The organism is Klebsiella pneumoniae (genome assembly GCF_000742135.1).
Lineage (GTDB): Bacteria > Pseudomonadota > Gammaproteobacteria > Enterobacterales > Enterobacteriaceae > Klebsiella > Klebsiella pneumoniae.
Genome location: NZ_KN046818.1, coordinates 717,304 through 945,923 on the forward strand (window position 1 = coordinate 717,304; position 228,620 = coordinate 945,923).

Annotated in this window: 226 protein-coding genes, 5 tRNA genes, 3 rRNA genes and 2 pseudogenes (2 of these 236 only partly in view); 119 read left to right on the forward strand and 117 right to left on the reverse strand. The window is 56.4% G+C overall.

Annotated elements, in window-relative coordinates:
• The 13 genes from rseP to tilS form a co-directional block, all read left to right on the forward strand.
• Window positions 1-966, forward strand: partial view of a sigma E protease regulator RseP gene (rseP, locus tag DR88_RS21625; RefSeq protein WP_004177358.1) — the 3' portion only. The gene continues 387 nt to the left of window position 1, outside the view; the window shows 966 of its 1,353 coding nt (coding positions 388-1,353); its start codon lies off the left edge, out of view; its stop codon occupies window positions 964-966.
• 31 nt (window positions 967-997) lie between these two features.
• Window positions 998-3,427 carry an outer membrane protein assembly factor BamA gene (bamA, locus tag DR88_RS21620; RefSeq protein WP_004145860.1) on the forward strand — a complete coding sequence of 810 codons (2,430 nt, stop codon included), beginning with the start codon at window positions 998-1,000 and terminating at the stop codon, window positions 3,425-3,427.
• Window positions 3,428-3,548: 121 nt separating this feature from the next.
• Window positions 3,549-4,034 carry a molecular chaperone Skp gene (gene skp, locus DR88_RS21615; RefSeq protein ID WP_004178645.1) on the forward strand — a complete coding sequence of 162 codons (486 nt, stop codon included), beginning with the start codon at window positions 3,549-3,551 and terminating at the stop codon, window positions 4,032-4,034.
• Window positions 4,035-4,037: 3 nt separating this feature from the next.
• On the forward strand, window positions 4,038-5,063 hold the full coding sequence (lpxD, locus tag DR88_RS21610) for a UDP-3-O-(3-hydroxymyristoyl)glucosamine N-acyltransferase (RefSeq protein ID WP_004147159.1): 1,026 nt from the start codon (window positions 4,038-4,040) through the stop codon (window positions 5,061-5,063).
• 105 nt (window positions 5,064-5,168) lie between these two features.
• The gene (gene fabZ / locus DR88_RS21605; protein ID WP_004145858.1) at window positions 5,169-5,624 is read left to right on the forward strand and encodes a 3-hydroxyacyl-ACP dehydratase FabZ; all 456 of its coding nucleotides are present in this window, start codon (window positions 5,169-5,171) and stop codon (window positions 5,622-5,624) included.
• 3 nt (window positions 5,625-5,627) lie between these two features.
• Window positions 5,628-6,416, forward strand: a complete 789-nt coding sequence (gene lpxA, locus DR88_RS21600) for an acyl-ACP--UDP-N-acetylglucosamine O-acyltransferase (RefSeq protein WP_004178647.1) — start codon at window positions 5,628-5,630, stop codon at window positions 6,414-6,416.
• Window positions 6,416-7,567, forward strand: coding sequence for a lipid-A-disaccharide synthase (lpxB, locus tag DR88_RS21595; protein ID WP_002889374.1), 1,152 nt, complete (start codon window positions 6,416-6,418; stop codon window positions 7,565-7,567). Before lpxA ends, lpxB begins: the two co-directional genes overlap by 1 nt.
• Window positions 7,564-8,163, forward strand: a complete 600-nt coding sequence (rnhB, locus tag DR88_RS21590) for a ribonuclease HII (RefSeq protein WP_002889376.1) — start codon at window positions 7,564-7,566, stop codon at window positions 8,161-8,163. The genes lpxB and rnhB overlap by 4 nt, the downstream gene beginning before the upstream one ends.
• Window positions 8,164-8,180: 17 nt before the next feature.
• Window positions 8,181-11,663, forward strand: coding sequence for a DNA polymerase III subunit alpha (dnaE, locus tag DR88_RS21585; RefSeq protein WP_004177353.1), 3,483 nt, complete (start codon window positions 8,181-8,183; stop codon window positions 11,661-11,663).
• Window positions 11,664-11,675: 12 nt separating this feature from the next.
• Window positions 11,676-12,635, forward strand: a complete 960-nt coding sequence (accA, locus tag DR88_RS21580; protein WP_004145855.1) for an acetyl-CoA carboxylase carboxyl transferase subunit alpha — start codon at window positions 11,676-11,678, stop codon at window positions 12,633-12,635.
• A gap of 113 nt (window positions 12,636-12,748) precedes the next feature.
• On the forward strand, window positions 12,749-14,902 hold the full coding sequence (locus tag DR88_RS21575) for a lysine decarboxylase LdcC (protein WP_032444008.1): 2,154 nt from the start codon (window positions 12,749-12,751) through the stop codon (window positions 14,900-14,902).
• A 46-nt stretch (window positions 14,903-14,948) separates the two neighbouring features.
• The gene (locus tag DR88_RS21570) at window positions 14,949-15,338 is read left to right on the forward strand and encodes a VOC family protein (RefSeq protein WP_002889387.1); all 390 of its coding nucleotides are present in this window, start codon (window positions 14,949-14,951) and stop codon (window positions 15,336-15,338) included.
• 53 nt (window positions 15,339-15,391) lie between these two features.
• The gene (gene tilS, locus DR88_RS21565) at window positions 15,392-16,705 is read left to right on the forward strand and encodes a tRNA lysidine(34) synthetase TilS (RefSeq protein ID WP_004147166.1); all 1,314 of its coding nucleotides are present in this window, start codon (window positions 15,392-15,394) and stop codon (window positions 16,703-16,705) included.
• A gap of 13 nt (window positions 16,706-16,718) precedes the next feature.
• On the opposite strand, the gene rof is transcribed toward tilS, so the two are convergent.
• Window positions 16,719-16,979: a Rho-binding antiterminator gene (rof, locus tag DR88_RS21560; RefSeq protein WP_002889424.1), complete on the reverse strand. Its 261-nt coding sequence runs from the start codon at window positions 16,977-16,979 to the stop codon at window positions 16,719-16,721.
• Window positions 16,966-17,166: a YaeP family protein gene (locus DR88_RS21555; RefSeq protein WP_002889429.1), complete on the reverse strand. Its 201-nt coding sequence runs from the start codon at window positions 17,164-17,166 to the stop codon at window positions 16,966-16,968. Before DR88_RS21555 ends, rof begins: the two co-directional genes overlap by 14 nt.
• A gap of 196 nt (window positions 17,167-17,362) precedes the next feature.
• Between DR88_RS21555 and DR88_RS21550 the strand changes: the two genes are divergently transcribed.
• The 3 genes from DR88_RS21550 to nlpE are packed head-to-tail and all read left to right on the forward strand — an operon-like array spanning window position 17,363 to window position 19,059.
• Window positions 17,363-17,908, forward strand: a complete 546-nt coding sequence (locus tag DR88_RS21550) for a YaeQ family protein (RefSeq protein WP_002889431.1) — start codon at window positions 17,363-17,365, stop codon at window positions 17,906-17,908.
• Window positions 17,905-18,318: an alternative ribosome rescue aminoacyl-tRNA hydrolase ArfB gene (gene arfB / locus DR88_RS21545; RefSeq protein ID WP_002889433.1), complete on the forward strand. Its 414-nt coding sequence runs from the start codon at window positions 17,905-17,907 to the stop codon at window positions 18,316-18,318. The genes DR88_RS21550 and arfB overlap by 4 nt, the downstream gene beginning before the upstream one ends.
• Window positions 18,319-18,360: 42 nt before the next feature.
• Entirely contained in the window at window positions 18,361-19,059 is a 699-nt protein-coding gene (nlpE, locus tag DR88_RS21540; protein WP_002889435.1) for an envelope stress response activation lipoprotein NlpE, read from the forward strand.
• Window positions 19,060-19,190: 131 nt separating this feature from the next.
• On the opposite strand, the gene DR88_RS21535 is transcribed toward nlpE, so the two are convergent.
• From DR88_RS21535 to metN, 7 genes are all read right to left on the reverse strand, one after another.
• Window positions 19,191-20,033 carry a YaeF family permuted papain-like enzyme gene (locus DR88_RS21535; protein ID WP_004212714.1) on the reverse strand — a complete coding sequence of 281 codons (843 nt, stop codon included), beginning with the start codon at window positions 20,031-20,033 and terminating at the stop codon, window positions 19,191-19,193.
• Between the two features lie 59 nt (window positions 20,034-20,092).
• Complete coding sequence (gene proS / locus DR88_RS21530; protein WP_004147169.1) at window positions 20,093-21,811, reverse strand: proline--tRNA ligase; 1,719 nt, start codon at window positions 21,809-21,811, stop codon at window positions 20,093-20,095.
• 112 nt (window positions 21,812-21,923) lie between these two features.
• A complete protein-coding gene (gene tsaA, locus DR88_RS21525; RefSeq protein ID WP_032443791.1) occupies window positions 21,924-22,631 on the reverse strand; it encodes a tRNA (N6-threonylcarbamoyladenosine(37)-N6)-methyltransferase TrmO in 708 nt (235 codons plus the stop codon).
• Entirely contained in the window at window positions 22,628-23,035 is a 408-nt protein-coding gene (gene rcsF / locus DR88_RS21520; protein ID WP_002889443.1) for an envelope stress sensor lipoprotein RcsF, read from the reverse strand. The genes tsaA and rcsF overlap by 4 nt, the downstream gene beginning before the upstream one ends.
• A gap of 107 nt (window positions 23,036-23,142) precedes the next feature.
• Window positions 23,143-23,958, reverse strand: a complete 816-nt coding sequence (metQ, locus tag DR88_RS21515; RefSeq protein WP_002889445.1) for a methionine ABC transporter substrate-binding lipoprotein MetQ — start codon at window positions 23,956-23,958, stop codon at window positions 23,143-23,145.
• 43 nt (window positions 23,959-24,001) lie between these two features.
• Window positions 24,002-24,655, reverse strand: coding sequence for a methionine ABC transporter permease MetI (locus DR88_RS21510; protein ID WP_002889448.1), 654 nt, complete (start codon window positions 24,653-24,655; stop codon window positions 24,002-24,004).
• Entirely contained in the window at window positions 24,648-25,679 is a 1,032-nt protein-coding gene (gene metN, locus DR88_RS21505) for a methionine ABC transporter ATP-binding protein MetN (RefSeq protein WP_002889450.1), read from the reverse strand. Before metN ends, DR88_RS21510 begins: the two co-directional genes overlap by 8 nt.
• 188 nt (window positions 25,680-25,867) lie before the next feature.
• Between metN and gmhB the strand changes: the two genes are divergently transcribed.
• The 8 genes from gmhB (at window position 25,868) to dkgB (ending at window position 32,985) form a co-directional block, all read left to right on the forward strand.
• Complete coding sequence (gene gmhB / locus DR88_RS21500) at window positions 25,868-26,434, forward strand: D-glycero-beta-D-manno-heptose 1,7-bisphosphate 7-phosphatase (RefSeq protein WP_002889452.1); 567 nt, start codon at window positions 25,868-25,870, stop codon at window positions 26,432-26,434.
• A gap of 368 nt (window positions 26,435-26,802) precedes the next feature.
• Window positions 26,803-28,342 (forward strand): 16S ribosomal RNA (locus DR88_RS21495).
• 69 nt (window positions 28,343-28,411) lie between these two features.
• Window positions 28,412-28,488 (forward strand) — tRNA-Ile (locus tag DR88_RS21490).
• A 36-nt stretch (window positions 28,489-28,524) separates the two neighbouring features.
• Window positions 28,525-28,600, forward strand: a tRNA-Ala gene (locus DR88_RS21485).
• Between the two features lie 169 nt (window positions 28,601-28,769).
• A 23S ribosomal RNA gene (locus DR88_RS21480) occupies window positions 28,770-31,671 on the forward strand.
• A gap of 96 nt (window positions 31,672-31,767) precedes the next feature.
• Window positions 31,768-31,883: ribosomal RNA gene (gene rrf / locus DR88_RS21475) — 5S ribosomal RNA — on the forward strand.
• The 16S, 23S and 5S rRNA genes sit together here with 3 tRNA genes alongside, the layout of an rRNA operon.
• Window positions 31,884-31,940: 57 nt before the next feature.
• A tRNA-Asp gene (locus DR88_RS21470) sits at window positions 31,941-32,017 on the forward strand.
• Between the two features lie 164 nt (window positions 32,018-32,181).
• The gene (gene dkgB, locus DR88_RS21465; protein WP_002889598.1) at window positions 32,182-32,985 is read left to right on the forward strand and encodes a 2,5-didehydrogluconate reductase DkgB; all 804 of its coding nucleotides are present in this window, start codon (window positions 32,182-32,184) and stop codon (window positions 32,983-32,985) included.
• A gap of 45 nt (window positions 32,986-33,030) precedes the next feature.
• On the opposite strand, the gene yafC is transcribed toward dkgB, so the two are convergent.
• Window positions 33,031-33,936, reverse strand: coding sequence for a DNA-binding transcriptional regulator YafC (gene yafC, locus DR88_RS21460; RefSeq protein WP_025861719.1), 906 nt, complete (start codon window positions 33,934-33,936; stop codon window positions 33,031-33,033).
• 104 nt (window positions 33,937-34,040) lie between these two features.
• Between yafC and DR88_RS21455 the strand changes: the two genes are divergently transcribed.
• The 3 genes from DR88_RS21455 (at window position 34,041) to DR88_RS21445 (ending at window position 36,993) form a co-directional block, all read left to right on the forward strand.
• Window positions 34,041-35,231, forward strand: coding sequence for an MFS transporter (locus tag DR88_RS21455; RefSeq protein ID WP_004147174.1), 1,191 nt, complete (start codon window positions 34,041-34,043; stop codon window positions 35,229-35,231).
• 102 nt (window positions 35,232-35,333) lie between these two features.
• A complete protein-coding gene (locus DR88_RS21450; protein WP_002889629.1) occupies window positions 35,334-36,131 on the forward strand; it encodes an endonuclease/exonuclease/phosphatase family protein in 798 nt (265 codons plus the stop codon).
• A 91-nt stretch (window positions 36,132-36,222) separates the two neighbouring features.
• Complete coding sequence (locus DR88_RS21445; RefSeq protein WP_032443792.1) at window positions 36,223-36,993, forward strand: class I SAM-dependent methyltransferase; 771 nt, start codon at window positions 36,223-36,225, stop codon at window positions 36,991-36,993.
• A gap of 57 nt (window positions 36,994-37,050) precedes the next feature.
• Here the strand turns inward: DR88_RS21445 and mltD are convergent, their stop codons facing one another.
• Both mltD and gloB read right to left on the reverse strand, forming a co-directional pair.
• A complete protein-coding gene (gene mltD, locus DR88_RS0125135; protein ID WP_002889632.1) occupies window positions 37,051-38,418 on the reverse strand; it encodes a murein transglycosylase D in 1,368 nt (455 codons plus the stop codon).
• 71 nt (window positions 38,419-38,489) lie between these two features.
• Window positions 38,490-39,245: a hydroxyacylglutathione hydrolase gene (gene gloB, locus DR88_RS21440; protein ID WP_025861716.1), complete on the reverse strand. Its 756-nt coding sequence runs from the start codon at window positions 39,243-39,245 to the stop codon at window positions 38,490-38,492.
• A gap of 32 nt (window positions 39,246-39,277) precedes the next feature.
• Between gloB and DR88_RS21435 the strand changes: the two genes are divergently transcribed.
• A complete protein-coding gene (locus DR88_RS21435; RefSeq protein ID WP_002889685.1) occupies window positions 39,278-40,000 on the forward strand; it encodes a class I SAM-dependent methyltransferase in 723 nt (240 codons plus the stop codon).
• Here DR88_RS21435 and rnhA read toward each other — a convergent pair.
• Window positions 39,997-40,464, reverse strand: coding sequence for a ribonuclease HI (gene rnhA, locus DR88_RS21430; protein WP_002889686.1), 468 nt, complete (start codon window positions 40,462-40,464; stop codon window positions 39,997-39,999). The genes DR88_RS21435 and rnhA overlap by 4 nt on opposite strands.
• A 64-nt stretch (window positions 40,465-40,528) precedes the next feature.
• On the opposite strand from rnhA, the gene dnaQ reads away from it, so the two are divergent.
• Together dnaQ and DR88_RS21420 are read left to right on the forward strand one after the other, a co-directional pair.
• Complete coding sequence (gene dnaQ, locus DR88_RS21425) at window positions 40,529-41,260, forward strand: DNA polymerase III subunit epsilon (RefSeq protein ID WP_004152034.1); 732 nt, start codon at window positions 40,529-40,531, stop codon at window positions 41,258-41,260.
• Between the two features lie 133 nt (window positions 41,261-41,393).
• A tRNA-Asp gene (locus tag DR88_RS21420) sits at window positions 41,394-41,470 on the forward strand.
• Between the two features lie 59 nt (window positions 41,471-41,529).
• On the opposite strand, the gene DR88_RS21415 is transcribed toward DR88_RS21420, so the two are convergent.
• Window positions 41,530-42,411 (reverse strand): LysR family transcriptional regulator, encoded by an 882-nt coding sequence (locus DR88_RS21415; protein ID WP_004145830.1) that lies wholly within the window; start codon window positions 42,409-42,411, stop codon window positions 41,530-41,532.
• A 103-nt stretch (window positions 42,412-42,514) separates the two neighbouring features.
• Here DR88_RS21415 and eamB point away from each other — a divergent pair, with 103 nt between their 5' ends.
• A complete protein-coding gene (eamB, locus tag DR88_RS21410; RefSeq protein WP_004177339.1) occupies window positions 42,515-43,105 on the forward strand; it encodes a cysteine/O-acetylserine transporter in 591 nt (196 codons plus the stop codon).
• 30 nt (window positions 43,106-43,135) lie between these two features.
• Here the strand turns inward: eamB and DR88_RS21405 are convergent, their stop codons facing one another.
• Window positions 43,136-43,906 carry an amidohydrolase gene (locus tag DR88_RS21405; protein ID WP_025861714.1) on the reverse strand — a complete coding sequence of 257 codons (771 nt, stop codon included), beginning with the start codon at window positions 43,904-43,906 and terminating at the stop codon, window positions 43,136-43,138.
• Window positions 43,907-44,084: 178 nt separating this feature from the next.
• Window positions 44,085-46,529, reverse strand: coding sequence for an acyl-CoA dehydrogenase FadE (gene fadE / locus DR88_RS21400; protein WP_025861712.1), 2,445 nt, complete (start codon window positions 46,527-46,529; stop codon window positions 44,085-44,087).
• A gap of 239 nt (window positions 46,530-46,768) precedes the next feature.
• Here fadE and lpcA point away from each other — a divergent pair, with 239 nt between their 5' ends.
• Together lpcA and DR88_RS21390 are read left to right on the forward strand one after the other, a co-directional pair.
• A complete protein-coding gene (gene lpcA, locus DR88_RS21395) occupies window positions 46,769-47,350 on the forward strand; it encodes a D-sedoheptulose 7-phosphate isomerase (protein WP_004145825.1) in 582 nt (193 codons plus the stop codon).
• 74 nt (window positions 47,351-47,424) lie between these two features.
• Window positions 47,425-48,192, forward strand: a complete 768-nt coding sequence (locus tag DR88_RS21390) for a class II glutamine amidotransferase (RefSeq protein ID WP_002889696.1) — start codon at window positions 47,425-47,427, stop codon at window positions 48,190-48,192.
• On the opposite strand, the gene dpaA is transcribed toward DR88_RS21390, so the two are convergent.
• On the reverse strand, window positions 48,163-48,903 hold the full coding sequence (dpaA, locus tag DR88_RS21385) for a peptidoglycan meso-diaminopimelic acid protein amidase (RefSeq protein WP_002889699.1): 741 nt from the start codon (window positions 48,901-48,903) through the stop codon (window positions 48,163-48,165). The genes DR88_RS21390 and dpaA overlap by 30 nt on opposite strands.
• A 411-nt stretch (window positions 48,904-49,314) precedes the next feature.
• Here dpaA and DR88_RS21380 point away from each other — a divergent pair, with 411 nt between their 5' ends.
• The 7 genes from DR88_RS21380 to nqrM are packed head-to-tail and all read left to right on the forward strand — an operon-like array spanning window position 49,315 to window position 55,375.
• Entirely contained in the window at window positions 49,315-50,658 is a 1,344-nt protein-coding gene (locus tag DR88_RS21380) for a Na(+)-translocating NADH-quinone reductase subunit A (RefSeq protein ID WP_002889702.1), read from the forward strand.
• Between the two features lie 3 nt (window positions 50,659-50,661).
• Window positions 50,662-51,900, forward strand: coding sequence for an NADH:ubiquinone reductase (Na(+)-transporting) subunit B (locus tag DR88_RS21375; RefSeq protein ID WP_004147186.1), 1,239 nt, complete (start codon window positions 50,662-50,664; stop codon window positions 51,898-51,900).
• Window positions 51,893-52,687, forward strand: coding sequence for a Na(+)-translocating NADH-quinone reductase subunit C (locus DR88_RS21370; RefSeq protein WP_004177336.1), 795 nt, complete (start codon window positions 51,893-51,895; stop codon window positions 52,685-52,687). Before DR88_RS21375 ends, DR88_RS21370 begins: the two co-directional genes overlap by 8 nt.
• On the forward strand, window positions 52,680-53,318 hold the full coding sequence (locus tag DR88_RS21365) for an NADH:ubiquinone reductase (Na(+)-transporting) subunit D (RefSeq protein WP_002889716.1): 639 nt from the start codon (window positions 52,680-52,682) through the stop codon (window positions 53,316-53,318). The genes DR88_RS21370 and DR88_RS21365 overlap by 8 nt, the downstream gene beginning before the upstream one ends.
• Before the next feature lie 6 nt (window positions 53,319-53,324).
• Window positions 53,325-53,921 (forward strand): NADH:ubiquinone reductase (Na(+)-transporting) subunit E, encoded by a 597-nt coding sequence (gene nqrE / locus DR88_RS21360; protein ID WP_004177335.1) that lies wholly within the window; start codon window positions 53,325-53,327, stop codon window positions 53,919-53,921.
• 12 nt (window positions 53,922-53,933) lie between these two features.
• Window positions 53,934-55,157 carry an NADH:ubiquinone reductase (Na(+)-transporting) subunit F gene (gene nqrF, locus DR88_RS21355; protein WP_002889720.1) on the forward strand — a complete coding sequence of 408 codons (1,224 nt, stop codon included), beginning with the start codon at window positions 53,934-53,936 and terminating at the stop codon, window positions 55,155-55,157.
• Window positions 55,158-55,159: 2 nt separating this feature from the next.
• Window positions 55,160-55,375 carry a (Na+)-NQR maturation NqrM gene (gene nqrM, locus DR88_RS21350; protein WP_002889722.1) on the forward strand — a complete coding sequence of 72 codons (216 nt, stop codon included), beginning with the start codon at window positions 55,160-55,162 and terminating at the stop codon, window positions 55,373-55,375.
• Window positions 55,376-55,507: 132 nt separating this feature from the next.
• Here nqrM and DR88_RS21345 read toward each other — a convergent pair whose 3' ends face one another.
• Window positions 55,508-56,368: a glycerophosphodiester phosphodiesterase family protein gene (locus DR88_RS21345; protein WP_002889724.1), complete on the reverse strand. Its 861-nt coding sequence runs from the start codon at window positions 56,366-56,368 to the stop codon at window positions 55,508-55,510.
• 159 nt (window positions 56,369-56,527) lie between these two features.
• Between DR88_RS21345 and dinB the strand changes: the two genes are divergently transcribed.
• Entirely contained in the window at window positions 56,528-57,583 is a 1,056-nt protein-coding gene (dinB, locus tag DR88_RS21340; protein ID WP_025861710.1) for a DNA polymerase IV, read from the forward strand.
• A 2-nt stretch (window positions 57,584-57,585) separates the two neighbouring features.
• On the forward strand, window positions 57,586-58,038 hold the full coding sequence (locus tag DR88_RS21335; protein ID WP_025861709.1) for a GNAT family N-acetyltransferase: 453 nt from the start codon (window positions 57,586-57,588) through the stop codon (window positions 58,036-58,038).
• 42 nt (window positions 58,039-58,080) lie between these two features.
• Here the strand turns inward: DR88_RS21335 and pepD are convergent, their stop codons facing one another.
• Complete coding sequence (pepD, locus tag DR88_RS21330) at window positions 58,081-59,538, reverse strand: cytosol nonspecific dipeptidase (RefSeq protein ID WP_004152033.1); 1,458 nt, start codon at window positions 59,536-59,538, stop codon at window positions 58,081-58,083.
• A gap of 257 nt (window positions 59,539-59,795) precedes the next feature.
• Between pepD and gpt the strand changes: the two genes are divergently transcribed.
• The 3 genes from gpt to crl all read left to right on the forward strand — a co-directional run bounded on the left by gpt (window position 59,796) and on the right by crl (window position 62,060).
• Window positions 59,796-60,254, forward strand: coding sequence for a xanthine phosphoribosyltransferase (gene gpt / locus DR88_RS21325; protein ID WP_025861708.1), 459 nt, complete (start codon window positions 59,796-59,798; stop codon window positions 60,252-60,254).
• A 105-nt stretch (window positions 60,255-60,359) separates the two neighbouring features.
• On the forward strand, window positions 60,360-61,604 hold the full coding sequence (gene frsA / locus DR88_RS21320; RefSeq protein ID WP_025861706.1) for an esterase FrsA: 1,245 nt from the start codon (window positions 60,360-60,362) through the stop codon (window positions 61,602-61,604).
• Window positions 61,605-61,661: 57 nt separating this feature from the next.
• Window positions 61,662-62,060 carry a sigma factor-binding protein Crl gene (gene crl / locus DR88_RS21315; protein WP_002889793.1) on the forward strand — a complete coding sequence of 133 codons (399 nt, stop codon included), beginning with the start codon at window positions 61,662-61,664 and terminating at the stop codon, window positions 62,058-62,060.
• A gap of 85 nt (window positions 62,061-62,145) precedes the next feature.
• Here the strand turns inward: crl and csiR are convergent, their stop codons facing one another.
• From csiR to glaH, 6 genes are all read right to left on the reverse strand, one after another.
• The gene (csiR, locus tag DR88_RS21310) at window positions 62,146-62,838 is read right to left on the reverse strand and encodes a DNA-binding transcriptional regulator CsiR (protein WP_004213891.1); all 693 of its coding nucleotides are present in this window, start codon (window positions 62,836-62,838) and stop codon (window positions 62,146-62,148) included.
• A gap of 45 nt (window positions 62,839-62,883) precedes the next feature.
• Complete coding sequence (gene gabP / locus DR88_RS21305; protein ID WP_002889795.1) at window positions 62,884-64,284, reverse strand: GABA permease; 1,401 nt, start codon at window positions 64,282-64,284, stop codon at window positions 62,884-62,886.
• Between the two features lie 135 nt (window positions 64,285-64,419).
• Window positions 64,420-65,703, reverse strand: coding sequence for a 4-aminobutyrate--2-oxoglutarate transaminase (gabT, locus tag DR88_RS21300; protein WP_004147193.1), 1,284 nt, complete (start codon window positions 65,701-65,703; stop codon window positions 64,420-64,422).
• A gap of 12 nt (window positions 65,704-65,715) precedes the next feature.
• Complete coding sequence (gabD, locus tag DR88_RS21295; protein ID WP_004147194.1) at window positions 65,716-67,164, reverse strand: NADP-dependent succinate-semialdehyde dehydrogenase; 1,449 nt, start codon at window positions 67,162-67,164, stop codon at window positions 65,716-65,718.
• A 24-nt stretch (window positions 67,165-67,188) separates the two neighbouring features.
• Entirely contained in the window at window positions 67,189-68,457 is a 1,269-nt protein-coding gene (gene lhgD, locus DR88_RS21290) for an L-2-hydroxyglutarate dehydrogenase (protein WP_002889846.1), read from the reverse strand.
• 27 nt (window positions 68,458-68,484) lie between these two features.
• Window positions 68,485-69,462, reverse strand: a complete 978-nt coding sequence (glaH, locus tag DR88_RS21285) for a glutarate dioxygenase GlaH (RefSeq protein ID WP_002889847.1) — start codon at window positions 69,460-69,462, stop codon at window positions 68,485-68,487.
• Window positions 69,463-69,922: 460 nt separating this feature from the next.
• Between glaH and DR88_RS21280 the strand changes: the two genes are divergently transcribed.
• On the forward strand, window positions 69,923-70,180 hold the full coding sequence (locus DR88_RS21280; RefSeq protein ID WP_002889848.1) for a YjhX family toxin: 258 nt from the start codon (window positions 69,923-69,925) through the stop codon (window positions 70,178-70,180).
• Between the two features lie 57 nt (window positions 70,181-70,237).
• Window positions 70,238-70,987 (forward strand): SAM-dependent methyltransferase, encoded by a 750-nt coding sequence (locus DR88_RS21275; protein WP_032443793.1) that lies wholly within the window; start codon window positions 70,238-70,240, stop codon window positions 70,985-70,987.
• Between the two features lie 40 nt (window positions 70,988-71,027).
• Here DR88_RS21275 and DR88_RS21270 read toward each other — a convergent pair whose 3' ends face one another.
• From DR88_RS21270 to DR88_RS21215, 12 genes are all read right to left on the reverse strand, one after another.
• The gene (locus DR88_RS21270; protein ID WP_004213882.1) at window positions 71,028-71,666 is read right to left on the reverse strand and encodes a glutathione S-transferase family protein; all 639 of its coding nucleotides are present in this window, start codon (window positions 71,664-71,666) and stop codon (window positions 71,028-71,030) included.
• A 217-nt stretch (window positions 71,667-71,883) separates the two neighbouring features.
• The gene (locus tag DR88_RS21265; protein ID WP_025861703.1) at window positions 71,884-73,146 is read right to left on the reverse strand and encodes a PTS galactitol transporter subunit IIC; all 1,263 of its coding nucleotides are present in this window, start codon (window positions 73,144-73,146) and stop codon (window positions 71,884-71,886) included.
• Window positions 73,147-73,234: 88 nt separating this feature from the next.
• The gene (locus DR88_RS21260; protein ID WP_004147200.1) at window positions 73,235-74,230 is read right to left on the reverse strand and encodes a 2-hydroxyacid dehydrogenase; all 996 of its coding nucleotides are present in this window, start codon (window positions 74,228-74,230) and stop codon (window positions 73,235-73,237) included.
• A 16-nt stretch (window positions 74,231-74,246) separates the two neighbouring features.
• Window positions 74,247-75,008, reverse strand: a complete 762-nt coding sequence (locus DR88_RS21255; protein ID WP_004177323.1) for an SDR family NAD(P)-dependent oxidoreductase — start codon at window positions 75,006-75,008, stop codon at window positions 74,247-74,249.
• Between the two features lie 11 nt (window positions 75,009-75,019).
• A complete protein-coding gene (locus DR88_RS21250; RefSeq protein ID WP_025861700.1) occupies window positions 75,020-76,558 on the reverse strand; it encodes an FGGY-family carbohydrate kinase in 1,539 nt (512 codons plus the stop codon).
• A 20-nt stretch (window positions 76,559-76,578) separates the two neighbouring features.
• Window positions 76,579-77,130 carry a glycerol-3-phosphate responsive antiterminator gene (locus DR88_RS21245; protein WP_002889866.1) on the reverse strand — a complete coding sequence of 184 codons (552 nt, stop codon included), beginning with the start codon at window positions 77,128-77,130 and terminating at the stop codon, window positions 76,579-76,581.
• A 14-nt stretch (window positions 77,131-77,144) separates the two neighbouring features.
• Window positions 77,145-77,936: a class I fructose-bisphosphate aldolase gene (locus DR88_RS21240; protein WP_002889868.1), complete on the reverse strand. Its 792-nt coding sequence runs from the start codon at window positions 77,934-77,936 to the stop codon at window positions 77,145-77,147.
• A 515-nt stretch (window positions 77,937-78,451) separates the two neighbouring features.
• The gene (locus DR88_RS21235; RefSeq protein WP_002889874.1) at window positions 78,452-78,703 is read right to left on the reverse strand and encodes a zinc ribbon domain-containing protein; all 252 of its coding nucleotides are present in this window, start codon (window positions 78,701-78,703) and stop codon (window positions 78,452-78,454) included.
• Between the two features lie 176 nt (window positions 78,704-78,879).
• Window positions 78,880-80,277: a dihydrolipoyl dehydrogenase gene (gene lpdA, locus DR88_RS21230; protein WP_004147204.1), complete on the reverse strand. Its 1,398-nt coding sequence runs from the start codon at window positions 80,275-80,277 to the stop codon at window positions 78,880-78,882.
• A complete protein-coding gene (locus tag DR88_RS21225; RefSeq protein WP_004147205.1) occupies window positions 80,267-81,802 on the reverse strand; it encodes a dihydrolipoamide acetyltransferase family protein in 1,536 nt (511 codons plus the stop codon). Before DR88_RS21225 ends, lpdA begins: the two co-directional genes overlap by 11 nt.
• Window positions 81,803-81,805: 3 nt before the next feature.
• On the reverse strand, window positions 81,806-82,825 hold the full coding sequence (locus DR88_RS21220) for an alpha-ketoacid dehydrogenase subunit beta (RefSeq protein ID WP_002889881.1): 1,020 nt from the start codon (window positions 82,823-82,825) through the stop codon (window positions 81,806-81,808).
• An 11-nt stretch (window positions 82,826-82,836) separates the two neighbouring features.
• On the reverse strand, window positions 82,837-83,796 hold the full coding sequence (locus DR88_RS21215) for a thiamine pyrophosphate-dependent dehydrogenase E1 component subunit alpha (RefSeq protein WP_002889884.1): 960 nt from the start codon (window positions 83,794-83,796) through the stop codon (window positions 82,837-82,839).
• A 253-nt stretch (window positions 83,797-84,049) separates the two neighbouring features.
• On the opposite strand from DR88_RS21215, the gene DR88_RS21210 reads away from it, so the two are divergent.
• Window positions 84,050-86,815, forward strand: coding sequence for a winged helix-turn-helix domain-containing protein (locus DR88_RS21210; protein WP_004147206.1), 2,766 nt, complete (start codon window positions 84,050-84,052; stop codon window positions 86,813-86,815).
• Between the two features lie 473 nt (window positions 86,816-87,288).
• Here the strand turns inward: DR88_RS21210 and DR88_RS29625 are convergent, their stop codons facing one another.
• The 5 genes from DR88_RS29625 to DR88_RS21205 form a co-directional block, all read right to left on the reverse strand.
• Entirely contained in the window at window positions 87,289-87,573 is a 285-nt protein-coding gene (locus DR88_RS29625) for a hypothetical protein (protein ID WP_004147208.1), read from the reverse strand.
• A gap of 18 nt (window positions 87,574-87,591) precedes the next feature.
• A complete protein-coding gene (locus DR88_RS0125145) occupies window positions 87,592-87,912 on the reverse strand; it encodes a hypothetical protein (RefSeq protein WP_128972055.1) in 321 nt (106 codons plus the stop codon).
• Window positions 87,913-88,329: 417 nt separating this feature from the next.
• Complete coding sequence (locus DR88_RS29630) at window positions 88,330-88,851, reverse strand: hypothetical protein (RefSeq protein ID WP_004147210.1); 522 nt, start codon at window positions 88,849-88,851, stop codon at window positions 88,330-88,332.
• Window positions 88,852-88,957: 106 nt separating this feature from the next.
• The gene (locus DR88_RS27655) at window positions 88,958-89,332 is read right to left on the reverse strand and encodes a FidL-like protein (protein ID WP_179208155.1); all 375 of its coding nucleotides are present in this window, start codon (window positions 89,330-89,332) and stop codon (window positions 88,958-88,960) included.
• Window positions 89,333-89,445: 113 nt separating this feature from the next.
• Complete coding sequence (locus tag DR88_RS21205; protein ID WP_023302523.1) at window positions 89,446-90,243, reverse strand: winged helix-turn-helix domain-containing protein; 798 nt, start codon at window positions 90,241-90,243, stop codon at window positions 89,446-89,448.
• Between the two features lie 437 nt (window positions 90,244-90,680).
• Between DR88_RS21205 and DR88_RS21200 the strand changes: the two genes are divergently transcribed.
• The 10 genes from DR88_RS21200 (at window position 90,681) to DR88_RS27660 (ending at window position 99,769) form a co-directional block, all read left to right on the forward strand.
• Window positions 90,681-91,217 (forward strand): fimbrial protein, encoded by a 537-nt coding sequence (locus tag DR88_RS21200; RefSeq protein WP_004213865.1) that lies wholly within the window; start codon window positions 90,681-90,683, stop codon window positions 91,215-91,217.
• 99 nt (window positions 91,218-91,316) lie between these two features.
• Window positions 91,317-91,559 (forward strand): hypothetical protein, encoded by a 243-nt coding sequence (locus tag DR88_RS29255; protein WP_050511139.1) that lies wholly within the window; start codon window positions 91,317-91,319, stop codon window positions 91,557-91,559.
• Between the two features lie 9 nt (window positions 91,560-91,568).
• The gene (locus DR88_RS29635; RefSeq protein WP_128972056.1) at window positions 91,569-91,853 is read left to right on the forward strand and encodes a fimbrial protein; all 285 of its coding nucleotides are present in this window, start codon (window positions 91,569-91,571) and stop codon (window positions 91,851-91,853) included.
• A 65-nt stretch (window positions 91,854-91,918) separates the two neighbouring features.
• Window positions 91,919-94,477 carry an outer membrane usher protein gene (locus DR88_RS21195; RefSeq protein WP_004147219.1) on the forward strand — a complete coding sequence of 853 codons (2,559 nt, stop codon included), beginning with the start codon at window positions 91,919-91,921 and terminating at the stop codon, window positions 94,475-94,477.
• An 85-nt stretch (window positions 94,478-94,562) separates the two neighbouring features.
• Entirely contained in the window at window positions 94,563-95,345 is a 783-nt protein-coding gene (locus DR88_RS21190) for a fimbria/pilus periplasmic chaperone (RefSeq protein WP_004147220.1), read from the forward strand.
• Between the two features lie 51 nt (window positions 95,346-95,396).
• The gene (locus DR88_RS21185) at window positions 95,397-96,065 is read left to right on the forward strand and encodes a fimbrial protein (RefSeq protein WP_023279258.1); all 669 of its coding nucleotides are present in this window, start codon (window positions 95,397-95,399) and stop codon (window positions 96,063-96,065) included.
• 10 nt (window positions 96,066-96,075) lie between these two features.
• Window positions 96,076-96,573 (forward strand): fimbrial protein, encoded by a 498-nt coding sequence (locus DR88_RS21180; RefSeq protein ID WP_023279257.1) that lies wholly within the window; start codon window positions 96,076-96,078, stop codon window positions 96,571-96,573.
• 346 nt (window positions 96,574-96,919) lie between these two features.
• Entirely contained in the window at window positions 96,920-97,717 is a 798-nt protein-coding gene (locus DR88_RS29640; protein WP_123677157.1) for a hypothetical protein, read from the forward strand.
• A 362-nt stretch (window positions 97,718-98,079) separates the two neighbouring features.
• A complete protein-coding gene (locus tag DR88_RS21175; protein ID WP_004147225.1) occupies window positions 98,080-98,979 on the forward strand; it encodes a DUF6685 family protein in 900 nt (299 codons plus the stop codon).
• Between the two features lie 241 nt (window positions 98,980-99,220).
• The gene (locus DR88_RS27660) at window positions 99,221-99,769 is read left to right on the forward strand and encodes a response regulator transcription factor (RefSeq protein WP_004147227.1); all 549 of its coding nucleotides are present in this window, start codon (window positions 99,221-99,223) and stop codon (window positions 99,767-99,769) included.
• 517 nt (window positions 99,770-100,286) lie between these two features.
• Here the strand turns inward: DR88_RS27660 and DR88_RS30340 are convergent.
• Window positions 100,287-100,433 (reverse strand): hypothetical protein, encoded by a 147-nt coding sequence (locus tag DR88_RS30340; protein WP_153244818.1) that lies wholly within the window; start codon window positions 100,431-100,433, stop codon window positions 100,287-100,289.
• 397 nt (window positions 100,434-100,830) lie between these two features.
• Window positions 100,831-101,037 (reverse strand): annotated as a pseudogene (locus DR88_RS27670) (tyrosine-type recombinase/integrase); the annotation flags it as partial.
• Window positions 101,038-101,091: 54 nt separating this feature from the next.
• Between DR88_RS27670 and DR88_RS27675 the strand changes: the two are divergent.
• A protein-coding gene (locus DR88_RS27675; protein ID WP_227539920.1) for an IS1 family transposase occupies window positions 101,092-101,789 on the forward strand; the annotation gives its coding sequence in 2 pieces (ribosomal slippage) (window positions 101,092-101,341 and window positions 101,341-101,789; 699 coding nt in all).
• Here the strand turns inward: DR88_RS27675 and DR88_RS29645 are convergent.
• The 6 genes from DR88_RS29645 to DR88_RS21150 all read right to left on the reverse strand — a co-directional run bounded on the left by DR88_RS29645 (window position 101,724) and on the right by DR88_RS21150 (window position 106,029).
• Window positions 101,724-102,266 carry a major capsid protein gene (locus DR88_RS29645; protein ID WP_072031931.1) on the reverse strand — a complete coding sequence of 181 codons (543 nt, stop codon included), beginning with the start codon at window positions 102,264-102,266 and terminating at the stop codon, window positions 101,724-101,726. The genes DR88_RS27675 and DR88_RS29645 overlap by 66 nt on opposite strands.
• A gap of 23 nt (window positions 102,267-102,289) precedes the next feature.
• Complete coding sequence (locus tag DR88_RS21170) at window positions 102,290-102,640, reverse strand: hypothetical protein (protein ID WP_025862187.1); 351 nt, start codon at window positions 102,638-102,640, stop codon at window positions 102,290-102,292.
• 636 nt (window positions 102,641-103,276) lie between these two features.
• On the reverse strand, window positions 103,277-103,615 hold the full coding sequence (locus tag DR88_RS21165) for a hypothetical protein (protein WP_023283257.1): 339 nt from the start codon (window positions 103,613-103,615) through the stop codon (window positions 103,277-103,279).
• Window positions 103,616-103,718: 103 nt separating this feature from the next.
• Complete coding sequence (locus DR88_RS21160; protein WP_025862186.1) at window positions 103,719-104,237, reverse strand: hypothetical protein; 519 nt, start codon at window positions 104,235-104,237, stop codon at window positions 103,719-103,721.
• 15 nt (window positions 104,238-104,252) lie between these two features.
• Complete coding sequence (locus DR88_RS21155; protein ID WP_004147236.1) at window positions 104,253-105,338, reverse strand: hypothetical protein; 1,086 nt, start codon at window positions 105,336-105,338, stop codon at window positions 104,253-104,255.
• Window positions 105,339-105,618: 280 nt separating this feature from the next.
• The gene (locus DR88_RS21150; RefSeq protein WP_004147238.1) at window positions 105,619-106,029 is read right to left on the reverse strand and encodes a hypothetical protein; all 411 of its coding nucleotides are present in this window, start codon (window positions 106,027-106,029) and stop codon (window positions 105,619-105,621) included.
• An 824-nt stretch (window positions 106,030-106,853) separates the two neighbouring features.
• Between DR88_RS21150 and DR88_RS21145 the strand changes: the two genes are divergently transcribed.
• Complete coding sequence (locus tag DR88_RS21145; RefSeq protein WP_025862184.1) at window positions 106,854-107,225, forward strand: hypothetical protein; 372 nt, start codon at window positions 106,854-106,856, stop codon at window positions 107,223-107,225.
• Between the two features lie 438 nt (window positions 107,226-107,663).
• Here DR88_RS21145 and DR88_RS21140 read toward each other — a convergent pair whose 3' ends face one another.
• From DR88_RS21140 to proB, 8 genes are all read right to left on the reverse strand, one after another.
• A complete protein-coding gene (locus tag DR88_RS21140) occupies window positions 107,664-108,215 on the reverse strand; it encodes a recombinase family protein (RefSeq protein ID WP_017901344.1) in 552 nt (183 codons plus the stop codon).
• 549 nt (window positions 108,216-108,764) lie between these two features.
• Window positions 108,765-109,079, reverse strand: coding sequence for a hypothetical protein (locus DR88_RS29650; RefSeq protein ID WP_004147244.1), 315 nt, complete (start codon window positions 109,077-109,079; stop codon window positions 108,765-108,767).
• Between the two features lie 68 nt (window positions 109,080-109,147).
• Window positions 109,148-109,594, reverse strand: coding sequence for a hypothetical protein (locus tag DR88_RS31390; RefSeq protein ID WP_227499847.1), 447 nt, complete (start codon window positions 109,592-109,594; stop codon window positions 109,148-109,150).
• A gap of 886 nt (window positions 109,595-110,480) precedes the next feature.
• On the reverse strand, window positions 110,481-110,741 hold the full coding sequence (locus DR88_RS21125) for a hypothetical protein (RefSeq protein ID WP_025862181.1): 261 nt from the start codon (window positions 110,739-110,741) through the stop codon (window positions 110,481-110,483).
• A gap of 9 nt (window positions 110,742-110,750) precedes the next feature.
• Complete coding sequence (locus tag DR88_RS21120) at window positions 110,751-111,077, reverse strand: hypothetical protein (RefSeq protein WP_025862180.1); 327 nt, start codon at window positions 111,075-111,077, stop codon at window positions 110,751-110,753.
• Between the two features lie 605 nt (window positions 111,078-111,682).
• Window positions 111,683-111,755: transfer RNA gene (locus DR88_RS21115), tRNA-Thr, on the reverse strand.
• A 113-nt stretch (window positions 111,756-111,868) separates the two neighbouring features.
• Window positions 111,869-113,122, reverse strand: a complete 1,254-nt coding sequence (gene proA / locus DR88_RS21110) for a glutamate-5-semialdehyde dehydrogenase (protein ID WP_004147253.1) — start codon at window positions 113,120-113,122, stop codon at window positions 111,869-111,871.
• 10 nt (window positions 113,123-113,132) lie between these two features.
• Window positions 113,133-114,236, reverse strand: coding sequence for a glutamate 5-kinase (proB, locus tag DR88_RS21105; protein ID WP_004144574.1), 1,104 nt, complete (start codon window positions 114,234-114,236; stop codon window positions 113,133-113,135).
• Between the two features lie 289 nt (window positions 114,237-114,525).
• Here proB and phoE point away from each other — a divergent pair, with 289 nt between their 5' ends.
• Entirely contained in the window at window positions 114,526-115,578 is a 1,053-nt protein-coding gene (phoE, locus tag DR88_RS21100; protein ID WP_004144576.1) for a phosphoporin PhoE, read from the forward strand.
• A 44-nt stretch (window positions 115,579-115,622) separates the two neighbouring features.
• Here phoE and DR88_RS21095 read toward each other — a convergent pair whose 3' ends face one another.
• Window positions 115,623-116,189 carry a C40 family peptidase gene (locus DR88_RS21095; protein WP_004191825.1) on the reverse strand — a complete coding sequence of 189 codons (567 nt, stop codon included), beginning with the start codon at window positions 116,187-116,189 and terminating at the stop codon, window positions 115,623-115,625.
• A 412-nt stretch (window positions 116,190-116,601) separates the two neighbouring features.
• On the opposite strand from DR88_RS21095, the gene DR88_RS21090 reads away from it, so the two are divergent.
• Window positions 116,602-117,471, forward strand: coding sequence for a DMT family transporter (locus tag DR88_RS21090; protein WP_032443794.1), 870 nt, complete (start codon window positions 116,602-116,604; stop codon window positions 117,469-117,471).
• Window positions 117,472-117,566: 95 nt separating this feature from the next.
• Complete coding sequence (locus DR88_RS21085; protein WP_023158096.1) at window positions 117,567-118,232, forward strand: HAD family hydrolase; 666 nt, start codon at window positions 117,567-117,569, stop codon at window positions 118,230-118,232.
• A gap of 360 nt (window positions 118,233-118,592) precedes the next feature.
• Here the strand turns inward: DR88_RS21085 and DR88_RS0125185 are convergent, their stop codons facing one another.
• The 5 genes from DR88_RS0125185 to phnC all read right to left on the reverse strand — a co-directional run bounded on the left by DR88_RS0125185 (window position 118,593) and on the right by phnC (window position 122,482).
• Window positions 118,593-118,763 (reverse strand): LysR family transcriptional regulator, encoded by a 171-nt coding sequence (locus tag DR88_RS0125185; RefSeq protein WP_085386411.1) that lies wholly within the window; start codon window positions 118,761-118,763, stop codon window positions 118,593-118,595.
• Between the two features lie 95 nt (window positions 118,764-118,858).
• Entirely contained in the window at window positions 118,859-119,743 is an 885-nt protein-coding gene (gene phnE, locus DR88_RS21080; RefSeq protein WP_025861893.1) for a phosphonate ABC transporter, permease protein PhnE, read from the reverse strand.
• Entirely contained in the window at window positions 119,740-120,612 is an 873-nt protein-coding gene (gene phnE / locus DR88_RS21075) for a phosphonate ABC transporter, permease protein PhnE (protein WP_002890001.1), read from the reverse strand. The genes phnE (DR88_RS21080) and phnE (DR88_RS21075) overlap by 4 nt, the downstream gene beginning before the upstream one ends.
• Window positions 120,613-120,678: 66 nt before the next feature.
• Window positions 120,679-121,617, reverse strand: coding sequence for a phosphonate ABC transporter substrate-binding protein (gene phnD, locus DR88_RS21070; protein ID WP_002890002.1), 939 nt, complete (start codon window positions 121,615-121,617; stop codon window positions 120,679-120,681).
• A 22-nt stretch (window positions 121,618-121,639) separates the two neighbouring features.
• Complete coding sequence (gene phnC / locus DR88_RS21065; protein WP_004177295.1) at window positions 121,640-122,482, reverse strand: phosphonate ABC transporter ATP-binding protein; 843 nt, start codon at window positions 122,480-122,482, stop codon at window positions 121,640-121,642.
• A gap of 848 nt (window positions 122,483-123,330) precedes the next feature.
• Between phnC and ecpR the strand changes: the two genes are divergently transcribed.
• The 6 genes from ecpR to DR88_RS21035 all read left to right on the forward strand — a co-directional run bounded on the left by ecpR (window position 123,331) and on the right by DR88_RS21035 (window position 130,125).
• Window positions 123,331-123,873: an ECP biosynthesis operon DNA-binding transcriptional regulator EcpR gene (ecpR, locus tag DR88_RS21060; protein ID WP_004144585.1), complete on the forward strand. Its 543-nt coding sequence runs from the start codon at window positions 123,331-123,333 to the stop codon at window positions 123,871-123,873.
• A gap of 74 nt (window positions 123,874-123,947) precedes the next feature.
• On the forward strand, window positions 123,948-124,535 hold the full coding sequence (gene ecpA / locus DR88_RS21055) for a common pilus major fimbrillin subunit EcpA (RefSeq protein ID WP_002890053.1): 588 nt from the start codon (window positions 123,948-123,950) through the stop codon (window positions 124,533-124,535).
• A 58-nt stretch (window positions 124,536-124,593) separates the two neighbouring features.
• A complete protein-coding gene (locus DR88_RS21050) occupies window positions 124,594-125,262 on the forward strand; it encodes a fimbrial chaperone EcpB (protein ID WP_004144586.1) in 669 nt (222 codons plus the stop codon).
• 25 nt (window positions 125,263-125,287) lie between these two features.
• Window positions 125,288-127,813, forward strand: a complete 2,526-nt coding sequence (locus tag DR88_RS21045) for a fimbrial biogenesis outer membrane usher protein (RefSeq protein WP_004147261.1) — start codon at window positions 125,288-125,290, stop codon at window positions 127,811-127,813.
• Complete coding sequence (gene ecpD / locus DR88_RS21040; RefSeq protein ID WP_002890060.1) at window positions 127,803-129,446, forward strand: fimbrial adhesin EcpD; 1,644 nt, start codon at window positions 127,803-127,805, stop codon at window positions 129,444-129,446. The genes DR88_RS21045 and ecpD overlap by 11 nt, the downstream gene beginning before the upstream one ends.
• Window positions 129,415-130,125: a fimbrial biogenesis chaperone gene (locus tag DR88_RS21035; RefSeq protein ID WP_002890061.1), complete on the forward strand. Its 711-nt coding sequence runs from the start codon at window positions 129,415-129,417 to the stop codon at window positions 130,123-130,125. The genes ecpD and DR88_RS21035 overlap by 32 nt, the downstream gene beginning before the upstream one ends.
• 3 nt (window positions 130,126-130,128) lie before the next feature.
• Here the strand turns inward: DR88_RS21035 and DR88_RS21030 are convergent, their stop codons facing one another.
• Genes DR88_RS21030 through DR88_RS21015 form a run of 4 tightly spaced genes read right to left on the reverse strand, consistent with a single transcriptional unit; the run spans window position 130,129 to window position 133,186 of the window.
• A complete protein-coding gene (locus DR88_RS21030) occupies window positions 130,129-130,818 on the reverse strand; it encodes an amino acid ABC transporter permease (protein WP_004178714.1) in 690 nt (229 codons plus the stop codon).
• The gene (locus DR88_RS21025) at window positions 130,808-131,560 is read right to left on the reverse strand and encodes an amino acid ABC transporter permease (RefSeq protein WP_004178715.1); all 753 of its coding nucleotides are present in this window, start codon (window positions 131,558-131,560) and stop codon (window positions 130,808-130,810) included. The genes DR88_RS21030 and DR88_RS21025 overlap by 11 nt, the downstream gene beginning before the upstream one ends.
• Window positions 131,557-132,375: an amino acid ABC transporter ATP-binding protein gene (locus DR88_RS21020; RefSeq protein WP_011977712.1), complete on the reverse strand. Its 819-nt coding sequence runs from the start codon at window positions 132,373-132,375 to the stop codon at window positions 131,557-131,559. The genes DR88_RS21025 and DR88_RS21020 overlap by 4 nt, the downstream gene beginning before the upstream one ends.
• Window position 132,376: 1 nt before the next feature.
• Complete coding sequence (locus DR88_RS21015) at window positions 132,377-133,186, reverse strand: ABC transporter substrate-binding protein (protein WP_002890106.1); 810 nt, start codon at window positions 133,184-133,186, stop codon at window positions 132,377-132,379.
• 334 nt (window positions 133,187-133,520) lie between these two features.
• Between DR88_RS21015 and DR88_RS29665 the strand changes: the two genes are divergently transcribed.
• Window positions 133,521-133,691 carry a hypothetical protein gene (locus DR88_RS29665; protein ID WP_002890108.1) on the forward strand — a complete coding sequence of 57 codons (171 nt, stop codon included), beginning with the start codon at window positions 133,521-133,523 and terminating at the stop codon, window positions 133,689-133,691.
• Between the two features lie 116 nt (window positions 133,692-133,807).
• Here the strand turns inward: DR88_RS29665 and DR88_RS21005 are convergent, their stop codons facing one another.
• The 5 genes from DR88_RS21005 to DR88_RS20985 are packed head-to-tail and all read right to left on the reverse strand — an operon-like array spanning window position 133,808 to window position 138,339.
• On the reverse strand, window positions 133,808-134,503 hold the full coding sequence (locus tag DR88_RS21005) for an ABC transporter ATP-binding protein (RefSeq protein WP_002890126.1): 696 nt from the start codon (window positions 134,501-134,503) through the stop codon (window positions 133,808-133,810).
• Window positions 134,496-135,278 carry an ABC transporter ATP-binding protein gene (locus DR88_RS21000; protein ID WP_025861892.1) on the reverse strand — a complete coding sequence of 261 codons (783 nt, stop codon included), beginning with the start codon at window positions 135,276-135,278 and terminating at the stop codon, window positions 134,496-134,498. Before DR88_RS21000 ends, DR88_RS21005 begins: the two co-directional genes overlap by 8 nt.
• Entirely contained in the window at window positions 135,265-136,314 is a 1,050-nt protein-coding gene (locus DR88_RS20995) for a branched-chain amino acid ABC transporter permease (RefSeq protein ID WP_004144594.1), read from the reverse strand. The genes DR88_RS21000 and DR88_RS20995 overlap by 14 nt, the downstream gene beginning before the upstream one ends.
• Complete coding sequence (locus DR88_RS20990; RefSeq protein ID WP_025861891.1) at window positions 136,314-137,213, reverse strand: branched-chain amino acid ABC transporter permease; 900 nt, start codon at window positions 137,211-137,213, stop codon at window positions 136,314-136,316. The genes DR88_RS20995 and DR88_RS20990 overlap by 1 nt, the downstream gene beginning before the upstream one ends.
• Window positions 137,214-137,232: 19 nt before the next feature.
• On the reverse strand, window positions 137,233-138,339 hold the full coding sequence (locus tag DR88_RS20985; protein ID WP_004147267.1) for an ABC transporter substrate-binding protein: 1,107 nt from the start codon (window positions 138,337-138,339) through the stop codon (window positions 137,233-137,235).
• Here DR88_RS20985 and DR88_RS30345 point away from each other — a divergent pair.
• Window positions 138,332-138,475 (forward strand): hypothetical protein, encoded by a 144-nt coding sequence (locus tag DR88_RS30345; protein ID WP_004144596.1) that lies wholly within the window; start codon window positions 138,332-138,334, stop codon window positions 138,473-138,475. The genes DR88_RS20985 and DR88_RS30345 overlap by 8 nt on opposite strands.
• A 439-nt stretch (window positions 138,476-138,914) precedes the next feature.
• Here DR88_RS30345 and eutC read toward each other — a convergent pair whose 3' ends face one another.
• From eutC to eat, 3 genes are read right to left on the reverse strand one after another with little or no spacing between them, the layout of a single operon-like run.
• Window positions 138,915-139,691 carry an ethanolamine ammonia-lyase subunit EutC gene (gene eutC, locus DR88_RS20980; protein ID WP_004147268.1) on the reverse strand — a complete coding sequence of 259 codons (777 nt, stop codon included), beginning with the start codon at window positions 139,689-139,691 and terminating at the stop codon, window positions 138,915-138,917.
• Entirely contained in the window at window positions 139,688-141,076 is a 1,389-nt protein-coding gene (locus tag DR88_RS20975; RefSeq protein ID WP_004147269.1) for an ethanolamine ammonia-lyase subunit EutB, read from the reverse strand. The genes eutC and DR88_RS20975 overlap by 4 nt, the downstream gene beginning before the upstream one ends.
• Before the next feature lie 9 nt (window positions 141,077-141,085).
• A complete protein-coding gene (gene eat, locus DR88_RS20970) occupies window positions 141,086-142,465 on the reverse strand; it encodes an ethanolamine permease (protein WP_025861890.1) in 1,380 nt (459 codons plus the stop codon).
• 62 nt (window positions 142,466-142,527) lie between these two features.
• Between eat and DR88_RS30350 the strand changes: the two genes are divergently transcribed.
• From DR88_RS30350 to tauD, 7 genes are all read left to right on the forward strand, one after another.
• Window positions 142,528-142,656 (forward strand): hypothetical protein, encoded by a 129-nt coding sequence (locus DR88_RS30350; protein ID WP_004217023.1) that lies wholly within the window; start codon window positions 142,528-142,530, stop codon window positions 142,654-142,656.
• Between the two features lie 82 nt (window positions 142,657-142,738).
• Window positions 142,739-144,148 (forward strand): S-methylmethionine permease, encoded by a 1,410-nt coding sequence (gene mmuP, locus DR88_RS20965; protein WP_004147272.1) that lies wholly within the window; start codon window positions 142,739-142,741, stop codon window positions 144,146-144,148.
• Complete coding sequence (gene mmuM, locus DR88_RS20960; RefSeq protein WP_004147274.1) at window positions 144,135-145,067, forward strand: homocysteine S-methyltransferase; 933 nt, start codon at window positions 144,135-144,137, stop codon at window positions 145,065-145,067. The genes mmuP and mmuM overlap by 14 nt, the downstream gene beginning before the upstream one ends.
• 239 nt (window positions 145,068-145,306) lie before the next feature.
• On the forward strand, window positions 145,307-146,269 hold the full coding sequence (tauA, locus tag DR88_RS20955) for a taurine ABC transporter substrate-binding protein (protein WP_002890192.1): 963 nt from the start codon (window positions 145,307-145,309) through the stop codon (window positions 146,267-146,269).
• 11 nt (window positions 146,270-146,280) lie between these two features.
• Window positions 146,281-147,048, forward strand: coding sequence for a taurine ABC transporter ATP-binding subunit (gene tauB / locus DR88_RS20950; RefSeq protein WP_023282220.1), 768 nt, complete (start codon window positions 146,281-146,283; stop codon window positions 147,046-147,048).
• Complete coding sequence (tauC, locus tag DR88_RS20945; RefSeq protein WP_004215304.1) at window positions 147,045-147,872, forward strand: taurine ABC transporter permease TauC; 828 nt, start codon at window positions 147,045-147,047, stop codon at window positions 147,870-147,872. Before tauB ends, tauC begins: the two co-directional genes overlap by 4 nt.
• Complete coding sequence (tauD, locus tag DR88_RS20940) at window positions 147,869-148,720, forward strand: taurine dioxygenase (protein ID WP_004147277.1); 852 nt, start codon at window positions 147,869-147,871, stop codon at window positions 148,718-148,720. Before tauC ends, tauD begins: the two co-directional genes overlap by 4 nt.
• A gap of 46 nt (window positions 148,721-148,766) precedes the next feature.
• Here the strand turns inward: tauD and olsF are convergent, their stop codons facing one another.
• The 3 genes from olsF to ampH form a co-directional block, all read right to left on the reverse strand.
• Window positions 148,767-150,485 (reverse strand): bifunctional ornithine lipid synthase OlsF, encoded by a 1,719-nt coding sequence (olsF, locus tag DR88_RS20935; RefSeq protein ID WP_004147278.1) that lies wholly within the window; start codon window positions 150,483-150,485, stop codon window positions 148,767-148,769.
• Between the two features lie 452 nt (window positions 150,486-150,937).
• Window positions 150,938-151,912 (reverse strand): porphobilinogen synthase, encoded by a 975-nt coding sequence (gene hemB, locus DR88_RS20930; RefSeq protein ID WP_002890201.1) that lies wholly within the window; start codon window positions 151,910-151,912, stop codon window positions 150,938-150,940.
• 106 nt (window positions 151,913-152,018) lie between these two features.
• Window positions 152,019-153,179 carry a D-alanyl-D-alanine-carboxypeptidase/endopeptidase AmpH gene (gene ampH, locus DR88_RS20925; RefSeq protein ID WP_004147279.1) on the reverse strand — a complete coding sequence of 387 codons (1,161 nt, stop codon included), beginning with the start codon at window positions 153,177-153,179 and terminating at the stop codon, window positions 152,019-152,021.
• Between the two features lie 219 nt (window positions 153,180-153,398).
• Between ampH and DR88_RS20920 the strand changes: the two genes are divergently transcribed.
• From DR88_RS20920 to DR88_RS20910, 3 genes are all read left to right on the forward strand, one after another.
• Window positions 153,399-153,911, forward strand: a complete 513-nt coding sequence (locus DR88_RS20920) for an isochorismatase family protein (RefSeq protein ID WP_073980544.1) — start codon at window positions 153,399-153,401, stop codon at window positions 153,909-153,911.
• A 117-nt stretch (window positions 153,912-154,028) separates the two neighbouring features.
• The gene (gene sbmA / locus DR88_RS20915; RefSeq protein ID WP_002890204.1) at window positions 154,029-155,249 is read left to right on the forward strand and encodes a peptide antibiotic transporter SbmA; all 1,221 of its coding nucleotides are present in this window, start codon (window positions 154,029-154,031) and stop codon (window positions 155,247-155,249) included.
• Between the two features lie 18 nt (window positions 155,250-155,267).
• On the forward strand, window positions 155,268-156,374 hold the full coding sequence (locus DR88_RS20910) for a DUF1615 domain-containing protein (RefSeq protein ID WP_002890207.1): 1,107 nt from the start codon (window positions 155,268-155,270) through the stop codon (window positions 156,372-156,374).
• Here DR88_RS20910 and DR88_RS20905 read toward each other — a convergent pair.
• The gene (locus DR88_RS20905) at window positions 156,371-156,673 is read right to left on the reverse strand and encodes a YaiY family protein (RefSeq protein WP_002890210.1); all 303 of its coding nucleotides are present in this window, start codon (window positions 156,671-156,673) and stop codon (window positions 156,371-156,373) included. The two genes, DR88_RS20910 and DR88_RS20905, sit on opposite strands and share 4 nt — an antisense overlap.
• A gap of 252 nt (window positions 156,674-156,925) precedes the next feature.
• Between DR88_RS20905 and DR88_RS20900 the strand changes: the two genes are divergently transcribed.
• Complete coding sequence (locus DR88_RS20900) at window positions 156,926-157,129, forward strand: DUF2754 family protein (RefSeq protein ID WP_002890215.1); 204 nt, start codon at window positions 156,926-156,928, stop codon at window positions 157,127-157,129.
• A 32-nt stretch (window positions 157,130-157,161) separates the two neighbouring features.
• Here the strand turns inward: DR88_RS20900 and ddlA are convergent, their stop codons facing one another.
• Window positions 157,162-158,259: a D-alanine--D-alanine ligase gene (ddlA, locus tag DR88_RS20895; protein ID WP_004151348.1), complete on the reverse strand. Its 1,098-nt coding sequence runs from the start codon at window positions 158,257-158,259 to the stop codon at window positions 157,162-157,164.
• A gap of 99 nt (window positions 158,260-158,358) precedes the next feature.
• On the opposite strand from ddlA, the gene DR88_RS20890 reads away from it, so the two are divergent.
• From DR88_RS20890 to DR88_RS20870, 5 genes are all read left to right on the forward strand, one after another.
• Window positions 158,359-159,042, forward strand: a complete 684-nt coding sequence (locus DR88_RS20890) for an extensin-like domain-containing protein (RefSeq protein WP_004151347.1) — start codon at window positions 158,359-158,361, stop codon at window positions 159,040-159,042.
• 169 nt (window positions 159,043-159,211) lie between these two features.
• The gene (locus DR88_RS20885) at window positions 159,212-160,411 is read left to right on the forward strand and encodes a multidrug efflux MFS transporter (protein ID WP_002890219.1); all 1,200 of its coding nucleotides are present in this window, start codon (window positions 159,212-159,214) and stop codon (window positions 160,409-160,411) included.
• A gap of 299 nt (window positions 160,412-160,710) precedes the next feature.
• Window positions 160,711-160,971 (forward strand): anti-adapter protein IraP, encoded by a 261-nt coding sequence (iraP, locus tag DR88_RS20880; protein ID WP_002890221.1) that lies wholly within the window; start codon window positions 160,711-160,713, stop codon window positions 160,969-160,971.
• Window positions 160,972-161,060: 89 nt separating this feature from the next.
• The gene (gene phoA, locus DR88_RS20875; protein ID WP_004147286.1) at window positions 161,061-162,491 is read left to right on the forward strand and encodes an alkaline phosphatase; all 1,431 of its coding nucleotides are present in this window, start codon (window positions 161,061-161,063) and stop codon (window positions 162,489-162,491) included.
• A 91-nt stretch (window positions 162,492-162,582) separates the two neighbouring features.
• Window positions 162,583-162,900 carry a PsiF family protein gene (locus tag DR88_RS20870; RefSeq protein WP_002890225.1) on the forward strand — a complete coding sequence of 106 codons (318 nt, stop codon included), beginning with the start codon at window positions 162,583-162,585 and terminating at the stop codon, window positions 162,898-162,900.
• A gap of 67 nt (window positions 162,901-162,967) precedes the next feature.
• Here DR88_RS20870 and proC read toward each other — a convergent pair whose 3' ends face one another.
• Window positions 162,968-163,777, reverse strand: a complete 810-nt coding sequence (gene proC, locus DR88_RS20865) for a pyrroline-5-carboxylate reductase (RefSeq protein ID WP_023341086.1) — start codon at window positions 163,775-163,777, stop codon at window positions 162,968-162,970.
• 116 nt (window positions 163,778-163,893) lie between these two features.
• On the opposite strand from proC, the gene DR88_RS20860 reads away from it, so the two are divergent.
• Entirely contained in the window at window positions 163,894-164,352 is a 459-nt protein-coding gene (locus tag DR88_RS20860) for a YaiI/YqxD family protein (protein ID WP_002890230.1), read from the forward strand.
• Here the strand turns inward: DR88_RS20860 and DR88_RS20855 are convergent.
• Window positions 164,349-165,059: a DUF2076 domain-containing protein gene (locus DR88_RS20855; RefSeq protein WP_002890273.1), complete on the reverse strand. Its 711-nt coding sequence runs from the start codon at window positions 165,057-165,059 to the stop codon at window positions 164,349-164,351. The genes DR88_RS20860 and DR88_RS20855 overlap by 4 nt on opposite strands.
• A 328-nt stretch (window positions 165,060-165,387) precedes the next feature.
• On the opposite strand from DR88_RS20855, the gene aroL reads away from it, so the two are divergent.
• The 4 genes from aroL (at window position 165,388) to ppnP (ending at window position 167,477) form a co-directional block, all read left to right on the forward strand.
• A complete protein-coding gene (aroL, locus tag DR88_RS20850; protein WP_002890276.1) occupies window positions 165,388-165,921 on the forward strand; it encodes a shikimate kinase AroL in 534 nt (177 codons plus the stop codon).
• A gap of 71 nt (window positions 165,922-165,992) precedes the next feature.
• Window positions 165,993-166,184, forward strand: a complete 192-nt coding sequence (locus tag DR88_RS20845) for a YaiA family protein (protein ID WP_002890278.1) — start codon at window positions 165,993-165,995, stop codon at window positions 166,182-166,184.
• Between the two features lie 250 nt (window positions 166,185-166,434).
• The gene (locus tag DR88_RS20840) at window positions 166,435-167,115 is read left to right on the forward strand and encodes an AroM family protein (RefSeq protein ID WP_004144619.1); all 681 of its coding nucleotides are present in this window, start codon (window positions 166,435-166,437) and stop codon (window positions 167,113-167,115) included.
• Window positions 167,116-167,192: 77 nt separating this feature from the next.
• Window positions 167,193-167,477, forward strand: coding sequence for a pyrimidine/purine nucleoside phosphorylase (ppnP, locus tag DR88_RS20835; protein WP_002890284.1), 285 nt, complete (start codon window positions 167,193-167,195; stop codon window positions 167,475-167,477).
• 71 nt (window positions 167,478-167,548) lie between these two features.
• On the opposite strand, the gene rdgC is transcribed toward ppnP, so the two are convergent.
• Window positions 167,549-168,460 carry a recombination-associated protein RdgC gene (gene rdgC, locus DR88_RS20830; RefSeq protein ID WP_002890285.1) on the reverse strand — a complete coding sequence of 304 codons (912 nt, stop codon included), beginning with the start codon at window positions 168,458-168,460 and terminating at the stop codon, window positions 167,549-167,551.
• Between the two features lie 91 nt (window positions 168,461-168,551).
• Between rdgC and mak the strand changes: the two genes are divergently transcribed.
• Window positions 168,552-169,466, forward strand: a complete 915-nt coding sequence (mak, locus tag DR88_RS20825) for a fructokinase (RefSeq protein WP_025861888.1) — start codon at window positions 168,552-168,554, stop codon at window positions 169,464-169,466.
• Window positions 169,467-169,539: 73 nt separating this feature from the next.
• Here mak and sbcC read toward each other — a convergent pair whose 3' ends face one another.
• A complete protein-coding gene (gene sbcC, locus DR88_RS20820) occupies window positions 169,540-172,677 on the reverse strand; it encodes an exonuclease subunit SbcC (RefSeq protein WP_004147288.1) in 3,138 nt (1,045 codons plus the stop codon).
• Complete coding sequence (sbcD, locus tag DR88_RS20815; RefSeq protein WP_004147290.1) at window positions 172,674-173,879, reverse strand: exonuclease subunit SbcD; 1,206 nt, start codon at window positions 173,877-173,879, stop codon at window positions 172,674-172,676. Before sbcD ends, sbcC begins: the two co-directional genes overlap by 4 nt.
• 182 nt (window positions 173,880-174,061) lie before the next feature.
• Between sbcD and phoB the strand changes: the two genes are divergently transcribed.
• The 5 genes from phoB to malZ all read left to right on the forward strand — a co-directional run bounded on the left by phoB (window position 174,062) and on the right by malZ (window position 181,230).
• Entirely contained in the window at window positions 174,062-174,751 is a 690-nt protein-coding gene (phoB, locus tag DR88_RS20810; protein ID WP_002890343.1) for a phosphate response regulator transcription factor PhoB, read from the forward strand.
• Window positions 174,752-174,772: 21 nt separating this feature from the next.
• Window positions 174,773-176,068 carry a phosphate regulon sensor histidine kinase PhoR gene (gene phoR / locus DR88_RS20805; RefSeq protein ID WP_002890344.1) on the forward strand — a complete coding sequence of 432 codons (1,296 nt, stop codon included), beginning with the start codon at window positions 174,773-174,775 and terminating at the stop codon, window positions 176,066-176,068.
• 413 nt (window positions 176,069-176,481) lie between these two features.
• On the forward strand, window positions 176,482-177,801 hold the full coding sequence (brnQ, locus tag DR88_RS20800) for a branched-chain amino acid transporter carrier protein BrnQ (protein ID WP_004144627.1): 1,320 nt from the start codon (window positions 176,482-176,484) through the stop codon (window positions 177,799-177,801).
• An 86-nt stretch (window positions 177,802-177,887) separates the two neighbouring features.
• Complete coding sequence (gene proY / locus DR88_RS20795) at window positions 177,888-179,261, forward strand: proline-specific permease ProY (protein ID WP_002890348.1); 1,374 nt, start codon at window positions 177,888-177,890, stop codon at window positions 179,259-179,261.
• Window positions 179,262-179,412: 151 nt separating this feature from the next.
• The gene (gene malZ / locus DR88_RS20790) at window positions 179,413-181,230 is read left to right on the forward strand and encodes a maltodextrin glucosidase (RefSeq protein ID WP_004147293.1); all 1,818 of its coding nucleotides are present in this window, start codon (window positions 179,413-179,415) and stop codon (window positions 181,228-181,230) included.
• Here the strand turns inward: malZ and DR88_RS20785 are convergent.
• Complete coding sequence (locus tag DR88_RS20785; RefSeq protein ID WP_025861966.1) at window positions 181,227-182,129, reverse strand: LysR substrate-binding domain-containing protein; 903 nt, start codon at window positions 182,127-182,129, stop codon at window positions 181,227-181,229. The two genes, malZ and DR88_RS20785, sit on opposite strands and share 4 nt — an antisense overlap.
• A gap of 266 nt (window positions 182,130-182,395) precedes the next feature.
• On the opposite strand from DR88_RS20785, the gene DR88_RS20780 reads away from it, so the two are divergent.
• The 3 genes from DR88_RS20780 to DR88_RS20770 all read left to right on the forward strand — a co-directional run bounded on the left by DR88_RS20780 (window position 182,396) and on the right by DR88_RS20770 (window position 185,662).
• Window positions 182,396-183,037 (forward strand): hydrolase, encoded by a 642-nt coding sequence (locus DR88_RS20780; protein ID WP_002890357.1) that lies wholly within the window; start codon window positions 182,396-182,398, stop codon window positions 183,035-183,037.
• A gap of 186 nt (window positions 183,038-183,223) precedes the next feature.
• Window positions 183,224-183,769: an antibiotic biosynthesis monooxygenase gene (locus DR88_RS20775; protein ID WP_002890365.1), complete on the forward strand. Its 546-nt coding sequence runs from the start codon at window positions 183,224-183,226 to the stop codon at window positions 183,767-183,769.
• A 24-nt stretch (window positions 183,770-183,793) separates the two neighbouring features.
• Complete coding sequence (locus tag DR88_RS20770; protein WP_004183158.1) at window positions 183,794-185,662, forward strand: amidohydrolase; 1,869 nt, start codon at window positions 183,794-183,796, stop codon at window positions 185,660-185,662.
• Window positions 185,663-185,720: 58 nt separating this feature from the next.
• On the opposite strand, the gene fba is transcribed toward DR88_RS20770, so the two are convergent.
• The 5 genes from fba to DR88_RS20745 form a co-directional block, all read right to left on the reverse strand.
• Window positions 185,721-186,575, reverse strand: coding sequence for a class II fructose-1,6-bisphosphate aldolase (fba, locus tag DR88_RS20765; protein ID WP_004218830.1), 855 nt, complete (start codon window positions 186,573-186,575; stop codon window positions 185,721-185,723).
• Between the two features lie 35 nt (window positions 186,576-186,610).
• On the reverse strand, window positions 186,611-187,573 hold the full coding sequence (locus DR88_RS20760; protein ID WP_002890372.1) for a carbohydrate kinase family protein: 963 nt from the start codon (window positions 187,571-187,573) through the stop codon (window positions 186,611-186,613).
• A gap of 65 nt (window positions 187,574-187,638) precedes the next feature.
• Complete coding sequence (gene ulaA, locus DR88_RS20755) at window positions 187,639-189,030, reverse strand: PTS ascorbate transporter subunit IIC (protein WP_004147298.1); 1,392 nt, start codon at window positions 189,028-189,030, stop codon at window positions 187,639-187,641.
• A 20-nt stretch (window positions 189,031-189,050) separates the two neighbouring features.
• Window positions 189,051-189,338 (reverse strand): PTS sugar transporter subunit IIB, encoded by a 288-nt coding sequence (locus tag DR88_RS20750; protein WP_002890376.1) that lies wholly within the window; start codon window positions 189,336-189,338, stop codon window positions 189,051-189,053.
• Between the two features lie 5 nt (window positions 189,339-189,343).
• Window positions 189,344-189,787: a PTS sugar transporter subunit IIA gene (locus DR88_RS20745; protein ID WP_032443795.1), complete on the reverse strand. Its 444-nt coding sequence runs from the start codon at window positions 189,785-189,787 to the stop codon at window positions 189,344-189,346.
• A gap of 55 nt (window positions 189,788-189,842) precedes the next feature.
• Between DR88_RS20745 and DR88_RS30355 the strand changes: the two genes are divergently transcribed.
• Window positions 189,843-190,010, forward strand: a complete 168-nt coding sequence (locus DR88_RS30355; protein WP_004147304.1) for a hypothetical protein — start codon at window positions 189,843-189,845, stop codon at window positions 190,008-190,010.
• A gap of 123 nt (window positions 190,011-190,133) precedes the next feature.
• On the opposite strand, the gene DR88_RS20740 is transcribed toward DR88_RS30355, so the two are convergent.
• Together DR88_RS20740 and acpH are read right to left on the reverse strand one after the other, a co-directional pair.
• Window positions 190,134-190,736, reverse strand: a complete 603-nt coding sequence (locus DR88_RS20740) for a peroxiredoxin (RefSeq protein ID WP_002890386.1) — start codon at window positions 190,734-190,736, stop codon at window positions 190,134-190,136.
• A 127-nt stretch (window positions 190,737-190,863) separates the two neighbouring features.
• Window positions 190,864-191,445: an ACP phosphodiesterase gene (gene acpH, locus DR88_RS20735; protein ID WP_004178734.1), complete on the reverse strand. Its 582-nt coding sequence runs from the start codon at window positions 191,443-191,445 to the stop codon at window positions 190,864-190,866.
• Between the two features lie 74 nt (window positions 191,446-191,519).
• On the opposite strand from acpH, the gene DR88_RS30360 reads away from it, so the two are divergent.
• The 8 genes from DR88_RS30360 (at window position 191,520) to DR88_RS20700 (ending at window position 198,433) form a co-directional block, all read left to right on the forward strand.
• A complete protein-coding gene (locus DR88_RS30360; RefSeq protein ID WP_004218831.1) occupies window positions 191,520-191,636 on the forward strand; it encodes a hypothetical protein in 117 nt (38 codons plus the stop codon).
• Between the two features lie 64 nt (window positions 191,637-191,700).
• A complete protein-coding gene (gene queA, locus DR88_RS20730; RefSeq protein ID WP_002890390.1) occupies window positions 191,701-192,765 on the forward strand; it encodes a tRNA preQ1(34) S-adenosylmethionine ribosyltransferase-isomerase QueA in 1,065 nt (354 codons plus the stop codon).
• A gap of 108 nt (window positions 192,766-192,873) precedes the next feature.
• Window positions 192,874-194,001: a tRNA guanosine(34) transglycosylase Tgt gene (tgt, locus tag DR88_RS20725; protein WP_002890395.1), complete on the forward strand. Its 1,128-nt coding sequence runs from the start codon at window positions 192,874-192,876 to the stop codon at window positions 193,999-194,001.
• Between the two features lie 22 nt (window positions 194,002-194,023).
• Window positions 194,024-194,356, forward strand: coding sequence for a preprotein translocase subunit YajC (gene yajC, locus DR88_RS20720; RefSeq protein ID WP_002890398.1), 333 nt, complete (start codon window positions 194,024-194,026; stop codon window positions 194,354-194,356).
• A 26-nt stretch (window positions 194,357-194,382) separates the two neighbouring features.
• Window positions 194,383-196,230, forward strand: coding sequence for a protein translocase subunit SecD (gene secD / locus DR88_RS20715; RefSeq protein WP_002890400.1), 1,848 nt, complete (start codon window positions 194,383-194,385; stop codon window positions 196,228-196,230).
• A 10-nt stretch (window positions 196,231-196,240) separates the two neighbouring features.
• A complete protein-coding gene (gene secF / locus DR88_RS20710; RefSeq protein ID WP_002890403.1) occupies window positions 196,241-197,212 on the forward strand; it encodes a protein translocase subunit SecF in 972 nt (323 codons plus the stop codon).
• Window positions 197,213-197,348: 136 nt separating this feature from the next.
• The gene (locus tag DR88_RS20705; protein ID WP_002890404.1) at window positions 197,349-197,714 is read left to right on the forward strand and encodes a VOC family protein; all 366 of its coding nucleotides are present in this window, start codon (window positions 197,349-197,351) and stop codon (window positions 197,712-197,714) included.
• A 23-nt stretch (window positions 197,715-197,737) separates the two neighbouring features.
• Entirely contained in the window at window positions 197,738-198,433 is a 696-nt protein-coding gene (locus DR88_RS20700; protein ID WP_025861965.1) for a helix-turn-helix transcriptional regulator, read from the forward strand.
• A 54-nt stretch (window positions 198,434-198,487) separates the two neighbouring features.
• Here the strand turns inward: DR88_RS20700 and DR88_RS20695 are convergent, their stop codons facing one another.
• Window positions 198,488-199,372, reverse strand: a complete 885-nt coding sequence (locus DR88_RS20695; RefSeq protein ID WP_002890412.1) for a nucleoside-specific channel-forming protein Tsx — start codon at window positions 199,370-199,372, stop codon at window positions 198,488-198,490.
• A 298-nt stretch (window positions 199,373-199,670) separates the two neighbouring features.
• Window positions 199,671-200,210, reverse strand: coding sequence for a SadB/YajI family lipoprotein (locus tag DR88_RS20690; protein WP_002890414.1), 540 nt, complete (start codon window positions 200,208-200,210; stop codon window positions 199,671-199,673).
• 147 nt (window positions 200,211-200,357) lie between these two features.
• Between DR88_RS20690 and nrdR the strand changes: the two genes are divergently transcribed.
• The 6 genes from nrdR (at window position 200,358) to pgpA (ending at window position 204,450) form a co-directional block, all read left to right on the forward strand.
• A complete protein-coding gene (nrdR, locus tag DR88_RS20685; RefSeq protein WP_002890417.1) occupies window positions 200,358-200,807 on the forward strand; it encodes a transcriptional regulator NrdR in 450 nt (149 codons plus the stop codon).
• Between the two features lie 3 nt (window positions 200,808-200,810).
• Window positions 200,811-201,914 carry a bifunctional diaminohydroxyphosphoribosylaminopyrimidine deaminase/5-amino-6-(5-phosphoribosylamino)uracil reductase RibD gene (gene ribD / locus DR88_RS20680; protein ID WP_032443796.1) on the forward strand — a complete coding sequence of 368 codons (1,104 nt, stop codon included), beginning with the start codon at window positions 200,811-200,813 and terminating at the stop codon, window positions 201,912-201,914.
• 87 nt (window positions 201,915-202,001) lie between these two features.
• Window positions 202,002-202,472: a 6,7-dimethyl-8-ribityllumazine synthase gene (ribH, locus tag DR88_RS20675; RefSeq protein WP_001021161.1), complete on the forward strand. Its 471-nt coding sequence runs from the start codon at window positions 202,002-202,004 to the stop codon at window positions 202,470-202,472.
• A gap of 19 nt (window positions 202,473-202,491) precedes the next feature.
• Window positions 202,492-202,911: a transcription antitermination factor NusB gene (gene nusB, locus DR88_RS20670; protein ID WP_002891356.1), complete on the forward strand. Its 420-nt coding sequence runs from the start codon at window positions 202,492-202,494 to the stop codon at window positions 202,909-202,911.
• A 71-nt stretch (window positions 202,912-202,982) separates the two neighbouring features.
• Window positions 202,983-203,954, forward strand: a complete 972-nt coding sequence (gene thiL, locus DR88_RS20665; RefSeq protein ID WP_004147312.1) for a thiamine-phosphate kinase — start codon at window positions 202,983-202,985, stop codon at window positions 203,952-203,954.
• Entirely contained in the window at window positions 203,947-204,450 is a 504-nt protein-coding gene (gene pgpA, locus DR88_RS20660; RefSeq protein WP_004178738.1) for a phosphatidylglycerophosphatase A, read from the forward strand. Before thiL ends, pgpA begins: the two co-directional genes overlap by 8 nt.
• Before the next feature lie 45 nt (window positions 204,451-204,495).
• Here the strand turns inward: pgpA and DR88_RS20655 are convergent, their stop codons facing one another.
• Genes DR88_RS20655 through xseB form a run of 4 tightly spaced genes read right to left on the reverse strand, consistent with a single transcriptional unit; the run spans window position 204,496 to window position 208,554 of the window.
• Complete coding sequence (locus tag DR88_RS20655; RefSeq protein WP_004147313.1) at window positions 204,496-205,470, reverse strand: aldo/keto reductase; 975 nt, start codon at window positions 205,468-205,470, stop codon at window positions 204,496-204,498.
• A 60-nt stretch (window positions 205,471-205,530) separates the two neighbouring features.
• Window positions 205,531-207,393 carry a 1-deoxy-D-xylulose-5-phosphate synthase gene (gene dxs, locus DR88_RS20650; RefSeq protein ID WP_004147314.1) on the reverse strand — a complete coding sequence of 621 codons (1,863 nt, stop codon included), beginning with the start codon at window positions 207,391-207,393 and terminating at the stop codon, window positions 205,531-205,533.
• 18 nt (window positions 207,394-207,411) lie between these two features.
• Window positions 207,412-208,311, reverse strand: coding sequence for a (2E,6E)-farnesyl diphosphate synthase (ispA, locus tag DR88_RS20645; protein WP_004144656.1), 900 nt, complete (start codon window positions 208,309-208,311; stop codon window positions 207,412-207,414).
• On the reverse strand, window positions 208,312-208,554 hold the full coding sequence (xseB, locus tag DR88_RS20640) for an exodeoxyribonuclease VII small subunit (protein ID WP_002891398.1): 243 nt from the start codon (window positions 208,552-208,554) through the stop codon (window positions 208,312-208,314).
• A 181-nt stretch (window positions 208,555-208,735) separates the two neighbouring features.
• On the opposite strand from xseB, the gene thiI reads away from it, so the two are divergent.
• Window positions 208,736-210,184, forward strand: coding sequence for a tRNA uracil 4-sulfurtransferase ThiI (gene thiI, locus DR88_RS20635; protein ID WP_004144657.1), 1,449 nt, complete (start codon window positions 208,736-208,738; stop codon window positions 210,182-210,184).
• A 66-nt stretch (window positions 210,185-210,250) separates the two neighbouring features.
• Here the strand turns inward: thiI and DR88_RS20630 are convergent, their stop codons facing one another.
• Genes DR88_RS20630 through panE form a run of 3 tightly spaced genes read right to left on the reverse strand, consistent with a single transcriptional unit; the run spans window position 210,251 to window position 212,245 of the window.
• The gene (locus tag DR88_RS20630) at window positions 210,251-210,727 is read right to left on the reverse strand and encodes an SRPBCC family protein (protein ID WP_025861964.1); all 477 of its coding nucleotides are present in this window, start codon (window positions 210,725-210,727) and stop codon (window positions 210,251-210,253) included.
• Between the two features lie 50 nt (window positions 210,728-210,777).
• Window positions 210,778-211,371 (reverse strand): protein deglycase YajL, encoded by a 594-nt coding sequence (yajL, locus tag DR88_RS20625; RefSeq protein ID WP_002891460.1) that lies wholly within the window; start codon window positions 211,369-211,371, stop codon window positions 210,778-210,780.
• On the reverse strand, window positions 211,334-212,245 hold the full coding sequence (gene panE / locus DR88_RS20620; RefSeq protein WP_002891462.1) for a 2-dehydropantoate 2-reductase: 912 nt from the start codon (window positions 212,243-212,245) through the stop codon (window positions 211,334-211,336). Before panE ends, yajL begins: the two co-directional genes overlap by 38 nt.
• 191 nt (window positions 212,246-212,436) lie before the next feature.
• Here panE and DR88_RS20615 point away from each other — a divergent pair, with 191 nt between their 5' ends.
• Window positions 212,437-212,928: a YajQ family cyclic di-GMP-binding protein gene (locus DR88_RS20615; RefSeq protein WP_002891465.1), complete on the forward strand. Its 492-nt coding sequence runs from the start codon at window positions 212,437-212,439 to the stop codon at window positions 212,926-212,928.
• A gap of 43 nt (window positions 212,929-212,971) precedes the next feature.
• Here the strand turns inward: DR88_RS20615 and DR88_RS20610 are convergent, their stop codons facing one another.
• The 8 genes and pseudogenes from DR88_RS20610 to DR88_RS20575 form a co-directional block, all read right to left on the reverse strand.
• A complete protein-coding gene (locus DR88_RS20610; RefSeq protein ID WP_004144660.1) occupies window positions 212,972-214,336 on the reverse strand; it encodes an MFS transporter in 1,365 nt (454 codons plus the stop codon).
• 159 nt (window positions 214,337-214,495) lie between these two features.
• Window positions 214,496-215,674, reverse strand: a complete 1,179-nt coding sequence (locus DR88_RS20605) for a Gfo/Idh/MocA family protein (RefSeq protein WP_004191717.1) — start codon at window positions 215,672-215,674, stop codon at window positions 214,496-214,498.
• 330 nt (window positions 215,675-216,004) lie between these two features.
• Window positions 216,005-217,369 carry an MFS transporter gene (locus tag DR88_RS20600; RefSeq protein WP_002891473.1) on the reverse strand — a complete coding sequence of 455 codons (1,365 nt, stop codon included), beginning with the start codon at window positions 217,367-217,369 and terminating at the stop codon, window positions 216,005-216,007.
• A 10-nt stretch (window positions 217,370-217,379) separates the two neighbouring features.
• Window positions 217,380-218,198, reverse strand: coding sequence for a sugar phosphate isomerase/epimerase family protein (locus DR88_RS20595; RefSeq protein ID WP_023302237.1), 819 nt, complete (start codon window positions 218,196-218,198; stop codon window positions 217,380-217,382).
• A 57-nt stretch (window positions 218,199-218,255) separates the two neighbouring features.
• Window positions 218,256-219,952, reverse strand: a pseudogene (locus DR88_RS20590) (FAD-dependent oxidoreductase).
• Between the two features lie 10 nt (window positions 219,953-219,962).
• Window positions 219,963-220,283, reverse strand: coding sequence for an NIPSNAP family protein (locus DR88_RS20585; RefSeq protein WP_002891541.1), 321 nt, complete (start codon window positions 220,281-220,283; stop codon window positions 219,963-219,965).
• A 13-nt stretch (window positions 220,284-220,296) separates the two neighbouring features.
• Complete coding sequence (locus DR88_RS20580) at window positions 220,297-221,973, reverse strand: FAD-dependent oxidoreductase (RefSeq protein ID WP_032443797.1); 1,677 nt, start codon at window positions 221,971-221,973, stop codon at window positions 220,297-220,299.
• The gene (locus DR88_RS20575) at window positions 221,970-222,791 is read right to left on the reverse strand and encodes a shikimate dehydrogenase family protein (RefSeq protein ID WP_025861683.1); all 822 of its coding nucleotides are present in this window, start codon (window positions 222,789-222,791) and stop codon (window positions 221,970-221,972) included. Before DR88_RS20575 ends, DR88_RS20580 begins: the two co-directional genes overlap by 4 nt.
• Window positions 222,792-222,943: 152 nt before the next feature.
• Between DR88_RS20575 and DR88_RS20570 the strand changes: the two genes are divergently transcribed.
• On the forward strand, window positions 222,944-223,702 hold the full coding sequence (locus DR88_RS20570; RefSeq protein WP_002891624.1) for an IclR family transcriptional regulator domain-containing protein: 759 nt from the start codon (window positions 222,944-222,946) through the stop codon (window positions 223,700-223,702).
• 39 nt (window positions 223,703-223,741) lie between these two features.
• Here the strand turns inward: DR88_RS20570 and DR88_RS20565 are convergent, their stop codons facing one another.
• The 6 genes from DR88_RS20565 to cyoA all read right to left on the reverse strand — a co-directional run.
• The gene (locus tag DR88_RS20565; protein WP_004178748.1) at window positions 223,742-224,074 is read right to left on the reverse strand and encodes a hypothetical protein; all 333 of its coding nucleotides are present in this window, start codon (window positions 224,072-224,074) and stop codon (window positions 223,742-223,744) included.
• Between the two features lie 248 nt (window positions 224,075-224,322).
• Window positions 224,323-225,210, reverse strand: a complete 888-nt coding sequence (gene cyoE / locus DR88_RS20560) for a heme o synthase (RefSeq protein ID WP_002891629.1) — start codon at window positions 225,208-225,210, stop codon at window positions 224,323-224,325.
• A gap of 11 nt (window positions 225,211-225,221) precedes the next feature.
• A complete protein-coding gene (locus tag DR88_RS20555; RefSeq protein ID WP_002891634.1) occupies window positions 225,222-225,551 on the reverse strand; it encodes a cytochrome o ubiquinol oxidase subunit IV in 330 nt (109 codons plus the stop codon).
• Complete coding sequence (locus DR88_RS20550; protein ID WP_002891635.1) at window positions 225,551-226,162, reverse strand: cytochrome o ubiquinol oxidase subunit III; 612 nt, start codon at window positions 226,160-226,162, stop codon at window positions 225,551-225,553. Before DR88_RS20550 ends, DR88_RS20555 begins: the two co-directional genes overlap by 1 nt.
• Entirely contained in the window at window positions 226,152-228,143 is a 1,992-nt protein-coding gene (gene cyoB / locus DR88_RS20545) for a cytochrome o ubiquinol oxidase subunit I (RefSeq protein ID WP_002891638.1), read from the reverse strand. Before cyoB ends, DR88_RS20550 begins: the two co-directional genes overlap by 11 nt.
• A 19-nt stretch (window positions 228,144-228,162) precedes the next feature.
• Window positions 228,163-228,620, reverse strand: partial view of a cytochrome o ubiquinol oxidase subunit II gene (cyoA, locus tag DR88_RS20540; protein WP_002891641.1) — the end only. It continues 487 nt past the right edge of the window; 458 of the gene's 945 nt are visible here — the last part of the coding sequence; the start codon falls outside the window, past its right edge; the stop codon is at window positions 228,163-228,165.

Below are 228,620 nucleotides of genomic sequence, written 5' to 3' on the forward strand. Positions count from 1 at the left end.
GTGGTGGGTGAAATAACGCCCAATTCGGTTGCCGCGCAAGCACAAATTGCAAAAGGAACGGAACTTAAAGCGATAGATGGTATCGAAACGCCTGATTGGGATGCGGTGCGTCTGCAGCTGGTGGCCAAAATCGGCAACCCGCAAACAATAGTTACCGTCGCCCCTTTCGGGACCAATCAGCGCCAGGATAAAATCGTCGATCTGCGGCATTGGTCGTTTGAGCCAGACAAGCAAGATCCCGTGACCTCGCTGGGGATCCAGCCGCGCAGCGCGCAGATTGATACGGTGCTGGCTGAGGTTCAGGCGGGATCGGCAGCCCAGAAAGCGGGTTTGCAAGCGGGCGACCGGATCGTTAAAGTCGATGGTCAACCGTTAACGCAGTGGATGACGTTTGTTAATCTGGTGCGCGATAATCCGGGCAAAGCGCTGGCGCTGGAGATTGAACGGCAGGGGAGTGCGCTGCCGTTAACCCTGACGCCGGATGCGAAAACGGTGAAAGGTAAGGCGGAAGGGTTCGCAGGGGTGGTGCCAAAGGTCATCCCGCTGCCTGAAGAATACAAGACAGTACGTCAGTACGGACCGTTTGCCGCCATCGCTGAAGCCACGGATAAAACCTGGCAGCTGATGTCGCTGACGGTCAGGATGCTGGGTAAATTGATAACCGGTGATGTCAAACTGAACAACCTCAGTGGGCCGATCTCTATCGCTCAGGGGGCTGGAATGTCAGCGGAGTTTGGGTTGATTTATTATCTGATGTTCCTGGCGCTGATTAGCGTGAACCTCGGAATCATCAACCTGTTCCCTCTACCCGTACTGGATGGGGGACATCTGCTGTTTTTAGCGATTGAAAAGCTGAAGGGCGGGCCGGTATCCGAGCGAGTTCAAGACTTTAGTTATCGCATTGGCTCAATACTGCTGGTGCTGTTAATGGGGCTTGCACTTTTCAATGATTTCTCTCGGTTATAAGAGAGTTTGTTAGGAAGAACGCATAATAACGATGGCGATGAAAAAGTTGCTCATAGCGTCGCTGCTGTTTAGCAGCGCGACTGTATACGGTGCTGAAGGGTTCGTGGTGAAGGACATTCATTTCGAAGGCTTGCAGCGTGTCGCTGTTGGTGCGGCCCTCCTCAGTATGCCAGTGCGTCCTGGCGATACGGTGACCGACGATGATATCAGTAACACTATTCGCGCGCTGTTTGCCACTGGCAACTTCGAGGACGTCCGCGTCCTGCGCGATGGTGATACCCTGCTGGTGCAGGTGAAAGAGCGTCCGACGATCGCCAGCATCACCTTCTCCGGCAACAAGTCGGTGAAAGATGACATGCTCAAGCAGAACCTTGAGGCCTCAGGCGTTCGGGTGGGCGAGTCGCTTGACCGCACGACCATCGCGGATATCGAGAAGGGTCTTGAAGACTTCTACTACAGCGTCGGTAAATACAGCGCCAGCGTCAAAGCAGTCGTTACGCCGCTGCCGCGTAACCGTGTCGATTTGAAGCTGGTCTTCCAGGAAGGCGTCTCCGCAAAAATTCAACAGATCAACATCGTCGGCAACCATGCGTTTTCGACCGATGAGCTGATCTCCCACTTCCAGCTGCGCGATGAGGTGCCGTGGTGGAACGTGGTCGGCGACCGTAAATACCAGAAGCAGAAGCTAGCGGGCGACCTTGAAACCCTGCGCAGCTACTACCTGGATCGCGGCTATGCCCGTTTCAACATCGATTCTACCCAGGTCAGCCTGACGCCGGATAAGAAAGGGATCTACATCACCGTCAACATCACCGAAGGCGATCAGTACAAGTTTTCCGGAGTGCAGGTGACGGGCAACCTCGCTGGCCATTCCGCGGAAATCGAAGCGCTGACTAAAGTTGAGCCAGGCGAACTGTACAACGGCGCGAAAGTGACCAAGATGGAAAACGACATCAAGAAACTGTTGGGTCGTTATGGTTACGCCTATCCGCGCGTGCAGTCGCAGCCGGAGATCAACGACAGCGATAAAACCGTTAAGCTGCACGTTAACGTCGACGCAGGCAACCGTTATTACGTGCGTAAAATTCGCTTCGAAGGCAACGACACCTCTAAAGATGCCGTACTGCGCCGCGAAATGCGCCAGATGGAAGGCGCATGGCTGGGGAGCGACCTCGTCGATCAGGGTAAAGACCGTCTCAACCGTTTAGGTTTCTTTGAAACGGTGGATACTGATACCCAGCGCGTGCCGGGCAGCCCGGACCAGGTCGACGTTGTCTACAAGGTGAAAGAGCGTAACACCGGTAGCTTCAACTTCGGTATCGGCTACGGTACCGAGAGCGGCGTCAGCTTCCAGGCGGGCGTTCAGCAGGATAACTGGTTAGGTACTGGCTATGCTGTCGGTATCAACGGTACCAAAAACGACTACCAGACCTATACCGAGCTGTCGGTGACCAACCCGTACTTCACCGTAGACGGTGTAAGCCTCGGCGGTCGTGTCTTCTATAATGACTTTGATGCGAACGATGCGGATCTGTCTGACTATACCAACAAAAGCTATGGTACAGACATTACGCTGGGCTTCCCGGTCAACGAATACAACACGCTGCGCGCCGGCGTCGGTTATGTGCATAACTCCCTGTCCAATATGCAGCCGCAGGTGGCAATGTGGCGTTACCTTAACTCGATGGGCCAGTATCCGGACAACACCAACGACCGGAACTCGTTCAGTGCGAATGACTTCACCTTCAACTACGGTTGGACCTATAACAAGCTTGACCGCGGCTTCTTCCCAACGGAAGGTTCGCGCGTCAACCTGAACGGTAAGGTGACCATTCCGGGCTCAGACAACGAGTACTACAAAGCGACGCTGGATACCGCGACCTACGTGCCGATCGACAACGATCATCAGTGGGTAGTACTGGGTCGTACGCGCTTTGGTTATGGCGATGGTATTGGCGGCAAAGAGATGCCGTTCTATGAGAACTTCTATGCCGGTGGTTCCAGCACCGTGCGTGGCTTCCAGTCGAACACCATTGGTCCGAAGGCGGTGTACTTCCCGGCAAGCAGTCGTCATGATGATGACGATAGTTACGATAATGAATGTAAGAGCACCGAATCCGCACCGTGTAAATCCGATGATGCGGTGGGCGGTAACGCGATGGCGGTGGCCAGCCTTGAGCTGATTACCCCGACGCCGTTTATTAGTGACAAATATGCGAACTCGGTCCGTACTTCCGTCTTCTGGGATATGGGTACCGTATGGGATACTCACTGGGATTCGAGCGCGTACGCTGGTTATCCGGATTACAGCGATCCGAGCAACATCCGTATGTCTGCGGGTATTGCCGTGCAGTGGATGTCGCCGTTGGGGCCGTTGGTCTTCTCCTACGCCCAACCGTTCAAAAAGTACGATGGAGACAAAGCCGAACAGTTCCAGTTTAACATTGGTAAAACCTGGTAATTGTTGGCGGCAACGGAATGCAAGTGCAGTATAGCGCTGACTGTAGGCGATAACGCGTTTATCGCCTCGCCACGCAAATAACGGTACCCCTGGGTACTCATGGGATGGTAAGGAGTTTATTGTGAAAAAGTGGTTATTAGCTGCAGGTCTGGGTTTGGCAATGGTAACTTCCGCTCAGGCGGCAGATAAAATTGCCCTGGTGAACATGAACAGCCTGTTCCAACAGGTTGCCCAGAAAACTGGCGTTTCCAACACGCTGGAAAACGAGTTCAAAGGCCGCGCTAGCGAACTGCAGCGTATGGAAGGCGACCTGCAATCCAAAATGCAGCGTCTGCAGTCCATGAAGCCGGGCGCCGAACGTACCAAACTGGAAAAAGACGTGATGGCTCAGCGCCAGACCTTCTCCCAGAAAGCGCAGGCGTTTGAACAGGATCGCGCACGTCGTTCCAACGAAGAGCGTGGCAAACTGGTTACCCGTATCCAGACTGCCGTACAGAGCGTAGCGAAAGATCAGAGCATCGATCTGGTGGTTGACGCGAATGCCGTTGCATATAACAGCAGCGATGTAAAAGACATCACCGCTGATGTGCTGAAACAGGTTAAATAAGTAATGCCTTCAATTCGACTGGCTGATCTCGCGCAGCAGTTGGATGCAGAATTACACGGTGATGGCGATATCGTCATCACCGGCGTTGCGTCCATGCAGAGCGCGAAAACGGGCCAAATCACTTTCATGGTCAACCCTAAGTACCGTGAGCACCTGGCCGCTTGCCAGGCTTCTGCCGTTGTGATGACGCAGGATGATTTACCTTTTGCCCATAGCGCCGCGCTGGTAGTGCGTAACCCCTACCTGACCTACGCGCGCATGGCTCAAATTCTTGATACCACGCCGCAGCCGGCTGAGGATATCGCGCCGAGCGCGGTCATCGATCCGTCGGCGAAGCTGGGTAGCAACGTTGCCATCGGCGCCAACGCGGTTATCGAATCCGGCGTAGTGCTGGGCGATAACGTAGTTATCGGCGCAGGCTGCTTCGTTGGGAAAAATACGAAAATAGGCGCCGGCTCGCGTTTGTGGGCTAATGTGACCGTTTACCATGAGATTGAGATCGGCGAGAATTGCCTGATTCAGTCCAGCACGGTGATTGGCGCGGATGGCTTCGGCTACGCTAACGATCGCGGTAACTGGGTAAAGATCCCGCAGCTGGGTCGCGTCATTATTGGCGATCGCGTGGAGATTGGCGCCTGCACAACGATTGACCGTGGTGCGCTGGACGATACCGTGATTGGCAACGGGGTTATCATTGATAACCAGTGCCAGATTGCGCATAACGTGGTGATTGGCGACAATACCGCGGTCGCTGGCGGCGTTATCATGGCGGGCAGCCTGAAAATTGGCCGCTACTGCATGATTGGCGGCGCCAGCGTGATTAACGGCCATATGGAAATCTGCGATAAGGTCACCGTCACGGGGATGGGGATGGTGATGCGTCCTATCAGCGAACCTGGCGTATATTCCTCCGGTATTCCGCTGCAGCCGAACAAGGCGTGGCGTAAAACCGCTGCGCTGGTGATGAATATTGACGAGATGAGCAAGCGCCTGAAAGCGATTGAGCGCAAGGTTAATCAACAAGACTAATTCATCATTTGGTCACATGACATTTCCGGCCTGTTGCATTCGCTAAAAGATTGCCGCAGGCCGTGTTATTATTGCCTTTTAGTACATTTAGACAGGAAGAGTATTTTGACTACTGACACTCATACTCTGCACATTGAAGAGATTCTGGAACTTCTGCCTCACCGTTACCCGTTCCTGCTGGTAGACCGCGTGCTGGATTTTGAAGAAGGTCGTTTTCTGCGCGCAGTAAAAAATGTTTCTGTAAACGAGCCGTTTTTCCAGGGGCACTTCCCTGGTAAGCCGATTTTGCCGGGCGTCCTGATTCTGGAAGCAATGGCGCAAGCCACCGGGATTCTGGCGTTCAAAAGCGTCGGAAAACTGGAACCAGGCGAGCTGTACTACTTCGCGGGTATCGATGAAGCACGCTTCAAACGCCCGGTAGTACCAGGCGATCAGATGATTATGGAAGTCACTTTCGAGAAAACCCGCCGCGGCCTGACCCGTTTCAAAGGCGTTGCGCTGGTTGACGGTAAAGTGGTTTGCGAAGCGACGATGATGTGTGCGCGTAGCCGGGAGGCCTGATACGTGATTGATAAAACCGCTTTTGTTCATCCTACCGCCATTGTAGAAGAAGGCGCCGTGATTGGCGCTAACGTCCACATTGGTCCGTTTTGTATTGTTGGCGCTAACGTCGAAATCGGCGAAGGCACCGTGCTGAAGTCTCACGTTGTCGTTAACGGCCACACCAAAATCGGCCGTGACAATGAGATCTATCAGTTCGCTTCCATCGGCGAAGTTAACCAGGATCTGAAATATGCTGGCGAACCGACCCGGGTGGAAATTGGCGATCGCAACCGCATTCGCGAAAGCGTCACCATTCATCGCGGCACAGTACAGGGCGGTGGATTAACAAAGGTGGGCAACGATAACCTGCTGATGATCAACGCCCACGTGGCGCACGATTGTACGCTTGGCGATCGCTGCATTCTGGCCAATAACGCGACGCTCGCGGGCCATGTTTCGCTGGATGATTATGTCATTATCGGCGGCATGACGGCGGTGCATCAGTTCTGCGTCATTGGCTCACACGTTATGGTTGGCGGCTGCTCCGGCGTGGCGCAGGACGTTCCGCCGTTCGTAATTGCCCAGGGCAACCATGCGACGCCGTTCGGCGTTAACATCGAAGGGCTGAAACGCCGCGGCTTCAGCCGGGAAGCAATCACCGCGATCCGCAACGCGTATAAACTGCTGTACCGCAGCGGCAAAACGCTGGAAGAAGCCAAGCCGGAAATCGCCGAACTGGCTGCTCAGCATCCTGAGGTTCAGCCGTTTGTCGATTTCTTCGCTCGTTCTACCCGCGGCTTGATTCGTTAATGGCTGAACAGCGTCCCCTGACGATTGCCCTGGTCGCCGGAGAAACCTCCGGCGATATTCTAGGCGCTGGTCTCATCCGCGCGCTTAAAGCACGCATCCCGAATGCGCGCTTTGTCGGCGTGGCGGGGCCGCTAATGCAGGCGGAAGGGTGCGAAGCCTGGTATGAAATGGAAGAGCTGGCGGTGATGGGCATTGTTGAAGTGCTCGGTCGCCTGCGTCGCTTACTCCATATTCGCGCCGATTTGACCCGCCGCTTCGGCGAGCTGCGTCCCGATGTCTTCGTCGGCATCGACGCCCCTGACTTTAATATCACCCTCGAAGGAAATCTGAAAAAGCAGGGCATCAAAACCATTCACTACGTCAGCCCGTCGGTCTGGGCCTGGCGACAAAAACGCGTTTTCAAAATCGGCAGATCCACCGATCTGGTGCTGGCCTTTCTGCCTTTCGAAAAAGCGTTTTATGACAAATTTAACGTCCCCTGCCGCTTTATTGGCCATACCATGGCGGATGCGATGCCGCTGGATCCTGACAAAGGCGCTGCGCGCGACCGGTTAGGGATCCCGCACAGCGTGCGCTGCCTCGCTCTGCTACCCGGCAGCCGCGGCGCGGAAGTCGAAATGCTTAGCGCCGACTTCCTGAAAACCGCGCAGCTTCTGCGCGCCACCTATCCCGATCTGCAGGTGGTGGTGCCGCTGGTTAATGCTAAACGGCGGGAGCAGTTTGAGCGTATTAAAGCTGAGACGGCGCCGGATATGATCGTGCATATGCTGGATGGTCAGGCGCGCGATGCGATGATCGCCAGCGACGCCGCGCTGCTGGCCTCCGGGACGGCAGCGCTGGAGTGTATGCTGGCGAAATGCCCGATGGTGGTTGGCTACCGGATGAAGCCGTTCACCTTCTGGCTGGCGAAGCGGTTGGTAAAAACCGACTATGTCTCGTTACCGAACCTGCTGGCCGGTCGCGAACTGGTTAAAGAGCTGCTGCAGGATGAGTGCGAGCCCCAGGCGCTGGCAGCCGCTCTGCAGCCGCTGCTGGCCGATGGCAAAACCAGCCATGAGATGCATGAGACGTTCCGCGCCCTGCATCAGCAGATCCGCTGCAACGCCGATGAGCAGGCGGCGGACGCCGTACTGGAGTTAGCAAAACAATGATGGAGTTCGTCTATCCGCATACCCATCTGGTTGCCGGCGTCGATGAGGTCGGGCGTGGCCCCCTGGTTGGCGCGGTGGTGACCGCGGCGGTGATCCTCGATCCGGCGAAGCCGATTGTGGGTCTGAATGATTCCAAAAAACTCAGCGAGAAGCGTCGTCTGGCGCTGTTCGATGAGATTAAAGAGAAAGCGCTGTGCTGGAGCCTGGGGCGCGCCGAGCCGCACGAAATCGACGAGCTGAATATTCTGCATGCCACTATGCTGGCGATGCAGCGCGCCGTCGCCGGCCTGAGCATTGTTCCTGAGTTTGTCCTGATCGATGGCAACCGCTGTCCGTCGCTACCGATGCCCTCCCAGGCGGTGGTGAAAGGCGACAGCCGGGTGGCAGAAATCAGCGCAGCGTCTATTCTGGCAAAAGTCACTCGTGACGCCGAAATGGCCACGCTGGACCTCGCATTTCCCCACTACGGATTTGCCCAGCATAAAGGCTATCCCACCGCTGTTCACCTGCAGAAGCTGCAGGAACACGGCGCAACAGAGCATCACCGGCGCAGTTTTGGCCCGGTGAAGCGTGCCCTGGGCCTGGCGTCCAACTAAGTCACCGGGATCTAAAGATGGCTGAACCACGTTTCGTACACCTGCGGGTGCACAGCGACTATTCCATGATCGATGGGCTGGCAAAGACCGGGCCGCTGGTGAAGAAGGCGGCCTCGCTTGGCATGCCAGCGCTGGCGATCACCGATTTCACCAACCTCTGCGGACTGGTGAAGTTCTACGGGACGGGACACGGCGCGGGGATTAAGCCGATCGTCGGCGCCGACTTTCACGTGCAGTGCGACCTGCTCGGCGACGAATTTACCGAGCTGACCGTGCTGGCGGCGAACAACACCGGCTACCAGAACCTGACCCTGTTGATTTCCCGCGCCTATCAGCGCGGCTACGGCGCCCTGGGGCCGTGGATCGATCGCGACTGGCTGGTGGAACATCAGGAAGGGCTGATTCTGCTCTCCGGCGGCCGGAAAGGTGACGTCGGCGTCAGCCTGATCCGCGGCAATATGCCGCTGGTTGAACAGTGCGTCGCCTTCTACGAAGAGCATTTCCCGGACCGCTATTTTCTGGAGCTGATCCGTACCGGTCGACAGGATGAAGAGGCCTATCTCCACGCCGCCGTGGCGCTGGCGGAAGCGCGCGGCCTGCCGGTGGTGGCGACCAACGATGTCCGCTTTCTCGACACCAGCGATTTCGACGCCCATGAAATCCGCGTCGCGATCCACGACGGCTTTACGCTCGACGACCCGAAACGGCCGCGCAACTACTCGCCGCAGCAATATATGCGCAGCGAGGAAGAGATGTGCGAGCTGTTCGCCGATATTCCGGAAGCGCTGGCGAACAGCGTTGAAATTGCCAAGCGCTGCAACGTCACCGTGCGGCTTGGCGAATATTTCCTGCCGCAGTTCCCGACCGGCGATATGACCACGGAAGATTTCCTGGTCATGAAATCGAAAGAGGGTCTGGAAGAGCGGCTGGAATTCCTCTTCCCGGATCCTGCCGTCCGTGCTGAAAAGCGCCCGGAGTATGACCAGCGTCTGGATATTGAACTCCAGGTTATCAACCAGATGGGGTTCCCGGGCTACTTCCTGATTGTGATGGAGTTTATCCAGTGGTCGAAGGATAACGGCGTGCCGGTTGGCCCGGGACGCGGTTCCGGCGCCGGTTCGCTGGTGGCCTATGCGCTGAAGATCACCGATCTTGACCCGCTGGAGTTCGACCTGCTGTTCGAACGTTTCCTTAACCCGGAACGTGTCTCGATGCCCGACTTCGACGTCGACTTCTGCATGGAGAAACGCGACCAGGTTATCGAGCACGTGGCGGATATGTACGGCCGCGACGCGGTATCGCAGATCATCACCTTCGGTACCATGGCGGCGAAAGCGGTCATCCGCGATGTCGGTCGCGTGCTGGGTCACCCGTACGGATTTGTCGATCGTATCTCCAAGCTGGTGCCGCCCGATCCGGGCATGACGCTGGCGAAAGCCTTCGAGGCCGAGCCGCAGCTGCCGGAGATCTACGAGGCGGACGAGGAAGTGAAAGCGCTGATCGACATGGCGCGTAAGCTGGAAGGGGTGACGCGAAACGCCGGTAAACATGCCGGTGGGGTAGTTATCGCTCCAACCAAAATCACCGATTTCGCGCCACTGTATTGCGATGAGCAGGGGCTGCATCCGGTTACCCAGTTTGATAAGAACGACGTGGAATACGCCGGGCTGGTGAAATTCGACTTCCTCGGTCTGCGTACGCTCACTATCATTAACTGGGCGCTGGAGATGATCAACAAGCGCCGTGAGAAGAACGGCGAAGGGCCGCTGGATATCGCCGCCATCCCGCTGGATGACAAGAAAAGCTTCGACATGCTGCAGCGCTCGGAAACCACCGCGGTCTTCCAGCTTGAATCGCGCGGCATGAAAGATCTGATTAAACGCCTGCAGCCGGACTGCTTCGAAGATATGATCGCGCTGGTGGCTCTGTTCCGCCCGGGCCCGCTGCAGTCGGGGATGGTAGATAACTTTATCGACCGTAAGCATGGCCGCGAGGAGATCTCTTATCCGGACGTGCAGTGGCAGCATGAAAGCCTGAAACCGGTGCTGGAGCCAACCTACGGCATCATCCTGTATCAGGAACAGGTCATGCAGATTGCCCAGGTGCTGTCCGGATATACCCTCGGCGGCGCGGACATGCTGCGTCGTGCGATGGGTAAGAAAAAGCCGGAGGAGATGGCCAAGCAGCGTTCTATCTTTGAGGATGGGGCGAAGAAAAACGGCATTGACGGCGAACTGGCGATGAAAATCTTCGACCTGGTGGAGAAATTCGCCGGTTACGGATTTAACAAATCGCACTCCGCCGCCTACGCGTTGGTCTCCTACCAGACGCTGTGGCTTAAGGCGCACTACCCGGCCGAGTTTATGGCGGCGGTGATGACCGCCGATATGGACAACACCGAGAAAGTGGTTGGCCTGGTGGATGAGTGCTGGCGAATGGGGCTAAAAATCCTGCCCCCGGATATTAACTCCGGCCTGTACCATTTCCACGTCAACGACGATGGCGAGATCGTCTACGGCATTGGCGCCATCAAGGGCGTCGGCGAAGGACCGATCGAAGCGATTATTGAGGCGCGCAACAATGGCGGCTATTTCCGCGAGCTGTTCGACCTCTGCGCGCGAACCGATATTAAAAAGCTCAACCGTCGGGTGCTGGAAAAGCTGATTATGTCCGGGGCGTTCGATCGTCTCGGCCCACATCGCGCGGCGCTGATGAATTCGCTGGGCGATGCGTTGAAAGCCGCTGACCAGCACGCGAAAGCCGAGGCCATCGGCCAGGCTGATATGTTCGGCGTGCTGGCGGAAGAGCCCGAGCAAATTGAGCAATCCTACGCCAGCTGCCAGCCATGGCCTGAGCAGGTGGTGCTGGATGGTGAAAGGGAGACCCTGGGGCTATACCTCACCGGACACCCGATTAACCAGTATCTGAAGGAGATTGAGCGCTACGTCGGCGGCGTGAGGCTCAAAGACATGCATCCGACCGAACGTGGGAAAGTCACCACGGCGGCGGGGCTGGTGATTGCGGCGCGGGTAATGGTCACCAAGCGCGGCAATCGTATCGGCATCTGTACCCTGGATGACCGTTCCGGGCGGCTGGAAGTGATGTTATTCACCGACGCGCTGGATAAATATCAGCAGTTGCTGGAAAAAGACCGCATACTTATCGTCAGCGGACAGGTCAGCTTTGATGACTTTAGCGGGGGGCTTAAAATGACCGCCCGTGAAGTCATGGACATTGACGAAGCCCGGGAAAAATATGCTCGCGGGCTTGCTATCTCGCTGACGGACAGGCAAATTGATGACCAGCTTTTAAACCGACTCCGTCAGTCTCTGGAACCCCACCGTTCGGGAACCATTCCAGTGCACCTCTACTATCAGAGGGCGGATGCACGCGCGCGGTTGCGTTTCGGCGCAACATGGCGCGTCTCTCCGAGCGATCGTTTACTTAACGATCTGCGGGGCCTTATCGGCTCGGAGCAGGTGGAACTGGAGTTTGACTAATACAGGAATACTATGAGTCTGAATTTCCTAGATTTTGAACAGCCGATTGCAGAGCTGGAAGCGAAAATCGATTCCCTGACTGCGGTAAGCCGTCAGGATGAGAAACTGGATATTAACATCGACGAAGAAGTGCATCGTCTGCGTGAGAAAAGCGTAGAGCTGACGCGCAAAATCTTCGCCGATCTCGGTGCATGGCAGGTTGCGCAACTGGCGCGCCACCCGCGCCGTCCTTACACCCTGGATTATGTCCGCCTGGCGTTCGACGAATTTGACGAACTGGCCGGTGACCGCGCCTTCGCTGACGATAAAGCGATTGTCGGCGGTATCGCGCGTCTTGACGGTCGTCCGGTGATGATCATCGGCCACCAGAAAGGTCGTGAAACCAAAGAGAAAATTCGCCGCAACTTTGGGATGCCGGCGCCGGAAGGCTACCGCAAAGCGCTACGCCTGATGGAGATGGCTGAGCGGTTTAAAATGCCGATCATCACCTTTATCGACACCCCGGGCGCCTACCCGGGCGTCGGCGCGGAAGAGCGTGGCCAGTCGGAAGCGATCGCCCGCAACCTGCGTGAGATGTCGCGTCTGAGCGTGCCGGTTATCTGCACCGTAATCGGTGAAGGCGGCTCCGGCGGCGCGCTGGCGATCGGCGTGGGCGACAAGGTCAACATGCTCCAGTACAGCACCTATTCGGTCATTTCGCCGGAAGGCTGCGCCTCCATTCTGTGGAAGAGCGCGGATAAAGCGCCGCTGGCTGCGGAAGCAATGGGCATTATCGCCCCGCGTCTGAAAGAGCTGAAGCTGATCGATTCTATCGTTCCGGAACCGCTGGGCGGCGCTCACCGCAACCCGGAAGCGATGGCGGCAAGCCTGAAGGCGCAGCTGCTGGCAGACCTGGCAGACCTCGATCTGCTCAGCGAAGAAGAGCTGCTGAACCGCCGTTATCAGCGTCTGATGAGCTACGGTTACGCTTAACTTTTTCGTCAGGACTTAACACTAAGGGCCGGATTTTCCGGCCCTTTTTTTATGTGCGATGCGCCCGGGGGATTGCTATGATGCTTGACTTAGGTGAATACCAGGAGGAAAGCGTGAATATCATCGCCATCATGGGGCCTCACGGCGTCTACCACAAAGACGAGCCGATCAAAGAACTGGAAGCGGCGCTGCAGCGCCAGGGCTTCCAGACCATCTGGCCGCAAAACAGCGCCGACCTGCTGCAGTTTATCGAGCACAACCCGCGCATCTGCGGGGTGATCTTCGACTGGGATGAATACAGCGTCGATCTGTGCAGCGATATCAATCAGCTCAATGAATACCTTCCTCTGTACGCCTTTATTAACGCCCACTCGACGATGGATGTCAGCAGTCAGGATTTGCGCATGACGCTGTGGTTCTTCGAATATGCGCTGGGACTCTCCGAAGAGATCGCCACCCGCATTGGGCAGTACACCCGCGAGTACCTGGAGAATATCACTCCGCCGTTTACCCGCGCGCTGTTCAACTATGTCCAGGAGGGAAAATATACCTTCTGTACGCCGGGTCATATGGGCGGCAGCGCCTATCAGAAAAGCCCGGTGGGCTGCCTGTTCTATGATTTTTTTGGCGGGAATACGCTGAAGGCGGATGTCTCGATTTCGGTCACCGAGCTGGGCTCCCTGCTGGATCATACCGGCCCGCACCTGGAGGCGGAGGAGTATATCGCGCGCGCCTTTGGCGCCGAGCAAAGCTATATGGTGACCAACGGCACCTCGACGTCCAATAAAATTGTCGGCATGTACTCGGCGCCCGCCGGCAGCACCCTGCTGATTGACCGTAACTGTCACAAATCGCTGGCCCACCTGCTGATGATGAGCGATGTGGTTCCCCTGTGGCTGAAGCCGACCCGCAACGCGCTGGGGATCCTCGGCGGTATCCCCCGGCGCGAATTTACCCGCGACAGCATTCAGCAGAAAGTGCGCGACACGGGCGGGGCGCAGTGGCCCGTGCATGCGGTGATCACCAACTCCACCTACGATGGTCTGCTCTATAACACCACCTGGCTTAAGGAGACGCTCGATGTCCCGTCGATCCATTTCGATTCCGCCTGGGTGCCCTATACCCATTTCCATCCGATATATCAGGGGAAAAGCGGTATGAGCGGGGAGCGGATCCCCGGGAAAGTCATCTTCGAGACGCAGTCGACGCATAAGATGCTGGCCGCGCTGTCGCAGGCCTCGCTGATCCACATTAAAGGCAACTATGATGAAGAGACCTTTAACGAAGCCTTTATGATGCATACCTCTACGTCGCCGAGCTACCCCATCGTCGCGTCGATTGAGACCGCGGCGGCGGTGCTGCGCGGCAACTCCGGTAAACGTCTGATCCAGCGCTCCATTGAGCGGGCGCTGGACTTCCGCAAAGAGGTGCAGCGACTGCGCGAGGAGTCGGACGGCTGGTTCTTTGATATCTGGCAGCCGGAAGCCGTGGATAAAGCCGAGTGCTGGCCGGTAGCGCCGGGCGAGGACTGGCACGGTTTCAAAGATGCCGATGCGGATCATATGTATCTCGATCCGGTGAAGGTCACCATTCTGACGCCGGGCATGGACGAGCAGGGGAATATGGATGAAGAAGGGATCCCGGCGGCGCTGGTGGCGAAGTTCCTCGACGAGCGGGGCGTGGTGGTAGAGAAAACAGGCCCCTACAATCTGCTGTTCCTGTTCAGTATCGGCATCGATAAAACCCGGGCGATGGGGCTGCTGCGCGGCCTGACCGAGTTTAAACGCGCCTACGATCTCAATCTGCGGGTGAAAAATATGCTGCCGGATCTGTACGCCGAAGATCCCGACTTCTACCGCAACATGCGGATCCAGGATCTGGCGCAGGGGATCCACCGCTTGATCCGTCAGCATCAGCTGCCGCAGCTGATGCTCAGCGCCTTTGACGTCCTGCCGGAAATGAAAATGACGCCGCATCACGCCTGGCAGCGCCAGATCAAGGGGGAGGTGGAAACTATTGAACTGGAGAACCTGGTGGGGCGGATTTCGGCCAACATGATCCTCCCTTATCCGCCGGGGGTTCCGCTGCTGATGCCGGGAGAGATGATCACCGAGGAAAGCCGGGCGGTGCTCGATTTTCTGCTGATGCTTTGCTCTATCGGTCGTCATTACCCGGGCTTTGAGACCGATATTCACGGCGCCAAGCGCGATGAGGACGGTGTGTATCGGGTACGAGTCTTAAAAAATGACGAAAGGCTTGCGCGTTAACGGCGCGCACGAGTAACGTGGCTGGCTTAACAGAAGGAGTTTAACCATGCTGGGTTTGAAACGGGTTCACCATATTGCCATCATTGCGACCGACTACGCCCGCAGTAAAGCGTTCTATTGCGATATTCTGGGGTTTACGCTGCAAAGTGAGTTTTATCGCGCCGAGCGCGATTCCTGGAAAGGCGATCTGGCGCTCAACGGCGAGTATGTGATTGAGTTGTTCTCGTTCCCGTTTCCGCCAGCCCGCCCCAGTCGTCCGGAAGCCTGCGGGCTGCGTCATCTGGCCTTTAGCGTGGATGATATCGACGCCGCGGTAGCCCATCTCACCGCGCATGGCGTGGAGTGCGAAGCGATTCGTGTCGATCCCTTTACCGGTAAACGCTTTACCTTCTTTAGCGATCCGGACGACCTGCCGCTGGAAATATATCAGCAGTAAATCTTGCCAGCGCGGCCCTGGCCCGGTAACGTGCCGGGCCATCACTTCTCGGTATGTTCGTGGATATGACGGCTGATATTGCGCATACGCTTCATCCCCATCGCCAGCTGCTGGTGGCCTTCAGCGGCGGTCTGGACTCGACGGTTCTTCTGCATCAGCTGGTGCTGCTGCGGGAACAGGATCCCTCGCTGACGCTGCGGGCGGTGCATGTTCACCACGGCCTTAGCGCGCACGCAGACGACTGGGTGGCGCATTGTCGGCAGATTTGCCAGCAGTGGCAGGTGCCGCTGGTGGTGCATCACGTGACGTTAGCCCGGGGAGGGCTGGGCGTCGAGGCCCACGCTCGTGCGGCGCGCTATCAGGCCTTTCAGGATACGCTCAATGCCGGCGAGGTGTTAGTGACCGCCCAGCACCAGGACGATCAGTGCGAAACCCTGCTGCTGGCGTTAAAACGCGGCAGCGGTCCTACCGGCCTGTCGGCGATGGCGCCATCCTCTGCCTTTGCCGGCAGTCGACTACTGCGTCCTCTCCTCAATGAAACCCGCGAATCACTACGCCAGTGGGCGCTCGCCCATCAGCTGTCGTGGATCGAAGATGAGAGTAATCAGGATGATACCTATGACCGCAATTTCCTGCGCCTGCGGGTGATCCCGGTGTTGCGCGAGCGTTGGCCGCACTTTAGCGAGGCCGTCGCCCGCAGCGCCAGCCTGTGCGCCGAGCAGGAACAACTGCTGGACGAGATGTTGGCGGCGGAGCTGGCGTCGCTGGTGGCCGAAGATGGCTCGCTGGCTATCGCGCCGCTGGCGTCGATGAGTCCGCCGCGCCGAGCGGCGCTGCTGCGTCGCTGGCTCGCCGGGCAGCAGGCGCCGATGCCCGCCCGCGAGGTGCCTGAGCGCCTCTGGCACGAGGTGGCGCTGGCGCGGGAAGATGCCAGCCCCTGTCTGCGGCTGGGGGAATTTACCGTCCGCCGTTTTCAACAGCGTTTGTACTGGGTGAAGTATCTTCCCGGTCAGACGGACAGCGTTCAGCGCTGGCCCGACTGGCGCCAGCCGCTGCGGCTGGCGGACGGTCTCGGCGAGCTGACGCTGCAGCCCGGCGGCAGGCTGCGCCCGCCGTCGGCGGATGAGCCGGTCACCGTCCGCTTTCGCGCCAGCGGCCACCTGCATATTGTCGGGCGCCATGGCGGACGCAAGCTTAAGAAGCTCTGGCAGGAGCTGGGCGTTGCTCCGTGGCGACGAGACACCACGCCGCTGCTGTTTTACGGCGAAACGCCGATTGCCGCAGCGGACGATCTGTTTGTGACCACAGAAGGTGAAGTGAAGGACGGGGAAGGGGTCAGGCTGATGTGGAGGAAAACGGGCGATTAAGCCCGTTTTTGATTCAGGATTCGCTCACCACCACGGTGCCGATTTCCGGGTGACTGAAGCTGGCGATTTTATCCAGGCGCAGCTCGCGGACGTTGCCGGCGAGTTCGACCACCAGATACTCGATATTTTTTCGCGAGATAAGATCGCTGGCCTTTGCCTGCAGCTGTTCGCCATCCTTCAGCGCCAGCGTCAGCACCAGGTGATGCTGGCAGGCCAGCTCCAGGTTGTCGTAATCATCGCAGTTAATGGGTTGATAAGTATCATTCATTGACATAATCGCTCACCAGTAAGTTTGCTGCCGCATAAGCGGCCTTTTCCCTGACTGACTCCGAAAGGGCCTCATCCGCCGCAATCTCATTCAATACTTTCAACACGCAACCCAGCGCATCCGGGATATACCCTAAGTCTCCGCTGGCTATTTCCGCATACCGCTTGCGTATTAACTCACAATAGTGGTCCACATGCCCTCCTGTCAGCGTTCTGACTCAACCGTGGGATGCAAGTTTAAGCCTACGAAGATAAACTCTGTTTAGCAAGGGAACTATATCATAGTCATTTAAGCAATTTCAGCAGGATGAAACAGGTTGCTGCGATTGACGACAGCCTTTTGCCGCCAGTTTCGCTACAATGTACGCCATTCTTTTCAGGAGTTTATTCATGGCGCTGAAAGCGACAATATATAAAGCTGCGGTAAATGTAGCCGATCTGGATCGCAACCAGTTTCTGGATGCTAACCTGACGCTGGCTCAGCATCCGTCAGAAACCCAGGAGCGCATGATGCTGCGCCTGCTGGCATGGATCAAATATGCCGATGAACGGCTACAGTTTACCCGCGGTCTGTCGTCGGACGACGAGCCGGAGCTGTGGCTGCTTAACGATCATCTCGGGGTCGATCTGTGGATCGAACTGGGTCTGCCGGATGAGCGGCGGATTAAGAAAGCCTGCTCACGGGCGCAGGCGGTGGCGCTGTTTGCTTATAATAGCCGGGCAGCTGAAATCTGGTGGCAGCAGAATCAGAGCAAGCTTGCGGCGTACCCGAAGCTGACCATCTGGTATCTTGATGATGCGCAACTGGCACTGCTTAGCGCCTTTGCCGACCGTACCATGACGCTGCAGGCCACTCTGCAGGAGGGCAGTATCTGGTTATCCGACGCTCGGAATAATCTGGAAATTCAGCTTACCGCCTGGCAAGCGTCGGCATGATTACTATTAGCCGCAGCGTAGCCCTCGCCGACGACGAGATCGTCTTGTCAGGCATTCGCGCCCAGGGAGCAGGGGGGCAGCATGTGAACAAAGCGTCGACGGCGATCCATCTGCGCTTTGATATTAAAGCTTCAAGCCTGCCGGAGTTTTACAAAGAGCGCCTGCTCGCCGCCAGCCACCACTTAATTTCTGCTGACGGTGTGGTTATCATTAAGGCTCAGGAATACCGCAGCCAGGAGATGAACCGTGAAGCGGCGATCGCCCGGCTGGTGGCCCTTATTAAAGAATTAACCGCAGTGCAAAAAAGTCGCCGGGAGACGCGACCGACTCGGGCATCGAAAGAGCGACGCCTTGCTTCCAAGGCACAGAAGTCCTCAGTCAAGGCGCTGCGTGGGAAAGTTCGCCAGTGAAGGCGTCGGCGAACGGGTGAAATGGATGATAAGGAAAGCAAAGTGAAGAAAATCGTATTCTCCGTGATAGCGGCCTGTTCGCTGTTCGCGCTGTTTGGTTGTAACCATCGCGCCGAGACTGACACGGTCCAGCCAGCGGCGATGGAAGAGCTCAAGCCGATGCAGCAAAGCTGGCGAGGCGTGCTGCCTTGCGCGGATTGCGAAGGTATCGACACCTCGCTGTTCCTGGAAAAAGACGGGACCTGGGTGATGAATGAGCACTACCAGGGCGCCCGTCGTGAGCCGTCATCCTTTGCCTCGTACGGCACCTGGGCACGTACCGCGGATAAGCTGGTGCTGACCAACAGCAAGGGCGAGAAATCTTACTTTCGCGCGAAAGGCGACAAGCTGGAGATGCTCGACCGCAACGGAAGCCCCATTCAGTCTCCTCTCAACTATACCCTGGAGCCAGTGAAGGCCAGCCTGCCGACGACGCCGATGGCGATGCGCGGCATGTATTTCTATATGGCCGATGCGGCAACCTTTACCGATTGTGCGACCGGTAAACGCGTCGCGGTGGCGAACAATGCCCAGCTTGAGCGGGATTATGCCGCCGCGCGCGGGACCGATACTCGCCCGGTACTGCTGGTGGTAGAAGGGCACTTTACTCTCGAAGCGAACCCGGATACCGGCGAGATGATGAAAACGCTGATGACGGATCAAGCCGGCAAATTTATTCCCGGTAAAGACTGCAGCCATTGATTGTCAGGCCCCTGTCCGGGTAACGGGCAGGGGATGATCCCGCGCAGTACCACCTACTTCCTCCTGTTATTAGCCCTGTCACATCAAGAGTGAGCGTGGATCTGGCTGGCGGAAAAGCGTCAATCGTTTCTTTACTCCGCACCGTCCTTCGGTTTGTTCAGCCCCACCAGCTTACCGGCCTGAAGATAAACTCCCAGTTTCAAATGCCCGACATACTGGAGCTGCGTTTCGGGTTTAAACGTGGCGACGTCTCCTTCCCGCATGTGCAGCAGATCGGAAGGACTGATCCACGCCGCCTGCGCGAGCGTCAGCGGATGCCCGGCTCGGACAAAGGCCTCGCTGACAAACTCCGAGCAAAACCACGCTTTCTTGTCGCCGCTTGCCGCATCGCCCAGCTGCGCTTTAGCCAGGCCACTGACGCACTGCTGGCGAAAGTCTCGTGAGAAGGGGTTGAGCGAGCAGAGCGGTTTGGTGACCATATAAGGGATAAACTGAATAATGCCGCGATAGTTATACCCGCTGTCTTTGACCTGCCAGGCAAAACTTTTCATCGCCGTCGCCTGGTCCGGCGTCAGGTCAGGCACCCTGAGAGCAAAGAGTTTATCGCTGTGCGCCAGCGCCTGCTGAAGGGTAATCACTTGTACGCCGGCGCCGGTGGCTTCCGCAACCTGACCTTCGCCAACATACAGCGCGACGTGGCTTACGGAAGAGGCGCTGAATGCGCGGATCCCAAGCGATGTGACGCCCAGGCTGGAGGAGAACAGCAGGTCGCCGGAGCGCAGGTCGCTTTCGGCGATTTCGCGCAGTCCGCTGCCGGCAATCGAGCTTTGACGCTGGAGGGTAACAGCCCAGGATGATGAATGGTCATCGGCAGCAGATGTGGAAGGCGAGCTGCGGCCGACGTCCAGGGTACAGGCGGTAAGCAGGAGCAGGGCAAAAGTAAGCAGTCCGCTGCGGAGGAGATGTGCAGTCATTGGTACTGTCCTTGTAAAAAAAAAGGCCCTGACATCCGTTCAGGGCCTTGAGGTGGGTGTTAGCCTTTTATCGCTTTAACCAGATATTCCACAATATCTCCGGTCTTAATCAGCTGCTTCTCACCGTTGCGACGATACTTGTATTCGATATCATCGTTGTCGAGGTTACGATCGCCCAGCACGATGGTGTGCGGGATACCGATCAGCTCCATATCGGCGAACATCACGCCCGGACGCTCTTTACGATCGTCCATCAGCACTTCAATACCCTGGGCGCTCAGCTCGGCGTACAGTTTCTCCGCCAGCTCCTGCACACGGTAAGACTTGTGCATGTTCATCGGCAGGATCGCCACCTGGAACGGCGCAATCGCATCCGGCCAGACGATACCGCGATCGTCAAAGTTCTGCTCAATCGCCGCCGCTACCACGCGAGTCACCCCGATACCATAGCAGCCCATGGTCAGGATCTGGTTACGGCCATCTTCGCCCTGGACCGCGGCTTTCATCGCCTCGGAGTACTTCCTCCCCAGCTGGAAGATATGACCCACTTCGATACCGCGCTTAATAAGCAGGGTACCTTTACCGTCCGGGCTCGGGTCGCCGGCGACGACATTACGGATGTCGGCCACTTCCGGCGTCGCGACATCGCGGTCCCAGTTGATGCCGAAGTAGTGTTTGCCATCGATGTTGGCGCCAGCGGCGAAATCGCTCATCACCGCTACAGTACGGTCGATAATCACCGGAACCGGCATGTTCACCGGGCCCAGGGAGCCCGGACCGGCGTTCACCAGGGCGCGGATCTCTTCTTCGGTGGCGAAGGTCAGCGGGCTGGCGACCTGCGGCAGTTTTTCCGCTTTCACTTCGTTCAGCTCGTGATCGCCGCGCACCAGCAGGGCAACCAGCGGGGAAGCGCTATCTTCAACCGCTTTCACCAGCAGAGTTTTCACGGTTTTTTCGATCGGCAGGTTGAACTGCTCCACCAGCTCGGCGATGGTTTTGGCGTTCGGCGTATCGACCAGGGTCATTTCCTGGGTGGCGGCTGCGCGCGGCTCTTTCGGCGCAACGGCTTCCGCAAACTCGATGTTTGCCGCGTAGTCGGAGCTGTCGGAGAAGATCACATCGTCTTCGCCGCTCTGCGCCAGCACCTGGAATTCATGAGAGGCGTTGCCGCCGATAGAACCGGTGTCAGCCTGTACCGCGCGGAAATCCAGCCCCATACGGCTGAAGATTTTGCTGTAAGCGGCATACATCGCGTCGTAGGTTTCCTGCAGCGATTCCTGCGAAGTATGGAAAGAGTAGGCATCTTTCATCAGGAATTCACGGGAGCGCATCACCCCGAAACGCGGGCGTACTTCGTCGCGGAATTTGGTCTGGATCTGATAGAAGTTCAGCGGCAGCTGTTTATAGGAGTTCAGCTCGTTGCGGATCAGATCGGTAATGACCTCTTCGTGCGTTGGGCCGAGGACGAACGGACGATCGCCGCGATCGGCAATGCGCAACAGTTCCGGGCCGTACTGCTCCCAGCGCCCGCTCTCCTGCCACAGTTCAGATGGCTGAACGACCGGCATTAACACCTCGATCGCACCGGCGTTGTTCATTTCTTCACGCACGATGTTTTCGACTTTTTTCAGGACGCGCACGCCGGTCGGCAGCCAGGTGTATAACCCGGAGGCCAGCTTGCGGATCATCCCGGCGCGCAGCATCAGCTGATGGCTGATTACCTCGGCGTCGGCAGGTGTCTCCTTCAGAGTGGAGAGCAGATATTGGCTAGTACGCATGTTGTAACGGTTCCAGTTAAACGAGCGGAACAGGCTGGTTGCCCAGCCTGAAACAAAAAAAGTGGTTTAGTTTACCAGTGTGGCAAAGATGCCAAAAGAGAGGAAAATAAAATTAGCGCGCTTCGAGGGCAAAGACTTCAAAACCGGAGGCAGTCACCCGCCAGCGGACGTTGAAATCCAGCAGCCAGACGGCATACGTTTTTCCCGCTTGTTCCTCTTTTCGGTAGGCCGGACGCGGATCCTGCGCCAGCACCTCGCGGATAAACGCTTTGATATGTGGGTAGCGTTTTTCCAGCGTGAGTAACTGTGCGTCTATTTCCGGCGTAAAGCTGACGTTCATACCCGCCAGCGGCGCCTGCTGTGCATAGCTGGCGCTGGCGTCCGGCAGGGCTTCGGCGAAAGGAAGATACGGTTTGATATCAACCACCGGCGTCCCGTCGACAAGATCGAGGCTGCCGAGTTCCAGTATTACCTGATCTTTCTGACAGCGAATGCCCTTGAGCTCAACGAGCGACATGCCGATGGGATTAGGGCGAAACGTTGAACGGGTGGCGAAGACGCCCATCCGCGCATTGCCGCCCAGTCGGGGAGGTCGCACCGTCGGACGCCAACCGCCTTCCATTGTCTGATGAAACACAAACAGGATCCACAGATGGCTGAAGCTCTCCAGGCCACGCACGGCGTCGGCCTGGTTATAGGGCGCGACCAGATGGAGTTCTCCGCCGCCGTGTTTCACCAGGCCTGGCTGGCGAGGAACGGCAAACTTCTCTTTATACGGCGAACGGATGACGCCTATTTGCGCGAACTGAAATGAGCTCATTGCGCCGAGACGTTAAGCGCTGAACCCAGGCAAACGGCCTGACGGTAGCAGCCTGGCGTACCGCTGGTCACTTCGCAGCGGTGAAGCAGGACGGCATTGGCTTTCATACGCGCGGCATTAATTTGCAGGCGCTTGCGCGCGGTGGGGATATTCGGCGGAGAATCCTGATTCGAAGCCTGGCAGGACTCGCCAGATACTTCACCCAGATCGCGGAACGGTTTACCAACCAGCTCTGACGCATCGGTGTAAATACGTACTGGGGCCGGGCGGGTGGCGCGCGGTTTGCTCGGCTCAGATTTAACCGGCGGGGTTGCAGTGCTTTGAGCAGGCTCAACGGGAGATCTGCTTAGCATGGAACAACCGCTTAACATGAGTGCTAACAAACAGATCGGTAAAGCACGCATAGTATTTCCTCAATGAATAAAAAACAGGGCGTTATTGAATCAGGTGCTTGCATAAATGACAAGACGGGCGTGAAGCCCGTCCTGAATGATATTACGGTGAGAAAAGATTACCAGCCTTTCACGGCACCGCCGTTAAAGATCTTGTTCGCTGCTTCGTAAACTTCATCGCTCTGGTAAGCCTGAACGAATTTTTTCACATTCTCAGCATCTTTATTGTCTTCACGCGCCACAATCAGGTTCACGTAAGGAGACTCTTTACCTTCAACAAAGATGCCGTCTTTCGCCGGGGTCAGGCCAATCTGGCTGGCGTAAGTGGTGTTGATAACGGCCAGCGCAATCTGCGCATCGTCCAGGGAACGCGGCAGCTGCGGCGCCTCCAGTTCAACAATCTTCAGGTTTTTCGGGTTCTCGACGATGTCCAGCGAGGTCGGCAGCAGGCCCACGCCGTCTTTCAGTTTAATCAGACCTACCTGCTGCAGCAGCAGCAGGGAACGACCGAGGTTAGTCGGATCGTTAGGGACGGCGATCTGTGAGCCCGGCTGCAGTTCGTCCAGCGATTTGATTTTCTTCGAATAACCCGCGATCGGGTAGACGAAGGTGTTACCGACAGCCACCAGCTTATAGCCGCGGTCTTTAATCTGCTGATCGAGATACGGTTTATGCTGGAAGGCGTTCACGTCGATATCGCCTTTGCTCAGCGCTTCGTTCGGCAGAACGTAATCGTTGAAGGTCACCAGTTCTACGTCAAGGCCATACTTCTCTTTTGCTACTTTCTGCGCAACTTCAGCGACCTGCTGTTCCGCCCCGACGATAACGCCGACTTTAATATGATTCGGATCTTTTTCATCCTGACCGCAACCCACCAGCGCCAGAGAACCGATTAACGCGCCAACTGCCGCAAAAGTTTTGAAATTAAAGGCCATGTTATTTCCTTCCTGTAAGAATGAGTGTTGTCTGCCAATAACGTTATTTGTGAGTCACAGCCCGGACGATGCGATCGCCAGAGAATTGAATTAAATAAACCAGAACAACCAGCAATACCAGTACGGTATTCATCACGGTGGCGTTATATCCAATATAGCCATACTGATAACCAATCTGACCCAGGCCACCGGCGCCCACCGCGCCGCCCATTGCGGAATAACCCACCAGCGTGATGAGCGTGATGGTGGCGGCATTGACCAGACCCGGCAGTGCTTCAGGTAACAGGACTTTGCGCACGATCTGCAGCGGCGTGGCGCCCATTGCGCGGGAGGCTTCAATAAGGCCGGTGGGGATCTCCAGCAGGGCGTTCTCCACCATGCGGGCGATAAACGGCGCGGCGCCAACTGTTAATGGCACAATCGCTGCCTGCAGGCCGATAGAGGTACCGACGATCACGCGGGTAAACGGAATCATCCAGACCAGCAGGATAATGAACGGGATGGAGCGGAAAATATTCACCAGCGCCGACAGCGTACGGTACAGTTTGGCATTGGCGACGATTTGCCCCGGACGGGTAACGTACAGCAGCACGCCCACCGGCAGGCCGAGGACAAAACCGAAGAAGCCAGAGACAAAAGTCATTGCCAGCGTTTCCCATACGCCGCGCAACAGCAGCCACATCATTGCCTCAGACATAACCCAATACCTCTACTTTTACATGATGTTCCTGCAGCCAGGCGATGGCCGCCTGAGTGTCTTCCTGTGTACCGTGCATTTCGGTGAGCATGATGCCGAACTTCACCCCGCCGGCATAATCCATCTGCGCGCTGATAATGTTGTTATTCACATTGAAGCGACGCGCGGTTTCAGAGAGCAGCGGCGCATCGACGGAGTGGCCGGTAAATTCCATGCGCAGCATCGGTACGCTATCCGCTGTGGCGGTAGGTTTCAGGCGCGCCTGATAGTCATCCGGAATATCGAGGTGCAGAGTGGACTGAATAAACTGCTGAGCCAGCGGCGTCTTCGGATGGGAGAAGACTTCGCTCACAGTGTCCTGCTCGATCAGTTGACCATTACTAATGACCGCCACGCAGTCGCAGATACGTTTAACCACGTCCATTTCATGGGTGATCAACAGAATGGTCAGCCCCAGACGACGGTTAATGTCTTTCAGCAGTTCGAGAATGGAACGGGTAGTGGCCGGATCCAGGGCGCTGGTGGCTTCATCGCACAGCAATACTTTAGGATTGCTGGCCAGCGCGCGGGCAATCGCCACGCGCTGTTTCTGGCCGCCGGAGAGGTTGGCCGGGTAGCTGTCGTGCTTATCACCCAGGCCGACAAGATCCAGCAGCTCCGTGACACGGCGTTTGATTTCAGCCTGCGGCGTGTTATCCAGCTCCAGGGGTAATGCCACGTTGCCGAAAACGGTCCGCGAGGCCAACAGGTTAAAATGCTGGAAAATCATGCCAATTTGACGGCGAGCGCGGGTTAGCTCTTTCTCCGACAGGGCAGTCAGTTCCTGGCCGTCAACCTGTACGCTGCCTTCGGTCGGGCGCTCCAGCAGGTTCACGCAGCGAATCAGCGTACTTTTACCGGCGCCGGAGGCACCGATGACGCCGTAAATCTGTCCGGCAGGGACATGCAGGCTGACGTTATTCAGCGCCTGAATGCTGCGATTCCCCTGCTGGAATACTTTGGTGATATTGGAAAGTTTAATCATCAGTTATTTATTATCGTTTAGCCGTTTGCCGTGGCATTTTCTTCTGCCGTATCCAGGCGATGCCTGGCAATGAAATGGATGTTAAGGCATCCAGACGTCTAAATCAATCTGACTCTTTATAATGAGCACTTTCTTGCATGCGGAAACATGCGATACTAGCGGCACTAGTCTTTTTCAGGAGCAAACCGGTGGCAAAGTCAGTACCCGCAATTTTTCTCGACCGTGACGGCACTATTAATGTCGATCATGGCTACGTCCACGAAATCGACAATTTTGAATTTATCGATGGCGTCATTGACGCGATGCGCGAACTAAAAGAGATGGGCTACGCGCTGGTGCTGGTCACTAACCAGTCCGGTATTGCCCGCGGTAAATTTACCGAAGCCCAGTTTGAAACGCTGACCGAATGGATGGACTGGTCTCTGGCAGACCGCGGCGTCGACCTCGACGGTATCTACTATTGCCCGCATCACCCGCAGGGTGCGGTTGAGGAGTACCGTCAGACCTGTGATTGTCGTAAACCGCATCCGGGGATGCTGATTTCCGCCCGCGATTATCTGCATATCGATATGGCTGCTTCTTATATGGTAGGGGACAAACTGGAAGATATGCAGGCGGCAGCGGCTGCGGATGTCGGGACTAAAGTACTGGTGCGCACCGGTAAGCCCCTGACTGAAGAAGCGGAAAAAGCGGCGGATTGGGTGCTAAATAGCCTGGCAGAGCTGCCGGCGGCGATTAAAAAGCAGCAAAAATAAGCGTTGCGTTTAAAAGATGAGCGGTTGAAATAAAATTGTATTTTTCCGCTTGTCATTCCCGGAGAGCTCCCTATAATGCGCCTCCATCGACACGGCGGATGTGAATCACTTCACACAAACAGCCAGTTCGGTTGCAGAGAAAAATCCTGAAAAACGGGTTGACTCTGAAAGAGGAAAGCGTAATATACGCCACCTCGCGACAGAGCGCTAAAGCGTGTCGCAACTGCTCTTTAACAATTTATCAGACAATCTGTGTGGGCACTCAAAGTGACATGGATTCTTAACGTCCTCGGACGAAAAATGAATACCAAGTCTCAAGAGTGAACACGTAATTCATTACGAAGTTTAATTCTTTGAGCATCAAACTTAAATTGAAGAGTTTGATCATGGCTCAGATTGAACGCTGGCGGCAGGCCTAACACATGCAAGTCGAGCGGTAGCACAGAGAGCTTGCTCTCGGGTGACGAGCGGCGGACGGGTGAGTAATGTCTGGGAAACTGCCTGATGGAGGGGGATAACTACTGGAAACGGTAGCTAATACCGCATAATGTCGCAAGACCAAAGTGGGGGACCTTCGGGCCTCATGCCATCAGATGTGCCCAGATGGGATTAGCTAGTAGGTGGGGTAACGGCTCACCTAGGCGACGATCCCTAGCTGGTCTGAGAGGATGACCAGCCACACTGGAACTGAGACACGGTCCAGACTCCTACGGGAGGCAGCAGTGGGGAATATTGCACAATGGGCGCAAGCCTGATGCAGCCATGCCGCGTGTGTGAAGAAGGCCTTCGGGTTGTAAAGCACTTTCAGCGGGGAGGAAGGCGATGAGGTTAATAACCTCATCGATTGACGTTACCCGCAGAAGAAGCACCGGCTAACTCCGTGCCAGCAGCCGCGGTAATACGGAGGGTGCAAGCGTTAATCGGAATTACTGGGCGTAAAGCGCACGCAGGCGGTCTGTCAAGTCGGATGTGAAATCCCCGGGCTCAACCTGGGAACTGCATTCGAAACTGGCAGGCTAGAGTCTTGTAGAGGGGGGTAGAATTCCAGGTGTAGCGGTGAAATGCGTAGAGATCTGGAGGAATACCGGTGGCGAAGGCGGCCCCCTGGACAAAGACTGACGCTCAGGTGCGAAAGCGTGGGGAGCAAACAGGATTAGATACCCTGGTAGTCCACGCCGTAAACGATGTCGATTTGGAGGTTGTGCCCTTGAGGCGTGGCTTCCGGAGCTAACGCGTTAAATCGACCGCCTGGGGAGTACGGCCGCAAGGTTAAAACTCAAATGAATTGACGGGGGCCCGCACAAGCGGTGGAGCATGTGGTTTAATTCGATGCAACGCGAAGAACCTTACCTGGTCTTGACATCCACAGAACTTTCCAGAGATGGATTGGTGCCTTCGGGAACTGTGAGACAGGTGCTGCATGGCTGTCGTCAGCTCGTGTTGTGAAATGTTGGGTTAAGTCCCGCAACGAGCGCAACCCTTATCCTTTGTTGCCAGCGGTTAGGCCGGGAACTCAAAGGAGACTGCCAGTGATAAACTGGAGGAAGGTGGGGATGACGTCAAGTCATCATGGCCCTTACGACCAGGGCTACACACGTGCTACAATGGCATATACAAAGAGAAGCGACCTCGCGAGAGCAAGCGGACCTCATAAAGTATGTCGTAGTCCGGATTGGAGTCTGCAACTCGACTCCATGAAGTCGGAATCGCTAGTAATCGTAGATCAGAATGCTACGGTGAATACGTTCCCGGGCCTTGTACACACCGCCCGTCACACCATGGGAGTGGGTTGCAAAAGAAGTAGGTAGCTTAACCTTCGGGAGGGCGCTTACCACTTTGTGATTCATGACTGGGGTGAAGTCGTAACAAGGTAACCGTAGGGGAACCTGCGGTTGGATCACCTCCTTACCTTAAAGAACCTGCCTTTGCAGTGCTCACACAGATTGTCTGATGAAAAACAGCAGTAAAAACCTCTACAGGCTTGTAGCTCAGGTGGTTAGAGCGCACCCCTGATAAGGGTGAGGTCGGTGGTTCAAGTCCACTCAGGCCTACCAAATTTGCGAAGCAAATTTGAAGAGGTTGCAAACGATGGGGCTATAGCTCAGCTGGGAGAGCGCCTGCTTTGCACGCAGGAGGTCTGCGGTTCGATCCCGCATAGCTCCACCATCTTTACTGCGAACACAAGAAAACTTCAGAGTGAACCTGAAAAGGTGCACTGCGAAGTTTTGCTCTTTAAAAATCTGGATCAAGCTGAAAATTGAAACGACACACTGTTTAAGTGTGTTCGAGTCTCTCAAATTTTCGCAATCAGAAGTGAAACATCTTCGGGTTGTGAGGTTAAGCGACTAAGCGTACACGGTGGATGCCCTGGCAGTCAGAGGCGATGAAGGACGTGCTAATCTGCGAAAAGCGTCGGTAAGGTGATATGAACCGTTATAACCGGCGATGTCCGAATGGGGAAACCCAGTGCAATTCGTTGCACTATCGTTAACTGAATACATAGGTTAACGAGGCGAACCGGGGGAACTGAAACATCTAAGTACCCCGAGGAAAAGAAATCAACCGAGATTCCCCCAGTAGCGGCGAGCGAACGGGGAGCAGCCCAGAGTCTGAATCAGCTTGTGTGTTAGTGGAACGGTCTGGAAAGTCCGACGGTACAGGGTGATAGTCCCGTACACCAAAATGCACAGGCTGTGAACTCGAAGAGTAGGGCGGGACACGTGGTATCCTGTCTGAATATGGGGGGACCATCCTCCAAGGCTAAATACTCCTGACTGACCGATAGTGAACCAGTACCGTGAGGGAAAGGCGAAAAGAACCCCGGCGAGGGGAGTGAAAAAGAACCTGAAACCGTGTACGTACAAGCAGTGGGAGCACCTTCGGGTGTGACTGCGTACCTTTTGTATAATGGGTCAGCGACTTATATTCTGTAGCAAGGTTAACCGTATAGGGGAGCCGCAGGGAAACCGAGTCTTAACTGGGCGTTAAGTTGCAGGGTATAGACCCGAAACCCGGTGATCTAGCCATGGGCAGGTTGAAGGTTGGGTAACACTAACTGGAGGACCGAACCGACTAATGTTGAAAAATTAGCGGATGACTTGTGGCTGGGGGTGAAAGGCCAATCAAACCGGGAGATAGCTGGTTCTCCCCGAAAGCTATTTAGGTAGCGCCTCGTGAACTCATCTTCGGGGGTAGAGCACTGTTTCGGCTAGGGGGTCATCCCGACTTACCAACCCGATGCAAACTACGAATACCGAAGAATGTTATCACGGGAGACACACGGCGGGTGCTAACGTCCGTCGTGAAGAGGGAAACAACCCAGACCGCCAGCTAAGGTCCCAAAGTCATGGTTAAGTGGGAAACGATGTGGGAAGGCACAGACAGCCAGGATGTTGGCTTAGAAGCAGCCATCATTTAAAGAAAGCGTAATAGCTCACTGGTCGAGTCGGCCTGCGCGGAAGATGTAACGGGGCTAAACCATGCACCGAAGCTGCGGCAGCGACACTATGTGTTGTTGGGTAGGGGAGCGTTCTGTAAGCCTGCGAAGGTGTGCTGTGAGGCATGCTGGAGGTATCAGAAGTGCGAATGCTGACATAAGTAACGATAAAGCGGGTGAAAAGCCCGCTCGCCGGAAGACCAAGGGTTCCTGTCCAACGTTAATCGGGGCAGGGTGAGTCGACCCCTAAGGCGAGGCCGAAAGGCGTAGTCGATGGGAAACAGGTTAATATTCCTGTACTTGGTGTTACTGCGAAGGGGGGACGGAGAAGGCTATGTTAGCCGGGCGACGGTTGTCCCGGTTTAAGCATGTAGGCTGGTTGTCCAGGCAAATCCGGATAATCAAGGCTGAGGTGTGATGACGAGGCACTACGGTGCTGAAGTAACAAATGCCCTGCTTCCAGGAAAAGCCTCTAAGCATCAGGTAACATCAAATCGTACCCCAAACCGACACAGGTGGTCAGGTAGAGAATACCAAGGCGCTTGAGAGAACTCGGGTGAAGGAACTAGGCAAAATGGTGCCGTAACTTCGGGAGAAGGCACGCTGGTGTGTAGGTGAAGCCCCTGCGGGTGGAGCTGAGACCAGTCGAAGATACCAGCTGGCTGCAACTGTTTATTAAAAACACAGCACTGTGCAAACACGAAAGTGGACGTATACGGTGTGACGCCTGCCCGGTGCCGGAAGGTTAATTGATGGGGTTATCCGTAAGGAGAAGCTCTTGATCGAAGCCCCGGTAAACGGCGGCCGTAACTATAACGGTCCTAAGGTAGCGAAATTCCTTGTCGGGTAAGTTCCGACCTGCACGAATGGCGTAATGATGGCCAGGCTGTCTCCACCCGAGACTCAGTGAAATTGAACTCGCTGTGAAGATGCAGTGTACCCGCGGCAAGACGGAAAGACCCCGTGAACCTTTACTATAGCTTGACACTGAACATTGAGCCTTGATGTGTAGGATAGGTGGGAGGCTTTGAAGCGTGGACGCCAGTCTGCGTGGAGCCAACCTTGAAATACCACCCTTTAATGTTTGATGTTCTAACGTTGGCCCCTTACCGGGGTTGCGGACAGTGTCTGGTGGGTAGTTTGACTGGGGCGGTCTCCTCCCAAAGCGTAACGGAGGAGCACGAAGGTTAGCTAATCCTGGTCGGACATCAGGAGGTTAGTGCAATGGCATAAGCTAGCTTGACTGCGAGCGTGACGGCGCGAGCAGGTGCGAAAGCAGGTCATAGTGATCCGGTGGTTCTGAATGGAAGGGCCATCGCTCAACGGATAAAAGGTACTCCGGGGATAACAGGCTGATACCGCCCAAGAGTTCATATCGACGGCGGTGTTTGGCACCTCGATGTCGGCTCATCACATCCTGGGGCTGAAGTAGGTCCCAAGGGTATGGCTGTTCGCCATTTAAAGTGGTACGCGAGCTGGGTTTAGAACGTCGTGAGACAGTTCGGTCCCTATCTGCCGTGGGCGCTGGAGAATTGAGGGGGGCTGCTCCTAGTACGAGAGGACCGGAGTGGACGCATCACTGGTGTTCGGGTTGTCATGCCAATGGCACTGCCCGGTAGCTAAATGCGGAAGAGATAAGTGCTGAAAGCATCTAAGCACGAAACTTGCCCCGAGATGAGTTCTCCCTGAGACTTTAAGTCTCCTGAAGGAACGTTGAAGACGACGACGTTGATAGGCCGGGTGTGTAAGCGCAGCGATGCGTTGAGCTAACCGGTACTAATGAACCGTGAGGCTTAACCTTACAACGCCGAAGATGTTTTGGCGATTTGAGAGAATTTTCAGCTCTGATACAGATTAATCGATACGTCGGTGAGACGTGTTGATAAAACAGAATTTGCCTGGCGGCACTAGCGCGGTGGTCCCACCTGACCCCATGCCGAACTCAGAAGTGAAACGCCGTAGCGCCGATGGTAGTGTGGGGTCTCCCCATGTGAGAGTAGGGAACTGCCAGGCATCAAATTGCAGTAAGCCGGGGTGACAACCGGTGGTAATAAAGCGAAGAAATTCGGTGGAGCGGTAGTTCAGTCGGTTAGAATACCTGCCTGTCACGCAGGGGGTCGCGGGTTCGAGTCCCGTCCGTTCCGCCACTTATTAAGAGCCCTGAGCATTTGCTCAGGGCTTTTTTGTTTGATCTGTTCTCTATTATTGCTAATTCAGCAAAAATCCTCTGCATTAATCGCTCTTTTTCCCCTCCACACCATCAGCCATAATTTCATCCGTTAACCGAAATGAATAAATAACGAGGAAAATCATGGCAATCCCTGCATTTGGTCTTGGCACCTTCCGTCTGAAAGATGATGTTGTTATCGCATCCGTAAAAACCGCGCTGGAGCTGGGCTATCGTGCTATCGACACCGCGCAAATCTATGACAATGAAGCCGCGGTGGGTCAGGCTATCGCCGAAAGCGGCGTGCCGCGTGATGAGCTGTTCATCACTACCAAAATCTGGATCGAGAACCTGAGCAAAGACAAACTCATCGCCAGCCTGCAAGAAAGTCTGCAGAAGCTGCGCACGGACTATGTTGACCTGACGCTCATCCACTGGCCGGCACCGAACGATGCGGTTGCCGTTGAAGAGTTTATGGCAGCCTTGATGGAAGCGAAGAAGCTGGGTCTGACCCGTCAGATTGGTATCTCCAACTTCACTATTCCACTGATGGAGCGCGCGATTGCCGCCGTTGGCGCTGAAAACATTGCGACCAACCAGATTGAACTCTCGCCGTATCTGCAAAACCGTAAAGTCGTCGACTGGGCACGTGAGCACGGCATCCACATCACCTCTTACATGACGCTGGCTTATGGTAAGGCGCTGAAAGATGAAGTGATTGCCCGTATCGCGGCGAAACATAATGCGACTCCGGCGCAGGTTATCCTGGCATGGGCGATGGGCGAGGGGTACGCGGTGATCCCGTCCTCGACGAAGCGTGATAACCTGGCCAGCAACCTGAAGGCGCTGGATCTGCAGTTGGATGATGAAGATCGACAGGCGATCGCTGCGCTGGATTGCAACGATCGGCTGGTGAGCCCGGAAGGTCTGGCGCCGCAGTGGGATTAATCACTCGCTACCGGTATGCCGTTCGCCCTGCCGCCCGAGAAGGTATTACGACAGCTCCTTCGGGAGCTGTTTTACGTGGTCGCTCAGAAAATCAATAAATGCCCTGATGCGAGTGCTGACCGCCCGGTCGCTGTAATAGACGGCACTGAAAGGCATTTCCACCGGTAAGCGCTTATCGGCCAGTAGCTCGACAAACTCTCCGCTGGCAATCTCTTTATCCACCATGTAATCCGACAGGCAGGCAATACCGTTGCCGGTCAGGCACAGCTGCTTGAGCGTTTCGCCGCTATTGGATGACACCGCCGCTTCGATCTCTAACAGCTGGCCATCGCAACAGGAGACCGGCCAGGTATTCAGCGATACCGGCTCGGTGAAGCCGAGGCAGTGATGCTGTTTCAGATCGGATGGATGCTGCGGCATACCGTAGCGCGCGACATAGTCGGGCGAGGCGACGATCTTACGATAGCTGGTAAACAGCGGTCGGGCGCGCAGGCTGGAATCCGTTAAGGTCCCGGCCCGAATGGCCACATCCACTTTCCGTTCAATCAGATTGATAAAGGTCTCAGACGAGACGAGCGACAGCGTCATTTCCGGGTAGCGTTCGCGAAATGACTTCACCAGCGGCATGAGAAAATGCAGCATCACCGGCGTCGCGGCATCTACCCGCAGCAGGCCCCGCGGCGTCGTGCGCGTCTCCAGCAGATCGTTCTCTGCCGCCGCCATTTCCTGCAAGACCACCTGCATCCGGCGAAAATAGCGCTCGCCTTCTTCTGTCAGGCTGAGCTGGCGGGTGGTCCGATTGAGCAGGCTTACGCCTAGCTTTGATTCCAGCTTTTTGACCGCCCGGCTGACGGCGGAGTTGGCCTGTCCGAGCTGCTCGGCCGCCCGGCTGAAACTCCCGCTTTCCACCACCGCCACAAAGATGGCGATCTCCTCTGATGTGGCTCTCATTATTGCACCTATAGCAAAATTCTATTGATACTTTGATAGTTTTTGTTATTTATACAACCCTTCATACTACGTGTCATCTTAATCCTGATGCTACGGAGTAAATTATGCCACTGGCGCTATTTGCCTTAACCATCGGTGCCTTCGCAATTGGCACCACTGAATTTGTGATTGTCGGCCTGGTCCCGACGATTGCCCAGCAACTCTCTATCTCCCTGCCTTCGGCGGGACTGCTGGTCTCTATCTACGCGCTGGGCGTGGCGATCGGCGCCCCGGTACTGACGGCGTTGACCGGGCGTATGCCGCGTAAACAGCTGCTGCTGGCGTTGATGGTCCTGTTTACGGCGGGTAATGTGCTGGCCTGGCAGGCCCCGGGCTATGAAACGCTGATCCTGGCGCGACTGCTGACCGGCCTGGCACACGGCGTGTTCTTCTCTATTGGCTCGACAATTGCTACCAGCCTGGTGGCAAAAGAGAAAGCGGCCTCGGCCATTGCCATTATGTTCGGCGGCCTGACGGTCGCGCTGGTAACCGGGGTACCGTTCGGGACTTTCATCGGCCAGCATTTTGGCTGGCGGGAAACCTTCCTCGCGGTATCGATTCTGGGCGTCATTGCCCTTATCAGCAGCCTGATTCTGGTACCGAATAATATTCCGGGCCGCGCCAGCGCCAGCCTGCGCGATCAGATGAAAGTATTAACTCATCCTCGCCTGCTGATGATCTACGCCATTACCGCGCTGGGCTACGGCGGCGTGTTTACCGCCTTTACCTTCCTTGCGCCGATGATGCAGGAGCTGGCCGGTTTCAGCCCGTCAGCGGTGAGCTGGATCCTGCTGGGCTATGGTGTCTCGGTCGCTATCGGTAATGTGTGGGGGGGCAAACTGGCCGATAAGCATGGCGCCGTCTCCGCGCTGAAGTTTATCTTCGCCGCGCTGGTGGTGCTGCTGCTGGTCTTCCAGTTGACCGCCAGCGTTCACTATGCCGCGCTGGCAACGGTACTGGTGATGGGCATCTTCGCCTTCGGCAACGTGCCGGGTCTGCAGGTCTATGTGGTGCAAAAAGCCGAACAGTACACGCCTGGCGCCGTCGACGTCGCTTCCGGCCTGAATATTGCCGCCTTTAACGTCGGCATCGCGCTGGGGTCCATCGTCGGCGGACAGACGGTCGAGCGGTACGGTCTGGCGCAGACGCCGTGGATTGGCGCGATGATTGTGCTGGTCGCTTTGCTGTTGGTGGTCCTGAGCGGACGTTTAGATAAATTGCCACGCCGTTCGGCAGCGCTTTCTCCCGAAGGCTAAGGGTTTCTCGCAATTTGCATTGAAAGTGTATGGGAAAATCCCTATAACAGAATAACCAGTCGTCGTCGGGCTGGTTTCTGTTATCGAGGATTAATGCCCAAATTGCGAAAGAACACCTACGCCATGCGCTATGTCGCCGGACAACCTGCGGAGAGAATATTGCCTCCGGGGGCGTTTGCGGGCGTGAGTCCGGTTTATCCCGCCGGTACGCCATTAAGCAGCGATGAGAAGATCCGCGTGCTGGTATGGAATATCTTCAAGCAGCAGCGCGCAGAGTGGCAGTCGGTCCTCAAAAATTTCGGCAAAGATGCGCATTTGGTCCTGTTGCAGGAGGCGCAAACCACCCCAGAACTGGTCCGGTTCGCGACTTCAAACTATCTGGCCGCCGATCAGGTGCCGGCGCTGGTATTGCCGCAGCATCCTTCCGGCGTAATGACGCTGGCCTCCGCGCACCCCATCTATTGCTGTCCGCTGCGCGAGCGCGAGCCTATTTTGCGATTGCCGAAATCGGCGTTAGTGACCGTTTATCCGCTGCCGGATGCGCGGTTGTTGATGGTAGTCAATATCCATGCCGTCAACTTTAGCCTTGGCGTCGACGTCTACAGCAAACAGCTGCTGCCAATTGGCGATCAGATCGCCCATCACAGCGGGCCGGTGATCATGGCCGGCGACTTCAATGCCTGGAGCCGGCCGCGGATGAATGCGCTGTACCGCTTTGCGCGTGAGATGTCGTTACGCGAAGTTCGTTTCTCAGACGATCAGCGCCGCCGCGCGTTTGGTCGTCCCCTCGATTTTGTGTTCTACCGTGGGTTAAGCGTGCACGATGCTTCCGTGCTGGTGACCCGCGCCTCCGACCACAACCCGCTACTAGTCGAATTCAGTCCCGGCAAGCCTGATTAATTTAAGGTTGGTCAGGCCTGCCATGGGGCAGGCCTGCGCATGCATGGTGCTGCCTTTTATTACTCAAAAAAAACCGTAAGGACAAGACAACATGACAACACGCTCTCACCATGACAACGTCGAAAAGCAGTTCGGCTCCCAGGCCAGCGCCTATCTGACCAGCGCTGTACACGCCTCTGGTCGCGATCTGCAGCGGCTGGCGGAACGGCTGGCTGATTTTCCTCAGGCGAAAGTGCTGGATATGGGCTGCGGGGCAGGGCACGCCAGCTTTACCGCGGCGGGACAGGTTGCCGAGGTGACCGCCTATGATTTATCGAGCCAGATGCTGGAGGTCGTTGCCGCCGCGGCAAAGGAGAAAGGTTTTAGCAATATCGTGACCCAGCAGGGGTACGCCGAAACGCTGCCGTTCGCTGATGCCAGCTTTGATGTGGTGATTAGCCGCTACTCCGCTCACCACTGGCATAACGTTGGCCAGGCGCTGCGTGAGGTGAAACGTGTTCTCAAGCCGGGCGGGGTGATTATCGTGATGGACGTGATGTCGCCTGGTCATCCGGTACGTGATGTCTGGCTGCAGACGGTGGAAGCCCTGCGCGACACCTCGCATGTGCGTAATTATTCCAGCGGCGAGTGGTTGACGCTGGCGACTGAAGCGGGGCTGGTGGTTAACCAGTTGTTGACCGATCGCCTGCCGCTGGAGTTCAGTTCATGGGTGGCGCGGATGCGTACTCCTGAGCCGCTGGTGGAGGCGATTCGCTTATATCAGCAGAGCGCTTCGGCGGAGGTCAAAGCGTACTTCGAGTTACAGGAGGACGGATCGTTTACCAGCGATACCATTCTGTTCGAAGCGCATAAAGCGGTTTAATTTAGGCAATAAAAAAGGCACCGGGGAAGTCGGTGCCTTTTTGTCGAACCAGAGGTATCAGGACTCTGGTCGATCGCTGTTTTTCACAAACAACGTTAGCTGATCGCCTGGGCGCAGGTTGTCGGTATCGCTGTTCCAGCGCATCACGTCGCGAATATTAACGCCGTGACGTTTGGCGATGCTCGACAGCGAATCGCCTTTACGAACGCGATAGGTGATGCTATCGCTGTTGTTCGCCAGACGCTGGGCGCTGCTGCCTGCGCCAATAACCAGATTCTGCCCAACCTTTAATCCAGAGCCGCGCAGGTTATTCCACTGCTGCAGATCGCGGGTCGTCACACCAAGACGGGAAGCTATCCCGGAAATGGTGTCGCCGGAACGCACCTTATAGCTACGGCTGGTCAGCGGCGTATTGTCCGCGAGCTGCGTCGGCTGCACGGCGGCAATGTCGCCAGAGGCCAGCGATTCACGCAGCTGTGCGGCGTGCTTCTGCGGCACCATGACGTACTTTGGCCCGCTCGCGCCCAGCGTTGACCCTTTTACGCCCGCATTGAACGTCTTCAGCTTGCTGACCGGCATACCGGCCATGTCCGCGAGCTGAGAAATATCAACCGGACTGTCGAGGCGAACGCGCGCCAGCGCACGGCTTTCATCAGCCGTAGGCAGCTTTACGCCGTAACGTTTGCTGTTTTTGAGAATGTCGCTCAATGCCAGCATTTTCGGGACGTAGATTTTCGTTTCATGCGGCAGAGACAGCGACCAGAAATCGGTGGGTTTGCCACGCGAACGGTTCGCTTTTACTGCCTTCATGACCCGGCCTTCGCCGCTGTTATAGGCTGCGACCGTTAACAACCAGTCGCCGTCGAACATTTTGTTCAGACGTTGCATCATGTCCAGCGCCGCGGTAGTAGACGCGACGACATCACGACGCGCATCGTAACTGCGGGTCTGTTTTAAACCATAATTGCGCCCTGTGCTCGGAATGATCTGCCAAATGCCTGCGGCATTGGCGCCAGACGTCGCGTGTGGGTCAAAAGCGCTCTCCACTATGGGTAGTAATACCAGTTCCATTGGCATGTTACGTTTCTTAACCTGCCCGGCTATCCAGTACATATACGGCTCTGCCCGTAAAGTTACATCGTGGAGATAGCTCTTATTTCTTAAGTACTTCTGTTTCTGTTCGCGAATCCGGGGATTATCCGGTATTCCCATCTTTAGCTCGTCGCCTATGGAAGTCCACAGATCCTGGTCTTGCGCGTAGAAGGTTCCATCATCTAACCAGCGCGCTTGACTTGTGAACTTGCCTGCTTCCCCTTGACCAGCCGCAGAAAGGCTCTGTGCTCGCTGTTCGACGGTGCCATCGTGCTTAGACGCCTGGCACCCCACCAGCAGGACAGAGGCGAGTAATATCGCTCGTGCCTTCATGTGTGTGTCAATAGTTGCTTAAAAGACGACCAAGGATAACGGCGAAGTTGGCCGATGACAAGAATTAAATATCAGAAGTCATCTTTCTTTGACCTTAACCATGCAAATCGCGCCACAGAGTGTTGCAAATTTGTTTCTTTGTTAATTTTGTCAATTAAATCAATATCATTTACGCGTAAAAATAAATTTATACGCCGCTCATTTTTCAGAGTTACGGGTAGTGTTTTTTGTTTTTTTGCACGTAACTCATTAACTTTATGATAGTAATCGTTTATGTCCCTATCATCTGGCAGGATACTCAATGCAAACTTCATATTCGCTAACGTATATTCATGTGCGCAACATATGAGGGTTTCTTCAGGAAGGGCGTTAATTTTCATAAATGATTGATACATCTGCTCTGCTGTACCTTCGAACAGCCTTCCGCAGCCGCCGGAAAACATCGTATCGCCACAGAACAGATAAGGTTCGCTGTAGTAACAGATATGTCCTAATGTGTGACCTGGCGTAGAGAAAATGGAAAAATCGTGCCCGAGAATTGACAGCCGATCGCCATCGCCTACCACCTGAGTGACGCCTTTATCCTGGGTTTCCGCCGGCCCGTAAACCACTATAGAAGGGAATTTTTCACGTAATTGTTTTACGCCGCCGACGTGATCCTGATGATGATGGGTCAATAAAATAGCCTCGAGCTGCCACTGGTTTTCCTCGATGGCCGCCAGAACCGGCGCGGCTTCGCCTGGATCTACGATGATGCAGCGGCCGTTATTCTCACTGAGAACCCAGATGTAGTTGTCCTGAAACGCGGGAATACTGATAAGATTCATAAATTACCTCTAAAGCGTAGCGGAAGGTGGCAATGAAGCCGGCAAGGATACCTCACACAGTGACAGCGCCTGAGCATTGGTCCAGTATGCCGTGGGGCGAATACTATCGCGAAACGCTGGAGCAGCAGATGAAACCGTGGCTGGCTAAATTATATGGCTTTCATCTGCTTAAGATTGGCAATCTGAGCGCGGAAATCAATACCGAAGCTTGCGCCATCTCGCACCAGGTGAATGTCTCGCTGGCGGGAAATCCAATGCAGGTCCGGGCTGACCCGCTGCATTTACCCTTTGCCGAAAAGTCCGTTGACGCCTGCCTGCTGGCGCACACCCTGCCGTGGTGTAGCGATCCGCATCGTCTGCTGCGGGAAGCCGATCGTGTACTGATCGATGATGGCTGGATGATCCTGACCGGGTTTAATCCGGTCAGCCTGATGGGGTTGCGTAAGCTGGTGCCGGTCCTGCGCAAAGGAACGCCTTATAATAGCCGTATGTTTACGCTGATGCGCCAGCTGGACTGGCTGGCGCTGCTCAACTTTGAAGTGCTGCACTATGGACGTTACCAGGTTTTGCCCTGGTCGCGCCATGGCGGCAAATTGTTGAGCACCCATCTGCCGGCGCTGGGCTGTTTGCAATTGATTGTCGCCCGCAAACGGACCATTCCGCTGACGCTCAATCCGATGAAATCCGGCAAAGCGAAAACTCAGCTGCGGCCGGCGGTGGGCGCCACCCGGCAGTGGCGCAAAGGGCAGAATTAACTCTCAGGCAGGTAGCCGACATCGTCCAGTGTGGGGTGGGAGGCCGCCGCGCGCGCCAGCTCGTCGCAGCGTTCATTTTCAGGATGGCCGGCATGGCCCTTTACCCATTCCCATTTAATTTTATGCTGGCCAAGCGCGGCGTCCAGCCGCTGCCAGAGGTCGACATTTTTCACCGGCTTTTTCTCTGCCGTTTTCCAGCCGCGCTTTTTCCAGTTGTGGATCCACTGGGTGATCCCCTGACGAACATACTGGCTGTCAGTGCTGAGCACTACTTCGCAATGCTCTTTTAACGCTTCCAGGGCAACAATTGCCGCCATCAGTTCCATGCGGTTATTGGTGGTCAGACGGTAGCCAGCGCTGAAGGTTTTTTCGTGCTGGCGGTAGCGCATGATGGCGCCGTAGCCGCCAGGTCCTGGATTACCCAGGCAAGAGCCGTCGGTGAAAATTTCTACCTGTTTGAGCATCTCTGGTAGACTTCCTGTAATTGAAATCGATTTGTAAACGATAAGTCTGACATAAATGACCGCTATGAGCACTGCAATTACGCGCCAGATTGTTCTCGATACCGAAACCACCGGTATGAACCAGATCGGGGCACACTACGAAGGACACAAGATCATTGAGATCGGCGCCGTGGAGGTGATCAACCGCCGCCTGACCGGTAACAATTTTCACGTCTATCTGAAGCCCGATCGGCTGGTGGATCCTGAAGCATTCGGCGTACACGGGATCGCCGATGAGTTCCTGCTGGATAAACCTACCTTTGCCGACGTGGCTGATGAGTTTATGGATTACATCCGCGGCGCGGAGCTGGTGATCCATAACGCCTCGTTCGATATCGGCTTTATGGATTATGAATTCAGTAAGCTAAACCGCGGCATCGGAAAAACCGAGACCTTTTGTAAAATCACCGACAGTTTGGCGCTGGCGCGGAAAATGTTTCCAGGCAAGCGCAACAGCCTCGATGCGCTATGTTCGCGTTACGAAATAGACAACAGCAAGCGTACGCTGCACGGGGCGTTGCTCGATGCCCAGATCCTTGCCGATGTCTATTTGATGATGACCGGCGGCCAGACTTCGATGGCGTTCTCTATGGAAGGCGAAAGCCAGCAGCAGGCGGGAGAGATGGGAATTCAGCGCGTCGTCCGCGCCGGCAGTCAGTTACGCGTGGTTTATGCCTCAGATGAAGAACTGGCGAACCATGAATCCCGCCTCGACCTGGTACAAAAGAAAGGCGGAAGCTGCCTGTGGCGTGCCTGATAGCCACTAAAATGAATTAAAAATAGGCGGTTGGGTGATTTTTGCAGCAAACGATTCAAAATGGTAGAAAAAGCGTTGACGGGGTAGAGGGGAATCCGTAATATTCGCCTCGTTCCCAACGGAACAACAACGCGGAGCGGTAGTTCAGTCGGTTAGAATACCTGCCTGTCACGCAGGGGGTCGCGGGTTCGAGTCCCGTCCGTTCCGCCACTATTCAGAAAGCCTGAGTCAGCAATGATTCAGGCTTTCGTCGTTTTCGTCGCCGAATTTCAGCGCGCCTCTTGTTCCTCCTGCATGCACTGCATAAATACCCGCATCGCCGGACTGATAGCCTTCCCGGCATGGTGGGCGCAGAGCGCATGGATCGTCAATGGCGTCTCGCTGAATGGCAGCTCAACCAGCGTCCCGCGCTTGAGCTCGTCCTCCACCGCAAAGCGTGGCAGAAAACTCACTCCCAGATTTCCCGCCACGCACTGCTTGATACTCTCAATACTCCACAGCTCAATGGTGTTCTCCAGAGTAATTTCGCGCTGGCGCAGGGTGCTTTCAAAAATCTGCCGGAACACGCACTGGGGTTCGTTGATGATAAAGCTCAGCGGGATATGCTGCCGCGGGCGCATGAAGTCTACCGGCGCCTGCTCGACCGATGCGACCAGCGTCAGCGACTGCTGGCCAAGCTCCATTATCGTGAGCGCGTCATCGTTACCCACCCGGTAAAACACCCCCAAATCGACCTCGTCGGCAAGCAACGCATCGCGGATGCTGTAGCAGTTGAGCGACTGCAGCGACAGGCGCACTTTCGGAGCGCGTTGCTTAAAACGCTGCAGCACCCGCGGCATTTTATACGCCAGCAGCGTTTCGCCAGTGGCGACGCGAAGTTCGCCGCCGGGCTCATCGTCCTGGCGTGCCGCCTGACGTATCGAGGCCATCACTTTAGTCAGGTCGTAGACATGCGGCAGGACCTTCTTACCGGCGGCGGTGAGACACATCCGCCGGCCGATTTTCTCAAACAGCGGGATGGCAAGCTCCTGCTCCAGCTGCTGGATATGAAAAGTCACGGTGGACTGAGTGCAGCATAGTTTCTGCGCCGCGCGCAGAAAGGAGCCTTCTTCGACAACAGTTTTGAAGGTGATGAAGCGTCGCAGATCCATATTTCCTCTTTGTATCGATATTATCGAAGCGAGAATGAAAAAATATTCATTTTTTTAAATTATCAGCTTCGGGTAGTGTCTGCCAGACAAGAGGAGAAAACCCGTGACACCTACCCTGATTAGCGCCTTTTTAACTTACACTTTGATCACCGCCCTGACACCCGGGCCCAACAATATCCTGGCGCTGAGCAGCGTCACCTCCCATGGTCTACGCCGCAGCCTGCGGGTGCTGGCCGGGATGAGCGTCGGGTTTATTATCACTATGTTGATTTGCGCGGCTTTAACCTTTTCGCTGGTTGAACTCGACTCACGCTTTACCCTGGTATTGGGATGGATTGGCGCGGCGTACATCCTGTGGCTGGCCTGGCAGATTGCCAAAAGCAAACCGGCGACAGGGACGCCGAGTGCAGAACCGGTAGGCTTTTGGGCAAGTCTGGGGCTACAGTTCGTCAACGTTAAAATTATTCTGTATGGCATCACCGCGCTTTCTACCTTTGTTCTGCCCGTTACTCGCGAGCCTGTTTGGCTTATCAGCGTGAGTCTGCTGCTGGCGGCGATTGGCGCGCTGGGAAATCTGTGCTGGGCGCTGGCGGGGCATCTGTTTCAACGCCTGTTTTTGCTGTACGGGCGGCAACTGAACTGGATGCTGGCTGCGTTATTGGTCTACTGTGCTGTGCGGATCGTGGTGGAATAAAAAGGGAGCGCAGCGGCTCCCGAAGGGTGATTAGCCGATCGTGAAAGGATCGGCATCGCGCCAGGCGGGGAATTTTTCACGATATTCCTGAAGGGCGCTCAGCGACAGCTCGGCATCAAGACGAGTGGCCTGATGCGGATCGGCGGTGGCGATAATCTCCCCCTGGGGATTGATAATCCGACTATCGCCGCGGTAATGATGGCCGTTGCCGTCAGTGCCAACCCGGTTACAGCCGGCGACATAGGCCTGGTTTTCAATCGCGCGGGCGATCAGCAGCGACTGCCAGTGCAGCGAGCGCGGCGCCGGCCAGTTGGCGACATACAGCGCCAAATCATAGTCGTTCTGATTACGCGACCATACCGGAAAGCGCAGGTCGTAACAGACCAGCGGCAGGATCCGCCATCCACGCCATTCAAAGACCACGCGCTGGTTTCCGGCCTCATAGTGATGATGTTCATCGGCCATACGGAACAGGTGCCGTTTATCATAATGGTGCACCGTACCGTCAGGCTCGACCAGCAGGAAGCGGTTAACAGCGCCGTGTTCAGTTTGCAGCGCAGCGCTGCCGGCAATCAGCGCCTGGGATTGCGCGGCCCGGGCATGCATCCACTCCACCACGTCGGCCTCGGGTAAAGACTGTTTTGCCGCTTCCATGGCAAAGCCGGTGGTAAACATCTCTGGTAAAACAATCACATCGCGCCCGGTGATTCCTTCCAGTTGGCGATCAAAATGGCGCAGGTTGGCAGGGCCGTCCATCCAGATCAGCGGTTGTTGCAACAGCGAAATTTTCAGGCCAGGCACAATGGTCAACTCCATTCTCATGAGGGGGTTAGGTTAACTGTAACACCATATCAGCCGCGCGGCGGTCCGCGGAATATTTTGTTAAAAAAATGCTACTGATGGAAACGAAAGGGGAGGAGAGGGCGAAAAAAAGGCGGGGAAAGTTCCCCGCCCGGCGTGTGATGTGGTAGTGGTTTTATTATGCAGCTTCAACTTTACGAACTTTTTCCGGCAGCTTTACCGGCTTTGTCGCCAGCTCCTCTGGCGCAAAGTCGTCGACGTTAATGCTGCGCAGACGGCTATGCTCTGCACGGGTAAGAATGGCGGCCTCATCCTGACTGATTAATCCTTTGGCCAGCGCGTTGTGGGCCAGCTCATCCAGACGGGTGAACGGCAGATTTTTACCCAACTCTTTGCAGATCCGCTGGTGGATAGGATCGGCCGCCATCACTTCCAGCAGGGCCTCTTCCAGCAGGCCTACCGGGTTATGCTCGCTCGGCGTCAGATACTGACCGCGACCGATGCGGGAGCGCGTGGCGCTGGGCACCTGCAGAATTTTGGCGACCTGGTGGTCCAGCCTATCCGACTGCGCATGATGATGACGGCCGGTCGGGAAGATGACCAGGCGCATTACGCCTGCCACCAGACGGTTCGGGAAATTGTCCAACAGATCGTCAATGGCTTGCTCGGCCTGGTGCAGCGCGTCCTGTACCCCCCAGTGAACCAGCGGCAGATCGGCTTCATTGCGTCCTTCATCGTCATAGCGTTTCAGCACCGCCGAGGCCAGGTACAGCTGGCTTAACACATCCCCCAGACGGGCGGAGATACGTTCGCGTCGCTTGAGGCTGCCGCCGAGCACCGCCATTGAGACGTCTGACAGCAGTGCCAGGTTGGCGCTCAGACGATTCATTTGCTGATAGTAGCGACGGGTGGCGTCACGGGTCGGCGCGCTGCTGGTGCGCCCGCCGGTCAGGCCCAGCCAGAAACTCCGCACTTTATTACTGCCGACATGGCCGATGTGTTTGAACAGCAGCTTGTCATAGGCGTTCAGGTCATTATTCTGCGCGGCGGCCATCTCCTCCAGTACGTACGGATGGCAGCGAATCGCCCCCTGACCGAAGATCATCATGCTGCGGGTCAAAATGTTTGCGCCTTCCACGGTGATGGCGATAGGCGCGCCCTGATAGGCCCGGGCGAGGAAGTTGCCTTCGCCCAGCATAATGCCTTTCCCGCCGGTAATATCCATCGCGTCGATAATGGAGCGCTGGCCGCGGTGGGTGCAGTGATATTTCACGATAGCGGACAGCACTGCAGGTTTCTCGCCGAGCATGATGCCGTAGGTGATCAGCGACGCCGCAGCGTCCATCACATAGGCGTTACCGGCGATACGCGCCAGCGCCTCTTCAATCCCTTCCATTTTGCCGATGGAGATTTTGAACTGGCGGCGAATATGGGCGTAAGCGCCAGTCGCCATGGCAACGGATTTCAGACCACCGGTGGCGTTGGACGGCAGAGTAATACCGCGGCCGACCGATAGACATTCAACCAGCATGCGCCAGCCCTGACCGGCCATGCTTGGGCCGCCGATGATGTAATCGATAGGCACGAAGATATCTTTGCCGCGGGTTGGACCGTTCTGGAACGGCACGTTCAGCGGGAAGTGGCGACGGCCGATTTCCACGCCCGGGGTGGAGGTGGGGATCAGCGCGCAGGTGATACCCAGCTCTTCTTCTCCGCCCAGCAAACGATCCGGGTCAGAGAGTTTGAAAGCCAGCCCCAGCACGGTGGCGATAGGCGCCAGCGTGATATAACGTTTGTTCCAGGTCAGGCGCATCCCCAGCACCTGTTGACCCTGCCAGTCGCCCATGCACACCACGCCGGTATCCGGGATGGCGCCGGCGTCAGAGCCCGCTTCCGGGCTGGTGAGAGCGAAGCAAGGGATTTCCAGGCCGCGTGCCAGACGCGGCAGATAATGATTCCTCTGTTCTTCGGTACCGTAATGCTGCAGCAGTTCGCCCGGGCCCAGCGAGTTCGGGACGCCGACGGTGATCGCCAGGATGCCGGAGACGCCAGAGAGTTTCTGCAGTACTCGTGCCTGAGCGTAAGCGGAAAACTCAAGTCCGCCATACTCTTTCTTAATGATCATCGCGAAGAAGCGGTGCTCTTTCAGATAGGCCCACAGCTCCGGCGGCAGATCGGCCATTTCGTGGGTGATGGCGAAGTCGTTAGCCATCCGGCAGGCTTCTTCAACTGGGCCGTCGAGGAAAGCTTGCTCTTCGGCGGTCAGCCGCGGCTGCGGATAGTTATGTAACTTTTGCCAGTCAGGATTGCCGCGAAACAGATCGCCTTCCCACCAGGTGGTGCCGGCGTCGATGGCTTCTTTTTCCGTGCGCGACATCGGCGGCATCACCTTGCGGAATGTGCGAAACGCCGGTGCGGAAATCATGGATTTACGCATAGGCGCAAAGTTAAACGGCAACAGTATGATCGCCAGCGGCAGCAGCAGCCAGATATTCCACACTCCGGCCGCGCCGAGCGCCGCGGTCCAGGCGAGCAAAATCACGCTGCTGAGCAGCAGGCTGACCCGGTGATAGAAGAGCGCGCCGAGTAAAACGACGGTTGCAACAATACTCAAAATCATCATAGAGAAATGCTCCCTGAGCTTGTAGGAGGTCTGACCACTTGTGATGTATTGGTTGTAGTGCATGCGTTTTTATTTAGCAATGTGTTTACAAAATAATTACAACCTTGCTCACATTGTTGTATGCAAAAGCGGCACATAAAATCAAAAGAGCGAGGGATAACGCTGCCTGCTGCTTCTCGCTTCGACGGCTATCCGGTACACTGCCGGGGTTATTCCACTCATACTGAAGGATTATCCTCATGTACCAGGATCTTATTCGTAACGAACTGAACGAAGCCGCGGAAACGCTGGCTAACTTTCTGCAGGACGAAGCCAATATCCATGCTATCCAGCGTGCCGCTGTCCTGCTGGCGGATAGCTTTAAGGCGGGTGGGAAAGTGCTGTCCTGCGGTAACGGCGGTTCCCATTGCGATGCGATGCATTTTGCGGAAGAGCTGACCGGACGTTATCGCGAAAACCGCCCGGGTTACCCGGCCATCGCGATCTCCGACGTCAGCCACCTCTCCTGCGTGAGCAATGATTTTGGCTATGAGTATGTGTTCTCCCGCTACGTTGAATCCGTTGGCCGCGCAGGCGATGTGCTGCTCGGTATCTCCACGTCTGGCAACTCCGGCAACGTGATTAAGGCCATTGAGGCCGCGCGGGCGCAGGGGATGAAAGTGATCACCCTGACCGGTAAAGACGGCGGTAAAATGGCCGGTAGCGCTGATGTTGAAATTCGCGTGCCGCACTTTGGCTACGCCGACCGCATCCAGGAGATCCATATCAAAGTGATCCACATTCTGATTATGCTGATCGAAAAAGAGATGGCGAAAGGCTAACAGGCAGGTGAGTGTGTACTGTTGACGGTGGCCTCGCTCCGGCGCCGTCGTGATTTGTGAGGGTGAGGTGATCTATGTGCGAACTGCTCGGGATGAGCGCCAATGTGCCAACCGATATCTGTTTTAGCTTTACCGGGCTGGTGCAGCGCGGCGGCGGGACGGGGCCGCATAAAGACGGCTGGGGCATCACCTTCTATGAAGGTAAAGGCTGTCGCACATTCAAGGATCCCCAGCCGAGCTTTCAGTCGCCGATCGCGAAACTGGTTCAGGATTACCCCATTAAGTCCTGTTCCGTCGTCGCCCATATTCGTCAGGCCAACCGCGGGAGGGTGGCCCTGGAGAACACCCATCCCTTCACCCGCGAACTGTGGGGGCGCAACTGGACCTATGCGCACAATGGGCAGCTAAAAGGCTATAAGTCTCTGAAAACCGGTAATTTTCATCCGGTAGGTGAAACCGACAGTGAAAAAGCGTTTTGCTGGCTGCTGCACCGTTTAACCGAGCGCTATCCGCGCACGCCGGGCAATATGCTGGGCGTTTTCAAGTATATCGCCACCCTCGCGGGTGAACTACGTGAGAAAGGGGTGTTCAACATGCTGCTGTCGGACGGGCGCTACGTAATGGCGTTCTGCTCGACCAATCTGCACTGGATCACCCGGCGAGCGCCGTTCGGCGTGGCAAAACTGCTGGACCAGGATGTGGAGATCGACTTTCAACGCGAGACCACACCCAACGATGTGGTCACGGTTATCGCCACGCAGCCGCTGACGGCCAATGAAACCTGGCATAAGATCATGCCAGGCGAGTGGGCGTTATTTTGTCTCGGGGAGCGTGTAGTTTGAGGCCAGCTGCGGCTGGACAACCTCGTGGCTGAGCGGCTTGCTCACCACATAGCGGCCGTCGGTCACTGATACGACCGGCGGTTTGTGGGTCTGCTGGAAATAGTCATAGCCAGGCTTGAGCTGTTTCCAGAAATCCGCGTAGTAGGAGTATTTGTGGCGTTCCATGTTGGCGTTGGTCATGCGGAACGGATAGATACTCACCTGCACGCTTGGCTGGCCGAAGACTAAGGCGCCGGTCACGAACTGGAAGATCTCATCGATACCGCTGTCGGTCATGGCGTAGCAGCCGACTGAGACGCAGTCGCCGTGGATCATCAGGTATTTCCCTTCATAACCATGGGCGCGATCGTAGGCGTTCGGGAAGCCGATGTTAATCGCTTTATAGAAGCGGCTGTCGGGTTTGAGCTGGCTGCGGGTGACGTTATAGAACCCTTCCGGACTCTTGAAATCGCCCTGGCGCTGTTTCGGACCGAGGCCACCGGAGTAGTTGCAGATCCGGTAGCTGTCGAGGAGCTGGTAGGTCTCACCCATTTTGACGTAAAGGTCGAGCATGCGCTCTTCTTTAAAGATCTCAATGTAAACCGGTGAACCCATTAATTGCTGCTTATATTCTTTGCTTACCGGCGTTGTCGGGCTGTTGCTGCTGAGCAGCCCGGCAAATGACACGCACGGCAACAGAAGCATCGCAATAAATAATGCGATTTTGCGCATACTGCTTGTTCCTTGATAAAACAAAATAGCCACATTGCCAGGACGGCAAGAGAGACCCGAAATCAGAGTTTTCTGGATTTAGAGCGCTCACATTAGCATCACGGCATTTTTTCGCAAGGGCGACGTGGCGGCGTTTACAAATCAGCCTCACTTTATACCCTGCCAGCGACGAAAACACAGTGAGAACTTTGCGCAATAGCTCGCATTTTATAAGCACTTATCGCCCCTTGCGCTACAGCCGCCGCTCACGAAATGTTACACTTGCGCCGGTTCATCATCAGAGTAAGAAAGGATGCTTCTCTTCCGTCCTGAGCGCTACTGGCGCCGTTTCGCCCTTTCTTCTCTGCCATTCTGTCAATAAGCTGGCCCTGACCTGCGTCGGGGTTGAGGTTACGGATACCTGCTAACGATATGATTAAAATCACGAAAGGGCTGGATTTGCCCATAGCTGGCATGCCATTACAGCAGATTTCTCCCGCGCCAGCGGTGAAGCGCGTCGCGCTACTCGGCGAAGAGTACGTTGGCATGCGCCCCGCGATGGCGGTTAAAGAAGGCGATCGGGTCAAAAAAGGTCAGATCCTGTTCGAAGATAAAAAGATCCCTGGCGTCTGCTTTACCGCCCCGGCGAGCGGGATCGTCAGCGCGATCCACCGCGGCGAACGGCGCGTGTTGCAGTCGGTGGTGATTGATATCGAGGGCAATGACGCGGTGGCGTTTACCCGTTACGCCGCGGACGCGCTGGCCGAACTGCCGCGCGACACCGTACAGCAGCAGCTGCTGGCGTCGGGCCAATGGACGGCGCTGCGTACCCGGCCGTTCAGCAAAACGCCGCTCCCGGGGAGCACGCCCGCCGCTATCTTTGTTAACGCCATGGACACCAATCCGCTGGCGGCGGAGCCGCAGCCGATTATTCTGGCCGAACGTGCCGCCTTCGACGCCGGTCTTACCGTGCTCACGCGCTTGACCGACGGGAAAGTGCACGTCTGCCAGCCCAGCGGCGGCAAGCTGGGCGGTCATCCTCTCGGCCAGGTTTGTTTCAATCAGTTCAGTGGGCCGCACCCGGCGGGGCTGCCGGGAACGCATATTCACTTTCTGGAGCCGGTGAGCCTGAATAAGCAGGTCTGGCACCTCAATTATCAGGACGCGATCGCCATTGGTAAGCTTTTCCTCGACGGGGAGCTCTACTGCGAACGGATAATTGCGCTCGGCGGCCCGCAGGTAACATCTCCGCGGCTGGTCAAAACGACGCTCGGCGCCAGCCTGGAGGATCTGCTGGCAGGTGAGTTGCAGGAGGGGGAAAACAGGGTCATTTCCGGCTCGGTGCTTAGCGGCGCCCGCGCCCATGGCCCTCACGCTTTCCTGGGGCGCTTCCATCTGCAGGTGAGCGTGGTCAAAGAAGGGCGGGAAAAAGAGCTCTTCGGCTGGGTGATGCCGGGCAAAGAGAAATTCTCGATTACCCGCACCACGCTGGGCCATTTCTTCAAGCGCAAGCGCTTTCATTTTTCCACCGATACCAACGGCGGCGAGCGGGCGATGGTGCCGATCGGCAACTACGAGCGGGTGATGCCTCTGGATATCCTGCCGACCATACTGCTGCGCGATCTGCTGGCCGGAGACACCGACAGCGCTCAGGCGCTGGGCTGTCTGGAGCTGGATGAAGAAGATCTGGCGCTGTGCACCTATGTTTGCCCTGGAAAGTATGAATATGGCCCGGCGCTGCGCAGCGTGTTAACCCGGATTGAGCAGGAAGGATAAGAGATGGGCTTAAAGCACCTGATTGAGAAACTTGAGCCGCATTTCACGCATGGCGGCAAGCTGGAAAAATATTACCCGCTGTATGAGGCGGCGGCGACCATCTTCTACACGCCGGGCCAGGTAACCCGCGGCGCGGCGCACGTACGCGACGCCATCGACCTGAAGCGGATGATGATCCTCGTGTGGTTTGCCGTATTCCCGGCGATGTTCTGGGGCATGTACAACGTTGGGCTGCAGACCATTCCGGCGCTGCACAAGCTATACGGCGCCGAACAGCTGCAGCAGGCGATCGCCAACAACTGGCACTACAGCGTCGCCCAGTGGTTAGGGGTGAGCTTCAGTGCCGACGCCGGCTGGCTGAGCATGATGACCCTGGGCGCGGTATTTTTCCTGCCGATCTATATCACCGTTTTTATCGTCGGTGGCTTCTGGGAAGTGCTGTTCGCGATTGTGCGCAAGCATGAGATTAACGAAGGTTTTTTCGTTACCTCTATTCTCTTCGCGCTGATTGTGCCGCCCACGCTGCCGCTGTGGCAGGCGGCGCTGGGGATCTCCTTCGGCGTGGTGATCGCCAAAGAGATTTTCGGCGGCACCGGGCGCAACTTCCTCAACCCGGCGCTGGCGGGGCGCGCGTTCCTGTTCTTCGCCTATCCGGCGCAGATTTCCGGCGATCTCGTATGGACCGCGGCGGACGGTTTCTCCGGCGCCACGCCGCTCTCCCAGTGGGCCAGCGGCGGCGGTGAAGCGCTGGTGAACGTGGCGACTGGCGTGCCGGTGAGCTGGATGGACGCCTTCCTCGGCAATATTCCCGGCTCAATTGGCGAAGTGTCAACGCTGATGATCTTCATCGGCGGGGCGATCATCCTCTTTGGCCGCGTCGCGTCCTGGCGCATCGTCGCCGGGGTAATGATCGGCATGATCGCCACCGCCACCCTGTTTAACGTTATCGGCTCCGACACCAACCCGATGTTCGCTATGCCATGGTACTGGCATCTGGTGCTCGGCGGTTTCGCCTTCGGGATGATGTTTATGGCGACGGACCCGGTATCCGCCTCGTTTACCGATAAAGGGAAATGGAGTTACGGCGTGCTGATCGGCGTGATGTGCGTGCTGATCCGCGTGGTGAACCCGGCTTATCCGGAAGGGATGATGCTGGCGATCCTCTTCGCCAACCTCTTCGCACCGCTGTTCGATTATCTGGTGGTGCAGGCCAATATTAAGCGGAGGAAGTCGCGTGGCTGAGAAGAAAAGTAACGATAGCATCGGCAAAACGCTGCTGGTGGTGCTGGTGCTTTGTCTGGTCTGCTCCATCGTGGTGGCGGGCTCGGCCGTGGGGCTGAAATCCCGCCAGCAGGCGCAGCGGGCGTTGGATAAGCAGCGCAATATCCTGGCAGTGTCAGGGCTGATGCACCCCGGTATGGATGCGGATGCGGTAGCGGACACCTTCGCGGCGCGCATTACCCCGCGACTGGTGAATCTGGCCACCGGCGAACTGCTGGAGAAAGACCCGGGTAAATTTAATCAGGCTCAGGCGCTGAAGGATCCGCAGCAGAGTATGGCCCTGGATGCCAGTCAGGATCCGGCTGGTATAAAGCGACGCAGTAATCTGGCGGAAATTTACCTGGTGCGCGACGCGCAGCAGAAGATTGAGCAGGTGGTGCTGCCCATTTATGGCAACGGCCTGTGGTCGATGATGTATGCCTTTGTGGCGCTGGACGTCGATGGCCGCACGGTAAAAGGCATTACTTACTACGATCAGGGCGAAACGCCGGGGCTGGGCGGCGAGGTGGAAAACCCCAACTGGCGCCAGCAGTTTGTCGGCAAGCAGGTGCTGGATGACAACGGCATGCCGGCGCTGAAGGTGGTGAAAGGCGGCGCGCGCGCAGGCGATCTCCACGCGGTTGACGGTTTATCCGGCGCCACGCTGACGTCCAATGGCGTACAGCATAGCTTTGATTTCTGGATGGGCGAACTGGGCTTTGGTCCGTTCCTGAAAAAGGTTCGTGAGGGAGAGCTGAATAATGGCTGAACAGAGCGATATGAAAGAGGTGAAGCGCGTGCTGGTGGGGCCGCTCATCGCCAATAACCCCATCGCCCTGCAGGTGCTGGGCGTCTGCTCCGCACTGGCGGTAACCACCAAACTGGAAACCGCCTTCGTGATGACCATTGCGGTGACCCTGGTGACGGCGTTCTCCAGCATGTTTATCTCGATGATCCGCCACCATATTCCCAATAGCGTGCGCATCATCGTGCAGATGGCGATCATCGCCTCGCTGGTGATCGTGGTGGATCAGCTGCTGCGGGCTTTCGCCTATGAGACCTCCAAACAGCTGTCGGTATTCGTCGGGCTTATCATCACCAACTGCATCGTGATGGGCCGCGCCGAAGCCTACGCCATGAAGTCGCCGCCGCTGGCGAGCTTTATGGATGGTATTGGCAACGGTCTCGGCTATGGCGCGATCCTGATTATCGTCGGCTTCCTGCGCGAGCTTATCGGTAGCGGCAAGCTGTTCGGTATCACGGTGCTGGAGACGGTGCAGAACGGCGGCTGGTATCAGCCGAACGGCCTGTTCCTGCTGGCGCCGAGCGCGTTCTTCATTATCGGTTTGCTGATCTGGGCCCTGCGTAGCTGGAAGCCTGAGCAGCAGGAAAAGGAGTAATCGGTGATGGCTCATTACATCAGCCTGTTTGTCCGCGCGGTGTTCGTTGAGAACATGGCGCTGGCCTTCTTCCTCGGGATGTGCACCTTTCTTGCGGTGTCGAAAAAGGTCTCCACCGCCTTCGGCCTCGGCGTCGCGGTGACGGTAGTGCTGGGGCTTGCCGTGCCAATCAATAACCTGGTCTATAACCTGGTGCTGCGCGACGGCGCGCTGGTTGAGGGGGTGGATCTCAGCTTTCTTAACTTCATCACCTTTATCGGAGTGATCGCCGCGCTGGTGCAGATCCTCGAGATGATCCTCGATAAGTATTTTCCGGCACTGTACAACGCGCTGGGCATCTTCCTGCCGCTGATTGCGGTTAACTGTGCGATTTTCGGCGGCGTGTCGTTCATGGTGCAGCGCGATTACAACTTCCCGGAGTCCATCGTCTACGGCTTCGGCTCCGGCATTGGCTGGATGCTGGCGATCGTGGCGATGGCGGGGATCCGCGAAAAAATGAAGTACGCCAACGTGCCCGCCGGTTTGCGCGGGTTAGGGATCACCTTTATCACCACCGGACTAATGGCGCTGGGCTTTATGTCCTTCTCCGGCGTGCAGCTATAAGGGCGAATAAGTATGGAAATTATTCTTGGCGTCGTGATGTTCACGCTGATTGTGCTGGTGCTGTCGGGGCTTATCCTGGCAGCGCGCTCAAAGCTGGTGAACGCGGGCGACGTGGTTATTGAGATCAATAACGAAGCGGATAAACAGATCCGCACCCCGGCGGGTGACAAACTGCTGAACACGCTGTCCAGCAACGGGATCTTCGTCTCCTCCGCCTGCGGCGGCGGCGGCTCCTGCGGCCAGTGTCGGGTAACTGTTAAAGAGGGCGGCGGGGATATCCTGCCGACCGAGCTTTCGCATATTACCAAGCGGGATGCCAAAGCCGGTTGCCGTCTGGCCTGTCAGGTGGCGGTGAAGCAGAACATGAAGATTGAACTGCCGGAAGAGATTTTCGGCGTCAAAAAATGGGAGTGTGAAGTTATCTCTAACGATAACAAAGCCACTTTCATTAAAGAGCTCAAGCTGCGGATCCCGGAGGGGGAGGTGGTGCCGTTTCGCGCCGGGGGCTATATTCAGATTGAATGCCCGCCGCATAAAGTGGCCTATGCAGATTTTGATGTTCCCGATGAATACCGTTCAGACTGGGATAAGTTCAACCTGTTTCGCTATGTCTCTGAGGTGAAAGAGCCGACCCTGCGCGCCTACTCAATGGCTAACTATCCGGAAGAGAAGGGCATCATTATGCTCAACGTGCGCATCGCGACGCCGCCGCCGAAGGTCCCGGATGCGCCGCCGGGGATCATGTCATCCTATATCTGGTCGCTGAAGCCGGGCGATAAGGTGACGATTTCCGGGCCGTTTGGCGAGTTCTTTGCTAAAGAAACCGACGCCGAGATGGTGTTTATCGGCGGCGGCGCCGGGATGGCGCCGATGCGTTCGCATATTTTCGACCAGCTCAAGCGCCTGCACAGCACGCGCAAAATCAGCTTCTGGTACGGCGCCCGTTCGCTGCGCGAAATGTTCTACGATGAGGAGTTTGAACAACTGGCGCGCGACAATCCAAACTTTACCTTCCACGTCGCGCTCTCCGATCCGCTGCCGGAAGATAACTGGACCGGGCATACCGGCTTTATCCATAACGTTCTATACGAGAACTATCTACGCGATCACCCGGCGCCGGAAGACTGCGAGTTCTACATGTGTGGGCCGCCGGTAATGAACGCCGCGGTAATTAAGATGCTCAAAGATCTGGGCGTCGAGGACGAGAATATTCTCCTCGACGACTTTGGAGGCTGACGATGCTGACGGTATTTATCGCGACCTTTGTGATTTTTGCGCTGGTGATCCTCGGCATGTCGCTGGGCTACCTGGTGAAGCGCAAGAGCATCCAGGGCAGCTGCGGTGGGATCTCCGCGCTGGGGCTGGAGAAAGTCTGCGATTGTCCGGAACCGTGCGACGCGCGTAAAAAGCGCCTCGCCCGCGAGGCGCAGCGTCAGCAGCGGCGTATTTTGTAATGCCCGGCGGCGCTGCGCTTGCCGGGTCAGCTGCTTCGGTTTTGTAGGCCGGGTAAGGCGCCAGCCGCCACCCGGCAACAACATGCCAGCAATGTGAGGCCGCTTTCGCGGCCTTTTTAGCCGTTGACTCCCTTACTGCCAGCTTTTCGCCTGCGCCGGAGAATCCACCATCACCCCGTCGGCGCCCAGTTCTATCGCCGTGCGGTAGTCTTCCGCACTGTTGATGCCGAAGAAGATAATGTGCGCTTTATCCTGCGAGCGGAAGCAATCCATTGCCTCTTTATCCCAGGTGAGCGTCGCCGGGGAGATCCCTTCGCCAAGGGTGAATTTCTCCACCACCTCGACTTTGCGCTTCAGCTCCAGTCCATACCACTGCTCACCATCGCGTTGACTCGCTGGCTGGCACTGATGGCTGAGCGAAATATTGGCAAGCCTGGTGCGGGTTTCACTGCGAGTGACAAAGCGAGGGATGGCTGGCGGCAGGGCGGCGATATAGCGGTCTTCGGTGGAATAGACCCGCACGCGATCGAGGCTATCGGTGGTTTTTAACACTTCAAGCAGGCGCTGGCCCATCACGGTCGGATCGGCATCCGGAGATTTGATATCAATATAGAAAAATGTGTGCGGCCATTGCTGTAAAACGCTTTGCAAGGTCGGAATGGTGGCCTGCTTACCGCGCCACGGGTGGCTGTCATCCCCCCATTTCCAGCCGGCGTCGACTTTCGCCAGCTCGGCGGCGGTCAAACTGGAAACTTTGCCCTCGCTATTGGTCAATGCGGAAAGATCGCTTGACCGGTAGAGCACCGGTACGCCGTCGCGGCTTAACTGCACCGTGACCCAGATGGCTTCGGCGTTATTCTCCAGCGCCAGCTTAATGGCCGGCAGGGTATTTTCCGGCGCATCGCCGGTGCCGCCGCGGTGGGCTATCAGCTGTGGAGCGGCCCAGGCGCCAGCGGTGGCCAGCAGGCAAAGTGCGGTAAGTATTTTCTTCATGATTACATCTTCCTGGTTTATCTTTTAACCCAATGAAAATAAACATAATTTATTGCAGTTTTATGTTTTAACCGCTTTTTTAGCCGATGAAATAAAAAAAGCATAAAATTCGCATCTGATTTTGCTATGCTGTATGGGTATACAGTGTTGAGTCTGACGATGCGTAAAATTATCCATGTCGATATGGACTGTTTCTTTGCGGCGGTGGAGATGCGCGACAACCCAGCGTTGCGCGATATTCCCCTCGCGATAGGCGGCAGTCGGGTACAACGTGGCGTGATTAGTACCGCGAACTATCCTGCGCGTAAGTTTGGCGTGCGCAGCGCCATGCCGACGGCGACGGCGCTCAAGCTGTGCCCGCATCTCACGCTGCTTCCCGGCCGCTTCGATGCCTACAAAGAAGCCTCGAACCATATCCGCGAAATTTTCTCCCGCTATACCTCGCGCATTGAGCCGCTGTCGCTGGATGAAGCCTATCTTGACGTCAGCGACAGCGAGCATTGTCACGGGTCAGCCACCCTGATAGCCCAGGTGATCCGCCAGACCATCGAACGGGAGCTGCGCCTCACCGCCTCGGCGGGGGTGGCGCCGGTGAAGTTTCTCGCTAAAATCGCTTCAGATATGAATAAACCCAACGGCCAGTTCGTTATCGCCCCCCATCAGGTGGCAGAGTTTGTGCGGGCGCTGCCGCTGGCGAAAATACCCGGCGTCGGGAAGGTATCGGCAGCGAAGCTGGAAAATATGGGCCTGCGAACCTGTGGCGATGTGCAGAACAGCGATCTGGCCATGCTGCTTAAGCGCTTCGGTAAATTCGGGCGTATTCTGTGGGAGCGCAGCCACGGGATTGATGAGCGGGAAATTCATAACGATCGGCAGCGTAAATCGGTGGGCGTGGAGCGCACCTTAGCGGAAGATATCCATGAATGGCCTGAGTGCGAAGCGATTATCGAAAACCTCTATCCCGAGCTGGAGAGGCGACTGGCGAAGGTCAAACCTGACCTGCTGATCGCCCGTCAGGGCATTAAACTGAAATTCAATGATTTCCAGCTGACCACCCAGGAGCACGTCTGGCCGCGGCTGAACAAAGAGGATCTGATCGCCACCGCGCACAAAGCCTGGGATGAGCGCCGCGGCGGACGGGGCGTGCGCCTGGTTGGGCTCCACGTGACGTTGCTCGATCCGCAGCTGGAAAGGCAGCTTTTATTAGGGATTTAGCCATGCATATTCGTGCTTACCGCGACAGCGATTTGCCACTGCTCTGCCAGATCTTTCTGCGCGCGGTGCGGGAAACCGCTAGTCGGGACTATACCCCGGGGCAGATCGCGGCCTGGGCGCAGGTGGATGAGACGCGCTGGCGACAAAAGCTGGCCGACTCAATCGGCCTGGTGGCCGTGGTCAACAGCCAGCCGGTTGGCTTTATCACCGCCATCGGGACGCATATCGATTTGCTGTTCGTCTCGCCGGATCGTGCCCGCCAGGGTATCGGCGGCGCGCTTATCGAGGCGCTCTGCGCTCAGTATCCAGCGCAAATCCTGACGGTGGACGCCAGCATTACCGCAAAGCCCTGTTTTACGGCCCATGGTTTTAAGGTGGTGTCTGAGCAGCGGGTGGCGGCGCGCGGGGAGTGGTTTATTAATTACCGGATGGAAAAACGCGTGGCGCTAAGGTGATGCGGGGTAAAACCGGCGGCGGGCCGCCGCCGGTTGTGGGGCTTATTTAGCCGGAATGGCTTTCAGCAGCTCGGTCAGCAGCGTCCAGTACTGACCGACGCTCTCGATATGGACCTGCTCATCCGGGGAGTGCGGACCGGTAATGGTTGGCCCGATGGAGACCATGTCCATCTCCGGATACGGTTTTTTGAACAGACCGCATTCCAGACCGGCGTGAATGATCTGGATGTTCGGCGTCTTGTTGAACAGACGCTGGTAAGTCTCGCGCACCAGGTGCATCACCGGCGAATTGGCGTCCGGTTGCCAGCCAGGGTAAGCGCCTTTGGCTTCGGTTTTCGCCCCCGCCAGCTTACCCAGAGAATCCAGCATGCTGACCACGTAGTCTTTGCCGCTGTCGATCAGCGAGCGGATCAGGCAGTGGATCTGTACGTTGTCATCGGTCATGGTGACGACGCCGACGTTCAGCGAAGTTTCCACTACGCCTTTCGCCACGTCAGAGTTGCGGATAACCCCGTTCGGCGTGGCGTTCAGCAGACGGATGAAAGTGTCGCGGGAAGCCTGAGTCAGCGCCGCTTTGTCGTTATCGACCGCTTCCACGAGCACCACCAGGTTCTTCTCTTTGGCCTCCAGCTCGTTTTTCAGCAGCGCCTGGTAAGTATTTACCAGCGCTTTCAGCGCATCGGCTTTATCCGCGGCGACGGCGACAGTAGCGTAAGCTTCACGCGGGATGGCGTTGCGCAACGTGCCGCCGTTGAAATCGACCAGACGCAGATCCAGCTCATCGGCGTGGCCGGCGAGGAAGCGCGACAGCAGCTTGTTGGCGTTACCCAGACCAAGGTGAATATCACCGCCGGAGTGGCCGCCTTTCAGCCCTTTTAAGGTGACTTTAAAGCTCTGGAACCCGGCGGGAATCGCTTCGCGGGTCAGCGCCAGGTTAGAGGTGAAATCGATCCCGCCGGCGCAACCCATGTAGATTTCGCCTTCTTCTTCGGAGTCGGTGTTGATCAGGATATCGGCCTGTAGCCAGTTAGCCTGCAGACCGAACGCGCCGTCCATGCCGGCTTCTTCGGTCATGGTCAGCAGCACTTCCAGCGGGCCGTGAGCGACGCTATCATCGGCCAGTACCGCCAGTGCGGACGCCATTCCGATACCGTTGTCCGCGCCCAGCGTGGTGCCGCGCGCTTTCACCCATTCGCCGTCAATGTACGGCTGGATCGGATCTTTAACGAAGTCGTGGACGGTGTCGTTATTTTTCTGCGGCACCATATCGAGGTGCGCCTGCAGCGCTACCGGCTTACGGTTTTCCATACCGGCAGTCGCGCCTTTACGAATCAGAATGTTGCCAACCTGGTCGCGTTCCGCATGTAAGCCTTTTTCTTTTGCCCAACCCATAATGTGCTCGGCGAGCTGTTCTTCGTGATAGGACGGGTGCGGGATGGAGCAAATCTTGGCAAAAATATCCCAAAGCGGCTGCGGGGATAGTTGAGACAGTTCAGACACGGTAAGTCTCCTTACAGACTCCTGCATACAGCGGTTGCAGGACGAGGGTTAGCGTTAAAATACACAACAAGCCCGGGCTTGCGCGATGGGGTTGAGAATACCACTTTCCACCGCCTCAGGTAGTGTAAACAACGCAAAAAGCGTTGCGCAAACCGCTTAACACTGGTTTTTAGTGCGTCAGATCTCTATAATCTCGCGCAACCATTTTCCCCCTCGAACATTATTTAAGCCGTATTACACAGGCTGGGACACTTCACATGAGCGAAAAATACGTCGTCACCTGGGACATGTTGCAGATTCACGCCCGCAAACTGGCCAGCCGTCTGCTGCCGGTTGAGCAATGGAAAGGCATTATTGCCGTTAGCCGCGGCGGACTGGTACCGGGAGCCTTACTGGCGCGTGAACTGGGCATTCGTCATGTTGATACCGTATGCATCTCCAGCTACGACCATGATAACCAGCGCGAGCTGAAAGTGCTGAAACGTGCGGAAGGCGATGGCGAAGGCTTTATCGTCATCGACGATCTGGTGGATACCGGCGGTACCGCCGTGGCGATCCGCGAAATGTATCCCAAAGCGCACTTTGTCACCATTTTCGCCAAGCCGGCAGGCCGCCCGCTGGTGGACGATTTCGTTGTGGATATTCCGCAGGATACCTGGATTGAACAGCCGTGGGATATGGGCGTGGTGTTTGTACCGCCTATCGCAGGTCGTTAATTCTTCAGGACAGTGCTATTTACCACGCCCGGCTTGCCGGGCGTGGTTTTTTTTATCCTTTAGCAGGTTACAATATCCGGAGTGGCACTACGACGGAGACTGCACATGTCACAGGCTAACCTCAGCGAAACGCTGTTTAAACCTCGCTTCAAACATCCCGAAACTTCTACGCTGGTGCGTCGGTTTTCTGCCGGAAAACCCCAGGCGATGCAGTCGGCGCTGAGCGGCAATCACGTCGATCACTGGTACCGTCTGATCAACCGTTTGATGTGGATCTGGCGCGGCGTAACTCCGCAGGAGATCCTCGATGTGCAAGCGCGCATTGTGATGAGCGAGGCCGAACGAACCGATCCTGAGCTGTTCGATACCGTCATCGGCTATCGCGGCGGCAACTGGATCTTCGAGTGGGCGAAAGAAGCCATGCAGTGGCAGCAAAAGGCCGGGCAGGAAGCCGATCCTTTGCTGAGCGGCCGCCACTGGCTGCATGCCTCGAACCTGTATAGCATTGCCGCTTATCCGCATATTAAAGGCGATGAGCTGGCGGAACAGGCGCAGGCTTTAGCCAACCGGGCGTATGAAGAAGCCGCCCAGCGGCTGCCGGGCTCGCTGCGCGAGCTGGAGTTCACCATCCCTGGCGGCTCGCCGATAACCGGCTTTTTGCATATGCCGAAAGGCGAGGGGCCGTTTCCGACGGTGCTGATGTGCGGGGGGCTGGACTCGCTGCAGACCGATTATTACAACCTGTATGAGAACTACTTCTCACCGCTCGGCATTGCCATGCTGACCATTGATATGCCCTCCATCGGCTTCTCGTCAAAATGGACGCTAAATCAGGACACCAGCCTGCTGCATCAGCACGCGCTGCGCCATCTGGAAAATGTACCGTGGGTCGATCATACCCGGGTCGCCGCTTTCGGCTTCCGCTTTGGCGCCAATATCGCGGTGCGTCTGGGCTATCTGGAGCCGCAGCGGCTGAAGGCTGTAGCCTGTCTGGGCCCGGTCGTTCATGGTCTGCTGGTGGATCCCCTGCATCAGGGGCGCGTGCCGGAGATGTATCTTGACGTGCTGGCTTCGCGGCTGGGCATGCATGACGCCTCCGATGAAGCGCTACGCGTGGAGCTCAACCGCTATTCGTTAAAAACCCAGGGACTGCTGGGGCGCCGTTGCCCGACGCCGATGCTCTCCGGCTTCTGGAAGGACGATCCGTTCAGCCCCGAAGAGGAGTCGCGGTTAATCACCTCGTCATCTGCCGATGGCAAACTGCTGGAGATCCCGTTTAACCCGGTGTATCGCAATTTTGATCACGCATTACGACAGATCGCCCGCTGGATCAATCATAGATTTGGTTAATTTATTGCTAAATTCTATTGGTTTGGTAAAACAGTTGCATCACTAAAGGAGATCGCAATGACGTTACCGAGTGGACACCTGAAAAGTAAGTTGATCAAGAAATTCACGGCGCTGGGGCCTTACATTCGCGAAGAGCAGTGCCATGACAACCGTTTCTTTTTCGATTGCCTGGCAGTTTGCGTCAATGTTAAGCCCGCACCGGAGAAGCGTGAATTCTGGGGCTGGTGGATGGAAATGGAAGCACAAGAGTCACGTTTCACCTACAGCTACCAGTTTGGCCTGTTCAATAAAGAAGGTTCATGGCAGGCGGTCGACATTGACGACCCGGAAGTGAGCGACAGGCTGGAAAAAACGCTGCGCGAGTTTCACGAGCGCGCAGCAGCGCTGCTGACCACCTTTAATCTGAAGCTGGAACCGGCCGACGATTTCAGCGAGCCGGTTCGCCTGCGAGCCTGATTGATCTACGGATACGATTTCTCCACGCCCGTGCGGCGTGGAGATGCGTGCCGCCGTACCCGTAATTTCCACCCCTCCATCTGACTCACCCTGCCTGCGGCGACAGCTTGCCAGCCATCGCCTGCTGAATAATCGGGATCGGAGTCAGTAAGTGCTCGCGCATCAGCGCGCTGGCCTGTTCGGCGTCGCGCGCCAGAATAGCGTCCACCAGGGTCTGATGCTGGACATGCTTATCTTCCAGCATCTCCACCGACAGCACGGTGGTGCGCAGCCAGATGAAGCGGTAGCGCGCCGCCAGATCGAACAGCCGTTCGCGCATCTGCAGCAGATACTGCGAACCGCAGCCGGCGACGATGGCGGTGTGAAACGCCTGATGGCGCTGGTCCCATTCATCGAGTAGGTGCTCACTCGCTTCGCACGATTCCAGCTTGTTGAGCAGATGGGCGCGGGCCAGCAGCTCGGCTTCCCACTCGTCGCCGCCGCGCTCAATGGCGAGACGCACCAGCATGGCCTCCATGTTGGCGCGCGCGTCGAAGATATCGAGAAGCTCCTGTTCCGACATGGGCGCCACCCGATAGCCTTTCTGATTGACCACCGTCACCAGCCGCTCGGCCACCAGTTGCGAAAGCGCTTCGCGCAGCGGACCGACCCCCAGGCCATAGCGTGACGTCAGCAGGCTCATCCGCAGCTTCTCATCGGGGTGGTAAACCCCGCGGATGATGTCGTTTTTTAACCAACGGTACCCGTCAATGGCCGTCGCCTGGGGAATGGCGGTCATGTTCTTACTCCTGAATACTCTTCCCGGCGGGCGCCGGGAACAGGGTTAACGCGTATTTTGCAGCGGCAGTTTTTGCCACAATACCAGCTTTTTCCAGCGTGACATAATCGGTACCGTACAAATAATTCCCAGAGCTAACAGGCCGGTAGAGATCACCTCCAGCTGCTGCGCCGGACGAAACAGCATCACCACCAGCACGAAGGTGATAAAGGCGATCACCAGCCAGGTCAGGTACGGATAGAGCCACATTCTGAGACGGATCTCGCCGCCTTGCGCCTGAAGGATTTTGCGCATCCGCAGTTGTGAAACGGCGATCACCAGATAGACCAGCAGGGCGATGGCGCCAGAGCTGTCGATGAGAAATTTAAACACCTTGGCGGGGGCATAGTAGTTCACCACTACGGTGAGGAACGCCGCGCCGGTAGAGAGCAGCACCGCCACGTATGGCGTTTTGCTGCGGTTGGTCCGGCCCATAATGGCCGGCGCATCGCCACGACGGCTCAGGGAGTAGAGCATCCGCGAGGCGGTATACAGCGCCGAGTTCAGACAGCTGGTGACCGACAGGAGGATCACGCCGTCCATAATCAGCTTGGCATAGGGAATATGCAGCAGCTCGAGCACCGAGCGGTAGGAGCCGATGCTCTTCAGCCCCGGCATATTCCATGGGATGAGGGCGACGACGATAAAGATCGAGCACAGATAAAAAATAGAGATACGCCAGATCACCGAGTTGGTGGCGCGCACGATATGTTTATCCGGGGTATCCGATTCGGCGGCGGCAATGGTGACGATCTCCGCGCCCATAAACGAGAACATGGTGATCAGCATCGCGCTCAGCACCGCGCCGAAGCCGTTAGGCATAAAGCCGCCGTGATCCCACAGCCGCGAAATGCCGCTCACTTCGGCATAGGGATAAAAGCCGGTAATGGCGACCGCGCCCAGTACGATAAACGCCAGAATAGCGATCACTTTGCACAGCGCCAGCCAGAACTCGAATTCGCCGTAGTTCTTGACGCTCAGCAGGTTACTGCCGGTGAGGGCGAGAGTGATGACCAGGGAGAACAACCACACCGGGACGCCCGGCACCCACGAATGCAGAATAATCGCCGCGATATTGGCTTCCAGCGGAATAACCAGGACCCAGAACCACCAGTACAGCCAGCCGATGGTATACCCCGCCCAGCGGCCGATGGCTTTATCGGCGTAGGTGGAAAAGGAGCCGGTATCCGGCGTGGCGACCGCCATTTCGGCCAGCATACGCATAATCATCACCACCAGCAGCCCGGCAAACAGATAGGCCAGCAGCACCGCCGGGCCTGCCTCGGCAATGGCGACGCTGGATCCGACAAATAAACTCGCGCCGATCACCCCGGCGATAGATAACATCGTGACGTGGCGCGACTTCAGCCCCGCCCCTAAATCCTGTGATTGCGACAGTTGCCCCATCATTTACCCTCTCGAAGTGTGTCACCTGGGAGAGCGCCCCGACGTTCCCGCGCCGGGGCACGCGTATTATTGTTGTTTTGCAGGTCTCGTCTTCATTCCCTTACGAACGTACTTCGCTTCCGCATGTGTTCTGTTCTATGCCTGTTTCGCCTCGCTAAAGCAGTCGGCGATGATCTTGAGCCCCTGCTCGATCTGCGCCTCTTCGATGGTCAGCGGCACCAGGATGCGCAGCACGTTGTAGTACGGCCCGCAGGAGAGCAGGATCAGGCCTTTGTCGCGGGCGCGGGCGACGATATCCGCCGTCAGCCTGGCGTTCGGCCTGCTGCGGTCGCCCTCTTCAAACAGCTCAATGGCGATCATCGCCCCCAGACCGCGCACGTCGCCGATCTCCGGATGATCTTCAGCGATCGCCAGCAGGCCCTGGCGCAGGGTGTCGCCGAGCTGGTTGGCTTTTTCCAGCAGATTCTCCTGCTCGAAAATCTGTAATACCGCCAGGGCGGCGGCGCAGGCGATGGGGTTGCCGGCGTAGGTGCCGCCCAGTCCGCCGGGGGCGATGGCGTCCATCACCTCCGCGCGGCCGGTGACGCCCGCCAGCGGGAAACCGCCGGCGATGGATTTGGCGAAGGTGGTGATATCCGCCGCGACGCCCATCTGCTCCATGGCGAACAGGGTACCGGTGCGGCCCGCGCCGCTCTGGACCTCATCGGCGATGAGCATAATGCCGTGCTCGTCGCACAGGGCGCGCAGGCGCTGCATAAAGGCCGGGGAGGCGGCATAGAACCCGCCTTCACCCTGCACCGGCTCAATAATGATGGCGGCGATATCTTCCGGCGCGGCATCGTTTTTGAAGATGCGATGGATGCTGGCGATCGCCTCGTCATCACTGACGCCGTGCAGCGCGCACGGGTAGAGGGCGCGATAGACATGGCCCGGCATTAAGCCCATACCGGCGGAGTAAGGATTCACTTTGCCGGTCAGCGACAGGGTGTAATGGGTGCGGCCGTGATAGGCGCCGGTGAAGGCGATAGCGCCGCTGCGCCCGGTTGCCGCGCGGGCGATCTTCACCGCGTTCTCCACCGCTTCCGACCCGGTGGTGACCAGCAGGGTTTTCTTGGCGAAATCACCGGGCACCTTTTGATTCATCTTTTCGCACAGCGCCAGATAAGGCTCATAGGCCAGCACCTGGAAGCAGGTATGCGACAGCTTTTTCAGCTGGTCTTCGACGGCGGCGACAACCTGCGGATGCAGGTGGCCGGTATTGAGCACCGCGATACCGCCGGCAAAATCGAGATATTCCCGGCCTTCCACGTCCCACACCCGGCAGTTCTCCGCGCGTTCGGCGAAGATAGGGTGGATCTGGCCGACGCCGCGCGGGACCGCGTCGCTGCGACGCGCCATCATTGCTTTATTGCTGTTCATCCGTCGCTCCTGTTAAAGGCCAATGCACATATATTTGATTTCTAAGTAATCTTCGATGCCGTACTTCGACCCTTCGCGGCCGAGGCCGGAGGCCTTAACGCCGCCGAACGGCGCGACTTCGGTGGAGATAATGCCGGTATTGATGCCGATGATGCCGTACTCCAGCGCTTCGCCGACGCGGAAGACGCGGCTCAGATCGCGGGCGTAGAAATAGGCGGCGAGACCGAACTCGGTATCGTTGGCCTGGGCAATGACGTCGGCTTCATCTTTAAAGCGGAACAGCGGCGCCAGCGGGCCGAAGGTCTCCTCTTTCGCCACTTTGGCGCTGTCGGGAACGTTGACCAGGATGGTCGGCTGGAAGAAGTTGCCGCCCAGGGCGTGCGGTTTGCCGCCGGTGACCACCTTCGCGCCTTTGGCGATGGCATCGGCAATGTGTTCTTCAACTTTGGCCACGGCTTTCTCGTCGATCAGCGGGCCGGTGGTGACGCCGTCCTGCAGGCCGTCGCCAATGCGCAGTTTTTCCACCGCCTGCTGCAGCTTCTCGGCGAAACGGTCATACACCCCGTCCTGGACGTACAGGCGGTTGGCGCAGACGCAGGTCTGCCCGGCGTTGCGGAACTTCGACGCCAGCGCCCCCTCGACGGCTTTATCGAGGTCGGCATCGTCAAAGACGATAAACGGCGCGTTGCCGCCCAGCTCCAGGGAGACTTTTTTGATGTCTTTCGCGCACTGCTCCATCAGCTGGCGGCCAATCTCGGTAGAGCCGGTAAAGGAGAGCTTGCGCACCAGCGGGTTGCTGGTCAGTTCGCCGCCGACCGCGCCGGCGGAGCCGGTGACCACGTTGAATACTCCGGCGGGGATCCCGGCGCGATTCGCCAGTTCGGCCAGCGCCAGCGCGGAAAACGGCGTCTGGCTGGCCGGTTTCAGGACCATGGTGCAGCCGGCGGCCAGAGCCGGGCCCGCTTTGCGGGTGATCATCGCCGCCGGGAAGATCCACGGCGTGATGGCGGCGGTAACGCCGATGGGCTGCTTAATCACCAGCAGGCGCTTGTCGGCCTGGTGGCCCGGAATGGTGTCGCCGTAGATGCGCTTACCTTCTTCGGCGAACCACTCAATAAAGGAGGCGGCGTAGCTGATTTCGCCTTTGGCTTCCGCCAGCGGTTTTCCCTGCTCGAGGGTCATCAGGCGAGCGAGATCGTCCTGGTTCTCCATCATAAGATCGAACCAGCGGCGCAGAATGTTCGCCCGCTCTTTGGCGGTCAGGGCGCGCCAGGCGGGTAGGGCGCGATTGGCGGCTTCAATCGCTTCGCGGGTTTCATCGGCGCCCATTTTCGGCACGCTGCCGAGCTGCTCGCCGTTGGCCGGGTTGGTGACCGCAATCACGTCGCCGTTGGGCGCATCGCGCCACTGGCCATCGATCAGCGACTGCTGGCGAAACAGTGTCATATCGTTGAGTTGCATAATTGCTTCCTGTGTTCAGGGGGGTTAACGGGTAAAAGCGGCGTGTAGTGTCTCCACGCTACGTGCCGCACGCAGCGTGCGTCCGGGATTGCTCTGGCTGGCCAGCAGGCTCTGCACCTTGCTGACGATATGCGCGCCGATCGGGATAGCGGAGGTGGCCGCTGGCGATGGCGCATTGCAGGTATGTATCGAACGCGCGGTGGTAACGAAGAGAAAATCGTCGATCAGCTTGCCCTGCGGGGACACGGCCTGCGCCCGCACGCCGGCCGGCCACGGGCGTAAATCGCTCAGCGTCAGGCTCGGGCAGTATTTTTGCACCAGCCGCAGATAGCCGCTTCTGCACAGCGAATTCTTCATTTCGCCCAGTCCGGAGCGCAGGTTGTTTTGCAGTACCCGGCGGATGCCGGGCGAGGTGAGGATCTCCAGGGTATCGGCCAGCGAGATATCGCGCTTGCGGTAGCCTTCGCGCTTCAGAGCCAGCACGGCGTTGGGGCCGACGGTGACGCTGCCGTCGATCATGCGGGTCAGGTGGACGCCGAGGAACGGCATCGCCGGATCGGGGATCGGATAGATCAAATGGTTGACGATCTGGTTGTGCTGCGGCGCCAGCTGGAAATACTCGCCGCGGAACGGACAAATGATAAACCCGGGGTCGACGCCGAGCATTTTTACCAGCCGATCGGCCATCAAGCCCGAACAGGCGATCAGCGTCGAGGCCTCATATTCTCCGCCCTGGCGGGTGCGGATCACCACGCCGCTGGCATGTTCTTTCAGGGCGCTGACTTCGGCGTTGTAGACAATCGTTCCGCCTTTCGCTTCGAAGTTCTTCGCCATTGCCGCCGCCACTTCGCGGTAGCTAACGATGCCGCTGGAAGGGACGAAGATCCCGCCGAGCCCGGTAATGTTCGGTTCGCGCTCGCGTAGCTCCCCGGCGCTTAGCCACTCGCGCTGCAGGCCGTTGGCGGCGGTGCGATCCCACAGGGCGCGCATCCGCTCCATCTCCAGCGGTGAGGTGGCGACCAGCATTTTGCCGCAGACGTCATAGCGGATGCCGTTCTGCTCGCAAAAGGCCTTGGTGGCGCGGTTGCCGGCGAGGCAAAACTGCGCCTTGAGGCTGCCGGGCGTGTAATACACCCCGGCGTGGATCACGCCGCTGTTGTGGCCGGTCTGATGGCAGGCCGGGCCGGCCTCTTTTTCCAGCAGCGCAATGCGGGCGTCCGGGTAAATCTCAATTAACTGCATGGCGGTCGACATGCCGATGATGCCGCCGCCGATAATCACGAAATCATACATCCGCTCAATTCCTTCGCCTGAAAACCCTTATTGATGAGTCTGGTAATGATTTGTGGAATACGCAAAGTAGCCGCGCTGGCGCATCAGCTCGCGGCGCAGGTCCGGGTGCGGCGTAAAGCGGTCGCGGCCGTGCAGCCAGAACAGGTTGTTAATGAGCAGAAATTTGCCCACCGGCACCGGTATGGAAAGGATGTTTTTGCTGGTCTCCAGCGCGTCGGAGAGGCGGCTCAGCCAGGTGCCTTCTTCGAAATCTTTCGGCTGGACGAACTGGTCGATATAGCGCATTACCGGGCGGCCCAGCGAATCGACGTCGAACACTGGGTGGAAAACATCCTTGCTGACGTTTTTGCTCGGCGGCGCGGCCCAGCGCATCGGGCGGCGGGCGAGCGGGTCGCGGAAGAATTCGTCGAGATGCTCCCAGTCGTCGAGATGCAGCAGCAGGGAATTGCCGCCCTGCATGTTCTGCTCGTCGATCTTCATCATTAATACGTAGTCGGTTTGCTCTTCGACGTAGGTGCCGTCGTTGTGCAGCTCCATCACCCGGTGCGGCTGGCGCAGGTAGCTGTCTGAGTTATCGACATTTTTCACCACGAAGCGGGCGTAATACTGACCGCTCATGGCGTCGAAGTTGGAACGACCAATCAGGTGGGCGACGGCGGTGGCCAGCTTGACCATCTCCTCGGCCTGGCTGACGTGATCGATCCCTTCGCCGTTGATAAGCAGCGCGCCTTCCGCGCGATCGAGCAATGTTTTGATCAGCAACGGCTGCAGCTGATTGCCACACAGATCGTCGAGGATTTTGCCGACCTGGAAGCGTAAGAAAGATTTGTACTCCAGCGCCTGCACCGGCCACTGCGCGACCTGCTGCAGGAACTGCGTGGTCGTTTCGGCGGAAAAGGTGAGCTCCAGCAGGCGCGGCGACTGGGCGGAAGGGGTGAAAGAAAAGCCAGGGTATTGCTGGGCTACCGGCGCGGGTGTCGGTTTTACTGCGGTCAGGGCGTTCATCAGGATCGTTCCTCGCTGTAAGGTCAGGGTGATGTTCATTTCGTAGCCATAAATTAAAAATATCTACATTTTTATAAAATGCGTACGAAATGGCTTTTTTGTTTCCATTTTGTGATCTGACAACAATTATTTAACAATGCGGAAGGGGGATAAGGTGGTGGTGAAAGTGGCGGAACAGAGCGGGTGGCGTATAGCGCAAAATGGGGATAAGGCCGAGAGAAATCGTAATACCGGTCACAGTTTTTAATCTGCACAATATCCTTACCAGATGAAGGTGTTAATATTCAGCCGGTAAATACCTTTCAATGCTCACTGAGGCTTCGATGCTGGAGAATGTCATTATCAGATAATCAGTTTCCCGACCTGCCCAGGCCGGACTGATTATCGCTGCGCTTAAACCTTACGCACACACCTGCGGGTGTAGGCATGTTTTCGCACATGATAATGAACAGGTTTCAGTATGAATTTATCCCGTCAGGAACAACGGACCTTACACGTTCTCGCCAAAGGTGGCCGTATTGCGCACGTCCGCGATACCTCCGGCCGCATTACCGCCGTTGAATGTTACACCCGCGAAGGGCTGTTGCTGAGCGACTGCACCCTTGCGGTCTTCAAAAAGCTCAAAACTAAAAAGCTGATTAAGTCGGTGAACGGCCAGCCGTACCGGATCAACACGACCGGTTTGAATAACGTTCGCGCGCAAGCGGACAACCGCTGAAATAGCGACCCGAGCAGGGTCGCTGCCCGGGCGTATGGCTCTCAAGGAGAAAACCTCATGATCGATATCCCTCGCATTTTTACCATCAGTGAAAGCGAGCACCGTATCCATAACCCTTTTACCCCGGAAAAGTACGCCACGCTGGGACGGGCGCTGCGAATGGCGCCGGGCACCACCATTCTTGACCTCGGCAGCGGCTCCGGCGAGATGCTCTGTAGCTGGGCGCGCGATCATCAGATAGTCGGCACCGGCGTAGACATGAGCCTGCTGTTCAGTCAGCAGGCGGCCGCCCGGGCAGAGGAGCTCGGGGTAAGCGACCGGGTAACCTTTGTGCACCAGGATGCCAGCGGATATGTCGCCAGCCAGCCGTGCGATGTTGCCGCCTGCGTGGGGGCCACGTGGATCGGCGGCGGAGTGGCCGGCACGATTGCGCTACTGAAGCAGAGCCTTACCCCAGGCGGCATGCTGCTTATCGGCGAGCCATGGTGGCGCAAACGTCCGGCCACGGCAGAAGAGGCGGTTGCCTGCGGCGCGCAGTCACCCGATGACTTCCTGACGCTACCGGCGCTGGTCGCCCACTTTGGCGAACTGGGCTATGACGTGGTGGAGATGGTGCTGGCCGACCAGGAGGGCTGGGATCGTTATGAAGCGGCGAAATGGCTGACAATGCGCCGCTGGCTGGAGGCCAATCCGCACGATGACTTCGCACCGGAGGTTCGCCAGCAGTTGACCACCGCGCCGCTGCACCACGTCACCTGGACCCGGGAATATCTCGGCTGGGGCGTGTTTGTTCTGATGGCGCGTTAACCGGCATGTCGGTAGCGTCAGGAGGCGCTACCGACCACCTTCAGACCTTCAGTTCGTCGTAGCTGACCATGACGTGCTGGCGAAAGGCGGGCCGTGCGGTTAGCCGTGCATAATACGCCGCAAGATGGGGGAGGGGACGACGGGTGATATCGATGGCAAAGTAGCGGTACAGCACATGACCAAACTGGATGTCGGCCAGGGTGAACGTATCGCCCACCAGATAGCGACTGCCGGCGAGACGTGCCTCGGCAATCGCCAGCTTTTGCTCCAGGGCCGTCACCGCCGCGGCGATGGCCTGCGGATCCCGCTCGGCGGCAGGCGTGCGCACCACGCGCCAGAACACCGGCGCCGTAAAGCCGAGGGCGATATTCTGCTTTGACCACTCGGCCCAGCGATCAACCTCAGTACGAGCCAGCAGGTCGCCCGGCCAGAAGGCGTCATTGGCGTAGCGACTGGCTAAATAGCGAAGGATCGCGCCCGTTTCCCACAGCGGCGGATTATCGCCATCCTGCAGCACTGGCACCGTGCGATTGGGATTGAGCTGATAAAACGCCTCGCCGTCGGTACCACCATAGCGATGCCCCACGTCGAACCGGAGATAGTCCAGCCCAAGCTCGCCAACACACCACATCAGCGCCTGCACGTTAGAGGAGGTTTTTCGGCCCCAGATGGTCAGCATTGAGTTCTCCAGAGAACAGGGAAAGAAGGAGCATAGCAGGTTGGGTTGAAAACGTGAGGGGGTACAAAAGAAATGAGCCACCTCGCCGCGCAGGGGGCGGACGCGCTGGTCAGATGTTCAAACCAGGGGCGTAGCTGAGCCAGCTATTCAGTGCACAGTATAAGAGGAAGAAGCAGAGGGCAGCAGTTTGCCCTCTGTTTACTTGAGTGGTCTTGTACTAAGGTGTGGCGCTAAAAAACTCGCCAAATTTGACGGCCAGCCAGCCGACAGGCGTCGTGGCGCCGCCGACGATATTGGTGATCTCGGCCATCCCTTCCGGCACCGGAATATGCGAGTTCACCGCCGCCTTAGTGTATTCTTGCGAAATGTCCGTCCCGACATACAGGATGCAGGTCACGATCAGGGTTCCGGTTATGAACATGCGGAACATATTTCGTTTACAGAACGGCGTGACCATTGCCAGCAGGAACATTAAGGAAGCCAGATCGACAAAGGGCAGTACGCGGTTGCCGGGCAGAATGATAGACAGCACCACAGCCATAGGGATTAACAGCAGACCGGTCGCCAGTACCGAAGGTTCACCGATCAGTAACGCCGTATCCATCCCGATGTAAAAATCGCGCCCCGGGAATTTAGCCTTCAGTTTTGCTTCAGCGGCATCACGGACAATCAACAATCCCTGCACCAGAATTTCAATCATTTTAGGCAGCAGCAGCATGGCGGCTGAAACCTTAATGGCCAGTGAAACGGCCGCGGAAACGTCATATCCCGCCAGGAAGGCCAACAGCAGTCCCAGTACGAACCCCAGGGTAAGAGGCTCGCCAAAAACGCCGAATTTTTTATTAATACTTTCCGGATCGAAATTGATTTTATTGATAAGCGGGGTCTTTTCAATGATGTAATTACAGGCAATGCCAAACGGCACGTAAGCTATACAGGTAAGATGGGGGAATGATATCCCTTTAAGATTATAGTTTTTTTGTAAATACGGCGCCGTTAAATCTGCCGCCAATAGCGTCAACACAAAAATAGCGAATGTAATACCGACCGAAAGCCAGTAATTTCCCGTTCCGGCATAGACCACAGACCCCATGATCAGGAAAATCCAGTAGTTAAAAATATCGATATTCACCGTTTTGGTTAATTTCAACAGAAGCATGGCCAGGTTGATGACGATAAAGCCCACCACGACGGGCAGCATCAGCGGCGAACCCCAGCCAATGGTCGATGCGGTAGGCCAACCGGTATCAACGACCGTTAACTGCAGGCCGATACGCTCAACCATCGCCTGCGATGCCGGGCCCAGGTTTGTCAGCAGCAGGCCAATCACCAGCCCCACCCCTTCAAAACCAATGCCTACCAGCATCCCTGCTTTAAATGCCGTACCGATTTTAACGCCAAAGCAAAGCGCGATAATAAAGAATATTACTGGCATCATTACTGATGCCCCCAGACTAATAATGCTGTTGATAATATCCATAATGATTCCTTAAAAGGCGGGCGAATTGGGCACGAGTAAACCCGTGCCCATTGGGCCCTGTTAATACCTTTAATGGTTCTTTTAATATTTAACTGAGTTTCTTTAAAAGGATCTCAGCGAAGAGTTTGGGCGAATTACTGAATGCGTCAATGGTACTCCCGGCAATATGCGGCGTAATGGTCACGTTATTCAGAGTATAGAATGCACTGTCGTCTGGAAGCGGCTCGTCATCAAAGGTATCAAGCGCGGCGCCCATGATTTTCCCGGATCTGAGCGCATCAATCATCTCTTTTTCATTGATTAACCCGGAGCGTGCTGTGTTAACAATGATGGCACTGCGCTTCATCAGCGCGAAATGGTGTGCGTTAATCAGATTTTCGGTTTCCGGCGTCAGGCGAGCATGTAACGAGATAACGTCGGCGCGTTGTACCAGTTCGTCCAGAGAATCGACTTTCTCATAACGTTCATGGCCTGCAACGTACTTATCGTAAAAGATAATCTCCGTGCCAAAGCCGCTGAGAAATCCCGCGACCAGTTGGGCAATATGACCGAGGCCAACCAGCCCCACGACTTTTCCGCCAAGCTCCGGGATCGCCTGATGGTTCGGACTGTCTTTACGCCAGTATTTGTCACGCAGGGCATCGTGTGAACGGGCGATATTGCGCATTTCCGCCAGGATCATGCCGACCGTGAATTCGGCGACGCTGCGAGCGTTACGCCCCGGGGTGTTCATCACCTCAACGCCCCGGGCGTTCGCCACCTGAAGATTCACGTTTTCCACGCCCCCGCGGAGCACGCCTACATATTTCAGCTTTGGTAGTTTATCGAACACCGCAGTATTGACGGGGGCAAACTGAGTGATCAGGATGTCAATATCATCCATTCCCTGAAGCAGCGCTTCCGGTAAGGCCACGGCTTCTGCTCCTTCCTGTTCAACCCGCAGATTATCTTCCTGAAGTTTCTCAACGGAGCCATGTGACCACTCGCGTACTTCTACTTCAATCCCGTTATCCCTGAGCGCTTTCAGTCCTGATTCCATCATCGCTGCATTGATAAACAGATCGGCAATTGCCAGACATTTCATAATGATTCTCCCTAGATTAACGCATCAACATACCGCCGGTAACGTCCAGAGTTGCTCCCGTCATATAGCTGGTCTTAGGAGAAACCATGAAGACTCCGATGTCGGCAATTTCTTGCGGCTGGGCCACGCGGCCCACCGGAATACGACTGACGTAATAGTCAGGGTTTTGCTCAATGTTCTTACGGATCATCGCAGTATCCATGATCCCGACGGCGATATTGTTCACATTGATTTTTTGTTTGGCGACTTCCCGCGCCAGAGAGATAGCAAAGGCGACCAGGCCGGCCTTACTTGCCGCGTAGTGCGCATGTCCCGTCGTGGAGCCGTGGAACGCGGCCTGCGAGGTAATATTCAGAATGCTGCCCATCTGGTCATGCTGCAGGCAGTGATTTACAAACAGCTGGCTGAGATGGAAGATGGCTTTCAGATTGACATTCATCACCAGATCCCAGTCCTGCGGGCTGATCTCGGTGACGTAGCCGCTCAGCCAGATCCCGGCGTTATTCACCAGAATGTCGGCTTTACCCAGTCTGTCGATACAGGTGGCAAACAGATTTTCCCGGCTCTGTTCGTCAGAGAGATCGGTTTTGACCGCGATGATCTCTACGTTCGCGCTGGCCTTCACCGTTTCGATCAGCCGTTCGGGATGCTCTTCCTCACGCATATAGGTAAAGCAGATATTGACGCCTTCTTTGGCGAGAGAAAGAACAAACTCTCTCCCCAGGCCGGTTGCGCCGCCTGTCACGATGGCCGTACGATTCGTTAAATTCAGATCCATTTTTTCCTCACTTAGTGCGCGATGTAGTTGCTGCAGCTTTTCCACGGCGACTGCATTTCTGATAACAGGTTTTTATAAAGCAGGTATTTGGTCTGGTAGACCCGGTGGTTTTCCGGATTAGGGGAGACGGTGCGTGAGACATGGACCATGTCGTTTGAGGCAGAAAATACCTCCGCAAACCAGCCCACCATAACGGCGGCGGTCATCGCGGTACCCAGGGTCCCGTGCTCTTTGACGTCAACGATTTCCAGCGTGGCCTGGAAGATATCGGCGAATATCTGCAGCCAGACCGGGGAGTTCGTGACGCCGCCAGCAATACGAATAGTGCGGCTTAGCTTCGGGTTAATATTGCGTAAGCGCTCGGTGTGGTAGAGATGGCTGAAGGCCACGCCCTCATAAATCGCCCGCAGAAAATGGGCTTTTTTATGGAAGCTGTTGACACCGATAAAGCCGGCCGAGGCGTCGGGAATGGTGTTAGAGCCAAACACGAACGGAAAGAACAACAGGTGGCTTTCATCCGGCGTCGTTGACGAAACCAGCTTATTACACAGGTCATAGACCGACGATCCTTGTTCGGCGGAGGTTTTCCGATCGCTCTCCATAAAGTTGTTAATAAACCACTCCAGGTTGCTCGCGGAGGTGGGGCTGGCCTCGGTGATGAGCCATTTACCTTCAATGGGATAAATGGAGGTCATAAACAGATCTTTATCAATAACCGGGTGGTCGGTAACGTATTCGTTTATGCTCCAGGTGCCGGTGACGATCGCCATCTTATCGAGACTGTTAATCCCCGAGGCAATGGAAGAGGCCGAGATATCAAACACCCCGCCAGAAACCGGCGTACCTGCGCATAAACCGGTCAGACGGGCCACGTCGTCAGTGATTTTTCCGCAGCATTCTGTTGAGCGTTTGATGGGGGGCAATTTGTCCCGCAGTTCATCAAGTCCCCACCATGCCAGTAGTTCATCGTCATACTTGCAGTCACGTACGTTGATCAGGTTGGTCCCTGAGATATCGGTCAGCTCAAGAAAAGCCTCTCCGGTCAGGTAAAAACGGATCAGGTCCTTGACCATAAAAATATAACGCGCTTTTTGCAGCGTCTCGGGCTCGAAATCCTTCAGCCATGCCAGCAGGGCGACAGGTTGTCCGGCCCAGATGGACTGCATCGTTTTTGGCAAAATGTCGGTAAGGAATTCTGGTGAGCGTTGCCATCTCTCAACGTACTCTTTTGCCCGGCTATCGGTGGATATAATGCCGTTACGCACCGGGTGACCTTCTTCGTCGACCAGATACAGACCGTTACCATGACCGGTGACGGCCACTCCTTTTATCTGGCTGGCGTCGATACCTGATTGCTCAATCGCTTTTTTAATCACTTCGACATTCGCGGCCCACAGCTCATCGATACTGCGCTCTGTGTGGAATTCCCGGGGTGTCAGCATCTGCGTGGATTTTGAGGCGATGGCGAGCACCTGTCCTTTACGGTCATAGATGGCTGCCTTGGTGACGGTTCCACCATTGTCGATGCCCATGACGTATTCATCTTTCATTCGCGTGGACTCCTTATTGGTTACCATAAGCCGGGCTCGCTGGTGGTTATCCCTTTAAATCCGGCATGGAATATTTTATCTACAAGGTATTTGCGCTTAACAAAGCCTCCGGCGATGAATACCACATCAAAGCCTTTCAAATTTCGGCTAATCAACTCCAGACACTGGCAGGCATATTCAGCAGGTAAGATTTCAATTGCGTCCGGTGGACTGTGTTTAACAATATCGAGCGACTGATCAAGCGATCGCGAATCGATAAGTAAAACCCGATATACGGTCAGCAATCCCTCTTTTTTGGCGTAGCGTAGCGCGGAGAGATTGGAAGAAATAACACCATCAACCTTGTAATAATTTTTCAGCAGATTGATCCCCGCCTGATCCGGTTTAAAGCCGCCCAGTAATTCAAGGTGAACGAGGACCTTCTTACCGCTTTGATGGCATTTGCCAATCAGCGACTGCAGATTGCCGATATTCGCTTCGGATAGCAGCACATATTCTGACTGGCAGGATAATGCTTTCTCAAAGTATTTATACTTCCTGATGGAAGGGATGATGGTGTTATTTGAAATCATATTAATTTCCGATGTTATTTAGCCATGTAGAGGCTGTATGCATCTTCCGCTGTTGCGTTTTCATGGATGATGGCATTCAGACCTGCTACCACTTTCGCCGGCTGCGGATCCTGGGTAATGTTTCGTCCCACAGCCACGCCTTTCGCACCCATCTGCATACAGTGCTGAACAAATTTGAAGTAACCGTCGATGCCGGTTTTTGGCCCTCCTAAGGCAAGCACCGGCACGCCAGCAGCTTCAACGATCAGTCGGTCCTCTGGTGAACCGGTAAAACGCGTTTTGATGACGTCCGCGCCCAGCTCCACCGCTGCGCGGGCCGATGCAGCGATGATGGCCGGATTGTTAGAGTCATCGCTGGTGACGGGATAACCATACGGGAGCGATTCGACAATCAGCGGTACATTCCAGCGATCCGCTGCCTGTGCGAGTTGCATCGCCATAATGTGGGTTTTTTCTTCATTGAAGGCGCCGGGGAAGGTCATGCAGACCACGCCCTCGGCAGCGACTTTAAGCGCATCTTCGACGGAAAAAACGGGGGTAGTATCGGGAACGGTATTGTCAAAGATACTGACCGTGCTGTCGACGCGTAACACAACGGGAACGCTGTTCAATGCTTCCCGATAATTCTTCAACATGCCGTACGTGACGAGCGCGCAATCCAGGCCGTGTTCCACCAGAGCAGGGAGCTGATTTATCGTATTATCAATACCATTTGTTTTCGTGGAAAAATAGTAGCCATCCAGCGCTAAGGTCACGGATTTACCGTCTTTTGCGAATATTCTTGAGAGACGACGTTCTTTAGACATTTATTTACTCCTGAGATAAAAAAACAAAAAAAAAGCCCTCAGAGACTCGCGTCTCTGAGGGCTTTCTGTTCACATACCCTTTTGATAATGGTTCAGGGATCCAAAGCATTATCAATGCAATTTTTTAGCAAAGTGAGAAAGGTTTAACTTTTGTTTAAATTAAATCTGTTCTCTTGCGTGATTAAATAACTAACACACGCGATAACTTATTGTCCAGTTGGTATCGTTGAAATGAGAGATTCATCACATCAATATGTTGTATTACCTGAGAAGTTCTGGGTTAAATACAGAAACCGACCCCTTAAAAACCAGGCAATAACGCATCCGGACAAGGGGAGAACGCCAGGCGTTTATTTCATCCGCATGAAGAACGCATCCATGCATGCTCCAGCCTGCAGGTCGTCATCCCCAAACGCGTATTTATTCCTGTCCGGATGGCGTACAAAAACGCTATAGCAATGTTGTCGGCATGGCGGTCTGTCCCCGGGATGATTTCCTCCTGCCGCCCGGGCAAATTACTCGTCCGCTTTGTGCGCCCAGGCAGGCATCGCCGTCAGGTAACGTTTTGCCCGTTTCCGTGATTCCGCTACGCCCACCTTTTGCCAGGCGTCGAGAAAAGCCGCCAGACCGGATACGGCCTCTTCCCAGGATTTCAGATTACCGTCGCTGTCGCTGCAATACGCGCAATATTTATCGCTGGCCCCTTGCGCATCGGGTGCGGACATCGGCATTCCGCAGGCCTGGCAAAACCTTTCGTGCTGTGTCATAGAGCGCTCCTCCTGTCGTTTGGTTGTCTACTAAACATACAGAATTTACGCATGGCGCTTAGCGTTTCAGATCAATAGATCCTGTCGTAACCGTTGTTGGGGATCTTCTGCCGGGGAGTGCGGGAGGGATAACGGGAACTTACTCCGTATCGCACAGCTATCGCCTCCCTTATTTTTTATTGATGCAACGGTTGGTCGCAGGCCGCGAGGATTGATTCATGCATCGCTTCGGAAAGTGTCGGATGCGCAAAGATCATCGACAGGAGACTTTCGTCTGTGGCCTCCAGGTGACGGGCGATGCCAAAGCCCTGGATCTGTTCCGTGACCTGTGCGCCAACCATATGCGCGCCCAGCAACTCGCCGGTTTCAGCATCGAAAATCGTCTTCACAAAACCCTCTGTCTCGCCGCTGGCCAGCGCCTTACCATTGCTCTGATAAGAGAACTTACCGATCCTGACGGGCCGTCCCCTGGCCAGGGCCGTCGATTCCGTCAGGCCCAGACTGGCAACCTGGGGCCGGGCATAAGTGCAACCAGGCACATAGTCGCGATCGAGAGGGTGGGCGCCTTCGACACCGGCCAGTGTCTCAACGCAGATCACGCCTTCGTGGCTGGCCTTGTGCGCCAGGCACGGCGGGCCGGCTACATCGCCGATGGCATAAAGCCCGAATACGTTAGTGCGACAAGCCGCGTCCGTCTTGATAAAACCGCGGTCTAACTCGACGCCCAGTGCTTCCAGCCCCAGATCTTCAATATTCGGCTGTACGCCAACCGCCAGCAGCACACGTTCGACATCCTGAGAATATTCGCCGCCGGTGTTGTTTAGTGTGCAGCGCACCCCGATATCGGTGAGCTGTACTTGCGTCACCAGGGTCTGGGTATGGATCTGAATACCGCGTTTTTCGAATGACTTACGCACTGCTGCAGACACCTCGGCATCTTCCACTGGCAAAATCTGCGACGCTAGCTCGACCAGCGTCACTTTACAGCCCAGATCGTTATAAAGGCTGGCGAACTCGACGCCAATCGCCCCTGAACCGATGATTAAGAGCGACTTGGGTAAAAGCTTAGGCCGCAGCGCCTCGAAATAGGTCCAGATATGTTCGCCATCTGGCGCTATGCCTGGCAATGCGCGTGGTCGGGCGCCGGTTGCCAGGATCACGTGATCGGCCCGGTAATCGCGCGCCTCCCCTCGGGCATCCTCGACCGTGATTTGCCCCTTGCCGCGCAGCCGCGCGGTGCCATCAATCACCCTCACGCCATTTTTCTTCAACAGGTACGCAACCCCAGCGGTGAGCTGTTGCGATACGGTACGGCTAAACTGCACCAGTTTCTGCAGATCGACGTTCACCTCGCCCACGCTGATGCCCAGCTGACTGGCATGGGTGATAGTGTGCGCAACCTCAGCGCCATGCAGCAGCGCCTTGGTTGGAATGCATCCCCAGTTCAGGCAGATGCCGCCCAGATGTTGTTTTTCCACTAATACGGTACGAAGCCCTAGCTGGCCGGCACGGATGGCGGCAACGTATCCCCCAGGACCCCCGCCGATGATCAGCACATCGTATTTATCGTGCATAGCTCGTCTCCTGGATAAACATCAAGGTCGGGGTTTCAATCAGTCGCTTGAGTTCCCGGAGAAAAGCCGCACCTGCCGCGCCATCGATGACCCGGTGATCGCAGGATAGCGATACCGTCATTTGCTGGCGCGCGACGATTTGCCCGTCGCGTACTACCGCCCGGACCTCGCCGGCGCCAATGGCGAGGATTGCGCTTTGCGGTGGATTGATGATGGCGTCAAACTGCCGGATGCCGAGCATCCCCAGATTTGACAGGCTAAAGGTCCCGCCCTGGAACTCTTCCGGCTTCAGCGTGCCCGCTTTGGCTCTGGTCACCAGCGAGTGAATTTCGTTCGATATGTCGCTGATCGATTTCCGGTTCGCCGAGCGAACAATAGGGGTAATTAGCCCGGCAGGCAGCGCAACGGCCACCGAAATGTCGGCATCCGTAAAGCGGCGGATACTTTGTGCCGCTTCATCAAACTGGATATTGACGTCAGGCACGGCCACCAGCGCCAGGGCGCAGGCCTTCACCAGCAGGTCATTCACCGAAATCTTGACGCCGGGTACTTCGCGGTTAATGTCCTGACGTAACGCTAACAGTCGCTCCAGATCGAGATCGACGCTCAAACGGAAATGGGGAGACTGTTGCTTGGACGTTTGCAGGCGAGAAGCGATAGCCCGCCGCATACCGGACATCGGGATGCTCTCAAAGGGGGCCGGGGCACTCTCCTGCACAGGACTGGTCTGCGGGTGCTCGTCGAGTAACAACGCCGCGGCCAGCACATCATCGCGACTTACCCGACCGCGTGAACCGCTGCTTCGGCAGTCATGCAAGTTGATACCCAGTTTGCCGGCCAGGCGGCGCGCCAGCGGGGTGGCCGATACCTGGCTGTCATCGGCATGCGAGCGGGGCGCTTTGCTACGACGAACGGGGGGCGTCGGAGAGGCCAGGCGACCGCCGGCGGCAACGATCGCGCTTTCCAGATCAGAAACAGAGATACGATCCCCGCGCCCGCTGCCGCGGACTTTTTTCAGGTCGACACCCCAGCGGGCAGACAGTCGTAACGCATGGGGCGTGGCATTAACCTGAGTCACATCGGTCACACCTTGCAGACTGACGGGGATGACGGTCTGCCCAACAGGGGGCTCGGGGCTGTTGGATGGCGGCGAAACAACGGAAGCTGGCTTAGCGCCTGCCTGTGCCGCTACGTCCGGCGCGGCAGCCTCCGGGCCTGGGGCTGCGGGTTTCGCCGTCGCCAGGCGGGCAACAAATTCGTCCAGTTCAGCATCGCTGACCGACGCGTCAGCCGCCAGGGCCAGCACGGCGCCTACCTGAAGCGTCTCACCCTCGCGGGCGAGCATCCGACGTAACGTACCGGCAAAGGGGGCCTCCAGCACATTGACGATTTTACTGGTTTCAATCTCACAGATTTCCTGCCCTCTGGTGAAATCGTCACCCTCCTGGATTGCCCATCGAGCGAGCAAGCCTTCCTCCATGGAAAGCCCCCACTTTGGCATTTCAAGCGTCTTGATTTCGCTCATAGGTTAATCCTCCAGCACTTGACGGACGGCGGCTTCGATACGTTCAACGCCAGGGATCCAGAGTTTTTCGAGAGCAGGGGAGAACGGGACCGGCGTGTGTGGCGGCGTCACCAGCAGAACGGGCGCTTTGAGGAAATGGAATGCCTGGGACGCAATCAGCGCCGCGACATCATGAGCAAAACCGAAGCGTGCAGCGGATTCGTCGACAATCACGACCCGCCCCGTGGACGCCACCGATTCCAGAATACCTTCCTCATCCAGCGGCGAAATGGTTCGCGGGTCGACCACCTCGACCGAGATCCCCTCTCTGGCCAGTTTGTCCGCCACCTGGTTTGCTTTATGTACCATTGCCGACAACGCAATGATGGTGACGTCCTCCCCTTCGCGAGTGTAGTTGGCTACACCTAGCGGGATGGTATAGATCTCGTCCGGTACCTCGCCCTTGAGGTCGTACAGCATTTTATGCTCGCAGAATACCACCGGGTCGTCGTCGCGAATGGACTGGATTAACAGACCCTTGACGTCATAAGGCGTCGAGGGCACCACCACCTTCAGTCCAGGCGTGGTGGCAAAGATATTATAGGGTGACTGTGAATGCTGGGCTGCGGCAGAAAACCCCGCGCCGATCATCCCTCGCATCACCAGCGGAGCTCTGGCTTTGCCACCAAACATGTAGCGGAACTTAGCCGCCTGGTTGTACAGTGCATCGTGGCTCACGCCAAAAAAATCCATGAACATCAATTCCGCGACCGGCCGCAAACCCGTCGCTGCGGCGCCGGCCGCCATACCGATGATGGCCGACTCGGTAATGGGCGTGTCGATCACCCGATCGGAGCCGAACTGCGTCCACAGCCCTTTAGTGACACCCAGCACACCGCCAAAGGCTTCTATTTTAGCCTCTTCGGGCGCATTTCCGCCATGACCGCCACGCAAGTCTTCACCGATGAGCACCACGCGTTCATCGCGTTCCATTTCCTGAGCCAGGGCTTCCTTGACCGCTTCACGATAGGTTTTTATTGTCATGGTTATCACCCTCAGTATGAGACGTACACGTCTGTCAGCAGGTCTTCCGGAGCCGGGTAGGCAGCGGCGCGGGCCTTCAATACGGCATCGTTGACCAGGGCTTCTACTTCCTCGTCAATCGCCGCCAGTTCTTCCTGGGTGATATGTTGCTTGACCTTAGCGGTGAAAATCTTCAGCGGATCATGTTGTTCACGCAGGCGTTGCACTTCACCTTCCGCGCGGTATAGCGCGGGATCGCCCTCAAAATGACCATGCCAGCGGAAGGCTTTGGCCTCAATGACGCTTGGGCCACCGCCTTCTCGCGCACGCTTGACCGCCTCTGAGGTTGCCTCATAAACGGCAAAGAAATCGGTGCCATCGACGGTCACTGCCGGCAGGCCGAAGCCAGCGGCGCGCCGGGCGATATCACGCCCACCCACGGCGTAGTCATGGCCGGTCCCTTCGCCGTAACCGTTATTCTCGAAAATAAAGACGGCTGGAAGCTGGAGCACGACGGCCATATTGATGGCCTCAAAGACCAGGCCCTGATTAGAACCACCATCGCCCGTAAAAGAGACACCGACGTTGCCGGTTTTTAGCGTCTTTGCCGTTAGCGCGGCGCCGATGGCCAGGGGAGGGGCTCCCCCAACGATAGCGTTCGCCCCCAGCATTCCTTTCGACAGATCGGCAATGTGCATCGACCCGCCCTTACCGCGACATAACCCGCTGTCCTTACCGAATATTTCGGCCATCATGCCGTGAATGTCGCAACCTTTAGCAATACAGTGGCCATGTCCACGGTGTGTTGAACCAATAAAATCTGCGCTCGTTAAATTTTCGCAGACCCCCACCGCGATGGCCTCCTCACCGGTGTAAAGGTGAATGAAGCCCGGAATATCACCGCTGGTATTTTCCTGATGCAACCGCTCTTCAAATGTTCTGATCTCCCGCATCTTGCGGTAAGCCTGCAATAACGCCTGTTTGCTGAGCATCGTTTAATTCTCCTCAATAAAGGTCACCCAGGCGGGGCCAACAGACAGGGCGGATAACCCTGGCCACACCCATGCAATGAATCTACGAGCGGTTAAAGGGAGTGCGAAGCCACCTTCATGGGGGGGGTAGGTGGGGGTTTTCATGCTTGAGGTCAAACTTTCTAAATTTTGTGTAGCAATAAAGTTTGGCTGCCCCATGTCATCCCGGGGGCTGGCGTACAATTGAAAAAAACAAAGCGAGTAGACACCACGGATGAAGCCATTGGATTTAGAAGGTCGCCAATCACCCTCACTGGTCTCCGGGCCATTGCGGCTGACGCGAGGCTTGCCGCTAATCCTGACCAAATTCGTCCCGCCTCGCTCCTCAATACAATTGCTGGAGCGCCCCCGGCTGCTTCAGCTTCTCAGTCCCGTTCAGCAGTGCCGGCTGGGCGTCGTCTGCGCCGGCGCTGGATTTGGCAAAACCACGCTGTTGGCGCAATGGCATCAGCAGATGGTCGCCCAGGGCGAACGTATCGCTTGGCTGAGCCTCGATGAGGATGATGATGACGTATGGCAGTTTATTCCTTATCTGCTGCAAGCATTGCGTCCACTCTATGCTGACTGGGACGCCGATTTCTGGCGTGACATGGAAGAGCAGAAGCTCTCCAGCTCCGAGCAACTGCTGGCCGGGCTCATTAACCAGCTACACTACTGCCCGCATGACGTGTACCTGATTATCGACGACTTCCACGTGATTAACGATCGTGGGGTCTATGAAGCGCTGGGGTATTTAATCAAGCATGCGCCTGCCGCCTTGCATCTGATCATTGGCAGCCGTTTCCACCCGAATCTTGCGCTGAGCCAGCTGCAGGCCCAGGACCAACTGGTGGAGATCTATGATCGAGACCTGCAATTCACGCTCGAAGAAACAAAACACTATTTTAGCCGCACGGTTGCGCTACCCCTCAGCAACCATCATGCACAGCGGCTACAGTCCGTGACAGAGGGCTGGATCGCGGGCATGAAGATCGCTTCATTGTCGGCAGAATTACAGAATGATCCCGAGCATCTGTTGCGTAATATGCATGGAGGAACACGATCCATTGCCCGCTATCTGAAAGAGGTGGTACTGGATCCGCTGCCGGAAGAGGTTCTCGATTTCCTGGTGAAAACGTCCTTCCTCAGTCGGTTAAATGCCGAACTATGCAATGCAGTGACTGGACGTGATGATAGTAAAGCGATGCTGGCATGGATTGAGCGACACAACCTTTTTTTGTCAGCCCTTGACGAACAAGGCTACTGGTTTCGCTACCATCCTCTGTTGCAGGAAAATCTTCGGACCATGCTGCAGCAGAACAACGATATTGACCGCAAACAGCTGCATGAATTAGCCAGTCATTGGTTCGTCGAACAGAAGCTGTGGTCTGAGGCGGTACGCCATGCGCTCAGCGCAGGCAAGCCGGTGCATAGCCCCGTGCAGGACGGCGCAAGCGCTCAGTCACTGGCGGAAGAAGGGGATATCGATACTCTGATCTCATGGATGCATCATTTACCGCCCAGCACCGATCCGTCGCGCATTGACCTGCAAATTAACCTGGCCTGGGCACTGGCGCATTATTTCCACTTTGATGAGTCGAGGCAGCTGCTTGATAACCTCGATCAGATGGTACTTCATCATCGTGAGGATTTAACCCGCAGCACCTGGTGTAAATTGCGCGTTGTGCGGGCAATTTGCGAAGCCTTTGCGGAAAACATCCCGGAGAGTCTGGCTATAGTTCAGCCGTTGCTGGCCGAAGTGCCCTGCGGCGACACCTGGGTTGATGGTCTGATATGCAATATTCTCAGCTATTGCCATGTTGTTAACCAGCGCTATCACGACGCGCTGGAGGTTCAACAGCATATGCCCTCTCCGGAAAGTCCTTTAGATAATCTGTTTGTTTCGGTTTATCGCGCGTTTATTATTGCCCAGTGCCATCTTTGTCAGGGCGATCTGGGAAAAGCCGGGTGGTATGCAGAGAAAACGTTGCGCCAGGCTGAATGTTATACCGGTACCCAGTCGACCAGTGGCGCGACGCTGGCGCCGCTGCTGGCGGAGATAGCCTATGAATGTCAGAGGGGTGACTCGCCCGAGCATCTGTTAGCCGACCGGCTCGAATTCATCGACCGATTCAGTCCACCCGACGCGCTGAGTCGTTGCTATACCTATCTCGCGCGTCAGGCCTTAGATAACGATATGCCCTATGAGGCCGAGCGATTGCTGGAGCATGCGCAGCGTCTTGCGGTGTCTCGCGGCTGGCAACGGCTCCAGGCCATGTTGTTAGCCGAGCAGGTGAGGGTGCGACTGCAGCGCGGCAATTTCACCGGCGCAGAGCAACTGCAGCGACAGCTTGAACAAATGGCCGCCAGCTTCAGAATGGATGCCGAACATCCCTGCCAACGCGCCATCGTTATGTCTGCATCCCTTAGCCGCAGCCGGCTTCTTCTCGCCAGAGGCCAGGCACCGCAAGCCTGCGTTTTACTGGCTGAGATGGTCTCCGATCAGGAAAGCCGGGGGGACAGGTTAACCGCAGCGCGTCTGCGTACGCTCTGGTCATTGGCCTTGTGGAACAGTGGCAAAACTGCCGCTGCGCGCACGACATTTCAGCCAGTCGTGCAGCTGGCTGAACAACAGCATCTCACGGGCCTCTTTCTTGACGCTGGCGATACCTTGCAACCTTTGCTTGCCGGTATGAATGAAACCTCTTCGGCTTGCAAAGAGAAAGGGGGAGTGCATGAACCCTGGGCCGACAAGCGCGCGCCTGCAGACGGAACACCGTTTAATAGTGGAAGCCCCGATATTCCTGGCGAGCTCAGCGAGCGTGAGTTTCAGATATTACAGCTAATTGCTGAAGGTCAGATGAACAAAGAAATCGCTCGCTCCCTCGCTATTTCTGCCGAGACGGTCAAATGGCATATCAAAAACATCTACGCGAAGCTTAAAGTGAATAGTCGCACTCAAGCGATGAGCAGGGCGCTGGAGATGAAATTACTGGATTAACGGTTTGAAGAGGGAGGGCTGGATATAAAATATTATTAAGATGGCATTGCTCATTGCCGCTTACGTTACGGTGCTATGAGCCATGGATAATCGAGATACTTCTGAGCCCGCGGGAGCTTTTATCACTGACCGTGATGGTAGTTTTGATGCCTTGGCTCAGCGATAAGAGCATGGAATTTAAGTGCATCGGTCTCCGGGGAAAGCAACCCTGGTGTAAACCCAGAGAGGCTTTTAAAGAAGTGTTTTCTGTAACGTTTTGATTGAGGTGGTGCGATAATAGGAACAATACGTAACACCTAACATATTGAATTAAATAAAAATACATGTTATATGCTTTATAGATATCCCCAAAAGTATCCCCAAAGTTATTTTCAATTAGATTTATAAATAAAGTGTGTGACGTATTAAATGGTTGTTGCCCTCATACTTGGCAAAAAGGCTCACGTCAGTGAGCCTCCTTACCTAACATAATGTCAAACCTTTACTTGGTACTGCTTTAGCTTTTCAATAAACTGCTCCACTTCTGCATATGTAAGTTCTGTTAACTCATTTTTGCAAATACGGACAGCATCATCAAATCTAGAAGTCAAAGTTAACCATATAGCTTTAAATCGTATAAAACTTCCATATGTTTGAGATTTTGGTGAGTCTGTTCTTTCAAGAATATCTAGAGCATATTCAAGCTTATCAATTCTTCTATACTGAATTGCTAAGTCACAGAGTGTCAGAACGGGATATTTAATATCCGGGAAATCCACAATTCCTTTCTCTATGAGTTAAAAAGCCTCTTCAACTTTATTCTCAAATTGTGCAAGAGCTTTCGCCTTAGCTGAGCAATACATCTCTTGAGCACGTTGAGCCTGATTCGAATGCAACCGTTCAAGAATTTCCTCTACCAAACCGGGCTCAATATTAGCATCATCTTTGTAAAACAGGCAATTCAAGTAATTATTAGCATTGATCGGATTATTTTTCTGTCTTTCATAAACTTCTTTTGCTAATCCTAAAGCAAGCTCATGCTCGTCATTTTGTAAATACAACAAAACCAATTCACCTTTTGAACGATAATCACTTGGCCTTTGGCGTAATACTCGCATATAACTCTCAATTGCTTTTGGACGCTGTCGCGTGATCCTGTAATAAAAACCATGTAAGAACGAATATTCAGGCTCGGAGACATCCCTAACCGCATTAAAAAACTCTCTATCATGTAGTCTAGCGAGTGATTGACACTTCATGAATAATATATGATTGATAACACTCGAATGCATGTATTGGGAATTCGAAAGTATCTGATCAGCCAATCGTACAGCTTCTTTATAATTCGCAGAGCCGCCTTTTTCGTATAAAGATCTTATTGTCTTTACAAAATATGACGGAACTAATACTCTATTATCAACGTCCTTTCCAGCCTTGATTGCTTCTTGGATCGAGAAAATATAGTCTGATATATCTCTATTATCATCGGTATATTTATCTATGAATTTCTTGATATGTTCACTTAGGATAGTATCTTATTCGCTTGTAGTGCCAAACTTACTTCTTGAAATATAGTCCTGTATTACTTGATTTACTCTAATATAGTCATTATTAACACCTAATTGATCGCAAACAGACATACTTATAAAGCCTTGCGTGATTGGGTAAAACTCATCTTCACTTACCAATGAAAATAAAAATTCATAGCTTATAAATTCAAACTTAGAAAGGAAGTAAAGAAATTCGAGTTTTTTCTGATCATTAGAAAAGCTTTCAACTATAACTTTTGCTTTATCATCAGCATATTCCCTTATTAAGTGAGAATCTTTTCTTACAGCATAAAGACCTAAATCTGAAATGATATCAACCGCAAATAAAACTTGCTCAGGATATCCAGATAAAAGATCAGAGAAAAAACGTAAATCTTCTGAAGATAAATCTAAGCCCTTATACGTAGCATATCTCTTGAGCAACCCCCTTCTTTCTTGCACATTTAGTTCAGGAATTTCTTCAAAATAATACTGCGGCGGTAAGTCTGGCTGGTATCTTAACCACAAGAAAACACACCGCAAGGGCTAAATCTGCGCATTCAGATCGACAGCATGCAGCTCCTGAATGACTAAACGGATACTTCCTCGGTCTAGCATTATTGATGATGAGTTATCATTCGGGCATAGTACAAATAAAAATTGGTTTATCTAATCCATTAAAAAACAAAGCGTTTTTCCTTAAATGTGTTATTTCCATATAGAACATAATTCCGGGCACTTCTGGCAATACGTAATTTTGCCAAAGTATGTCAGGAACGTTATCTTTTGGATGTCGCTTTTCACATGTTATCACTGTTGCACTATAATCTTTTAGAGGTGATGGTTTTTGAGGAATAAAAATCCTCCTGTATATGCTGTAACTTTTATCTTTATCTTGCAGGGTACCTTTCACTATAACTTCACTGTTTTCTTTATGAAATGCAACAACATTTATATTTATGTTGAATTCAATCCTGTCGCCATTTTTTTTTGCAACGTCAGCACTCAAATGGGTACTGCAGCGAAATGGATCCCAGGCGTTATTATCTATTGAAAATAAGAACAGACAGACAGAAATGACGATAAGTATGAACACAAAAAAAATTACTCGGCGCATATATTTTAATCAATCCGTTTATAATTTTGACAGGCTTTATAGTTCATCTCGGAATTTTTTGTACAAACTACCATAAAAGAAGTCTTTCGTAATCCATTGGCAGAAAGTGACTCCATAAAGAAGATGTCACGATTTTCCTTAGTGCAATCTATCTCTATATCAGAGAGCATTATTCGCGCATGAGAAAACAATTCCGGGTCCGGATAGTCATCTCCCAACGCATAAATCTTGCATTTATTCATTGTGCCTAATGGTTTTGGTTCTTCATTTCTCTCGCGGGCTAATATAGTTATTATAGTAATTATTAAAAGCAAGATAAAAATGAGCGCCAGAATTGGTTTCAACACACGATGCAGTTCCTTTTTGCCGTATGATCCCGCAGGCTTTTTTATCATTTTTTTCTGGACTACTGAGTCTTCCGTAATATCATTTCTTCCAAAGCCGTCAGTTGATGTATCTAGCTCTTTGTTTTTAGTTTCAGGATGAATTTCAGCCTCCATTTTAAAACCAACCCTCGGCACCGTGATCAAAATATCTTTATTTATCCCAAGTGCTTCGAAAGCTTTTCTTAATTCACTAATATGGTTGCTTAAGGTTGCACTAGAGGGAGAGAATCCGTAATCCTCCCAGACGTGCTTGATGAGCGTCTCTCGTGGCATCTCATTTTTATTGTTTTTTATGAGTTCGATTAACAAACGAGTGGCTGGCTTGGATAACTCAATCGTAAGTTGGTCCTTATTTCTAAGTTTTAATAATCTACTGTCCGGATCGAAAGTGATAGTAAAATTTATTATGTATTTCATAAGGATACTCTCTCTTTTTTGGAGCAGGAGCTGAATCCAAACCAAAAAAATAAGGTTCATCTTAGGTTAAGGGTTGTAAAATTTATTGGATAAGAAACTACCCGTCAACTGGTTTTTAGCAGTTTTTTTTCTGACGTGAATTTAGTCGAAAATTAGTGAGAGTATTTATTTAATCATTTACGAACATTAAGTTTTTTAATCTAATAAAATGTTTTTTATTGTGTTTTTTTTTGGTGATTTTATCTAATTTTGGCCAATTAAATAGATTATTAAGCTATTTTGTTTTTTTTGGGTTACCATGTTGTGCAGTTGCCGGAAGTCATAACATTGCAAGCAGGAAGATGCATTTTCACCATCCTCTCGCTGTATGTTTGGCATCGAAATAATGGCAGCTTCACCAATATGTGGGACAGACCTTTATTAAGGAAAAAGTGAAAATGAAACTGAATAAAATTGTGATGGCATTAGTTTTGGCATTTAGTACTGTCTCTGGCGCACAGGCAGCAGACCAGGGTCATGGTAAAGTTACCTTTACAGGCTCTATTATTGATGCTCCTTGTTCTATTACTCCACAATCTATTGATCAAACTGTGGATTTAGGGCAGATCTCAAAGGAAGCTTTACTCAGTGGAGGGAAATCTACTCCTCGTAATTTCTCCATTGGCCTGGAAAACTGTTCTTTCGGCTCACCTGCAACTAAAAATAAGGTTCAGGTTACCTTTACGGGTATGGAGTCTGCAGCTAAGAATGGTCTTCTGGGGATTACCGGAACTGCTAAAGGTGCCAGTGTTGCCATTACTCAGGCAGATGGTCAAATCATCAAGCTGGGGGTACCAACTAAAGAGCAGGTATTACAGGACGGTAATAACACGTTAAGTTTTGCTGCTTACTTACAAGGCGATGGTGACTCAACTAACGTTGTTACTGAGGGAGAATTTCAGGCAGTAACTGATTTCACACTGGCCTATAACTAAAATATATTTTGTGTAAATATTAATCTTCTATGTGCATGTAAATGCATGCGATAAATCGCATGCATTTTTAGAAGGATATACAAAATATGGAGTGTATTTATGGGGCTGTTCAACGCTACTTTAGTAATGGTTTCTTACCTGTTTATCTCCTTTTTTGGGGTTGTCCTGGCAAAAGAAAACTCTTTTATATTGGGACGGGTAAACATGCAAGGAGCCATTATTGACACTGCATGCACTATTAGTTTTGGAAATCAAAAGCAAACCATTGACATGGGTATGTTATCCTTGTCTGAACTTGTTCATCATGGAACAAGCCGCAGCTGGTTTTTCTCAATTAAATAAACTAACTGTATGTCTGGATATAATAAAACTGATAGCTTAAAAAAATTCAATGTTACTTTTGATGGTGAGCGTGATGGAAAATCATTTGGTATTAAAGGTGATGCCACTGGCGTGGCACTCCAAATTATCGATACTCATGGGCGTGTAATAGAGCCAGGGAAGTCTATGCCATTAATAGATTCCAGTCCAGAATATAATCAATTGGATTATGCCATCAGATTGATTACTGATAGGCAGACATTAAAATCTGGAATTTTCTGGTCTCACATTAAATTTAGACTTGATTATTTCTAGTTAATTTCCTGACAGGCTTATTTTGCCTCGTGCTATAGTTCTATTTATACTGGAAAGGTAATGGCATGGTGTTTTGTTCTCTTGGAAAAATTGCGAATGTACATTCGTTAGGATTATTTATTTTTGTTTCATTAAGTCCTTTAGTTATGAAGGCTTATGCAACAGATAATATTCAATTTAACACAGATGTATTGGATGTTCGCGACCGAAAGAACATTGATTTGAGCCAATTTTCGCGAAGTGGTTACATCATGCCTGGAACCTACGACATGGTTGTTCATATCAATAAGAATACTCTACCGGAGCAAGAAATTCCCTTTTATGAGCCGGATGATGACCCAAATGGCAGTCGCGCCTGCATAAATCCCAAACTGGTTGAACAACTTGGACTGAAACCCGGGGTACTGAAAGACCTTGCTTGGTGGCATAAGGGGGGATGCCTGGACAAGAGAAGTGTGAAGGGAATGGAAATACGAGGCGATCTTCCAACGACCTCTCTTTACCTGAGTATACCGCAGGCATATTTGGAATACACCGACGAGAACTGGGACCCTCCGTCACGGTGGGATGAAGGCGTTGCGGGCTTGTTGCTGGATTACAATCTCAACGCCAGCAGTCAACACCAGCAGAGTGAGGGCAGCAATACCCAAGCTCTCAGTGGTAATGGAACAGCGGGAGGAAATCTAGGTAGTTGGCGTTTTCGAGCCGACTGGCAGGCCAATTTAGATCATAGCAACGGTTCGGAACAGTCGACACAAAAACAGTTCGACTTGAGTCGTTACTACGCTTACCGGGCAATACCGGGTTTGCACTCAAAGTTGACACTGGGAGAAAACTACCTTGACTCGGGAATGTTTGACAGTTTTCGCTTTACCGGTGTGAGTTTGATTTCAGATGACAATATGCTGCCACCTAACTTGCGTGGTTATGCTCCGGAAGTTACGGGAATAGCGAAGACTAATGCAAAGGTTATTATCAGTCAGCAGGGGAGAGTGCTTTACGAGACCTCAGTGGCCTCGGGGCCGTTCCGCATTCAGGATATTAACGAAGCTGTGAGCGGTGAACTGAACGTCCGGGTGGAAGAGCAGGACGGTGGTGTGCAGGAGTTTGTAGTCAATACTGCGAATATCCCATACCTGACGCGGCCAGGCTCGGTGCGATTCAAATTAACTATGGGAAAACCATCAGATTGGCAACATCATTTACGCGATCCGATGTTCGGTACCGGCGAATTATCCTGGGGGATCAGTAACGGTTGGTCTTTGTATGGTGGAATTCTGAGGGGCGGGGATTATAACGCTCTATCACTGGGCATCGGACGTGATCTTATGTTCCTGGGAGCGCTGTCATTTGACGCAACACATTCGCGTGTTCGTCTGCCCTGGGAAGATCTTACGCTCAATGGGGATTCTTATCGACTGAGTTATTCGAAAAACTTCGACGAGTACGATAGCCAGGTAACTTTTGCAGGTTACCGCTTTTCAGAACAAGACTTCATGACCATGAGTGAGTATCTGGACGCACGATCTTATGGTACACGCAGCAATGGCAATGGCAAAGAGATGTACACCGTCAACTTAAACAAACATTTTCGCAAATTGGAACTCAGTAGCTATATCAACTTTAGCCGAGAAACCTATTGGGACCGGCCAACTACAGACCGCTATAACATTACCTTATCACATTATTTTGATTTAGGACGGTTCCGTGGTGTGAGTATATCGTTATCGGCTTATCGCAATCAGTACAATGGAACCGAAGATAATGGGGCTTACGTATCCATGTCAATTCCGTGGAGTGATAGTTCGACGGTTAGCTACAACGCGATGGTCAGCCATAACGACAATACCCATCGGGTTGGATATTACGACCGTGTTGACGAACACAACAACTATCAATTGAGTGCAGGGAACTCCAGCAGAGGAGTGAGCGTGAGCGGTTATTACAGCCATGAAGGTGACATGGCACGCATGAGTGCCAATGCCAGCTACCAGGATGGTCGTTACAGTGCCATCGGTTTAACAATGCAGGGCGGACTCACTCTCACTTCCGAAGGCGGTGCAATGCACCGCTCTGGAATGATGGGGGGGACGAGGATGCTAATTGATACTGAAGGTGTTCCGGACGTACCGGTCCGTGGCTATGGCAGTACCAGCCGTACCAATGCCTGGGGCAAGGCGGTAATTAGTGACGTTAACAGCTATTACCGAAACAAGGCAAGCATTGATTTGAACCAGTTGGGTGACAACATTGAAGCCACTGTGTCGGTGGTACAGGCTACGCTGACTGAAGGGGCGATTGGTTACAGAAAATTTGATGTAATTTCTGGCGCTAAAGCGATGGCAGCTATAAAGCTGGCTGATGGCAGTGAACCACCGTTCGGTGCGACTGTTATAAATAAGCGAAAGCAGGAGACGGGTATCGTCAATGAAAGTGGAAACGTTTATTTAAGCGGTATTAATGCCGGAGAAACCATGGTGGTGCATTGGGGAGGCTCAGCACAGTGTGAAGTGAGGATGCCTGCACTTCTGCAACCAGATATGTTGATGAATACATTGCGACTACTGTGTAAGCCGCTTGATGGGGGCATACCTGGCGCCGACGATATTAAGCCGGCTGCGTGATAACAACCATGCGTCGCGAAGTGGCGAGAGCTGCTTAAGATCTTAACTAACAATATTCACAGGCCTCCGTTATGGGGAAGAAATAATGCAGAACAATTTACGGAACACGATAATTACTTCTCACAGCAGCACCTTCTCGAGGGCATTGTTTACCATCGCCCTTTTCGGAGGGATGATAGTCCAGAATACGCAAGCGGCCATTGCGCTGGACCGCACTCGAGTGATTTTTGACGGCAGCCAGAAGTCGGTGAGCTTGAACATCAGCAACCAGAACAAACAGTTACCGTATTTAGCACAGGGCTGGATTGAAGATGAGCAGGGCAATAAAATCCAGAGTCCGCTAACAGTACTTCCTCCGGTGCAACGCATCGAACCGGGTAAGCCGAGCCAGGTAAAAATCCAGGGAATGCCAGCGACAAAAAACCTGCCGCAGGACCGTGAGACAGTCTATTACTTCAACCTGCGAGAAATCCCGCCAAAGAGTAACAAGCCGAATACGCTACAAATTGCGTTGCAAACGCGCATCAAGCTGTTCTACCGCCCAGCAGCTATTGCGATGGTCAAAAACGCACCGCCACCGCAGGAGCAACTGACCTTGCGTAAGGAAAACGACAAGTATGTAGTCATCAATCCGACAGCGTATTACATAACTTTGGTAGATGCTGCCACTAAAAAAGACGGTTTGGGTATCAAAAACTTCGAGCCTGTGATGGTGCCGCCAAAGAGCAGCTTACCTCTACGGGTGAGCGTGGCGGAGATGGGTAATAGTCCTGTGCTGACCTACGTTAATGATTATGGTGGTCGACCACAACTGAATTTCAGTTGTACTGGCAACTTATGTGCGGTGAAGGCAGTGACGAAAGCATGACAAAGTGAAAGTTAGCAGAACAGGTGTCATTTATGGGAAGAGGGGCAATATATGGTCATGACCTACAAGGTTGGCATAAGCCAACGGAAGATATGCGGAGGGGTTGAACTGAAGTATTACTGCATATTTGTTAGGGGAGTGCTGATGATCCCGATGATACTGGGAGCAATGGTGTTTTTACTGTCACCAGTATATGCCCTGGGACAGGGAAAAGGGGATGTTGAAGGCTCCAGCGGTACACTATTTGTACATGGGGCGTTGACAGAAAGCGCCTGTCGACTCGAGATGGCAAGCGCGCATCAGGATGTCCTGCTGGGCGAGATTGGAACAGGTCGCTTGCAGAAGATAGGCTCCCGTGGAGAACCTGTCTGGATTGAATTGCATCTGGAAGATTGTCTGCGCAGTCCGGTCATTGGTCGCGATAAACGTACAGGCGCTCTCACCTGGTCAGAAGATCAACCAGCAGTAACGGTGAGTTTCCGAGCAATGCGTGATGTCGATAACCCACAACTGGTGAAGGTGGAGGGAGTCTCTGGATTGGGTCTACGGCTTGTAGATGCGCAGGGAGAAGATGTTCGTCTGGGAAGCAAAGGGAAACCGCTTTTCCTGAGGCCAGAACAAAACACCCTGAGTTATGCCGTTATACCGGAACGGACATTAGCCAATCTTAACTCAGGCAGTTATATGGCGGTAGTGGATTTTAATCTGAGTTATGAGTGAGGTTGGGTTAATGCGAGTGATAACGATACGACGTTTGGTTGTTTTTGCGTTGTGTAACATATTGAGTGGATTGTCGACTCAGGCAACTGGAGTTCCTAACTCCGCTTTTCTGGTGAAGGTCAATATCGTGAGTCCTCCCTGCATCATCAACAACAACGAGGATATTATCGTTTCGTTTGGAGAAATGATGGCCACTCGTGTTGATGGAAATCACTACCGTGTGCCGGTGAATTATACGCTGGACTGCAAAAATACTTCTTCCCGCGCAATGAAGTTGCAGATGCAGGGTTCCAGTACGAGCTTTGACGGTACATTGCTCGGAACCGATAATCCGGCGCTGGGCATTAAAATACTCAACGACGCGACTCCATTATCTGTCAATACCTGGATGAATTTCACGTACCCCGACAAACCCGAACTTTGGGCTGTCCCAGTGAAACATAGTGGGGTAACTCTCTCGACGGGAGAATTCTTTGCGGTTGCCACATTGAAAATAGATTACCAGTAATATGAGCATAACATAAGTAGAACGATAAAGTTCCAGCTGCTGTCCTGCGGCCTGGCAGGGACTAAGAAGATGGCATAGGCCATGGATGATAATGGAGACGCGACCTTTCTCTGCATTCATATAGTATCGCAGCCGTATACCATCAGTGATATCGATAGAATAGACATTAACTTTGATGAACGAGTAAATGTTAACAAGGTGGAAAGAACAAACTATCGAAAATATCAGGAAGTGGTTCTCGAGCATTATTGATGCATAAGAAAACATTGGCTGTCCTTGCAGGTATTTTGGCCAAGATATGTCATGGATGAGTAAAATCAGATTTTTACGAAGAAGGGGCACAGAAATGAAGTGGATGACTAAGTATATATTCAGAGGCTGGGGAGCAGTTCTAACGTGGGGAATAGCTTGTGGTGCGAGTGCTGAACTTCCGGCATGGTTGAGTACAAGTGATATACCAACATTGGCTGAACCGATGAATGTGTCACCACCAAACGATATTGGACTAACGCGTACGACTCTTGATGTCTTTACCTGCAGTGCCGGGAATATGAGTGCAAATATAATAAGAACCCTATGGCGAGGTACAGTAAAGTATTTGTACCCGAAAAATGGCCCTGCTGCTATCTTAAGCTCGTTGCATATATTAACGAGTCCCATGTCGCCGATGCAGAGACCGTATTCCGAAAATTACTGCAACGGAAGAAGAGACGGGGTTTATGTCGGCATCTGGATAAGCATCGGAGATACTAATCCTACTAAGGTCGGGACCACCTACTGGGCTGAGCAAGTGCAAGCAGAACCTGTTCAGTGCTGGATTACGGCATCAAATGTTGATTTAGGGGACTTTCAACCGGGGACACAGTCACCTGCTATTGCTATCCCAACTACCCTGGTATGCGATGGAGATGCAGATTTATCTGTCACAATACAGTCACTAGAAGGTAAAGAAATACTAACCTTCAGCCCAGGGGTTACCGGACTGATGACTGTGGGACGTTCTTCTGTTTCGAATACCACTAAATTATCTGTCAAGCGGTATGTATCAGTAGATCCCTTGGCATCGGTGCGGTTGACCGTACTCCCTGGGGCAAAACCCGGTGCTTACGAAGCCTATGGCGTGATATATGTTACGGTGCAATAAATATGAGAACAGGAAAGGCGGATTCACCTTGAGGTTCTGGTTGTGCAGGAAATAAATATATACATCACTGTCTAGCTATGTGAAATTATGTATCCGAACAACTAAAAATATCTACCAGTGCATTTTAAAGGTTAATTACCATCGAAACTACAAATATTTTAGATGGTTATTAAAATGCTCTGCATAAATTTAAATACACAAAAGTTAGTCAACTATTGCTTAAACGAGAAAAACCTAAAATGACACTGTATTTATTAATTAACTCGCTGAGTTGGCATTGATTTTGATAAATCGCACAACCCTCCAAAGATTGAGTTGCCAGATAGAAAATCAGTAGTTAGCCTAAAAAAAGAATAAACTGAATGGATAAAATGGATATCATACCTAACCGACCTATATGGAAAAAAATCATTCACTCCATACATGATGGTTTTTGGGACTCCCTTGGCTATCCGGCTACATTAAGTCGGCGAGTCCATTATGGCGTTTTGAAAGCTAAAAGGCCACATATACAGAATACAATATGGCTACGTTCGGTCATTAAATGGCAAACATGGCTCAATTACGAAGAAAATCATATATGCTATCTGCATCCTGGTCATAATGGTGATTACGATTTGCTCCATCGCCATATACCTCAGCTGGATGGTCTGGTCAGTAATACCGTAATAAAAAATTATCGGTGCGACATTTCCAGTGTCGGGGGGCTAAGTTCGTCTAATAACTCTGATATAAATATTGCCACACTAGATGATTTCGCGTTGGAATTTAGCCGGGAATTAGCTACACCGATTAGTGTCGACCAACTCAGGAAAAACCTTGACCATCATAGATTACGACTATATAAAATGTTTTTCAGCCAATATTCCTGGATGCCAGGTCGCCTGTACTGGAACAATATTGATGGCATTCAACACTTTACTGCCGTCAGGTATTTGTCGATTCAGTTAGGGGTTCCTGTTCAACTGAAAGGTGAACTGAATTCTTTTAATTTAAATTTAAAGAAAGTACAGCAACTGACAGATGTGTGGGATTTATATTTGTTGCCCGATAAAGAGGTGTACGGAATATTACTAGACTGTTTGTTGAGAGTGAAAATTCCCCTCGGTATATCAAATGCTCCAGATTGGGAAAACGGGGAAAACACAAAATATCGGATTATCTGGCTAGAACGGGATAAAATCATTCCAGCGCGTGTATCACGTTTTTTGACACAGGCTGGATTTGCTTCAGTTAATCAGTATTTATTACAGCAAAAATAAAATGAATTGTACAAAGTAACTGGCCTCAAAGGCGTACGTATCTCTTTATCACACTAACTTCGGGTTCAGACGGAAATTAAAAAAACAACCTTTAGACATATATGCAAATGATTGATGATTTTCAGAGTAATTACGCATGGAGAAAACCCAGTCGTGAATCTTTCTTCCCTTAGAAAGATTCCTTACAAAATAATTTACAAACTAATCATTTTAATAAACACGTAACAGGATAGCCTGAAAAATGTTTTACATAGCCACTAATAATCATTATCTTTTTGTTGGTTTGGATTCTTTACTGAAGCCCTATAAAAGCAAAAAAATTCGCACAATTAAACGCAATAATCCAAAACATCTAAATTTTAGTGCAGGTGATACTATTTTTTTCGATGATAGTATTGATGTTGTTTGTTTATTGGAAGGTATGGTAGTGAATAACTTATCATTAAATATAATTTGCATGCATTCTTGTGAGTCGCCTGCTAATTTTATTATAAACCCTATAGAAATTTTAAGTAAAGATTTCACATCAATGAATATTAAAAAATTTACATTTTTAATAAATGAAAAAAATTGCGGATATTTTAAAAAGGTGGTCCTTTCCCCTCGGGAGGTATGTGTTTTAAATTTATCAATAAAAGGAACCAGCGTGAAAAACATTGCCAAAAGATTAGGCTTGCAAATAAAAACTGTATATGCTCACAGGAGTAATGCTTGTAATAAACTTGGGGTGGATAAGGCTTGTAATTTATTTCATTGCAGGCTTTTAATTAAGATGATTTATTTGGAATAAATAGTTGAGCCAAATGAATAGAAACATAACAGGAAACGTCTTACACAATAAAGCCGGATAAAGATAGATGTGGCGCTCATAGATAAAAAGCAGAGGGCATCAAGTGTAAGCATCTCGATAAAGCGGACCATTCACCTTTAGTGATTTTCTAACATACTGATTATGTCCCTTGAGGAGTTCATCATACGTAAAGATCTATTCACCTAGTACCAGAGACAGTCCAATAATTTATTTGATAAGGAGCTCGATGTGATGCCTGACGAGAAAAAAAACGGTTAAACCAGAAAATCCTGGTCCCGTCCCGACGCATCAATATGACCAATCAGAATGTCCGAAGCACGCCGGTAACCTTCGGTTTAAGCTGTACCGTGATCAGGCATGTAATTCAAACATGCGTTATTCTGTCAGTCGCTGTCGCTTGCTAATATCTCCGGTTCTGACGTTTTTTTTTAAATAGCTTTTTCTGTACCGATGATCTGTTAATAAATCCCGTCCTGCCATTTATTTCCCGGCCGGTTCAGATTCTGTTCTTCATTCGCCGCTGCACCGAGAGCCAAGTGAGTTCTTCCAGATCGCCTGGAACAATCCCTTCAGGATTGGTGTAGATGACGCTGGCATTCGCGGTCAGCCACCAGGAGCCTGAGACCAGAATACGTTCAGCCACCGTCAGACCGTCCCAGGTGACAATCAGCCAAGTATTTACACCATAATCTTCAGGAGGGCGGAGCCAGAGCTGTTGATGGCCGAGAGCGATCAGTGCCCATTAATACGGATCAGTTTGGATATGGGGAATTTTAAGCTTGTTTTGAACGTAGCGTCCTTACAGGGTGAGCGTCACCGCTTTGCGGCTCCGATGGTTCCATTTGGGGAAAATTTGTGCCTCTTGTTCACGATCGTCCGCTTTGTGCTAAGCAGACAATTCATTAAATTGCGCATTGACAATTTTCAGGCCTTGTTATGCCTAAACATGATCAAAAATCCTGCGTTACGTGAAAAAACGCTGCAACATATAGCTACAGCATTTCTTTTAGTCTTTTTTGGGGCGGTATTTATACGCTAACTTAATTGTTACTCTCGCAACTATCCACGTAATCCCCATACCACTGCATCATCTCTTTCCTCCCTTCCAGATACAACGCATGGTTATACGTCCCACGAATCGCGTTCTTGTCCACGTGCGCAAGTTGGGTCTCAATCCACGCAGCATTAAATCCTTCCTCATGTAAGATTGTGCTCATGGTGTGACGGAAACCATGCCCCGTTACCTGGTAATGCTGCCAACTTACTGATTTAGTGTATGATGGTGATTTTAAGGTGCTTGCGTGGCTTCCATTTCCATCAGATGTCCCACTTGTTCAGCTACCGAAGGCGTCGTGCGTAACGGTAAAAGCACTGCCGGACATCAGCGCTATCTCTGCTCTCACTGCCGTAAAACATGGCAACTACAGTTCACTTACACCGCCTCTCAGCCCGGTACGCACCAGAAAATCATTGATATGGCCATGAATGGCGTCGGATGTCGCGCCAGTGCACGCATTATGGGCGTTGGCCTCAACACGGTTTTACGTCACTTAAAAAACTCAGGCCGCAGTCGGTAACCTCGCGCATACAACCGGGCAGTGATGTGATTGTCTGCGCTGAAATGGACGAACAGTGGGGCTACGTCGGTGCTAAATCACGTCAGCGCTGGCTGTTTTACGCGTATGACAGGATACGGAGGACGGTTGTGGCGCACGTCTTCGGTGAACGCACTCTGGCCACACTGGAGCGTCTTCTGAGCCTGCTGTCGGCCTTTGAGGTCGTGGTATGGATGACGGATGGCTGGCCGCTGTATGAATCACGCCTGAAGGGAAAGCTGCACGTTATCAGCAAGCGTTACACTCAGCGCATTGAGCGACATAACCTGAATCTGAGACAACATCTGGCAAGGCTGGGACGGAAGTCACTGTCGTTCTCAAAATCGGTGGAGCTGCATGATAAAGTCATCGGGCATTATCTGAACATAAAACACTATCAGTAAGTTGGAGTCATTACCAGACCAATCAATCTCATTTTGCTGAGTTCCCCAAGCATTAACTTTATTGAAGATCAGCGCCTGCCAGTAAGCATATTCGCGAGAGCGTTCGAATTTAGCACGCATCTGAAGAAACTTGTTGGCCTCAATCTCATCAAGAGACTGCTCCATTGTGGAACCGGGACGACGGTAACCTTTGAGATCTGCCGAAGTCACACGGTCAGTCACACCCGCCCAAGGCAACTCGTAGAGATATGATCCTGCTGTCGGCTTTTCGATAGTCCCCCACTCCGAACTGAAACGCATCAACGGAGCGTCCACACCAATAGATGCCTCTTGGATACGATCCATACTAACTTTGTGGGAATCTGCGATCTGACGGTCTGCAAATACATTAAGGTGAGTCAGCAGTAAATTGCTCTGTGGAACCTGATCGCGGAAAACTTTACTGTAGTTAACGTAATCAAATGATTTAATAGCCATTTTTGAAATCCTTTTCTTGTCAGTTATTCTGCGATGACAACATCATCAGAGGTCAGGCGAATGTTTCCGTTAGCGGTCAATGCTGCTAGTGCGGCATTTGTCGCTGTGCCCATTACGGCGCGGATTGCTTCTGGGTATACGTAAACCAGGCGATCAGCCACGATTACAGGGACGTCAGAACCTGCATCTGCGTAAGAAAGGCACAGGATTGCATCAGTCCCGGAGGTGTACAGCGCCCCGGCAGAGGTCACTACGGAACCTGGTTCCACAGCCTGTGCTAGTGTCGCGAATACATGGCACTTACGGTCAAAGTTGGCAGTTGCCGAATTCTTCACCACGTTGTTATACGTTTTTGGATAGTCATCCAGTTTCATTGTGTTGTATCTCCATACAGGTTATCGCCAATGCTGGCGCTTATTATTTCGCTGGCAAATTTGCCATTGAGGGGTGAAAAGAAAGCCGCTGATAGCGACCGTCTTCACTTCATGTTCCATGCAGAAAAAAGAGCCGGAGGCAGGAAAGCGCCTGCCCCGGTTACTGGTCATCGGAGAGATGAAATTCACCGTTTACGGATTAGCAACATGCGTTGCTAATCGCTTCACGATGGTGTTTTCTGATGGAGAGATTAGGAAGGAGGGAGCGCCAGCGGCGGGAGACCTCTGAAATCTTCGCCGTGCGCTCGATGCCAGTTAACATCATAGCGAGATGCCCGGAGGAGAGCCGGGATGGCTAATCCCGTCGAGGTGATACCACGGCAGTATTATTTTTTGTTTCAGTCGGGGTTTGTTGTCCGGCTGAACGAATAAGCGGCGGGCTGGTGCAAAGGGGCTCGTGCAAAGCATCTGAAAACCATCCCGCCGAAAGGTGACACGTAACAATTGGCAGTAGTACGCGACTCTTTCGAATCTATTAATCACATTATTTTATTATTTTATCATTAAACCGTTAAATTCGCCATCAATTTAATTGACATCTTGGTTTATTTGTGATTAAAAAATAAAAGGTTATATCTAACCAGCACGTAGCGGTGATGATTCGATAATATGTGAATAGCGGTCTGGGTCTGAGGCTACAACCTCGCGGCATTTAACGCGAGCACGTTCGAGAGTGCCCTCATCTATAATGTGAGGTGTAAACGTTCCGTCATCAACCGGGGCGGATTTGAGCAATTCTAACTCGGTAGCGGGTTTGCCTTCGGCAAATCTCTCGCGGAGATATTCAGGATGCTGATCCAGAAAGTCATCGGTGACGCTCTTCAGATTATCCCGTGCCTTTTGAAGTTCATATTGCTCAACGCTTAGGCCATGCATCGCGGCAAACAGAGCATTTCGAATGCTGTTCAGTGTCATTTTTATATTTCCTGTAGAGATTCAGACCGTTACGTAGCCATAGGAAAACAGCTACCGATAACGGCAGGTTGGATAAAATTTCGAATAGATTCAAGCCGTGCTATCAGGCAGTAGTTGCCTGCGCCACATTGACTCGTTGGACCGGATTGATCTGGATAGCCTTATATCTGCTGCCAGCCTTTCTTTTGCAGACGCGTTGGTATTCGATTAGTAAGGGGTCGCCTTCAGGGGGGAACCGCTGCTCAATAGCGGATTCAGCAACGCCATTCTGCCGGAGGGACATCACCACGGTATATAGATGTAGTCCTCCTAGCGCATCACAGATATCAGCGAGTGATTCACCCTGATGAAACATCGTTAGGGCTAGTTTTGCATCTTGAAAGGAGTTTCTGTTCGCAAAACGACGGCAGCGGGGATTGTAGCTGTTATCGTACAGTTCCTGGACCTTTTCCAGCGGGAGCCTACAGACCAGAGCCACCTTGCCCGGAGGCATTCCGGCTATCAGGAGGCATTTGCATTTTTTGATTACGTCGCTATCTCGTGCGCGATTTTTGAAAAGTCGAGTTAGATCGGGGAGTTGTTCTTCTTGGTCAGCTTGGCGGCTGTTGGCGAGTTCACACAATTATTCCTCCAAATGTTAAACCGGTTGGTTATCATCCCAGGTTTGGGCTGGCTGTGCATTAGCACCTTGTTTTGCTGCGGCTATTCTTTGTGCCTGCTGCTGTTTGTAATAAGCATCTGCACTAGATGGGGTATCGTTAGCGGCAGACCTTGAGCCTTTGTATCCATCGCTCTGGATGGTCTTCACATGACTGTTGATAAGGTCCATTATTGCGCCGGGTGTGGTTTTGCCCCACTTCGCGCCGTAATCGTCAAATCCTTTAGGATCACCTCCATGCTGCCAATGTTGAAGTTCTTCAAGAGTGGCCTTCTGAGGCTGGTTCTGTCGTTCCTGGCTGGGAGCATTCACCGTCAGCACCGGAGGTGTCTCGCATTGGCGAGAGTGCTCCGCACCGTTTACCGCATCATTATCGGAAACATCATCATGCTGGTCGCTATGATTGTCAGGTACGCCGTCCGGTTCTCCAGCAGCAGGCGAGGCAGTCTCAGGGCCATCAGTAGCGGGTTGCAGGTCCTCTTCATCATTACTCTCCTCAATGATTGATTCGATAGGCCACCCGAGCGCGGCTAATTTCTCAGTCGCGATCTGAAAGGCAAATTGCATCACTTCTTCATCAGAGAGATCACGATTTGCGATGGTTTTTGCCATCGCCTTGATCCCACGGTTAACTGCATGGGAATCAACTTTTCCAGACTTCTTCAGCAAGGAATTGAGCTGTGATTTTCTCAACGGCTTATCTTGCGGTGTCACTGGCGCGTCAGTCATGCGGGACACGATGACATCAATAGACGTACAGGTGTATGTATTACGCCACCCATCCTTAAAGGTCTCTTTACCTACTTCCAGAAGGCCCAGAGCTTGCAGTTTGTCGATCCTCTCCTGTGCCACTGAGTCGGCGCGGCCCATCGACTTAGCAATTGTTTTAATGCTCTGGTAACACTTCTTACCCTGCGCCTCGAAGGTGTAAAAGTGATTGAACCACTTGAGATCGGTATCAGTTACACGCATCACTGCCCCGGCAGGTGTTATAATGTTTTTGATACCTTTTAACGGGCTGGCGGTTTGGTCGAAGTTGGTCTTAGTTTCTACTTTCTCGGACATTGTTCTCTCCTTCAATGGGATTCTTCATATTGGTTCGGATGCGTTCGGCCTCTGCATCCACGAGTCTGTTAATGAACGTTGCAACAGGTGTCCCGGTTCGGCGGCATTCGTGCATAATTGCGTCCATCGTTGAATTGCTAAATGTCAGTTTCATCTCAAGTTCCCTCCGAATGCATAAAAGTTATCGCTCCTGCTATCGCGGATGGCGATCAGGAGTAAGAAGCCGTGTTTGCGGCGATTTCGTTAAATGGCTAGTGCCAGCGGGTGTTAAAAACGAGGGTTAGCGGTGTTTCTCAGGATCAACACCATGCTTCTTAAGATCTTCGCGAGCCTCGGTGAGAATAAGCGATAATACCTGTTTCTCATGCAGGGCAATTCCCACGCGATCACGGTACAGGCAGATATACCCATTGATGACATCTGAGAAGATATCACTTACCTCTTCCCCTGCGGCTATACGGGGATTTACAGGCTTGAGAATGGTTTTTATTGCTTGGCGGTAACGAGCGTTACGCTTCTGCTCCAATTTGTACTGACGGAGCATTTCAAGGGCTTTCTTGGTGTTTCGCTTATTCGTACCAACACGGTTTTGGAAGCTATAAAGCGCAGAGGTAGTGGTGATGTTATGGACTAAGGCGTTAAAGATTTCTTCGGCAGTTGCGACTCTAAAGTCGATGGCGGCTGTTCTCAAATGTTCTCCTATATTCAGGTCAATGTATATTCACTCAGTATGTATATATTAACAGTTAAAACTATCTTTGTCAATCTTTGTTTTTGTGTTTACTGATAAGTCAAGAATATTTTTGTAAATACTGGGTTCGAAGTGGTCTTTTACAACAAATCAATTCTCATTGTCAAGGTGTTTATTCGCATAGCGCTTCCAGATGCTCCAGATTCAACGCAGCAAGTGAAGAGGTTAGTTCACCAGCAACAAGACAGCGACGCTCAGAACGCGATACAGAGCGTTACAGACAGGTTTTTTGCGGGTGAATCAGAGGTTCATCTCTTTGCAGTCTTTGAGGGGGGACCGACGCCCCCAGGGGGAGTGTACGTCGCGTTGAAAGCTCCTCTGCGCCATGCTCGATTCACATTTGACTGACGCGCCTCGCGGCTTGTCTTCCACACATATCTGAAGTGGCTGACCAGCCATTGCAGAGCGTAGCGATACAGAAGCATCACTCCTTAACACCAAAGATTGAACGCATGTTCAACCAGTCGTTGACCTTATGGTTTAGGTCTTGACCTTAAAGATCTCGTTAAAGATTTCGTTAAAGATATAGTAGGGATGTAGTTGTTACTGGTTATAACCGGTATTCCCCCTCCTGTTATAACCGGTATACCCTCTCGGTAATAACCGGTATACCCTCTCGGTGATAACCGGTAAACCCTCTCCCCTCTGATAGAAGACACCTAGAGGGCATGTATCCAATACGCGGTGACGGAAAATAACCATTTGCTGGTACTTCCTGCCGTAACTGAGTAACCTCGTTCCGTCAGCGAACAAAAGGATGCAACATGGAAATCGTCCAAGGTAAAGGCAGCTTTAACGAGATGGCGACCGGAATTCTGGTGAAACTTTTCGCGGCTTACCCTTTCCATTCAGAATTTGACTATTCGGACTGGGGCTGGAAGCCCAGAGGAGACAGAACTCAGATTGACCTGTTGTGCTACACGCTCCAGGCGCTCACCGATATGGGTTATATCGAAATAATCTCTTCAACCGATATGGACAGCGCCGCCAAGTTAACACCTCGTGGTTTGAATTTACTTCAACAGCAGGCACCTGGTGCAGGCGATGTAGTTATTAACGTTCTCAAAGGAGCAGCAGGTGAGACCCGGACAGCGCTCATTGGTGCGATCATCAGTTGGATTTTTGGCGGGAGATAATAGAGTTTAATTCGAATTAAATGCGGTTAATTAGATGAAAACTCGTTCTGTTATCACTGACTCGCCTGTGGGATTTGGTGATCGTTATATCGAGATGTGCGCAACACATCCAGCACAGACGCGGCTTCGTTAAATCTGTCACCCAGTCGGGTGTTAAACCAGTTTACCGATCCGCCCTTCCATACTGAAAAAATAAATTTTCTTCTCAAAATCAATAAAATCCAGTCGCTTCTGGACTCTTTGAGCCGCCTGCATAACGCTGTGGGAGGTCGTGGATTATCGGTCGGTCAGTTCACAGTTGTGTAGATATAACGCCGCTACGGGCTTCTGGTGAAACGTAGGAGGGATTGGTGGTGGTGCTCGCGCTGGTGTGGATTTCAGGCAATAAAAAACCCCGCTAAGTGGCGAGGTCAGAGAGACAAGGGGCGTAAAGTTAAATCATTTCAGACGATAGAAAGTAGCCTTGCTGATACCCAACTCCTTTTGAATATCCTTTGGTGGTAAACCGGAGCTAATTAGCTCCTGAACCTGTTCTGGCGTCACTTTGTTAGGTCTACCGCAGTGAACCCCCTCAGACTGAGCACGTTTAATGCCAGCGGTTCTACGCTCTGCGATCAAATCCTTTTCCAGTGAAGCCAGTCCAGCCATCATGGTTAACATCAATTTACCCACAGGTGTTGATAGGTCGAAGCCTTCACGCAAGCTGATAACCTTCACACCTTTAGCCCGTAAAGTCTCAACCGTGGATAATACGTCGATAGTGTTACGGCCTAAGCGGTCTATACCAACCACAATTAAGGTATCACCTTCACGAATGTAAGCCAGAAGGTCACCGAACCCTTTACGCTCTGCCGCCTTCACACTACCGCTTGTGGCTTCATCGCAGTACCACTTGCTAACCTGGTAACCTGCATCAGCAATCTGCTGCTTCTGGTTCTCTACTGTCTGCTCGTTGGTAGACACACGCACATATCCGATGATTGATGTCATGGTAATTTCCCTGTCTCAAAAGTAAGTCTCATTAATATAACTGTCTCAAAACCTAAAATCAAACTTTTAAGACATCATCAGGGCGCATTCTTCTGTTAAGTAAAATAGTCTCAAAAGGAAGTCCTTTTAAGACTGCATAGTAAAGGTTATGCAGCCAGCCTAATGAACCAGGATACCGGGGACCGGACCGACCTTGCCCAAGATATTTGGTAAAGATCCTTGCTTTTTATGAGGGGCTGTGATTTTCCGTCAGACAAATCTGACGGTGTGCCACAGATATTTTTCGGCAGAACATCAGAAGAGGGGGGTGCTTGTTTACATTTTTCTCGTGGGGGGGACAGGTGGGTTTCAGGATGCGGCGTGAGCCACACGCCGAAACCTACACTTCATCAAGGTTTCAGCAATCACAGGAGCGCAACTATATACACTCCTGAAGTGAATCAAAATAAAACCCACATTACTTTAGTGGTAACACTTTTGTGATGCGAGAGTCGATCTCTACCGCCAATGTGTTTCGAAGAAAAACTAAGCAGACATTGCCATCTTCACCTATTTGATTATCAAACGATTCTGGTCATCAAAAGGTGCGATATAGACTAAATTAAACATGTCCCCATTAGATGTCCTAACAGTCAGTTTTTCCCAATCAACAATCGCATGATCTGGAAGGTTGGGAGTAATCCATGCGCTTTGATATGTTCGATTGCCTTTTAATGTAAAATTACCTTTAGCGGTTAATTCTTGAGCAGGTCCTGCAAGAGGATTCAACTCATACCACCATACCCCTCCATCATTTCTTAAATGTCCATATAGTGGGTTTCCATCAGCATCTTGAATTTGATAAAAATCCTTTAAATCACTCATGTTTCTAACCTACCCCTATTTTTTATTGTCGACGGCAGTAATACCACTGGTCCATTATGATAAATTCTTTACTTAAGCTCAGTTGAGGTGGATGTAACGAGATGTTCCCAAGGTAAATCCTCATTGACAGGCACCCCGGACAGTGTTCTTGCGTATGACTCAGCCTCGGCATAACTCCCGAAATTTTGGCTGGCGAGACATTCTGAGGCATACGACATAACTACGCTCCACCCTGCATCTCTTTCATAAATAGAGATAATCTTTCCGTCACTTTTCTTCATCTCTTGCATTACTCGTCCCATGACTCCCCCAGTTGAATGTTTTTTGATTAGTATATGGAATGTACCATTCATATTATCAATCAAATTCTTTCGAAAGCCAGATTTTAGATAATAGCAGCCATTTAGCGCCGTGATGGGACACCATAAAAGCGCTGTAGGCGCATCATTGGGGGAGGCAGGAACACCAATCGAGACGATCAGTAAGATGCTGAACCACAGCAGCCCAGCAGTCACTATGACGTATCTTGATATTACCCAGGACGAAGTGAACCAGACCTATCAGATGGTGATCTAGGTTCCTCACAGATAATGCGAGACAATTGTTAACTATATGTTGCATATCTCCGCAACACAGGACTGAGGTCAGCCCCTCCGCTTATGGTGATTGCGCGGCATGAAGCCGCTTAGTTAGTACAACCGATGAAGAAATCAGCATTCGATCAAATTTACATATTTTTTTCAATCTTGTTGAAATCTTCTCCAGGCCTTATGCGACGTGGGCTTGCGAATTATTACCCTTCCGCAACCTCAATTTAACGTCAAAATCAACCCTTGTACTCAAAAGATTCCTTAATAAAATATTGCTTATGTAGTAGGTAGTCATGAGCATGCCACTACATGTAGTACCCTTGCCTAAATTGCAGGCATAAAAAACCGGGTCCATTTTCACAAACCCGGTCTCTGAAGCATGACCGCCATGAGTTTGCAGACTCATAACGATTGTTAGCCTCATCATCATTTTTGACGACTTGATTGTGCCTGGCTTGGTTGGTCATGTAAACCCTGAAGTTAATGTTGATAAAGGACAAATACATGCCAATTTGCAAACAAGCACACCGTTATAACTCTATTTTCATCAGCTTACCTCATGATCAAGGTGGCGAGGGCCGCCACAAATGTTGTGGATGCGCTTACGATCAGGGGTATCGCGCTGGTCTAGCTCGTACAGGTCAACCTTGGGTTGATTTGGCGGCTCTTCCTGATAGTCAGGCAGGGACTGTGCGTCATAAAAGCCCACAGGCTGCTTTTGCTGAAGGGTATCGTAACGGTGTGAATGATTCTTACCGCAATGTAGGTTAAGAATCGCAATCCAATAAGGGGGCATCCCGCCCCCTTAAAGCTATACATCCCACGGATTTGTTTTCATTTTCCTCATTGGGTACGCTTGACCATTCACGGTGAAGGTGAGTTTCTCAGTATCGATCACTCCCTCAACCTCTTTGTAATCGAATGGGAATTTCACTTTATTATCGTTAATTTTGTACAAGCCGCCTGGGATGTTGGGGCCATGGTTGACCTGCAAATAATCGCCCTTGATTGTCCAACGTCCTTCTACCTGGTATCCAATCGCGCTACCGTGTTCATTAAAGTAAATGCTCATGATGATTCCTTATTCTTTGAACTCGATTTCTTGATCATCAAGTTCCCCATCCCGAGATAGTTTGATTGAGAAACGTTTGAACGTTTTAAAAAATTCTTCAAGAGTTATCGCTACTCTTTCTCTACGTAAGCCGTGTTGGTCATCAGTTACATACGCCTCGACATCAAAGAATCGCTCTGCTGAGTAGAAGGAAATACCTTTAACTATCTCACCTTCTTTCAGAATCCCTTTAGCTCTCAGGAAGTCACTGAAGCTGTCTTGATCAGCCCTGTCCGCTGCAACAGTGCCTTTGTAGTCGTTATATTGAGTACTGGCTTTAAAATGTTCTTTTGTCATAATTTTTATCCTTTGCTGTGTGTAATCAAAGGTAGCGTAGCGCAGATTTTGGACAATACAAGCCATAAAGCCCCGTTGGTGATACAGCAACAAGCGGAGCGTAGCGACGTCATCAGATTGTCAGAGGGATCACACCTTATCAGGATGCTCGTGTACCTTTCGGAGCGTGAGCGAGACGCTGATAGAGCTTGCATGTGGTGTGCAAGTACCAATATCACCATAAACCTGTTTATCCCTCAGTGAGGGGCATCGGGCTTAAATGCGTGTGGTCTATCTGTTTCGGGATGGTTTAGAGACGTTGGCAGCGTCATTAGCTTCGAGTTGATAGCGGTTCGTGTAGACTGTTATCCGGTTCGATAATAAGCAGGTTACAACCCTGCGATAAAAATTATCGAATGAACCAATGGTTCACCGAGCATCGGCCCCGTTCACGCTTTATACCTGTTCGAGCTATACAACTACAGGCCGCTACGTGCTAACATCCCTGAATAGCCACTGTTAACCATAGCGGCAACTGTTGGTCATAGAATCCCTTAAAAGAAGATCGTAACTTGAGAGAGAAACACTCTTTAAGTGGTTGTTTTTAATGGATTTTGTTGTGTGAGTGCCGATAATAGGAGTCGAACCTACGACCTTCGCATTACGAATGCGCTGCTCTACCAACTGAGCTATATCGGCCCTGCAAGAGGTGTTCACGAGCGTGAATCACGAGGCAAAAGGTTAGAACTTAGCGGGCGATGCGTCAATAGCCAGTGGAATCAACTGCCTATTTTTGCATCGCCCGTTCTCATTTACGCACGAATGGTATCGTCGCCGAAACCAATCCACTTATAGGTGGTTAACGCTTCCAGCCCCATCGGGCCGCGGGCGTGCAGCTTCTGGGTGCTGACCGCCACTTCCGCGCCGAGGCCGAACTGGCCGCCGTCGGTGAAGCGCGTGGAGGCGTTCACATATACCGCGGAAGAGTCCACTTCATTGATAAAGCGGTTGGCGTTACGCAGGGTGCGGGTCAGGATGGCGTCGGAGTGCTGGGTGCCATGTTCGCGGATATGGGCGATAGCCTCGTCCATATCAGCCACCACTTTGACGTTTAGATCCAGCGACAGATACTCGTCGTCATACTGCTCCGCTTTCACCGGCTCGACCTTCGCTGGGCCGTTTTGCAGCGCGGGGAGGGCGGAAGGGGCGGCGTGCAGGGTGACGCCGCTCTCGGCCATCTGCTTGCTCAACGCCGGCAGGAAGGTATCGGCGATGTTGCGGTGCACCAGCAGCGTTTCCACGGTATTGCAGGTGCTCGGCCGCTGGGTCTTGGCGTTGACGATGATCTTCAGCGCGGGGGCGATCTCGGCGGTTTCATCCACGAAGATATGGCACACGCCAATCCCACCGGTGATCACCGGGATCGTTGACTGCTCACGGCACAGCTTGTGCAGGCCCGCGCCGCCGCGAGGGATCAGCATATCGATGTATTTATCCATCTTCAGCATTTCGCCCACCAGCGCGCGATCCGGGCTCTCGATAGCCTGTACCGCGGCGGCCGGCAGACCGCACTCCTGCAGCGCCTGCTGGATCACCTTCACCGTGGCGGCGTTGGTGCGCCAGGTCTCTTTCCCGCCGCGCAGGATCGCCGCGTTGCCGGTTTTCAGACACAGGGAGGCGACGTCGACCGTCACGTTAGGACGCGCTTCATAAATCACGCCAATCACCCCCAGCGGGACGCGGCGACGTTCAATACGCAGACCGCTGTCCAGCAGCCCGCCGTCGATCACCTGGCCGACCGGATCGGCCAGATTGCACACCTGGCGCACATCGCTGGCGATGCCGCTCAGACGCGCCGGGGTCAGCGCGAGGCGATCGAGCATCGCTTCACTCAGGCCATTGGCGCGAGCTTCGGCTAAATCTTCCGCGTTGGCGCGCAGAATATCGTCGGTCTGCGCTTCCAGATAATCGGCGATCTTTTCCAGTACCTGATTCTTTTCCCGGCTGGAGAGTAACGCCAGCTGCCAGGAGGCCGCTTTGGCGGCAATGCCCATTTGTTCCAGCATTTTCAGCTCCTTAACGGATGATCATATCATCGCGGTGGACGGCCACCGGGCCGTATTCATAGCCCAGAATGGCATCGATTTGCTGCGAGTGCTGGCCGGCGATAAGGCGCAGCGCATCGCTGTTGTAGCGGCTGACGCCGTGAGCGATGTCGCGTCCTTCGCTATTGCGGATGCGGATCACTTCGCCGCGGGAGAAGTTGCCGCTGACGATTTTGATCCCTTTTGGCAATAGCGAGCTGCCTCTTTCGAGGATCGCCTGGGTCGCGCCCGCATCGACGGTGATTTCCCCCGCCGGCGGCGCGCCGAAGATCCAGCGCTTACGGTTCTCCAGCGGAGACTCCTGGGCGTGGAAGCAGGTACCTACCGGCAGGCCTGCCATGGCATGGCCGATAACGTCCGGACGGTTCCCGGCGGCGATGATGGTATCAATCCCCGCCCGGCAGGCGACGTCCGCGGCCTGCAGCTTGGTGCCCATGCCGCCGGTGCCGAGTCCGGAGACGCTATCGCCGGCGATGGCGCGCAGCGCGTCGTCGATGCCGTAAACGTCTTTAATCAGCTCCGCCTGCGGGTTGCTGCGCGGGTCGGCGGTGAACAGGCCTGGCTGGTCGGTTAACAGCAGCAGCTTATCCGCCCCGGCGAGGATCGCGGCCAGCGCGGAGAGATTGTCGTTATCGCCCACTTTGATTTCCGCGGTGGCGACGGCGTCGTTTTCGTTAATGACCGGGACGATGCTGTTATCCAGCAGCGCGCGCAGAGTGTCGCGGGCGTTGAGGAACCGTTCTCTGTCTTCCATGTCGGCGCGGGTCAGCAGCATCTGGCCAACGTGAATGCCATAGATAGAAAACAGCTGTTCCCACAGCTGGATCAGACGGCTTTGTCCCACCGCCGCCAGCAGCTGCTTGGAGGCGATGGTGGCGGGCAGTTCCGGGTAACCAAGGTGCTCGCGCCCGGCGGCAATGGCCCCGGAGGTCACGATGACAATACGGTGTCCCATGGCGTGCAACTGTGCGCACTGGCGCACAAGCTCGACGATATGGGCGCGGTTCAGGCGACGGGACCCGCCTGTTAAAACACTGGTGCCCAGTTTTACCACCAGCGTCTGGCTTTCACTCATGATTCTCTGCCGTTCAAAAGGAATATCGATATCGAGCTGATGTTGTAGCAGGAGTCGGCCCGCTTGCCAACACCCGGGGCGGCGGGCGCGCCATTTTATTGCGCGGGATCGGGCATTCTGGAGAGGGAATGTGACAAAAATATGTCAGATACATTTAAATACCCTTTTTTATAAAAAGTTCCATCTTGTCATAAATATTTAATATCCCGGCGTTAAAAAACCTCCAGTTTTTGATGGGCGAGCGCCCGCAATTGAATAGCGCGTATAAATAAATCACCAGGACTGAATAATGAAAAAGAGTACTCTGGCATTAATGATGATGGGCTTTGTGGCTTCAACAGCGACGCAGGCAGCGGAAGTTTATAATAAGAACGCGAACAAGCTGGATGTGTACGGCAAGATCAAAGCCATGCACTATTTCAGCGACTATGACAGCAAGGATGGCGATCAGACCTACGTGCGTTTCGGTATTAAAGGCGAAACGCAGATTAACGACGACCTGACCGGCTATGGCCGTTGGGAATCTGAATTCTCCGGTAACAAAACCGAGAGCGACTCCAGTCAGAAAACCCGTCTGGCGTTCGCCGGCGTGAAGCTGAAGAACTACGGCTCCTTCGATTACGGTCGTAACCTTGGCGCCCTGTACGACGTGGAAGCCTGGACCGATATGTTCCCGGAATTCGGCGGCGATTCCTCTGCCCAGACCGATAACTTTATGACCAAGCGCGCCAGCGGCCTGGCGACCTACCGCAACACCGACTTCTTCGGTCTGGTGGATGGCCTGGATCTGACCCTGCAGTACCAGGGTAAAAACGAAGGCCGTGAAGCGAAGAAACAGAACGGCGACGGCGTCGGCACCTCGTTAAGCTATGATTTCGGCGGCAGCGACTTCGCCGTCAGCGCGGCCTACACCAGCTCCGACCGTACCAACGATCAGAACCTGCTGGCCCGCGGCCAGGGTTCGAAAGCGGAAGCCTGGGCGACCGGCCTGAAATATGACGCCAACAATATCTACCTGGCGACCATGTACTCTGAAACCCGCAAGATGACCCCGATCAGCGGCGGCTTTGCCAACAAAGCGCAGAACTTTGAAGCGGTGGCGCAGTATCAGTTCGACTTCGGTCTGCGTCCGTCCCTCGGCTATGTGCTGTCGAAAGGGAAGGATATCGAAGGGGTGGGGAGTGAAGATCTGGTTAACTACATCGACGTGGGCCTGACCTACTACTTCAACAAAAACATGAACGCCTTCGTGGATTACAAAATCAACCAGCTGAAAAGCGATAACAAACTCGGCATCAACGATGACGACATCGTCGCGCTGGGTATGACCTACCAGTTCTGATTAACCGCAGAACCACCCGCCGCAGCCCTGGCTGCGGCTTTTTTTTAGCGGCGATTCTTCGCCAAATGCAGGGTGTCGCTGTTCATGGTGATCTGCGCGTTATACTCCTTCGGCAGACGACGCGCCTGATAGAACGCTGATTCCCAGTAAGGGTTGTCCAGCGAAGAGCGCATCACGCCCTGGCTGCTCGAGGCGTGAAGGAAATTATGATCGGTATCGTAAAAGCCAACGTGCATCCCGGCCCGGGTGCGGAAGAACACCAGATCGCCGGGACGTAAATCCCGCTTATTGACCCGCACGCCCATGTGCAGCAGCTCGCGGGTGGTGATCCGCTCCATTGGCAGGTTAAAGCGATCCTTCAGCGTGCGCCAGACGAAACCCGAGCAGTCGACGCCGCTTTGTTCAGTACCGCCCCATTCATAGGGGGTTCCCTGCCAGGTGTGCATCTGATCATGCAGGGCCGCCACCACAGGGATCAGATCGTCCGATCCGCTATCAATGGTCATATCCGCATGAGATTTTGTGTTCTTTGCCTGTTTCGGTGAGGAGGAGCATCCTGCCAACAACAAAAAAGGAATTAAAAAGAGAGCATGCGTCAGTTTTGGCTTCATATCGTTATTTTCGAAGTAGCAAGCAGACTGCTTTGTTTTATAGCCGATTAAAAACCACGGCTGAATAAGCCGAGGCCGCCTTTACGTTTATTTACGATTAAAAATAAACAACCTCGGGATGGATCAGCCATAAAGGGCAGTTGTCACTTCGCAACGGTCTGTGCCAGGATGCTGACAGGAACATTTCACGAGGCATTCCATGACGCATTACGCCATCTCTAGCGAGACTTTGCCCGGCGCCGCTTTCGACGCGGGGTGGATGACGTCTGCGCCTCATCATCGCTTCGCCACGCTCTGCCCACCGCCTCCCCCTCCAGACCGGGTAGTTTTCGGCGCTTAACGCCGTCTTTAGCAGGCGCTTACCTGCCGGTATGACGCTTGTTACCTTGTGTTTGACGTTCTGGAGCATGCTATGCACGTTCGCTATTCTCTGCTCGCCTCGCAGGCGACAACGGCCCTTTTTGTGCTGCTGTGGGGCAGCGCGGCCATCTTCACCCGCTGGGGACTGGATAACGCCTCGCCGATGGCGCTGCTGGTCTTTCGTTTTCTGGTTGCCCTAGTCGCGCTGACGCCGCTGGCTATCGTCCGTCGGCGCTGGCTGCCCGCGCCGGGCACCCGCCTGCAGACAGCTGTCACCGGTCTGATGCTGATTGGCGGCTATTCGGTCTGTTACTTCGAGGCGATGGCCAACGGCGTGACGCCGGGACTTATCGCCACCATCATGGGGATCCAGCCCATCCTTACGCTTTGCGTGGTGGAGCGCCGCCTGCAGGGGCGGCGGCTGTCAGGACTGCTGCTTGCCCTGGCGGGGCTGGTGCTATTGGTGTGGCGCAGCCTGGCGGCCTCGCCGATGGCGACGGTGGGGATCCTGTTTGCGCTGGCGGCGCTGCTGCTGATGACCTTTGGCGCGCTGTGGCAAAAGCGCAGCCGTCAGGCGCCGGCGGATGTCCTGCCGCTGCAGTATGCCGTTAGTCTGGGGCTGTGCCTGCTGATTGCCCCGATCAGCGGCTTCCAGTTTACCGTTAACGCCGGGTTGATTATTCCGGTGCTGTTTCTCGGGCTGCTGATTTCGGTGGTCGCCCAGCTACTGCTGTACCGTCTGCTGAGCGCGGGAAATATCGTCAATGTCACCAGCCTTTTTTATCTGGTGCCAGCGATCACGGCGCTGCTGGATTATCTGCTGCTGGGCAACCGGCTGCCGGCGGCGGCGATGATCGGTATGATGGCGATCGTCGGCGGGATCGTGCTGGTGTTCCGCACCGCGAAGGTCCGCGCCGGCTGATGGCGAGCCGGGCGCTGCGGCGTCCGGTTCATTTTCCTGTCATCTTTTTTACGCATGCTCCCGGCAGCTTATTTTGACCAGTAAGGGAAAGTACCATGGGCAACACGCTGACGATTTTTGATCTCGATAACACCCTGATACAGGGCGATAGCAGTACGGTCTGGAGCCAGTTTATGGTTCGCGAAGGGCTGGCGACGCAGAAGGGGTATCTTGCCCGCGAGGCGCGGCTAATGGCGGATTATGACCGGGGAGAGATGAATATCGCCGATTATGTGGCCCTGATCCAGGCGCCGCTGGCCGGAATACCGAAGTCGGTCGTTGACGCGCTGGTGGCCCGCTGCGTGCGCGAGGCGATCCTGCCCCGGGTCTATCCGCAGGCGTGGGAGCTCATTCGTCGTCTGCGGGCCGAGGGAGAGCAGATGCTGATTATCTCCGCCTCGGTTAGCCTGCTGGTGCAGGCGGTGGCCGCCGCGCTGGAGATCGATCAGGCGCTGGGTATTGACGTGGCGATGGTCGACGGCGGCTACAGCGGTGAAATCACCGGGATCCCCAGCTATCAGCAGGGGAAGGTGGCGCGTCTGGCGCAGTGGCGCGAGGCGCATCCGCAGTATGACGGCGAGGTGACGTTCTATACCGATTCCATTAACGATCTGCCGCTGTGCCTGCATGCGGATCGCGTGCGGCTGGTCAATCCCTGTCCGCAGCTGCAGGCGGCCGGTGCCGGATACGGCTGGCCGGTGCTGAGCTGGCGGCTGGAATAGCGGAGCGGATAAATTTTTCTACAGGCCTGCGGGTTCAGTCGTCCCAGGCCGGATAAGCCCTGTAGGCCGGGTAAGGCGCAGCCGCCACCCGGCAAAATAACGGCGCAACCGGAAATGTCCCTGCCCGCGCTGCGCTTAGCAGGGCTACAGCTTCTATGTTACTTCCGGGCCGATTGCGCTCCCGGTTAATTGTCTGCGTTATGGCAGTCATGGTGCAGGGAGCGCACAGGGGGCGGCCAGTCGCCGCCGCCCCCTGTACCCCCGGGCTCCGGCCAGCAACATCGCCGCTGCGCGGTCCCTTCGACTTATCCCTGCAGGCTTCGGGTCGGGCCGAGGCAGCGTCCCTGCAAAACACGGCCCTCAGCCCGCATCCATGCGGGCTGCCCCGGCCTTCCGGGAACGTCTCAGCGATGTTGAGGCCGCCAGCACCGGCAGTTTCAGCAGCCCCTGCGCCAGCGGTGATTTGGGGTTGTAGGCCGGGTAAGGCGCAGCCGCCACCCGGCATAAACGCAGCTCCGTGCCTGATGCCATCGCCCGGCGGCGCCGTTGCTTGCCGGGCCTGGAGACAGTCGGAGCCGGACGAGTAGGCCGGATAAGGCGAAGCCGCCATCCGGCGCAAAGGCGCGCTAGCGTCCGCCCTGATACAGCGGCACCGCGGCGCCGCCGATATAGCGACGGCGCAGCCAGGCGGAAAGGGTGTCCATGATCATTACCACCGCCACCAGCAGCAGGGTGATAAACATCACCACATCCCAGTTCCACAGACGCATATTCTCGGCATAGATAAGCCCGATACCGCCGGCGCCGACGAAGCCCAGCACCGCCGCGGAGCGGGTGTTGGATTCAATCTGATACAGGCTAAGCGCGAGGAAGGTCGGGAACGACTGGGTAAAAATGCCAAAGCGATGCTTTTGCAGGCCATTCGCGCCCACGGCGGTCAGCCCGCGCCCGGGAGATCGGTCCACGGCTTCGTGTCCTTCCGCGTACAGCCGTCCCAGCAGGCCGGTGTCCTGCATGATGATCGCCAGCACCCCTGCCAGCGGCCCGAGGCCGACCGCACGCACGAAAATCAGCCCCCAGATAGCCATGTCGATCCCGCGCAGTACATCAAACAGGCGGCGCATCAGCAGGGCGAGGGTCCCCAGCACCACGCCGCGCATGATGTTGCGGGCGGCGAAGAAGGAGAGCAGCAGCGCCAGCACCGTGGCGGTCAGCGTCCCGGCGAAGACGATGGCCAGGGTGACGCCGATTTGCGTAAAGTAATAGCCGAACGGCCAGTTCCAGAAGTCGTGCCAGACGAACATCCGCGCCAGGTAGCGGCCAATCTGCTGCAGGCCGGTGGTCAGCTGTTCGCCGCTGACGCCGAACTGCAGAAAAAACCAGACGTAATAGAGCAGGCAGGCTAGCGCCACCAGCCCGACGTAGAGCAGGTAGCGCCCCTGGACCTGATAGAGCTGCTTATGCTGCCGCCGGCTGGCGGCGAGATCCGGTTGCATGTGCCAGACGCTCATTTCTTACCCTCCAGTACCCACAGGCGCAGACGACCGGACAGCATGTCCAGCGCCGACACCACCAGAATGATCAGCAGCAGGGTGATGCTCACCTGATCGTAGCGGTCGAGCTTGATGTTGGTCATCAGCTCCTGGCCGATGCCGCCCGCGCCCACCAGCCCGAGAATGGTCGACGAGCGGAAGTTGATTTCAAGCCGCATAAAGCCATAGGAGAGAAACAGCGGTTTCACTTGCGGCCAGAGGGCGAAGCGAATTTTCTGCAGCGGGGACGCGCCGCAGGCCGCCAGGCCGCGTACCGGTTTGTTTTGCGCGCTTTCCACCGCCTCGTAGAACAGTTTGGTCAGGCTGCCGACGGTATGCAGCATCAGCGCCAGAAAGCCCGGGATCGCGCCGATGCCGAACGCCATCACAAAGATCACCGCCCACGCCAGCTCGGGCATGGTGCGCAAAAAGGCTACCAGCACGCGAATGGCAAAGCGCACCGGCGCCGGGGACCAGGCGTTATTGGCGGCAAGAAACGCGAAAACCGTGGCGATGGCGACCGCCACCAGGGTTGAGGCCAGCGCCAGCTGCAGGGTTTCCCAGATCAGCGGCAGCTGGATCGGCAGGCGATAGCCCCACCAGGCCAGCGACCCTTTGGTCTGCACATCGGCGAACAGGTTGCCGGCGCTAAGGGGCGGAATGGTCTCTGCCATATAGTCAAAGAAGTGGGGCAGCGAGTGCCAGATAGTCAGCAGATTAAATTCCGCGGCGCTGCCGGCGGCAAAATAGAGCGCCAGCAGCAGCAGCGACCAGCAGACGGCATCGCGCTTTTGCCGCGAGCGTACCTGCTGGTAATAGCGTTCAAATTCGGTGTGGGTTGTCTTCATGCGTCGGGGATCTTCAACGTAGCGCCGCCGCTTACCCTGGGGCAAGCAGGCGGCGTTGAGGCAGGATTAACGCGCGCTCACCAGCTCGCGTTTCATATCAATAATCTGCTGGAAGTCAGCAACGCTGCCCGGGCCGATGTGCTGAGTACCGCCCATCGCTTTGATAAAGCAGGCGTGATCCTCGGTGTCCAGCTTTTTCACTGCCGCCACGACCTTCGCCTTAAAGTCCGCCGGCAGCGCATTGCTCACCAGGATCGGGCCGTTCGGGATCAGCGGCGATTGCCAGATAATGCGGATCTGCTTCATCAGATCCGGATGATCCATGCGAATCAGGCGGTTGAACGCGCCGGTAGTGTAGCCGGTGTTGTAATCGCCAACCATCGAGGCCCACGTGACCGCGCCCGCGAACTGGCCATTCAGCACGCCGAGGATGTCCTGCTCATGGCCGCCGGAGAAGGTGACGCTGGAGAAGGTGTTGTTGTATTTGTTGTCGGCGTTACCGCCAAATTTTTCTTTAAACGCATGGTTAGGGATCAGATACCCGGAAGTGGAATCCGGATCGGCGAAGCCGAAGGCTTTGCCTTTTAAATCGTCCAGCGTTTTGTAGGGGGAGTCGGCTTTGACGATCACCACTGAGTGATAGCCGCGAGACTGATCTTTGTCGTCCACGGCGATGCCGACGATATCCACCGCTTTCGGATTATTGAGATAAACCGAGGCGTAGGAGGAGGGGGACATGCTCAGCACCACGTCGACTTTGCCCCCCAGCAGGCCCTGGATCACCCCGGAATAGTCGGAAGAGTTGCGCAGTTTGGTATCCACGTTCAGCTCTTTATCGAGGAAGGCCTTCACGCACTGGTTATCGCCGATTTGCTGAGTGGCGTTCTGGCCGCCGAGAATGCCCAGATTGAGCTCTTTCGGCTGCGCCGCCGCTGCCTGCCATGCCATCATCATGCCCGCGACCATTGCGGATAAACGAACTGCGCCAGTCATATATTTTTTCATTATGTTGCCCGTGTGAGTGAAATTAATGCAATTGGCTAACTTCATCGCCGTACAGCCGCTGCAGCACATCCTGCGTCAGCCGGGAGGGGTGATCGTCAAAAATAAGCTGGCCGCTGGCGACGCCGATAACCCGGGTGCAGTAGGCCCTGACCAGCTCCACCGAATGCAGGTTTACCATCACGCTGATACCCTGCTCGCTAATCTCGCGCAGCACATCCATGATGCGCTGAGTGTTTTTCGGATCCAGCGAGGCGACAGGCTCGTCGGCCAGCAGGATCCCGGGGTTTTGCATCAGCGCCCGGCAGATCGCCACCCGCTGCATCTGCCCGCCGGAGAGGTTCTCCGCCCGCTGCAGCGCGTGCGGCAGCATGTTCATCCACTCAAGCAGCGCAATGGCGCGCGCCCGGTCGGCTGCGGGAAAGATTTTAAACAGCGATTTCAGGGTTGAAGTCTGGCTGAGGCGGCCCAGCAGGACGTTGGTGAGCACGTCGAGGCGCGGCACCAGGCAGAAGTCCTGAAAAATCATTCCGCAGTGGCTACGCCAGGCATTGAGCGCACGGCCTTTCAGCTGTGAGACATCGTGCGGGGTACCGACTTCCGGGTAGCTAAGAATTTCTCCGCCGCTGGCGCTGTGGGTGCCGTTGAGGACATGCAGGAGCGTCGATTTACCGGCGCCGGAGCGGCCAATGACCCCGACCATTTCCCCGGCGTGCAGATCAAAGCTGATGCCGTCCAGCACCTTGTGCTGGGCTTGATAAGCTTTACTCAGATTACGCACGCTTAAGACCTTCCGCTGCCGGCCGGCAGCGAGATCGGTGAACGGCTGGAAATCAGTTTCGGCCACCGCGGCAAGAGAGCTGTTCATAAGAGTGTCCAGGTTCGTCATTAACTGGCCACTATTAATAGGTCTTTATATGAAATTTCGATGACGGTATTGCGAACAAAGCGTGAACTGGCGTGAAAGAGCGACGGCCAGCGGCTCAACGCGTGCGGCATGCCGGCGGCTGGCGAAGCGCCGAAAAGCCGCTATGCTTTGGAGGACGCGGGGACAGACCGGTTCGTAGGCGTAGACAGCCTTCGGCAATCTTCGCTTAATCTTGATGAAGAAGACTGTTTAATCGAATAGATAATGCGTCTGCCTTTGTTTAGCATTCAACATCCCGCATGTATTAACATATACATAACTATTTTGTGCGGCAGGTTAATCTATTCATTAGTCTTATGTGTTGGTGAATCATCCTGGTTTTTGTTTATTTGTAGATTTATATCCTTTCTTTTGTGCTAAATCCGGTTTATTTGATAAGCCATTCAAGAGTCCCATTAAGAATATTCCTAACATAATAGGGCGAAGATCCTGGGTAATATAAAGCGCAGATAAGAATTGACGGTTATATTACCAATAACCGTATGAAAATAAATGTCTTTTTCTGGCGCTCAAAAATTTGATATTTTCAGTTTTTGTAAATATTGACCTGGGCGCGAAATTCATTGCCTTTCCGCATGTTGACACTCCATAGGAAAAAACTTAAATTCAACGCCAAGCAGAAAATAATTATAGTTTAATCCCCCGCTTATCCAATATTGATAAGTAATGCGTGTCTTATTTAATGGCGATTTATTAAAGGAAACGAATACGCCAGTAAACTTTATAGGCCTGGCAAGCAGTGACGTTGTAAAAATGATTACTTCAAGGACTATGAGGTTAAAAACTATATGGAATATAAAAGCTGTTCCGATAAGTATATTTGGTCTGCCGATGACTCCTATTTCTATAAAGGACTGTCCGAACTGATTGTAGACATCGACGAATTAATTTATCTCTCACTGGAGAAAATCAGAAAAGATTTTGTGTTTATCAATCTCAATACGGCTTCATTAAACGAATTTATCAGGCGCGACAGCGAATGGCTATCCGCGGTAAAGGGGAAACAGGTCGTATTGATTGCGGCCAGGAAATCAGAGGCCTTAGCGAACTACTGGTATTACAATAGCGATATTCGCGGGGTGGTATATGTTGGTCTGAGTCGCGATATTCGAAAAGAGTTGGCCTATGTAATTAATGGCAGGTTTCTCCGCAAAGATATTAAGAAAGATAAAATTACAGATCGGGAAATGAAAATTATCCGCATGACCGCCCAGGGCATGCAGCCGAAATCGATCGCCAGAATTGAAAATTGTAGCGTGAAGACAGTGTATACCCATCGGCGTAATGCTGAGGCCAAACTGTATTCCAAAATATATAAGTTAGTTCAGTAACACCCAGGCAATTCTGTTTTTTAAATGGTTCACCGGGACATCATGTCCTTAATTCAACTCAGGATGAAAAAGCGATGAAAAAAAAGGTTCTGGCAATAGCTCTGGTAACGGCGTTTACCGGTATGGGCGTGGCGCAGGCTGCTGACGTAACGGCTCAGGCTGTAGCGACCTGGTCTGCGACCGCTAAAAAAGACACCACCAGCAAGCTGGTTGTGACCCCGCTCGGCAGCCTGGCGTTCCAGTACGCCGAAGGCATTAAAGGCTTTAACTCGCAGAAAGGTCTGTTTGACGTGGCGATTGAGGGGGACACAACGGCGACCGCCTTTAAGCTGACCTCGCGTCTTATCACCAACACCTTAACCCAGCTGGATACCTCCGGCTCCACGCTGAGCGTGGGCGTGGATTATAACGGCGCCGCGGTGGAAAAAACTGGCGATACCGTGATGATCGATACCGCCAACAATATTATGGGCGGCAACCTCAGCGCGCTGGCTAATGGCTACAACGCCAGCGGCCGTACCACAGCGCAGGATGGTTTCACTTTCTCCATCATCAGCGGCACCACCAACGGCACCACCGCCGTGACCGATTACAGCACTCTGCCGGAAGGGATCTGGAGCGGCGACGTCAGCGTACAGTTCGACGCCACCTGGACCAGTTGATCCTTCTGATGCACCAGCAGGGGGATCTCCCCCTGCTTTTTTCACGGACGGAATTGTTATGAAAAAGCACCTTCTGGCCCTCGGGCTGCTGCTTGCCGGGGTGTCGCCGGCGCAGGCGCTGGATGTCGGCGATATTTCATCCTTTATGAACAGCGGCAGCAGCACGCTGAGCAAAACGATCAAGAACAGCACAGACAGCGGTCGACTGATCAATATCCATCTCGAACGGCTCTCTTCCCCGCTGGACGGCGGGCAGGTTATCCCGATGGACAAACCGGATGAGGTATTGCTCACTCCCGCCAGCCTGCTGCTACCCGCCCAGGCCAGCGATGTGATCCGCTTCTTCTACAAAGGCCCGGCGGATGACAAAGAGCGCTACTACCGCATTGTCTGGTTCGATCAGGCGCTCAGCGATGCCCAACGCGATAACGCCAACCGCAGCGCGGTGGCCACTGCTTCCGCCCGCATCGGCACCATCCTGGTGGTGGCGCCCCGGCAGGTGAACTATCGCTTTCAGTACGCCAACGGCTCTCTGACCAACACCGGGAATGCGACGCTGCGGATCCTCGCCTACGGCCCCTGCCTGAAGGCCGCCGATGGTAAGGAATGTAAAGAGAATTACTACCTGATGCCGGGTAAATCGCGCCGTTTTACGCGCGTGGACACGGCGGATAAAAAAGGACGGGTGGCGCTTTGGCAGGGTGAGCAGTTTGTTCCCGTGAAATAGACAGCTGTGCAGATGGATAACGACGATGCCTCAACGATGGATTACCCCAGGACTGAAAACGCGGCTTGCCTTCGGCATGATCTTTTTGTTCGTTCAGCCCGACGTCAGCGCTGCCGCCGCAGGCGCGCAGCAGATTGGCGGGGTGATTATTCCGCAGGCCTTCAGCCAGGCGCTGCAGGACGGCATGAGCGTCCCGCTCTATATTCATCTCGCCGGCAGCCAGAGCACCCGGGACGATCAGCGGATCGGCAGCGCCTTTATCTGGCTGGACGGCGGCCAGCTGCGCGTCCGGCAGATCCAGCTGGAGGAGAGCGAAGGTAACGCCAGCGTCAGCGAACAGACCCGCCAGCAGCTGATCGGCCTGGCCAACGCCCCGTTCAGCGAGGCGCTCACCATTCCCCTGACCGACAGCGCACAGCTGGATCTCAGCCTGCGCCAGCTGCTGTTGCAGCTGGTGGTCAAGCGCGAGGCGCTGGGCACCGTCCTGCGCTCGCGCAGCGAAGATATCGGTCAGTCCAGCGTGAACACCCTCAGCAGCAACCTGAGCTATAACCTCGGCGTCTATAACAACCAGATGCGTAACGGCGGGAGCAACACCTCCAGCTACCTGTCGCTGAACAACGTCACGGCGCTGCGGGAGCATCACGTGGTGCTCGACGGCTCGCTATACGGCATCGGCAGCGGTCAGCAGGACAGTGAATTATATAAGGCCATGTATGAGCGCGATTTCGCCGGCCACCGCTTTGCCGGCGGGATGCTTGACACCTGGAACCTGCAGTCCCTGGGACCGATGACCGCTATTTCGGCCGGTAAGATTTACGGCCTTTCCTGGGGGAACCAGGCCAGCTCCACCGTCTTCGACAACAGCCAGTCCGCCACGCCGGTGATCGCCTTTCTGCCGGCGGCGGGCGAGGTGCATCTCACCCGTGACGGTCGGTTGCTGAGCGTCCAGAACTTCGCTATGGGCAACCATGAAGTGGATACCCGCGGCCTGCCGTACGGTATTTACGACGTGGAAGTGGAGGTGATCGTCAATGGTCGGGTGGTCAGCAAACGCACCCAGCGGGTCAATAAGCTGTTCAGCCGGGGACGCGGCGCCGGCGCGCCGCTGGCGTGGCAGGTATGGGGCGGCAGTTTTCATATGGACCGCTGGTCAGAGAGCGGGAAAAAGACCCGGCCGGCGAAAGAGAGTTGGCTGGCAGGCCTTTCGGCCTCCGGGTCGCTCAGCACCCTGAGCTGGGCGGCTACGGGCTATGGCTACGACAACCAGGCGGTGGGGGAAACCCGCCTGACGCTACCGCTGGGCGAGTCGATCAACGTTAACCTGCAAAACATGCTGGCCAGCGACAGCTCGTGGAGCAGCGTCGGCAGCATCAGCGCCACGTTGCCCGGGGGATTCAGTTCAGTGTGGGTTAACCAGGAGAGAACCCGCATTGGCGATCAATTGCGGCGCAGCGATGCCGACAACCGGGCGATCGGCGGCACCCTCAACCTGAACGCGCTGTGGTCGAAGCTGGGGACGTTCAGCGTCAGCTACAACGATGACCGTCGCTACAACAGCCATTACTACACCGCGGATTACTATCAGACGGTCTACAGCGGCGCCTTTGGCTCGCTCGGCCTGCGGGCGGGGATCCAGCGCTATAACAATGGCGACAGCAGCGCCAACACCGGGAAATATATCGCCCTCGATCTGTCGCTGCCGCTGGGCAACTGGTTCAGCGCCGGGATGACCCATCAGAACGGCTACACCATGGCTAATCTCTCAGCGCGCAAGCAGTTTGATGAAGGCACTATTCGCACCATCGGCGCCAATCTTTCGCGGGCCATCTCCGGCGATACCGGGGATGACAAAACCCTCAGCGGCGGCGCGTATGCCCAGTTCGACGCCCGCTACGCCAGCGGCACGCTGAACGTCAACAGCGCGGCGGACGGCTACGTCAACACCAACCTCACCGCCAGCGGCAGCGTCGGCTGGCAGGGTAAAAATATCGCCGCCAGCGGACGAACCGACGGCAACGCCGGGGTGATCTTCAACACCGGGCTGGAGGACGATGGTCAGATTAGCGCCAGGGTTAACGGGCGGATCTTCCCGCTCAGCGGCAAGCGTAACTACCTGCCGCTCTCTCCCTATGGTCGCTATGAGGTGGAGCTGCAGAACAGCAAAAACTCGCTCGACAGCTACGACATCGTCAGCGGGCGCAAGAGTCATCTGACCCTTTATCCGGGCAACGTCGCGGTGATTGAGCCAGAGGTGAAGCAGATGGTCACCGTCTCCGGCCGTATTCGTGCGGAAGACGGCACGCTGCTGGCGAATGCGCGGATTAACAACCATATCGGCCGTACCCGCACCGATGAAAACGGCGAGTTTGTCATGGACGTGGATAAGAAATACCCCACTATCGATTTCAGCTACGGCGGCAATAAAACCTGCGAAGTGGCGCTGGAGCTCAGCCAGGCGCGCGGCGCCGTCTGGGTCGGGGATGTGGTCTGCAGCGGCCTCTCGTCGTGGGCGGCGGTGCAGCAGTCAGGAGAAGAGAATGAAAGTTAATGCACTGATGGCGCTGGCGATCCTCGCGCTGCTCTGGCCGGCAGCCGCGCTCAGGGCGGCGGTGACCAAGACCACCTGGTCGGATGCGCCGGCGCGCGAGTTTGTGTTTGTGGAAAACAACTCCGACGACAACTTTTTCGTCACCCCCGGCGGGGCGCTGGATCCGCGTATGACCGGCGCTAACCGCTGGACCGGCTTAAAATACACCGGCTCCGGGACCATCTATCAGCAGAGTCTCGGCTATATCGATAATGGCTACAACACCGGGCTCAATGCCAACTGGAAGTTTGATATGTGGCTGGAAAACTCACCGGTTTCACACCCCTTAACCGGCCTGCGCTGCATCAACTGGTACGCCGGGTGCGATATGGCTACCAGCCTGATCCTGCCGCAGACCACCGACGCCAGCGGGTTTTACGGCGCGACGGTGACCAGCGGCGGCGCGAAATGGATGCACGGCATGATGTCGGACGCCTTCTATCAATATCTGCAGCAGATGCCGGTCGGCGGCAGCTTTACGATGACCATCAATGCCTGTCAGACCTCGGTGAACTACGATGCCAGCAGCGGCGCGCGCTGTAAGGATCAGGCCTCCGGTAACTGGTATGTGCGCAACGTCACCCACACCAAAGCCGCGAACCTGCGGTTGATTAATACCCACTCGCTGGCGGAGGTGTTTATCAACAGCGATGGCGTGCCGACCCTCGGGGAAGGGAACGCCGACTGCCGGACGCAGACCATCGGCAGCCGCTCAGGATTAAGCTGTAAGATGGTCAACTATACCTTGCAGACCAACGGCTTAAGCAACACCTCGATCCATATTTTCCCGGCGATCGCCAACTCGTCGCTGGCCTCGGCCGTCGGGGCGTACGATATGCAGTTCAGCCTCAACGGCAGCTCCTGGAAGCCGGTGAGCAATACCGCCTATTACTACACCTTCAACGAGATGAAGAGCTCGGACTCGATCTATGTTTTCTTCTCCAGCAACTTCTTTAAACAGATGGTGAACCTCGGGATCAGCGATATCAACACCAAGGATCTGTTCAACTTTCGCTTTCAGAACACCACCTCGCCGGAGTCAGGCTGGTATGAGTTTTCCACCTCCAACACGCTGATTATCAAGCCTCGTGATTTCAGCATCAGCATTATCTCCGACGAATATACCTCGGCGCCGTCGCGCGAGGGGTATGTCGGCAGCGGCGAACCGGCGCTCGATTTCGGCTACATCGTCACCACCAGCGGTAAAACGGCCGCCGATGAAGTGCTGATCAAGGTGACCGGACCGGCGCAGGTGATTGGCGGGCGTTCCTACTGTCTCTTCAGCTCCGATGACGGTACGGCGAAAGTGCCGTTCCCGGCGACGCTCTCTTTTATCACCCGCAGCGGCACGACGCAGACCTACGATGCCGGGTGCGATGACAGCTGGCGGGATATGACCGATGCGCTGTGGCTGACCACGCCGTGGACCGATATCTCCGGCGAAGTGGGGCAGATGGATAAGACCACGGTGAAATTTTCGATTCCGATGGATAACGCCATTTCGCTGCGTACGGTAGACGATAACGGCTGGTTTGGCGAAGTCAGCGCTTCAGGAGAGATTCATGTCCAGGCGACGTGGCGCAACATTAACTAAGGCCCTGCTGACCGTGGGCTGCCTGCTGGCAGCGCCGCTGGCGCAGGCGATCTCGGTCGGCAACCTGACCTTTTCCCTGCCGGCTGAAGCGGATTTCGCCAGCAAACGGGTGGTCAACAACAATAAAAGCGCGCGGCTGTACCGCATCGCCGTCAGCGCCATCGATCGCCCGGGCGGCAGCGAAGTCCGCTCCCGGCCGGTGGATGGCGAACTGCTGTTCGCCCCCCGCCAGCTGGTGCTGCAGGCAGGTGAGAGCGAGTATTTTAAATTTTACTATCATGGGCCGCGGGATAACCGCGAGCGCTACTATCGGGTCTCGTTTCGCGAAATCCCCACCCGCAACCTGACGAGGCGCAGCCCGACCGGCGGCGAGGTCAGCATGGAGCCGGTGGTGGTGATGGATACCATTCTGGTGGTGCGCCCGCGCGAGGTACAGTTTAAATGGTCTTTCGATAAGGTGGCCGGGACGGTGAGCAACACCGGCAATACCTGGTTTAAGCTGCTGATTAAGCCCGGATGCGATTCGACCGAAGAGGAGGGGGACGCGTGGTATCTGCGTCCCGGGGACGTGGTTCGCCAGCCGGCGCTGCGCCAGCCGGGGAACCACTATCTGGTCTATAACGACAAATTTATTAAGATCAGCGATACCTGTCCGCTGAAGCCCCGTCCCGCGGAGTGAGCCTTATCTGGTGGTCGCGCGGCGGGTAAAGCGCCGGCTGGCCAGCAGGCTCAGACCGCAGCACAGCAGGTAGTACACCGCGCCGGTGAAGACGAAGATCGCCAGGGGATAGATCTGCACCCGGTTGTTGACCTGGCCGGCCACGGTGGTCAGCTCCGGGACGTTGACGATAAACGCCAGCGAAGTGTCCTTCAGCAGGCCGATAAAGATCCCCACCAGCGACGGCTGAACGTTGCGCAGCGCCTGCGGGAGCAGCACCAGGCGCAGCGTTTGCCCGGGAGCGAACCCCTGGGTCAGCGCCGCCTCATACTGTCCTTTCGGCAGCGACTGCAGCCCGGCCAGCACCGAGTGCATCACCGAGGCGGCGGTAAACCACGCCAGCGCCAGGGTCACGGTCACCGCGCCGGGCAGATCGCCGCCGGTCAGCATCGGCAGCAGATACCACAGCCAGAAGATGACAAATATCAGCGGGATGCCGCGGATAATTTCCGCCCACAGAAACAGCAGACGCCGCACCAGCCCGCCGTAGCGCCAGGCCAGGCCCGCCAGCGCAATGCCTCCCGGCAGCGCCAGCAGGGTGGCGCCGATGGCCATCAGCAGGGTCAGCGCCACGCCGCCGGGCTGGCCCTCCGCTAGTCGGCCCCACAGCAGGTAATCGAGGTTATCGGCGATCACCGCCAGGTTAGCGTTCATGTCGGGCGCTCCGTTGCAGTTTTCTTCCCGGGCCGAGACGCGTGAGCGCCACGCCCATCGCCACCCCCAGCGCCAGGTACAGCGCGGTGCCGACGGCAAACGCCTCCAGGGCGTGCGCGTTATAGCTCTCAATCTGCCGCACCTGATAGGTCAGTTCCGCAAAGCCGATGCCGCTGGCCAGCGATGAGAGTTTCATCAGGTTGAGATACTGGCCGACAATCGGCTGCCAGGCGTTGGCCAGTCCCTGCGGCAGGAGGATAAAGCGCAGCTCCTGCCACGGCGTAAAGCCCTGCGACAGCGCGGCTTCCCGCTGCCCGTGGCTGACGGCGCGCAGTCCGGAGGCGATCTCTTCCACCAGAAAGGCGGAGGTAAAGACCCCCAGCCCCCACATTGAGCAGAGGAACTCCGGCGTCAGCCACCAGACGTTGCCCGGCAGAATGGACCAGGCGTGTTCGTCGTTCACCACCTCCTTCACCGCCAGCGGCAGCAGGTTCCAGGCGGCAAAGTACCAGAACAGCAGCTGGACCAGCAGCGGGGTATTGCGAAACAACGAGACCCACGCGGCCACCAGTCCGCGCCCCGCGCGTCCGCCGCCGAGGCGCAGGGCCAGCAGCAGGACCGCCAGCAGGGTGGCGAGCAGGATCCCGGCGACGCTGACCCAGACGGTGGTGAGAAAACCAGAGATAATCCATTGCAACGGCTGCCCGCTCAGGACGCCGTGCCAGTCAAGCATCGGCGTCACTCGAGGCTCTCCTGGTGCAGCGGATCCAGCACCTTCTGCAGAAAACGCCGCGCGCGGGCATGCTGCGGATGGGCGAAAAACTCAGCCGGCGGGGCGACTTCGAGGATGTCGCCGCCGTCGATAAACACCACCCGGTCGGCAATTTCGCGGGCAAACTGCATCTCGTGGGTCACCACCAGCATGGTGATCCCGCTGTGGGCGAGGGTTTTCATCACCTGCAGCACTTCGCCGATCATCTCCGGGTCGAGCGCCGAGGTGGGCTCATCGAACAGGATAATCTGCGGCGAGGAGGCCAGGGCGCGGGCGATGGCCACCCGCTGCTGCTGGCCGCCGGAGAGCTGCGCCGGCATCTGCTGCGCTTTTTCTTCCAGTCCGACCTGACGCAGCAGCGCCAGCGCCCGCGCCTGAGCCGCGCTTTTCCCCCAGCCATGAACGCGCTCCAGCGCCAGAGTGATGTTCTCCTGCGCCGTCAGGTGGGCATAAAGGTTGAACTGCTGGAAGACAAAGCCGACGCGGCTGCGCAGCTGGCGCAAGGCGCTGCCGCTCAGCCGGCTGGTGGGTTTGCCGTCGATCAGGATCTCGCCGCCGCTTAAGGATTCGAGCTGGTTGATCAAGCGGATCAGCGTCGATTTTCCCGAACCGGAAGGGCCGAGGATCGCCACCACTTCGCCGGGCTCGACCTGTAGGTTGATGGCGTTAAGTACCTGATGATCGCCGTAGCGCTTGGCCACATCACGGAACGTAATGCTGGCGCGCTGCAGACGTGAAAAATCCGCGGCCGGAGCCGCGGAGTGGGAGAGTAAACCCGAGAACATATTATTTCGCTTCTATGGTAAAGGCGCGCGGCTGCGGCGTTTTGGTGGCAGGGCCAAACCAGACATCGTAAATTTTCGCGGCTTCGCCGGTTTTCTCCAGTTTCACCAGCTCATCGTTGACGGCTTTCAGCAGGGCCGGTTCGCCTTTCTTCACGCCCACGCCAATCTCTTCTTTGCTGAGCAGGTCGGGCAGAATTTTAAACTTGGCTTTATCCGGCGCTTCCGCCAGCAGACCGGCGAGGATGGTGCTGTCCTGGGTGATGGCCTGGACGTTGCCGTTGCGCAGGGCGGTCAGGGCCAGCGGAATATCGTCATAGGAGAGGACGCGAGCCTGCGGGAAACGCTGGTGCAGGGCCTGTTCGCCGGTGGTGCCTTTCACCGCGCCGATGCGCGCTTTGCTGTACTCATCGAGCTTATCCGGAGAGCCGGCCGGCACGAGGAACTGCTGGCCGGTGACGAAATACGGCGTTGAGAAATCAATAACCTGGGCCCGCTCCGGGGTGATGGTAATGTCGGCGACGATCAGGTCGGCTTTGCCGGACTGCAGCAGCGGAATACGGTTGGCTGGGTTGGTGGCCACCAGCTCGAGTTTGACGCCGAGCGCTTTCGCCAGCGCCTGGGCAAAGTCAACGTCGTAGCCGACGATATGGTGGGTTTTGGCGTCCACGGAGCCGAACGGCGGGTTGGCGTCGAAGGTGGCGACTTTTACGACGCCGGCGGCTTTGATGTCAGCCAGCTGGTCCGCCTGTGCCTGCGAGGCGAGCAGCAGCATACCCAGCGCCAGTGCGATTTTTGTGGTTTTATTGCGCATAGTTTTTCCCCTGAATCCCTGTTTTGTTTTGTGGACATCACGCTCCCACAAATTGCCCGTCGGCGGCAAAGAAGAAAAAATTCTTATCTATAACCAAAAAGAACTTAACAAACCTATGGGTATTCTTTATGCGCCGCTGGCGTTTTACCAGGACGGCAACGACTGCCGGGCGGTCCCCTCTCCCTCAGGGAGAGGGCCAGGGAGAGAGTGATAGGACCGGGGGTAATATGCGCCAGCCAGGATTGCAAATTCGGAATTAATATTTCCCGCGCCCGGCCAACTGTGGTTGAAATAGACCCAGGCGATTCGCTTCCCGACAGAGGAGAAAACGAAAGTGGCATTGTGGCAACGGTTAACGGGCTGGCTGGCTTTTTTGTCCAACGGTGAAGCCGGACAGCAGGATACCCAGCGCGTCATGGAGGCGATCCTGCCGGTAGCCAGCCTCTACGGCGTGGACATTGGCAACGTGGAAACCCGGTGGTTCCGTCATGATAAGACATACTGAGCGACGCAGGACGCGAGAAGCCTACTGGAACGAGGTGTGCTTTGTGTAGCAAGAGACTGCCTGAGGTTGCGGCCTCGCAGGAGGCGCCGCCGCAGCCCAGGCAGTTTTGACCATGTCTATCCCCCCAGATACATCCGCTTAATTTCCGGATTAGTCAGCATCTCCCGCGCCGCGCCTGACAAGGTGATCCGGCCATTCTCCAGGACATACGCCCGATCGGCGATCGCCAGCGCGGCCGTCGCATTCTGCTCCACCAGCAGCACCGTCATATTCTCTTCGCGCAGTTGCTTAATGATGCCGAACAGCTCGCCGACAATTTTCGGCGCCAGCCCGAGGCTCGGTTCATCCAGCATCAATAACACCGGCTCGCTCATCAGCGCCCGGGCGATGGCCAGCATCTGCTGCTCGCCGCCGCTCATGGTGCCCGCCATCTGATGGCGCCGCTCCTTGAGCCGCGGAAAGAGGGCGTACATGCGATCGCGCAGGCGGGCGTAGCCGGCGAGATTATTGTAAGCGCCCATGCGCAGGTTCTCTTCGATGGTCAGGTTGGTAAAGACGCGCCGTCCCTCCGGCACCAGCGCCAGCCCGCGACGCACGATCTGGTGGGTCTGGCTGCGTGAGATATCGTCGTTGAGGAAGCTGACGCGCCCACTGGAGCGCACCAGGTTGACGATCCCGTTCAGGGTAGAGGTTTTACCGGCGCCATTGCTGCCGATCAGGGTGACGATTTCCCGGTCATAGACGTCGATATCGACGCCCTTCAGACCCTGGATCACGCCGTAAAAGACCTTCAGTTCCCGGGCGTTAAGCATAATTGGCTTCTCCCAGATAAGCGGAAATGACGTCCGGATGCTGGATCGCCTCGGCCATCAGGCCGCTGAACAGCGGCTTACCGTACTCCAGAACCATCACCCGCTCGCACAGGCGGTTGACGAAGGGCATATCGTGCTCGATTAACAGGACGCTGAGCTGATAGTCATGGCGCATGCGGAAGATCAGCTCCGCCAGATCCTCGGTCTCCTTCGGGTTCATCCCGGCGGCCGGCTCATCGAGCAGGAGCAGCTTCGGCGCGGTGGCCAGCGCGCGGGCGATCTCCACTTTGCGCTGGTTGCCATAGCTTAGGTTTGTGGCCTGCATATGGGCGAAGTGGGCGATGCCGATATCCTCCAGGATGGCCATCGCTTTGGCTTTCGCCGCCCGCTCGGCCGGAAAGTAGCGACCAATATGCAGGGCCGCCTCCAGCAGCGAGTAGCGGCTGGCGCGGTCGAGCCCGACCATCACGTTCTCCAGCACCGTCATGGAGTTAAACAGGCGGATATTCTGGAAGGTGCGGGCGATCCCGGCGTTCACCACCTGGTTGGGCTTCAGCCCCTTCAGCGACGTGCCCGCCAGGGTGACGCTGCCGCTGGTGGGTTTATAGTTGGCGGTAATGACGTTAAACAGGGTTGTTTTGCCCGCGCCGTTAGGGCCGATAAGGCCAAAGATCTCCGCCTTGTCAACATGGAAGCTGACGTTGTCGATGGCCCGCAGGCCGCCGAACTGCATGGTGACGTCCTGCACCTGCAGGATAACTTTATTTTCCGCCATAGCCGCCGCTCCTTCTTCCGGTCTGCCAAATCTCTTTTTTCCCCAACAGCCCCTCGCGGGCGAAGAGCATGATGATCAGCAACAGCAGGGAGAAGACCACCATTCGCAGGCCCGGGTACGCGCCGAGATCGTGACCGAAGAACTGCAGCGGCTGATCGAGGAAGCGCAGCCACTCGCCGCTGCCGACCACCAGCACGGTGCCGAGCAGGGCGCCGGTGGTGCTGCCGAGCCCGCCGAGGACGATAATAATCAGCAGCTGGAAGGTGAGCATAAAGTCGAACAGCCCCGGGGAAATGGTGGTCAGCAGGGAAGCCAGCAGACCGCCGCCGATCCCTTCGAAGAAGGCGCTGGTGGCGAAGGCGCAGGTTTTAATGCGGAAGGTGTTGACCCCCATGGCGATCGCCGCATCTTCATCGTCGCGAATAGCTTTCATCATCCGGCCATACTTCGACCACACCAGCTGGAGGATCATGCCGGTGGCCAGCAGGGCGAACAGCCCGCACCAGAACAGGAGATGCGGCTGCTGCGGAATATCGTTCAGCCCGATGGCGCCGTTGGTGATTTGCGGGTTGTTAATGGCGAGGATCTTGATGATAAACCCAAAGCCGAGGGTGACAATGGCCAGGTAGTCGCCACGTACCCGGAAGACCGGCACGGCGAGGCACACCGCCAGCGCCGCCGCGCACAGGCCGCTTATCAGCAGGGCGGGGAGGAAGCCCGCGTGCAGGCTGAGGATCCACGGGCTGGGGGCGGCCATTTCAAACATGTCTACCTTGCTGTCGCTGGAGAGGATCAGCAGGGCGGTCACGTAGGCGCCCACCGCCACGAAGCCGTTCGGCTCCAGCGACAGCTGGCCGGTCACGCCGTTGATCAGGTTGTAGCTGACCGCGAGGATCATAAAGATAAAAATGGTGCTGATGACACGAACAATGTAGTCATTGAAAACCACGTTGATTCCGGCCAGCAGCGCGATACAGATGACAATAATGACCAGGTTGCGCAGCTGCGCCCCGGCGGTCGTCGTCGCGTTGAGCATCAGAAACGGCTCCTTTCCAGACGTTCGTCGCCCATAATGCCGACCGGGCGGAACAAGAGGACCAGAATCAAGAACAGGAAGGCGAAAGCGTCTTTATAGCCGCCCAGTTCGGGGAAGAGCGCCACGGCGACCACCTCGGTAAAACCGAGGATAAAGCCGCCCAGCACCGCGCCGGTGACGCTGCCAATCCCGCCCAGCACGGCGGCGGCGAAGGCCTTCAGGCCGATAAGCACGCCCATCAGGGGATCGATCGTCGGGTAGCTGATGGAGTAGAACACGCCGCCGAGCGCCGCGAGACTACTGCCGAGGGCGAAGACCAGGGAGATGATCCGGTTGGCGTCAATGCCCATCAGGCGCACGGTGTTGACGTCAAAGGCCACCGCGCGGATCGCCATCCCATAGCGGGTGCGGTACAGCAGCCAGAGGATCGCCAGCAGCAGCAGGACGGTGATCAGCGGCACAATCCACGCCACGTTGGTAATGATGACGCTGCCGAAGGCCCGGGTCTGGTTGAAAAAGTCAGGGGCGGAGAAGAAGCGCGAGCTGCCGCCAAACAGTACGTTAAACAGGTTTTCGAGAAAAAAGCTGACGCCGATGGCAGTGATCAGCATGGAGATTTTCGAGGCCTGACGCAGCGGACGATAGGCGACCCGGTCAATCAGCATACCAAACAGGCCGCACAGCCCGAGGGTCAGGAAAACGGCTACCCCGAAGGGTAGCCCAACCGAAGAAAATAAAAACAGCGTACTAAACGCGCCGACCATCATCACGTCCGCATGGGCGAAGTTGATCAGCCGCAGCACGCCATAAACCATCGTATAACCGATGGCAATCAGGGCGTACATGCCCCCAAGACTCATTCCATTGACCACTTGCTGGAGAAAAATGGCGCCGTCCATTTTGTAGCCTCGTCACAACTTAAGGGTTAACCACGGTACGAAACGCCAGCTTGCCATCTTTCACTTCGTTGATGACCGCGCTGCGAATGGCGTCGCCGTTCTGTAACGTCAGCGTGCCGGTCACCCCCTGGAAATCTTTGGTGGCGCGGATTTTTTCATTTACGCAGACCCGATCGTGGGGATCGCTGCACTGGTTCATGGCGTTGACGATGACGTTATAGGCGTCCGCCGCCATTGCGCCCCAGGTATGGGTCGGCTGCTGGTATTTGGCTTCCCAGGCTTTGATGAAGGTTTCCCCCGCCGGGGTCTGCTCTTTGGCGTTCGGCGAGTAATAATCGGTGGTCATATAGCCGTTGACCGCGTCTTTACCGACATCGAAGAAGACCTGATCCGCGGCCAGACCGTCGCCGCCCACCACCGGTTTGTTGAGCCCCAGCTGTTTAGACTGCACGGCAATCAGCGCCCCTTCGGTGTAGTAGATCGGCATGTAAATCATGTCGACATTCTTCGCCTTGACGCTCGCCAGCTGGGCTTTAAAGTCCTTGCTGCCGCCCGGGGCCTGGACCTCGATGGGAATGGTGCCGCCGTTTTTCAGGAACTGGGTGCGGAACGCTTTCGCCAGGCCGACGGAGTAGTCGTTGCTGCTGTCAAACACGATGGCGGCGGTTTTGGCTTTCAGATCGCGGGAGGCCAGATTGGCCCCGACCACCCCCTGGAAGCTGTCCGAGAAGCAGACCCGGCTGACGTAGGGATGGTTGCGGGTGACGCGGTCGTTGGTGGCGGTGGAGGAGACCAGCGGCGTTTTGCTGTCGTCGGCGATTTTGGTCATCGCCAGGGTGTTGGAGGAGGTGACTTCCCCGATCACGGCATCCACTTTATCGCTGGAGACCAGGCGCTGCATGGCGTTGGCCGCTTCGACTTTGTCGCTTTTATCATCGATAACGATAAGCTTGATGGTATCGCCATTTTTTAACGTCGGGGTAATGGCCTGAATAATGTCCAGCCCTTTCTGCGACGGCTGGCCATAGCCGCTGAGGGCGCCGCTCAGGGGTAATACCACCCCGATTTTAATTTCCGCTGCCTGCGCGCTGCTGGCGCCGACCAGCGCGGCAACCAGCGTGGCCATTAAAGACGCTTTCCCGGAAAACGATTTCATTGGTATTTCTCCGTCGGTCGATTATTTATCTTTAACCATCAATGACTGCATAACATTGAGGAATAATGCGCCAGCGTATCCGGCGAATTATTGGCTGTTATGTTGAATAGATAACGAGATATATACCCTAATTAATTCGAGTCGCATGAAGGCGGCAAGTAAGCGAGTCCCCAGACGCTTACAGAAGTAAGTGACTGGGGAGAGAACGCAGCCAACGCACATGCAACTTGAAGTATGACGGGTATTTTTAATGCGCTGATTTACCTTACAACGTCCGTTTCGTTTTTACTCATGCAATATTCTTATTACCTGCAGGGAAGGGCATAAGGCTGGCGACAACACGGTTTTTGGTACGGTGAAAGCATTTTGCCGGGGGGCGACTGGCGCCTTACCCGGCCTGAAAAATACGCCATATAAACCGCTGGCACGGCTTCCGTAGACCCGTACCAGCGAAGCGCCGCCGGGCAATTTCAGCGCGCGGCGGAATATAAAAGTCAGGTGCACAAGATAATATTAAAAATCTATTCTGCTGCTCGCGTGACTTATTATTTTAAAGGGGGCAACGGTTTTATTTTACCATGCAGCGCCGGATTATCGCTTTCATCTTTCAGACCCACCCCGGTAAGCCGGCGCAAAAAAGCCTGCTCCAGCAGCCAGGCCAGTTTAAAGGCGGCGGCGTCATGGCTTAATCCCTCCGGCCGAATATTGGAGATACAGTTGCGCTCAGACTCCAGGCGCTGACGATGAGGCTGCCAGGTGAGGTAGACGCCGAGGCTGTCCGGCGAGGAGAGACCCGGTCGTTCGCCAATCAGGATCGCCACCGCGCGGGCTTTCAGGGTTTCGCCAATATCATCCCCCAGCGCCACCCGCGACTGATGCGCCAGCACCACCGGCGCCAGGCCGATACCCAGCGTCCGCAGATAGGGCAGCAGGGCGCGGATCAACGGCACCGCCTGGCGCTCTACCGCCCAGGAAGAGAGGCCGTCGCCGATCACCAGCAGCAGGTCGGCGGGGCGGACGCCGCTGGCGGCGAGGTCGGCGCGACTCTCATCGGCGAGCTGCCGCCCGAGATCCGGGCGCCGCAGATAGGTATGACGGTCCGGCGCGGCGCTGTGCACCGTCAGGGCCTCGAGGCCGAGCGCCGCCAGCGGCGCCACCAATTGTTGGCTGGCGAACGGCTGATGAATGGCATCCCGCGCTCTGGCATGGGCCAGACCAAAGTTGAGGACTTCGCGGGTCGGCAGACTGGCGCCGCTGCGCCCCAGGGCGATCCGCGCATCGGTAAATTCACGCAGCGGGTTCCAGGCATCGGGACGGTTCATACGGAGGCTCCTTGCGGCAGGACGGACAGCAGCGGATGGCGGGCGTCGGTGAGCCGCAGCGCGCCGTGCGGATCGATAATCTGCATCTTCGCCAGCCAGTCGGCGAACTCCGGGGCATGCTTTAAGCCCAGCAGACGACGGGCGTACAGCGCGTCATGGAACGAGGTGCTCTGGTAATTGAGCATGATATCGTCCGCTCCGGGCACGCCTATCAGGAAGGTGAGCCCGGCGGCGCACAGCAAGGTCAGCAGGGTGTCCATATCATCCTGATCCGCTTCCGCGTGGTTGGTATAGCAGACGTCGCAGCCGATCGGCAGGCCCATCAGCTTGCCGCAGAAATGATCCTCCAGCCCGGCGCGAATAATCTGCTTGCCGTCGTAGAGATACTCCGGACCGATAAAACCGACCACGGTATTGACCAGTAGCGGTTCAAAGTGGCGGGCGACGGCGTAGGCCCGCGCCTCACAGGTTTGCTGATCGACGCCGTGGTGGGCGTTGGCCGACAGGCAGCTTCCCTGGCCGGTCTCAAAATACATCACATTGCTGCCGAGGGTACCGCGCCTGAGGCTGAGGGCCGCCTCGCGGGCCTCCTGCAGCAAGGCAAGATTGATGCCGAAGCCGCTGTTGGCCGCTTCGGTACCGGCCACCGACTGGAACACCAGATCCACCGGCGCGCCGCGCTCAATCAGCTGCAGCGTATTGGTCACATGGGTCAGAATGCAGGACTGGGTAGGGATGGCGAAGCGCTGAATAATATCGTCCAGCATGACGTTCAGCTGCGCCAGCACCGGTAAGCTGTCGCTGGCCGGGTTGATGCCGATCACCGCGTCCCCGGCGCCGTACAGCAGCCCGTCGAGCATACTGGCGGCGATGCCTTTCAGGTCGTCGGTGGGATGGTTGGGCTGCAGGCGTACGCTGAGGTGGCCGGGCAGGCCGATGGTGTTGCGAAAGCGCGTCACCACCTGGCATTTGCTGGCGGCAAGGATCAGATCCTGATTGCGCATCAGCTTACTGACCGCCGCCGCCATCTCCGGGGTGATGGCGCGGGCGACCCGCTGCAGCGTGGCGGTATCGGTAGCATCATCCAGCAGCCAGTCGCGAAAATCGCCGACCGTCAGGTGACGCAGGGCGGCAAAGCCCTGCGCATCATGGGTGTCGAGGATCAGGCGAGTCACTTCGTCCTGCTCGTAAGGGATAAGCGGGTTGTCGAGAATGTCGGTCAGCGGCACCTCGGCGAGGGCCATTTTCGCCGCCATCCGCTCTTCGGCTGAGGTGGCGATAATCCCTGCGAGGGCGTCGCCGGAGCGGGCCGGCGACGCTTTCGCCATCAGCGTTTTCAGACTATCAAAGCGCCATACCTGGCCCGATAGCGTGGTTTTATACATGCCGCCTCCTCAGGAGACCGTGCGCAGTTGAGGATCCACTGGCGCCCGTTCACGGGCCGCTGCGGTTTTGCGGAACCACAGGTAGCCGCCGAGCATCATCGCCGCGAAAATCAGCGCCAACAGCAGGTTATACCAGACCATCGCCACCAGGCAGAGCACCGCCATGCTGAGGGCAAAGGCCGGCGCCAGCGGGTAGAGCGGGGCGCGGAACGGACGAATCAGCTTCGGCTCGCTACGGCGCAGTTTGAACAGCGCCGCCATGGAAGTGATATACATAACAATAGCCCCAAATACCGACATGGTGACGATGCAGGCGGTCAGCGGCATGCCGCTGATGGTGATCAGCGAGTCGGAGAAGATCGCGGCGATCCCCACCACGCCCCCGGCAAGGATCGCCAGATGCGGGGTGCGGGTGCGGCGGTTGAGGGAGGCCAGCCCGGCGGGCAGATAGCCGGCGCGGGCGAGGGAGTAGATCTGCCGCGAGTAGCCCATAATGATGCCGTGGAAGGAGGCGACGAGGCCAAACAGCCCCAGCCACACCAGCATATGCAGCCAGCCGCTGCCGTTGCCCACCACCGTCTTCATCGCCTGGGGCAGCGGATCGTTAATATTGGACAGCGCGCGCCAGTCGCCGACGCCGCCGGCGAAGACCATCACGCCGATCGCCAGCACCGTCAGCGTCAGAATGCCGCCGCCCAGGGCGCGGGGAATGGTGCGCTGCGGATCTTTGGCCTCTTCGGCCGCCATGGAGGCCCCCTCAATGGCGAGGAAGAACCAGATGGCGAACGGAATGGCGGCGAACATCCCCGGCAGCGCCAGGCCGCTGAAGCTGTCCGCGCCCGCCCAGCCGTTAGTGGTGAAGTGGCTCCAGGAGAAGCCGGGGGCGACCACGCCCATGAACACCAGCAGCTCGAAGATGGCCAGCAGAGTGACGATCAGCTCGAAGGTGGCGGCGATGCCGACGCCGAGAATATTGAGCGTCATAAAGATCACGTAGGCGCCGCAGGCGACCCATTTCGGATCCAGCGCCGGAAACTGCACGTTGAGGTAGGCCCCGATGGCCATGGCGATGGCCGGCGGGGCGAAGACGAATTCAATCAGGGTGGCAAAACCAGCGATAAAGCCGCCGGTGGGCCCGAAGGCGCGGTAGGCATAGGCGAAAGGGCCGCCAGCGTGCGGGATGGCGGTGGTCAGCTCGGTAAAGCTGAAAATAAAGGCGCAGTACATGGCGGCGACCGCCAGGGCGACGACCATAAACCCCATCGTGCCCGCCTGCGACCAGCCGTAGCTCCAGCCGAAGTACTCCCCGGATATCACCAGTCCGACGGCGATCCCCCATAAACGAAAACTACCGAGCGTTCTTTTTAAGGTGGTGGTTTGCTCTGTCATACGTATTGCCTCGCCAGATAGAAAGGTGCTGAACGACAGGCTGCAAAGAGAGTGCCAGAACGTTGCCTGCCGCGATAAGGCGTCAGTCCGTGGCGCGCCCGCTGGCGCTGCGCAAAAATGGGGCAGGCTGCACGCTGTCGGCGCGCGCCCTGGTGCAGCGGCTTTGCTTTTTCAGCGGCGGCACGGTATAACACTTCTTCTTTTGGATGTTTAGATGTCTATACGTTTATACGCATCATGACCCGGGCAAGCGGGCTGGCGTGAGAAAATAAAATGCAAAGCACAACACAACAACAAGGTGGGCAGCTGAAGCGCACCATGAAAACGCGCCATCTGATCATGCTGTCGCTCGGCGGCGTGATTGGCACCGGCTTATTCTTTAATACCGGCTATATCATCTCCACCACCGGCGCGGCCGGGACGCTGCTGGCGTATCTGATTGGCGCCCTGGTGGTCTGGCTGGTGATGCAGTGCCTTGGCGAGCTGTCGGTGGCGATGCCAGAGACCGGCGCCTTCCACGTTTACGCGGCGCGCTATCTTGGCCCGGCGACGGGCTATACCGTGGCGTGGCTCTACTGGCTAACGTGGACGGTGGCGCTGGGGTCGAGCTTCACCGCGGCGGGATTCTGCATGCAGTACTGGTTCCCGCAGGTGCCGGTCTGGATCTGGTGCGTGGTGTTCTGCGCAGTGATCTTCGGCCTTAACATCATTTCGACGCGCTTCTTCGCCGAAGGCGAGTTCTGGTTCTCGCTGGTGAAAGTGATCACCATCGTCGCGTTTATTATTCTCGGCGGCGCGGCCATTTTCGGCATCATTCCGATGCAGGATGGCTCGCCGGCGCCGGGCCTGCGCAATATCACCGCCGAAGGCTGGTTCCCGCACGGCGGCCTGCCGATCCTGATGACCATGGTGGCGGTGAACTTCGCCTTCTCCGGGACGGAGCTTATCGGCATTGCCGCCGGAGAGACGGAAAACCCGCATACAGTTATTCCGGTTGCCATCCGCACCACCATCGCCCGGCTGATTATTTTCTTTATCGGCACCGTGTTTGTGCTGGCGGCGCTGATCCCGATGCAGCAGGCGGGAGTGGAGAAAAGCCCCTTCGTGCTGGTGTTTGAGAAGGTGGGCATCCCTTATGCGGCGGACATGTTCAACTTCGTGATCCTGACGGCGATCCTGTCGGCGGCTAACTCCGGCCTGTACGCTTCCGGGCGGATGCTGTGGTCGCTGTCGAACGAGAAGACGCTGCCGGCCTGCTTTGCCAAAGTCAATAAACGGGGCGTGCCGGTGACCGCCCTGTCGGTGAGTATGCTGGGCGGCGTGCTGGCGCTGTTCTCCAGCGTGGTGGCGCCAGATACGGTGTTTGTCGCGCTGTCGGCGATCTCCGGTTTTGCGGTGGTGGCGGTGTGGTTGAGCATCTGCGCCTCGCACTTTATGTTCCGCCGCCGCCATCTGCAGCAGGGTAAGGCGCTGAGCGATCTGCAGTATCGCGCTCCCTGGTATCCGGTGGTGCCCGTTCTGGGCTTTGTGCTGTGCCTGGTGGCCTGCGTGGGCCTCGCTTTTGACCCGAGCCAGAGAATTGCGCTGTGGTGCGGGATCCCCTTTGTGGCCCTGTGCTATGGTGCCTGGTATCTTACTCGTTCACGGAATATGACTCAGGAGCCCCAACATGTCGCAGACTAATCCGTTTACCGCCCTGCTTGACGCCCAGCCTTTCGTGCTGCTGGACGGCGCCATGGCCACCGAGCTGGAGGCCCGCGGCTGCGATCTGGCCGACAGCCTGTGGTCGGCGAAAGTGCTGCTGGAGAACCCGCAGCTGATCCGCGATGTGCATCTTGACTACTTTCGCGCCGGGGCGCAGGTGGCGATCACCGCCAGCTATCAGGCCACTCCGGCGGGCTTTGCCGCGCGCGGGCTGGATGAGGCGCAGTCCCGGGCGCTAATCGGCAAAAGCGTCGAGCTGGCGCGCAAAGCGCGCGAGGCGTACCTCGCCGAGAACCCGCAGGCCGGTACGCTGCTGGTGGCCGGTTCGGTGGGGCCGTATGGCGCGTTTCTCGCCGACGGCTCGGAGTATCGCGGCGATTATCAGCGCAGCGCGGCAGAGTTCCAGGCCTTCCACCGCCCGCGCGTCGAAGCGCTGCTGGATGCCGGCGCCGACCTGCTGGCCTGTGAAACCCTGCCGTCATTCGCTGAGATCCAGGCCCTGGCGGCCCTGCTGCAGGAGTATCCCCGCGCCCGCGCCTGGTACTCCTTCACGCTGCGCGACGCCGAACATCTCAGCGACGGCACGCCGCTGCGCGAGGTGATGGCCGCCCTGGCGGATAACCCGCAGGTGGTGGCGGTGGGGATCAACTGTATCGCCCTGGAAAATACGCCCGCGGCGCTGGCGCATTTGCACAGCCTGACGGCCCTGCCGCTGGTGGTCTATCCTAACTCCGGCGAACATTATGATGCGGTGAGCAAGACCTGGCACCATCATGGCGAAGCCTGCGCCAGCCTGGCTGATTATCTGCCGCAGTGGCTGGCCGCCGGGGCGAAGCTGATCGGCGGCTGCTGCCGCACTACGCCGAAGGACATCGCCGCGCTTAACGCGAAGCGCTAAGTTTTTGCCGGGTGGCGCTGCGCTTACCCGGCCTACATATTGCGCAAAACGGATGCTGGGTAAGGCCTAGCCGCCACCCGGCGCCAACCATCTGCCACTAACTCACCGCACAAAACCAACTATCCTTTCCCGCTTTTGTTCTAAAAACGATTCGCTATTAGCCAGAATTTTTAATTACTTCATCTCCATCCTGATGCCGGAAATACTGCACCTATAACAACTCAGGGGAAGCAGACATTATGGCATTCACATCGCGAATTACTCTTCTGGCGGCGCTGGCTGTTGCCGCCTTCCAGGCGCAGGCGGTCAACGTTACCGTGGCGTATCAAACCTCCGCTGAGCCGGCGAAAGTCGCCCAGGCGGACAACACCTTCGCCAAAACCAGCGGGGCGACCGTCGACTGGCGGAAATTTGACAGCGGCGCCAGCGTGGTACGCGCCCTGGCCTCCGGCGATGTGCAGATCGGTAATATTGGCTCCAGCCCGTTGGCGGTGGCCGCCAGCCAGCAGGTGCCGATTGAAGTGTTCCTGCTTGCCTCAAAGCTCGGCAACTCCGAAGCGCTGGTGGTGAAGAAAAGCATTACCAAACCGGAAGATCTGATCGGCAAGCGCATCGCCGTGCCGTTTATCTCCACCACCCACTACAGCCTGCTGTCGGCGCTCAAACACTGGGGCATCAAGCCGGGCCAGGTACAGATTATTAACCTGCAGCCGCCGGCGATTATCGCCGCCTGGCAGCGCGGGGATATCGATGGCGCTTACGTCTGGGCGCCAGCGGTTAACGAACTGGAAAAAGAGGGCAAGGTGCTGACCGATTCTTCTCAGGTTGGGGAGTGGGGCGCGCCGACCCTTGACGTCTGGGTGGTCCGTAAGGACTTCGCCGAGCAGCATCCGGAGATCGTCAAAGCGTTTGCTAAAAGCGCCATCGACGCCCAGCAGCCCTACATCGCCAACCCGGAGGCATGGCTGAAACAGCCGGACAACATCAGCAAGCTGGCGCGCCTGAGCGGCGTGCCGGAAGCCGATGTCCCCGGGCTAGTGAAGGGCAATACCTATCTCACCGCCGCTGAGCAGGCGCAGGCGCTGAACGGGCCGGTCAATCAGGCCATCGTCGATACCGCGCGCTTCCTGAAAGAGCAGGGCAAAGTGCCTGCGGCGGGAACCGATTATCGTCAGTACGTTACTGACCGCTTTGTGAAGTAAAGGAGGCGGCGATGCTGCAAATCTCGCATCTTTCCGCCGACTACGGCGGTAAACCGGCGCTGGCGGATATCAACCTGACGCTGGAGAGTGGGGAGCTGTTGGTGGTGCTGGGGCCTTCGGGCTGCGGTAAAACTACCCTGCTGAACCTGATTGCCGGATTCGTGCCCTATCAGCACGGCAGCATCACCCTCGAAGGTCAGCAGGTGACCGGGCCGGGCGCAGAGCGCGGGGTGGTCTTCCAGAATGAAGGTCTGCTGCCGTGGCGCAATGTGCAGGATAACGTGGCGCTGGGCCTCCAGTTGGCGGGCGTGGATAAAGCGCAGCGCCGGCAAGCGGCGGCGCAGATGCTGAAGAAGGTGGGGCTCGAAGGGGCGGAAAAGCGCTTTATCTGGCAACTGTCCGGCGGTCAACGCCAGCGGGTGGGCATCGCCCGGGCGCTGGCGGCGAATCCGCAGCTGTTGCTGCTGGATGAGCCCTTCGGCGCGCTTGACGCCTTTACCCGCGAGCAGATGCAGACGCTGCTGCTGAAACTGTGGCATGAGACCGGCAAACAGGTGCTGCTGATCACCCATGATATTGAAGAGGCCATCTTCATGGCGACCGAGCTGGTGCTGCTGTCGCCGGGGCCGGGACGGGTGGTGGAGAGGCTGCCGCTTGATTTCAGCCGTCGCTTTGTCGCGGGCGAATCCTGCCGCAGCATCAAATCCGACCCGCGCTTTATTGAACAGCGGGAATACATTCTGAGCCGGGTGTTTGACCAACGGGAGGCTTTCTCATGAGCGTGGTACTGAACGACAAACCGCGTCAGTCGACGCTGAAGTGGCGCTGGCCGCTCTCCCGCCAGCTCACCCTCAGCGTGGCGACCCTGGCGGTATTGCTGGCCGTCTGGTGGGCGGTCGCGGCGTTGCAGCTGATTAACCCGCTGTTTCTGCCGCCGCCAGGCCAGGTGCTGCAGAAGCTTATCACCATCGCCGGGCCGCAGGGCTTTATGGATGCGACGCTCTGGCAGCACCTGGCGGCGAGCCTGACGCGGATCGTTATCGCCCTGCTGGCGGCAGTGCTTATTGGCGTACCGGTGGGGATCGCCATGGGGCTCAACTCGACGGTGCGCGGGATCCTCGACCCGCTGATCGAACTCTATCGTCCGGTGCCGCCGCTGGCCTACTTACCGCTGATGGTGATCTGGTTTGGCATCGGTGAAACCTCGAAGATCCTGCTGATCTACCTGGCGATTTTCGCGCCGGTAGCCATGTCGGCGCTGGCAGGGGTAAAAAGCGCGCAGCAGGTGCGGATTCGCGCTGCCCGTTCGCTTGGCGCCAGCCGGGCGCAGGTGCTGTGGCTGGTGATCCTGCCCGGCGCGCTGCCGGAGATCCTCACCGGACTGCGCATTGGTCTCGGGGTGGGCTGGTCAACGCTGGTGGCCGCTGAGCTGATCGCCGCCACCCGCGGATTAGGATTTATGGTGCAGTCTGCCGGCGAGTTTCTCGCCACCGATGTGGTGCTGGCGGGGATCGCGGTGATTGCCATTATCGCCTTTTTACTGGAACTGGGTCTGCGCGCGCTGCAGCGGCGCCTGACGCCCTGGCATGGAGAAGTACAATGAGTGAACGTCTGAGCATTACCCCGCTGGGGCCCTATATTGGCGCGCAGGTGAGCGGGGCGGATTTAACCCGTCCGCTGAGCGACAACCAGTTTGAACAGCTGTATCACGCGGTGCTGCGTCATCAGGTGGTATTCCTGCGCGAGCAGAACATCACCCCGGCGCAACAGCGCGATCTGGCGCTGCGTTTTGGCGACCTGCATATCCATCCGGTCTACCCTCACGCCCCAGGGGTGGAGGAGATTATCGTCCTCGATACCCACAACGATAATCCGCCGGATAATGACAACTGGCATACCGATGTCACCTTTATCGACACGCCGCCCGCCGGCGCCATTCTGGCGGCGAAAGAGCTGCCGACGACCGGCGGGGACACCCTGTGGACCAGCGGCATCGCCGCCTGGGAAGCGCTGTCAGAACCCTTCCGGCAGCTGCTGAGCGGCCTGCATGCCGAACACGATTTCCGCAAATCGTTCCAGGAGTATAAGTACAACAAGACCGAAGCCGAGCATCGGCGCTGGCAGGAAGCGGTGGCGAAGCATCCGCCGCTGCTGCACCCGGTGGTGCGTACCCACCCGGTGACCGGCAAGCAGGCGCTGTTCGTTAATGAAGGGTTTACCACGCGAATTGTCGAGGTGAGTGAGAAAGAGAGCGCAGCGCTGCTGAACTTCCTGTTTGCTCATGTCACTAAACCGGAGTTTCAGGTGCGCTGGCGCTGGCAGCCGAACGATGTCGCTATCTGGGATAACCGGGTGACGCAGCATTACGCCAACGCCGACTATCTGCCGCAGCGGCGGATCATGCACCGGGCGACGATCCTCGGCGATAAGCCGTATTACCGGGCGGGGTAAGGCTTGTGGCCGGTTAAGGCATCAGCCGCAAGCCGGGAAAAAGCTTTTATGCCGATTTTTGCGCACCCAGATGTGCGCCAATATAGCGCTGGTAGCGATTGGCCTTCAGGTAGGTGAGATCCACCAGCACCAGACCATCCACGCAGTTATTGAAATCCGGGTCGCTGCCGAAATCGATAAACTGCACGCCGCCCGGCTCGCACACTTCCGAGTACTGCTTATACAGCGGGGGGATCGCGCAGCCGAGATTGCCGAGCAGAGACTTCAGCCGGGCCAGGTCGTCGTTGTAATCCTCCCCGCCAAACTGCGCCAGCACGTCGGGCAGCGACGCCGGATAAGGGCGACGCGACTCCGCCAGCGGATGCGTCGCCGGGAACCACATCCGGTAGAACGCCACCAGCAGATCGCGGGCGGCGGGCGGCAATCCGCCAGAAATCGACACCGGACCAAACAGATAGCGATAGTGCGGATAGCGCGCCAGATAAGCGCCGATGCCGGACCACAGGTAGTCCAGCCCGCGACGCCCCCAGTAGCGCGGCTGGATAAAGCTGCGCCCCAGCTCAATGCCGTGCTGCAGGACATCGTCCATCCGCCCGTCGTAATGGAACAGACTGTAACTGTAGATCCCCTCCAGGCCGCGCTTTGCCAACTGGATGGCCGTCGGCATAAAGCGGTAAGCGCCGACGATCTCGAGGTCTTCTTCATCCCACAGGATCAGATGCAGATAGTCGTCGTCATACCCGTCGATATCCCGCCGTTTGCCGCTGCCTTCCCCGACCGCGCGGAAGGCGATTTCCCGCAGGCGTCCCAGCTCGCGCAGCAGCGGCGCGTCCTCCTGGCCGTTGCGCTGCCAGAGGTAAATCACTTTGCCATCGGCGGTGCGGCCCAGGCATTCGGCCTTGTGCAGTTCGCGTTTGAGCAGCGCCCGGTCTTCCGGACGGGCGATGGCGCTTTCTGTTTTAAACCGCCCCGGCAGCCCTTTGCGCAGCTGTTCAAGGTGCTGATAGCAGCGGCCGGTAAGCTCGCGAGCGCTGGACTGCGCATCGAACCAGCTCGACCAGGGGATCTGCTGGCCGATGCGCACCGGCAGGCTGCTGTTGCGCCGGCGAAACATCTGCTGCATCAGCAGGAGCAGCGGCAGGTTGTCTGATATCAGCGTGCTGGCGTAAAACAGGGCGCTGTTGCGGGCGTTAATCCACGCCGGCAGCAGCGGGGCGCGATATTTTGCCGCCAGCTTAATAAAGCCGGAGTGCCATTTTTTATCGCGGATACCGTGGCGGGTCAGACGGGAGACTTCCCCTGCCGGGAAGAAGATCAGCACCCCGCCGGCCTGCAGCTGCTGGTCCATCTGCTGCAGCGCCGCTTTAGCGGTGCGGCCATGAATATTATCTACCGGGATAAACAGCGAGCTCAGGGGCTCAAGGTGGGTGAGCATGCGGTTGGTGACCACTTTGACATCGCGGCGCACGCGGGATACCGCATACAGGAGCGCCAGGCCGTCGAGGGTGCCGGTGGGGTGGTTGGCGATAATGACCAGCGGGCCATATTCGGGGATTTGTTCGAGATCGTGCGCCGGGATGGCGCAGCGGATATTGAGGTATTCCAGCACCTGTTCGACCGTATCAAGCCCCTTCAGGTGGCGGTGACGGTCGGCAAATTGTTGAAACTCTTCCTCATAAAATAGCTTTTTTAACAGTTTCTTTTGCCAGGGGGCGGGCCTCGCCTGAGGCCACAGGTCATCGAGTACGTTGTCGAGACTAAACATAGTGGCTCCTCCTCCGTCCTGCCCAGACAGTAGAAGGTGGAGATGTCGTTCAGATTACAGTTGGGTGAAGTTTCGGTCGCAGCGGGGGAGACGACGGATAGGGAGCCGTTTTTGCGCCGGGTGGCGGCTGCGCCTGACCCGGCCTACATGCGGATGGGGCTGCGGGCCCGGCAAGTTCGTAGGCCCGCGCAAGCGTCAGCGCCGCCGGGCAATGACAACGGGTAGGGAGACGTTTTTTTGCCGGGTGGCGGCTGCGCCTGACCCGGCTTACATGCGGGATGGGACTGCTGGCCCGGCAATCTCGTAGGCCCGCGCAAGCGTCAGCGCCGCCGGGCAATGGCTACGAGTAGGGAGCCGTTTTTGTGCCGGGTGGCGGCTGCGCCTGACCCGGCCTACATGCGGGATGGGACTGCGGGCCCCGGTAAGCGCAGCGCCACCGGGGAGGGGCGGGTTTAACGGAGGATCTTTTTCTCGGCCAGATCGAGGGCGAAATAGCTGAAGATCAGGTCGGCGCCTGCGCGTTTGATAGCGCCGAGACTTTCCAGAACCACTTTCTCTTCATCGATAGCGCCCGCCTGGGCAGCAAATTTGATCATCGCGTACTCACCGCTGACCTGATAGGCGCCGAGCGGCAGATCGCTGCGTTCGCGGATATCGCGCAGTATATCCAGGTAGGCGCCAGCCGGTTTCACCATCAGGCAGTCGGCGCCCTGGGCTTCATCGAGCAGCGACTCGCGAATGGCCTCCCGGCGATTCATCGGGCTCATCTGATAGGTTTTCCGATCGCCCTTCAGCGCGGTACCGGCCGCTTCGCGGAACGGACCGTAGAAGGAAGAAGCGAACTTGGTCGAGTAGGACATGATCGCCGTATTGGTGAAGCCGGCGGCGTCCAGCGAGCGGCGAATCGCCTGCACCTGACCGTCCATCGCGGCGGAAGGAGCGATGAAATCCGCCCCCGCGGCGGCTGCGACAACGGCCTGTTTGCCGAGGTTTTCCAGGGTCGCGTCGTTATCCACCCCGTGGTCGCATAGTACGCCGCAGTGGCCGTGGGAGGTATATTCGCAGAAGCAGGTATCGGACATGACGATCATCTCCGGCACCGTGGACTTACAAATCCGCGACATACGCGCCACCAGACCATTTTCATTCCAGGTATCGCTGCCGGTGGCATCGGTGTGATGAGAAATACCAAAGGTCATCACCGAGCGGATCCCGGCGTTGGCGATGCGTTCGATCTCGCGCGCCAGATATTTTTCCGGAATGCGCATCACGCCGGGCATGGCCTCGATCGCTTTGTAATCATCAATTTCTTCTTCAACAAAGATCGGCAACACCAGGTCGTTCAAACTCAGTGTTGTCTCTTCAAACAGGGCGCGCAGCGCAGCGGATTGACGCAGGCGGCGGGGGCGAGTGATTAAATCTGTCATGGTTTTCCTGATTTTGTGAAATGAAAGACGATAGTGTAACTGAAATGGCAGCGGGATGTTTCGCCAAAACGATCGTTATGGCGCATCGGCGAAACCTTCCCCGGGCTTACTGGCTGGCCGTCTGCATGTTGGGCTGTGCGCCGCTCAGCTCGCTGACCAGGTCGTTGATGCCATCGCTCATATTGTTGAAGCGGGTCAACGGCGAGCGGGTTACCACCACAAAGGCGCCAACGTTAGCCTGCGGATTCATCGCCATATAGGTGATAAACCCGCCGCCGCCGCCGGTTTTCTGAATAATCCCCGGATGGCCGTTCTTCGGCTTCATATACACCCAGCCGAGGCCCAGCGCGTCGGCGCGGCCCGGCACGTCCATACCAATCACCCGGGTCAGCTGGTTACGCTGATAAATCAGCGTCTGCATCCGGTCGGCCTGCTGGCTGCGGGTATAGAAATCGGATGACAGGAACTGCTGCATCCAGCGCATCATATCCCCCGGCGTCGAGTAGACTCCGCCGCTGCCGATCGCCGCCAGGGTGTTGTTGCACGGGCTGGCGCCTTTTTCCGGGATCATCAGCCGCTGGCACTGATCCGGTGACGGGGTAAAGGTGGTGTCCTTCATCCCCAGCGGCCGGGTGATCTGCTCTTCAAACAGCTGCGGATACGGTTTGCCGGCGGCGGTGGCGAGCGCGTCCGCCAGTAAATCGAAGGCCAGGTTGGAGTAGGCCGCCTGCGAGCCCGGCGCGGTCTTCAGGGTCGCGGTAGAGAGCCAGTTCCAGCGCTGCTGGCGGGTCGGCCAGACAAACACCGGACGATGAGCGGCGCCGCCAGGCTGCTCGCGCGGCAGGGCGCTGGTATGGGTCGCGAGGTTAACCAGGGTGATTGGTTTTCCCTGCCAGTCAGGCACCCGGGCGCCCGGCGGGGCGTATTTGCTCAGCGGATCGTTGAGTTTCACCACCCCCTGGTCGAGCAGCTTCACCAGCATCTCGCTGGTCATCAGTTTGCTGAGGGAGGCGATACGGATCACCGAGTCGAGCTGCGGGTGCTGATTATTCCCCGGGCGGGTTTCGCCAAAGCTGCGAAAAACACGCTGATTGCCATCGATAACCACCAGCGCCATGCCGGTGGCGCCGCTGCCGTAGTAGATATGATTGGCGTAACGATCGACCACATCCGAGGCGAAAACCGGGTCAACGGTAGGCTGTGCGGCCTGCACCGAGGTCCACGACGCCGCGCACAGCGCAGCAAAAATGAGCAAACTACGTTTCAACGGAGATCATCCATTAAATAAATAAAAAAGAAGAGGGTATTTATACTACGAAGTGGCGCAGAACAAAGCGGGATTCACGACATTCCTGCAGGAAAAAGGTAACGGTGCGTAAAAAAGACTTTTTTACGCTTTCGGATACCGGCTTTTTTCGCCGGCGCGTATGATGACCGTTTGGCTGAAGGTTCGTGGGAGAGAACAATGACGGCTCAACGGGTAGTGATGGTCGTGGATATGCAAAACGGCGTGTTCGCCACGCCGCGTCTGGCGCGCGAGCGCTGCGTCGCGCAAATTAATCGTCTGGTGCGCGCGGCGGACAAGGTTATTTTCATTCAGCATGATGAAGCCGGCGGCCTCGAAGCCGGCAGCGAAGGCTTCGCCCTGCTTCCTGAGCTGGAGCAGCCGGCTGGCGCGCTGTATGTCACCAAAACCGCCTGCGATGCCTTCTATCACACCTCGCTGGCGCAGGTGCTGGACGAATACGACATTCAGCAGTTCGTCATCTGCGGCTGCGCCACCGACTACTGCCTCGATACCACCATTAAAAATGGCGCCAGCCGCGGGTACGGTATTGTTATCGCGGAAGATGCCCACACCACCGCCGACCGCCCCGCCGCGCAGGCCGCGACGCTTATCGCCCACTACAATGAGGTGTGGCGTACGCTGACCATTCCTGGCAATCCTTTACAGGTGAAACCCACAGAAACAATTCTGCATGCATGGCAGCAGAACTAAGCTGTTGATATCCGGTCTTATCATTCGTCTGTCCCGCGAGGGCTCATCCACGCGGCGGCCGACGTATGCGTCGTACACAGCAATAGCAGAACGATAAGAAGTTAGCAGGAGACAATGATGTTTAAATCTTTTTTCCCCAAACCGGGGCCGTTTTTTATTTCTGCCTTTATCTGGTCGCTGCTGGCCGTGATCTTTTGGCAGGCGGGCGGCGGCGACTGGCTGCTGCGGGTCACCGGGGCATCGCAAAATGTGGCGATCAGCGCGGCGCGCTTCTGGTCGCTCAACTATCTGGTGTTCTACGCTTACTATCTGTTTTGCGTCGGCGTGTTTGCGCTGTTCTGGTTTGTCTACTGCCCGCACCGCTGGCAGTACTGGTCGATTCTCGGCACCTCGCTCATCATCTTCGTCACCTGGTTTCTGGTGGAAGTCGGGGTGGCGATCAACGCCTGGTATGCGCCGTTCTACGACCTGATCCAGAGCGCGCTGGCCACCCCGCATAAGGTCAGCATCAATCAGTTTTATCAGGAAATCGGCGTCTTTCTCGGCATCGCGATCATCGCGGTGATTATTGGCGTGATGAACAACTTCTTCGTCAGCCACTACGTCTTCCGCTGGCGCACGGCGATGAACGAGCACTATATGGCCCACTGGCAGCATCTGCGCCATATCGAAGGTGCCGCGCAGCGTGTGCAGGAAGATACCATGCGTTTTGCTTCCACCCTCGAAGATATGGGCGTGAGCTTTATCAACGCGGTGATGACCCTGATCGCCTTCCTGCCGGTGCTGGTGACGCTCTCCGAACATGTTCCCGACCTGCCTATCGTCGGCCATCTGCCGTATGGCCTGGTGATTGCCGCTATCGTCTGGTCGCTGATGGGGACCGGCCTGCTGGCGGTGGTGGGGATTAAGCTGCCGGGCCTGGAGTTTAAAAACCAGCGCGTGGAAGCGGCCTATCGTAAAGAGCTGGTTTACGGCGAGGACGATGAAACTCGCGCCACGCCGCCGACAGTGCGCGAGCTATTCCGCGCGGTGCGTCGCAACTATTTCCGTCTCTATTTCCACTATATGTATTTCAATATCGCCCGCATCCTCTATCTGCAGGTGGATAACGTTTTCGGCCTTTTCCTGCTGTTTCCGTCGATCGTTGCCGGTACGATTACCCTCGGGCTGATGACGCAAATTACCAACGTCTTCGGCCAGGTGCGCGGCTCGTTCCAGTACCTGATCAGCTCGTGGACAACGCTGGTGGAACTGATGTCCATCTACAAACGTCTGCGCAGTTTTGAACGCGAGCTGGACGGCAAACCGCTGCAGGAAGCGATCCCGACATTACGTTAATCAAGACAAGGAAGCATAATGGCCGCACGTTTATCGCGCATTATTCCCGTTTCATTGACGCTGCTGGCGGCCATGGCGCTGAGCGCCTGTACCAGCCAGCAGGCTCCGGCGCTGAAAGAGGGCGAGAAGCCTGTTGACGTGGCGTCGGTGGTGCGGCAGAAAATGCCGGCCAGCGTCAAGGATCGGGAGGCCTGGGCGCAAGCCATCGCCACCGCGTTTGACAGCCAGAAGCTGGCGCCGACGGAAGAAAACGTCTGCTCGGTGCTGGCGGTCGCGCAGCAAGAGTCTAACTATCAGTCCGATCCGGTGGTGCCGGGGCTGAATAAAATCGCCTGGCAAGAAATTGACCGCCGGGCGGAAAAAATGCACATTCCGCCGTTTCTGGTCCATACCGCGCTGAAGATCACCTCGCCAAACGGTAAAAGCTATAGCGACCGTCTGGACAATGTGAAGACGGAAAAGCAGTTGAGCGCCATTTTTGATGACTTTATCGGGATGGTGCCGATGGGGCAGAAGCTGTTCGGTTCCCTTAACCCGGTGCACACCGGGGGGCCGATGCAGGTCAGCATTGCTTTTGCCGAGCAGCACACCTCCGGCTACCCGTGGAAAATGAACGGCACGGTGCGCCAGGAGGTCTTCAGTCTGCGCGGTGGCCTGTGGTTTGGCACCTATCATCTGCTGAACTATCCGGCCAGTTATAGTGCGCCATTGTACCGCTTTGCCGACTTCAACGCCGGCTGGTACGCCAGCCGTAACGCCGCCTTCCAGAACGCGGTGGTGAAAGCCAGCGGGGTAAAACTGGCGCTCGACGGCGACCTTATCCGCTACGACAGCGAGGAGCCGGGCAGCACCGAGCTGGCGGTGCGTCGCCTGGCGAGCCAGCTGGGGATGAGCGACAGCGAGATCCATCGTCAGTTGAAAAAGGGCGACAGCCTGGCGTTTGAGAAGACCGATCTCTATCAGCAGGTTTTCCGTCTCGCCGAGAAAAAGACGGGCAAAACCCTGCCGCGGGAGATGTTGCCAGGGATCCAGCTGGAGAGTCCAAAAATCACCCGAAATCTGACGACGGCGTGGTTTGCGAAACGGGTTGATGAGCGGCGGGCAAACTGTATGGCGCGGCGTTAACGGCGCTGACGCCAGCGCACGATAAGCGCCAGTACCCCGATGAACGTGCAGCCGATCAGGAAAGGGATCAGACCAAAGAGGGTACCCACGGCGAGGCTGATGTCGACTTGCGGACGGCTGGCGTCCTGGGCTTGCATCAGGCGTTCAAATACCCCCGGGGCGTGGATCAGCATGCTGAGCATCTGCGCGCCGGCCCAGCAGCAGATCAACACGAACAGCCCGTAGGCGACATGGCTGCCGGTCAGCGCGCCCCTTTTTTTATTTCCCAAAAGCGATTTTGAAAAACTGAATTCAGCCATAGGCCCTCCCACATCTGCGCTGCTGGTTTTTTCTCCAGCTCTATGTCAGGTATTCTGGCAGTCAGGGGCCATCATCAGTATCAGATTGCTGGTAATTGCCGTCCAGGAATAATCCTGTTTTCGCCGTTGTGTTAACCGCGCCACAGGAGCACAAAAGGGAGAGCGGCGTCGCAATCCAGCAACATTCTCCATATCGCTACAGACCGCCGCGGGCGGCTATGCGAAGATGCGTTTTTTGCTGTTGGAGGCCGCATGAAGCTCACTGATAAAATTCGCCGCGATTGGCACTACTACGCCGTGGCGCTGGGGTTGATTTTTATTCTTAATGGCGTGGTGGGGCTGCTGGGGTTTGAAACACAGGGGTGGCAATCCTACGCCGTCGGTCTGATCACCTGGGTCATTAGCTTCTGGATTGCGGGCTTTGTGATCCGCCGCCGCCCGGCAGAAGAGGCCTGAGGCCGCCGCTGCCAGGCGGGGTAAAACGCGTTTTAGTTCATGGAGGTTTTCAGCGCCCGGTCCGCGGCATGGCGCTCCAGCGCCAGCTCAATCAGGCGGGTGATCAGGCTGGTGTAGTCGAGACCGCTGGCCTGCCACAGCTTCGGATACATGCTGATGTTGGTAAAGCCCGGCAGGGTGTTGATCTCGTTGATCACCACCTCGTTGTCGGCGGTGAGGAACACGTCGACACGAGCCATGCCGCTGCAGCCCAGGGTCTGGTAGGCCTGCACCGCGATAGCGCGAATTTTGTCGTTGATCTCAGGGGCGATAGCGGCCGGGACTACCACCTGCGCGCCCTGATCGTCGATATACTTGGTGTCGTAGGCGTAAAACTCGCTGTTGAGGACGATTTCACCGCAGGTGCTGGCCTGCGGGTGGTCGTTACCCAGCACCGCACACTCAATTTCCCGCCCTTTAATGCCTTGCTCCACCACCACTTTATGGTCAAATTCGAAGGCCAGGGCCACCGCCTGATGGTACTGCTCTTCGTTTTTAACTTTGCTGACGCCAACCGACGAGCCCTGATTAGCCGGCTTAACGAACAGCGGCAGGCCAAGCTTCGCTTCGACATCGGCAAAGCTGAACTGCGCGCGGTTGGCGCGGGTGAGTGTGATAAACGGGGCGACGGCGAGCCCGGCGTCGCGCAGCAGACGTTTGGTCACGTCTTTGTCCATACAGGCCGCAGAGCCCAGCACATCGGAGCCGACGAACGGCAGATTCGCCATGCGCAGCATCCCCTGCAGGGAGCCATCTTCACCCAGCGTGCCGTGGACGATCGGGAAAATCACATCGATGGCCGCCAGCGGTTGGCCGCTTTCGGCGTTAATCAGCTGCTGCGCTTCGCGGCCCGGGATCTGCGCCAGAGTCACCGTGGAAGGGCGCAGGGCAATGCGGGCAGGATCCTGTGCGTTGAGCAGGTAGTTGCCGGCGTCGTTGATATGCCACAGCCCCTGTTTATCAATACCCAACAGAACCACATCGAAGCGCGATTTATCAATCGCTTCCACGATATTCTTCGCTGACTGCAGCGACACTTCATGCTCCGCCGACTTGCCACCAAAAACGATCCCAACCCTCATCTTTGCCATTTCAACTTCCATCCAGATAACATCAAAGGGCATAACATACCATGTGAAACCGCTGCCTGGCTGCCATAATATTTACCTGATCAATTGACGGGAGTGGGCGTGAGAGGAAAGACGCTGCTGGTGCTGGCCGGGCTGCTCGGCGCGGGCCTGTTGGGATACCGCAATCTGCCGCCGCACCTGAATCCGCTGGCGCCGCTGGCGCTGGACGATCCCCCGGGCTGGCTGACGTCGTTTAAGCTGCGCAGGCTGACGGCAGACCAGTGCGCCTCCCTGTTGGCGGAAGCCAATCGCCGGCGGCTTATCGCCAGCCGGCCGGTGGCCGACAGCGAGGGAAGCTGCCCTCTGCGTAACGTGGTGCGGGTGGCGAATTTTGGCTCGGTGCAGCTGAGCAGTAGTTTTCTCGCCAGCTGCCCGCTGGCGCTGAGCAGTGCGCTGTACATCGAGCAGCAGGCGAAGCCGCTGACCCGGCAGCTGATGGCGAGCGATCTGCGTCAGATCGATCATCTCGGCAGCTTTGCCTGCCGCAATATTTACCATCGTCAACAGGCGCGGCGCAGTGAACACGCCACGGCGGACGCGCTGGACGTCAGCGGTTTCCGTCTGGCGGACGGTAGACGCGTTAGCGTCCTGCAGGGCTGGCGGAGCGAGACTTCGCGCCCCTGGCTGGCGGCGCTGTTGAGCAGCAGTTGCCATTACTTCGGTAACGCGCTGGGGCCAGAGTACAACGCGGCTCACGCCAACCATTTTCATTTCGGCATGCGCGGGCAGGGCTTCTGCTTTTGAGCATAAAGCGCTATGAGCAGCCTAAATGACCAGAAAATGCTTCGTCAGGCTCTCATCCGCAGCCATAAAACACCAAACTCACCGCCAGCGCATCTATGGTAGTACACCAGTGGGATGAAATTGCTAAGCTAGATAATAATTGGCAAATCATTAATGAATACGCGTAGTTATGGAATCCTGGAAGGTTAATCTCATCTCCGTCTGGTTTGGTTGCTTTTTTACCGGCCTGGCGATTAGTCAAATTCTCCCCTTTTTACCCCTCTACGTCTCCCAGCTCGGCGTCACCTCGCATGAAGCGCTATCGATGTGGTCGGGGCTGACCTTCAGCGTCACTTTTCTTGTCTCGGCGATCGTCTCGCCAATGTGGGGAAGCCTGGCGGACCGTAAAGGCCGCAAGCTCATGCTGCTGCGCGCCTCGTTGGGGATGGCGATTGCCATTTTACTGCAGGCTTTCGCCACCAACGTCTGGCAGCTGTTTATCCTGCGGGCGATCATGGGCTTAACCTCCGGTTATATTCCCAACGCCATGGCGCTGGTGGCCTCCCAGGTGCCGCGCGAGCGCAGCGGCTGGGCGCTAAGCACGCTGTCGACGGCGCAAATTAGCGGGGTGATCGGCGGTCCGCTGCTGGGCGGTTTCCTGGCGGACCACGTCGGGCTGCGGATGGTCTTTTTTATTACGGCGATCCTGCTGACCATCAGTTTTCTGGTGACCCTGTTTCTGATTAAAGAGGGCGTTCGCCCGCAGGTCAGCAAAAGCGAGCGTCTCACCGGGAAACAAGTCTTTGCCTCTTTGCCCTATCCGGGGCTGGTGATCAGCCTGTTCTTCACCACCCTGGTGATCCAATTGTGCAACGGCTCAATCGGCCCGATTCTGGCGCTGTTTATTAAGTCGATGGCGCCGGACAGCAACAATATCGCTTTTCTGGCCGGGATGATCGCCGCGGTGCCCGGCGTGTCGGCACTGATTTCTGCGCCACGGTTGGGTAAGCTTGGCGACCGCATCGGCACCTCGCGGATCCTGCTGGCGACGCTCTGCTGCGCGGTGGTGATGTTCTTCGCCATGTCCTTTGTCACCACCCCGCTGCAATTGGGTACGCTGCGTTTTCTGCTCGGCTTTGCCGATGGCGCGATGCTCCCGGCGGTGCAGACCTTATTGCTGAAGTACAGCAGCGACAGCGTCACCGGGCGTATCTTTGGCTATAACCAGTCGTTTATGTATCTGGGCAACGTCGCCGGGCCGCTAATTGGCGCCTCTGTGTCAGCCATGGCCGGCTTCCGCTGGGTGTTTATTGCCACCGCCATTATCGTTTTCATTAACCTCTGGCAGCTGGCGTGGATGCTGCGCCAAACCCGCCGGGCTAACGCCTGAACCTCTGCTGACGGTATTTATTGCGATACCGTCAGCATTATTCGCCGTCAGCGGATTTACTATTACTTTTTGTTATCGTCATGGCGTGAACGCTATTCCATTTTATTATTTTCCAGGCAATCTGGTTATAAGTAACCCCGGTCATGATTAAACAATACTATTTATAGTGGTATTTTATTGTGGTAAAACGTTTCGCTGTATATTGGGTGTTGCGATGATTCTTAATTTAAGTAATTCTGAGGTCCGTCATCGCGTATGACATCCCAATCAAAACAGGCCTCGCATAAGGAACTGGTGCTATGAAGAATCTCATTGCTGAGTTACTGGTTAAACTGGCGCAAAAGGAAGAAGAAGCAAAGGAACTGACGGTGCAGGTTGAAGCGCTGGAGATCGTGGTCACCGCATTATTGCGCCATATGGAGCATGATGCCCAGCAGGCATTGATTCAGGATATTGAACAGGCGATTGACCAGGTGACCCCCTGTCCGCCGGTCAACGACCATGATGCGATGCTGTTGCAGCAATATCTAAAGAAGCTGTTGCGGCATCCTCGTAGCTAGTCTTTGTGACACGACAAGGATGCCGTCATTTTTCTGTCATCTCCCTTTTATAAAGTCTCCCTCGTTTTGTTTTTTTAAGTATTTTTTACATGGAGATGACAAAAGTGAAATTAAGCGCCCTGTTTATTGCCCTGATTCCTCTACTGGGCTCGCCGGTTATTCATGCAGAAACTACTGCTGCGCCGGTTCTGGAAAATCGCGCTGCGCAGGGAGATATCACCACTCCTGGCGGCGCGCGTCGTTTAACAGGCGATCAAACCGAAGCGCTGCGCGCCTCGTTAATCAATAAGCCAGCTAAAAACGTTATTCTGCTGATTGGCGATGGCATGGGTGATTCGGAAATTACCGCTGCGCGAAACTATGCCGAGGGGGCGGGCGGTTTCTTTAAAGGAATTGATGCTCTGCCGTTAACCGGGCAGTACACGCATTATTCGCTGGATAAAAAAACCGGGAAACCGGACTACGTGACCGACTCGGCGGCCTCCGCCACCGCCTGGACCACCGGCGTGAAGACTTATAACGGCGCGCTGGGCGTCGATATTCATGAGAATGCGCATCAGACCATCCTCGAGCTGGCGAAAGCGGCGGGGCTGGCCACCGGCAACGTTTCCACCGCCGAGCTGCAGGACGCCACCCCCGCGGCGTTGGTAGCGCATGTGACATCGCGTAAATGCTACGGCCCGACGGTCACCAGCGAAAAATGCCCCAGCAATGCGCTGGAAAAAGGGGGCAAAGGCTCCATTACCGAACAGCTGCTGAACGCCCGACCGGATGTCACCCTGGGCGGCGGCGCGAAGACCTTTACCGAAACGGCGACGGCGGGCGAGTGGCAGGGCAAAACCCTGCGCGAGCAGGCGCAAGCGCGCGGCTACCAGATTGTGACCGACGCGGCTTCTCTTGCCGCCGCGACGGAAGCCAGTCAGGATAAACCGCTGCTGGGACTCTTTGCCGATGGCAATATGCCGGTACGCTGGGAAGGGCCGAAGGCGTCTTATCACGGCAATATCGATAAGCCGCCGGTGACCTGTACGCCAAACCCGAAGCGTGACGCCTCGGTGCCGACGCTGGCGCAGATGACCGAGAAAGCGATTGACCTGCTGAGTCGCAACGAGAAAGGTTTCTTCCTGCAAGTCGAAGGCGCGTCCATCGATAAGCAGGACCATGCGGCCAATCCGTGCGGCCAGATCGGCGAAACGGTTGATCTTGACGAAGCGGTGCAGAAGGCGCTGGAATTCGCGCGAAAAGACGGTAATACCCTGGTGATCGTCACCGCCGACCATGCGCATGCCAGCCAGATCATCCCGGCGGATAGCAAAGCCCCGGGGCTGACCCAGGCTCTGAACACGCACGATGGCGCGGTGATGGTGATGAGCTACGGCAACTCTGAGGAAGAGTCGATGGAGCACACCGGCACCCAACTGCGCATTGCGGCCTACGGTCCGCATGCGGCTAACGTCGTTGGCCTGACCGATCAGACCGACCTGTTCACGACCATGAAAGCTGCCCTGAGTCTCAAATAAGTCGCTGCCGGTGGCGAAATTGCGTCACCGGCTGGTTTTTTTTCTATCTGCGTCCAGACTTACAACGTTCCACTCACAGAAGGATGGTGCGATGAAAATAACTTTATTGATGACCCTACTGTTTGGCTTGATCTTTATCAGCGCGGTTGGCGCGGCAGAAAAAACGCCCACTCCTCAGCAGCAAAGGATGACGGACTGCAATCAGCAAGCGTCAGCCAAAATGCTGAAAGGTGAGGAGCGCAAAACCTTTATGAGCCAGTGTCTGAAAAAAGAGACCACGACCTCGCAGGGAAAGGCGCTCACCCCTCAGCAGCAGAAAATGAGCGACTGCAGCAAAGCGGCCACGGCGAAATCACTGAAGGGCGATGAACGCAGTACCTTCATGAGTAGCTGCCTGAAGAAAGCCTGAAAAAAAGGGAGCGCTCGCGCTCCCTTGTTCTTTAACCTCTCAGGGCTTGAAGCCCGCCAGCTCAGCTTCAGGAGCGGCTCAGTTTCTCTGATTTTTCCATACACTGGGTGATGGCTTCGATTACCGCCGAGCGGAACCCTTTCTCTTCCAGCACGCGCACGGCTTCGATAGTGGTCCCGCCAGGGGAACAGACCATATCTTTTAGCGCCCCTGGGTGTTCTCCGCTCTCCAGCACCATTTTGGCGGAGCCCATCACCGCCTGGGCGGCGAATTTATAGGCCTGAGCGCGCGGCATTCCGCCGAGGACGGCGGCATCAGCCATCGCTTCGATAAACATAAAGACATAGGCCGGCGCCGAACCGCTTACCCCCACCACCGGATGGATCATCGGCTCGGCAATTTGCTCCGCCTGGCCAAAGCAACGGAAAATAGTCAGCACTTCGGCAACATCTTCGCTGCTCACCAGGGCGTTAGGCGTGACGGAGGTCATACCGGCGTTAACCAGCGACGGCGTATTCGGCATCGCGCGAATGATTTTGCGATCGTGGCCAAGGGCGCGCGCCAGCTGCTCAAGCGTAACGCCGGCGGCGATAGAGACCACCAGCGACTCTTTATTCAGGCTGGAGGCGATATCGCCCAGCACTTTGGTCATGATCCCTGGTTTAACCGCGCCGAAGACGATATCGGCAATCTGCGCCACTTCCTGGGCGCTGCCGGCGGCGTTGATGCCATACTGGTCGCGCAGAGCTGCAACCTTGTCCGGCGACGGGGTGTAGACCCAGATTTGTCCCGGCTGTACCTGACCGCTGGCGATCAGCCCGCCCAGAATGGCCTTACCCATATTGCCGCAGCCGATAAAGCCAATTTTCTTATCCATCACCATTCCCCTCTGCTTTTTTCGTTACGATCTGATTAGCTTACCATCCTGGCGCTTTCCTGGGGGAGAAAAGCAGGTAACATTGGCGTCACTTATTGCAGGTAACAGGAGCTGGCATGGCCATTTGGGTGGATGCGGACGCGTGTCCGAACGTGATTAAAGAGATTTTGTTCCGCGCGGCAGAGCGGACCCAGACTCCGCTGACGCTGGTGGCGAACCAGCCGCTGCGCGTGCCGCCGTCGCGTTTCATCCGCACCCTGCGGGTTGAGCAGGGTTTTGACGTGGCGGATAACGAAATCGTTCGCCAGTGCGCGGCGGGAGATTTAGTGATCACCGCCGACATCCCGCTGGCGGCGGAGGTGCTGGCGAAGGGCGGGGCGGCGCTGAATCCGCGCGGGGAACGTTACAGCGAGGCGACGATCCGCGAGCGGCTGACGATGCGGGATTTTATGGAGACATTACGGGCCAGCGGCGTTCAGACCGGCGGCCCGGATAGTTTATCGCAGCGCGATCGGCAACAGTTTGCCGCCGAGCTGGAGAAGTGGTTGCTGGCGGTTAAGCGTCGCCAGGGTTAAACCCAGCTATCGTCATCGCTGCCAAAATCATCGTCGCCAAAGCCGGCGTCGAAGTCGTCGTTCCAGGTATTGTCGGCAAGGAACTGATCGTCTCCCTGGCGGAACGGATCGTCACCTGCGGTGGTGTCCTGCGCGATGCTGTCCTGCGCGGAGGCGGCATCAGGCTGCGGCTTCTCTTCGATGATATTGACTATCTCCTGCGGGTGCGAGCCGCTGAACATATTGGTCAGCATATTGCCCAGCACCACGCCGCCTGCCACGCCAGCGGCCGTTTGCAGCGCGCCCGCCATAAAGCCGCCGCCGCGTGCGGCAGCCTGCGGGGCATAGTTCTGCTGCGGTGGTGGCGTATACTGCGGCTGAGCGCTGGCCTGCGGGCGACCATATTGCTCCGCGCCCGGGATAGGGTCAGAACCGCGTGACGAGCCGCCACCGCCAAACAGGCCGGAGAGGAAGCCGCCGCTGCTGGGCTTTGCCGCCTGCAGTTGGCTGACCTGACTCTCCAGCGCCTGGATGCGATCGTTAAGCTGTTTAATCGCGGCTTCCTGGATAAGAATGGTTTGCGCCATATAGTAGGGGGCCGCCGGCTGCGCGCTCACGTGTTGGGCAATCCGCTCCTCGGCGCTGGCATCGCGCGATGCGCTGTGCGCCTCAGCCTCTTTCAGCCGGGAAAACAGTCCATCAATAAGGCGTTGTTCTTCAGATTGCATGTTACATTCCTCTGTCACACTGTCGAATAGGCATCAGGGTGCTTCTGAAACATGATGTTGTAAATATGTTGCTTCGTAAAGCTATGCATAAATGTGTTACCGTTTACGCCAGCGGTGGATAAAAAATAACGCCAAGCGGAAAGTAAAGCTGGTTAAACACTAAATGCAATGATAAGTTTACATTAATAGCCCCTCTTCTCACCGTGGTAATGGGGTGTAAAGAAGTTGTGTAATTTTTTCTTTACGTATGCATTGCGGGACAGACAGCGATAATACGTGCTTTCGTTTTCATTTTTTTGCGACAGACGGAACCAGGGGGTCTTCGGTTATGACACAGCCTATCTTTCTTATTGGGCCACGCGGCTGCGGTAAAACCACCGTCGGCCATGCGCTGGCGCGAGCGCGGCATTTTCAGTTCTCCGATACCGATCATCGGCTACAGGCCCATGAGCAGCGGACGGTGGCTGAGATCGTGCAGGCGGAAGGGTGGGCGCGTTTTCGCGAACTGGAGACCCTGTCGCTGAAGGCCGTGACCCTGCCGAATACGGTAATCGCCACCGGCGGCGGCATTGTGCTGGCGGAAGGTAACCGTCAGTTTATGCGGGAGAATGGCGTGGTGATTTATCTGCAGGCCTCGGTGTCGGCGCTGATTGACCGTCTGGAAGCCTACCCGAAAGCCGAACAGCGGCCGACGCTGACCGGAAAACCGGTGCGCGAGGAAGTGGGCGAGGTGCTGGCGCAGCGCGAAGCGTTATACCGGGACGCTGCCCACCATATTGTGGATGCCACGGCCTCGCCGGATCGGGTGGTGGAGCAGATTATGTCCATGCTATGCAGCGCGACGGCAACCCCGGTAAGTTAAGAATTTACTTACATTAAGGCGGCGAGGGGCGCCTATACTTAATAGTTCTGCTACCAGAAGAAGGAAGAACTATGCCAAACAGGCCCCCATATCCGAGAGAAGCGCGCGTGGTTGCGGTAGAGAAAGGTCCTCAGGGCCAGACGGTGACCTGGTATCAGCTCCGTGCGGATTATCCTGAGCCTGATTCGCTTATCAGCGAACATCCTACCGAGCAGGAAGCCGTGGATGCCAAACGGCGTTATGAAGATCCTGACAAGTCGTAACCCCCTGAGCCCGAATTGCCCGCCATGCTGGCAATATCGGGCGTATCTCACATTTTTTATTTATCAGTCGTACTAATGAATATCTAACACACGGATTTTTCAGGCACGGCGCCGCCGCCCGGCAATCTTTACATTCAACCGCAGCGTGGAGCTGCTACGCTTCTCGACGGTTGATTTTTACTCACCAGGGGGGCGGATGCTGTGTGTGGAAAGCCTGTGTTGAAGCAGTGGTTGTGAAAAGGTACATGATATGAGTAGTGCAACGATGGCAATTTTGACCATCGGCGTTGTGCCGCTGGCGGGAGTATTGCCGCTCCTGACCGAACATATCAGGGAAGAACAGATCGCCCACATCAGCCTGCTGGGCGAGATGACGCCTGACGAGGTAATGGCCGAGTACGCCGTAGGTGACGGCGAGAAAGGACTCCTGACCTTGCTCAGTAATAACCAGTTGGTGATGGTGTCGCGACAGAAAATTGAACGCGATGTCCGCAGCGCGATCGCGATGCTGGATCGACAACATTATGATGTGATCCTGCTGCTCAGTTCCGAACAGCTGACCGGTTTTACCACCCACCACGCGATCCTCCTCGAGCCGCAGCGGATCATCCCGCCGCTGGTGGCATCGATCGTCGATGGGCACCAGGTAGGGGTGATCGTGCCGGTGGAAGAGATCATGCCCATGCAGCGGCAAAAGTGGCTCTCGCTGGAAAAGTCGCCATACTACGCGCTGGCCAATCCGTTTACCGGCAGCGACAGCGAGCTATTAACCGCCGGCAAAACGCTGCTGGAGCAGGGCGCCGACGTGCTGGTCCTCGACTGTCTCGGTTACTATCAGCATCATCGCGATGTGTTACAAAAAGCCCTCGATGTTCCGGTTTTGCTGTCGAATGTGCTGGTTTCCCGACTGGCGGCAGAACTATTGGTCTAATGTGTTAATTTCGCGTGACAGGGGCAAGGAGCGCCCCCTATATTGAGCCTTTAACCGACGATCAGAAGGGCTTGTTTATGCTTCAAAGCAATGAATACTTTGACGGAAAAGTGAAATCCATTGGCTTCACCAGCAGCAGTACCGGTCGCGCCAGCGTTGGCGTGATGGCGGAAGGGGAATACACCTTTGGTACGGCGCAGCCGGAAGAGATGACGGTAGTCAGCGGGGCGCTGAATGTCCTGCTGCCGGGTGAGACTGAGTGGAAAGTTTACGCTGCCGGCGAAGTTTTCAATGTGCCAGGCAACAGTGAATTTCATCTACAGGTGGCTGAGCCAACCTCTTATCTGTGCCGCTATCTGTAAGCCAGCGTGACGCCCGGCGCCTGCCGCCGGGTTGTTTTTTCCTTCCTGCCCGGCAGGAAGGAAAGCGGCGCTTAGCGCTGCGCTTCGCCGCCGAGCCCTTCCACCAGGCTTTGGATCAGGGCAGCCAGCTCGCCGGTCATTAAGATAAAGTCGGCGTCAAAGCGCTGGGCGAAATCTTCCCGATCGATATCTTCGTTTTGGTCGCGCAGTTCATCGCAGAACTTGAGGCGCTTAATTGACGCGTCGTCGCAGATCACAAACTGAATACGCTGCTGCCAGTCCAGCGCCAGCTTGGTGACGACCTTCCCGGCCTCAATGTGTACAGCGATTTCGTCGCTAACCAGATCCTGCTTCTTGGCGCGGATCACGCCGCCATCTTCCAGCATCGCTTTCAGCTCGGCTTCGTCCAGCAGCTGGAAGCCCTGCGCCACGGTGCCGGAGCGGACCCACTCGGTCAGCGTTAGCTCAATCGGATTCTCCAGGGTCAGCGGCACCACCGGCAGCGAGCCGAGGGTTTTACGCAGCAGGGCCAGAGTATCTTCCGCTTTCTTCGCGCTGGCGCAGTCGACCATGATCAGGCCGTTGACGGTGTCGATCCACATCATTGTCTGGCTGAAGCGGCTGAAGGCGCGCGGCAGTAGCGAGTGCAGCACTTCATCTTTCAGGGAATCTTTCTCGGTCTTCTTCAGCTTGCGCCCCTGATCGGCTTCCAGCTTCTGGATCTTTGCCTCCAGCGCCTGCTTAATCACCGGCGACGGCAGGATCTTCTCTTCTTTACGCGCGCAGATAATGATCTGGCCGTTTGCCGTATGCGTCAGCGCGTCGCTGTGCGATCCCATCGGCGACACCCAACCGGTTTTCGCCATATCCTGGCTGCCACAAGGGGTAAATGTCAGCTCGGCCAGCTGTTTTTCCATCTCCTCGGCGCGCAATTCGATATCGCGGCTGAGACGGTAAACCATTAAATTTTTGAACCACAGCATGATAATTTCCACGGCTTTGTCGTTAAATCAGGCGGGCATGATAGCGAATTGTCGCTATGCTTGCATTGTTAATCGGGGTGAGGAGCTGAGCGTGCGTATTGGTATTGATTTAGGTGGAACAAAAACCGAAGTGATAGCCCTGAGCGACCAGGGAGAGCAGCTGTTTCGCCACCGGTTACCCACGCCGCGGGAGGACTACCGGCAAACCATCGAGACCATCGCCACTCTGGTGGCGATGGCCGAGCAGGCGACCGGACAGCAGGGTACCGTGGGGATGGGCATTCCTGGCTCAATTTCGCCTTATACCGGGGTGGTGAAAAACGCCAACTCGACCTGGCTCAACGGCCAGCCCTTTGATAAGGACCTCAGCCTGCGCCTTGAGCGGGAAGTCCGGCTGGCTAACGATGCCAACTGTCTGGCGGTGTCGGAAGCGGTGGACGGCGCGGCGGCGGGGGCGCAAACGGTATTCGCGGTGATTATCGGCACCGGCTGCGGCGCCGGGGTGGCGCTCAACGGGCGGGCGCATATCGGCGGCAATGGTAACGCTGGCGAATGGGGACATAACCCATTGCCGTGGATGAACGACGATGAGCTACGCTACCGTGCGGAAGTCCCTTGCTACTGCGGCAAACAGGGGTGTATCGAAACCTTTATCTCCGGCACCGGTTTCGCCACCGACTATCAGCGGCTGAGCGGCCGAGGGTTAACCGGCAGCGAGATTATGCGCCTGGTGGGAGAAGGTGACGAAAAGGCTGAACTGGCGCTGAGCCGCTATGAACAGCGGCTGGCGAAATCGCTGGCCCACGTGGTGAATATCCTCGACCCGGACGTTATCGTGCTGGGCGGCGGGATGAGCAACGTCGAACGGCTGTATCAGACGGTGCCGGACCTGGTGAAGCAGTGGGTCTTCGGCGGCGAGTGTGAAACGCCGATCCGCAAAGCGATGCACGGCGACTCCAGCGGGGTACGCGGCGCGGCCTGGCTGTGGCCGCTCCAGGGGACCTGAACCGCTTCCCCGCCCCCTAACCCTCTCCCTCGGGAGAGGGTTAGGGGGCGGGGACATCGCCATAATTCAGACCTCACTCCACCGCAAACGCTTTGTCCAGCCGGCTATAGCCCAGGCCGTTAATCTTCTTCACTTTGATCTGCACCGGAATGCGGTCTTTCATCGCCTCCACGTGGCTGATCACCCCGATAATCTTACCGCTGGCGTTAAGGGCATCCAGGGCGTCCAAGGCCGTGTCCAGCGTTTCGCTGTCGAGGGTGCCGAAGCCTTCATCAAGAAACAGGGAGTCAATCCGCGTCTTATGGCTCACCAGGTCTGACAGCGCCAGGGCCAGCGCCAGGCTGACGAGGAAACTTTCGCCGCCGGAGAGGGTGCGGGTGTCGCGCACGGCGTCGGCCTGCCAGGTATCGACAACCTCCAGCTCCAGCGCCTCGCTGGCCTTGCGCTGTAGCAGATAGCGGCCATGCAGGCGGTTGAGCTGCTGGTTTGCCAGCCAGACCAGATTATCCAGCGTCAGCCCCTGGGCGAATTTGCGGAACCGGTCGCCGGTGCTGGAGCCGATCAGCGAATTGAGATAGCCCCAGTCGTCCGCCAGCTGCGCCGCCTCTGCAATCTGCTGCCCCAGCGCCTGCTGCTGTTGACGGCTCTCTGCGTCCTGCCTGAGCTGCTGGCGGATCTCACCCTGGCGGGTAGTGTTATCCCGCAGCCGCTGGGCCAGGGCGTGCAGCTGGGTTTGCAGGGTGGGGACGTCAGCGTCCACCCCTTGCGGACGCAGCGCCAGGTGCGCCTCATGTTGCCGGGTCGCCTGCTCGCAGAGCGCGGCCGCCTGCTGAAGCTGCTGCTCCAGCGTCTGTTTTAACTGCGTCAGCCGCTGGGCGGTCTCGTCATCCAGCAGCGCGGCGAGGAACGCCTCCCGATCGCTAAAGCGGCTGGCGGCCAGGGCGGAGGTGAATTGCGCCTGCGACTGGTCCAGACGCGCCTTTTCCTGGGTTTCCTGCTGCTGCTGGGCGACAAGCTGGCTGTGCAGCGACAGGCATTCCTCGTGGATTTCGCGCCAGTTGTCCGGGATGGCCGACTCAGCTTCAACCTCTGTCTCGTCGCTGGTCGGCAGCGTCTCCAGCAGTGGCCGCAGAGCAGCGATTTGCTGCTGAATGGCATCATGTTGGGTCTGTTGCGCCTGCCACTGGGCAAATTCGCTTTCGCGAGCGTGCAGCCAGGCGGCTTCTGTCCCTTCTGCCGGCAGGCTCAGGGCCAGGGCCTGCAGGGCGCTCTCCAGTCCCTGGCGCGTGGCCGCCAGCTGCTGCTCGGCCTGGCGCTCCAGCGCCTGCTGATCGTTAAGCTGACTCTGCAACATCAGGCGCTGGCTGAGCTGATAGAGCTGCTGCTCGTAGCGCTCCTGCTCCTGCATCCAGTCGTTTATCTCTTGCGCAATATCCCGCGTGATGTGCAGAGAGGCGCAGGTCTCCTGCCACGCTTTAGTAAGCGCTTGCTCTTCCTCTGCGAGCCGCCCGGCCGCTTCGGTGTCACGCTGAAGCTGTTGCGTCAGGGCCTTGACCTGCCCGAGGATCAGCAGGCCTTCTTCTTTCAGCGCGGCGACCTCCTTTTCCAGCGCATCGCGGCGGCGCTGATTATCCGTGAGCGTCAACGAGGCGTATTGTTCAATCGCCGGGTGTTCACAAGCGCCGCACAGCGGACAGGGCTTACCCGCCTCGAGCCGGTCGCGGTAGCTTTCCAGGTCTTTAATCGTTTCTTCCCGTTGGCAGAGCGCCTTCAGGTCGAGATAGTGCTGGTTTTTGTCTTTATATTGTTCCCGGCGCAGCGTCAGGGTAGCGTTAAGTTTTACCTGCTCCGCTTGCGCCTGCTGGACGCTCTCGGCGTTCTGGCGCAGACGCTTGCGCAGCAGCTGATGCTGTTCATGCAGGGAGAGCAGGCGCTGGCGCAGCGGCCGCGATTGGGTTTGCTGTTCTATCGCTGCGGCAACGTCATCCGCGCTCAGGGTGAGAGGGCTGGCTGGCAGCGTGGCCAGCTTCTGGCGTAGCGCGGCCAGGCGGGTGCTCTGAGCCGTTAGCTGTTGTTTATCCCGCGTCAGTTGCGAGAATTGCGCTCGCCAGCCGGCGATCTCCTGACCCCATAAGCGGAAACGCTCATGGGCGGCCAGCCACTGCGCCAGATCGGCCAGTTCAGCCTGACGCTGCTGCTGAGCGCGCAAGGCGCCCTGGCGGATGCGCGCGCGCAGCGCCGTGCTGGCAAGTAAGCGAGCATTTACTTCACTGATCCGCTGCCGGGTTTGCGCCAGGCCTGCCGTCTGCTCCTGCTGGCGCTCCCACAGGGGACGCAGTTGGGCGGCGGGCTGGGCCAGCTCAAGCTTCGCCAGCGCCGGGGCGGCGTCCGCCAGCGCCTGGCGGGCCTGCTGCTGCCGGGTGGCGGCCTGCTGCTGCTGCTGCGCCAGCTCGTCGAGGCGGGTCAGCCACTGGAGCTGCTGCTGCTGGCTCTGCTGCTGGGCCAGCAGGGCTTTTTCTTCGTCAGTAAGTACCTGCAAACTTTCCTGCAGCGCTTGCTGCTGGGCCTCCGTCAACAGGACGATGCCCGCCGCCTGGGCTTCGAACTTCTCCAGCGCATGGCGAGCGGCTTTGTGCTGTTCGTAGACCATGGCAGAAATCTGGCCGTAGATTTCCGTGCCGGTCAGCTCCTCCAGCAGCTCCGCGCGATCGCTCGGCTTCGCGTTCAGGAAGGCGGCAAATTGCCCCTGGGAAAGCAGCATCGAGCGGGTGAAGCGGCCATAGTCGAGGCCGGTAAGCGTCGCGGTTTGCTCCAGCTTGTCCGAGACTTTATCGGCGAGGATTTTGCCGTCAGCGCAGCGCGCCAGCTCGACGCGGGGCGCCTGCAGATTGCCATCCGGCTGGTTACGGGCCCGGTTCTGGCTCCAGAAAGCGCGGTAGGCGATGCCTTTTACTTCAAACTCGACTTCCGCCAGACACTCGGCGGTATCGCGGGTCATCAGGTCGTTTTGCGACTGGGAGACTTTATTCAGGCGCGGCGTCTCATGATAGAGCGCCAGGCAAATGGCATCGAGCAGCGTGGTTTTCCCGGCCCCGGTGGCGCCGGTAATGGCGAACAGGCCATTGCTGGCGAACGGCTCGGCGGTAAAGTCTATCTTCCATTCCCCTTTCAGGGAGTTGAGGTTTTTCAGACGCAGACTGAGGATTTTCATGCGTTTTCGTCCTCCGCGGTGAGCGTATGCACCGTATGGGCGAACAGCTCATGCAGCCGGGCGCGCTTCATATCGTCAATTTCGGTCAGCGCCAGCCGGCGCTCGAATACCTCCTCCACCTTCAGTTCACTGAGCGTCTCCCGCTGGGCGTTGAGCAGTATTTTCTCGCGCTGCTCGCGGCTGCGGCGCACCAGCAGCACTTCCACCGGCAGATCCTCCGTCAGCGCCTGAATATGACGCTGAATATCGTGCAGATAGTCCTCGGTGGTGATTTCGATATCCAGCCACACCGGCGGGTCCTGCTCGACGCCGCGCCACTGCTCCAGCTGGGCGGTGATGGCGGCCAGATCGCCTTTGATTACCGCCAGAGGCTGGGTCACGGGCACCTCCAGGGTTTCCACGGCGCTAAGTCGCCCCTCGCTAAAGCTCACCAGATGCACCGATTTCGCTTTGCCGGTTTCATCGAAGCTCAGCGGCAGCGGCGAGCCGCTGTAGCGGATATGCTCGCAGCCGCCGACCATCTGCGCCCGGTGAATATGGCCCAGCGCAATGTAGTCGGCAGGGGGGAAGTGTTGCGCCGGAAAGGCATCCAGTGTGCCGATGTAAATGTCGCGGACGGCATCGCTTTTGCTGGCGCCGACGGTGGTCAGATGGCCGCTGGCAATGATGGGCAGCGGCCGATCGCCGCGCAGCGCGCAGGCCTGCTGATACTGCTCCTGATAATAGCCGCTGATGGCGTGCAGCAGCTGCTGCTGTTTTTCCCGACCGGAGTGACCGGCCTGGCTGGTCACCAGCTCGCGCGGGCGTAAAAACGGCACCGGACAGAAGATGGCGCCCGGCGTGCCGTCGCGCAGCGGCAGCTCAATCGGCGCGTAGCCGGCGTTCGCCACCACGGTGGTGTGTAAGAAGGCGAGGATATCGCGGGATTCATTGAGCATCGCCACCGAGTCGTGGTTGCCCGCCAGCACCACCAGGCGACAGCCGGTCTGCTGCAACTGGACGACGAAACGGTTATACAGTTCGCGGGCGTAGCTCGGCGGCGAGCCGGTATCAAAAATATCGCCAGCCACGATAATGGCGTCGACTTCATGCTCCTGCGCGCGGTCCAGTAGCCAGGTAAGAAAAGCGTCGTGTTCGGCCGCGCGGCTTTTGCTGTAAAAATTCTGGCCCAGGTGCCAGTCGGAGGTGTGAAGGAGGCGCATAAATCTTCCCTAGCGAAAAAAGCATGGGCGGCAGTATACCACTTGTTAGTGAGGGGTAAGTCCGCGTCGTGCTTCAAAATACCCGATCATCAGACGGTCATTTTTTTCATAAATCTGTCACAAAAGTGACGCATAATGACGCCGCACTTCTATACTGATGGCTAAAAAACACAGGGTAAATAATGGCGAGAAGAATTCTGGTCGTTGAAGATGAAGCTCCAATCCGCGAAATGGTCTGCTTTGTTCTGGAGCAAAATGGCTTTCAGCCTGTCGAAGCGGAAGATTATGACAGCGCGGTGAATCAACTCAATGAACCCTGGCCTGATTTGATTCTCCTGGACTGGATGCTGCCGGGCGGTTCGGGGCTGCAGTTTATTAAACTGCTCAAGCGCGAGGCGATGACGCGGGATATTCCGGTAGTGATGCTGACCGCGCGTGGAGAAGAAGAGGATCGCGTTCGCGGCCTGGAGACCGGCGCGGATGACTACATCACCAAGCCTTTCTCTCCGAAAGAGCTGGTGGCGCGAATCAAAGCGGTGATGCGCCGTATTTCACCGATGGCGGTGGAAGAGGTGATCGAAATGCAGGGGCTGAGCCTCGACCCTTCATCGCACCGGGTAATGACCGGCGACAGTCCGCTGGATATGGGACCGACGGAATTTAAATTATTGCACTTCTTTATGACCCATCCGGAGCGGGTGTACAGCCGCGAACAGCTGCTGAACCACGTCTGGGGGACCAACGTTTATGTGGAAGACCGCACGGTGGACGTCCATATTCGCCGCCTGCGCAAAGCGCTGGAACACAGTGGCCATGATCGTATGGTGCAAACGGTTCGCGGCACGGGGTATCGTTTCTCCGCCCGTTTCTGAATTTTGACAGGAGTGTGACCCGTGCTGGAACGGCTGTCATGGAAAAGGCTGGCGCTGGAGCTCTTTTTAGCGTGTATTCCGGCCCTGATTCTGGGGGCGTTTGTGGGTCATCTGCCGTGGTTTTTACTGGCGGCAGTGACCGGTTTGCTGATCTGGCATTTCTGGAATTTGATGCGCCTGTCGTGGTGGCTGTGGGTGGACCGGAGCATGACTCCTCCGCCTGGCCGCGGCAGTTGGGAGCCGCTGCTGTATGGTCTGCACCAGATGCAGATGCGTAATAAAAAGCGTCGGCGCGAGCTGGGAAGCCTGATTAAACGCTTTCGCAGCGGGGCGGAATCGCTGCCGGATGCGGTCGTCCTGACCACGGAAGAGGGGGCTATTTTCTGGTGTAATGGCCTGGCTCAGCAGATTCTAAACCTGCGCTGGCCGGACGACAGTGGCCAAAACATTCTTAACCTTCTGCGCTATCCCGAGTTCGCCAACTATCTGAAACAGCGCGATTTTTCAAAGCCGCTCAATCTGGTGCTGAATAACGCCCGTCATCTGGAAATTCGCGTGATGCCCTACAGCGACAAGCAGTGGCTGATGGTGGCGCGCGACGTGACGCAGATGCATCAGCTGGAAGGGGCGCGGCGGAACTTTTTCGCCAACGTCAGCCATGAGTTGCGCACCCCACTGACGGTGCTGCAGGGCTATCTGGAGATGATGCAGGAGCAGGTGCTGGAGGGGGCGACCCGAGAAAAAGCCCTGCACACCATGCGGGAGCAAACTCAGCGTATGGAAGGTCTGGTGAAGCAGCTGCTGACGCTGTCGCGTATTGAAGCCGCGCCGGCGCTGGCGATGAATGATCGCATCGACGTGCCGATGATGCTGCGGGTGGTGGAGCGCGAGGCGCAAACTCTCAGCCAGGAGAAACAGACGCTGATCTTCACCGTCGATGAGCAGCTCAAGGTGCTGGGTAATGAGGAGCAACTGCGCAGCGCCATCTCCAACCTGGTCTATAACGCGGTGAACCACACCCCGCCGGGGACCGAAATTCGCGTCAGCTGGCAGCGGACCCCGCAGGGAGCGCTGTTCAGCGTCGAGGATAACGGGCCAGGCATTGCGCCAGAGCATATTCCCCGTCTGACCGAGCGTTTTTATCGGGTGGATAAAGCCCGTTCCCGGCAAACGGGGGGCAGTGGCCTGGGACTGGCGATCGTCAAACACGCGGTTAACCATCATGACAGCCGGCTGGAAATCGACAGCACGGTGGGCAAGGGAACCCGCTTTAGCTTCCTGCTCCCGGAACGATTAATTGCCAAAAATGACGCCTGATCGACGCGCTGTCAGTTTATCTTGCCAATGACCAGCTTCAGTTGGTCATTTTCATTGGCAGTCGTTTTTTCTCGCCTATTTAATGAGCGTGCGCTGCTTTTTTGTTCGCATGATAAGCCACGGGTTTTCTATCAATATGGTAAATGATTCTGGTGTGAAAGACATAACCAGCATAATCATCTGCTTTTGCGATCGTGCCTTGCTTTAAAACGTTATAAGCGTTTAAATTGCGCCTGCGCAGTCGATGACAGACTGCTTTTGCGTGGTAATACCAAAAACAATTCTTTCCCACGCCGCTTCGGGAGCATATCTCGCTGAGTTTACCGGCAATGGCCGCTGTATCGTCCCTGAGAGGGGAGCGCGGTATTTTTCCATTTTTTTACAACACCACATCCACAGGCAGTAATGAATTTATGACCCATCAGTTAAAATCTCGCGACATCATAGCGTTGGGCTTTATGACCTTCGCGTTGTTCGTTGGCGCAGGCAACATTATTTTCCCTCCGATGGTTGGCTTACAGGCGGGCGAGCACGTCTGGACGGCGGCGATCGGCTTCCTGATCACTGCGGTGGGTCTGCCGGTGCTGACGGTGGTGGCGCTGGCGAAAGTCGGCGGCGGCGTTGAAAGCCTGAGCACCCCGATTGGAAAAGTGGCCGGTATCCTGCTGGCGGTGGTGTGCTATCTCGCGGTAGGACCGCTGTTCGCGACGCCGCGTACCGCGACCGTCTCCTTTGAAGTCGGTATTGCCCCGCTGACCGGCGACGGCCCGCTGCCGCTGCTGATCTACAGCGTTATTTACTTCGCGCTGGTGATTCTGGTCTCCCTCTATCCGGGCAAACTGCTGGACACCGTGGGCAATTTCCTTGCGCCGCTGAAAATTATCGCCCTGATTGTGCTGGCGGTCGCCGCCATCATCTGGCCAGCGGGCCCGATCAGCGACGCGCTGGAAGCGTATCGTACGGCGCCATTCTCCAATGGCTTCGTCAACGGCTACCTGACCATGGATACCCTCGGCGCGATGGTGTTCGGCATCGTGATTGTTAATGCCGCTCGCTCACGCGGCGTCAGCGAAGCGCGTCTGTTGACCCGTTATACCGTCTGGGCTGGCCTGATGGCGGGCGTCGGCCTGACCCTGCTGTATCTGGCGCTGTTCCGTCTGGGCTCTGACAGCGCTACTCTCGTGGATCAGTCCGCCAACGGCGCGGCGATCCTCCATGCCTACGTGCAGCACACCTTCGGCGGGGCGGGCAGTTTCCTGCTGGCGGCGCTGATCTTCATCGCTTGCCTGGTGACGGCGGTGGGCCTGACCTGCGCCTGCGCTGAGTTCTTTGCCCAGTATCTGCCGTTCTCCTATCGCACGCTGGTCTTTGTTCTCGGCCTGTTCTCCATGGCGGTCTCCAATTTGGGCCTTAGCCATCTGATCCAGGTATCGATTCCGGTGCTGACCGCTATCTATCCGCCGTGTATCGCACTGGTTGTATTAAGCTTTACCCGCAGTTGGTGGCATAATTCGTCCCGCGTTATCGCGCCGGCCATGTTTATCAGCCTGATGTTTGGTATCATTGACGGGATTAAGTCATCGGCATTTGCCGCGATTCTGCCGGACTGGACCGCGCGTCTGCCGCTGGCGGAGCAGGGCCTGGCCTGGCTGATGCCCACCGCCGTGATGACCATTCTCGCGGTGATCTGGGATCGCGCAGCCGGACGTCAGGTGACTTCCAGCGCGCATTAACCGGCGGTGAGGACAAGCGTTTAACCACGGGACTTCGGGTTCCGTGGTTTTTTATTTTTTGTGTTAAACGGCATTGAAAAACCACGATGGAAAGTAGTAACAAGCTTAAGCGCGGGCTAAGCACCCGGCACATTCGCTTTATGGCCCTGGGTTCCGCCATCGGCACCGGGCTTTTTTACGGCTCGGCCGACGCCATTAAAATGGCCGGACCCAGCGTACTGTTGGCCTACATTATCGGCGGCGTCGCGGCATATATCATTATGCGGGCGCTCGGTGAGATGTCGGTGCATAACCCTGCCGCCAGCTCATTCTCCCGCTATGCCCAGGAAAACCTCGGCGGACTGGCGGGCTATATCACCGGCTGGACCTACTGCTTTGAAATCCTGATCGTCGCCATCGCCGACGTTACCGCCTTCGGCATCTACATGGGCGTCTGGTTCCCGACGGTGCCGCACTGGATCTGGGTGCTCAGCGTGGTGCTGATCATCTGCGCCGTCAACCTGATGAGCGTCAAGGTGTTTGGCGAGCTGGAGTTCTGGTTCTCGTTCTTCAAAGTGGCCACCATTATCATCATGATCCTCGCCGGGTTCGGCATCATTATCTGGGGGATCGGCAACGGCGGCCAGCCGACGGGGATTCATAACCTGTGGAGCAACGGCGGCTTCTTCAGCAACGGCTGGCTGGGAATGGTGATGTCGCTGCAGATGGTGATGTTCGCTTACGGCGGCATCGAAATCATCGGCATTACCGCCGGTGAGGCGAAGGACCCGGAGAAATCCATTCCGCGCGCCATCAACTCGGTGCCGATGCGCATTCTGGTGTTCTACGTCGGCACGCTGTTCGTCATTATGTCCATCTACCCGTGGAATCAGGTGGGAACCGACGGCAGCCCCTTCGTCCTGACCTTCCAGCATCTGGGCATTACCTTCGCGGCCAGTATTCTTAACTTCGTGGTCCTGACGGCTTCGCTGTCGGCGATTAACTCCGACGTGTTCGGCGTGGGCCGTATGCTGCACGGCATGGCTGAGCAGGGCAGCGCGCCGAAGGTGTTCGCTAAAACGTCGCGTCGCGGTATTCCGTGGGTGACGGTGATGGTGATGACCATTGCGCTGCTGTTTGCGGTATACCTAAATTACATCATGCCGGAGAACGTTTTCCTGGTGATCGCCTCCCTGGCCACCTTCGCCACGGTGTGGGTGTGGATTATGATCCTGCTGTCACAGATAGCCTTCCGCCGCCGTCTGTCGCCCGAAGAGGTTAAGGCGCTGAAATTCAAAGTCCCTGGCGGGGTGGTGACCACGGTGATCGGCCTGCTGTTCCTGGCCTTTATTATCGCCCTTATCGGCTATCATCCGGACACCCGCATCTCGCTGTACGTCGGTATGGCGTGGATTGCGCTGTTGCTGCTCGGCTGGGTCTTTAAGACCCGCCGTGAGCGCCGCCTGGCGCAGGCTCAGTAATCGACATCGCCCCGGTCAGCATCGCGCGGCCGGGGCGGCTTGCGGTCCCGCGTCCTCCCCCGTTATCCTCCCCCAAAAAGTTCTGAGATGATGAGTTCTGCGCCCGGCGGCTATGGCAAGGTGTGCCCATTCTGCACAATGAGGATTCACGATGTTGAAGGCATGGCACCTTCCGGTTGCACCCTTTATCAAGGTGCAACAGGACCGACTGTTTATTACTCTGTGGTTAAGCGGTGAGTCGCTGCCGCAGCGGATCACGCTGCGCGCGGAAGAGGATAACGAAGAGCTGTCGCTGCCGATGCAGCGGCTCCGCCAGGCGCCGCAGCCAGGCGTGGTGGCATGGCGCGGCGAAATCTCTCTCGCCAGCGGCCAGCCGCGCCGCCGCTACAGCTTTAAGCTGCTGTGGGCCGACCATCAGCGCTGGTTTACGCCACAAGGCTTCACCCGATTCCCGCCGGCCCGACTGGAGCAGTTCGCCATTGACCTGCCGGACGCCGGCCCGCAGTGGGTGGCCGATCAGGTGTTCTATCAAATTTTCCCCGATCGCTTTGCCCGCAGCGCCGCGCGTGACGCCGACCAGGATGCGGTCTATTACCATCACGCGGCGGGACGGGAGATTGTGCGCAAGGCGTGGGACGACCCGCTTACCGGCGAGGCGGGCGGGTCGACGTTCTACGGCGGGGATCTCGACGGCATCAGCGAAAAACTTCCCTACCTGAAGCAGCTCGGCGTAACCGCTCTGTATCTGAACCCGGTTTTCGCCGCCCCCAGCGTGCATAAATACGATACCGAGGATTATCGGCGCGTCGATCCGCAGTTTGGCGGCGACGCGGCGCTGCTCCGGCTGCGCCACAACACCCAGCGGGCGGGAATGCGCATGATCCTCGACGGCGTGTTCAACCATACCGGCGATTCCCATCCCTGGTTCGATCGTCACCAGCAGGGCAGCGGCGGCGCCGGCCACGATCCGGACTCCCCGTGGCGCGACTGGTTTACCTTCTCAGAGGAGGGGCAGGCGCACAACTGGCTGGGCTATGCCAGTCTGCCGAAGCTCGACTATCGGTCGACCAGCCTGGTCAACGAGATCTATGCCGGTGAAGACAGTATCGTACGCCACTGGCTGAAGGCGCCATGGAGCATGGACGGCTGGCGTCTGGACGTGGTGCATATGTTGGGCGAAGGCGGCGGGGCGCGGAATAACCTGCAGCATATCGCCGGCATTACCCAGGCAGCGAAGCAAGCGCAGCCGGAAGCTTTTGTCTTTGGCGAACATTTTGGCGACGCGCGCCAGTGGCTGCAGGCGGATGCCGAAGACGCGGCGATGAACTATCGTGGCTTCACCTTCCCGATCTGGGGATTCCTCGCCAATACCGATATCTCTTACGATCCGCAGAAAATAGACGCCCAGACCTGTATGGCGTGGATGGATAATTATCGCGCCGGGCTGTCGCATCAGCAGCAGCTGCGGATGTTCAACCAGCTCGACAGCCATGATACGGCGCGTTTTAAATCTCTTCTTGGCAAAGACGTAGCGCGCCTGCCGCTGGCGGTGGTGTGGCTGTTCAGCTGGCCGGGGGTACCGTGCATCTACTATGGCGACGAGGTGGGCGTGGATGGCAATAACGATCCGTTCTGCCGCAAACCGTTCCCGTGGGATCCGGCGCTGCAGGATACCCAGCTGCTGGCGCTGTATCAGCGGATGGCGAAACTGCGTAAGGCCCACCAGGCGCTGCGCTACGGCGGCTGTCAGGTGATTTACGCCGAGGATAACGTGGTGGTGTTTGTCCGCGTCTACAAACAGCAGCGGGTGCTGGTGGCGATTAACCGCGGGGAAGCCTGCGAGGTGGTTATCGAAGATTCCCCGCTGCTGAACGTGGCCGGGTGGACGCTGCAGGAGGGCGCCGGCGCCTTCCAGGACGGGGTGCTGACCCTCCCGGCCATCTCCGCCAACGTCTGGTCCGGCCGTTAATGGTAGAGCTGGCTCAGCAGGTCGCCGCGGAGGAGCGCCTCCCGCCACCAGCGCTGAGCCAGCCCATCATTCCCGCTGCGCCAGGCCATATAGGTAATATCCTTTTCCCGCCAGCAGGCGACGCTTTTCTCCACCAGACTGCCTTTTACCAGCCACGGGCGAGCGATATGGCGCGGCAGAAAGCCGCAGCCCAGCCCGGCGCACAGCAGTTCGACTTTACTGGCGAAATCATCGACGCCGATTTGCGGCTGCTCGTCGAGGAGATTGCTGTTGAGCGGATGGCAATAGCGGGCGCTGTCGCGGATCACGATGGCTCGATGCTGGCTGAGCTGTTTATTGGCCAGTGGCTCCTTCGCCTGAGCCAGCGGGTGATGGGGGGCGACGACGAAGATGTTATCCAACGTGCCGAGGGTTTGCCATGACCACTCCGCGGAGGTGGGCGGCTCATTGATGGCGCCGAGGATAATATCCGCCCCATGATGGGTCAGCTCTTCCCACGAACCGGCGAGGGTGTGATGGCTGAAGTTCAGTCGCGTCTGTGGGTTTTGCGCGTAAAACTCGGCGATCAGCGGCAGCAGGGCCGAAAAGGGAAATGAGGCGTCAAGGGCGATGGCTAGCTCTCGCTCCCAGCCCGCGCTCAGCTGCTGGGCCTGCTTTTCCAGATCTCTGGCGGCACTTAAAAGCTGTCGCCCCTTCTCCAGCATCAGCCGGCCGGTATCGGTAAATTTTGCCCGATGGCCGGAACGATCCAACAGCACGATGTTCAGATCGCTCTCCAGCTTCTGGATCATATAGCTCAGAGCGGCAGGGGTTTTATACAGCGACTCCGCGGCGGTGGCGAAGGATCCGTGGCGGTCAAGGGCATCAAGGATCATCAAAACATCAAAGTTTACGCGCATATGAAGCTATCCATTAATTTGTTTTCTCTGTTGTACCTAAGCGCAATAATCAAAGCCAGTGAATAAATCAGAACAGTTTGGCGTAAAAATTTGATTAAAACAGGCGTGAATAAATCCTGGTCGCGGCAAAAAATATAAACCATAAAAAATCCTTAATAACTTGTTAGAAATAACTGGCTATACTCACCATGCTTTATCAGTCAGGATCTACACGACGCATTAACCATCATGTCATCTTTTTAACTAATTGATTAAGAAGGTATTTAATGTCTATTCGTGAACTGCTCGATCCCACTAATTCCGCGCTTATATTTATTGACCATCAGCCGCAAATGTCCTTTGGCGTGGCGAATATCGATCGCCAGACCCTGAAAAATAACACCGTGGCGCTGGCGAAAGCGGGCAAAATTTTTAATGTACCGGTGATTTATACCTCCGTAGAGACCAAAAGCTTTAGCGGCTATATCTGGCCGGAATTATTGGCCGTGCATCCTGACGTCAAGCCGATTGAACGTACCTCCATGAACTCCTGGGAAGACGATGCGTTTGTGGCAGCGGTGAAAGCGACCGGCCGTAAAAAGCTGGTGATCTCCGCTCTGTGGACCGAAGTCTGCCTGACTTTCCCGGCGTTGATGGCGCTGGAGGCGGGCTACGAGGTCTATGTGGTGACGGATACCTCCGGCGGCACCTCTGTCGACGCCCATGAGCGGTCTATTGACCGGATGGTGCAGGCGGGGGCGGTGCCGGTGACCTGGCAGCAGGTGCTGCTGGAGTACCAGCGCGACTGGTCGCGCAAAGCGACCTACGATGCGGTAATGGACCTGGTGCGCGAACACAGCGGCGCCTACGGGATGGGCGTGGATTACGCTTATACCATGGTGCATGGCGCGCCGGAGCGTAAAGCGTAAATCACTCCATCCTTCAGGCTGCTGCGTTGTTGGCTGCGTTTGTCCGTCCCCAGCTACTGAATTTATTCAAGTTCACGGGGACGTGCCCGCCTGCCGCTTCAACGCAGCATGAAGGATGTTGTGTCAGATCATTTATGGAGAGTGGCAGGAGAAAACCGGCCATTTCCCTGAAGCAAGGAACTCGTCATGGCGCAGCAAAAATCGGTGACCCTGGTTATCAGCCATCTGCTCGATCCGCAACACAGCCAGCGCTACGAAGAGTGGCTCGGTAAAATTATGCCCATTGCGGCAGAATTTCCCGGCCATCTTGGGGCGAATGTGATCCGGCCCGCCGCAGGGCAGAATCTGTGGAGCGTCATAATCCGCTTCGATACCCTGGAGCACCTCTACGCCTGGACGCAGTCGGAAACCCGTCGGCAACTGGTGGCTGAGATTGCCCCACTGCTGACGGAAGGCGATCGGACTGAGGTGCGGACTGAACCGGCCTTCTGGTTTACCCCGCCGACGGTGAACGTACGCCAGCCGCGGCGCTGGAAACAGTTTCTGATCACCCTGCTGGTGATTTTCCCCAGCACCAACCTGGTGCCTGCGGTGACCGGCATGCTGCTGCCGTCGCTTAAGGGGAGCCTGCTGCTGCACCTCATCAATGATGCCTGCGTGGTTGCGCTGGTGGTCTGGTTCTGGATGCCCATCGTGACCCGCCTGTTTGCTGGCTGGTTGAAGAAAAACTGAGTCAGCCTCCTCAAGGAGTGCGTTATGTCGCAAACTGCCACACTGATTCTGACCCACGGTCAGATTCATACCCTCGATCGTGCGAATCCCCTGGCGGAAGCCGTGGCCATCGCCGACGGAAAAATTGTTGCCACCGGAAGTCACGATCGGATCATGAGCTTTGCCGCCGAGGGGACGCAAACCGTCGATCTCAAAGGGCATACGGTGATCCCGGGCCTCAACGATTCTCACCTGCACCTGATCCGCGGTGGGTTGAACTACAACCTTGAGCTCCGCTGGGAGGGCGTCCCCTCGCTGGCGGATGCCCTGCGAATGCTGAAGGATCAGGCGGATCGCACGCCGTCCCCGCAGTGGGTGCGGGTGGTCGGCGGCTGGAGCGAATTTCAATTCGCCGAGCGGCGGATGCCGACCCTGGAAGAGCTGAACGAGGCGGCGCCTGATACGCCGGTGTTTGTGCTCCATCTCTATGATCGCGCGCTGTTGAACCGTGCGGCGCTGAAAGCCGTGGGGTATAGCAAAGAGACGCCGGATCCGGCGGGCGGCGAGATCGTCCGCGATAGCCACGGCAACCCGACCGGGATGCTGATCGCTAAACCGAACGCCATGATCCTTTACGCTACGCTGGCCAAGGGGCCGAAGCTGCCGCTGGATCTGCAGCTGAACTCCACCCGTCAATTTATGCGCGAGCTGAACCGACTGGGGCTGACCAGCGCCATCGACGCCGGCGGCGGCTTCCAGAACTATCCGGAAGATTACGAAATTATCGAACAGCTGCACGCGAAAGATCAGATGACCGTGCGCATCGCCTACAACCTGTTTACTCAGCGGCCGAAGCAGGAGCTGGAGGATTTTGAACGCTGGACCGACATGCTGAAGCCGGGGCAGGGGACTGACTTCTATCGCGCCAACGGCGCCGGCGAGATGCTGGTATTTTCGGCGGCGGATTTTGAAGATTTCCTGCAGCCGCGGCCGGATCTGCCGCAAGGCATGGAGGATGAGCTGGAGCGGGTGGTACGCCATCTGGTGGAGCATCGCTGGCCGTTCCGCCTGCATGCCACCTACGATGAGTCCATCAGCCGGATGCTGGACGTGTTTGAGAAGGTGAACCGCGATATCCCGTTTAATGGCCTGCACTGGTTCTTCGATCATGCCGAGACCATTACCGAGCGTAACATTGAGCGGGTGAAGGCGCTGGGGGGCGGTATTGCGGTGCAGCATCGGATGGCCTTCCAGGGCGAATATTTTGTCGATCGCTACGGCAAAGAGGCGGTGAAACATACCCCGCCGGTAGCAAAGATGCTGGCGCTGGACGTGCCGGTGGGGCTGGGCACCGATGCGACCCGCGTCGCCAGCTATAACCCATGGACCGCGCTGTACTGGCTGGTCTCCGGGCGCACCGTTGGCGGGATGGCGATGTATGACGACGCCAACCGCCTGCCGCGCGATGTCGCGCTGGAGCTGTGGACGGCGGGCAGCGCCTGGTTCTCCAGCGAGCAGGGCAAGAAAGGCCGTCTGGCCGCCGGTCAGCTTGCCGATCTGGTGGTGCTGTCGAAAGACTACTTCAGCGTCGCGGAAGAGGAGATCAAAGGCATTGAGTCGGTGCTGACGGTGGTTGACGGCAAAGTGGTGTACGCCGCCGGTCACTTCTCGCCGCTGGCGCCGCCGCCGATCCCGGTGCTGCCGGAGTGGTCGCCGGTGGTGAAGGTCCCGGGCCATTACCGTTCCGCTCCGCCGGCGACGGCTAAAATCGGCGCCATGGTGCAGATGCACCAGTGCTGCGGTAGCTGTGGCGTCCACGGCCATCAGCATGATATTGCGCGTAAGTCGTCGATTCCGGTCTCTGACGAGCAGGCCTTCTGGGGCGTGCTGGGCTGCTCCTGCTTTGCCTTTTGATACCTGACGCCACCGCCCCGGCAGCGTCGGGGCGGTGGTTTCAGCCGCAGGCCCGGCGTCAATAGCGCTGCTCTGAGCCAAAGAGCGCCATGCGGCGGGCAATCATCTCGCGTACCGGCTGCAGTCCCTGGGCGATGACTTTCCGCGGATCGTTCACATCGTGCCCGGTGTCGGCGGCGAAAATTGCTTTCACCTGTTGGCACCAGGCGTACATATTTTCGGTATTAACGTTAATCTTGGCGGTGCCGCAGGCAATCGCCCGGCGCATATCCTCATCGGCAATACCGGTGCCGCCATGCAGCACCAGCGGAACCTTCACCTGCTCGGCAATGGCTTTCATCTCGGTAAATCCCAGCCGGGCTTTACCTTTATACAGACCATGGGTGGAGCCCAGCGCGGCGGCGAGGCAATCCACCTGGGTTTCTGTCACCAGGGTGTAGCACTCCTGCGGATCGGCGTAGATGACTTCGGAATTGACAATGCCGTCTTCACTGCCGGCGATGGTCCCCAGTTCGGCCTCCACAGAGATACCTTTGCTGTGGGCCAGCGTCACCAGGTGGCGGGTAATGGCCAGGTTTTCCCTGAACGGCAGATGCGAGCCATCGAACATAATGGAACTGAAGCCGGCGGCGATCGCCGCTTCGCAGGCCTCCCGGGAGGTGCCATGATCCAGATGCAGCGCCACCGGAACATCAATATGCAAATACTCCATGGCGTTAACCACGATGTCATGAATACATTTTAACCCGAGCATATGCTTAACCGTGCCGCCGGACACCCCCAAAATAACCGGTGAGCGGCACTGCTGGGCGGTGCTTAATACGGCGCCGACCCATTCCAGATTATTAATGTTGAACTGACCGACGGCGTAGCCGTCCCGCAGGGCATGCTGAAGCATGTCCTTCATCGACACTAACATATTCACCTCTTGATATTTATTAAATGCAGTTATTCTTCAAAATATTGCGTTAAGTTTCTCTCGTAGCTATTTAACGAGTGGTGGACGACCGCCAGGTCAGGCATCGATTCCCGAACCCCTTTTTTCTCAATAGAAATGGCGGCGGTCAGGCTGGCAAATAAAATAATGTTATCGATATGCCATGAGTAATGGACGCCATAGGTGAAGGCGCCGTGAAATACATCCCCGGCGCCGGTGGTATCAACGGCATTGCACAGCCAGGACGGGACGATCTGCAGCATACCGCTTTTTAAAAAAGCGCAGCCTTTTTCGCCAAGGGTAATAAATGCTTCACCGCGGCAAATTTTATTCAACTCAATCAGGGCCGCTTTAATTTCTGCTTCGGTGCTCAGCGAGCGATAGCTCATATAATCGCGGGCGAAATGTTCGCTCACTACAAAATAGTCAGTCCAGGCCGCCAGTTTAATATTGCTGGCGCGCAGTGACCCGCCGTCCATCACGACCCTGGCGTTGGGCAGTTTCTTAATTAAATATTCACTGATTTCCGCCTCATGGCCGTCAATTAAAATGGTGACCGGCTCCTCGCTGGCAATCAGTCGCTCGGCGAGGTCGTCCAGTTTGAGCTTTTGCTCGTAGGTCAGGGAAGGCGGCGTTTGCATCTTGCGGGTAATAATCGTCCGCGAACCCGTTAAGCGATTGACCAGCACCGAGGCCAGCGGGGTGATCATGTCATCGGAGAAAACCACCTGGCTGGTATCCACCCCCGCCTCGGCAAACTCATCGATAATGCGCTGACCGTAAAGGTCCTGCTGCAGATGACCAATGTAATAAACCTCCTCGCCCCATAATCCCAGCAGCCAGGCCGCATTGGCCGCCGGACCGCCGCCGCTTTCAATAAAATCATGACAAAAGTTTTTGGTATTCTCCTGGGGCCATTCATTGAGAAAGAAAAACTGATCGAAACAAGCAAATCCAATGGACAAAATAGCCATAACCACTCCTGATTATTTGTCAGCGGCGGAAAGCGTGGCCCTCCCGCCGGGAAAAATGACCTCGCTTATTCATTTTTCTGCCTCGCCGTCAGCTCCTCATAGCTGAGCGTGTTGCCCACCACCTGGACGTGACGGAAGCAGAAAGGCGCCAGCAGCGCGACGAGCAGCGCCAGACAAATCAGATAGATAGTGATCTGACCAAACTGGGTGAACGCATTCCCGATAATGATGCCCCATACCGCGAAGTCGAAATCGGCGAAGGTGCTGTTTTCAAACCCGAGGTTGCCGAGCGCCGGCAGCAGCATCGCCGGCAGGAAGGCGAGGAAGATCCCGCCGATAAAGGAGGCGATGATACATCCGCGCTTACCGCCCAGTTTGTCGGCGAAGACGCCGGACGTGCCGCCGCAGAAGAAGTGCGGCACCATGCCGGGAATAATCAGCGCCATGCCCAGCCCGCCGAGCAAGAGCATCCCGATAAGCCCGCCCACAAAGGAGCTGATGAATCCCACTACCACCGCGGTGGGGCTAAAGGTGAAGAACACCGCGCAGTCAACGGCCGGGATGGAGTCCGGGATCAGCTTCTGGCTGATGCCCTGGAACGCCGGCACCAGATCGCCGAGGATCAGCCGCACGCCGTTATAGACAATGGCTACGCCAACGGCGAACTGCAGACCGGTCAGCACCGAGAAGATCAGCATGTTTTGGTCGGTGATGGTGCTCAGGTACGCCGACCCGGCGACAGCGCTGCAGACAAAGTAGATAACAAACATCACGATACCGGTGGTGACCGTGGTATCGCGCAGAAAGCCCCACTTTTCTGAAATTTCGGTATCGGCGAAGGAATTTGCCGGATTGCCGGTCCGGCTGGCGATCCATGCCGAGAGGTAGTAGCCGAGAGAGCCGAAATGGCCCATGGCGATCCCGCCGTCTTCGGTTACCTGCCTGGTGTAACGCTGACCGATGGCCGGGGAGATGGCCGACCATGAGCCCAACAGGAATCCACCGATCAGGATCAACATCCAGCCCTGGAACTCCGCCGCCTGCAGAACGGCGGAGAACAGGCAGGCGAGAAAGAACGAATGATGGCCGGTCAGAAAGATATATTTATACTTGGTACAGCGGGCGATAATCAGATTGAAAATAAAGCCTAACAGTAAAATACTCATGGTTTCCACGCCCAGCATTTTCTGGGCGACGGAGACAATGGCTTCATTGTTCGGAATAACGCCGCGGATATTAAATCCGGCCTCGATAATACCGCCCAGCGGATTGAGATTGGCAACGATAACGCCTGCCCCAGCGCTCAACATCAAATAGCCTAAAATCGGCTTTAATGTGCCGGTAAGCAGTTTGTTACCGGGGGAGCGCAGCGCCACTAAACCAACAAAGGCGATAAGCCCCATTAAAAAGGCGGGTTGACTGAATATTTCCGTTAAGAAACTAAGAATAGCCTGCATGGTCGTTCCCTCTATGCTGATTAAGAGTGAGTCGCAGCAATTTTCATCAGCGCATCGGTAATATCCTCGGCGATCTTCGCTTTATGGACGTAGCTGCGAATGATGGCGACATGACAGTGGGCCGGAAATTGATTTGCCAGTTCTTTTATCGTGACGTAAAGGTCGGCTTTTTCCCCGACGGCGTTAGCAAAATCGACCGAGGCGACGTCCGCTTTGATGCCTAATTCGTCACAGATCTTTTTCACATTATTCGCAGCCATCAATGAGCTGCCAATACCGTTACCACAAACCGTTCTGATAACTAACATAATGACTACTCCATTTGTTTTTGAATGAAATGTAAGACTGAATTAACGTCATTTTCCTGCTGAAGAAAGGTCACAATATCTGACTCGATCAGCGAGGCTATCAGTTGGATCATTTTGATATGACTGTCAGCATCGGCGCCGGCGATCGCGATGACCACGGAAACCGGATCGAACTCATCGTGGCCGAAGGAGATTGGCGTGGCGGTGGTGACAAGTGAGAACCCGGTCTGTAATGCCCCTTTTTCCGGCCGGGCATGCGGCATGGCAATCCCGTCATCTATCACGATGGCGGTGCCAAAATCTTCATATACCGTCAGCATCTCGTTGACATATTCGGCGCTGCAAATCTGGCGCCTGGCAAGTAATGAACCCGCCAGTTCGATGGCCTCTTCCGCACGGGAAATATTCTGCTTAAGGGCGATTAACGACGGGTCAAAAATAATTTCCATCCTCAGCTCCTGAACGTATTCCTGTTCCTGAGTTAAATCATGACCAAATACATTGATGAAAATGATGGATGAGATCACATCCGCGGTTTTAAATATTGATGGGGATCACATCGACGGCAAAGTACCGGCAGAAAACAATATAAATAATTTATATGTTTTTCAGGCTGTTATGAAGGCTTTGTATTTTGACGCTGAAATTTGCCAGAGAAAAAGTGAGAGGTAGGGTGAATTTTTTCGCCAGAAGTGTATCGCTGGTCACAAATATCGGCGGGTCATTTTCTTAAATTTTGACGCCGCTAACAAAAAAGGCCCGCCTGAGCGAGCCTTTTATTAAAACGCGTGCCGATTACAGGCTGGAAACGTTTTCGGTCAGGTATTTTGCAACGCCTTCCGGAGAGGCGGCCATACCTTCTTTTCCTTTTTCCCACTGCGCCGGGCAGACTTCGCCGTGCTCTTCGTGGAACTGCAGGGCGTCTACCATACGCAGCATTTCGTCGATGTTACGGCCCAGCGGCAGGTCGTTAACCACCTGATGACGAACGATGCCGTTGGCGTCGATCAGGAAGGAGCCGCGCAGCGCTACGCCTTCGTCCGGATGCTCAATACCGTAAGCTTTCTGGATTTCACGTTTGATGTCAGCAACCATCGCGTATTTAACCGGGCCGATACCGCCCTGGTCTACCGGGGTGTTACGCCATGCGTTGTGCACGAACTCGGAGTCGAAGGAAACGCCAACCACTTCCACGCCGCGTTTCTGGAATTCTTCGTAACGTTTGTCGAACGCGATCAGCTCAGACGGGCACACGAAGGTGAAGTCCATCGGCCAGAAGAACAGAACGGTAGGTTTACCGTTGGTGTGCTGTTTGAAATTGAATTTCTCAACGATCTCACCATTACCCAGCACAGCGGCTGCAGTAAAATCCGGCGCTTGACGAGTGACCAGAACCATTTGATTCTCCTGTAATTACTAAGGTTATTTGGAACGCAACGCGGGCAAGTATAGAGCCTGCCCGGCAATAACACAAAGAGGCGCTAACAATCGTTCAGCCAGCTTTTACCTATCAATGACGTGGCTATTACAGCTGTTTGTTTTCTGCCAGGCGCATCATCTGCGGATAAAAGCGCCAGAACTGCGTCTCCAGACGGTCGTAATGGGTATCCAGATCCTGCCAGGAGTCGCGTAGCGCCTCCAAACGTGGACGGCGGCTGGCCATGCCGTTCAGCACGCGCTGAATAAAATCCATTTCCCGATAGCGCTCCAGCCAGCGCTCCGACCACAGATATTGATTGAGATTGACGAAGCGGGGCGGCGAGTCGGGCAGGATGGGGACGATCTGCCGCTCGGCGTAGCGTACGAACTCGTCCAGCGGCAGGTCAGGGGAGAGCTGCGCCCAGTGCTGGGACAGGAAATGATCCCACATGACGTCGAGGGTGATGGGGGCGACGCGGCGGGTCTGCGGGCGAAACCACTCCCGCGCCTCTTTGACTTCCGCCAGGTTGTCAGTCATCACGTCAATCCGCCGATGCATAAAGATGCCGTCGATGATCTCCGCCGGATAGTCGCCCTGCGGGTTGCCGCGCACGAAGTCGGCCATCAGGTTGCCGGGCAACGAACTGTCGGCGAGATGGGCCAGGTGCAGGTGGGCGAGAAAATTCATAAAACGACATCCTTTAAATACGAGCGGGCAGGTGGAAACACCGATGTTGCGCTGAACGGCGCCTCGGTGGCCGAATGGCATGCTGTCTGGCCGCGCGCGGCACCTTTGCCACCGGTAAGGCATTCGGTTGCCGCATGGCGGCATTCGGAATGATTTGGAATATAGATTATGTCATTCATCCGGAGGGGTAAAGGTTGCAGCCAGACCGCCCCGGCACTAGACTACCCGCCTCTTTATTCAGTCTGAGTTACCGTCATGCGCGTTACCGATTTTGCTTTTGAACTACCCGAATCTCTGATCGCCCACTATCCGATGCCTGAGCGCAGTAGCTGTCGCTTGCTCTCCCTGGACGGGCCGACGGGCGCGCTGACGCATGGCACCTTCACCGACATCCTCGATAAGCTCAATCCCGGCGATCTGCTGGTGTTTAACAACACCCGGGTGATCCCGGCGCGTCTGTTCGGCCGCAAGGCCAGCGGCGGCAAGATTGAAGTGCTGGTGGAGCGGATGCTGGATGATAAGCGCATCCTGGCCCATATTCGCGCCTCAAAAGCGCCGAAGCCGGGCGCCGAGCTGCTGCTGGGCGATGACGAGAGCATTAAGGCCACGATGCTGGCGCGTCATGGCGCGCTGTTTGAAGTGGAGTTTAACGACGAGCGCCCGGTGCTGGAGATCCTTAACGGGATCGGCCATATGCCGCTGCCGCCCTATATTGACCGCCCGGACGAAGACGCCGACCGCGAGCTCTATCAAACCGTCTATGGCACCAGGCCGGGCGCGGTAGCCGCCCCGACCGCCGGTTTGCATTTCGACGAACCGCTGCTGGACAAACTGCGCGCCAAAGGCGTTGAGATGGCGTTTGTCACCCTGCATGTGGGGGCGGGCACCTTCCAGCCGGTGCGCGTCGACAGCATTGAAGAGCACACCATGCACTCCGAATATGCCGAAGTGCCGCAGGAGGTGGTCGATGCGGTGCTGGCGGCGAAAGCGCGCGGCAACCGCGTGATCGCGGTGGGCACCACCTCGGTACGTTCGCTGGAGAGCGCGGCGCAGGCGGCGAAAGACGCGCTGATCGCGCCGTTCTTCGACGATACGCAGATTTTCATCTACCCGGGTTATCAGTACCAGGTGATCGATGCGCTGGTGACTAACTTCCATCTCCCTGAATCCACACTGATTATGCTGGTGTCGGCGTTTGCGGGTTATCAGCACACCATGAACGCCTATAAGGTGGCGGTTGAGCAGAAATATCGCTTTTTTAGCTACGGGGATGCGATGTTTATCACGTACAATCCGCAGGCTATTTCTGAGCGTCCCTGAAAAGGCCGGTACGCCGGCTTGTAGACGCCATAACGCATTTTTTAGCTACGGAATCATTCCGTGGCGAGTATGAAAACGTCGGACTGTTTTTCTGACGCAGGAGCAAGCATGAAATTTGAACTGGATACCACCGACGGTCGCGCCCGCCGCGGTCGCCTGGTGTTTGAGCGCGGCGTGGTGGAAACACCGGCCTTTATGCCCGTTGGCACCTACGGCACCGTCAAAGGGATGACGCCGGAAGAGGTGGAAGCCACCGGCGCGCAGATTATTCTCGGCAACACCTTCCACCTGTGGCTGCGCCCGGGTCAGGAGATCATGAAGCTGCACGGCGATCTGCACGATTTTATGCAGTGGAAAGGACCGATCCTGACCGACTCCGGCGGTTTCCAGGTGTTCAGCCTTGGCGATATCCGTAAGATCACCGAGCAGGGCGTCCACTTCCGCAATCCGATCAACGGCGATCCGATTTTCCTCGATCCGGAAAAATCGATGGAGATTCAGTACGATCTCGGCTCTGACATCGTGATGATCTTCGACGAATGTACGCCATACCCGGCGGACTGGGATTACGCCAAGCGCTCAATGGAGATGTCTCTGCGCTGGGCGAAGCGCAGCCGCGACCGTTTCGATAGCCTTGGCAATAAAAATGCGCTGTTCGGCATTATTCAGGGTAGCGTTTACGAAGATTTACGCGATATCTCGGTGAAAGGTCTGGTAGAGATTGGCTTTGATGGCTACGCTGTCGGCGGTTTGGCGGTTGGTGAGCCGAAGGAAGACATGCACCGTATTCTGGAGCACGTCTGCCCGCAGATCCCGGCCGATAAACCACGATACCTGATGGGCGTCGGGAAGCCGGAAGATCTGGTGGAAGGGGTACGTCGCGGTATCGATATGTTCGACTGCGTCATGCCGACGCGCAACGCGCGTAACGGCCACCTGTTCGTCACCGACGGCGTGGTGAAAATCCGCAACGCGAAGCACAAAAGCGATACCGCGCCGCTGGACGCCGAGTGTGATTGCTATACATGTCGCAATTATTCACGCGCTTACTTGCATCACCTCGACCGTTGCAACGAAATATTGGGCGCGCGTCTCAATACCATTCATAACCTGCGCTACTATCAGCGTTTAATGGCTGGTTTACGCAAGGCTATCGAAGAGGGTAAATTAGAGAGCTTCGTGACCGATTTTTACCAACGTCAGGGGCGCACCGTGCCTCCTTTGAACGTTGATTAATTTTAATAATGAGGGAATTTCAATGAGCTTTTTTATTTCTGATGCGGTAGCGGCAACGGGTGCACCGGCGCAGGGCAGCCCGATGTCTCTGATTCTGATGCTGGTGGTGTTCGGTCTGATTTTTTACTTCATGATCCTGCGTCCACAGCAGAAGCGCACCAAGGAACATAAGAACCTGATGAACTCCATCGCCAAAGGTGATGAAGTGCTGACCAACGGCGGTCTGGTCGGTCGCGTGACCAAAGTGGCGGAAACTGGCTACATTGCTATCGCGCTGAACGATACCACTGAAGTGGTTATCAAACGTGACTTCGTTGCTGCCGTTCTGCCGAAAGGCACCATGAAGGCGCTGTAATCTAACTTTTCCCAAAGGGAACTGCCGTGTTAAACCGTTATCCTTTGTGGAAGTACGTCATGCTGGTCGTCGTCATTGTCGTCGGCCTGATCTATGCGCTTCCCAACCTGTATGGTGAGGATCCGGCTGTTCAAATCACTGGCGCGCGCGGCGTCGCCGCCAGTGAGCAAACGCTGATCCAGGTCCAGAAAACTTTACAAGAAGAAAAAATAACCGCGAAGTCTGTGGCACTGGAAGAGGGCGCTATTCTTGCGCGCTTCGACACCACTGATACCCAACTGCGCGCGCGCGAAGCGCTGCTTAACGTGCTGGGTGACAAATACGTCGTGGCGCTGAACCTTGCTCCGGCAACCCCACGCTGGCTGGCGGCGCTCTATGCCGAGCCGATGAAGCTGGGTCTTGATCTGCGCGGCGGCGTGCACTTCCTGATGGAAGTCGACATGGACACCGCGTTAGGCAAACTGCAGGAACAGAACATCGATAGCCTGCGCAGCGAGCTGCGCGACAAAGGCATTCCTTACGCGACCGTGCGTAAAGAAGACAACTACGGTCTGAGCATCGTCTTCCGCGACAGCGCGGCGCGCGACCAGGCTATCTCTTATCTCAGCCCTCGCCATCGCGATCTGGTTATTTCCTCTCAGGGTGACAACAGCCTGAAAGCGGTGATGACTGATGAGCGCCTGAAAGAAGCCCGTGAGTACGCGGTTCAGCAGAACATTAATATCCTGCGTAACCGTGTGAACCAGCTGGGCGTCGCCGAGCCGCTGGTTCAGCGTCAGGGCGCTGACCGCATCGTGGTTGAGCTGCCGGGTATCCAGGATACCGCGCGTGCGAAGGAAATCCTTGGCGCGACCGCGACCCTCGAGTTCCGTCTGGTCAATACTAACGTGGACCAGTCCGCCGCCGCCTCTGGCCGCGTGCCGGGCGACTCGGAAGTGAAGCAGACGCGTGAAGGCCAGCCGGTAGTGCTGTACAAGCGGGTGATCCTGACCGGGGACCATATCACCGACTCGACCTCCAGCATGGATGAGTACAACCAGCCGCAGGTTAACATCTCGCTGGACAGCGCGGGCGGTAACATCATGTCTAACTTCACTAAGGACAACATCGGCAAGCCGATGGCGACCCTGTTCGTGGAGTATAAAGACAGCGGTAAGAAAGACGCTAACGGTCGCGCTATCCTGGCGAAAGAGGAAGAGGTGATTAACATCGCCAACATCCAGTCGCGTCTGGGTAACAGCTTCCGTATCACCGGTATCAGCAATCCGAACGAAGCGCGTCAGCTGTCGCTGCTGCTGCGTGCCGGCGCGCTGATTGCGCCGATTCAGATCGTCGAAGAGCGGACTATCGGCCCAACCCTGGGAATGCAGAACATCAAGCAGGGTCTGGAAGCCTGTCTGGCCGGTCTGGTGGTCTCTATCCTGTTCATGATCCTCTTCTATAAGAAGTTCGGCCTGATTGCGACCTCGGCGCTGATTGCCAACCTGATACTGATTGTCGGCATTATGTCCCTGATCCCGGGGGCGACGCTGACCATGCCGGGCATCGCGGGTATCGTGTTAACCCTGGCGGTGGCGGTCGATGCTAACGTTCTGATCAACGAGCGTATCAAAGAAGAGCTGAGCAACGGGCGTACCGTTCAGCAGGCGATTGACGAAGGTTATCGCGGCGCGTTCAGCTCGATCTTCGACGCCAACGTGACGACGCTTATCAAAGTGATCATCCTGTACGCGGTCGGTACCGGTGCCATTAAAGGGTTTGCGATTACCACCGGTATCGGTATCGCGACCTCAATGTTTACCGCTATCGTCGGCACCCGTGCCATCGTGAACCTGCTGTACGGCGGCAAGCGCGTTAAAAAGCTGTCTATCTGAGGAGTGCGTTGTGGCACAGGAATATACTGTTGAACAATTGAACCACGGCCGTAAAGTCTGGGACTTTATGCGCTGGGACTACTGGGCCTTCGGCATTTCAGGTTTTCTGCTGATTGTGTCGATCGCCATCATCGGCGTTCGCGGGTTTAACTGGGGGCTCGATTTCACCGGCGGTACGGTGATTGAAATTACCCTTGAGAAACCGGTCGATCTGGACCAGATGCGCGATTCCCTGCAGAAAGCGGGCTTTGAAGAGCCGCAGGTGCAGAACTTTGGCAGCAGCCGCGACATCATGGTACGTATGCCGCCGGTGCATGACGCCAACGGCAGCCAGGAGCTGGGCAGCAAGGTCGTGACGGTGATTAACGAATCGACCAGCCAGAATGCGGCAGTGAAGCGTATTGAGTTTGTCGGCCCGAGCGTCGGCGCGGACCTCGCGCAAACCGGCGCCCTGGCGCTGATTGCGGCGCTGGTCTGTATCCTGATCTACGTCGGCTTCCGCTTCGAATGGCGTCTGGCCGCCGGGGTGGTTATCGCCCTGGCGCACGACGTGGTGATCACCATGGGCGTGCTGTCGCTGTTCCATATCGAGATCGACCTGACCATCGTGGCCTCGTTGATGTCGGTTATCGGCTACTCGCTGAACGACAGTATCGTGGTATCGGACCGTATCCGTGAAAACTTCCGTAAGATCCGCCGCGGTACGCCGTATGAGATCTTTAACGTGTCGTTGACCCAGACGCTGCACCGTACCTTGATCACCTCTGGTACCACTTTGATGGTGATCCTGATGCTGTTCCTGTTCGGCGGCCCGATTCTGGAAGGCTTCTCGCTGACCATGCTGATCGGTGTTTCCATCGGTACGGCTTCCTCTATCTACGTCGCCTCCGCGCTGGCGTTGAAGCTGGGCATGAAGCGCGAGCATCTGATCCAGCAGAAGGTTGAGAAAGAAGGGGCGGATCAGCCGTCCATTCTGCCGTAATAGAGTTCAGTTGAGATAAAGCAATCCCGGCCCTTGCGGCCGGGATTTTTTTGCCCGCGACAAAACCTGCTGACAGTATGCTGTCAGGAGCCCTCCCATACACTGCCCCTGAACTCACTAACGAGCAGGAGGAAGTATGAACAACGTGATTAACTGGTTTGAAATTCCGGTCGCCGATATGGATCGCGCCGTCGCGTTTTATGAGCCGGTGATGCAAGTGTCGCTGCGTCGCGAAACCATGGACTGCGCCGAGCTGGCGGTGTTCCCGCATCAGGATCCGGCCCCCGGCGGCGCGCTGGCCAAATTTGAAGGTATCGCGCCCTCGGCGCAGGGCGCTATTATTTATCTGCATACTGATCATCTTGCCGCCACGCTGGAGCGCGTTGCCTCGGCGGGTGGGGCCTGTGTCTTCGGCCCGCTGACGCTGCCGAATGATATTGGCACCATCGCCCTGTTTACCGACAGCGAGGGCAACCGCGTCGGCCTGCACCAGCCGGCTTAACCTTAACTTTTGTGAAGTGAGACATGACCCGACGCGCCGACCGTTTATTTCAGATTGTGCAGATCCTGCGCGGCAGGCGGCTCACTACCGCCGCGCTGCTGGCGGAGCGGCTGGGCGTGTCGGAGCGTACCGTCTATCGCGATATTCGCGATCTCTCCCTCTCCGGCGTACCGGTGGAGGGCGAAGCGGGCAGCGGCTACCGGCTGCTGGCGGGCTACGATCTGCCGCCGCTAATGCTGACCACCAAAGAGTCCGAGGCGCTGATCGCTGCGATTCGGCTGCTGAAAACCTGGGGCGGTGAGGCGCTGTCGCAGTCGCTGGAATCCGCCCAGGAGAAGATGCTGGCGATCCTGCCGGAGGCGCGTCGGCGCCAGGCGGAGCAGACTCGCCTGTTTGCCCCCGATTTCGGCGCCCATCGCTATGCTAAAACCCATTTTGACGTTATCCATCAGGCCGTATCCAATCAGCAGGTATTACAGCTTCACTACCAGGATGAATCCGGTCAGGTGACGTGGCGTGAAGTGCTGCCCCTGGGGCTGTTTTTCTGGGGGGAGCGCTGGCTGCTGGTGGCCTGGTGCGAACTGCGCAATGATTACCGCAATTTTCGCCTCGACCGTTGTCTGGAGGTCAGAAGGACCAAACGTCGATTCAGCGAGTGCGCCGACCGCTCGTTAAGCGATTTTCTGCGCAAGGTCCGGTGCGAGGTGCGGGAGAAATAAAAAAGCCCGGGCAGCAGGAGCTGCGGCCCGGGCGCTGTCTTGCTGTATCAGCAATCAGAAGTTGTAGCCGACCACGAAGTAACCACCCCAGCCGGTCGAGCGAACGCTGAACGGACCATCGCCGAAGTTCAGCTTCGCATCATCAGCCCACTGGCCGCCGTTATGGAAGTAACGGGCGACGATAGAGTAGTGCCAGTGCGCGTAGTTCAGCGCCAGGATGTGGCTGGAGGCGATAGAGTTGCTGGTGCGCGCGTGCTTCCCGTTCAGATCGTAGAAGTTGTCATCGCCGAGGTCAGAACCCCAGTCGAAGTTGGTGAAGCCGATGTAGCTCAGCGAACCGCCCCACAGGTCGGTCAGCGGCACAAAGTATTTCACTTTGAAGCGATAGCCGTCCCATTCGTTTTCGTTGGACGCGCCGTAGTTCTGCCACTGGTACTTGGCGTAGACGTTCAGCGACAGGCTCATTGGCAGGCCGGTATCGATATCGGTACCCAGACCCATATACCAGGTGCTCTGCTCCTGGGAGTCGTTGCGGCCCATATCGTAGATATAGTTGTTGGCGAAATACCATTCTTTGAACGGCCCGAAGCTCAGGTCGGTATTGGTCAGCTTATCGATAGAGAAACGCGGTTCGATCTCCATAAACAGCGGGGAACCTTTGTTCCAGATACCTTTTGCCGTGCTGTTGCCGCCGAAGAATACCGGGGCATCAATATAGCCGTAGAAATCAAACCAGTCTTTTTTGGCGAACGCTTCGTATTCCAGGTAGGTATCGTTACGGATCTGCGGTCCAAAACGGGTGTGGTAGCTGCCCACCACGTTAACACTCTGGTGCCACCAGTCAGACAGATACTGCGGTTTGTCGTTTTCTGCCGCGCCCGCGGCAAAAGTAGTGGAGAGCGCCACAACCGCACCCGCTGCCAGTAATGTTTTTTTCATAGTAATGCCACTGTTTAAATTGAGCCTGAAGGCGTTAAAAGAAGTGCCGAAGCGTTTCTAAATATTTCGTCTTTCTGTGGGGGTCTATTATAGGAATCATTGCTCACAAAAATACGTGTTGTTTCACATAACCAGAACATGCGTAATCGATTGCGTTCACGATTCTATGCATTTCTTGACAAAATGCTACTGAAAATCGCGCTGCAGAACGATTTCTAATGAACTCTTGCGAAAAGTTGTAAGTGGATAAGAACGACGGGGCAGGACGTAGCCGGGCGGGGCAGGCCCGGCTGAAGGCTTACTGGGCGGCGGCGGGCTGGATATCGTGTACGCGAATAAAACCGACTTTATCTGGCGTTACATTGAGGCGCAACGGGATATCGACATCGCTGGGGGCGAGGGTGCTGGCCGGCGCGCTAATCAGCTGATCCTGAACATTGACTTCCTGATAGCTATGGGTGGTGCCGGTGATCTGTCCGGAAGCGACGGTGGCGGTAAAGGCCGGCAGCGGATCGTTGGATTCGCCCTGAATGCGTAAGGTCAGGCGTGACCCATCGCCATCCGGGGTAATACTGCCCACCGACATGCGCAGGGTGCCGATCTGGCTCTCCAGCCGCGCCGGGGTCTTGGCCTCCGGCAGCAGATAGACGCCGCGGGTGGATTTGGCGTTCAGCGCGTTTTGCTGGGTGATTTTGATAGTTTGCTGGTTGAGCTGGGTCATCTCCTGGCTCAGCGTACTCACGCTCTGGTGCATCTGGCGGATTTCGCTTTGCTGGGCGCAGGCGGTCAGGGTGAACAGGCAGCCCGCGATGGCGAGCTTCAGGTAACGTCTTGTCATGGTCAGGATTCCGTTTACAGAGGATGCTTAATGGTAGCCAAACCGGCCTCATCTCCCATAGATCCTTTGTCTCAAAAGCTCTTTCTTTGTAGTCCGGTCACTTCGCGGTAAACTACTCTTCAGTTTAACTACCTGTCAGGACGCGCTATGCATTGCCCTTTCTGTTTCGCCGTGGATACCAAAGTGATCGACTCTCGTCTGGTGGGGGAAGGCTCTTCCGTGCGTCGCCGTCGGCAGTGCCTGGTCTGTAATGAACGCTTTACCACCTTCGAAGTGGCGGAGCTGGTGATGCCGCGGGTGGTGAAGAGTAACGATGTGCGCGAACCCTTCAACGAAGACAAGCTGCGCAGCGGGATGCTGAAAGCGCTGGAGAAACGTCCGGTTAGCGCCGACGACGTGGAAATGGCGGTCAACCATATCAAGACTCATCTGCGCGGCACCGGCGAGCGCGAAGTGGCCAGCAAAATGATCGGCAACCTGGTGATGGAGCAGCTGAAAAAGCTGGATAAAGTCGCCTATATTCGCTTCGCGTCGGTCTATCGCAGCTTCGAAGATATTAAAGAATTCGGCGAAGAGATCGCCCGCTTACAGGACTAAGCCATGCAGGACGAAATGTACATGGCGCGTGCGCTGAAGCTTGCCGCGCGCGGTCGCTTTACTACCCATCCTAACCCTAACGTCGGCTGCGTCATTGTGAAAGACGGCGAGATCGTCGGCGAGGGGTTTCACTATCGCGCCGGCGAGCCGCATGCTGAAGTGCACGCCCTGCGCATGGCTGGCGAAAAGGCGCGCGGCGCCACCGCCTACGTCACTCTTGAGCCCTGCAGCCACCATGGCCGTACGCCGCCATGCTGCGATGCGCTGATTGCCGCCGGCGTCAGCCGCGTGGTCGCCGCGATGCAGGATCCGAACCCGCAGGTGGCGGGGCGCGGTTTGTATCGCCTGCAGCAGGCCGGCATTGAGGTCAGCCATGGGCTGATGATGAACGAAGCGGAAGCGCTGAATAAGGGCTTTCTGAAGCGGATGCGCACCGGTTTTCCCTGGGTGCAGCTGAAGCTGGGCGCCTCGCTGGACGGCCGCACGGCGATGGCCAGCGGCGAAAGCCAGTGGATCACCTCCCCGCAGGCGCGACGCGACGTGCAGCGTCTGCGCGCCCAGAGCCATGCCATCCTGACCAGCAGCGCCACCGTGCTGGCGGACGATCCGGCGCTGACCGTGCGCTGGCAGGAGCTGAGCGCCGATACCCAGGCGCTTTATCCCGAAGAGAATTTGCGCCAGCCGCTGCGCGTCGTCATCGACAGCCAGAACCGCGTCACGCCTGAGCATCGTATTGTGCAGCAGGCGGGGGAAATGCTGTTTGCCCGCCTGCGCGCCGATGAACGGCAGTGGCCGGAAAGCGCCCGCACGCTGCTGGTTCCGGAGCATAACGGCCATCTCGATCTGGTGCTGCTGATGATGCTGCTCGGCAAACAGCAGATCAACAGCGTCTGGGTTGAGGCAGGGGCCACGCTTGCCGGGGCGCTGCTGCAGGCGGGCCTGGTCGACGAGCTTATCGTCTATATTGCGCCTAAACTGTTAGGCAATGCGGCGCGTGGATTATGCGCGCTGCCGGGGCTTGAAGAGCTGAGCCAGGCCCCCCATTTTAAATTCAATGAGATACGTCAGGTTGGCCCGGATGTCTGCCTGCATTTAACCACTGCGTGAGGCTTTCCTGATTATTAGGAAGCAGCGCTCAGAATAATATGATAAAATCCGCCCCCCTTGCGGGGCACATGAACCCGAAGGAAGAGTATGAACATTATTGAAGCTAACGTTGCTACCCCGGACGCTCGCGTCGCCATCACCATTGCGCGTTTCAACAACTTTATCAATGACAGCCTGCTGGAAGGCGCGATTGACGCCCTGAAACGCATTGGCCAGGTAAAAGATGAAAACATCACCGTCGTTTGGGTTCCAGGCGCGTATGAGCTGCCGCTGGCGGCTGGCGCACTGGCGAAAACCGGTAAATATGACGCGGTGATCGCGCTGGGGACGGTGATTCGCGGCGGTACCGCCCACTTTGAATATGTGGCAGGCGGTGCCAGCAATGGCCTGGCGCATGTCGCTCAGGACAGCGAAATCCCGGTAGCCTTTGGTGTTCTGACCACTGAAAGTATTGAACAAGCCATTGAGCGCGCTGGCACCAAAGCCGGTAACAAAGGCGCAGAAGCTGCGCTGACCGCGCTGGAAATGATTAACGTATTGAAAGCCATCAAGGCCTGATTTTTGTAAGGGGAATTCCGTGAAACCTGCTGCTCGTCGCCGCGCCCGTGAGTGTGCCGTTCAGGCGCTCTACTCCTGGCAGTTGTCCCACAACGACATCGCTGATGTCGAATACCAGTTCCTGGCGGAACAGGACGTAAAAGATGTTGATGTTCTGTATTTCCGCGAACTGCTGTCCGGAGTGGCGACTAACAGCGCGTACCTCGACGGCCTGATGAAGCCCTACCTGTCCCGCCAGCTGGAAGAGCTGGGCCAGGTTGAAAAAGCGGTGCTGCGTATCGCGCTGTTTGAGCTGTCCAAACGTGATGACGTACCGTATAAAGTGGCCATCAATGAAGCTATCGAACTGGCGAAAACCTTCGGCGCTGAAGATAGCCACAAGTTCGTTAACGGCGTGCTGGACAAAGCGGCTCCGGTAATTCGTCCCCACAAGAAGTAAACTGCAGGCCGGGTTTTGCGAGGGTCGCCTCGCAGCCCGGCCTTATTTATTATTTTGCTGAGGCATAACGTATGGCATGCGGCGAATTCTCCCTGATTGCCCGTTATTTTGATCGCGTTAAAAGCGCCCGCCTTGATGTTGAAACCGGCATCGGCGATGACTGCGCGCTCCTGCATATTCCCGAGAAAAAAACGCTGGCAATCAGCACCGACACCCTGGTGGCGGGCAATCACTTCTTACCCGATATCGACCCTGCCGACCTCGCTTATAAAGCGCTGGCGGTGAACCTGAGCGACCTCGCGGCGATGGGCGCGGAGCCGGCGTGGCTCACGCTGGCGCTGACCTTGCCGGAGGTGGATGAAGTCTGGCTGGAAGCCTTCAGCGACAGCCTGTTTGTCCAGCTGGACTATTACGATATGCAACTGATTGGCGGCGACACTACCCGTGGCCCGCTCTCCATGACGCTGGGTATCCACGGCTTTGTGCCGCCGGGACGCGCCATGAAACGCGCTGGCGCGAAGCCGGGGGACTGGATCTATGTTACCGGCACTCCGGGAGATAGCGCCGCCGGTCTGGCTGTACTGCAGAATCGTCTAACGGTGGATGAACCGTCTGACGCCGACTACCTGCTGGCCCGTCATCTGCGGCCGATGCCGCGCGTGCTGCAGGGCCAGGCGCTGCGTGACCTGGCGACATCGGCTATCGATCTTTCCGACGGACTGATCTCCGATCTGGGCCATATTCTTAAAGCCAGCGGCTGCGGGGCACGTATCGATCTCGATGCCATGCCGTACTCCGACGCGGTGCTGCGCCAGGTTGATTCTGAGCAGGCGCTGCGCTGGGCGCTCGCCGGCGGGGAAGATTACGAGCTGTGCTTTACCGTACCGGAGCTGAACCGCGGGGCGCTGGACGTGGCTCTTGGCCATCTTGGCGCGCGTTTTACCTGTATCGGACAGATTGCGCCGGAGAGCGAAGGGCTGCAGTTTATCCGCGACGGTAAGCCGGTCGCGCTTGATTTAAAGGGATACGATCACTTTGCGTAGTCGAGACGAGGCGCTTAGCCGCCTGAGTATGCGTAATCCGTGGCATCTGCTGGCGACCGGCTTTGGTAGCGGCTTAAGCCCGGTGGTGCCGGGGACGATGGGCTCGCTGGCGGCGATCCCGTTCTGGTATCTGATGACCTTTCTCCCCTGGCAGCTTTACTCGCTGGTGGTGATGATGAGCATCTGTATCGGCGTCTATCTGTGCCATCGCACGGCCAAAGATATGGGCACCCATGACCACGGCAGCATCGTCTGGGACGAGTTCGTCGGGATGTGGATCACCCTGATGGCGCTGCCGACCATGGACTGGCAGTGGGTGGCCGCCGGCTTCGTGATTTTCCGTATCTTCGATATGTGGAAGCCGTGGCCAATTCGCTGGTTTGATCGCAATATCCACGGCGGAATGGGGATTATGGTCGACGACATCGTCGCCGGCGTGATCTCCGCCGGCGTGCTGTACGTCATTGGCCATCACTGGCCCATCGGTCTGCTTTAACCGCCTCTCCCCGGCAACGCTACGCTGCCGGGGAACCCTCGCCCGTCACTTAAATCCCACCACCGGATGCGGCTGATACGGCGCCTCCAGCTTGTCGATCTGTTCCGGGGAGAGCGTCAAATCCACCGCCTGCAGCAGATCATCGAGCTGTTCCTGACGCGACGGGCCGATAATCGGCGCGGCGACGCCGGGTTTGCTTAACAGCCAGGCGAGAGCGACCTGGGCGCGGCTGGCGTCGAGTTCTTCCGCCACGTCCGCGAGATTCCCGGCGATCTGCGCATCGTTTTCTTCACTGGCGCTGTACAGCGATTTGCCGAACTCATCTGAGACCAGCCGGGCGGTGGTCTCACCCCAGGGGCGGGTTAGCCTGCCGCGCGCCAGCGGACTCCATGGGATCACCGCTACGCCGTTACGTTGGCACAGGGGCAGCATCTCATTCTCTTCTTCCCGGTAAATCAGGTTGTAGTGATCCTGCATGGTAACGAAGCGCGCCCAGCCGTTCTGCTGCTGGAGCGCCAGCGCCTGGGCAAACTGTCGGGCATGCATGGACGAGGCGCCGATATAGCGCGCTTTGCCGGCTTTCACCACCTCGTCCAGCGCTTCGAGCGTCTCTTCAATCGGGGTGGTATAGTCCCAGCGGTGGATCTGCAGCAGGTCGACATAGTCCATCCCGAGACGGCGCAGGCTGTCGTCGATGGAGCGCAGGATCTGCGCCCGGGAAAGTCCTTCCGCCAGATCGCCGACCTGGTGATACACCTTGGTGGCGACAACCACCTCGTCACGGCGGGCAAAGTCGCGCAGGGCGCGGCCAACGATCTCTTCGCTGCTGCCGTCGGAGTAGCTATTTGCGGTATCGAAGAAGTTGATGCCGCCTTCAATGGCGTGCTGGATAAGCGGGCGGCTGCTCTCTTCCGGAAGCGTCCAGGCGTGTCTGCCGCGGTCCGGCTCGCCGAAGGTCATGCAGCCGAGGCAGAGTCGGGAAACACGTAAGGCAGTATCACCGAGGGGGATATAGTGCATAGTGCGCTCCTGCTATTCATCAAGGGTATCCCTTAAGCATAGCAGGAGCGGAAGGGGCAATTATGCCAGCCAGTCGCGGATTTTGGCTTCAATACCGGCGGCATCGAGGCCGAGGTCGGCGCGGATCTCTTCCTGAGTGCCCTGAGGAATAAAATAATCCGGCAGGCCAATATTGAGCACCGGTACTGCCCGGCGGTGGGCCATCAGCACTTCGTTCACGCCGCTGCCGGCGCCGCCCATGATGGCGTTCTCTTCCAGCGTCACCAGCGAGTCGTGCTCGCCGGCCAGCTGGAGGATCAGCGCGGTATCCAGCGGCTTCACAAAACGCATATCCACCAGGGTGGCGTTGAGTTTGTCCGCTACCGCCGCGGCTTCCGGCAGCAGGGTGCCAAAGTTGAGGATCGCTATTTTCTCGCCCTGACGTTTCACCACCCCTTTGCCGATCGGCAGCGATGCCAGCGGCTCGAGCGTCGCGCCGGTGCCGCTACCGCGCGGATAGCGCACCGCGCAGGGGCCGTCGCTGTAGTGGTAGCCGGTGTACAGCATCTGGCGACATTCATTTTCATCGCTCGGGGTCATTACCACCATATCCGGAATACAGCGCAGGAAGGAGAGATCGAACGCTCCCTGATGCGTCTGGCCGTCTGCGCCGACGATCCCGGCGCGGTCGATAGCAAACAGCACCGGCAGCTTCTGGATAGCCACATCATGGATCACCTGATCGTAGGCTCGCTGCAGGAAGGTGGAGTAGATCGCCACCACCGGCTTGTAGTCGCCAATCGCCAGCCCGGCGGCGAAGGTGACCGCATGCTGCTCGGCAATGGCGACGTCAAAGTACCGATCGGGGAATTTCTTCGAAAACTCCACCATCCCTGAACCTTCGCGCATCGCCGGCGTGATCGCCATCAGCTTGTTGTCTTTGGCCGCCGTTTCACACAGCCAGTCGCCGAAGATTTTCGAATAGGAAGGGAGGCCGCCGCTGCTTTTGGGCAGTACGCCGCTGGTATGGTCGAATTTTGGCACCGCATGGAAGGTGATCGGGTCTTTCTCGGCGGGCTCATAGCCGCGGCCTTTTTTGGTCATAATATGCAGGAACTGCGGGCCTTTCAGGTCGCGCATGTTCTTCAGCGTGCTGACCAGACCGAGCACGTCATGGCCATCCACCGGGCCAATGTAGTTAAAGCCCAGCTCTTCAAACAGCGTGCCCGGCACCACCATCCCTTTGATATGCTCTTCGGTACGCTTAAGCAGCTCTTTAATCGGCGGCACCCCGGAGAAGACCTTTTTGCCCCCTTCGCGCAGGGTGGAGTAGAGCTTACCGGAGAGCAGCTGCGCCAGATGATTGTTCAGCGCGCCGACGTTCTCGGAAATCGACATTTCATTGTCATTCAGCACCACCAGCAGGTCGGGTTTGATATCCCCGGCGTGGTTCATCGCCTCAAACGCCATGCCGGCGGTGATCGCCCCGTCGCCAATGACGCACACCGCGCGCCGCTGCTTATCCTCTTTCGCGGCGGCGATAGCCACCCCGATACCCGCGGAAATGGAAGTGGAGGAGTGACCGACGCTCAGCACGTCATACTCGCTTTCACCGCGCCACGGGAAGGGATGCAGGCCGCCTTTCTGACGAATGGTGCCGATTTTGTCCCGGCGACCGGTCAGAATTTTATGCGGGTAGGCCTGATGGCCGACGTCCCAGATCAGGCGATCGAACGGCGTGTTATACACGTAGTGCAGCGCCACGGTCAGTTCCACCGTGCCGAGGCCAGAGGCAAAGTGACCGCTGGAACGGCTGACGCTGTCCAGTAGATAGCGCCGCAGCTCATCACATAGCTTCGGCAGGCTCTCTTTTGGCAACAGGCGCAACTCCTGGGTGGAATCTACCAGCGCCAGGGTCGGGTATTTGGCAATATCAAAACTCATCAGAGACTCATTTTTTGTTTATTTATCGCGCTGAATAATGTAATTCGCGAGCGCTTCCAGTGCCGAAGTATCCAGAGATTGTGCGGCCAGCTCATCTAACGACCGGCGGGCATCAGCGATCAGGTCGTGCGCTTTCTTCCGGGCTTGCTCAAGACCCAGGAGGGCGGGATAGGTGCTTTTACCCAATTGCTGGTCGGCACCCTGACGTTTGCCAAGGGTCGCAGTATCCCCTACCACGTCGAGAATGTCATCCTGGACCTGGAAGGCAAGACCGATATTTTCCGCATAGCGATCCAGCGCGGGCAGGGCAGCGCGGCCGCGTTCGCCGGCGCTCAGGGCTCCCATCCGGACGGCGGCGCGGATCAGGGCGCCCGTTTTGTGGCGATGGATACGCTCCAGCGCCTGTAAATCAACCTGCTGTCCCTCGGCCTGCAGATCCAGCGCCTGGCCGCCGCACATGCCCGCCACGCCGCTGGCCTGCGCCAGTTCGGAAACCATCGCCAGCCGGTCCCGGTCAGGAACGTCGACCATCGGCGCATCACTCAGTATAGAGAACGCCAGCGTTTGCAGGGCATCTCCCGCAAGAATTGCGTTGGCTTCGCCAAATTTAATATGGCAGGTCGGCAGGCCGCGGCGCAGATCGTCATCATCCATCGCCGGCAAATCATCATGCATCAGGGAGTAGGCATGAATGCATTCGACCGCCGCGGCAGGAGCATCCAGCGTGGTACGGCACACGCCGAACATCTCGCCGGTGGCGTAGACAAGGAAGGGACGCAGGCGTTTACCGCCTAACAATGCGCCATAATGCATCGCTTCCACCAGCGGAGTGTTCTGAAAGGGCTGCGGGGCGATGAAACGGCGCAGCGCTTCGTTTGCCTGTTCCACACAGGCCTGCAATTGTTGCGGGAAATCCATTTATTCAGCGTCCGGCGTAAAAGGCGTGGTCGGGGAATCTTCACTATCCGCCAGCAGGATCTGCACGCGCTGTTCGGCCTTCTGCAGCTGACTTTGCCCCTGGCGCGCCAGCTGTACGCCGCGCTCAAATTCGCTTAGCGCTTCCTCTAACGGCAAATCGCCGCTTTCCAGACGGTTAACGATCTGCTCCAGTTCGCCCAGAGCAGTTTCAAAGCTGGCCGGGGCCTCATTTTTCTTTGGCATAGTGAATGTAGACTCTTGTTATGTCGCGACGGCAATACCGGGTATGGTAACGAAGTCACGCGTGTAAGCAAATAACGCGCAATGGTGATATACTCCGCGCCCAGGATGCAGGCACCGGTGTGCGCTGCTTTACAACTTTTGCTTATAGCCCCGTCGGGCTTGCCAACGAACTATTGTCGCTATGAAGTTTATCATTAAATTGTTCCCGGAAATCACCATCAAAAGCCAATCTGTGCGGTTGCGCTTCATTAAAATCTTAACCGGGAACATTCGTAACGTTCTCAAAAACTATGATGAGACGCTGGCCGTCGTCCGTCATTGGGATCATATCGAAGTTCGCGCGAAAGATGAAAATCAGCGCCCGGCTATTCGCGATGCGCTGACCCGTATCCCCGGCATCCACCATATTCTGGAAGTCGAAGACGTGCCGTTCACCTCGCTGCACGATATTTTCGAGCAGACGCTGCCGCTGTGGCGCGAGGCGCTGGAAGGCAAAACCTTCTGCGTGCGAGTGAAGCGTCGCGGCAAACATGAATTCACCTCAATTGAAGTGGAACGCTACGTCGGCGGCGGCCTGAATCAGCATATTGAAACGGCGCGCGTGAAGCTGACCGACCCGGACGTCACCGTCAATCTCGAGATTGAAAACGATCGCCTGCTGCTGGTGAAAGGCCGCTATGAAGGCATCGGCGGTTTCCCGATCGGCACCCAGGAAGATGTGCTGTCGCTGATCTCCGGCGGCTTTGACTCCGGCGTCTCCAGCTACATGCTGATGCGCCGCGGCTGCCGCGTTCATTACTGCTTCTTTAACCTTGGCGGCGCCGCCCATGAGATTGGCGTCCGTCAGGTCGCGCATTATCTGTGGAACCGCTTCGGCAGCTCACACCGCGTTCGCTTTGTGGCGATTAACTTTGAGCCAGTAGTCGGCGAAATCCTTGAAAAAGTGGACGACGGCCAGATGGGCGTCGTGCTCAAGCGCATGATGGTCCGCGCCGCGTCAAAAGTCGCGGAACGCTATGGCGTGCAGGCGCTGGTCACCGGCGAAGCGCTCGGCCAGGTCTCCAGTCAGACCCTCACTAACCTGCGCCTGATCGATAATGTCTCCGATACTCTGATCCTGCGCCCGCTGATTTCGCACGATAAAGAGCACATCATCGACCTGGCGCGTGAGATCGGCACGGAAGATTTTGCCCGCACCATGCCGGAATATTGCGGCGTGATCTCCAAGAGCCCGACCGTGAAGGCGGTGAAGGCGAAGATTGAAGCGGAAGAAGAACACTTCGATTTCAGCATCCTTGATAAAGTGGTGGAAGAGGCGAGCAATATCGATATCCGCGAGATCGCCCAGCAGACGGAAGAGACGGTGGTGGAAGTGGAAACCGTGACCGGCTTTGGCGCCAATGACGCGATCCTCGACATTCGCTCCATCGACGAGCAGGAAGACAAGCCGCTGAAGGTCGAGGGGGTTGAGGTTGTTTCCCTGCCGTTCTACAAGCTAAGCACCAAATTTGGCGATCTCGATCAGAGCAAAACCTGGCTGCTGTGGTGCGAGCGCGGGGTGATGAGCCGTCTGCAAGCGCTTTATTTGCGCGAGCAGGGCTTCAACAACGTGAAAGTTTATCGCCCGTAACAGGTTGTTATGATGCAAAAGGCCTTCCCTAATGGAAGGCCTTTTTACTATTGGCAGGGGAGTGTATTAGCGCAGGGTCAGCGCCAGGTCATTGAGCTGATCGATGACAATATTCCAGCCCTCGAAAAATCCCATCTGCTCATGCTGCTCGCGGGTTTCATCATCGGCATGCAGCACCGTAGCCGTATAGCGACACCCGACCTGTTCATCGGCAAAGGTGATGATGGCCGTCATCGCGAAGGGGGAAACGGCGGGGCGATAATCCGCCGTCAGCATCGAGGTCATGACGATTTTTTGTTGCGTGATAACCTCAAGAAAACAGCCGGGGTTATCGCTGCGTTCACCGTCAGGCCCGTGCATCACGGTGTGAAAGGCCCCGCCGGCGCGAAAATCAAAGGCCAGAACCTCGGTTTGCCAGGGCTTCGGGCACCACCAGGTTCGGAGTAATGCCGGGTCGGCCCACGCGCGCCACAGGGCTGGGGCGGGCGCGCTGAGCAGGCGGCTGATTACAAGATCGCGAGAATCGGTTGCGCTCCGGGACATGCTGCGACTCCTCAGGAAAAGGGGAGCCAGCCCGCGGCGCGGACCGGCTATCAGGCTTCGTAGTAATTATAGATGCCAGCGGCCATCACCAGCTGTGAGGCGACCTCATACGCTTTCTCGCGCCCCACCAGCAGATCGATCATTTTCAGGGCGAAATCAATCGAAGTCCCCGGACCCTGGCTGGTTAACAGATTCACCCGCGGATCCCAGACCACTCTTTTATCCTGCCACTGCTCGGCGGGGATATGTTCCTTCAACGCCGGAAAACCGGTCATGTTGCCGATCGGGAACAGATTATGGGGTACCAGCACGGTCGCCGGGGCGGCGCAGATGGCGGCCACAATGCGCCCAGAGAGATGAAACTGGCGGACGGTTTCCACCAGTAGCGTGCTGTCGCGGAAGCACTCTGCGCCCTTGATACCGCCCGGGAGGACGATGATATCGAAATCACCATCGGCCACCTCGACCAGCGGCGCATCCGCCAGCAGTTTGACGCCGCGCGAACAGACGATGGTCAGGCTGCCGTCGCTGGCGACGCTGGCGGTGGTCACCTTTACTCCGCCGCGGACCAGCAGGTCGATAGTGGTGACCGCTTCGGTCTCTTCGCTACCAGGGGCGAGGCAAATCAGTGCCGACGCGCTCATATTCATTCTCCTTACGCTTGATCAATTCAAATAAGCGGGCGTTTTCCGGTACGGCGACGCCGTGGGCGCGGGCGCGGTTGAGCAGAAAACCGGTGATGTAGTCGATCTCTGTATGCCGCTGGGCGCGAACGTCCTGCAGCATGGAAGAGATATTTTCTGCCGTACTTTCAATTACCTGTTCGACATAAAATAGCAGGTTTTCCGCCGAGGTATGAATACCTTCGCGCTCCATCACCGCCGCCACCTCGCGACAAATGGCCGCAACTTCCTGCGTATAGTCGCGCAGATCGCCGTTTTTACACCCTTTGAGCGCGGTCAGAGGGTTAATCACACAGTTAACCGCCAGCTTGCGCCAGATGGCCGAGTGGATATTGTTATGCCAGGCGACATCCGGCAGCACGCTCTGCAGAACTTCTGCGAGATAGCTGTAGTCCCCCTCGTAGCTTTTTGCCGGTCCGATATGCGTGGTGCCCTGGGCAACGTGGATGATGACATTCCCATCGCGCCGCGCCGCCTGGGTCGTGGAGGCCAGCAGCAACGGCTGTTTCACGCCGCGCAGCTCCTCGACGGTGCCCATGCCATTATGTACCAGCAAAATTGGCGTGGTGTCCGGCAGGATCCCGGCCAGGTGCTTTACCGCATTCGACACCTGCCAGGCCTTTAAGGTGACGATCAGCAGCTCGCTGCTGGCGAGAAAATCGGGGTCGTTGGCCGTCAGCGATTCGTTGAACACTGAGCCATCGGTTTCAATGACGTTGACGCTACAGAATGGCTGCGGTACGCGCAGCCAGCCCTGGACTTCATGTCCCTGTTTGTACAACGCGGTCAGCCATAGTTGTCCCAGCGCACCGCATCCCAGTACGGTTACTTTCATTGTTCCTCCTCATCTGCCGCTATCCCAGGCGCTGATGGCTAAAGTCTATCTCGTCGCTTTTCGCATCGTCGGACATCACGGGGAAAATAGCGCGAGCGTTGCGTAATCAGCTAAGCTTCCGGGATAACAAGTTGAGTTATGCCGCGTTGCAGGTATTATGCAACGCAAAAGAAACGGAAGGAGAGGAAAAGATGCCATCTTTCGATATTGTCTCTGAAGTTGATCTTCAGGAAGCCCGTAACGCGGTGGACAACGCGAGCCGCGAAGTCGAGTCGCGTTTTGATTTTCGTGGCGTTGAAGCCACTTTTGAATTAAACGACGCCAACAAGACCATTAAAGTGCTGAGCGAGTCTGACTTCCAGGTGAACCAGCTGCTGGATATCCTGCGCGCCAAGCTGCTCAAGCGCGGCATTGAAGGCACCTCCCTCGACGTACCGGAAGATATCGTGCACAGCGGTAAAACCTGGTTTGTTGAAGCGAAGCTGAAGCAGGGCATTGAAAGCGCGGTGCAGAAGAAGATCGTTAAACTGATCAAAGACAGCAAGCTGAAAGTGCAGGCCCAGATTCAGGGCGAAGAGATCCGCGTGACCGGTAAGTCCCGCGACGATCTGCAGTCGGTGATGGCGCTGGTGCGCGGTGGCGATCTGGGACAGCCGTTCCAGTTCAAAAACTTCCGCGACTAAGGCGGCGGGCAGACAGCAAAAAGCGGGGAATTCCCCGCTTTTTTTATACCCCTTTGATGAGCTGCTCTATCTCGAAGCGGTTGGTGACCTTGCTGTCGATTTTGATATACACCGAACGCTCCTCGGGTACCACCAGCGCCTGATGAACCCCGCTGGCGCTCAGCAGACGCGCCTGCAGCGCGCTGTCGACCACCACGCCGTCCGGCACCTCCACCCGCAGGCTGCTGACGTACGGCGGCTCGCTCATGGTGCTGGCCACCAGCAGCCACAGCATCGCCAGCAGGGCGCCCAGCAGAAACACGGTTTGCGAATCAAAGAAACCATCGACCCAGCCGCCAAGCGCGCCGCCAATCGCCACGCCGAGAAACTGGCTGGTGGAGTAGACGCCCATCGCGGTGCCTTTGTAGCCCGCCGGAGACTCCTTGCTAATTAGCGACGGCAGCAGCGCTTCCAGCAGGTTAAACGCCAGGAAGAAGAGCTGAACGCCCGCCACCAGCTCCCAGAAGTAGCCTCCGGCGCCCCAGAGGACAATTTCCGCAATCAGCAGGATGGCGACGCAGAGCAGGAAGACGCGCTTCATCTTGCGCTTCACTTCGGCGTAGATGATAAACGGCACCACCGAGATGAACGAGATAACCATGGTGACCAGGTAAATCTTCCAGTGCTCGGCGGCCGGGAAGCCGGCGGCCTCCAGTTGTCCGGGCAGGGCGACAAAAGTGGACATCAGCATAATGTGCAGGCACATGATGCCAAAGTTAAGCTTCAGCAGGCGCGGCTCCGCCAGCACCTTGCTAAAGCAGCCCTTCACCATCCCGGATTCGCGGTTAAGGACATGGTTATGGCTGTTGGGCACCACCCACAGGGTGAGCAGGATGCCGACGGTCGCCAGGATGGCGATCATCCAGAACAGCGCGTGCAGACCCAGCTGGTGGGTGACAATCGGCCCCAGCACCATGGCGATGGCGAAGGTGACGCCGAAGCTGACGCCGATAAAGGCCATCGCTTTGGTGCGGTTCTGTTCGCGGGTGAGATCGGACAGCAGGGCCATAACCGCGGCGGCGATGGCGCCGGAGCCCTGCAGGGCGCGGCCAAGAATGATGCCCCAGATGGAGTCGGTGAGCGCGGCGATGACGCTGCCGAGCACGAAGATAAGCAGGCCGCCGACGATCAATGGCTTACGGCCAATACGGTCAGATAACAGTCCGAAGGGGATCTGGAACACCGCCTGCGCCAGGCCGTAGATACCGATCGCCAGGCCAATCAGCGCTTCACTGGCACCCTGCAACGCCATGCCATACGTGGTCAGAACCGGCAGGACCATAAACATGCCAAGCATACGCAGGGAGAATACTGTCCCCAAACCCCAGGTCGCGCGCAGTTCCCCTGGCGTCATTTTGTTATCGTTCATTACCACCTCAATATAAAAACTGCGCCTAGTGTAGCGGCGGGGGGTAAGAAGCGTAAATAAATGTTTGTTTAACAGATATTACGGGGCTGTTGCGCGATGCGACAAGTTGGTAAAAATCAATAAACCAGTGGAGGGGGACTCCACTGGCGAGGGGGAAAATTAAGGTAAAGTAAAGTCAACCCACTGGCTGCCAGCGTCAGCCGATTTGACGCACTGCTCTACCCAATAGACGCCGTGCAGCCCGGCTTCGACGTCCGGATACCAGAAGTCTTGCAGGAAGGCGCGATCGTCGCGGTCCGTGGCGTCAATCGCCTGCGCATAGCGGCGATAGAGGTTGGCCCAGGCTTCGAACAGCCCTTCCGGATGGCCGCCGCCAATGCGGTCATCCGCCAGCGCGTTCGGCGACAGGTAGGGCATTCCACGTTCCAGAATGCGCGCCGGCTCGCCCTGCACCTCATAGCTGAGCTGGTTAGGATGCTCATCCCACCATTCGATGCTTGCTTTTTCGCCGACGATGCGCACTTTTTGCGAGTGCATGGCGCCGCTGTTGACCGCGCTGGTCCACATCGAGCCAACCGCGCCGTTGTCATATTCCATCAGGACAAAGGCGTTATCTTCCAGCGGCGCGCGGGAGGGAACAAAGCTCTGACGGGAGCACATCAGCCGTTTGATATTGAGCTGCGGCGCCATGGTCTCGGCGACAAACAGCGGATGGGTGGCCAGATCCCCAAGCACATAGCTGGGCCCGGCAAACTTCGGCGTTACTCGCCAGCGGGTGGATTCTGCCTGCAGCTCGACGGCCTGGTTATGGAAGCCGTGGGCGAATTGCATGTTAACGATGCGGATCTCGCCGAGCAGTCCATCGGCAATCATCTGCCGCGCCTGCTGGATCATCTGATAGCCGGCATAGCCGTAGGTGACGCCGACGATTTTGTTCTGTTTTTTGCTCAGATCCACCAGCTCGCGCGCCTCTTCGGCGGTAAAGCAGAGGGGCTTTTCGCAGATAACGTGGAGTCCCGCCTCCAGCGCCGCTTTGGTGATGGCGAAATGGGTATTGTTCGGGGTGGTGACCGAGACGACCTCGATCCCGTCAGGGCGCTGCGCCTCTTCGCGAAACAGGGTCTGGTAGTCGGCGTAGCAGCGCTCCGGCGCGATGCCCAGTTGCTCACCGAACGCGCGCCCGCGCTCGGCATCGACGTCAAGCGCGCCGGCCAGCAGGGTATAAACATTGTCACGCAGCGCCGCACAGCGGTGGCTGTAGCCGATCTGACTGGTTCCCCCGCCGCCGACCATGCCCCAGCGCAGGGAACGGGATAAGGGTTTCAGGCCGTTTAACATGGTGCTCTCCTTTTTGAAATCATTTGCACTCTGAGGCGCTCAATGCCGACGCCTGCGGCAACGCGCATCCGGATAGACTGACTTCAACTTAAGGAAATGTTTGTTCTGTTTCAATTGTGTTGTGGAATTTATTTTCCATATATGCGAGGGGGATCGAATTAGCGATAGTTTCTTTTGCGCTTGGTTGAAAAGGTGAGGGCGGGATATCGCCTGCCGGAGTCGTCCAGATTGTTGCGGGCGTTTTTTCGTTTCAAAAAATATGAAATAAATTTTCTTTATTAGCTGCTGAAGGCGGTGCAATCCGCCGATTGCACCGGGAACCAGATGCCGCTATGACGCTCCGCGCACAGACGCGGGGGAAGTTGAAGCGACGGGAGGATGACCGGCGGCAAAGATGCCCTTCGCCGCCAGGCCTGCGACGGTGAGGGCTGCCGGGATACCGAGGATCAAAAAGACGCTTTCAAAGGGCAGGTTGAGCGCCATCATCTCGGCGCCGGCAAAGGCGCTGAGAATGGCGCCGATGCGCCCGACGCCGTGCATCCAGCTGGATCCCGTCGCCCGCGCCTGTGTAGGGTAGTAGCGGGCGGAGAGGGCGTTCATGCCGGTATTCGCGCCGTTCAGGCAGGCGCCGCTGATAAACGCCAGCATACAGAGCAAGGCAAAGCTGCCCGCGGCGTAGCCCATCGCCATGGTGAACAGGCCGCCAACGGCGTAGATTATCCCCAGCGCGCGATGGGGGTTGATCCTGTCCATCAGCCAGCCGGCAAACAACGAGCCGAGGGTGCCGCCCGCCTGGTAGATCGCCGTCATGATGGCCGCCTGGCTAACGGTCATTCCTACCGCTTTAACCAGCGTTGGCAGCCAGCTGCCGAGGATATAGACCAGGAACAGCCCCATAAAGTAGACCAGCCATAGCATCAGCGAGCCGAAACCGTACTGGCGGGAGAGGACAATGCGCATCGCGTTGCCGGCCGCTGGCTGCGCCGGTAGGATAAACCTCACATTGTCGCTGATTTGTCCGGGATAGAGACGGTTAAGAATGGCGCGTATGCGCGCCGCGGGCGCTTGTTTGATCACCAGAAAACGAACCGATTCCGGCAGCAGCCAGATGAGCAGGGGGGCAAACAGCAGCGGCAGAATACCGCCGAGCGCCATCAGCGAGTGCCAGCCAAACTGGGGGATCAGCCACGATGCCGAAAATCCTCCCGCCGCCGCACCGAAGGTGAACCCGCAAAAGATGACGGTGATAATAAATGAACGCTGGCGTTCCGGGGCGTATTCCGACACCAGCGTCCCGATATTCGGCATCGCGGCGCCCAGCCCGAGGCCAGTCATAAAGCGAAAGAACATCATCTGTTCTACGTTGTGCGAGAAGGCGGTGGCGATGGTCCAGAAACCGAAGAAGAAAACGCTGTTGATGATGATTTTCTTACGTCCCAGCCAGTCGGCGAGCGGGCCGGAGAAAATCGCCCCCAGCGCGAGGCCGATCAGCGCGGCGCTGATCACCAGACCCAGCTGGTGGTTGCTTACCCCCCATTCCAGCTTTAGCGTCGGGGCGATAAAGCCCATGATCGCGATATCAAAACCATCGAGAGCGATGACGCAAAAGCCGAGAAATATAATCAGCTTCTGAAATCGGCTCAGCGGGTTACGATTTATTAACTCTCTGACATCCAGGCGTTGAGTCTGTGTCATAGCGTATTCCTTATGCGCAGGCGTGCAGGTAGGGTTGCGCGGCATCGAACAGTAACTGCGCCCGCTGAAGAGGCGGCAGGGCGCCTTGCTCGCCGTCAAGCGGCACTTCGAGAGAGACCGGCAGCGTCGCCGGCAGGGCCGACATCAGACCATGCAGATCCAGACCGCCTTCCCCCGGCACGTTGCGCGCCGAGCGGGCCTGGCGGATAAGTTCCTGCTCGCTCTCCGGCCTCTGCGCCGCGCCATCGCAGAGTTGCATATAGTTGAGATGATGCGCGGGCAGGCTGGAGAGGGCGGCGAGCGATTCTCCCGCGCGCCAGAAATGGAGAGCGTCCACCAGAATGCCGATGTCTTCCCGCCCGCTGGCGGCGATTAGTGCTTGCGCTGCGGCGATGTTGCGCAACTGGGTCCAGGGCATCGGCTCAAGATTCATGGTCAGCCCAAATGGACGACCGGCCGCGGCGAGGATGGCGAGGTTGTCAGCGCTGCGCTGAAGGTTGTCATCATTGCCGGCGACTAACACCTGTCCGGCGCCAAGACGCGCGGCGGTCTCCATAAAACGCTGCAGCCGATCGTCGAGGGTAAACCCGGGGGTCAGGCGGACGATCTCCACGTCCGACACGCGGATGCCAGTTTCCATCAACGCGGCGAGCGTCGCCCGGACGGCCGGGGTATCGCCCAGCATGTCGTAGTCCGGGTCGGTCGGTGTGGCGGGGAGCAGTCGCAGCCCAACGTGGGTAAAACCGGTTCTGGCCGCAATCCGCACCTGTTCGGGGGGAGGGACATCGAGCAGGGTCAGCGCGGCGAGCGATAGGGTACGCTTGTTCATAAAGGGCTCCGGTACAGTTGCAGGTGAAGAGAGTTAGGGGGCATCCATTCGTGGAAATCAAGTTATGTTATTGTTTATATTTGTTTTTTTGCCAGGTTTTTACCCACCAGATAGCCGAAGGTCATGGCGGGCCCGAGGGTGATCCCTCCGCTGGGGTAATAGCCGCGCATCACGCTCGACATGTCGTTGCCGATGGCGTACAGACCCGGTATCGGCTGCTTCTGTTCATCCAGCACCCGGGCGTGTTCGTCGGTTTGCAATCCGCTGAAGGTGCCCAGCGAGCCGGGCAGAATGCGCACCGCGTAGAACGGCCCTTCGCGCAGCGGTCCGAGCGTCACCTGATGGTCGCCCTGGGCGCGGTTATAGGCTGATGCCCCGCGGTGAAAATCGACGTCTTCGCCAGCGCTGGCGAAGTGGTTAAAGCGTTCAACGGTTTCCGCCAGCGCATTGGCGTCGATAGCGCACTGCTTCGCCAGCTCCGCCAGGGTGTTTCCTCGCTGCAGATAGCCGGTACGCAGCCAGGCGGTGGGGGTGAACGGGAACGGTCTGGCGTGGCCCAGGCCGTATCGACGCAGCGTACGACGATCGGCCAGCAGCCAGGCCTGCGGCGTGTCGCCCGCGGGTGTGGCCGCCAGCAGGGCGGCGATAAAGTCATGGTAAGAGTCGGCCTCGTTAACAAAACGTTTGCCGTTGGGCAGGACGGCGATCACCCCGGGTTTGGCGCGCTCCACCAGATGAGGAAACATTAGCTGCTGGCCGCTGGCCAGAGTGACGCGGGACACCGGCGCCCAGGCCAGCGGGTGGCGCAGGGAAGTGTCGAACTGGCCGCCGACGGATTCGCCAAGCCTGATCCCCTCGCCCTGATTGTCCGGCGGTGCGGCGGAGAAATGGCCATAACCCTCCGCCGCGTGAGGCACCACCTGCGCCAGCCGCTGGCGATCGTGGGGAAAACCGCCGCAGGCCAGCACCACGGCGCCTGCTTCGACGTGAATCTCCCCGCCGTCGCTGCGCAGCACCGCGCCGGACACGCCCGGCGGACCCTGCAGCAGCCGAACCACCGGGGCATTGAGCTGAAAACGCACGCCGGCGTCGAGGGCGGATCGCAGCAGACGGGCGACCAGCGCATTGCCATTGACCAGATGCTGCCCCCGTCCGGCGCGTAGCCGCTGCCAGCCGTGGCGCAGCAGGCGGCGGGCAGCATACAGCGCGGAGCGCGGCGAGCGGGTGGCATTGAAAAAATGCGCCATATCCGCGCCGCCGGCGATGCCCATCCCGCCCAGGCTAATGGTTTCCAGCGGCGGACGCAGGCGATGGAGCCAGTCGCCGAGCAGGCGGCCATCGTAGGGTTGCGCGGTGACCGACCGCCCACCGTTCGCCGCACCCGGCGACGGGTGAAAGTCCGGCATGGCGCTGCCCGAGAGAAACTGCACCGCCGTCCGCTGATGGAAAAATTCCACCATCTCCGGCCCGTAACGCAGGAAGGTTTGCAGACGAATATCGGCGGCTTCGCCCCCCATCTCATGCTGCAGATAGGTCAGCGGCGCGTCGGCTGCTTCGTCGATGCCCTCCGCCCGCGCCAGCGGGTTGCGGGGGATCCACAGCCAGCCGCCGGACCAGGCGCTGGTTCCGCCGAGCACTGACGCTTTCTCCGCCACCATGACGCTGGCGCCGTGCATCGCCGCAGTCACCGCGGCAGAGAGCCCCGCGGCGCCGGAGCCGACCACCAGCACATCCACCTTCACAGGCCCGCTCATGTTGGACTCCTTACTGCAGAGGTGAAAAAGCGGTGGGGCGCATCAGCACCGACTCGAGGCGTTCCACGGCGGCCAGTTCGCGATTTTTACGCGAGAAGGTCTGCCAGCGTTCGTCCTGGGCCATCCGCGCGCGGCGCACCAGACGATCGTCCAGGCTTTCATAAGCCCAGATGTGCACTACCTGATTGACCACGCCGATCTCGGTAAAAAAGAAGCCGATTAGCTGGCCGAGATGGTCGGTTTGCACCGCCAGGGCATCGCTTTGGTACAGCGCCAGCCAGTCGGCCATTTTCAGCGGATTGATGGTGTACGTGCGTTTTTCGTAGATCATGATGTTTTCCTGATTAGTGGGTGGAGTGTTGTGCCAGATGGCAGGCGGCGAGATAGCCAAACGTCAGCCCTGGGCCGAGGGTGATGCCGGGGCCCGGATAGGTGCCGGCCATCAGCGAATCCATGTCGTTTCCCACCGCGTACAGCCCCGGGATGGGGTTTCCTTGGGTATTGACGACCTGGGCATCGGCGGTGGTGACCAGGCCCCGTGAGGTCCCCAGATCGCCGGTATAAAGTTTGATGGCATAGAACGGCGCGCTGAGCAGGGGGGCATTACAGGCGTCAGGCTGATGGCCCGGATCGCCCATCGCCCGGTTATAGCTGTTGCCGCCTTTAGCAAATTCCCGATCCACGCCCTGCGCGGCGTCGCGGTTGTAGCGGGCTACCGTTTCGCTCAGGGTTTGGGCATCCAGACCAAGCTGTTGCGCCAGCGCGGCCAGGGTATCGGCTTTGTGCAGATAGCCAGCGGCGACCAGGGCGTCATTATTGACCGGCGCCGGGCGCGCCAGTCCGAGGCCATAACGCTTCATCGCCTGGGCGTCGCAGAGTAAAAAACACGGGGCATTTTCCGCTGCATCCTGCATTGCGCTGGCGAAATGGTGATAGGAGCTGGACTCGTTGACGAAGCGTACCGCCCGCTGATTGACGGCAATCACGCCCGGTTTTGCGCGATCGGTTACCAGATGGGGGAAGCGCTCCTCGCTGCCGTCGGCCCGGGTCAGCACCGATACCGGCGCCCAGAAAAAGTTGGAGGCCCGATCGGCTCCCTCGCGAGCGTTAAGCGCCGCCGCGAGATGCAGCGCGGCGCCATCGTTGGCCGGCGGCGACATGGTGAAGTGTTCGCGGGTATGTGGCCGATAGCGCGCCGCCAGCGCGCCCGCGGCGAAGCCGCCTGCGGCCAGCACCACCCCGCGGCGGGCGTGCAGCGTCTCTCTTTGCCCCTGATACTCAATCTCCACCCCGTGGACCGCGCCTTGCGCTTCGCACAGCGCCAGAACATTGACATTCAGCCGCAGGTTCATGCCTTTACGCAGCGCCGTTGTCGCCATGCGGGCTATCAGCGCATTGCCCATCGCCAGGCGGGTGCCGCGAGGGTACTTCACCCGGTCGCGGGCGTAGCGCAGCAGCAGCCGGGTGCAATGGGCCAGGGAGCGCAGCGAGCGGCGCATGTCGAGAAAATGTTGAATATCGACGCGGTTGACCATCATCCCGCCAAACAGCAGCATCCCCGGCGGCGGTGAACGCAGGTCGCGAAACGCGTCCCCCAGTTCACGACCGTCATACTCCACCACCTCCAGCGCACGACCGACGTCGACTGCGCCGGGTTCATCCGGATAGTAATCGGGCGAGAGCGGACGCAGGCTGTACTTTACTGCCCCCTCACGCTCGAGAAAGGCCAGCGCCTCCCGCCCGGCGCTGACAAACGCTTCGGCAAGATCTTCGCGGTACTGGCCCTCGCCGATAATGGTTCGCAGGTAGGTTTTCATCGCCTCGGCGCTACCGCTTTTGCCCTCGGCGCGCGCCTGGTCGGTATCGTGCAGCCACACGGCGCCGCCGGAGATGGCCGAGGTGCCGCCGAACTGGCCGGCTTTCTCCAGCATCAGCACCGACAGCCCTTTACAGCAGGCGGTGACCGCGGCGGCAAAACCGGCCGCGCCGCTGCCGATGACGATCACATCCCAGCTCTTCATGCCGCCGCTCCCTGCTCCTGCGGGATGGCGCCGATAAACTGGCCCATCAGCCTCATCTGCGCCAGCGCCATTTCCGGCCCGGTCTGTACTTTGCAACCACGTGCGGCGGCGAAAGTGAGCAACGGCGTCATCACCGGGGCGGTGACAACGTCGGCCACATGAGTGGTGCTGTCGAGCGTATCCAGAAGCGCCTGCGGTAGAGGCAGCTCATCAAATCCGGCCATGCCGGCCGGTGAGCCATTAACCAGTAGATCGAGGCCGTAAAGGGTGTCTGGCAGCGCGCTCAGTTGCACCGCCGGAAAGGCCTCAGCCAGAAGGTCATGCAGGCGCTGCCGGGTGGCCGGGGTTTGATCGTGCAGGGCCAGCCGACGGATCCCCGCCTCGCACAGTCCCCAGGCGATGGCGCTGCCGACGCCGCCGCAACCGGAGAGCAGCGCCTGCTTACCTGCCGGCTGAAAACCCTGCGCCTCGGCGGCGAGCTGAAAGCCGACGCCGTCCAGCATATCGCCCTGCAGGCGGCCATCCGCCAGCTTGCGGATCACATTGACGGCGTTGAGTCGGCGGGCGCGCGGCGTGAGGTCGTCGACCAGCGCGGCGGCGCGCTGCTTATGCGGCACCGTCACCAGCACGCCGGTCATGTTCTGCCAGCCGCGCAGGGCGTTTAGGTAGGCGGCCACCGCGTCCGGGACGATATCCACCGGGATCATGACGCTGTCCATGTGCTGTTCGGCAAAGTAGCGGTTGAAGTTATCTGGCGATTTCACCTGGGCGATCGGATGACCAATCACGGCGACAACCTGGGTAGTTCCACTGACCATTTCAAACCTCATTTGTTAAATGAATGTTGTGAAAGTATTTCAGTGGAAGCTGGGAGCGACAACGAAGAATTCGGACATGTTGGTTGTTAATCGCACCATCGCTGCGATAATCGCAGGAAATCGATAATGATGTTGCAAAAATGTGAGCGAATATGCAAAACACCATTCATCCACGCGATCTGATCGTCGGTTTACAAAAAGGGCTGGCGCTAATTCAGCTTTTTTCCAAAACCTGCCCAAAGCTCACCGTCGCCCAGACGGCGAAAATGAGCGGCCTGACGCAAAGCGCCGCGCGACGTTTTCTGCTGACGCTCCTGCATGAGCGCTATCTGCAAACCGACGGGCGCTATTACTGGCTTACCCCGAAGACGCTGCGGCTTGGCCAGGCCTATGTCGATTCGGCGCAGTTTCCCCGCATGGTACGGCCGATTGTCGAATACATTGCCAGCCGGACCGAAGAGCATGCCTCGGTGGGGGTGGTTGATGAAGATGAACTGGTCTATATCGCCCGCAGTCGGCATACGCCGTTCAACTCTACGTCGGTGCGGCTTGGGGAGCGGGTGCCCATTTTCTGTACCGCCGGGGGGCGATTGTGGCTGGCTTCGCTGCCGGAAGCAGAGTGTGAGACCGTCCTGCAGCGCATAACCCGGGAACAACGTACCCCCTATACGGTGACCGATATCGCGTCGCTGATGGAGAAAATCGCCCAGGTACGGCGCCAGGGATACGCCACCATTGAGCAGGAGTTTGAGATTGGCATGCTGGTGCTGGCGGTGCCGTTAACCGACAGGGAAGGGACCTGGTGGGGGGCGCTGAGTCTGACCAGTCATCAATCGCGCACTTCGCTGGAAGCGTTATGCCGCGATCACCTCGATCTGCTCTACAGCGCGCAGGCGATGCTGGTGGGTTAAACAGGGCAGCCAGTGGCGCTGCCCTAAGATAGACGTCGCTTAGGCCGACGCTTTGGTCAGAAAGGTGTTCCAGTCGCTGGCCGCGTTATTCACGAAAGTATTCCAGCTGTTGCCGGCGGTGTTAACAAAGCTTCCCCAGTTTTCCTTTCCGGCGGTCACAAAGGTTTCCCAGTTTGACTGTCCGGTCAGGAAGGAACCAAACGCCATCGCGCTGTCGCCGACGAAGGAGGCAAATGCGGTGCCGGAGGTCAGAACAAAAGAGGTGAAGCCGACGCCAGAGTTGGCGACAAAGCTGGCGAAGCCGCTGGCTGCGCCGAACAGATTAAAGCCACCGGAGATATACTCCATTTCGTTCAGTGTTAACTCTTTCATTGCAATTCCTTGTAGTGATTATTTCCCAAAGGGGCTAGAGCCCCGGCGAAAGGTAGCATTGCAGGACCGTGCGGCGCGAGTGATGCCCGATGCGTACTGGCTCAATTTTTCCTCATTTTTTGATATGAAAGATAGCGGGAAAGCGATGGGGGAGGGGAGGGAAGTATGAAATGAGAAAGAATCCGGTGAGGGAACAGAAAAGAAAAGCCCCGTAAAAACGGGGCCTTAGAGCGTACTGGAGTGCGTAATTATCTCACGTAAGCCAGCAGACTATGTGAATCCGGCACCATAAAGTCAACGGACATCATCACGGACAGCGCGGTGATGGCGACGATAGAAAAGACGAACAGCTTACGCGCCCAGACTTTATCATCGGCCACTTTATAGCCACGCAGCGCCATGCCCAGCCACCAGACGCTGACCGCTGCCGCCACGACCAGGTATTTATACCCGGCGTAGCCGCCCAGCGAGAGCATCAGGGTTGCCACGGCAAAGGCGACGATGTACAGCGTAATATGGTTTTTGGCGACCGAAATGCCTTTCACCACCGGCAGTACCGGAATATTCGCCGCCTGATAATCCTTAAAGCGGAAAATCGCGATGGCGTAGGAGTGAGGCATCTGCCACAGGCTAAAGATAGCCAGCAGGATCGCCGCACCGCTGTCGAAATCACCGGTGACCGCGCAGTAGCCAATCACCGGCGGCGCAGCGCCGGAGAGTGAGCCAATCAGCGTGCCGTAGACGGAGTGGCGTTTCATGTACAGGCTGTAGACGCCGACATAAACCACGAACCCCATCACCCCCAGCCAGCAGGCCAGCGGGTTAGCGCCGAACCACAGCAGCATGAAGCCAGCAATACCCAGCAAGGTGGCGTACACCAGCGAAGCTTCTGGCGAGATCAGCCCTTTGACCAGCACCCGGTTTTTCGTCCGTTCCATCTTACGATCGATGTCCCGGTCGATGTAGTTGTTGAATACACAACCCGAGGCGACCACCAGGGATACTCCAAGGAGCGTCCAGACGAACAGCGGATAGTCGATGTGGCCTTTGGAGGCCAGCAGGAAACCGCCGATCACGGAGATCAGGTTGCCAAAAATAATGCCTGGTTTCGTTACTTGCAGGTATTGCTTAAACATACTCGCCGCTCTTAGTGCATCATCATGTTGTAGTTCAGGTTCCACATAATCCAGATGGAGCCGACAACCACGATCGCAATGATGATTACGGTGAAGATAAATGCGGTCAGGTTCCAACCTTCATCGGACTTGCTGTTCATATGCAGGAAGTACACGAGGTGTACCACGATCTGCACCACAGCGGTCACCAGAATGGTGCCAAGGATAACCGCATGCGAGGCGGAGCCACTCATCACCATGGCGAACGGAATGACCGTCAGGATGATGGACAGGATAAATCCTGTCATGTAGCTCTTCACGCTGCCGTGAGAAGCGCCGCTATGATCGGTAGAATGACTCATTACATCGCCCCCATCAGATAGACAACCGAGAACACGCAGATCCACACGACGTCCAGGAAGTGCCAGAACAGGCTCAGGCACAGGATACGCGTGCGGTTAGTGCTGGTCAGGCCACGACGTGAAACCTGGAACATCAGCACCGCCATCCAGATAAGACCGGAGGTCACGTGCAGACCGTGGGTGCCGACCAGCGCGAAGAACGCGGACAGGAAGCCACTACGATCCGGACCAAAGCCTTCCATGATCAGGTGATGGAATTCATAGATTTCCATCCCGATAAATCCGGCGCCAAACAACCAGGTCAACGCCAGCCAGGAAACCACCTGGCTTTTGTTGTTTTTGTACATGGCGATAGCCGCCATGCCGTAGGTGATGGAGCTGAACAGCAGCAGTGCGGTTTCAACCAGAACGAACGGCAGTTCGAAAATATCTTTGCCCGTCGGTCCGCCGGCCGTGCCGTTCACCAGAACGGCATAGGTAGCAAACAGCGTAGCGAAGATAATGCAGTCGCTCATCAGGTAGATCCAGAAACCGAATACCTTCATCGGTCCTGTATCATGGTGCCCGTGTTCATGCGCGTGGGCAGTATGCGCAAGAGTATCAGTTGCCATTTTTCAGCCCTGCTTTGTTAATCTCATCGAAATGCTGTTTTTCCAGTTTTTCGACTTCTGCAACCGGTACGTAGTAATCCACGTCCTCGTCAAAGCTCTTAATAATCCAGGTCGCTACGATGCCGATGAAGCTGGCGATCGCCATCCACCAGATATGCCAGATCATGGCGAAACCAAATACCGTAGCGAAGGCGGCAATCACGATGCCGGCGCCGCTGTTTTTCGGCATATGAATTTCTTCATAGTGAGCAGGCTGTTTGTACGCTTCACCTTTCTCTTTCATTTCCCAGAAGGCATCACGTTCGTGAACCTGAGGAACGATAGCGAAGTTGTAGAACGGCGGTGGAGAAGAGGTTGCCCACTCCAGCGTACGGCCACCCCACGGGTCACCGGTCAGGTCGCGGTTCTGATCGCGGTCGCGAATAGACACGTAGAACTGAATCAGCTGGCACAGAATACCGCAGGCGATCAGCGCCGCACCGCAAGCTGCAATAACCAGCATCGGGTGGAACTGCGGATCGATCTGCTGGCTCAGACGACGGGTCATACCCATGAAGCCCAGCACGTACAGCGGCATAAACGCCACGAAGAAGCCGATGATCCAGAACCAGAAAGCGCGTTTGCCCCAGGTTTCGTTCAGGGTGAAGCCAAAGGCTTTCGGCCACCAGTAGGTCAGACCTGCGAAGCAACCGAACACTACGCCGCCGATGATAACGTTATGGAAGTGCGCAATCAGGAACAGGCTGTTGTGCAGAACGAAGTCCGCGCCCGGTACCGCCAGCAGCACGCCGGTCATCCCACCTACGGAGAAGGTCACGATAAAGCCGATAGTCCACATCATCGCCGAGTTGAAGACGATGCGACCCTGATACATGGTGAACAGCCAGTTGAAGATCTTAACCCCGGTCGGGATCGCGATAATCATGGTAGTAATACCGAAGAAGGCGTTTACGTTCGCGCCAGCACCCATGGTGAAGAAGTGGTGCAGCCAAACGATGAACGACAGAACGGTAATACAGACGGTTGCCCATACCAGAGAGGTGTAACCGAACAGACGCTTACGCGAGAAGGTCGCGGCGATTTCGGAGAAGACCCCGAACACCGGCAGAACCAGGATGTACACTTCCGGGTGACCCCAGGCCCAAATCAGGTTGATGTACATCATCATGTTGCCACCCATATCGTTGGTAAAGAAATGGGTGCCCAGGTAACGATCCAGGGTCAGCAGCGCGATGGTGACGGTCAGAATTGGGAACGAGGCGATAATCAGGATGTTAGCGCACAGAGATGCCCAGGAGAATACCGGCATCTTGAACATGGTCATGCCCGGGGCGCGCATCTTGATAATGGTCACGAAGAAGTTAATACCGGTCAGGGTAGTACCGATACCGGAGAGCTGCAGCGCCCAAATCCAGTAATCAACCCCTACGCCAGGACTGTACTCAATTCCCGACAGCGGCGGATAGGCCAGCCAACCGGTCTGCGCGAACTCACCAACGCCCAGAGACAGGTTAACCAGAATCACGCCCACAACGGTGAACCAGAAGCTCAGGTTGTTGAGGAACGGGAAGGCTACGTCGCGCGCGCCGAGCTGAAGCGGAACCACCAGGTTCATCAGACCGATAACAAACGGCATCGCCACGAAGAAGATCATGATAACGCCGTGGGCGGTAAAGATCTGATCGTAGTGATGAGGCGGCAGGAAGCCGGCTTCCCCGGCCGAAGCCAGCACCTGCTGGCTACGCATCATGATGGCGTCAGCAAAGCCACGCAGCAGCATGACGATTGCCACGATAACGTACATGATACCGAGACGTTTGTGGTCGACAGAAGTCAGCCACTCGTTCCATAGGTAGGACCACTTACCGAAGTAAGTGATGGCTGCCAGAAGCGCCAGTCCCCCAATGATAATCGCAGCCACCGTTACCACGATAATAGGTTCGTGGTAGGGCACTGCATCCAGTGTAAGTTTTCCGAACATCGTTTTCTTCCTCGGCCCCTTAGTGAGCGGTTTCCGCGTGGCTCATGTCCATGCCTTCCATCCCGTCGTGAGCAGCGTGCTCGCCTTCAGGTTTAGACATGTTCATGCTCTCGTGAGACATGAATTTGTTCACAACATCTTTGAACAGATCCGGTTTCACGTTAGAGAAATATTCCACTTTGTTGTATTCGCTAGGCACAGCCACTTTCTCGAACGCGGCCATGGAGTCCATGGAGTTCGGAGACTGTTTGGCTTTTGCAACCCACTGATCGAAAGTCGCCCGATCCGGGGTGGCAATCGCTTTGAACTTCATACCTGAGAAGCCCGGGCCACTGTAGCTAGCGGAGATACCGTCATAAGTACCAGCTTCGTCAGCAATGAGGTGCAGCTGAGTCTGCATACCGGCCATTGCATAAATCTGGCTACCTAAGCGCGGAATAAAGAACGAGTTCATCACCGAGTTAGAGGTCACTTTGA

Coding starts and splice junctions, on each gene's coding strand:
- bamA (WP_004145860.1), top strand. CDS start 998: ATGGCGATGAAAAAGTTGCTCATAGCGTCGCTGCTGTTTAGCAGCGCG.
- lpxD (WP_004147159.1), top strand. CDS start 4,038: ATGCCTTCAATTCGACTGGCTGATCTCGCGCAGCAGTTGGATGCAGAA.
- lpxB (WP_002889374.1), top strand. CDS start 6,416: ATGGCTGAACAGCGTCCCCTGACGATTGCCCTGGTCGCCGGAGAAACC.
- rnhB (WP_002889376.1), top strand. CDS start 7,564: ATGATGGAGTTCGTCTATCCGCATACCCATCTGGTTGCCGGCGTCGAT.
- dnaE (WP_004177353.1), top strand. CDS start 8,181: ATGGCTGAACCACGTTTCGTACACCTGCGGGTGCACAGCGACTATTCC.
- accA (WP_004145855.1), top strand. CDS start 11,676: ATGAGTCTGAATTTCCTAGATTTTGAACAGCCGATTGCAGAGCTGGAA.
- DR88_RS21570 (WP_002889387.1), top strand. CDS start 14,949: ATGCTGGGTTTGAAACGGGTTCACCATATTGCCATCATTGCGACCGAC.
- tilS (WP_004147166.1), top strand. CDS start 15,392: ATGTTCGTGGATATGACGGCTGATATTGCGCATACGCTTCATCCCCAT.
- rof (WP_002889424.1), bottom strand. CDS start 16,979: ATGTCAATGAATGATACTTATCAACCCATTAACTGCGATGATTACGAC.
- DR88_RS21550 (WP_002889431.1), top strand. CDS start 17,363: ATGGCGCTGAAAGCGACAATATATAAAGCTGCGGTAAATGTAGCCGAT.
- arfB (WP_002889433.1), top strand. CDS start 17,905: ATGATTACTATTAGCCGCAGCGTAGCCCTCGCCGACGACGAGATCGTC.
- DR88_RS21535 (WP_004212714.1), bottom strand. CDS start 20,033: ATGACTGCACATCTCCTCCGCAGCGGACTGCTTACTTTTGCCCTGCTC.
- proS (WP_004147169.1), bottom strand. CDS start 21,811: ATGCGTACTAGCCAATATCTGCTCTCCACTCTGAAGGAGACACCTGCC.
- tsaA (WP_032443791.1), bottom strand. CDS start 22,631: ATGAGCTCATTTCAGTTCGCGCAAATAGGCGTCATCCGTTCGCCGTAT.
- rcsF (WP_002889443.1), bottom strand. CDS start 23,035: ATGCGTGCTTTACCGATCTGTTTGTTAGCACTCATGTTAAGCGGTTGT.
- metQ (WP_002889445.1), bottom strand. CDS start 23,958: ATGGCCTTTAATTTCAAAACTTTTGCGGCAGTTGGCGCGTTAATCGGT.
- DR88_RS21510 (WP_002889448.1), bottom strand. CDS start 24,655: ATGTCTGAGGCAATGATGTGGCTGCTGTTGCGCGGCGTATGGGAAACG.
- metN (WP_002889450.1), bottom strand. CDS start 25,679: ATGATTAAACTTTCCAATATCACCAAAGTATTCCAGCAGGGGAATCGC.
- dkgB (WP_002889598.1), top strand. CDS start 32,182: ATGGCAATCCCTGCATTTGGTCTTGGCACCTTCCGTCTGAAAGATGAT.
- yafC (WP_025861719.1), bottom strand. CDS start 33,936: ATGAGAGCCACATCAGAGGAGATCGCCATCTTTGTGGCGGTGGTGGAA.
- DR88_RS21455 (WP_004147174.1), top strand. CDS start 34,041: ATGCCACTGGCGCTATTTGCCTTAACCATCGGTGCCTTCGCAATTGGC.
- DR88_RS21445 (WP_032443792.1), top strand. CDS start 36,223: ATGACAACACGCTCTCACCATGACAACGTCGAAAAGCAGTTCGGCTCC.
- mltD (WP_002889632.1), bottom strand. CDS start 38,418: ATGAAGGCACGAGCGATATTACTCGCCTCTGTCCTGCTGGTGGGGTGC.
- gloB (WP_025861716.1), bottom strand. CDS start 39,245: ATGAATCTTATCAGTATTCCCGCGTTTCAGGACAACTACATCTGGGTT.
- DR88_RS21435 (WP_002889685.1), top strand. CDS start 39,278: ATGAAGCCGGCAAGGATACCTCACACAGTGACAGCGCCTGAGCATTGG.
- rnhA (WP_002889686.1), bottom strand. CDS start 40,464: ATGCTCAAACAGGTAGAAATTTTCACCGACGGCTCTTGCCTGGGTAAT.
- dnaQ (WP_004152034.1), top strand. CDS start 40,529: ATGAGCACTGCAATTACGCGCCAGATTGTTCTCGATACCGAAACCACC.
- DR88_RS21415 (WP_004145830.1), bottom strand. CDS start 42,411: ATGGATCTGCGACGCTTCATCACCTTCAAAACTGTTGTCGAAGAAGGC.
- fadE (WP_025861712.1), bottom strand. CDS start 46,529: ATGATGATTTTGAGTATTGTTGCAACCGTCGTTTTACTCGGCGCGCTC.
- lpcA (WP_004145825.1), top strand. CDS start 46,769: ATGTACCAGGATCTTATTCGTAACGAACTGAACGAAGCCGCGGAAACG.
- DR88_RS21390 (WP_002889696.1), top strand. CDS start 47,425: ATGTGCGAACTGCTCGGGATGAGCGCCAATGTGCCAACCGATATCTGT.
- dpaA (WP_002889699.1), bottom strand. CDS start 48,903: ATGCGCAAAATCGCATTATTTATTGCGATGCTTCTGTTGCCGTGCGTG.
- DR88_RS21380 (WP_002889702.1), top strand. CDS start 49,315: ATGATTAAAATCACGAAAGGGCTGGATTTGCCCATAGCTGGCATGCCA.
- DR88_RS21375 (WP_004147186.1), top strand. CDS start 50,662: ATGGGCTTAAAGCACCTGATTGAGAAACTTGAGCCGCATTTCACGCAT.
- DR88_RS21365 (WP_002889716.1), top strand. CDS start 52,680: ATGGCTGAACAGAGCGATATGAAAGAGGTGAAGCGCGTGCTGGTGGGG.
- nqrE (WP_004177335.1), top strand. CDS start 53,325: ATGGCTCATTACATCAGCCTGTTTGTCCGCGCGGTGTTCGTTGAGAAC.
- nqrF (WP_002889720.1), top strand. CDS start 53,934: ATGGAAATTATTCTTGGCGTCGTGATGTTCACGCTGATTGTGCTGGTG.
- nqrM (WP_002889722.1), top strand. CDS start 55,160: ATGCTGACGGTATTTATCGCGACCTTTGTGATTTTTGCGCTGGTGATC.
- DR88_RS21345 (WP_002889724.1), bottom strand. CDS start 56,368: ATGAAGAAAATACTTACCGCACTTTGCCTGCTGGCCACCGCTGGCGCC.
- dinB (WP_025861710.1), top strand. CDS start 56,528: ATGCGTAAAATTATCCATGTCGATATGGACTGTTTCTTTGCGGCGGTG.
- DR88_RS21335 (WP_025861709.1), top strand. CDS start 57,586: ATGCATATTCGTGCTTACCGCGACAGCGATTTGCCACTGCTCTGCCAG.
- gpt (WP_025861708.1), top strand. CDS start 59,796: ATGAGCGAAAAATACGTCGTCACCTGGGACATGTTGCAGATTCACGCC.
- frsA (WP_025861706.1), top strand. CDS start 60,360: ATGTCACAGGCTAACCTCAGCGAAACGCTGTTTAAACCTCGCTTCAAA.
- crl (WP_002889793.1), top strand. CDS start 61,662: ATGACGTTACCGAGTGGACACCTGAAAAGTAAGTTGATCAAGAAATTC.
- csiR (WP_004213891.1), bottom strand. CDS start 62,838: ATGACCGCCATTCCCCAGGCGACGGCCATTGACGGGTACCGTTGGTTA.
- gabP (WP_002889795.1), bottom strand. CDS start 64,284: ATGGGGCAACTGTCGCAATCACAGGATTTAGGGGCGGGGCTGAAGTCG.
- gabT (WP_004147193.1), bottom strand. CDS start 65,703: ATGAACAGCAATAAAGCAATGATGGCGCGTCGCAGCGACGCGGTCCCG.
- gabD (WP_004147194.1), bottom strand. CDS start 67,164: ATGCAACTCAACGATATGACACTGTTTCGCCAGCAGTCGCTGATCGAT.
- lhgD (WP_002889846.1), bottom strand. CDS start 68,457: ATGTATGATTTCGTGATTATCGGCGGCGGCATCATCGGCATGTCGACC.
- glaH (WP_002889847.1), bottom strand. CDS start 69,462: ATGAACGCCCTGACCGCAGTAAAACCGACACCCGCGCCGGTAGCCCAG.
- DR88_RS21280 (WP_002889848.1), top strand. CDS start 69,923: ATGAATTTATCCCGTCAGGAACAACGGACCTTACACGTTCTCGCCAAA.
- DR88_RS21275 (WP_032443793.1), top strand. CDS start 70,238: ATGATCGATATCCCTCGCATTTTTACCATCAGTGAAAGCGAGCACCGT.
- DR88_RS21270 (WP_004213882.1), bottom strand. CDS start 71,666: ATGCTGACCATCTGGGGCCGAAAAACCTCCTCTAACGTGCAGGCGCTG.
- DR88_RS21265 (WP_025861703.1), bottom strand. CDS start 73,146: ATGGATATTATCAACAGCATTATTAGTCTGGGGGCATCAGTAATGATG.
- DR88_RS21260 (WP_004147200.1), bottom strand. CDS start 74,230: ATGAAATGTCTGGCAATTGCCGATCTGTTTATCAATGCAGCGATGATG.
- DR88_RS21255 (WP_004177323.1), bottom strand. CDS start 75,008: ATGGATCTGAATTTAACGAATCGTACGGCCATCGTGACAGGCGGCGCA.
- DR88_RS21250 (WP_025861700.1), bottom strand. CDS start 76,558: ATGAAAGATGAATACGTCATGGGCATCGACAATGGTGGAACCGTCACC.
- DR88_RS21245 (WP_002889866.1), bottom strand. CDS start 77,130: ATGATTTCAAATAACACCATCATCCCTTCCATCAGGAAGTATAAATAC.
- DR88_RS21240 (WP_002889868.1), bottom strand. CDS start 77,936: ATGTCTAAAGAACGTCGTCTCTCAAGAATATTCGCAAAAGACGGTAAA.
- DR88_RS21235 (WP_002889874.1), bottom strand. CDS start 78,703: ATGACACAGCACGAAAGGTTTTGCCAGGCCTGCGGAATGCCGATGTCC.
- lpdA (WP_004147204.1), bottom strand. CDS start 80,277: ATGCACGATAAATACGATGTGCTGATCATCGGCGGGGGTCCTGGGGGA.
- DR88_RS21225 (WP_004147205.1), bottom strand. CDS start 81,802: ATGAGCGAAATCAAGACGCTTGAAATGCCAAAGTGGGGGCTTTCCATG.
- DR88_RS21220 (WP_002889881.1), bottom strand. CDS start 82,825: ATGACAATAAAAACCTATCGTGAAGCGGTCAAGGAAGCCCTGGCTCAG.
- DR88_RS21215 (WP_002889884.1), bottom strand. CDS start 83,796: ATGCTCAGCAAACAGGCGTTATTGCAGGCTTACCGCAAGATGCGGGAG.
- DR88_RS21210 (WP_004147206.1), top strand. CDS start 84,050: ATGAAGCCATTGGATTTAGAAGGTCGCCAATCACCCTCACTGGTCTCC.
- DR88_RS0125145 (WP_128972055.1), bottom strand. CDS start 87,912: ATGCGAGTATTACGCCAAAGGCCAAGTGATTATCGTTCAAAAGGTGAA.
- DR88_RS21205 (WP_023302523.1), bottom strand. CDS start 90,243: ATGAAATACATAATAAATTTTACTATCACTTTCGATCCGGACAGTAGA.
- DR88_RS21200 (WP_004213865.1), top strand. CDS start 90,681: ATGAAACTGAATAAAATTGTGATGGCATTAGTTTTGGCATTTAGTACT.
- DR88_RS29255 (WP_050511139.1), top strand. CDS start 91,317: ATGGGGCTGTTCAACGCTACTTTAGTAATGGTTTCTTACCTGTTTATC.
- DR88_RS29635 (WP_128972056.1), top strand. CDS start 91,569: ATGTCTGGATATAATAAAACTGATAGCTTAAAAAAATTCAATGTTACT.
- DR88_RS21195 (WP_004147219.1), top strand. CDS start 91,919: ATGGTGTTTTGTTCTCTTGGAAAAATTGCGAATGTACATTCGTTAGGA.
- DR88_RS21190 (WP_004147220.1), top strand. CDS start 94,563: ATGCAGAACAATTTACGGAACACGATAATTACTTCTCACAGCAGCACC.
- DR88_RS21185 (WP_023279258.1), top strand. CDS start 95,397: ATGGTCATGACCTACAAGGTTGGCATAAGCCAACGGAAGATATGCGGA.
- DR88_RS21180 (WP_023279257.1), top strand. CDS start 96,076: ATGCGAGTGATAACGATACGACGTTTGGTTGTTTTTGCGTTGTGTAAC.
- DR88_RS29640 (WP_123677157.1), top strand. CDS start 96,920: ATGAAGTGGATGACTAAGTATATATTCAGAGGCTGGGGAGCAGTTCTA.
- DR88_RS21175 (WP_004147225.1), top strand. CDS start 98,080: ATGGATAAAATGGATATCATACCTAACCGACCTATATGGAAAAAAATC.
- DR88_RS27660 (WP_004147227.1), top strand. CDS start 99,221: ATGTTTTACATAGCCACTAATAATCATTATCTTTTTGTTGGTTTGGAT.
- DR88_RS29645 (WP_072031931.1), bottom strand. CDS start 102,266: ATGGCTATTAAATCATTTGATTACGTTAACTACAGTAAAGTTTTCCGC.
- DR88_RS21170 (WP_025862187.1), bottom strand. CDS start 102,640: ATGAAACTGGATGACTATCCAAAAACGTATAACAACGTGGTGAAGAAT.
- DR88_RS21165 (WP_023283257.1), bottom strand. CDS start 103,615: ATGACACTGAACAGCATTCGAAATGCTCTGTTTGCCGCGATGCATGGC.
- DR88_RS21155 (WP_004147236.1), bottom strand. CDS start 105,338: ATGTCCGAGAAAGTAGAAACTAAGACCAACTTCGACCAAACCGCCAGC.
- DR88_RS21145 (WP_025862184.1), top strand. CDS start 106,854: ATGGAAATCGTCCAAGGTAAAGGCAGCTTTAACGAGATGGCGACCGGA.
- DR88_RS21140 (WP_017901344.1), bottom strand. CDS start 108,215: ATGACATCAATCATCGGATATGTGCGTGTGTCTACCAACGAGCAGACA.
- DR88_RS29650 (WP_004147244.1), bottom strand. CDS start 109,079: ATGAGTGATTTAAAGGATTTTTATCAAATTCAAGATGCTGATGGAAAC.
- DR88_RS21125 (WP_025862181.1), bottom strand. CDS start 110,741: ATGAGCATTTACTTTAATGAACACGGTAGCGCGATTGGATACCAGGTA.
- DR88_RS21120 (WP_025862180.1), bottom strand. CDS start 111,077: ATGACAAAAGAACATTTTAAAGCCAGTACTCAATATAACGACTACAAA.
- proA (WP_004147253.1), bottom strand. CDS start 113,122: ATGCTGGAACAAATGGGCATTGCCGCCAAAGCGGCCTCCTGGCAGCTG.
- proB (WP_004144574.1), bottom strand. CDS start 114,236: ATGAGTGAAAGCCAGACGCTGGTGGTAAAACTGGGCACCAGTGTTTTA.
- phoE (WP_004144576.1), top strand. CDS start 114,526: ATGAAAAAGAGTACTCTGGCATTAATGATGATGGGCTTTGTGGCTTCA.
- DR88_RS21095 (WP_004191825.1), bottom strand. CDS start 116,189: ATGAAGCCAAAACTGACGCATGCTCTCTTTTTAATTCCTTTTTTGTTG.
- DR88_RS21090 (WP_032443794.1), top strand. CDS start 116,602: ATGCACGTTCGCTATTCTCTGCTCGCCTCGCAGGCGACAACGGCCCTT.
- DR88_RS21085 (WP_023158096.1), top strand. CDS start 117,567: ATGGGCAACACGCTGACGATTTTTGATCTCGATAACACCCTGATACAG.
- DR88_RS0125185 (WP_085386411.1), bottom strand. CDS start 118,763: ATGGCATCAGGCACGGAGCTGCGTTTATGCCGGGTGGCGGCTGCGCCT.
- phnE (WP_025861893.1), bottom strand. CDS start 119,743: ATGAGCGTCTGGCACATGCAACCGGATCTCGCCGCCAGCCGGCGGCAG.
- phnE (WP_002890001.1), bottom strand. CDS start 120,612: ATGAAGACAACCCACACCGAATTTGAACGCTATTACCAGCAGGTACGC.
- phnD (WP_002890002.1), bottom strand. CDS start 121,617: ATGAAAAAATATATGACTGGCGCAGTTCGTTTATCCGCAATGGTCGCG.
- phnC (WP_004177295.1), bottom strand. CDS start 122,482: ATGAACAGCTCTCTTGCCGCGGTGGCCGAAACTGATTTCCAGCCGTTC.
- ecpR (WP_004144585.1), top strand. CDS start 123,331: ATGGAATATAAAAGCTGTTCCGATAAGTATATTTGGTCTGCCGATGAC.
- ecpA (WP_002890053.1), top strand. CDS start 123,948: ATGAAAAAAAAGGTTCTGGCAATAGCTCTGGTAACGGCGTTTACCGGT.
- DR88_RS21050 (WP_004144586.1), top strand. CDS start 124,594: ATGAAAAAGCACCTTCTGGCCCTCGGGCTGCTGCTTGCCGGGGTGTCG.
- DR88_RS21045 (WP_004147261.1), top strand. CDS start 125,288: ATGCCTCAACGATGGATTACCCCAGGACTGAAAACGCGGCTTGCCTTC.
- ecpD (WP_002890060.1), top strand. CDS start 127,803: ATGAAAGTTAATGCACTGATGGCGCTGGCGATCCTCGCGCTGCTCTGG.
- DR88_RS21035 (WP_002890061.1), top strand. CDS start 129,415: ATGTCCAGGCGACGTGGCGCAACATTAACTAAGGCCCTGCTGACCGTG.
- DR88_RS21030 (WP_004178714.1), bottom strand. CDS start 130,818: ATGAACGCTAACCTGGCGGTGATCGCCGATAACCTCGATTACCTGCTG.
- DR88_RS21020 (WP_011977712.1), bottom strand. CDS start 132,375: ATGTTCTCGGGTTTACTCTCCCACTCCGCGGCTCCGGCCGCGGATTTT.
- DR88_RS21015 (WP_002890106.1), bottom strand. CDS start 133,186: ATGCGCAATAAAACCACAAAAATCGCACTGGCGCTGGGTATGCTGCTG.
- DR88_RS21005 (WP_002890126.1), bottom strand. CDS start 134,503: ATGCTTAACGCCCGGGAACTGAAGGTCTTTTACGGCGTGATCCAGGGT.
- DR88_RS21000 (WP_025861892.1), bottom strand. CDS start 135,278: ATGGCGGAAAATAAAGTTATCCTGCAGGTGCAGGACGTCACCATGCAG.
- DR88_RS20995 (WP_004144594.1), bottom strand. CDS start 136,314: ATGCTCAACGCGACGACGACCGCCGGGGCGCAGCTGCGCAACCTGGTC.
- DR88_RS20990 (WP_025861891.1), bottom strand. CDS start 137,213: ATGGACGGCGCCATTTTTCTCCAGCAAGTGGTCAATGGAATGAGTCTT.
- DR88_RS20985 (WP_004147267.1), bottom strand. CDS start 138,339: ATGGCCACGCTGGTTGCCGCGCTGGTCGGCGCCAGCAGCGCGCAGGCA.
- eutC (WP_004147268.1), bottom strand. CDS start 139,691: ATGAACCGTCCCGATGCCTGGAACCCGCTGCGTGAATTTACCGATGCG.
- DR88_RS20975 (WP_004147269.1), bottom strand. CDS start 141,076: ATGTATAAAACCACGCTATCGGGCCAGGTATGGCGCTTTGATAGTCTG.
- eat (WP_025861890.1), bottom strand. CDS start 142,465: ATGACAGAGCAAACCACCACCTTAAAAAGAACGCTCGGTAGTTTTCGT.
- mmuP (WP_004147272.1), top strand. CDS start 142,739: ATGCAAAGCACAACACAACAACAAGGTGGGCAGCTGAAGCGCACCATG.
- mmuM (WP_004147274.1), top strand. CDS start 144,135: ATGTCGCAGACTAATCCGTTTACCGCCCTGCTTGACGCCCAGCCTTTC.
- tauA (WP_002890192.1), top strand. CDS start 145,307: ATGGCATTCACATCGCGAATTACTCTTCTGGCGGCGCTGGCTGTTGCC.
- tauB (WP_023282220.1), top strand. CDS start 146,281: ATGCTGCAAATCTCGCATCTTTCCGCCGACTACGGCGGTAAACCGGCG.
- tauC (WP_004215304.1), top strand. CDS start 147,045: ATGAGCGTGGTACTGAACGACAAACCGCGTCAGTCGACGCTGAAGTGG.
- tauD (WP_004147277.1), top strand. CDS start 147,869: ATGAGTGAACGTCTGAGCATTACCCCGCTGGGGCCCTATATTGGCGCG.
- olsF (WP_004147278.1), bottom strand. CDS start 150,485: ATGTTTAGTCTCGACAACGTACTCGATGACCTGTGGCCTCAGGCGAGG.
- hemB (WP_002890201.1), bottom strand. CDS start 151,912: ATGACAGATTTAATCACTCGCCCCCGCCGCCTGCGTCAATCCGCTGCG.
- DR88_RS20920 (WP_073980544.1), top strand. CDS start 153,399: ATGGTCGTGGATATGCAAAACGGCGTGTTCGCCACGCCGCGTCTGGCG.
- sbmA (WP_002890204.1), top strand. CDS start 154,029: ATGTTTAAATCTTTTTTCCCCAAACCGGGGCCGTTTTTTATTTCTGCC.
- DR88_RS20910 (WP_002890207.1), top strand. CDS start 155,268: ATGGCCGCACGTTTATCGCGCATTATTCCCGTTTCATTGACGCTGCTG.
- DR88_RS20905 (WP_002890210.1), bottom strand. CDS start 156,673: ATGGCTGAATTCAGTTTTTCAAAATCGCTTTTGGGAAATAAAAAAAGG.
- DR88_RS20900 (WP_002890215.1), top strand. CDS start 156,926: ATGAAGCTCACTGATAAAATTCGCCGCGATTGGCACTACTACGCCGTG.
- ddlA (WP_004151348.1), bottom strand. CDS start 158,259: ATGGCAAAGATGAGGGTTGGGATCGTTTTTGGTGGCAAGTCGGCGGAG.
- DR88_RS20885 (WP_002890219.1), top strand. CDS start 159,212: ATGGAATCCTGGAAGGTTAATCTCATCTCCGTCTGGTTTGGTTGCTTT.
- iraP (WP_002890221.1), top strand. CDS start 160,711: ATGAAGAATCTCATTGCTGAGTTACTGGTTAAACTGGCGCAAAAGGAA.
- phoA (WP_004147286.1), top strand. CDS start 161,061: ATGGAGATGACAAAAGTGAAATTAAGCGCCCTGTTTATTGCCCTGATT.
- DR88_RS20870 (WP_002890225.1), top strand. CDS start 162,583: ATGAAAATAACTTTATTGATGACCCTACTGTTTGGCTTGATCTTTATC.
- proC (WP_023341086.1), bottom strand. CDS start 163,777: ATGGATAAGAAAATTGGCTTTATCGGCTGCGGCAATATGGGTAAGGCC.
- DR88_RS20860 (WP_002890230.1), top strand. CDS start 163,894: ATGGCCATTTGGGTGGATGCGGACGCGTGTCCGAACGTGATTAAAGAG.
- DR88_RS20855 (WP_002890273.1), bottom strand. CDS start 165,059: ATGCAATCTGAAGAACAACGCCTTATTGATGGACTGTTTTCCCGGCTG.
- aroL (WP_002890276.1), top strand. CDS start 165,388: ATGACACAGCCTATCTTTCTTATTGGGCCACGCGGCTGCGGTAAAACC.
- DR88_RS20845 (WP_002890278.1), top strand. CDS start 165,993: ATGCCAAACAGGCCCCCATATCCGAGAGAAGCGCGCGTGGTTGCGGTA.
- DR88_RS20840 (WP_004144619.1), top strand. CDS start 166,435: ATGAGTAGTGCAACGATGGCAATTTTGACCATCGGCGTTGTGCCGCTG.
- ppnP (WP_002890284.1), top strand. CDS start 167,193: ATGCTTCAAAGCAATGAATACTTTGACGGAAAAGTGAAATCCATTGGC.
- rdgC (WP_002890285.1), bottom strand. CDS start 168,460: ATGCTGTGGTTCAAAAATTTAATGGTTTACCGTCTCAGCCGCGATATC.
- sbcC (WP_004147288.1), bottom strand. CDS start 172,677: ATGAAAATCCTCAGTCTGCGTCTGAAAAACCTCAACTCCCTGAAAGGG.
- sbcD (WP_004147290.1), bottom strand. CDS start 173,879: ATGCGCCTCCTTCACACCTCCGACTGGCACCTGGGCCAGAATTTTTAC.
- phoB (WP_002890343.1), top strand. CDS start 174,062: ATGGCGAGAAGAATTCTGGTCGTTGAAGATGAAGCTCCAATCCGCGAA.
- brnQ (WP_004144627.1), top strand. CDS start 176,482: ATGACCCATCAGTTAAAATCTCGCGACATCATAGCGTTGGGCTTTATG.
- proY (WP_002890348.1), top strand. CDS start 177,888: ATGGAAAGTAGTAACAAGCTTAAGCGCGGGCTAAGCACCCGGCACATT.
- malZ (WP_004147293.1), top strand. CDS start 179,413: ATGTTGAAGGCATGGCACCTTCCGGTTGCACCCTTTATCAAGGTGCAA.
- DR88_RS20785 (WP_025861966.1), bottom strand. CDS start 182,129: ATGCGCGTAAACTTTGATGTTTTGATGATCCTTGATGCCCTTGACCGC.
- DR88_RS20780 (WP_002890357.1), top strand. CDS start 182,396: ATGTCTATTCGTGAACTGCTCGATCCCACTAATTCCGCGCTTATATTT.
- DR88_RS20775 (WP_002890365.1), top strand. CDS start 183,224: ATGGCGCAGCAAAAATCGGTGACCCTGGTTATCAGCCATCTGCTCGAT.
- DR88_RS20770 (WP_004183158.1), top strand. CDS start 183,794: ATGTCGCAAACTGCCACACTGATTCTGACCCACGGTCAGATTCATACC.
- DR88_RS20760 (WP_002890372.1), bottom strand. CDS start 187,573: ATGGCTATTTTGTCCATTGGATTTGCTTGTTTCGATCAGTTTTTCTTT.
- ulaA (WP_004147298.1), bottom strand. CDS start 189,030: ATGCAGGCTATTCTTAGTTTCTTAACGGAAATATTCAGTCAACCCGCC.
- DR88_RS20750 (WP_002890376.1), bottom strand. CDS start 189,338: ATGTTAGTTATCAGAACGGTTTGTGGTAACGGTATTGGCAGCTCATTG.
- DR88_RS20745 (WP_032443795.1), bottom strand. CDS start 189,787: ATGGAAATTATTTTTGACCCGTCGTTAATCGCCCTTAAGCAGAATATT.
- DR88_RS30355 (WP_004147304.1), top strand. CDS start 189,843: ATGAAAATGATGGATGAGATCACATCCGCGGTTTTAAATATTGATGGG.
- DR88_RS20740 (WP_002890386.1), bottom strand. CDS start 190,736: ATGGTTCTGGTCACTCGTCAAGCGCCGGATTTTACTGCAGCCGCTGTG.
- acpH (WP_004178734.1), bottom strand. CDS start 191,445: ATGAATTTTCTCGCCCACCTGCACCTGGCCCATCTCGCCGACAGTTCG.
- DR88_RS30360 (WP_004218831.1), top strand. CDS start 191,520: ATGGCATGCTGTCTGGCCGCGCGCGGCACCTTTGCCACCGGTAAGGCA.
- queA (WP_002890390.1), top strand. CDS start 191,701: ATGCGCGTTACCGATTTTGCTTTTGAACTACCCGAATCTCTGATCGCC.
- tgt (WP_002890395.1), top strand. CDS start 192,874: ATGAAATTTGAACTGGATACCACCGACGGTCGCGCCCGCCGCGGTCGC.
- yajC (WP_002890398.1), top strand. CDS start 194,024: ATGAGCTTTTTTATTTCTGATGCGGTAGCGGCAACGGGTGCACCGGCG.
- DR88_RS20705 (WP_002890404.1), top strand. CDS start 197,349: ATGAACAACGTGATTAACTGGTTTGAAATTCCGGTCGCCGATATGGAT.
- DR88_RS20700 (WP_025861965.1), top strand. CDS start 197,738: ATGACCCGACGCGCCGACCGTTTATTTCAGATTGTGCAGATCCTGCGC.
- DR88_RS20695 (WP_002890412.1), bottom strand. CDS start 199,372: ATGAAAAAAACATTACTGGCAGCGGGTGCGGTTGTGGCGCTCTCCACT.
- DR88_RS20690 (WP_002890414.1), bottom strand. CDS start 200,210: ATGACAAGACGTTACCTGAAGCTCGCCATCGCGGGCTGCCTGTTCACC.
- nrdR (WP_002890417.1), top strand. CDS start 200,358: ATGCATTGCCCTTTCTGTTTCGCCGTGGATACCAAAGTGATCGACTCT.
- ribD (WP_032443796.1), top strand. CDS start 200,811: ATGCAGGACGAAATGTACATGGCGCGTGCGCTGAAGCTTGCCGCGCGC.
- ribH (WP_001021161.1), top strand. CDS start 202,002: ATGAACATTATTGAAGCTAACGTTGCTACCCCGGACGCTCGCGTCGCC.
- thiL (WP_004147312.1), top strand. CDS start 202,983: ATGGCATGCGGCGAATTCTCCCTGATTGCCCGTTATTTTGATCGCGTT.
- DR88_RS20655 (WP_004147313.1), bottom strand. CDS start 205,470: ATGCACTATATCCCCCTCGGTGATACTGCCTTACGTGTTTCCCGACTC.
- dxs (WP_004147314.1), bottom strand. CDS start 207,393: ATGAGTTTTGATATTGCCAAATACCCGACCCTGGCGCTGGTAGATTCC.
- ispA (WP_004144656.1), bottom strand. CDS start 208,311: ATGGATTTCCCGCAACAATTGCAGGCCTGTGTGGAACAGGCAAACGAA.
- xseB (WP_002891398.1), bottom strand. CDS start 208,554: ATGCCAAAGAAAAATGAGGCCCCGGCCAGCTTTGAAACTGCTCTGGGC.
- thiI (WP_004144657.1), top strand. CDS start 208,736: ATGAAGTTTATCATTAAATTGTTCCCGGAAATCACCATCAAAAGCCAA.
- DR88_RS20630 (WP_025861964.1), bottom strand. CDS start 210,727: ATGTCCCGGAGCGCAACCGATTCTCGCGATCTTGTAATCAGCCGCCTG.
- yajL (WP_002891460.1), bottom strand. CDS start 211,371: ATGAGCGCGTCGGCACTGATTTGCCTCGCCCCTGGTAGCGAAGAGACC.
- panE (WP_002891462.1), bottom strand. CDS start 212,245: ATGAAAGTAACCGTACTGGGATGCGGTGCGCTGGGACAACTATGGCTG.
- DR88_RS20615 (WP_002891465.1), top strand. CDS start 212,437: ATGCCATCTTTCGATATTGTCTCTGAAGTTGATCTTCAGGAAGCCCGT.
- DR88_RS20610 (WP_004144660.1), bottom strand. CDS start 214,336: ATGAACGATAACAAAATGACGCCAGGGGAACTGCGCGCGACCTGGGGT.
- DR88_RS20605 (WP_004191717.1), bottom strand. CDS start 215,674: ATGTTAAACGGCCTGAAACCCTTATCCCGTTCCCTGCGCTGGGGCATG.
- DR88_RS20600 (WP_002891473.1), bottom strand. CDS start 217,369: ATGACACAGACTCAACGCCTGGATGTCAGAGAGTTAATAAATCGTAAC.
- DR88_RS20595 (WP_023302237.1), bottom strand. CDS start 218,198: ATGAACAAGCGTACCCTATCGCTCGCCGCGCTGACCCTGCTCGATGTC.
- DR88_RS20585 (WP_002891541.1), bottom strand. CDS start 220,283: ATGATCTACGAAAAACGCACGTACACCATCAATCCGCTGAAAATGGCC.
- DR88_RS20580 (WP_032443797.1), bottom strand. CDS start 221,973: ATGAAGAGCTGGGATGTGATCGTCATCGGCAGCGGCGCGGCCGGTTTT.
- DR88_RS20575 (WP_025861683.1), bottom strand. CDS start 222,791: ATGGTCAGTGGAACTACCCAGGTTGTCGCCGTGATTGGTCATCCGATC.
- DR88_RS20570 (WP_002891624.1), top strand. CDS start 222,944: ATGCAAAACACCATTCATCCACGCGATCTGATCGTCGGTTTACAAAAA.
- DR88_RS20565 (WP_004178748.1), bottom strand. CDS start 224,074: ATGAAAGAGTTAACACTGAACGAAATGGAGTATATCTCCGGTGGCTTT.
- cyoE (WP_002891629.1), bottom strand. CDS start 225,210: ATGTTTAAGCAATACCTGCAAGTAACGAAACCAGGCATTATTTTTGGC.
- DR88_RS20555 (WP_002891634.1), bottom strand. CDS start 225,551: ATGAGTCATTCTACCGATCATAGCGGCGCTTCTCACGGCAGCGTGAAG.
- DR88_RS20550 (WP_002891635.1), bottom strand. CDS start 226,162: ATGGCAACTGATACTCTTGCGCATACTGCCCACGCGCATGAACACGGG.
- cyoB (WP_002891638.1), bottom strand. CDS start 228,143: ATGTTCGGAAAACTTACACTGGATGCAGTGCCCTACCACGAACCTATT.